This window comes from Rufibacter immobilis (assembly GCF_003721565.1).
Taxonomy (GTDB): domain Bacteria; phylum Bacteroidota; class Bacteroidia; order Cytophagales; family Hymenobacteraceae; genus Nibribacter; species Nibribacter immobilis.
On the sequence record NZ_RJJE01000017.1, the window covers coordinates 723093 to 953778 of the forward strand.

221 protein-coding genes and 4 tRNA genes (2 of these 225 only partly in view) are annotated in these 230686 nt (G+C 50.5%); 138 read left to right on the top strand and 87 right to left on the bottom strand.

The features are described 5' to 3' along the window. From EFA69_RS15800 to EFA69_RS15835, 8 genes are all read right to left on the bottom strand, one after another. Window positions 1-27: the 5' end (the start) of a thioredoxin family protein gene (locus tag EFA69_RS15800; protein WP_123134054.1), read on the bottom strand. The gene continues 456 nt to the left of window position 1, outside the view; the window shows 27 of its 483 coding nt (coding positions 1-27); its start codon is at window positions 25-27; the stop codon falls past the left edge of the window. 118 nt (window positions 28-145) lie between these two features. Beyond that, complete coding sequence (locus tag EFA69_RS15805; RefSeq protein ID WP_123134874.1) at window positions 146-1066, bottom strand: metal ABC transporter permease; 921 nt, start codon at window positions 1064-1066, stop codon at window positions 146-148. 2 nt (window positions 1067-1068) lie between these two features. Next, window positions 1069-2361 carry a metal ABC transporter permease gene (locus tag EFA69_RS15810; RefSeq protein ID WP_123134055.1) on the bottom strand — a complete coding sequence of 431 codons (1293 nt, stop codon included), beginning with the start codon at window positions 2359-2361 and terminating at the stop codon, window positions 1069-1071. Next, window positions 2358-3164 (bottom strand): metal ABC transporter ATP-binding protein, encoded by an 807-nt coding sequence (locus tag EFA69_RS15815; protein ID WP_123134056.1) that lies wholly within the window; start codon window positions 3162-3164, stop codon window positions 2358-2360. Before EFA69_RS15815 ends, EFA69_RS15810 begins: the two co-directional genes overlap by 4 nt. A gap of 175 nt (window positions 3165-3339) precedes the next feature. Beyond that, window positions 3340-4284, bottom strand: coding sequence for a metal ABC transporter solute-binding protein, Zn/Mn family (locus tag EFA69_RS15820; RefSeq protein ID WP_123134875.1), 945 nt, complete (start codon window positions 4282-4284; stop codon window positions 3340-3342). A gap of 22 nt (window positions 4285-4306) precedes the next feature. Further along, window positions 4307-4966 (bottom strand): metal-dependent transcriptional regulator, encoded by a 660-nt coding sequence (locus tag EFA69_RS15825; RefSeq protein ID WP_123134057.1) that lies wholly within the window; start codon window positions 4964-4966, stop codon window positions 4307-4309. 5 nt (window positions 4967-4971) lie between these two features. Further along, window positions 4972-5982 carry a 3-oxoacyl-ACP synthase III family protein gene (locus tag EFA69_RS15830; RefSeq protein WP_123134058.1) on the bottom strand — a complete coding sequence of 337 codons (1011 nt, stop codon included), beginning with the start codon at window positions 5980-5982 and terminating at the stop codon, window positions 4972-4974. A gap of 54 nt (window positions 5983-6036) precedes the next feature. Next, window positions 6037-7191, bottom strand: a complete 1155-nt coding sequence (locus EFA69_RS15835; RefSeq protein WP_123134059.1) for a glycosyltransferase — start codon at window positions 7189-7191, stop codon at window positions 6037-6039. Between the two features lie 47 nt (window positions 7192-7238). On the opposite strand from EFA69_RS15835, the gene EFA69_RS15840 reads away from it, so the two are divergent. Further along, window positions 7239-8057 (top strand): 2,3,4,5-tetrahydropyridine-2,6-dicarboxylate N-succinyltransferase, encoded by an 819-nt coding sequence (locus EFA69_RS15840; RefSeq protein ID WP_123134060.1) that lies wholly within the window; start codon window positions 7239-7241, stop codon window positions 8055-8057. A 199-nt stretch (window positions 8058-8256) separates the two neighbouring features. Here EFA69_RS15840 and EFA69_RS15845 read toward each other — a convergent pair whose 3' ends face one another. Next, window positions 8257-9147, bottom strand: coding sequence for a 3-hydroxyacyl-CoA dehydrogenase family protein (locus tag EFA69_RS15845; RefSeq protein WP_123134061.1), 891 nt, complete (start codon window positions 9145-9147; stop codon window positions 8257-8259). 227 nt (window positions 9148-9374) lie between these two features. Here EFA69_RS15845 and EFA69_RS15850 point away from each other — a divergent pair, with 227 nt between their 5' ends. After that, window positions 9375-9527 carry a lmo0937 family membrane protein gene (locus tag EFA69_RS15850; protein WP_123134062.1) on the top strand — a complete coding sequence of 51 codons (153 nt, stop codon included), beginning with the start codon at window positions 9375-9377 and terminating at the stop codon, window positions 9525-9527. A 43-nt stretch (window positions 9528-9570) separates the two neighbouring features. Then, on the top strand, window positions 9571-9720 hold the full coding sequence (locus EFA69_RS15855; protein WP_123134063.1) for a lmo0937 family membrane protein: 150 nt from the start codon (window positions 9571-9573) through the stop codon (window positions 9718-9720). A 104-nt stretch (window positions 9721-9824) separates the two neighbouring features. Here EFA69_RS15855 and EFA69_RS15860 read toward each other — a convergent pair whose 3' ends face one another. After that, on the bottom strand, window positions 9825-11453 hold the full coding sequence (locus tag EFA69_RS15860; protein ID WP_123134064.1) for an ABC-F family ATP-binding cassette domain-containing protein: 1629 nt from the start codon (window positions 11451-11453) through the stop codon (window positions 9825-9827). 298 nt (window positions 11454-11751) lie between these two features. Between EFA69_RS15860 and EFA69_RS15865 the strand changes: the two genes are divergently transcribed. After that, a complete protein-coding gene (locus EFA69_RS15865) occupies window positions 11752-12216 on the top strand; it encodes a DUF4199 domain-containing protein (RefSeq protein WP_123134065.1) in 465 nt (154 codons plus the stop codon). Window positions 12217-12629: 413 nt separating this feature from the next. Next, window positions 12630-13349: a hypothetical protein gene (locus EFA69_RS15870; RefSeq protein WP_148041386.1), complete on the top strand. Its 720-nt coding sequence runs from the start codon at window positions 12630-12632 to the stop codon at window positions 13347-13349. A 73-nt stretch (window positions 13350-13422) separates the two neighbouring features. On the opposite strand, the gene EFA69_RS15875 is transcribed toward EFA69_RS15870, so the two are convergent. Next, window positions 13423-13773 carry a hypothetical protein gene (locus tag EFA69_RS15875; RefSeq protein ID WP_123134067.1) on the bottom strand — a complete coding sequence of 117 codons (351 nt, stop codon included), beginning with the start codon at window positions 13771-13773 and terminating at the stop codon, window positions 13423-13425. Window positions 13774-13971: 198 nt separating this feature from the next. Here EFA69_RS15875 and EFA69_RS15880 point away from each other — a divergent pair, with 198 nt between their 5' ends. The 3 genes from EFA69_RS15880 to EFA69_RS15895 all read left to right on the top strand — a co-directional run bounded on the left by EFA69_RS15880 (window position 13972) and on the right by EFA69_RS15895 (window position 17070). Then, the gene (locus tag EFA69_RS15880) at window positions 13972-14778 is read left to right on the top strand and encodes a murein L,D-transpeptidase catalytic domain family protein (protein ID WP_123134068.1); all 807 of its coding nucleotides are present in this window, start codon (window positions 13972-13974) and stop codon (window positions 14776-14778) included. A gap of 541 nt (window positions 14779-15319) precedes the next feature. Then, window positions 15320-16093, top strand: coding sequence for a M48 family metalloprotease (locus EFA69_RS15890; protein WP_245964604.1), 774 nt, complete (start codon window positions 15320-15322; stop codon window positions 16091-16093). A gap of 83 nt (window positions 16094-16176) precedes the next feature. Then, the gene (locus tag EFA69_RS15895; RefSeq protein WP_123134071.1) at window positions 16177-17070 is read left to right on the top strand and encodes a diacylglycerol/lipid kinase family protein; all 894 of its coding nucleotides are present in this window, start codon (window positions 16177-16179) and stop codon (window positions 17068-17070) included. Here EFA69_RS15895 and EFA69_RS15900 read toward each other — a convergent pair. Further along, on the bottom strand, window positions 17048-18250 hold the full coding sequence (locus EFA69_RS15900; protein WP_123134072.1) for a metallophosphoesterase: 1203 nt from the start codon (window positions 18248-18250) through the stop codon (window positions 17048-17050). The genes EFA69_RS15895 and EFA69_RS15900 overlap by 23 nt on opposite strands. A gap of 51 nt (window positions 18251-18301) precedes the next feature. Beyond that, window positions 18302-18937: an LON peptidase substrate-binding domain-containing protein gene (locus EFA69_RS15905; RefSeq protein WP_123134073.1), complete on the bottom strand. Its 636-nt coding sequence runs from the start codon at window positions 18935-18937 to the stop codon at window positions 18302-18304. A 111-nt stretch (window positions 18938-19048) separates the two neighbouring features. On the opposite strand from EFA69_RS15905, the gene mtgA reads away from it, so the two are divergent. Together mtgA and EFA69_RS15915 are read left to right on the top strand one after the other, a co-directional pair. Further along, a complete protein-coding gene (mtgA, locus tag EFA69_RS15910; protein WP_123134074.1) occupies window positions 19049-19780 on the top strand; it encodes a monofunctional biosynthetic peptidoglycan transglycosylase in 732 nt (243 codons plus the stop codon). A 38-nt stretch (window positions 19781-19818) separates the two neighbouring features. Next, window positions 19819-20265, top strand: a complete 447-nt coding sequence (locus EFA69_RS15915) for a YybH family protein (protein ID WP_221175758.1) — start codon at window positions 19819-19821, stop codon at window positions 20263-20265. Window positions 20266-20362: 97 nt separating this feature from the next. Here EFA69_RS15915 and EFA69_RS15920 read toward each other — a convergent pair whose 3' ends face one another. Together EFA69_RS15920 and EFA69_RS15925 are read right to left on the bottom strand one after the other, a co-directional pair. Next, a complete protein-coding gene (locus tag EFA69_RS15920) occupies window positions 20363-21559 on the bottom strand; it encodes an App1 family protein (RefSeq protein WP_123134075.1) in 1197 nt (398 codons plus the stop codon). A gap of 64 nt (window positions 21560-21623) precedes the next feature. Then, complete coding sequence (locus EFA69_RS15925; protein WP_123134076.1) at window positions 21624-22481, bottom strand: M48 family metallopeptidase; 858 nt, start codon at window positions 22479-22481, stop codon at window positions 21624-21626. Between the two features lie 203 nt (window positions 22482-22684). Between EFA69_RS15925 and EFA69_RS15930 the strand changes: the two genes are divergently transcribed. Together EFA69_RS15930 and EFA69_RS15935 are read left to right on the top strand one after the other, a co-directional pair. Continuing rightward, complete coding sequence (locus EFA69_RS15930) at window positions 22685-23752, top strand: DNA topoisomerase IB (protein WP_123134077.1); 1068 nt, start codon at window positions 22685-22687, stop codon at window positions 23750-23752. Between the two features lie 47 nt (window positions 23753-23799). Continuing rightward, window positions 23800-24363 (top strand): GNAT family N-acetyltransferase, encoded by a 564-nt coding sequence (locus EFA69_RS15935; protein WP_123134078.1) that lies wholly within the window; start codon window positions 23800-23802, stop codon window positions 24361-24363. Window positions 24364-24463: 100 nt separating this feature from the next. On the opposite strand, the gene EFA69_RS15940 is transcribed toward EFA69_RS15935, so the two are convergent. Then, entirely contained in the window at window positions 24464-26056 is a 1593-nt protein-coding gene (locus EFA69_RS15940; protein WP_123134079.1) for a hypothetical protein, read from the bottom strand. 135 nt (window positions 26057-26191) lie between these two features. Between EFA69_RS15940 and EFA69_RS15945 the strand changes: the two genes are divergently transcribed. Then, window positions 26192-27781, top strand: coding sequence for a hypothetical protein (locus tag EFA69_RS15945; RefSeq protein WP_123134080.1), 1590 nt, complete (start codon window positions 26192-26194; stop codon window positions 27779-27781). 45 nt (window positions 27782-27826) lie between these two features. Here the strand turns inward: EFA69_RS15945 and EFA69_RS15950 are convergent, their stop codons facing one another. After that, window positions 27827-29236, bottom strand: coding sequence for an exonuclease domain-containing protein (locus EFA69_RS15950; RefSeq protein ID WP_123134081.1), 1410 nt, complete (start codon window positions 29234-29236; stop codon window positions 27827-27829). A 190-nt stretch (window positions 29237-29426) separates the two neighbouring features. Next, a complete protein-coding gene (locus EFA69_RS15955) occupies window positions 29427-30524 on the bottom strand; it encodes an AI-2E family transporter (protein ID WP_123134082.1) in 1098 nt (365 codons plus the stop codon). 309 nt (window positions 30525-30833) lie between these two features. Here EFA69_RS15955 and EFA69_RS15960 point away from each other — a divergent pair, with 309 nt between their 5' ends. From EFA69_RS15960 to EFA69_RS16010, 10 genes are all read left to right on the top strand, one after another. Further along, on the top strand, window positions 30834-32705 hold the full coding sequence (locus tag EFA69_RS15960) for a DNA topoisomerase IV subunit B (RefSeq protein ID WP_123134083.1): 1872 nt from the start codon (window positions 30834-30836) through the stop codon (window positions 32703-32705). Next, a complete protein-coding gene (locus EFA69_RS15965) occupies window positions 32698-35445 on the top strand; it encodes a DNA gyrase/topoisomerase IV subunit A (protein WP_123134084.1) in 2748 nt (915 codons plus the stop codon). Before EFA69_RS15960 ends, EFA69_RS15965 begins: the two co-directional genes overlap by 8 nt. A 61-nt stretch (window positions 35446-35506) precedes the next feature. Next, the gene (locus EFA69_RS15970; RefSeq protein ID WP_148041387.1) at window positions 35507-36295 is read left to right on the top strand and encodes a tetratricopeptide repeat protein; all 789 of its coding nucleotides are present in this window, start codon (window positions 35507-35509) and stop codon (window positions 36293-36295) included. A gap of 289 nt (window positions 36296-36584) precedes the next feature. Then, the gene (locus EFA69_RS15980) at window positions 36585-39062 is read left to right on the top strand and encodes a DUF5686 family protein (RefSeq protein ID WP_183906818.1); all 2478 of its coding nucleotides are present in this window, start codon (window positions 36585-36587) and stop codon (window positions 39060-39062) included. 176 nt (window positions 39063-39238) lie between these two features. Further along, window positions 39239-40228, top strand: coding sequence for a tetratricopeptide repeat protein (locus EFA69_RS15985; RefSeq protein ID WP_183906820.1), 990 nt, complete (start codon window positions 39239-39241; stop codon window positions 40226-40228). 48 nt (window positions 40229-40276) lie between these two features. Further along, on the top strand, window positions 40277-42214 hold the full coding sequence (gene thrS, locus EFA69_RS15990) for a threonine--tRNA ligase (protein WP_123134089.1): 1938 nt from the start codon (window positions 40277-40279) through the stop codon (window positions 42212-42214). A gap of 110 nt (window positions 42215-42324) precedes the next feature. Then, the gene (gene infC, locus EFA69_RS15995; protein WP_245964605.1) at window positions 42325-42855 is read left to right on the top strand and encodes a translation initiation factor IF-3; all 531 of its coding nucleotides are present in this window, start codon (window positions 42325-42327) and stop codon (window positions 42853-42855) included. A gap of 22 nt (window positions 42856-42877) precedes the next feature. Beyond that, window positions 42878-43072, top strand: coding sequence for a 50S ribosomal protein L35 (gene rpmI, locus EFA69_RS16000; protein WP_123134090.1), 195 nt, complete (start codon window positions 42878-42880; stop codon window positions 43070-43072). 84 nt (window positions 43073-43156) lie between these two features. Next, complete coding sequence (gene rplT, locus EFA69_RS16005; protein WP_123134091.1) at window positions 43157-43501, top strand: 50S ribosomal protein L20; 345 nt, start codon at window positions 43157-43159, stop codon at window positions 43499-43501. A gap of 302 nt (window positions 43502-43803) precedes the next feature. Further along, window positions 43804-44319, top strand: a complete 516-nt coding sequence (locus EFA69_RS16010) for a GreA/GreB family elongation factor (protein WP_123134092.1) — start codon at window positions 43804-43806, stop codon at window positions 44317-44319. A gap of 511 nt (window positions 44320-44830) precedes the next feature. Here the strand turns inward: EFA69_RS16010 and EFA69_RS16015 are convergent. Further along, window positions 44831-44904 (bottom strand) — tRNA-Met (locus EFA69_RS16015). Between the two features lie 244 nt (window positions 44905-45148). After that, the gene (locus EFA69_RS16020; RefSeq protein WP_183906822.1) at window positions 45149-45493 is read right to left on the bottom strand and encodes a helix-turn-helix domain-containing protein; all 345 of its coding nucleotides are present in this window, start codon (window positions 45491-45493) and stop codon (window positions 45149-45151) included. A gap of 177 nt (window positions 45494-45670) precedes the next feature. Between EFA69_RS16020 and EFA69_RS16025 the strand changes: the two genes are divergently transcribed. The 36 genes from EFA69_RS16025 (at window position 45671) to EFA69_RS16185 (ending at window position 67154) form a co-directional block, all read left to right on the top strand. Beyond that, complete coding sequence (locus EFA69_RS16025) at window positions 45671-46003, top strand: hypothetical protein (RefSeq protein WP_123134094.1); 333 nt, start codon at window positions 45671-45673, stop codon at window positions 46001-46003. 6 nt (window positions 46004-46009) lie between these two features. Beyond that, window positions 46010-46249, top strand: a complete 240-nt coding sequence (locus tag EFA69_RS16030) for a hypothetical protein (protein ID WP_123134095.1) — start codon at window positions 46010-46012, stop codon at window positions 46247-46249. Between the two features lie 230 nt (window positions 46250-46479). Next, window positions 46480-48564 (top strand): DUF5906 domain-containing protein, encoded by a 2085-nt coding sequence (locus EFA69_RS16035; RefSeq protein ID WP_183906824.1) that lies wholly within the window; start codon window positions 46480-46482, stop codon window positions 48562-48564. 371 nt (window positions 48565-48935) lie between these two features. Next, complete coding sequence (locus EFA69_RS16040) at window positions 48936-49241, top strand: hypothetical protein (RefSeq protein ID WP_123134097.1); 306 nt, start codon at window positions 48936-48938, stop codon at window positions 49239-49241. Then, window positions 49238-49399 carry a hypothetical protein gene (locus tag EFA69_RS20355; RefSeq protein ID WP_183906825.1) on the top strand — a complete coding sequence of 54 codons (162 nt, stop codon included), beginning with the start codon at window positions 49238-49240 and terminating at the stop codon, window positions 49397-49399. Before EFA69_RS16040 ends, EFA69_RS20355 begins: the two co-directional genes overlap by 4 nt. Before the next feature lie 9 nt (window positions 49400-49408). Beyond that, window positions 49409-49570: a hypothetical protein gene (locus EFA69_RS20360; protein ID WP_183906827.1), complete on the top strand. Its 162-nt coding sequence runs from the start codon at window positions 49409-49411 to the stop codon at window positions 49568-49570. Further along, on the top strand, window positions 49567-49818 hold the full coding sequence (locus tag EFA69_RS16045) for a hypothetical protein (protein ID WP_123134098.1): 252 nt from the start codon (window positions 49567-49569) through the stop codon (window positions 49816-49818). Before EFA69_RS20360 ends, EFA69_RS16045 begins: the two co-directional genes overlap by 4 nt. A 96-nt stretch (window positions 49819-49914) precedes the next feature. Beyond that, a complete protein-coding gene (locus tag EFA69_RS16050; protein WP_123134099.1) occupies window positions 49915-50097 on the top strand; it encodes a hypothetical protein in 183 nt (60 codons plus the stop codon). An 11-nt stretch (window positions 50098-50108) separates the two neighbouring features. Further along, window positions 50109-50327, top strand: coding sequence for a hypothetical protein (locus EFA69_RS16055; RefSeq protein ID WP_123134100.1), 219 nt, complete (start codon window positions 50109-50111; stop codon window positions 50325-50327). A gap of 29 nt (window positions 50328-50356) precedes the next feature. Beyond that, window positions 50357-50596, top strand: coding sequence for a hypothetical protein (locus EFA69_RS16060; protein WP_123134101.1), 240 nt, complete (start codon window positions 50357-50359; stop codon window positions 50594-50596). A 22-nt stretch (window positions 50597-50618) separates the two neighbouring features. After that, complete coding sequence (locus EFA69_RS16065) at window positions 50619-51020, top strand: hypothetical protein (protein WP_123134102.1); 402 nt, start codon at window positions 50619-50621, stop codon at window positions 51018-51020. Between the two features lie 22 nt (window positions 51021-51042). Then, complete coding sequence (locus tag EFA69_RS16070; protein WP_123134103.1) at window positions 51043-51234, top strand: hypothetical protein; 192 nt, start codon at window positions 51043-51045, stop codon at window positions 51232-51234. Further along, window positions 51221-51403, top strand: a complete 183-nt coding sequence (locus EFA69_RS16075; protein ID WP_123134104.1) for a hypothetical protein — start codon at window positions 51221-51223, stop codon at window positions 51401-51403. The genes EFA69_RS16070 and EFA69_RS16075 overlap by 14 nt, the downstream gene beginning before the upstream one ends. After that, the gene (locus EFA69_RS16080) at window positions 51403-51834 is read left to right on the top strand and encodes a hypothetical protein (RefSeq protein ID WP_123134105.1); all 432 of its coding nucleotides are present in this window, start codon (window positions 51403-51405) and stop codon (window positions 51832-51834) included. Before EFA69_RS16075 ends, EFA69_RS16080 begins: the two co-directional genes overlap by 1 nt. 103 nt (window positions 51835-51937) lie before the next feature. Further along, window positions 51938-52072 carry a hypothetical protein gene (locus tag EFA69_RS20625; protein ID WP_262696993.1) on the top strand — a complete coding sequence of 45 codons (135 nt, stop codon included), beginning with the start codon at window positions 51938-51940 and terminating at the stop codon, window positions 52070-52072. Window positions 52073-52082: 10 nt separating this feature from the next. Further along, complete coding sequence (locus EFA69_RS16085; RefSeq protein ID WP_245964606.1) at window positions 52083-52688, top strand: recombinase family protein; 606 nt, start codon at window positions 52083-52085, stop codon at window positions 52686-52688. A 310-nt stretch (window positions 52689-52998) separates the two neighbouring features. Continuing rightward, window positions 52999-53505: a hypothetical protein gene (locus tag EFA69_RS16090; RefSeq protein ID WP_123134107.1), complete on the top strand. Its 507-nt coding sequence runs from the start codon at window positions 52999-53001 to the stop codon at window positions 53503-53505. Between the two features lie 54 nt (window positions 53506-53559). After that, window positions 53560-54207, top strand: coding sequence for a hypothetical protein (locus EFA69_RS16095; protein ID WP_123134108.1), 648 nt, complete (start codon window positions 53560-53562; stop codon window positions 54205-54207). 2 nt (window positions 54208-54209) lie between these two features. Further along, window positions 54210-54935, top strand: a complete 726-nt coding sequence (locus tag EFA69_RS16100; protein ID WP_123134109.1) for a hypothetical protein — start codon at window positions 54210-54212, stop codon at window positions 54933-54935. Window position 54936: 1 nt separating this feature from the next. Continuing rightward, window positions 54937-55167: a hypothetical protein gene (locus EFA69_RS16105; protein ID WP_123134110.1), complete on the top strand. Its 231-nt coding sequence runs from the start codon at window positions 54937-54939 to the stop codon at window positions 55165-55167. Between the two features lie 3 nt (window positions 55168-55170). Continuing rightward, on the top strand, window positions 55171-56676 hold the full coding sequence (locus tag EFA69_RS16110) for a hypothetical protein (RefSeq protein ID WP_123134111.1): 1506 nt from the start codon (window positions 55171-55173) through the stop codon (window positions 56674-56676). Next, on the top strand, window positions 56676-56867 hold the full coding sequence (locus EFA69_RS16115; RefSeq protein ID WP_123134112.1) for a hypothetical protein: 192 nt from the start codon (window positions 56676-56678) through the stop codon (window positions 56865-56867). Before EFA69_RS16110 ends, EFA69_RS16115 begins: the two co-directional genes overlap by 1 nt. Before the next feature lie 325 nt (window positions 56868-57192). Continuing rightward, complete coding sequence (locus tag EFA69_RS16120; protein WP_183906829.1) at window positions 57193-58362, top strand: S49 family peptidase; 1170 nt, start codon at window positions 57193-57195, stop codon at window positions 58360-58362. 16 nt (window positions 58363-58378) lie between these two features. Then, the gene (locus tag EFA69_RS16125; RefSeq protein WP_123134114.1) at window positions 58379-59320 is read left to right on the top strand and encodes a hypothetical protein; all 942 of its coding nucleotides are present in this window, start codon (window positions 58379-58381) and stop codon (window positions 59318-59320) included. A 62-nt stretch (window positions 59321-59382) separates the two neighbouring features. After that, window positions 59383-59787: a hypothetical protein gene (locus EFA69_RS16130; RefSeq protein WP_123134115.1), complete on the top strand. Its 405-nt coding sequence runs from the start codon at window positions 59383-59385 to the stop codon at window positions 59785-59787. A gap of 23 nt (window positions 59788-59810) precedes the next feature. Further along, entirely contained in the window at window positions 59811-60338 is a 528-nt protein-coding gene (locus EFA69_RS16135) for a hypothetical protein (protein ID WP_123134116.1), read from the top strand. 2 nt (window positions 60339-60340) lie between these two features. Beyond that, the gene (locus EFA69_RS16140) at window positions 60341-60523 is read left to right on the top strand and encodes a hypothetical protein (protein WP_123134117.1); all 183 of its coding nucleotides are present in this window, start codon (window positions 60341-60343) and stop codon (window positions 60521-60523) included. Window positions 60524-60662: 139 nt separating this feature from the next. Further along, window positions 60663-61286: a hypothetical protein gene (locus EFA69_RS16145; RefSeq protein ID WP_148041389.1), complete on the top strand. Its 624-nt coding sequence runs from the start codon at window positions 60663-60665 to the stop codon at window positions 61284-61286. After that, a complete protein-coding gene (locus EFA69_RS16150; protein WP_123134119.1) occupies window positions 61276-61947 on the top strand; it encodes a phospholipase D-like domain-containing protein in 672 nt (223 codons plus the stop codon). Before EFA69_RS16145 ends, EFA69_RS16150 begins: the two co-directional genes overlap by 11 nt. After that, complete coding sequence (locus EFA69_RS16155; RefSeq protein WP_123134120.1) at window positions 61913-62203, top strand: hypothetical protein; 291 nt, start codon at window positions 61913-61915, stop codon at window positions 62201-62203. The genes EFA69_RS16150 and EFA69_RS16155 overlap by 35 nt, the downstream gene beginning before the upstream one ends. Next, window positions 62200-62793, top strand: a complete 594-nt coding sequence (locus EFA69_RS16160; protein WP_123134121.1) for a hypothetical protein — start codon at window positions 62200-62202, stop codon at window positions 62791-62793. The genes EFA69_RS16155 and EFA69_RS16160 overlap by 4 nt, the downstream gene beginning before the upstream one ends. Then, the gene (locus EFA69_RS16165; RefSeq protein WP_148041390.1) at window positions 62786-64423 is read left to right on the top strand and encodes a hypothetical protein; all 1638 of its coding nucleotides are present in this window, start codon (window positions 62786-62788) and stop codon (window positions 64421-64423) included. The genes EFA69_RS16160 and EFA69_RS16165 overlap by 8 nt, the downstream gene beginning before the upstream one ends. 78 nt (window positions 64424-64501) lie before the next feature. Further along, entirely contained in the window at window positions 64502-64657 is a 156-nt protein-coding gene (locus EFA69_RS20455; RefSeq protein WP_221175759.1) for a hypothetical protein, read from the top strand. Between the two features lie 1076 nt (window positions 64658-65733). Then, on the top strand, window positions 65734-66075 hold the full coding sequence (locus EFA69_RS16175; RefSeq protein ID WP_123134124.1) for a type II toxin-antitoxin system RelE/ParE family toxin: 342 nt from the start codon (window positions 65734-65736) through the stop codon (window positions 66073-66075). 68 nt (window positions 66076-66143) lie between these two features. Further along, window positions 66144-66521 carry a helix-turn-helix transcriptional regulator gene (locus tag EFA69_RS16180; protein WP_123134125.1) on the top strand — a complete coding sequence of 126 codons (378 nt, stop codon included), beginning with the start codon at window positions 66144-66146 and terminating at the stop codon, window positions 66519-66521. Window positions 66522-66812: 291 nt separating this feature from the next. Continuing rightward, on the top strand, window positions 66813-67154 hold the full coding sequence (locus tag EFA69_RS16185) for an SHOCT domain-containing protein (protein WP_123134126.1): 342 nt from the start codon (window positions 66813-66815) through the stop codon (window positions 67152-67154). Between the two features lie 57 nt (window positions 67155-67211). Here EFA69_RS16185 and EFA69_RS20365 read toward each other — a convergent pair whose 3' ends face one another. Beyond that, window positions 67212-67388, bottom strand: coding sequence for a hypothetical protein (locus tag EFA69_RS20365; protein ID WP_183906830.1), 177 nt, complete (start codon window positions 67386-67388; stop codon window positions 67212-67214). A gap of 96 nt (window positions 67389-67484) precedes the next feature. Between EFA69_RS20365 and EFA69_RS16190 the strand changes: the two genes are divergently transcribed. From EFA69_RS16190 to EFA69_RS16215, 4 genes are all read left to right on the top strand, one after another. Beyond that, window positions 67485-68039 (top strand): phage antirepressor N-terminal domain-containing protein, encoded by a 555-nt coding sequence (locus tag EFA69_RS16190; protein WP_123134127.1) that lies wholly within the window; start codon window positions 67485-67487, stop codon window positions 68037-68039. A 182-nt stretch (window positions 68040-68221) separates the two neighbouring features. Further along, on the top strand, window positions 68222-68488 hold the full coding sequence (locus EFA69_RS16195; protein WP_123134128.1) for a hypothetical protein: 267 nt from the start codon (window positions 68222-68224) through the stop codon (window positions 68486-68488). Between the two features lie 445 nt (window positions 68489-68933). Then, entirely contained in the window at window positions 68934-69371 is a 438-nt protein-coding gene (locus tag EFA69_RS16210) for a hypothetical protein (RefSeq protein ID WP_123134131.1), read from the top strand. Window positions 69372-69569: 198 nt separating this feature from the next. Beyond that, window positions 69570-69803, top strand: a complete 234-nt coding sequence (locus EFA69_RS16215) for a hypothetical protein (protein ID WP_123134132.1) — start codon at window positions 69570-69572, stop codon at window positions 69801-69803. 74 nt (window positions 69804-69877) lie between these two features. Here EFA69_RS16215 and EFA69_RS16220 read toward each other — a convergent pair whose 3' ends face one another. Then, entirely contained in the window at window positions 69878-70075 is a 198-nt protein-coding gene (locus EFA69_RS16220) for a hypothetical protein (protein ID WP_123134133.1), read from the bottom strand. A 105-nt stretch (window positions 70076-70180) separates the two neighbouring features. Between EFA69_RS16220 and EFA69_RS16225 the strand changes: the two genes are divergently transcribed. The 14 genes from EFA69_RS16225 (at window position 70181) to EFA69_RS16290 (ending at window position 84168) form a co-directional block, all read left to right on the top strand. After that, window positions 70181-70498 carry a hypothetical protein gene (locus tag EFA69_RS16225; protein ID WP_123134134.1) on the top strand — a complete coding sequence of 106 codons (318 nt, stop codon included), beginning with the start codon at window positions 70181-70183 and terminating at the stop codon, window positions 70496-70498. Further along, window positions 70498-71847 carry a phage portal family protein gene (locus EFA69_RS16230; protein WP_123134135.1) on the top strand — a complete coding sequence of 450 codons (1350 nt, stop codon included), beginning with the start codon at window positions 70498-70500 and terminating at the stop codon, window positions 71845-71847. The genes EFA69_RS16225 and EFA69_RS16230 overlap by 1 nt, the downstream gene beginning before the upstream one ends. Continuing rightward, complete coding sequence (locus tag EFA69_RS16235) at window positions 71847-72833, top strand: DUF6712 family protein (protein WP_123134136.1); 987 nt, start codon at window positions 71847-71849, stop codon at window positions 72831-72833. The genes EFA69_RS16230 and EFA69_RS16235 overlap by 1 nt, the downstream gene beginning before the upstream one ends. Before the next feature lie 4 nt (window positions 72834-72837). Next, entirely contained in the window at window positions 72838-73059 is a 222-nt protein-coding gene (locus EFA69_RS16240; protein ID WP_148041391.1) for a hypothetical protein, read from the top strand. After that, window positions 73013-73465: a DUF5675 family protein gene (locus tag EFA69_RS16245; RefSeq protein WP_123134138.1), complete on the top strand. Its 453-nt coding sequence runs from the start codon at window positions 73013-73015 to the stop codon at window positions 73463-73465. The genes EFA69_RS16240 and EFA69_RS16245 overlap by 47 nt, the downstream gene beginning before the upstream one ends. Then, complete coding sequence (locus tag EFA69_RS16250) at window positions 73462-73686, top strand: hypothetical protein (protein WP_123134139.1); 225 nt, start codon at window positions 73462-73464, stop codon at window positions 73684-73686. Before EFA69_RS16245 ends, EFA69_RS16250 begins: the two co-directional genes overlap by 4 nt. Next, window positions 73679-74515 carry a hypothetical protein gene (locus tag EFA69_RS16255; RefSeq protein WP_123134140.1) on the top strand — a complete coding sequence of 279 codons (837 nt, stop codon included), beginning with the start codon at window positions 73679-73681 and terminating at the stop codon, window positions 74513-74515. The genes EFA69_RS16250 and EFA69_RS16255 overlap by 8 nt, the downstream gene beginning before the upstream one ends. Then, window positions 74512-75012, top strand: coding sequence for a hypothetical protein (locus EFA69_RS16260; RefSeq protein ID WP_123134141.1), 501 nt, complete (start codon window positions 74512-74514; stop codon window positions 75010-75012). The genes EFA69_RS16255 and EFA69_RS16260 overlap by 4 nt, the downstream gene beginning before the upstream one ends. Then, on the top strand, window positions 75009-75464 hold the full coding sequence (locus EFA69_RS16265; RefSeq protein ID WP_123134142.1) for a hypothetical protein: 456 nt from the start codon (window positions 75009-75011) through the stop codon (window positions 75462-75464). Before EFA69_RS16260 ends, EFA69_RS16265 begins: the two co-directional genes overlap by 4 nt. 2 nt (window positions 75465-75466) lie before the next feature. Beyond that, window positions 75467-79354 (top strand): hypothetical protein, encoded by a 3888-nt coding sequence (locus EFA69_RS16270; RefSeq protein WP_123134143.1) that lies wholly within the window; start codon window positions 75467-75469, stop codon window positions 79352-79354. Further along, window positions 79355-81055 carry a hypothetical protein gene (locus EFA69_RS16275; RefSeq protein ID WP_123134144.1) on the top strand — a complete coding sequence of 567 codons (1701 nt, stop codon included), beginning with the start codon at window positions 79355-79357 and terminating at the stop codon, window positions 81053-81055. Continuing rightward, the gene (locus tag EFA69_RS16280; RefSeq protein ID WP_123134145.1) at window positions 81052-83139 is read left to right on the top strand and encodes a hypothetical protein; all 2088 of its coding nucleotides are present in this window, start codon (window positions 81052-81054) and stop codon (window positions 83137-83139) included. Before EFA69_RS16275 ends, EFA69_RS16280 begins: the two co-directional genes overlap by 4 nt. Window positions 83140-83525: 386 nt before the next feature. Next, window positions 83526-83810, top strand: a complete 285-nt coding sequence (locus EFA69_RS16285; RefSeq protein ID WP_148041392.1) for an HNH endonuclease family protein — start codon at window positions 83526-83528, stop codon at window positions 83808-83810. Beyond that, entirely contained in the window at window positions 83779-84168 is a 390-nt protein-coding gene (locus EFA69_RS16290) for a hypothetical protein (RefSeq protein ID WP_123134147.1), read from the top strand. The genes EFA69_RS16285 and EFA69_RS16290 overlap by 32 nt, the downstream gene beginning before the upstream one ends. A 60-nt stretch (window positions 84169-84228) precedes the next feature. On the opposite strand, the gene EFA69_RS16295 is transcribed toward EFA69_RS16290, so the two are convergent. Both EFA69_RS16295 and EFA69_RS16300 read right to left on the bottom strand, forming a co-directional pair. After that, window positions 84229-85449: a tyrosine-type recombinase/integrase gene (locus tag EFA69_RS16295; RefSeq protein WP_123134148.1), complete on the bottom strand. Its 1221-nt coding sequence runs from the start codon at window positions 85447-85449 to the stop codon at window positions 84229-84231. Window positions 85450-85533: 84 nt separating this feature from the next. Beyond that, window positions 85534-85607 (bottom strand) — tRNA-Met (locus tag EFA69_RS16300). A gap of 138 nt (window positions 85608-85745) precedes the next feature. On the opposite strand from EFA69_RS16300, the gene EFA69_RS16305 reads away from it, so the two are divergent. The 8 genes from EFA69_RS16305 to bshB1 all read left to right on the top strand — a co-directional run bounded on the left by EFA69_RS16305 (window position 85746) and on the right by bshB1 (window position 94575). Next, complete coding sequence (locus tag EFA69_RS16305) at window positions 85746-86141, top strand: START-like domain-containing protein (RefSeq protein ID WP_123134149.1); 396 nt, start codon at window positions 85746-85748, stop codon at window positions 86139-86141. A gap of 92 nt (window positions 86142-86233) precedes the next feature. Next, window positions 86234-87646 carry an LptF/LptG family permease gene (locus tag EFA69_RS16310; RefSeq protein ID WP_123134150.1) on the top strand — a complete coding sequence of 471 codons (1413 nt, stop codon included), beginning with the start codon at window positions 86234-86236 and terminating at the stop codon, window positions 87644-87646. Between the two features lie 109 nt (window positions 87647-87755). Then, on the top strand, window positions 87756-88031 hold the full coding sequence (rpsO, locus tag EFA69_RS16315) for a 30S ribosomal protein S15 (RefSeq protein WP_062545232.1): 276 nt from the start codon (window positions 87756-87758) through the stop codon (window positions 88029-88031). Between the two features lie 140 nt (window positions 88032-88171). After that, entirely contained in the window at window positions 88172-90322 is a 2151-nt protein-coding gene (gene pnp / locus EFA69_RS16320) for a polyribonucleotide nucleotidyltransferase (protein ID WP_123134151.1), read from the top strand. Window positions 90323-90520: 198 nt separating this feature from the next. Then, window positions 90521-91384, top strand: a complete 864-nt coding sequence (locus tag EFA69_RS16325; protein WP_048920485.1) for a sigma-70 family RNA polymerase sigma factor — start codon at window positions 90521-90523, stop codon at window positions 91382-91384. A 353-nt stretch (window positions 91385-91737) separates the two neighbouring features. Further along, the gene (gene trxB, locus EFA69_RS16330) at window positions 91738-92682 is read left to right on the top strand and encodes a thioredoxin-disulfide reductase (RefSeq protein WP_123134152.1); all 945 of its coding nucleotides are present in this window, start codon (window positions 91738-91740) and stop codon (window positions 92680-92682) included. A gap of 110 nt (window positions 92683-92792) precedes the next feature. Then, entirely contained in the window at window positions 92793-93839 is a 1047-nt protein-coding gene (locus tag EFA69_RS16335) for a M23 family metallopeptidase (protein WP_183906831.1), read from the top strand. Between the two features lie 7 nt (window positions 93840-93846). Next, window positions 93847-94575 (top strand): bacillithiol biosynthesis deacetylase BshB1, encoded by a 729-nt coding sequence (bshB1, locus tag EFA69_RS16340; RefSeq protein ID WP_123134153.1) that lies wholly within the window; start codon window positions 93847-93849, stop codon window positions 94573-94575. A 196-nt stretch (window positions 94576-94771) separates the two neighbouring features. Here bshB1 and accC read toward each other — a convergent pair whose 3' ends face one another. Then, window positions 94772-96280 (bottom strand): acetyl-CoA carboxylase biotin carboxylase subunit, encoded by a 1509-nt coding sequence (gene accC / locus EFA69_RS16345; protein ID WP_123134154.1) that lies wholly within the window; start codon window positions 96278-96280, stop codon window positions 94772-94774. A gap of 202 nt (window positions 96281-96482) precedes the next feature. Here accC and EFA69_RS16350 point away from each other — a divergent pair, with 202 nt between their 5' ends. Continuing rightward, a complete protein-coding gene (locus tag EFA69_RS16350) occupies window positions 96483-97721 on the top strand; it encodes an aminotransferase class I/II-fold pyridoxal phosphate-dependent enzyme (RefSeq protein WP_123134155.1) in 1239 nt (412 codons plus the stop codon). Between the two features lie 111 nt (window positions 97722-97832). Next, the gene (locus EFA69_RS16355; protein ID WP_123134156.1) at window positions 97833-98021 is read left to right on the top strand and encodes a histone H1; all 189 of its coding nucleotides are present in this window, start codon (window positions 97833-97835) and stop codon (window positions 98019-98021) included. 163 nt (window positions 98022-98184) lie between these two features. On the opposite strand, the gene tyrS is transcribed toward EFA69_RS16355, so the two are convergent. Together tyrS and EFA69_RS16365 are read right to left on the bottom strand one after the other, a co-directional pair. Beyond that, complete coding sequence (gene tyrS / locus EFA69_RS16360) at window positions 98185-99489, bottom strand: tyrosine--tRNA ligase (RefSeq protein WP_123134157.1); 1305 nt, start codon at window positions 99487-99489, stop codon at window positions 98185-98187. Between the two features lie 97 nt (window positions 99490-99586). Continuing rightward, on the bottom strand, window positions 99587-100792 hold the full coding sequence (locus EFA69_RS16365) for a MutS-related protein (protein ID WP_221175760.1): 1206 nt from the start codon (window positions 100790-100792) through the stop codon (window positions 99587-99589). Window positions 100793-101098: 306 nt separating this feature from the next. Between EFA69_RS16365 and holA the strand changes: the two genes are divergently transcribed. The 9 genes from holA (at window position 101099) to trmB (ending at window position 112207) form a co-directional block, all read left to right on the top strand. Beyond that, window positions 101099-102151 (top strand): DNA polymerase III subunit delta, encoded by a 1053-nt coding sequence (holA, locus tag EFA69_RS16370; RefSeq protein WP_123134159.1) that lies wholly within the window; start codon window positions 101099-101101, stop codon window positions 102149-102151. A 217-nt stretch (window positions 102152-102368) separates the two neighbouring features. Continuing rightward, window positions 102369-105395, top strand: a complete 3027-nt coding sequence (locus EFA69_RS16375) for a tetratricopeptide repeat protein (RefSeq protein ID WP_123134160.1) — start codon at window positions 102369-102371, stop codon at window positions 105393-105395. A gap of 4 nt (window positions 105396-105399) precedes the next feature. After that, entirely contained in the window at window positions 105400-107070 is a 1671-nt protein-coding gene (locus tag EFA69_RS16380; RefSeq protein WP_123134161.1) for a TonB-dependent receptor, read from the top strand. Between the two features lie 4 nt (window positions 107071-107074). Beyond that, on the top strand, window positions 107075-108292 hold the full coding sequence (locus EFA69_RS16385) for an HU domain-containing protein (protein WP_123134162.1): 1218 nt from the start codon (window positions 107075-107077) through the stop codon (window positions 108290-108292). Between the two features lies 1 nt (window position 108293). Further along, window positions 108294-108998: a MotA/TolQ/ExbB proton channel family protein gene (locus EFA69_RS16390; protein ID WP_183906832.1), complete on the top strand. Its 705-nt coding sequence runs from the start codon at window positions 108294-108296 to the stop codon at window positions 108996-108998. Further along, window positions 108998-109399: an ExbD/TolR family protein gene (locus EFA69_RS16395; protein ID WP_123134163.1), complete on the top strand. Its 402-nt coding sequence runs from the start codon at window positions 108998-109000 to the stop codon at window positions 109397-109399. The genes EFA69_RS16390 and EFA69_RS16395 overlap by 1 nt, the downstream gene beginning before the upstream one ends. Before the next feature lies 1 nt (window position 109400). Beyond that, window positions 109401-110246, top strand: a complete 846-nt coding sequence (locus EFA69_RS16400; RefSeq protein WP_123134164.1) for a hypothetical protein — start codon at window positions 109401-109403, stop codon at window positions 110244-110246. Between the two features lie 11 nt (window positions 110247-110257). Then, on the top strand, window positions 110258-111550 hold the full coding sequence (locus EFA69_RS16405; protein ID WP_245964607.1) for a bifunctional folylpolyglutamate synthase/dihydrofolate synthase: 1293 nt from the start codon (window positions 110258-110260) through the stop codon (window positions 111548-111550). A 3-nt stretch (window positions 111551-111553) separates the two neighbouring features. Further along, window positions 111554-112207 carry a tRNA (guanosine(46)-N7)-methyltransferase TrmB gene (trmB, locus tag EFA69_RS16410; RefSeq protein ID WP_123134165.1) on the top strand — a complete coding sequence of 218 codons (654 nt, stop codon included), beginning with the start codon at window positions 111554-111556 and terminating at the stop codon, window positions 112205-112207. 222 nt (window positions 112208-112429) lie between these two features. On the opposite strand, the gene trpF is transcribed toward trmB, so the two are convergent. Continuing rightward, window positions 112430-113050, bottom strand: coding sequence for a phosphoribosylanthranilate isomerase (trpF, locus tag EFA69_RS16415; protein ID WP_123134166.1), 621 nt, complete (start codon window positions 113048-113050; stop codon window positions 112430-112432). 284 nt (window positions 113051-113334) lie between these two features. On the opposite strand from trpF, the gene mnmA reads away from it, so the two are divergent. From mnmA to EFA69_RS16435, 4 genes are all read left to right on the top strand, one after another. Then, complete coding sequence (gene mnmA / locus EFA69_RS16420; RefSeq protein ID WP_123134167.1) at window positions 113335-114441, top strand: tRNA 2-thiouridine(34) synthase MnmA; 1107 nt, start codon at window positions 113335-113337, stop codon at window positions 114439-114441. A gap of 19 nt (window positions 114442-114460) precedes the next feature. After that, window positions 114461-115183, top strand: coding sequence for a hypothetical protein (locus EFA69_RS16425; RefSeq protein WP_123134168.1), 723 nt, complete (start codon window positions 114461-114463; stop codon window positions 115181-115183). Window positions 115184-115386: 203 nt separating this feature from the next. After that, window positions 115387-116043, top strand: coding sequence for a ribulose-phosphate 3-epimerase (gene rpe, locus EFA69_RS16430; RefSeq protein ID WP_123134169.1), 657 nt, complete (start codon window positions 115387-115389; stop codon window positions 116041-116043). 6 nt (window positions 116044-116049) lie between these two features. Next, window positions 116050-118509 (top strand): TonB-dependent receptor, encoded by a 2460-nt coding sequence (locus EFA69_RS16435; protein WP_123134170.1) that lies wholly within the window; start codon window positions 116050-116052, stop codon window positions 118507-118509. Window positions 118510-118697: 188 nt separating this feature from the next. Here EFA69_RS16435 and EFA69_RS16440 read toward each other — a convergent pair whose 3' ends face one another. Next, window positions 118698-119573: a DUF2911 domain-containing protein gene (locus EFA69_RS16440; protein WP_123134171.1), complete on the bottom strand. Its 876-nt coding sequence runs from the start codon at window positions 119571-119573 to the stop codon at window positions 118698-118700. 434 nt (window positions 119574-120007) lie between these two features. On the opposite strand from EFA69_RS16440, the gene hisG reads away from it, so the two are divergent. The 8 genes from hisG (at window position 120008) to hisIE (ending at window position 128000) form a co-directional block, all read left to right on the top strand. Then, window positions 120008-120859, top strand: a complete 852-nt coding sequence (gene hisG, locus EFA69_RS16445) for an ATP phosphoribosyltransferase (protein ID WP_123134172.1) — start codon at window positions 120008-120010, stop codon at window positions 120857-120859. Window position 120860: 1 nt separating this feature from the next. Continuing rightward, window positions 120861-122141 carry a histidinol dehydrogenase gene (gene hisD / locus EFA69_RS16450; protein WP_123134173.1) on the top strand — a complete coding sequence of 427 codons (1281 nt, stop codon included), beginning with the start codon at window positions 120861-120863 and terminating at the stop codon, window positions 122139-122141. A 280-nt stretch (window positions 122142-122421) separates the two neighbouring features. Continuing rightward, complete coding sequence (gene hisC, locus EFA69_RS16455; protein ID WP_123134174.1) at window positions 122422-123489, top strand: histidinol-phosphate transaminase; 1068 nt, start codon at window positions 122422-122424, stop codon at window positions 123487-123489. 349 nt (window positions 123490-123838) lie between these two features. Continuing rightward, window positions 123839-124933, top strand: a complete 1095-nt coding sequence (hisB, locus tag EFA69_RS16460; RefSeq protein ID WP_123134175.1) for a bifunctional histidinol-phosphatase/imidazoleglycerol-phosphate dehydratase HisB — start codon at window positions 123839-123841, stop codon at window positions 124931-124933. Then, complete coding sequence (hisH, locus tag EFA69_RS16465; protein WP_066835438.1) at window positions 124933-125514, top strand: imidazole glycerol phosphate synthase subunit HisH; 582 nt, start codon at window positions 124933-124935, stop codon at window positions 125512-125514. The genes hisB and hisH overlap by 1 nt, the downstream gene beginning before the upstream one ends. Before the next feature lie 3 nt (window positions 125515-125517). Continuing rightward, complete coding sequence (gene hisA / locus EFA69_RS16470; RefSeq protein WP_123134176.1) at window positions 125518-126237, top strand: 1-(5-phosphoribosyl)-5-[(5-phosphoribosylamino)methylideneamino]imidazole-4-carboxamide isomerase; 720 nt, start codon at window positions 125518-125520, stop codon at window positions 126235-126237. A gap of 280 nt (window positions 126238-126517) precedes the next feature. Next, complete coding sequence (gene hisF / locus EFA69_RS16475) at window positions 126518-127270, top strand: imidazole glycerol phosphate synthase subunit HisF (protein ID WP_123134177.1); 753 nt, start codon at window positions 126518-126520, stop codon at window positions 127268-127270. 79 nt (window positions 127271-127349) lie between these two features. Beyond that, window positions 127350-128000, top strand: coding sequence for a bifunctional phosphoribosyl-AMP cyclohydrolase/phosphoribosyl-ATP diphosphatase HisIE (gene hisIE, locus EFA69_RS16480; RefSeq protein WP_123134178.1), 651 nt, complete (start codon window positions 127350-127352; stop codon window positions 127998-128000). 46 nt (window positions 128001-128046) lie between these two features. Here hisIE and EFA69_RS16485 read toward each other — a convergent pair whose 3' ends face one another. Then, the gene (locus EFA69_RS16485; RefSeq protein ID WP_123134179.1) at window positions 128047-128619 is read right to left on the bottom strand and encodes a TetR/AcrR family transcriptional regulator; all 573 of its coding nucleotides are present in this window, start codon (window positions 128617-128619) and stop codon (window positions 128047-128049) included. A 121-nt stretch (window positions 128620-128740) separates the two neighbouring features. Continuing rightward, complete coding sequence (locus EFA69_RS16490; protein ID WP_123134180.1) at window positions 128741-129463, bottom strand: LytR/AlgR family response regulator transcription factor; 723 nt, start codon at window positions 129461-129463, stop codon at window positions 128741-128743. A 247-nt stretch (window positions 129464-129710) separates the two neighbouring features. On the opposite strand from EFA69_RS16490, the gene EFA69_RS16495 reads away from it, so the two are divergent. The 5 genes from EFA69_RS16495 to EFA69_RS16515 all read left to right on the top strand — a co-directional run bounded on the left by EFA69_RS16495 (window position 129711) and on the right by EFA69_RS16515 (window position 134353). After that, window positions 129711-130442, top strand: a complete 732-nt coding sequence (locus EFA69_RS16495; protein WP_123134181.1) for a peptidase-C39 like family protein — start codon at window positions 129711-129713, stop codon at window positions 130440-130442. Between the two features lie 29 nt (window positions 130443-130471). Further along, a complete protein-coding gene (locus tag EFA69_RS16500) occupies window positions 130472-131938 on the top strand; it encodes a RimK family protein (protein ID WP_123134182.1) in 1467 nt (488 codons plus the stop codon). Next, window positions 131935-133176, top strand: a complete 1242-nt coding sequence (locus EFA69_RS16505; RefSeq protein ID WP_123134183.1) for a carboxylate-amine ligase — start codon at window positions 131935-131937, stop codon at window positions 133174-133176. Before EFA69_RS16500 ends, EFA69_RS16505 begins: the two co-directional genes overlap by 4 nt. Further along, on the top strand, window positions 133173-133874 hold the full coding sequence (locus tag EFA69_RS16510; protein ID WP_123134184.1) for an N-formylglutamate amidohydrolase: 702 nt from the start codon (window positions 133173-133175) through the stop codon (window positions 133872-133874). Before EFA69_RS16505 ends, EFA69_RS16510 begins: the two co-directional genes overlap by 4 nt. Before the next feature lie 86 nt (window positions 133875-133960). After that, on the top strand, window positions 133961-134353 hold the full coding sequence (locus EFA69_RS16515) for a phage holin family protein (protein WP_123134185.1): 393 nt from the start codon (window positions 133961-133963) through the stop codon (window positions 134351-134353). Window positions 134354-134484: 131 nt separating this feature from the next. On the opposite strand, the gene EFA69_RS16520 is transcribed toward EFA69_RS16515, so the two are convergent. The 3 genes from EFA69_RS16520 to EFA69_RS16530 form a co-directional block, all read right to left on the bottom strand. After that, window positions 134485-135420: a D-2-hydroxyacid dehydrogenase gene (locus tag EFA69_RS16520; protein WP_245964608.1), complete on the bottom strand. Its 936-nt coding sequence runs from the start codon at window positions 135418-135420 to the stop codon at window positions 134485-134487. 163 nt (window positions 135421-135583) lie between these two features. Beyond that, entirely contained in the window at window positions 135584-136624 is a 1041-nt protein-coding gene (locus EFA69_RS16525; protein ID WP_123134186.1) for a nucleoid-associated protein, read from the bottom strand. A gap of 758 nt (window positions 136625-137382) precedes the next feature. After that, complete coding sequence (locus tag EFA69_RS16530; protein ID WP_245964609.1) at window positions 137383-138090, bottom strand: cupin domain-containing protein; 708 nt, start codon at window positions 138088-138090, stop codon at window positions 137383-137385. Window positions 138091-138276: 186 nt separating this feature from the next. On the opposite strand from EFA69_RS16530, the gene EFA69_RS16535 reads away from it, so the two are divergent. Beyond that, window positions 138277-138657, top strand: coding sequence for a hypothetical protein (locus EFA69_RS16535; RefSeq protein ID WP_123134187.1), 381 nt, complete (start codon window positions 138277-138279; stop codon window positions 138655-138657). 135 nt (window positions 138658-138792) lie between these two features. On the opposite strand, the gene EFA69_RS16540 is transcribed toward EFA69_RS16535, so the two are convergent. The 4 genes from EFA69_RS16540 to gyrA all read right to left on the bottom strand — a co-directional run bounded on the left by EFA69_RS16540 (window position 138793) and on the right by gyrA (window position 143721). Then, the gene (locus EFA69_RS16540; RefSeq protein WP_123134188.1) at window positions 138793-139344 is read right to left on the bottom strand and encodes a DUF4136 domain-containing protein; all 552 of its coding nucleotides are present in this window, start codon (window positions 139342-139344) and stop codon (window positions 138793-138795) included. 62 nt (window positions 139345-139406) lie between these two features. Next, on the bottom strand, window positions 139407-139799 hold the full coding sequence (locus EFA69_RS16545) for a methylglyoxal synthase (protein WP_123134189.1): 393 nt from the start codon (window positions 139797-139799) through the stop codon (window positions 139407-139409). A 140-nt stretch (window positions 139800-139939) separates the two neighbouring features. After that, entirely contained in the window at window positions 139940-141091 is a 1152-nt protein-coding gene (locus tag EFA69_RS16550; protein WP_148041393.1) for a tetratricopeptide repeat protein, read from the bottom strand. A gap of 62 nt (window positions 141092-141153) precedes the next feature. Next, on the bottom strand, window positions 141154-143721 hold the full coding sequence (gene gyrA / locus EFA69_RS16555) for a DNA gyrase subunit A (protein WP_123134191.1): 2568 nt from the start codon (window positions 143719-143721) through the stop codon (window positions 141154-141156). Window positions 143722-144172: 451 nt separating this feature from the next. Here gyrA and EFA69_RS16560 point away from each other — a divergent pair, with 451 nt between their 5' ends. Beyond that, a complete protein-coding gene (locus EFA69_RS16560; protein ID WP_148041394.1) occupies window positions 144173-144940 on the top strand; it encodes a hypothetical protein in 768 nt (255 codons plus the stop codon). A 75-nt stretch (window positions 144941-145015) separates the two neighbouring features. Here EFA69_RS16560 and EFA69_RS16565 read toward each other — a convergent pair whose 3' ends face one another. Genes EFA69_RS16565 through EFA69_RS16575 form a run of 3 tightly spaced genes read right to left on the bottom strand, consistent with a single transcriptional unit; the run spans window position 145016 to window position 149159 of the window. Beyond that, complete coding sequence (locus EFA69_RS16565) at window positions 145016-146767, bottom strand: M14 family metallopeptidase (RefSeq protein ID WP_123134882.1); 1752 nt, start codon at window positions 146765-146767, stop codon at window positions 145016-145018. An 11-nt stretch (window positions 146768-146778) separates the two neighbouring features. Next, on the bottom strand, window positions 146779-148440 hold the full coding sequence (locus tag EFA69_RS16570) for a M14 family metallopeptidase (RefSeq protein ID WP_123134193.1): 1662 nt from the start codon (window positions 148438-148440) through the stop codon (window positions 146779-146781). Beyond that, complete coding sequence (locus EFA69_RS16575; RefSeq protein ID WP_123134194.1) at window positions 148437-149159, bottom strand: HD domain-containing protein; 723 nt, start codon at window positions 149157-149159, stop codon at window positions 148437-148439. Before EFA69_RS16575 ends, EFA69_RS16570 begins: the two co-directional genes overlap by 4 nt. A gap of 238 nt (window positions 149160-149397) precedes the next feature. Here EFA69_RS16575 and EFA69_RS16580 point away from each other — a divergent pair, with 238 nt between their 5' ends. Beyond that, a complete protein-coding gene (locus EFA69_RS16580) occupies window positions 149398-150483 on the top strand; it encodes a BamA/TamA family outer membrane protein (RefSeq protein WP_183906833.1) in 1086 nt (361 codons plus the stop codon). 86 nt (window positions 150484-150569) lie between these two features. Here the strand turns inward: EFA69_RS16580 and EFA69_RS16585 are convergent, their stop codons facing one another. The 7 genes from EFA69_RS16585 to EFA69_RS16615 all read right to left on the bottom strand — a co-directional run bounded on the left by EFA69_RS16585 (window position 150570) and on the right by EFA69_RS16615 (window position 161123). Next, entirely contained in the window at window positions 150570-151229 is a 660-nt protein-coding gene (locus EFA69_RS16585; protein WP_123134196.1) for an OmpA family protein, read from the bottom strand. A 5-nt stretch (window positions 151230-151234) separates the two neighbouring features. Then, window positions 151235-152986 carry a BAR domain-containing protein gene (locus tag EFA69_RS16590; RefSeq protein WP_123134197.1) on the bottom strand — a complete coding sequence of 584 codons (1752 nt, stop codon included), beginning with the start codon at window positions 152984-152986 and terminating at the stop codon, window positions 151235-151237. Window positions 152987-153241: 255 nt separating this feature from the next. After that, window positions 153242-154234, bottom strand: a complete 993-nt coding sequence (locus tag EFA69_RS16595) for a hypothetical protein (protein ID WP_148041395.1) — start codon at window positions 154232-154234, stop codon at window positions 153242-153244. Between the two features lie 85 nt (window positions 154235-154319). Continuing rightward, the gene (locus tag EFA69_RS16600; protein ID WP_123134199.1) at window positions 154320-157775 is read right to left on the bottom strand and encodes a cell division protein FtsA; all 3456 of its coding nucleotides are present in this window, start codon (window positions 157773-157775) and stop codon (window positions 154320-154322) included. 112 nt (window positions 157776-157887) lie between these two features. After that, entirely contained in the window at window positions 157888-159339 is a 1452-nt protein-coding gene (locus tag EFA69_RS16605) for a hypothetical protein (protein ID WP_123134200.1), read from the bottom strand. 3 nt (window positions 159340-159342) lie between these two features. Continuing rightward, window positions 159343-159756: a hypothetical protein gene (locus EFA69_RS16610; RefSeq protein ID WP_245964610.1), complete on the bottom strand. Its 414-nt coding sequence runs from the start codon at window positions 159754-159756 to the stop codon at window positions 159343-159345. A 2-nt stretch (window positions 159757-159758) separates the two neighbouring features. Next, window positions 159759-161123 (bottom strand): hypothetical protein, encoded by a 1365-nt coding sequence (locus tag EFA69_RS16615; protein WP_148041396.1) that lies wholly within the window; start codon window positions 161121-161123, stop codon window positions 159759-159761. 304 nt (window positions 161124-161427) lie between these two features. Here EFA69_RS16615 and EFA69_RS16620 point away from each other — a divergent pair, with 304 nt between their 5' ends. Then, window positions 161428-161784 (top strand): cupin domain-containing protein, encoded by a 357-nt coding sequence (locus EFA69_RS16620; protein ID WP_123134202.1) that lies wholly within the window; start codon window positions 161428-161430, stop codon window positions 161782-161784. A 243-nt stretch (window positions 161785-162027) separates the two neighbouring features. Here the strand turns inward: EFA69_RS16620 and EFA69_RS16625 are convergent. The 4 genes from EFA69_RS16625 to EFA69_RS16640 form a co-directional block, all read right to left on the bottom strand. Next, a tRNA-Thr gene (locus EFA69_RS16625) sits at window positions 162028-162100 on the bottom strand. A gap of 90 nt (window positions 162101-162190) precedes the next feature. After that, window positions 162191-162263 (bottom strand) — tRNA-Thr (locus EFA69_RS16630). Window positions 162264-162392: 129 nt separating this feature from the next. Continuing rightward, window positions 162393-164537: a DUF349 domain-containing protein gene (locus EFA69_RS16635; protein WP_123134203.1), complete on the bottom strand. Its 2145-nt coding sequence runs from the start codon at window positions 164535-164537 to the stop codon at window positions 162393-162395. A 25-nt stretch (window positions 164538-164562) separates the two neighbouring features. Next, window positions 164563-165132: a YqgE/AlgH family protein gene (locus EFA69_RS16640; protein ID WP_245964611.1), complete on the bottom strand. Its 570-nt coding sequence runs from the start codon at window positions 165130-165132 to the stop codon at window positions 164563-164565. Between the two features lie 200 nt (window positions 165133-165332). Here EFA69_RS16640 and pdxH point away from each other — a divergent pair, with 200 nt between their 5' ends. The 3 genes from pdxH to EFA69_RS16655 are packed head-to-tail and all read left to right on the top strand — an operon-like array spanning window position 165333 to window position 167863. Beyond that, complete coding sequence (pdxH, locus tag EFA69_RS16645; protein WP_123134204.1) at window positions 165333-165986, top strand: pyridoxamine 5'-phosphate oxidase; 654 nt, start codon at window positions 165333-165335, stop codon at window positions 165984-165986. 43 nt (window positions 165987-166029) lie between these two features. Then, a complete protein-coding gene (locus tag EFA69_RS16650; protein ID WP_123134205.1) occupies window positions 166030-167307 on the top strand; it encodes a DUF1015 domain-containing protein in 1278 nt (425 codons plus the stop codon). Beyond that, entirely contained in the window at window positions 167294-167863 is a 570-nt protein-coding gene (locus EFA69_RS16655) for a Maf family nucleotide pyrophosphatase (RefSeq protein WP_123134206.1), read from the top strand. Before EFA69_RS16650 ends, EFA69_RS16655 begins: the two co-directional genes overlap by 14 nt. 178 nt (window positions 167864-168041) lie before the next feature. Here the strand turns inward: EFA69_RS16655 and EFA69_RS16660 are convergent, their stop codons facing one another. From EFA69_RS16660 to sdaAB, 4 genes are read right to left on the bottom strand one after another with little or no spacing between them, the layout of a single operon-like run. Further along, a complete protein-coding gene (locus tag EFA69_RS16660) occupies window positions 168042-169040 on the bottom strand; it encodes an NAD(P)H-dependent glycerol-3-phosphate dehydrogenase (protein WP_123134207.1) in 999 nt (332 codons plus the stop codon). Between the two features lie 3 nt (window positions 169041-169043). After that, complete coding sequence (locus EFA69_RS16665; protein WP_123134208.1) at window positions 169044-170426, bottom strand: efflux RND transporter periplasmic adaptor subunit; 1383 nt, start codon at window positions 170424-170426, stop codon at window positions 169044-169046. 7 nt (window positions 170427-170433) lie between these two features. Next, on the bottom strand, window positions 170434-171891 hold the full coding sequence (locus EFA69_RS16670; RefSeq protein WP_123134209.1) for a TolC family protein: 1458 nt from the start codon (window positions 171889-171891) through the stop codon (window positions 170434-170436). Further along, entirely contained in the window at window positions 171892-172572 is a 681-nt protein-coding gene (sdaAB, locus tag EFA69_RS16675) for an L-serine ammonia-lyase, iron-sulfur-dependent subunit beta (protein WP_123134210.1), read from the bottom strand. Window positions 172573-172798: 226 nt separating this feature from the next. Between sdaAB and EFA69_RS16680 the strand changes: the two genes are divergently transcribed. Continuing rightward, complete coding sequence (locus EFA69_RS16680; protein WP_123134211.1) at window positions 172799-173767, top strand: tryptophan 2,3-dioxygenase family protein; 969 nt, start codon at window positions 172799-172801, stop codon at window positions 173765-173767. 272 nt (window positions 173768-174039) lie between these two features. Here EFA69_RS16680 and EFA69_RS16685 read toward each other — a convergent pair whose 3' ends face one another. Further along, the gene (locus EFA69_RS16685) at window positions 174040-175515 is read right to left on the bottom strand and encodes a RagB/SusD family nutrient uptake outer membrane protein (RefSeq protein ID WP_123134212.1); all 1476 of its coding nucleotides are present in this window, start codon (window positions 175513-175515) and stop codon (window positions 174040-174042) included. A gap of 20 nt (window positions 175516-175535) precedes the next feature. Further along, window positions 175536-178679 carry a SusC/RagA family TonB-linked outer membrane protein gene (locus EFA69_RS16690; protein WP_123134213.1) on the bottom strand — a complete coding sequence of 1048 codons (3144 nt, stop codon included), beginning with the start codon at window positions 178677-178679 and terminating at the stop codon, window positions 175536-175538. A 641-nt stretch (window positions 178680-179320) separates the two neighbouring features. Here EFA69_RS16690 and EFA69_RS16695 point away from each other — a divergent pair. Continuing rightward, complete coding sequence (locus EFA69_RS16695; protein ID WP_123134214.1) at window positions 179321-180898, top strand: NAD(P)/FAD-dependent oxidoreductase; 1578 nt, start codon at window positions 179321-179323, stop codon at window positions 180896-180898. A gap of 75 nt (window positions 180899-180973) precedes the next feature. Then, a complete protein-coding gene (locus EFA69_RS16700) occupies window positions 180974-181333 on the top strand; it encodes a CoA-binding protein (protein ID WP_123134215.1) in 360 nt (119 codons plus the stop codon). Window positions 181334-181445: 112 nt separating this feature from the next. Here the strand turns inward: EFA69_RS16700 and EFA69_RS16705 are convergent, their stop codons facing one another. Next, a complete protein-coding gene (locus EFA69_RS16705) occupies window positions 181446-181838 on the bottom strand; it encodes a rhodanese-like domain-containing protein (protein ID WP_123134216.1) in 393 nt (130 codons plus the stop codon). A gap of 228 nt (window positions 181839-182066) precedes the next feature. On the opposite strand from EFA69_RS16705, the gene EFA69_RS16710 reads away from it, so the two are divergent. The 3 genes from EFA69_RS16710 to EFA69_RS16720 are packed head-to-tail and all read left to right on the top strand — an operon-like array spanning window position 182067 to window position 184660. Further along, complete coding sequence (locus tag EFA69_RS16710) at window positions 182067-182606, top strand: RNA polymerase sigma factor (protein WP_123134217.1); 540 nt, start codon at window positions 182067-182069, stop codon at window positions 182604-182606. A gap of 12 nt (window positions 182607-182618) precedes the next feature. After that, window positions 182619-183509: a hypothetical protein gene (locus tag EFA69_RS16715; protein ID WP_123134218.1), complete on the top strand. Its 891-nt coding sequence runs from the start codon at window positions 182619-182621 to the stop codon at window positions 183507-183509. Window positions 183510-183520: 11 nt separating this feature from the next. Beyond that, entirely contained in the window at window positions 183521-184660 is a 1140-nt protein-coding gene (locus EFA69_RS16720; protein WP_123134219.1) for an outer membrane beta-barrel protein, read from the top strand. Between the two features lie 116 nt (window positions 184661-184776). On the opposite strand, the gene EFA69_RS16725 is transcribed toward EFA69_RS16720, so the two are convergent. Beyond that, entirely contained in the window at window positions 184777-185523 is a 747-nt protein-coding gene (locus tag EFA69_RS16725; RefSeq protein ID WP_123134220.1) for an RNA methyltransferase, read from the bottom strand. 52 nt (window positions 185524-185575) lie between these two features. Between EFA69_RS16725 and tamL the strand changes: the two genes are divergently transcribed. After that, the gene (tamL, locus tag EFA69_RS16730; protein ID WP_221175761.1) at window positions 185576-187987 is read left to right on the top strand and encodes a translocation and assembly module lipoprotein TamL; all 2412 of its coding nucleotides are present in this window, start codon (window positions 185576-185578) and stop codon (window positions 187985-187987) included. Between the two features lie 96 nt (window positions 187988-188083). On the opposite strand, the gene EFA69_RS16735 is transcribed toward tamL, so the two are convergent. Continuing rightward, complete coding sequence (locus tag EFA69_RS16735; protein WP_123134222.1) at window positions 188084-190165, bottom strand: alpha-ketoacid dehydrogenase subunit alpha/beta; 2082 nt, start codon at window positions 190163-190165, stop codon at window positions 188084-188086. Window positions 190166-190293: 128 nt separating this feature from the next. On the opposite strand from EFA69_RS16735, the gene hemF reads away from it, so the two are divergent. Next, window positions 190294-191190 carry an oxygen-dependent coproporphyrinogen oxidase gene (hemF, locus tag EFA69_RS16740; RefSeq protein WP_123134223.1) on the top strand — a complete coding sequence of 299 codons (897 nt, stop codon included), beginning with the start codon at window positions 190294-190296 and terminating at the stop codon, window positions 191188-191190. Window positions 191191-191192: 2 nt separating this feature from the next. Next, window positions 191193-191765 carry a phosphatase PAP2 family protein gene (locus tag EFA69_RS16745; protein ID WP_123134224.1) on the top strand — a complete coding sequence of 191 codons (573 nt, stop codon included), beginning with the start codon at window positions 191193-191195 and terminating at the stop codon, window positions 191763-191765. Window positions 191766-191829: 64 nt separating this feature from the next. On the opposite strand, the gene EFA69_RS16750 is transcribed toward EFA69_RS16745, so the two are convergent. Together EFA69_RS16750 and EFA69_RS16755 are read right to left on the bottom strand one after the other, a co-directional pair. Further along, window positions 191830-192417 (bottom strand): riboflavin synthase, encoded by a 588-nt coding sequence (locus tag EFA69_RS16750; protein ID WP_123134225.1) that lies wholly within the window; start codon window positions 192415-192417, stop codon window positions 191830-191832. 105 nt (window positions 192418-192522) lie between these two features. Next, a complete protein-coding gene (locus tag EFA69_RS16755) occupies window positions 192523-193929 on the bottom strand; it encodes a sugar transferase (RefSeq protein ID WP_123134885.1) in 1407 nt (468 codons plus the stop codon). 183 nt (window positions 193930-194112) lie between these two features. On the opposite strand from EFA69_RS16755, the gene EFA69_RS16760 reads away from it, so the two are divergent. From EFA69_RS16760 to EFA69_RS16770, 3 genes are all read left to right on the top strand, one after another. Then, entirely contained in the window at window positions 194113-194763 is a 651-nt protein-coding gene (locus EFA69_RS16760; RefSeq protein WP_123134226.1) for a protein-L-isoaspartate(D-aspartate) O-methyltransferase, read from the top strand. 197 nt (window positions 194764-194960) lie between these two features. Further along, complete coding sequence (locus EFA69_RS16765; protein WP_123134227.1) at window positions 194961-195476, top strand: acyl-CoA thioesterase; 516 nt, start codon at window positions 194961-194963, stop codon at window positions 195474-195476. Window positions 195477-195518: 42 nt separating this feature from the next. Then, a complete protein-coding gene (locus EFA69_RS16770) occupies window positions 195519-196139 on the top strand; it encodes a hypothetical protein (RefSeq protein WP_123134228.1) in 621 nt (206 codons plus the stop codon). Window positions 196140-196194: 55 nt separating this feature from the next. Here EFA69_RS16770 and EFA69_RS16775 read toward each other — a convergent pair whose 3' ends face one another. The 3 genes from EFA69_RS16775 to alaS form a co-directional block, all read right to left on the bottom strand. Continuing rightward, window positions 196195-197319: a TlpA disulfide reductase family protein gene (locus EFA69_RS16775; RefSeq protein ID WP_123134229.1), complete on the bottom strand. Its 1125-nt coding sequence runs from the start codon at window positions 197317-197319 to the stop codon at window positions 196195-196197. 18 nt (window positions 197320-197337) lie between these two features. After that, entirely contained in the window at window positions 197338-198795 is a 1458-nt protein-coding gene (gatB, locus tag EFA69_RS16780; protein WP_123134230.1) for an Asp-tRNA(Asn)/Glu-tRNA(Gln) amidotransferase subunit GatB, read from the bottom strand. 310 nt (window positions 198796-199105) lie between these two features. Beyond that, a complete protein-coding gene (alaS, locus tag EFA69_RS16785; protein WP_123134231.1) occupies window positions 199106-201727 on the bottom strand; it encodes an alanine--tRNA ligase in 2622 nt (873 codons plus the stop codon). A gap of 269 nt (window positions 201728-201996) precedes the next feature. Between alaS and EFA69_RS16790 the strand changes: the two genes are divergently transcribed. The 4 genes from EFA69_RS16790 to EFA69_RS16805 all read left to right on the top strand — a co-directional run bounded on the left by EFA69_RS16790 (window position 201997) and on the right by EFA69_RS16805 (window position 205247). Next, complete coding sequence (locus EFA69_RS16790; RefSeq protein WP_123134232.1) at window positions 201997-202335, top strand: MerR family transcriptional regulator; 339 nt, start codon at window positions 201997-201999, stop codon at window positions 202333-202335. A 90-nt stretch (window positions 202336-202425) separates the two neighbouring features. Continuing rightward, window positions 202426-203544 carry a DNA-processing protein DprA gene (dprA, locus tag EFA69_RS16795; RefSeq protein ID WP_245964612.1) on the top strand — a complete coding sequence of 373 codons (1119 nt, stop codon included), beginning with the start codon at window positions 202426-202428 and terminating at the stop codon, window positions 203542-203544. A gap of 9 nt (window positions 203545-203553) precedes the next feature. Beyond that, a complete protein-coding gene (locus EFA69_RS16800) occupies window positions 203554-204414 on the top strand; it encodes a hypothetical protein (RefSeq protein WP_123134233.1) in 861 nt (286 codons plus the stop codon). Window positions 204415-204419: 5 nt separating this feature from the next. Further along, the gene (locus EFA69_RS16805) at window positions 204420-205247 is read left to right on the top strand and encodes an aminotransferase class IV (RefSeq protein WP_123134234.1); all 828 of its coding nucleotides are present in this window, start codon (window positions 204420-204422) and stop codon (window positions 205245-205247) included. Window positions 205248-205300: 53 nt separating this feature from the next. On the opposite strand, the gene EFA69_RS16810 is transcribed toward EFA69_RS16805, so the two are convergent. The 5 genes from EFA69_RS16810 to EFA69_RS16830 all read right to left on the bottom strand — a co-directional run bounded on the left by EFA69_RS16810 (window position 205301) and on the right by EFA69_RS16830 (window position 209797). Then, the gene (locus tag EFA69_RS16810; RefSeq protein WP_123134235.1) at window positions 205301-206500 is read right to left on the bottom strand and encodes a dipeptidase; all 1200 of its coding nucleotides are present in this window, start codon (window positions 206498-206500) and stop codon (window positions 205301-205303) included. Between the two features lie 108 nt (window positions 206501-206608). Next, on the bottom strand, window positions 206609-207811 hold the full coding sequence (locus EFA69_RS16815) for a threonine synthase (RefSeq protein ID WP_123134236.1): 1203 nt from the start codon (window positions 207809-207811) through the stop codon (window positions 206609-206611). 68 nt (window positions 207812-207879) lie between these two features. Then, window positions 207880-208785 (bottom strand): LysR family transcriptional regulator, encoded by a 906-nt coding sequence (locus EFA69_RS16820; protein ID WP_123134237.1) that lies wholly within the window; start codon window positions 208783-208785, stop codon window positions 207880-207882. A gap of 35 nt (window positions 208786-208820) precedes the next feature. Then, complete coding sequence (locus EFA69_RS16825; protein ID WP_123134238.1) at window positions 208821-209180, bottom strand: cupin domain-containing protein; 360 nt, start codon at window positions 209178-209180, stop codon at window positions 208821-208823. Window positions 209181-209455: 275 nt separating this feature from the next. Next, window positions 209456-209797, bottom strand: a complete 342-nt coding sequence (locus tag EFA69_RS16830) for a hypothetical protein (RefSeq protein WP_123134239.1) — start codon at window positions 209795-209797, stop codon at window positions 209456-209458. A gap of 346 nt (window positions 209798-210143) precedes the next feature. Between EFA69_RS16830 and EFA69_RS16835 the strand changes: the two genes are divergently transcribed. Then, complete coding sequence (locus EFA69_RS16835; RefSeq protein WP_123134240.1) at window positions 210144-211625, top strand: nicotinate phosphoribosyltransferase; 1482 nt, start codon at window positions 210144-210146, stop codon at window positions 211623-211625. A gap of 57 nt (window positions 211626-211682) precedes the next feature. Here the strand turns inward: EFA69_RS16835 and pncA are convergent, their stop codons facing one another. The 4 genes from pncA to proB all read right to left on the bottom strand — a co-directional run bounded on the left by pncA (window position 211683) and on the right by proB (window position 215468). After that, window positions 211683-212294, bottom strand: a complete 612-nt coding sequence (pncA, locus tag EFA69_RS16840; protein WP_123134241.1) for a bifunctional nicotinamidase/pyrazinamidase — start codon at window positions 212292-212294, stop codon at window positions 211683-211685. A gap of 102 nt (window positions 212295-212396) precedes the next feature. Beyond that, a complete protein-coding gene (locus EFA69_RS16845; RefSeq protein ID WP_245964613.1) occupies window positions 212397-213017 on the bottom strand; it encodes a peptidoglycan recognition protein family protein in 621 nt (206 codons plus the stop codon). A gap of 60 nt (window positions 213018-213077) precedes the next feature. After that, on the bottom strand, window positions 213078-214343 hold the full coding sequence (locus EFA69_RS16850) for a glutamate-5-semialdehyde dehydrogenase (protein ID WP_123134242.1): 1266 nt from the start codon (window positions 214341-214343) through the stop codon (window positions 213078-213080). Between the two features lie 33 nt (window positions 214344-214376). Further along, window positions 214377-215468, bottom strand: coding sequence for a glutamate 5-kinase (proB, locus tag EFA69_RS16855; protein WP_123134243.1), 1092 nt, complete (start codon window positions 215466-215468; stop codon window positions 214377-214379). A 598-nt stretch (window positions 215469-216066) separates the two neighbouring features. On the opposite strand from proB, the gene EFA69_RS16860 reads away from it, so the two are divergent. After that, window positions 216067-218919, top strand: a complete 2853-nt coding sequence (locus EFA69_RS16860; protein WP_183906836.1) for a heparinase II/III domain-containing protein — start codon at window positions 216067-216069, stop codon at window positions 218917-218919. 125 nt (window positions 218920-219044) lie between these two features. Here the strand turns inward: EFA69_RS16860 and EFA69_RS16865 are convergent, their stop codons facing one another. From EFA69_RS16865 to EFA69_RS16920, 12 genes are all read right to left on the bottom strand, one after another. Continuing rightward, window positions 219045-219809, bottom strand: coding sequence for an enoyl-CoA hydratase/isomerase family protein (locus tag EFA69_RS16865; RefSeq protein WP_123134245.1), 765 nt, complete (start codon window positions 219807-219809; stop codon window positions 219045-219047). 291 nt (window positions 219810-220100) lie between these two features. Then, complete coding sequence (gene paaZ, locus EFA69_RS16870) at window positions 220101-222152, bottom strand: phenylacetic acid degradation bifunctional protein PaaZ (RefSeq protein WP_123134246.1); 2052 nt, start codon at window positions 222150-222152, stop codon at window positions 220101-220103. A 307-nt stretch (window positions 222153-222459) separates the two neighbouring features. Next, window positions 222460-223056 (bottom strand): acyltransferase, encoded by a 597-nt coding sequence (locus EFA69_RS16875; protein WP_123134247.1) that lies wholly within the window; start codon window positions 223054-223056, stop codon window positions 222460-222462. Next, entirely contained in the window at window positions 223053-224258 is a 1206-nt protein-coding gene (gene pcaF, locus EFA69_RS16880) for a 3-oxoadipyl-CoA thiolase (protein ID WP_123134248.1), read from the bottom strand. Before pcaF ends, EFA69_RS16875 begins: the two co-directional genes overlap by 4 nt. A gap of 398 nt (window positions 224259-224656) precedes the next feature. Next, the gene (locus EFA69_RS16885) at window positions 224657-225814 is read right to left on the bottom strand and encodes a 3-hydroxyacyl-CoA dehydrogenase NAD-binding domain-containing protein (protein ID WP_123134249.1); all 1158 of its coding nucleotides are present in this window, start codon (window positions 225812-225814) and stop codon (window positions 224657-224659) included. After that, the gene (locus EFA69_RS16890; protein ID WP_123134250.1) at window positions 225811-226596 is read right to left on the bottom strand and encodes an enoyl-CoA hydratase-related protein; all 786 of its coding nucleotides are present in this window, start codon (window positions 226594-226596) and stop codon (window positions 225811-225813) included. Before EFA69_RS16890 ends, EFA69_RS16885 begins: the two co-directional genes overlap by 4 nt. A 4-nt stretch (window positions 226597-226600) precedes the next feature. Further along, window positions 226601-227113, bottom strand: coding sequence for a 1,2-phenylacetyl-CoA epoxidase subunit PaaD (gene paaD / locus EFA69_RS16895; RefSeq protein WP_221175763.1), 513 nt, complete (start codon window positions 227111-227113; stop codon window positions 226601-226603). A gap of 170 nt (window positions 227114-227283) precedes the next feature. Further along, window positions 227284-228087 (bottom strand): 1,2-phenylacetyl-CoA epoxidase subunit PaaC, encoded by an 804-nt coding sequence (paaC, locus tag EFA69_RS16900; RefSeq protein ID WP_123134252.1) that lies wholly within the window; start codon window positions 228085-228087, stop codon window positions 227284-227286. Window positions 228088-228092: 5 nt separating this feature from the next. Next, on the bottom strand, window positions 228093-228383 hold the full coding sequence (gene paaB, locus EFA69_RS16905) for a 1,2-phenylacetyl-CoA epoxidase subunit PaaB (RefSeq protein WP_123134253.1): 291 nt from the start codon (window positions 228381-228383) through the stop codon (window positions 228093-228095). Window positions 228384-228427: 44 nt separating this feature from the next. Beyond that, window positions 228428-229387, bottom strand: coding sequence for a 1,2-phenylacetyl-CoA epoxidase subunit PaaA (paaA, locus tag EFA69_RS16910; RefSeq protein ID WP_123134254.1), 960 nt, complete (start codon window positions 229385-229387; stop codon window positions 228428-228430). 102 nt (window positions 229388-229489) lie between these two features. Then, a complete protein-coding gene (gene paaE, locus EFA69_RS16915) occupies window positions 229490-230566 on the bottom strand; it encodes a 1,2-phenylacetyl-CoA epoxidase subunit PaaE (RefSeq protein ID WP_123134255.1) in 1077 nt (358 codons plus the stop codon). Next, window positions 230563-230686, bottom strand: the 3' portion of a protein-coding gene (locus EFA69_RS16920) for a TetR/AcrR family transcriptional regulator (protein ID WP_123134256.1). It continues 467 nt past the right edge of the window; the window shows 124 of its 591 coding nt (coding positions 468-591); the start codon falls outside the window, past its right edge; it ends in the stop codon at window positions 230563-230565. The genes paaE and EFA69_RS16920 overlap by 4 nt, the downstream gene beginning before the upstream one ends.

Consider the following 230686-nt stretch of genomic DNA (forward strand, 5'->3'; position numbering starts at 1 on the left):
CTGCAGAAAGAAAACAGAAAAAGTCATACTTGAATTGCTTTGCGTTTAGCGGCCGTTTTTCAAAAATCGGGCCTAAAACAGAATCATCTCTCCATACGAAGAACGGGTGCTTCTATTGCCTTGCAAAGGAGAAAAAGAACACAATTTACAGGGCTGGTTCAATGGTGGTGGTGTCTTCTTTAGGCAAATTGGTCCTACCCGGGCTAGAGGTACGGCGGCGGGAGATAAGGCCATGGGTAGGCGAGAAAACAAAAGCCAGCGTGAACTGCACTCCAATGACCACAGAGATTGCCCCGGCTACGGAGCCGTTCAACCATAGAGCCAGGTAAAAACCCGCCGCGGAGGAAACAATGCCCAAGACCGCCGAAATCACCAGCATTTTCTTGAGGTTATCGGTGAGCAGATAGGCCGTGGCCGGAGGGCCCACCATGAGCGCCACCACCAGAATAGCCCCCACAGATTCAAAGGCCGCCACGGTGGTCAAAGACACCGCCCCCATGAGCAGATAGTACCAAAGCGTGGTGGAAATGCCAATGGCCGCGGCAAAAGCGGGATCAAAAGAGGTGAGGTATAACTCTTTATAAAATAGCGAGATAAACAGCAGGATCACCAGCATGACGCCGCCCATGATCCAGACGGTGCGGGGGCCTAGGTTCATTCCGCTTTCGGTGAGCCAGATGTCCAGGGGCACGTAGGCAATCTCGCCGTACAGCACGCAGTCCTGGTCCAGGTCAACCTGACCCGCGTACACCGAGATGAGAATGATGCCCAGCGCGAACAGCCAGGTGAAGGTCACGCCAATGGAGGCATCGGCCTGCACGTTCACTTTCTTGTGGAGGAACTCAATGAGGAAGGTGCATACCACGCCCAGTGCGGCGGCTCCTATGAGCATGGTCCAGATCTCGCGGGAACCGCTGAACAGGAAGGCCAGCACAATGCCCGGCAGCACCGCGTGCGAAATAGCGTCGCCCACCATGGCCATGCGGCGCAGAATGAGGAAGCAGCCCAGCAAACTGCAGCAGATGGCCACCAGCGCTCCCGTAAAAATAATCCAAAAGGCGTCTATGTTCATGGCTGTTGCGGAATGGAGGTTTGGTGCGGATCGGCGGTGGGGTAGTCCAACAGCTCTTCCAGGCGTTTTTCCAGCTCAGGGGTAAGCACGTGCTCAATAGATTCAGCGTCTTCGTGTACGTGGTCTGAGGCCACCTGCAAATACTGGGTGAGGTACAGTTCCCAGAGCCGGTGCAGCCGCACCACGCGCTGGGCTTCCTTTTTCCCGGACTCCGTGAGGGCCCAGCCCGAAGCGTTTTTCTGGATCAGGCCCTGCCGGCAAAGAGTTTGCAGTCCGTCTTTCATCCGGAGCAGCGGCTGTTGGCGGCGCTCCAGAATCTGTTCTTTGGAGTAACTGTGCTGGTATTCGCCTTTGCCTTCGCCCAACTGGAAGAGTGTTTTGAGAATGTTCTCCCTCGTCATCTGGCGGCGTACGCGGCGCTGGAGCAGGTAACGGGCCAGCAACCCTTTCCTGGGCGCCAGCGTGAACGACAGGATGGCCAGGAGCGAAAGCAGCATTACAATCCAGGGACCGGTGGGCATGGCCGGGGCGGTGAATGACACAAACGCACCCGCGGCACCGCAGAAGGCGCTCATAGTAGCGGCAATCAAGACCATGGCTCCCAGACGGTCGGTCCAGAAACGGGCGGCGGCGGCCGGGGTAATGAGCATCGCCGACATCAGCACCACGCCTACCGATTGGATGCCTACCACCACGGCGAGCACCGTGAGCGTGGTCAGGAGCAGTTCTAGGCCTCGCACGGGCATACCCAGCGTTCGGGCGTAGGCCGTATCAAAACTGAGGAGTTTGAATTCTTTGTACAAAAGCAGCACGCTCAGGAGCAACAATACCGCCACCGCTCCAAAGGTGATCAAATCCTGCCCCACCAGTGCTGCCGCGCTCCCGAAGAGGAATTTATCCAAACCGCTTTGGTTTTCGTTGCCCGAGTGCTGGATAGACGTGAGAAAAAGGATGCCTACGCCAAAGAACACCGAGAGCACCAACCCTATGGCGGTGTCTTCCTTGATGCGGCTGTGGGCCGTAATGGCGTCAATGACAATGAGCGAAAGCCAGCCCGTAATAAATGAGCCCAGCAGCAGAATGAGCGGGTTTTTCTCGCCGGTTAGAATGAAAGCCAGACAAACGCCCGGTAATACGGCATGTGCCACGGCATCGCCTACCAGGGCCCGCTTGCGGAGCACGGTAAAGCAGCCCACCACGGCAGAACTGGCCGCCAGCAAGACGGAGCCAATGGTCACAAAGCGCACATTGGCATCTGACATGCTCAGGAATTCCCAGAGTGCGTTCATTTCTTGCGGGTGGGTTTGGTTTCTCTGATGGGGAAGTTCTGTTTGTGCAGCAGCTCGCTCACGCGGCTCAGTTCCGTTAAGCGGCCGCCGTAGGTTTTCTCCAGCAGGGCAGGCGTGAGGGTCTGGGCGGTTGGGCCTGAGGCCACCAGCCGCATGTTCAACAGAATAATCCAGTCAAAATAATCCTGCGCCGATTGCAGGTCATGGTGCACCACCACCACCGTCTTGCCGGCGTCGCGCATCTGGCGCAGCAATTCAATGATAGCGGTTTCGGTGGCAATGTCCACGCCCGCGAAGGGCTCATCCATGAGGTACAGGTCGGCGTCCTGCGCCAGGGCCCGGGAGAGAAACACGCGCTGCTGCTGCCCCCCCGAAAGTTGGGAGATCTGCCGGTTGGCGAAATCCTGCATGCCTACTTTCTCCAGCGCCTCCATAGCCAGTTTTTTCTCACGGCTGCCCGGCCGCTTGAACAGCCCCAGTTGCCCGTAAGTACCCATCATGGCCACGTCCAGGGCCGAAGCCGGAAAGTCCCAGTCCACTGACTCGCGCTGCGGCACATAGCTCACCTTCCGGCGGACTTCGTTCAACGGTTTCCCGAACAACTCCACGTACCCGCTGTTGAGCGGAAGCAGCCCCATCACGGCTTTGATCAGGGTTGATTTACCGGCCCCGTTGGGACCTATCACACCTACTAAGGCTTGCTTGGGCAAGGTGAGGTCCACGTCCCACAGCACGGGTTTCCGCTGATAACTCACCGTAAGATCATGCACTTCCAATACCGGGTCCGTTACGTGTTGTATCATGGGGTATTTTTCCGTTTAACTCTTATTCAATTCTTGTATAAATGCGTTTAGCGGCTCTTTTTCTGAAAACATGGCTAAAACAGATTAGAGTTCTAGTTCGCTTACCTTTTCAGTTTAGCTCCTTTTTTGGAAAAAGAGCCGCTAAACGCACTTAAAGTAATCTGTTATTCAATGCTCATCTAAGCGCTGTCACTATTTTAGTTACGTTGGCTTTTACCATTCCCGCATAGGTGTCGGCACCGCTTTGGGCATCGCCTAAGGCGTCTGAGTAAAGCGTGCCGCCCAACTTGATGTCATGCCCTTTCTGCCGACAGCCTTCCAGCACGGCTTCAATGGCTTTCTGGGAAACAGAGCTCTCCACAAACACTGCTTTCACCCGGCGCGAAACAATGAAATTCACCAGCGAAGACACGTCTTGCAAGCCAAACTCAGATACCGTGGAAATTCCCTGCAGGCCCTGCACCTCTATCTGGTAGGCATCTCCAAAATACCCAAATGCATCATGGGCCGTGATGAGGATGCGTTGCTGGGCCGGTATGGAAGCAATTTCGCTCTGCGTCCAGCGGTGAAGGCTGTCTAGCTGGGCGGTGTAGCGGGCGGTGTTCTGTTGGTATTGCGCCGCGTGGGCGGTGTCTCTGGCCTGTAGGCGGTTAGATAGGTGCGTTACCACCTGGCTCCAGAGTTGCACATTGAACCAAATGTGCGGGTCGTGGCTGTCCTGGAATTCGGGCAGACGGCGGAGGTTGGCTTCGGGTAAGCTTTCGGCGGCGGCCCAGACTTCTTTCTGGCGGGCCAGTTTCTCCAGCACTTCGCCCATTTTCCCTTCCAGGTGCAGGCCGTTGTAAATGATGATATCCGCTTCGCGCAGCGTTTGCAGATCGCCCAGGGCGGCTTTGTACAGGTGCGGGTCTACGCCCGGGCCCATCAGGGCCTGTACCACCGCACGGTCACCCACCACATTGGCCACCGCATCGCGCAGAATCCCGGTGGTGGTGACAATGTACAGTTTGCCCTGCCGGTGGGCCTGCGCGCCCGGAGTATCCTGGGGAGCGCAGGCCGCACACAGTAGGAGTAAGATCAGGTGAGCTAAAAGTAAACCGCGTTTTAGAGCTATTTTCATAAAAGCAGCGCAGAAACGCACCTCATGGGTTTATGACGAAAATCTTCTCCAGCACGTCTGAAGAAAGTATCACTGATTTGTTTTTATCTATATTGATCTCCAATGAATTATCATAGGCTATTTTGTCTACCACTTGCAGTTGCGAGCCAATCTGGATACCCATGCGGTTCAGGTATTGCAGGAAAGCGGGCTGCGTGTCTTTCACCCGGCAGACCACGCCTTTCTGGTCAATAGCCAGGGTTGCCAGCGCCCGCTGTTCCACTTCCGGCAGTTCGCCTGCCTCAGTGGGGATAGGGTCACCGTGCGGGTCTACGCGGGGGTGGCCCAGAAACTCGTCCAGCCGTTGGGTGAGCAGTTCAGACTTTACGTGTTCCATCTGCTCGGCCACGTCATGGACTTCGTCCCAGGTGAAGTGGAGCTTCTGCACCAGGAAAACTTCCCAGAGCCGGTGCTTCCGGATGATCTTGAGCGCCACCCGCTGGCCTTCCTGCGTGAGCTGCACCCCGTGGTACTTCACATAGTGCACCAGGTCTTTCGCGCTCAGCTTGCGCAGCATGTCGCTCACGGAGGCTGGTTTGGTTTCCAGCATCTCAGAGAGCGCGGTAGTGCTCACGGCACTAACCCCGGCCCCCGAGAGCTTGTAAATAGCTTTGATGTAATTTTCTTCTGCGGTACTGTGCATGGTTTTTACCAGCGTATCAAGGCGGAAGCCCAGGTAAACCCACTCCCGAAGGCGGCCAGGCAGATCAGGTCTCCCTCTTTCACGCGGCCTTCCTCAAACGCCTCAGAGAAAGCGATGGGCACCGAGGCTGCCGTGGTGTTGCCGTACTTCTGGATGTTGCTGAAGATTTTGCTATCGGGTAACTTCATTTTCTGCTGGATGAACTGTGTGATGCGCAGGTTAGCCTGGTGCGGTACCACTAAATCCAGATCCTCAGCGGTTACGTTGTTTTGTTCCAGGGCCTCATTGATCACCTCCGGAAAACGGGTTACGGCGTGCTTGAACACAGTGCTTCCATTCATGATGGGGAAGATGTCACCGCTGTCAATGGTTTGGTAGGTGAGGCGCTCGGCGTCATTACTGGACGGCCCTTTGGTCATCAGTTCCTCGGCAAATTCGCCTTGGGCGTGTAAATGGGTGGACAGAATGCCTCGTTCCAAGCTGTCAGACGGCGTCAATACGGCGGCACCGGCACCATCCCCGAAAATTACGGAAACGGACCGTCCTTTGTCTGAGAAGTCCAATCCGGAGGAGTGGATCTCTGAACCTACCACCAGCACATTGTTGTACATGCCGGTTTTAATGAACTGGTCGGCCAGGGAGAGGGCGTAGATAAAGCCGGAGCATTGGTTACGCACGTCGTAGCAAGGAATGTCTGAGATGCCCAGTTCGCGCTGCAACAACACCCCGGAACCCGGGAAGAAATAGTCAGGGCTGAGGGTCGCGAACACGATCATGTCCAGGTCCTTCGGCTCCAGGCCGGCTTTCTCCAGGGCCTTGCGGGCTGCTTTAGCGGCCATGTTGGCCGTAGTGTCTTTTCCGGGTTCAAAATAACGGCGCTCATGAATACCTGTCCGTTCTACAATCCAGGCATCTGAGGTATCCATCAGCTTTTCCAGGTCTGCGTTCTTTACCACCTTTTCAGGTACATAGTGGCCTAAGCCAGCAATGCGTGAGTTTCTTAATTCTTTTGCCATAGTTCGTCAAATATACGTGTATTGAAATAAAAGTTTAGGGAAGTCTAAATGTTTTTAACAGGTGAATGATTGATGGAGCAGCTGGCGAACCACTTGCTGTGCGTGTTGCGCTTCTTCCTTCCAGAAAACATCGGCCGGAATGCCCTTCTGGTAGTACGTACGCTGGAGGAGTTGCTCTACTTTTTCTGCCGTTAATTCCTGAGCGAAGGCGTGGGTGAGGCCCCCATTCGTTTGCCGCAGAATTTCCTCCCACAGTGGGTTCTCCTCGGTTACTACCACCAAGCCATTAGCCATGTACTCAAATAACTTGGTAGGTAAACAGGTAAATGTGCTGGGGTGCGGGCGGTACGGCAGCAGCCCTAAGTGATGACGTTGCTCCTGCGCCAGAATTTCGTGGTGCGGGACCAGGGCATCGCCGCCCAGCAACGTCACGAAAGATAGATCTTTAATCTGGGCCCTCAATTCCGTCAGATAAGCGGCTTCGGCGCAATACCCTATAATGGTAAGCTGGGCATCCGGCACCCAGTTCCTTAAGCGGGAAGTAAACTCTATGGCCTCCTGTACGCCGTACAAGCGGGAAATGGTGCCGGAGTACAGGAGCCTAAGCGGCCTATGTTGGGACAAAGCCACTGGTACACTTCTTTTAGCAGCCGGATTGGTAACCGCCGGGAGGTATTTGTTCTGCAACACCGTGTAGCGCTGCCCCAGAAACGGAAGTTCCCGGGCGTACGCCTGCTCCGCCAGAAAGAAATGTGCTACGGCCGGGGCCAGCATTTTCTCCATGAACCGCACCAGATTTCCTGCTATCTTCGCAATAAGGCCGGGGTACACCTGTTGGGTGGTGAGGTTGAGGTAATAATTCTCCTGTACATCATACACCAGTTTACAAGCGTGCAGCCGGCAATACAGGGCACTTAGCGGCAGCAGTTCATGCGTGCCAATGATCAGCAGGTGGGGGCGGACCTGGTTCAGGAGTTTCCAGAAGCGCCCCTGCGCCGAAATACGACCCAGCGAAAGCCGTTTGAAATGAAAGACGGGGTGGAAGGTGATTCCTGTATTTTCTGCCGCCGGGGGGATGGGTGCGGTGAATCCTGCCACATGAACTTCGGTTTCAGGTAGTTTGGCAAGGCTTTGGCCAATTTTTTCGTACAAACGGGTGTCAGAAACCGGCTTCAGCAACGATACCAGCAGAATTCGTTTTCGAATCATCGGCACAATTTAATAAATTTGGTTTCTTATTCTTTCACAAAGACAAAATGAACGACTTACGAGAAGCGATAGAGGCCGCCTGGGAAGACCGGACAATGCTGGCCCATAAAACCACGCAGGAAGCCATCAGATGCGTGATCCATCACTTGGACTGCGGTGAATTGCGCGTGGCTGAACCAACCGGCACCGAGAAATGGCAGGTAAACGAGTGGGTGAAGAAAGCCGTGCTCATGTACTTCCCTATACAGAAAATGGAAACCATTGAGGCTGGTCCTTTTGAGTTCCATGACAAGATTCCGTTGAAGAGCGGCTTCGCCGATCTGGGGGTAAGGGTGGTGCCGCATGCGTTGGCGCGTTATGGTTCGTTTGTCGCCAAAGGGGTGATCCTGATGCCTTCCTATACCAACATTGGCGCTTACGTTGACGAGGGAACCATGGTAGATACCTGGGCCACCGTGGGCTCCTGCGCCCAAGTAGGCAAGCACGTGCACCTGAGCGGTGGCGTGGGTCTGGGCGGTGTGCTGGAGCCGGTGCAGGCCTCTCCGGTTATCATTGAAGACGGAGCTTTTATAGGGTCACGCAGTATTTTGGTGGAAGGCTGCCACATTGGGAAAGAAGCCGTGATTGGCGCGAATGTCTGCATCACAGGTTCTTCCAAAATCATTGACGTAACCGGTTCTGAGCCCAAGGAATACAAAGGCTACGTGCCGCCGCGCTCCGTGGTGATTCCTGGTTCCTACACCAAGGAGTTCCCGGCCGGTGCTTTCCAGGTTCCCTGCGCCCTGATCATTGGCCAACGGAAAGAAAGTACTGATTTGAAGACTTCATTGAACGATGCCCTCCGTGAAAACGGGGTAGCTGTTTAGCGGCTCTTTTTCCTAAAAGAAGCTTAAACCAGAAAAGGCCAGCATTTCGCTGGCCTTTTCTGGTTTAAAGAGAATACGTTTCTCCATCACCTAAAGGGTAAGAACGGAGAAACTCAAAACACCGCATGCGTTTAGGGGCTCTTTTTCAGAAATGAGCCCCTAAACGCATGCGGTGTTTTATGTCTTTATAAACAACAGATTACCGTTTCTTGAAGGTGTCTGCCACCACTAAATCTTTGGTGCCGTGGGTGTAGATGTAGAAGCCCTGGCCGCTCTTCACACCTTTATGACCTGCCTGCACCATGTTCACCAGCAACGGACACGGGGCGTATTTCGGGTTCCCGAAACCATCATGCAACACCCGCAGGATAGACAGGCACACGTCCAGACCAATGAAATCAGCTAACTGCAACGGACCCATAGGGTGGGCCATGCCCAGTTTCATGATGGTGTCAATTTCCTCCACGCCGGCCACTCCCTCAAAAAGAGAATAGATGGCCTCATTGATCATAGGCATGAGAATTCGGTTGGCCACGAAACCCGGATAATCGTTGGCCTCGGCGGGAATTTTGCCCAACTGCTTTGAAAGGTCCAGAATCTGGGTTGTCACCTCATCGCTGGTGGAATACCCTCTGATCACTTCCACCAGTTTCATCACCGGCACCGGGTTCATGAAGTGCATGCCAATCACCTTGTCTGGGCGCTGGGTCACGGAACCTATTCTGGTGATGGAGATGGAAGACGTGTTGCTGGCCAAGATGCAGGAAGGCTTGGTGAAGGAATCCAGCTGGCGGAAAAGGTCCAGTTTGATGTCTACGTTCTCGGTGGCGGCTTCTACCACCAAATCAGCGTTTTGTACGCCCTGCTGTAAATCTGTGTACGTGGTGATGCGCCCCAGCGTCTGGGTTTTCTGCTCCTCCGTGAGCGTGCCTTTGGTCACCATGCGGTCCAGGTTTTTGGAGATGGTGGCTAGGGCCTTGGTGAGTGAATCTTGCGAAATATCAATCAGAGAAACAGGGAAGGAATGCTGCGCGAACACGTGGGCGATGCCGTTGCCCATGGTGCCAGATCCTATAACGGCTATGTTCATATAATGAGCGTTAGTTAGTTCAGTTTACAAAGCTATGATTATTCTACTGCGCTACAAGAAGTAACGGGTAGCTGGGTGCCTCTTGTTGCAGCGCCTGCATAGTTATTTTCTGTATTTTGAAATCCTATATAAATCTTTTAAAATATTCTTGCGTACAAGCAGAAAAATTAATAAAGCACTCGCTAAACAGGTGCTAAACTTTAACCAAACCAAACACAACTAAAACTATGGGAAATTTATTGTATATCATCGCGGTGGTGCTAGTGATTATCTGGCTGATCGGTTTCTTAGGATTCGGTGATCAAGTAGGGGGCATCATCCACGTGTTGTTGGTCATTGCCATCATCGCTGTCTTGCTCCGCGTCATACGCAGGGCCTAACTAAAGTTGAACTTCTCTCCTTAGAGAGATAACCTATATTATTATGGGAAATATACTGTATATCATTGCGGTGGTTCTCGTGATCCTTTGGTTAATCGGGTTCTTAGGGTTCGGAGATGCCGTGGGCGGAATCATTCACGTCTTGCTGGTCATCGCGATCATTGCCGTACTCTTACGACTGATTAGAGGATAACGCCAGGAACCAACTGAAAACAGCAAGGGCGCCTTTATAAAGGCGCCCTTGCTGTTTTAGACCTGTTTTAGGAAAAACGGCCGCTAAACGTAAAACCAGGTAAATTATACCAAGGAAGTGACACCGTACATTTGGGCTCTTAAAGCCTTGATGTCTTCATTGGTGAGGTACTCGTCATAGCTCATCCGTTTGTCAATGATGCCTTTTGGCGTCAGTTCAATGATGCGGTTGGCAATGGTGTCTACGAACTGTAAGTCATGGGAGCTGAACAGGAGGGAGCCTTGGAAGTCTTTGAGGCCGTTGTTCAAGGCCGTGATGGATTCCAGGTCCAAGTGGTTGGTGGGTTCATCCAATACCAGCATGTTGCCGCTCTGCAACATCATGCGAGACAGCATACAGCGCACTTTCTCTCCTCCAGACAAGACACTCGCTTTCTTCAATGATTCCTCACCGGAGAACAGCATGCGGCCCAGGAAGCCCCGGATAAAGCTCTCGTCTTTCTCCACCGAGAACTGACGCAGCCAGTCTACCAGGTTTAGGTCGGTCTGGAAGAATTCATTGTTGTCTTTCGGGAAGAAGGCAGTACTGATGGTGGTTCCCCATTTGTACTCTCCCTGGTCAGGTGCTACCTCGCCCATAATGATCCGGAAGAAAGTTGTAGCCGCTAAGTCATTCCGGCTGATCACGGCAATCTTGTCTTTCTTATCTACCGTGAAGGTGACGTTTTTAAAGAGAACGCCCTCTTCGGTGCTTTTGCCTAAGTTATCTACCTGCAGCAACTGGTTGCCGGCCTCACGCTCCTGCTTGAACTGGATGTAAGGGTAGCGGCGGCTGGAAGGTTTGATGTCTTCCAACGTAAGTTTCTCCAATAATTTGGCACGGGAAGTAGCCTGTTTAGACTTAGAGGCGTTCGCGCTGAAGCGGGCAATAAAAGCCTGTAATTCTTTACGCTTGTCTTCGGTCTTCTTATTGGCGTCGGTGCGCTGCTTGGTGGCCAATTGGCTGGACTCATACCAGAAGGAGTAGTTACCGGCAAACAGCTGGATCTTGCCGTAGTCAATGTCGGCCACGTGGGTACACACGGCATCCAGGAAGTGGCGGTCGTGGGAAACCACGATTACCGTATTTTGGAAATTGTCCAGGAAGTTCTCCAGCCACATGATAGATTCAGCGTCCAGGTGGTTGGTAGGCTCATCCAGCAGCAGAATGTCTGGGTTCCCGAACAAAGCCTGGGCTAACAGAACGCGGATTTTCTCATTACCCCCCAGGTCTTTCATAAGGGTATAGTGCAGGTCTGGCTGAATGCCCAGACCGCTAAGTAATTCACCGGCTTCGTACTCAGCGTTCCAGCCTTCCATGTCGGCAAACTCAGCTTCCAGTTCAGAGGCACGCATGCCGTCTTCCTCCGTGAAATCTTCTTTGGCGTAGATGGCGTCTTTCTCGTTCATGATGTCCCACAGACGCTTATGGCCCATGATCACGGTCTGAAGGACCGGGAACTCATCATACTCATAATGGTTCTGTTTCAGGACCGCCAGACGCATTTTTGACGGAATCTCTACCGTACCGGTGTTGGGGTCAATCTCCCCAGATAATATTTTAAGGAAAGTTGACTTACCCGCTCCGTTGGCGCCAATGAGGCCGTAACAGTTACCGGGGGAAAACTTAATGGTGACATCTTCAAAAAGGGTGCGTTTGCCGTAGCCTAGACTAACGTTACTGGTGCTGATCATGCTGCGCTTATATATAATAGTGTTTCTGGACGCGAAGTTACCAAAAGAACTGGAAAGGCCCACGCTGGGTTTCTATTTCAGCTGTTTTGGCTCTTGGGTCTTATATACAGACAATCAAATAATTAAATCAGTTCAGGAAAACAGGGGAAGCAGGCAACGAGTGAGCGTCAAGTAAAAAAATGCGAATTTCACAACACCTGTCCCTACAATCAAGTATATAATAATCTATATAAACTATGCGAAACAGAGTATAGGATGCCTCATCCTGCTAACAAGATCTAACACAAATAAAACTATTATGGAACAGCGTCGGACAACGGTACAGAAAACGGGTACTTATATTGGCTTGATGACCGGTATTGCAGCAATAGTCTATCACTTGTTGCTGGTGGTCACCGGTTTATCAGATATGGTTTCCTTGCACTTTTTGACAGGAATCATTTTAGTGATAGGAGTCTGCTGGGGTATAAAACGCCACAAGACCCACCAGAACGGCAGAATTAATTATTTAGAAGGAGTAGGGGTGGGGTTTATAGTAGGGATAGTATCCTCTATTATCTATACCATTGCTCAGGTAATTGGCGATTATGTTTTCAATATGGCCTATTCTTACCCATACATGGCAGATGATACCTACGGTAGCGAACCCGCCATTTGGCTGATGGCCGTTACTTGGATTTTGTTCGGTGCTGTCTTAGGGCCCTTTATTGCTTATCTAGCCATGCAATATTTCAAAAACCCAGACCATAAACTTACTTCCTGAAATAACCTTGCTTAATATTTAAAGGCCTGACATGCAAAGTCAGGCCTTTTTTATTTTATGTAGCTCCTAGAAATTGAGTATATAATTTATTCTATATTATAATAAGGAGAGTTGAAGAGCTATGAATAGTTGGTGAATTGATTTGTCAATATTTGACAATGGAGCAATATGCAGCTAAACCTTCTTTCAAGCTGCTTTTTGCTGTGTATTGAAAGTCAATCTTATACTTTTTGTAATATATAGTATTTTTTAATATTAGTTAATTATAATATTTGAAAATTATTTTTAGAAATAAATACAACAAACAAATGTTAATATTCCTATAACCTTGCTTTGTGTCGTGCGTTAAAGGACATATAAATCAAGAACGAATTGATTTTAACAATCTACCTAAAGCGTCAAAAAACAATATCATGAAAAAGTTACTACTATCCGCCTTATTTATTGGAGCTTTTTACACTGCTCAAGCTCAAACTGCTTTAACCGGGGCCGCTGCCAGCACCCGTGCGGTACTCTCTATGAGCGCTCAGGAAATGAGCCGTCAGATGTACAATGAACTGGAGTTGAATGAAGGTCAGTATATCAAGATTAAAGCCCTGAATCAGGCTAGATTTGACAAGTTCAGTGAAATTGAAAAAATGTACTCTAATGACCCGCAGATGCGCGCCTCAAAAATTAGTGAGGTGAATGAGCAACTGGATCAGGAGTTCGCCCAAGTACTAACCCCCAAACAGTTTACTTCCTATTTAGAGTTTGATGGAAGAGCTACCGCTCAGCCTGCGCCAGCTATGAATGCCACTGGCGGTGCTAGCTCAGCTACAACCACTGAAGCTTCCAGCACTAATACTTCTGCCGGTACCGCCACAGAGGCGGAACTGAAAGTAAAAGATGATAAAGTGAAGATGGAGAGCAAAGACGGCAAGGTAAAGCTGGAAGATGATAAACTGAAAGCAGAATCTGCCAACGGCGAAATGAAAATAAAAGGTGATTCAGAGAAACTTAAAACTGAATCTGTGAAATACAAGTCTTCTCCCTCAGGAACAAAGATTATCACGCCTCAAGGCAAATCCAAAGTAGAGGATGACAAAGTGAAAATCAAGACTGAGACAACTAAAAAGAAAGTTAAAAACTAAAGTTTGACGCTTGCCTAGAAAGCCGTTCTCCCTTTGAGGAGAATGGCTTTCTTCTTTTATAGGGTTTCTGTTCTTATTCCTCAAATATGTTTGCCTCCCGCACCACGCCCAAAGCATCCATCCGCACAGTTAGCGCTGTCTTGGTGGTGGCTTGAGTGGCTTGCTCGCATTTTGGGCCTGGCGTAATAAAGTAGATGTACACTTTGTTGCTTCTCTCCATCAACTCCTCAGAGTCAGGTTTGCCAAACAACTTTCTGATTTCCCGCTCATTGAGACCCAGTAGTTGAAGTCTTATTTCCTCCACTTTTGCTTTCTGCTGTACCCGTGTCCCTTTGCAGCCATTTAAGTCGTTTTTCCAGGAGACCGCATCAAAACCGAATTTGTTTTCACCGGAGGAACAAGAGAAAGATTGCAGCAGCACCATGAAACATAGCGCGCTTGTTATCGTTTTTCTTACGGATGCCAATAATCCTTTTGTCATAGAGGTTTCTTAAATAAGAGCAATGCATTCTGTTTTGCTTCTACCCTAAAAAGTCTTTATTTTAGGTATCTGTTTTGTGCAGATGGAACAAAAGTAGGAAGTATTGGGGTTAATAAACTGACACTGGTAAAGAAATAAGACATGAATAGAATAATTTCGGCTTTCTCCTTCGTAGCGATATTGTCTTTTGTTTTTCCTGCTAGCAGCGCAACTACCACTCCTTCATCTAAGAACCTGGAATCGGTGGCCGTTTCTGCCCCCGTGGCAGTTTCCTCTAAAGAACCTTTTGAAGATTATTTAGAGGAGCTATATGATGAGGCGGACCTAAAGAAATCTGGCTTAAACTATGAGGTTTTTAGAAGAGCCGCCACTGGTTTCTTTAACCTGAAAGAGCAGAAAAAATTAAACCAATCTAAAGACATCCTTTCTATTGTTGATTTTGGTAAGTCAAGCCGCGAGAAACGGCTTTGGATTGTTGATCTGAATAAAAAGAAACTGCTATATAATTCCTTGGTCGCCCATGGCATGGGGTCTGGCAATGACAAAGCGCTCAAGTTCTCAAACGTGGAGAATTCACACATGAGCAGCCTGGGTTTCTATGTAACGGAGAATACTTATTTCGGCAAACATGGCCTTTCCCTTAAGTTAAACGGACTTGACAAAGGTTTCAACTCTAATGCGAAGCAAAGAGCCATTGTGGTGCACGGAGCTGATTATGTTAGCGAGGCTTTTGTGAAGAAACAGGGAAGATTAGGCCGTAGCCACGGTTGCCCGGCTCTTCCAAAAGAGATCACACCTGAAGTGATTCAGTTGATCAAAGGCGGCACCTGCCTATACATTGATGCGCCCTCTGCCAACTACGCATCTGCTTATTTAGATGCAGATACTGCCATCAAACGTTTTGAGAATGAGATTTTGGCTAAGCAGTCTAAGTTGTTGAGCAGATAATCTCTGAGATACCACCAATAAAAAAGAGCCGGTTTAGACAAACCGGCTCTTTTTTATTGGTGGAAGTGAATTAATTCAGGCAGTGTCTTTGGTCCCTTTGATAAGACTGATACCGGTAAAGAAAAAGATTAAGCCCACTATGAAGGGGACCAATGAAGAAAATTGATTCATAGAGACACCTCCCACTGAATCGCCACCGGATAGAAAGGCATATGCGCCCCAAATGATGCCCACAATCCCTAGGATCGTAAGAATGGCCCCGAAAGTTCTTTTTAGGTTCATTTTAGTTTTTCCTTTGTTTTAGTACGCTTGCTGCGTTCAAAGCTTCTTACGTATGTACAAACAAAAATGATATAGCAGCCCAACTATATCTGGAGGAGACTGCTTGCTACGTGGTAGTGAAATGCGTAACCAAGTTATCTCTGCGCCGTTCTTTTAGGCAAACAATCTGAGTCCTCAAGGTTATTCACTTTTAGGGGATGGGCAGAAAAGCTTAGAAAACTGCAATATGAGAAACTCCTTGAGGTTTTTAGTTGGGCTTATGATAGCGGCGTTCTCTTTGATTACCTATTGGTGTAACCAGGAATATAATCCCGTGACCGGTGAAACCCAGCACATCAACATGAGCGCCGACCAGGAGATAGCCTTGGGCCTTCAGGCAGCACCCGAGATGGCCCAACAATATGGCGGCCTACATCCTGACCAACAGGCAGCAGCCAAGGTGAAGGAGATAGGGCAGCGGATTGTGCAGAATACTAGTGCTGGGGAAACTCCTTACCAGTTCAACTTTCATCTATTGGCAGACGAAAGTACCATCAATGCGTTTGCGTTACCAGGTGGGCAGGTATTTATCACCGCAGGATTATTGAGTAAGCTGCAAACCGAAGGCCAGGTGGCCGGTGTGTTAGGTCACAAAATAGGACACGTTGTAGCCCGGCATTCAGCTGAACAGATTGCCAAAAGCCGTCTTACCCAGGGGTTAACCGGGGCGGCAGCCGTGGCTACATATGATCCCCAGAACCCTAGCAGTGCCAGTACAGCCGCTGCCGCTGCAATGATTGGTAAACTCCTGAACCTGAAGTATGGCCGTGATGATGAATTGGAGTCTGACCAATTATCGGTTATGTTTACGGCGCAGGCCGGGTATGACCCAAAAGCTATGTTAGCCGTCATGCAGATCCTGTCAGAAAGTGGCGGAGGTGGCGGGCCGGAGTTTTTCCAGACCCATCCTAATCCTGCCAACCGCAGGAATAGAATTGAAGCCGCTATTGCCGAAGCCTTTCCTAATGGTGTACCGCAAGGGCTTATTCCATAAAGATGTGTCCTGTTTAGGGGCTCTTTTGGGAAAAAGAGCCCCTAAACAGGACCAGACATTTTACTAGTTCAGCTTGTGTTGCTATGTCAAAAGTGCTTTTCGTCATAAACCCTATTTCTGGAGACATTCCAAAAGAGGAGTTAGAAGAAGACATCCGGTTATTCTGCGAGCGGAATAACATAGAGGGTGAAACGTTCAAAACTACTGGTGAGCAGGATGAGTTTAAACTGAAGGAAGCCATCCAGATATTCACACCGGAGATTGTCTGCGCCGTTGGTGGAGACGGAACAGTGAGTCTGGTGGCGAAAGCCGTTGTGAAAACCGAACAGGCCTTAGCTATTCTCCCGCTTGGTTCTGGTAATGGCTTGTCTAAAGACATAGGTATTCCTCAGAATTTTGAGGAAGCCTTACAAGTGCTGGTCCATCATAGAATTATGCCTATTGATACGCTAGACGTAAATGGGCTGCTCTCAATCCACCTCTGTGACATGGGATTCAATGCCTTGGTGGTAAAACGCTTCTGTGACGGCGACACACGGGGGCCTAGTGCCTATGCCTGGATTGCCATGCAGGAGTTTGTGGGGTATGAGCCCAAGAAATACACGATTATCGCAAATGGCAATACCATCTTTGAGGGAGATGCTTTTATGATTACCGTCACAAATGCCAGGGCTTTTGGAAGCAATGCCGCCATCAATCCCACTGGTGTCATCAATGACGGACATTTTGAGATCTGCGTTCTGGAGCCGTTCCCAAAATCCTCCAGCTTAGGAATTCTGTACCGCCTGTACACCGATAGCATTGACGATTCGGTCTACACCCACCGTTTTAGTTGCAGTTCGGCTACTATCATCAACCATGCTGAGGAAGTAACCCAAATTGATGGGGAACCAGAAGAATTAGGTCGTGACATTAACTTCACTGTTCAGCCCCGTTCTCTTCGAGTGGTGTTGCCTAAGGCAAAGGAGCAGGGGTAAGGCACTTCAGAAAAGCCAGAGTAGGAGGTTCGCCAACTGCTACGGGAGGCTCTAGTACCCGTAGCCAAATGCTTCCGTCTTTATATTGGTCCAGCACCATAAAACCTTTATTTTCATGAGAGAAAGAAGCCCGGCCACCTTTGGCTACAAAATTGGTTTTGCTGGCAGATCCGCTTACGGCATAGTGGTTACCCTTTACCTTGAAGTACTGTAAATTATGGTCATGCCCGGCTACGTAGAAAACAGAGTTGTATTGGTGCAGAATCTTTAACAGCCTTTTCCTGAATTTCCTGAACGGCGGATATGACATGTCTTCATGCGCTCCCACGTATTTGCGGTAAATCCTGAACATGGAACCGGCCAATGGGAGGGGTACTAAAGCTCTTTTATTGATGAAGGTTAACGGAAAAAGGTGCTGCTTCACCGTAAAGTTACCCCCATGCAGGGCATTACTGTACATGGGATGGTGTGCCGCCAACACAATGAAGCGGTGCTGGTTGGCTTTTAGTAACTCATCTAAAGCGGGAAAGAATTCCTTGGAGGTGGCATAGGGTTGGCCGGGTGTACGTTCCAGGGGCTTGTATCCTGCCTGCACCCACCATTGCGTGTTTATGACAATCAGCAACAGTTGATCATTCACTTCCCACGTGACCGGGCCCATGCAGCCGCCGTTGGGCAGATATGCCGTTGGGTCTTGCAGTGTTTCCACCACATGCCTCTCTTGCCGCAGCACATACTCATAGCCATCTTTGCGACCTTTGTTCCAGTCATGGTTCCCACTTAAGTAAATTACTTTCCCTTGATATTCATTAAAAAGCGCAAGTTGATGCTGCAGCTTTTGCAGAGCATTTGCATACTTAAAGTTGCTCTCTTCTGGTAAGCCGATGGGATAGATGTTGTCGCCCAGAAATATGATGGAGCTGTTGGGGCCTACTTCGGCCATCCAATGCTGTATAGACTGTAAAATGGTATCGTCTTGCAAGGAGCCGTTATTGCCCAGGTCGCCTACCAGCGCCATGGAATGGCTCAACTCTGAAACGGGCGGGGGAGTGAGCGTACGCCATCCAATCTCAGCCAGGTTATAGAATGGTTTCTTCCTGTATTTACGTTCTCGCAGGTAGGCCCAAAGCAGCCAGACAGCGGAAGCCAGAAAAGCAATGAGTACTATTTTGTAGAACATTGGTCATGGCGGGTATTTTAAGGCGCCTACTTCTTGTACTCTTACCGGTGCTTAAAAGTTAGGTGGCGAAAGGTGTTTGAAATGTCCGTTCAGTTTCACGCGCTCCTTTAGCCGCTCGGTTTCCTGCACCACCGGGAGAATAGCCCTGAGGTGCTCCAGTATATACTCCATCCGGTCACTTTCCTTCAGGCACTGCAATAACTGGTACTCTTGCTCTATGGAAAAGCCTAAGTGATGGGCAATGTCATAGGAAAGGAAGTTCTTGGGGAGTTTGAGCATCAAAGACTGAATGCCCAAGGCACCGTAGAGTTTGCGCAGCAACTCCAGAATGTTCTCCCTCTGGCCAGTTTCCTCGTCCTGTACGGTTTCCAGATATTCCACCTCGCCCCCAGGATATAATCTTCCCGGCGCCTGCCGCTGAAACTCCAGTAGTTTAAAAACCCTGAGCCCCTGCGTTTTTATGTCCATTTCACCGTTAGGGTACTTTTTCTCCAGGCTCAGAATCTTGATTTCAGTCCCATACTTGCCCAAACCCTTCTCCAGGTACACCGGTATCCCAAAGGTGCTTTGCTGCTCCAGACATTCCAACACCAGTTGCTTGTACCTGGGCTCAAATATGTGCAGGTTCAGTTTCTCTCCAGGAAAAGCCACAATGTTCAATGGGAAGAGCGGGATAAATCTGGTCATTTAAGTTTAGTGAAGTAAAGCGATACTAATTTACGCAGCCTTTCTGCTTGCTCCCACTATTTGCTTAATTTTGTCTGTGCCGCCGGGTAGAGGCGCACAGCCTTTTTGTTTATGGCCAACAAGCAGACTTCGGTATCTTTTACGTGGGCAGACGCCCGGTGGCTTTTCTTAAAGCTCTGCATCACCCTTTTTCTGGTGACGGTGGTATGGGTGATTACCTATCGCTGGATTGACCCGCCCGTGACGCTGCACATGCTGTCTAAGCGCTCTGAGCCTTCGCCCAAAAACCAGAAAATAGAGGAGATCCAGTACAAGTTTGTGGAGCTGGAAGACATGTCGGTGCAGTTACCCTTGGCAGTGATTGCCGCCGAAGACCAACTTTTTCTCACCCATAATGGGTTTGATTTCAACGCGATCAAGCAGGCTTTCCAGCGCAATATGTCCAGCAAGAAGACGGTGGGCGGCAGCACCATAAGTCAGCAAGTGGCCAAAAACGTGTTTCTGTGGCACGGGCGCAGCTACATCAGGAAAGCGGTGGAAATGTACTTCACTTTCTTGATAGAAGTCCTTTGGGGCAAAGAAAGGATCATGGAGGTATACCTCAACATTGCCGAAATGGGCGATCATGTATTTGGGGTGCACGCGGCCAGCCGGAAGTATTTCAAGTGTGAGCCGCAGCAAGTAGGCAGACAGCAGGCCGCTTTGCTGGCCGCGGTATTGCCCAATCCCATTCGGTACTCTGTGGCTAAACCCTCTGGTTACACGCTGCGGCGCAGAAGAAACATAGCCCGTAACATGAGCCGTTTGGGCGGTAGTGAATATGTGCAGAAATGGTTAAACTAACAAAGATGAACTGGAGCAGTAAAGCATTAAAGGCTATTATGTTATGTGTAGCGCTGTGCATTTGTGGCTGCGCCTCCACTAAATCTTCCAGCACCGCTCCCCAAGAGATTGAACAGGTCATGCGGCAGCAAAGCCAGGCCTGGAACGAGGGGGATCTGGAGAAGTACATGGAACCCTACTGGCGCTCAGACTCTCTGCTGTTCATTGGCAAAAGCGGGCTTACCTATGGCTGGGAGAAGACCTTGCAGAATTACCGCAGAGGCTACCCCAACCCCGAGGCCATGGGCAAACTGACTTTTACCTTTCTGCATACCCAAAAGCTCAGCAAAGACTCTTACTTTGTAGTAGGCAAATGGCACCTGCTCCGGACCATTGGTGACCTGCAAGGGCATTTCTCTTTGGTCTTCAGGAAGATTAACGGTGACTGGAAAAATTGTAGCAGACCATTCCAGTTAAGGAGCAACACTGTTTCACAACCTAATTGAAGAATAAAGATGCGGGGTGCGTTTAGGGGCTCTTTTTGGAAAAAGAGCCCCTAAACGCACCCCGCTTTGTAAATAATATTTCAGTTAGACCAAGAGCCTAAGCTCGCTTTTTGGTGTCTTTGCTGAGGGGCGCCGGCGCTTGCTGGGTGGCGGTACCAGGTGCGTCGCTCTTGTCAATTTCTTTCTGTTCTTCCACTTTCTGCACCTCTTCATGGAAGATGAGGCCAGAGTCAGCGGCGTGTTTGGCAGCGGTGGCGGTGTCTTTCACCAGAAGCATCTCCACCGTTCCCTTCAGTTCCTCAGAAATAGTGGTCACCATCTGCGCGCGCTCCTCGATGTTCACGTCCCTGATGTACACGCAGATGATTCGGCCCGGAAATTTCTTGATCACTTCCTGGTAAATGGGCGCATCCTGCTGTCCGCTGTCGCCAATGAGCACGAAGTTGAGGTGCGGGTAGGTGAGCAAAATGTTCTGGATTTCCTTGAACTTGTGGCTCATGTGGTCGGCCCCGAAGAACTTGTTCTGCATGAGCCCGAAGTCGCGCAGGAGAAGCGGGCCGGCCGGAATGTCGTTCACGTCCAGGAAATCGTGCAACAGGTCATACATGTTCCAGGGGCTGCTGCTCACGTAGAAAAACGGGTTGTTGCGCTTGCCGTTACGGCCCAGTTGCAGAGACCGGTAGAAAGCAGAAACCCCGGCAAAGGGCAAACGGGTGCGGGCATTGTTCAGGAACGTGTGCTGTGACATTTTTAGCAGATCGGTGGCCGAGGTGAGCACAATGGTGTCATCGATATCGGAGATGATGCCGTATTCGGCGTCGGGCGGAGGAACCAGCACGTGTGCTTCAGTCTTAATGCCGGGCTCAAAAGAAGAGATATCGGCGTGTACTAACTCCACTTCCATCTCGTGCCAGATATCTTCCAACTGCAGAGGAGTTTTAGGTTCTAAGTTAATCACGAAATACCCTTCCCGGTCTGTGATTACGGCATGCTCCTGCCCCTGGAAATTAATGCGTACCTGCGCGTCCCGTACCTCATCGCTCTCAAAACGGCGGTACATGTTCACCAGGTTTTTGAGCAGGGTGTCATTGTCGGCCGCGGAGGTGATGCCTTTGTTGGCCAGTACGCGCCCTTTGAGGTAAAGCCGGTTTACGGTGCCGTAGCTCCGGAAGGGAACAATCTGTAAGGGTTTATACAAGCCAAACCTATTCCGGAACCGTTGCATGAACAGGTCAAAAGAATCGTCTACTTTCTCAATGATCTGGCTGGCTTTATTTTTCCAATCGTTTGCCATAGTTTATCTGCTTGGAGGCAAGGCATCTGCAACTGCTTTGCCCTGATGATCATTACTAAAATTGCTATAACCCTAAGTTGCGCTTGAATTCCTGATACTCAGAATTGTCTGCGCCGACGGTTTTACAACCCCGCTGCCGCGCATGCGCCTGAATGTCCTGGATACGGTTGCCGGGAGCGGGGTGCGTACTGATGAACTCCGGCGGGTTCCCGTTTTTCTCCAGGGTCTGCATTTTCTGAAAGAACCCAGCGGCGCCGTCGCAGGCATAGTAATTGGTGGCTCCCAGGTATAGGACAGAGTATTCATCGGCCTCACGCTCATAGTCTCGGCTGAATTTAAGTCCCGCCAACTGGCCCCCAATCTGGCTGGCTACCCGTTCCAGTTCACCGGCATTTTCTCCCAGCACCAGTCTGGTCACAAAGGAGATGCCGTACTGTTTCTGCATTTGTTTGATGGAGTGCCGTTGGTCTGCGTGGGCAATCTCATGCCCTAAGACCCCGGCCAGCTGGTCTTCAGAGTCCAGGTACTGGATGAGGCCCGTAAACACGTAGATATGACCACCCGGAGTGGCAAACGCGTTAAGGTTGCCGGGGTCATTAATAATCTTCACATCCCAGGGAAATTCATCGCGGTAGCTCACCTCCCCAGATTCCAGAATTCTGGCTACAATTTTGTCTAAATGGGCGTAGGCGGCTCTTATTTTGGGGTTGGAGGAATTGCGGTCAAGCAGTTGCCCTTTGGCCCGGTAAGACGAATCTACCTGTTGCGCTACCTGTTGGCCCAGCTGCAAATCATCCTGTATGGAAAACAGCACGCGGTCGCCGTTCTTGTCTGTGCCGCAGCCGCCCAGCCAGAGCCCAGCCGCCAGCAGCAGGGAGGTACAGACGCGGGGGCCAAGGAGAGAGGAGAAGGTGTTATTCATGGGTTAGTTGTTTATCAGATTTCCACTTCTACGGCATTTGCCCAAAAAGAACAATGGCAGAAGAAGGGCAAAGTTTACCAATACTACCGGAAAATAAGTTAAGCTTCCCGTTTAGCGGCCGTTTTTCCTAAAACAGCCCCAAACCAGCCGCACAACTTTTATGTGCGGGAAAAGGTAAAGGAGTAAAGATTTTGACGCCATCCATGGACAACCAGTTAACTCCTCAGGCTTTATACGCAGACGCCGCCGCCTCTGCCCAACAGGCAGGCTTACGCTATTTCCCAGACACCAAACCCGGCATCTCCCGCCAGCAAAAGGGGAAAGAATTTATTTACCTCAGCGCCAAGGGAGAACCCGTCACCGATGAAAAAGTGCTGGACCGGATAAACCAGTTGGTGATTCCGCCCGCCTGGACCAACGTTTGGATCTGTCCTTCGGCCAACGGCCATATTCAGGCCACTGGCCGAGACGACAAAGGCCGCAAACAGTACGTGTATCACCCGCAGTGGCAGCAGGCGCGCAGCCTGAACAAGTTTGGCCGTATGCTGGCCTTTGGGAAGGCGTTGCCGGGCATTAGGAAGCAGGTGGAGAAAGACCTGCGCCTCAAGAAGCTGGAGAAACGCAAGATCCTGGCCATTGTGGTGGAGCTGCTGGATAATTCCTTCATCCGGATAGGGAACCGGGCCTACGCCAAATCTAACAAGTCTTACGGGCTCACCACCCTGCGCGACCGGCACGTGAAAGTGGAGGGCGACCACCTACGGCTAGAGTTTGTGGGCAAGAAAGGCGTGAAGCACGAAATCAGCATCAAAGACCGCCGTCTGGCTCGCCTGGTGAAGCAGTGCCAGGACATTCCGGGGTATGACCTGTTCCAGTACTATGACGAAGACGGCAACCGCCAACCCATAGAGTCCGGCGACGTGAATGAGTACCTTCGCAGCCTGAGCGCCGAGGAGTTCACTGCCAAAGATTTCAGGACCTGGGGCGGCACGGTGCTCATGGTACAATGCCTGGAACAGCTGCTGGATGAAAACCCTGCCATTGAGAAAGAGAAATCGGTGAAAGAGGCCGCCAAAATGGTGGCGCAGGAACTGGGGAACACGCCCAGCGTTTGCAGCAAATATTACATCCATCCAGAGGTGGTGAACCTGTTCAAGCAGGACAAACTCATTGATTACCTCCGGAAGCACGATGCCAAACCCCGCAAAGAGAATCCTTTTCTCTCTAAGACAGAAGAGTTTGTGATTAAGATGCTGAAGGCGGTAAAGTAGGATTAGGTTAAACTTTTCTTTATTTTAAGTGCTTAATCCCCCTGCACATGATCCAGATTGAGACCAACCGGCTCTTGATAAGGCCTCTCACCGAAACACAGCTCCACCTGTACGTGGCCAACAACGGCAGCCTGGAGAAGCAATTGGGAGTTGGGTATTCGCCCAAGGAAATAGCCGAGGATTTAGCCGATGCCCTGGAAAACTATTTTCTGCGGCTGGTGCCCCAGCACCGGGAGCAGTACTATTTCTACACGCTCTGGTCTATCATCCTGAAACAGGGCCAGGTGCTGGTGGGCGATCTCTGCTTCAAAGGCGAACCCGACGAGGAGGGAGAGGTAGAGATTGGCTATGGTACTTACCCGGAATTTCAGCAGCAAGGCATCATGACCGAGGCGGTGGCCGGGCTCCTCCGGTGGTGTTCCACCCGCCCAGACATCCAGACCTTGATAGCGGAAACCGAGGCGGGGAACGAGGCCTCAGAGAAAGTGCTGGAGCGCAACCACTTCCACCGTGATGCCCAAACCCGCGACAATACCTGGTGGAAGTGTTATATAAAAGATTTCAAAGCAGCTGACCAAGCCAAAACGGAGCAGCCTCTACGGGTAGGGTAGACCTATAGGGGCTACATAAATCGGGCTTGCGTTTAGGGGCTGTTTTTGGAAAAACAGCCCCTAAACGCAAGCCCAATGGCTTTGTCTTCTCCGGCGCCTCTTATAATCCTTCGCGGTCAAAGGCGTGCACTTTCACATCTCGTGATTTCTTTACCTTGGTTTCTTTCCCTTTCTCCACCTCAATGCCTTGGCGGGTGTCATACACGCGCGTTTTCTTGGCCCAGCCACTCACAAGGGAATTGTCTTTCACTTCGTCTTCGCCCATGCCGCCGTAGATGTTGACCCTTATCCCTTTCTTGCCTTCGCCCAGCAGAATGAAATTGTCTTCCTCGGCCAAACCGTAGAGTGAAATGCTTTTGGTGTCTTTCTTTCTGAACACCCGGTCATACACCAATAGGTTGCTTTCCTTGTCTTTGCCGGCCATTTGGGAGACGAGCACGCGGGTGTCGCCGTTGGGCAGGCGCTGCACAATAAATTTCTCTTTCTGGTCTGTACCCGCTACCAGTTCATGTTTGGCCAAATGGCGGTACAGCTGCGTGGCTACCTGGGGCAGCTGCGCGCGCCTGCTTTTCAGTTTCTCCAGAATCTCCTGGCCCGTTAAATCATAGACCGCCGTGGGGAGCGTGGCTACCGCCGAGTTTAGGACGCTGTCGGTGAGTTGGTTCTGGAGTTGTACCGCCAATTGCTGCCATTGCTCCAGGGTTACTTCGTTCAGGCAACGTTCATCTATGAACTGTGCATTCTGTAGGTACCCTTCGGGCGAGGTGATCTTGTGTTTAAATGTCTTCATTTTCTTGAGCGGAGCCCAGCTTCGGCTGAAAAGCCAGGGAATAGCCCCGTCATCAAACTTAAAGAAGGCTTGGTCACGGTCTTTGGGGACGGGAGTATAGGTGGTCACCTGGCTGGTGTCATAGACGGCCCACTGCCATTGCCCTTCGTGACGGTCCCAGTCGCCAATGAGCACGTCAAACAACCGGGCTTTGGCAAAAGAGAGCTGGTCTGGTAAGTGAGAATGTTCTGAGAACCGTTTCTCCAGGAAATCTTCGGTGTCCACCAGATTTTTAGCTTTGCCCAGATAGCTTGTAATGGCTTCTTTGCCTTCATATTTCTCTTCCAGCATGAAGACTTTATCCCGGAACTCCACCGAGTTTTTTCCCAGGCCTGTCTCGTTTTTAGGGACGTAGACGTAGCGCGGGTGGCTATGCGGAATTCTGGCCCCGCCTGCCAAATGGGAAACCACCGTGGCCCCGTACGGGTGCGCCGCTGAGGTCTGGTCCCTGAGCAAGTTGGAAAGAAACGTTTTGCGGAGGCCTTTGGGCAGTATTTCCTGCGGATCTTTGTCTACGGAGCGGAGCGAGTATTGCCTTCCGTCCTCGTTCTGGAGAGTAAGGCTAGTGGTCTGGAAACCGCCGCCCATTTTCTCCGGTGTTAACCCTCCGTGCATCTTACTTACATCCAGCACAGGCAGCTTCACGGGCTGGGCCCAAACCTGCCGGTAATGTTTCCCCCAGAAAACCGTGTGCAAAAAGTTTTTGCGGTAATGGGTGCCTGCTACCACGGTGGCAGAATCCCATTTGGCATTAGGTTTTTGGGCCTCGGGGCGCACCAGCGCCGATGTTTGGAAATAATCTTTCTTGGCGCAGCCGAAGTGGAGTAGAACCACGCCTCCCATATAGATCAGTAGTTTACGCATGTGTCTCATTAGATCATCTGCCATACCGCAACTAAGGCAGAAAGGTTATAGCGGCAACTTATTGTTGGTTGCTGGGGAAGCAATCTTCCTGCCAACAGAACTTAGCGGTGGGTATATAAGTATAAATACGCGCTTATGTTATTTGCCAAATCATCTTCCAAGAGGTCATGCCAAGCCAGAGTCCTCCTTCTGTTTATCCTGCATCTGCCGTTCTTTTACCCAGAGACTGTCTTTGCTCAGGCAAAAGAAGCTTCTACTAAGGTGGCGGCTGGTTCGCATTACCAGAAAAGCGCCTTTCACCGGTTCTGGTGGGGAAAGCATTACCGCAGAATTTGGGCTGAACCCGTGGAGGTGCCGTATTTCAGGCTACAGGACTTCAAGGGTGGAGCAAAGCCTTTGGTGCAGGGCGGTAGTTTTCAGACCAAGAACCTCCGCATCATGACCCCAGACAGCCAGGAGTATGTGTTAAGATCCATTGACAAAGACCCGTCCAAAGCTTTGCCACCGTTTTTGCAGCGCACCTTTGTTGCCAACCTCATGCGGGACCAGACCAGCGTCATCCATCCTTACGGCGCTTTTATTGTAGCCGCGCTGGCCAAGGCCGCCGATGTGTACCATACCAATCCCATGCTGGTCTATATTGCCGATGACCCGGCGCTGGGGGAGTTCCGGCACGAATTTGCCCACATGCTGGCGCTGCTGGAAGAAAGGCCCGATGGCAACTGGAAGAATCTGGAGAGTTTCGGGAACCCAGAGGAAGTGATCAGCTCCAAAAAAGCCTTTGAGCGCATGGTCAGTAACCCGCTGCATCAGGGAGAGGCCCGCCGGTATCTGCGCTCCCGCCTCTTTGACATGTGGCTGGGCGACTGGAGCCGCAGGGAAGATCAATGGCGCTGGGCGGTGCATTGGCAGGAGGGCATCACCCACTATTCTCCCATTCCGCGCGACCGCGACCACGCCTTCTTTAAGTTCAATGATGGCGTGCTCACTAAAATGGTAAGTATGTTCAAGCCCAACTACCAGAGCTTTGACAAAACCATAGAAAGCACAAATGTGAAAGGCCTCATGAAGAGCTCCAGAGAGATGGACGCTTATCTGCTGACCTATGTCACGAAGGAAGAGTTTGAGCAGGAGGCCCTGGCACTGCAGCAAAAACTGACCGATGCCGTCATTGACCAAGCCCTGCAACAGTGGCCTCCCCAGATACAGGAACTGTCTTTGAAGAAATTTTCCACTTCGCTCAAAAGCCGCCGCAAAGACCTGTTGAGGGCTGCCCGCGTGTTTTACAAAGAGATTAACCGAGAAGTGCACTTACCCGGCACCGATGGTGAAGACCTGTTTGAGTTGAGCTTTGAGAAAGATGGAACCCTGCTGGTGCAGCATTGGGATAAAACGCCCGGCAAAGACAAAAGACTGCTCCACCATAGAACCTTCCGCCCGTCTGAGACGAAAAAGCTGTCTATTTACGGTTTGGGAGAAGAAGATACGTTTCTTCTGAAAGGCGAGGGGACCAACAAAATGCAGATCAAACTTTACGGCGGGGAAGAGACCGATGAACTCCAGCTTGCTCCTGGACTGCGCCTGAAAGGGAAAAAGATACAGGTGCTGGATGAGGAAGATGGAAATGAGTACCCCCGCCACCGCAGGCTTAAAAAGAAAACATATACCCCGGCGGCCAATGAATTTGATGGCAAGGGCTGGCTCCTGCGCTACCGCCTGCACTAGTGCGTTTAGGGGCTCTTTTTCTAAAAACAGCCCCTAAACGGAAAATCATGCCGCCTCTGAAAACACCAATACCTTGTCCTGGTGCTTGGTGCGCATGTAGCCCCTTATGATCTGCTGCGTGTCTTTGTTGTCATTGTAATACTTGATCACGCCCTTGAAATCTTCAAGGGAGCTGGCGCTGAACGTCTCGTCAAAATACCCGAAGCCTAGGTAACGGCCGTTGTCTACCACCACCGCAGATTTCTCCTCGGCATGCCGGCCTTTGCCAATGATCACGAACGAGTCATGGTCATACCGGAACGCGTCCAGAGCTTCCACCACGCGCTGGTTGTATTCCTCCGGCGATTCCTTTCCCACGCAGGCGCCTTTGCACTGGTGCACCTGGTAATCAAAGCAGGGGCCGTTGGTTTTGTACAGGTCGCAGAGCTTCTGGCACAGGTTGTACTTGGCCACCCGGCTGTACAGGAAGTTCTTGGCCTGGAACTGGTTGGACATGGTCAACAGCGGCGGTACTTCAGTTTTGGCTTTCTGGAACGTGAGGCGCAGGTACCCATCCTGGTCATAATAAGAATAGATGCCTGAATGGTACACGCTCCGGCGCTGGGCCCGGTTGTAGAAGGGTTTGCGCTTCTTGATCTCGTCAGATTCAAACAGCAGGGCCACCAGTTCACTTCCCGTCCGCTCATAGGTAATGCTGGCAATGCGGTTCTTGAACTCAATGGACTTCTTGCTCTTAAAGTCAATGTTGAAGTGCTGGATGATCCGCTTCCGGATGCTCTTGCTCTTGCCCACGTAGATGATCTCGCCGTGCTCGTCATGGAAATAGTACACACCGGCTTCCAGCGGAAGGGCATCTACCATGTCTTTGGAAATGGCAGGAGGCAGCAGCGATGTCTTTATTTCCTTGGAGATGGAAGATGCCTCCAGCAGTTTGTCGTCCTGGGAGTCATCCACTTTCTTCTTGTCTATCTTGAGCAGGCGGTCAAAAAGTACGGCGGTGGCCTCGGCGTCGCCAATGGCGCGGTGCCGCATCTGCAGCGGGATGTTGATGCTCTGGCAGAGTTTGCCCAGACTGTAAGAGGGGAGTCCCGGCATCAGTTTGCGGCTGAGGCGCACGGTGCACAAGGTCTTCCGCTGGAAGGTGAAGCCAAGGTCGGCAAACTCCTTCTTCACGAAAGAGTAATCAAAACGCACGTTGTGGGCCACAAACACATTGCCCTCCGTGATCTGCACAATCTGCTTGGCCACCTCATGGAACTTGGGCGCGTCTTTCACCATCTCGTCGGTGATGCCGGTAAGCTGCGAGATGAAGAACGGAATGGGCCGCCCCGGATTGATGAGGCTGTGGAACTGGTCTACCACCTGATTTCCGTCATGGATGAAGATCGCGATCTCCGTGATGCGGTCATCGGCGGGTTGGCCTCCGGTGGTTTCTATATCTATGATGGCGTACACGCGCAGCGGTTAAGGTGGAAGATGATACTAGTGGGTTTAGTAAAAGAACCAAAAAATTAGCAAGATCGTTTCATGCCTTCGGTTTAGGTTGTATCTGTAAACCAAAAAAGCAGCCTTGTCAGCTGCTCTTCAGTGGTGATGGTTTTGCGTTTAGGGGCTGTTTTTGGAAAAAGAGCCCCTAAACGCAAATTCAACCGTCCTTCCGTTGTTTCAGTTTAGTTAAGAGCCGGTTCTTTTTGCTCTCCTGCTGCACGTCATTCAGCAGAAACCCGAACGGCTGCAAAGGGCCGTACGCATCAAAAATCACTTTGAGAATGGCGATGATAGGGATGGACAGGATCATGCCTGGCGCGCCCCAGATCTCGCCGCCCAGGATCAGGGCCACAATGGCGGCAAACGGATTGATGCTCACTTTGGAACCTACCACGTACGGCGTGATGAAATTCCCCTCCAGGAACTGCACAAACCCAAAAATCCCAATCACAATGAGCATCTGTGCCGCCGATCCTGTATTCACCAACACGAACATAGCGGGCAGCATGGCGCCAATCAAAATACCTATGTAGGGAATCACCGTCAGGATTGAGGCCAGCACCCCAAAGAAAATAGCGTATTCCACCCCCATGATCAGGAGACCCACCGAGTTCAGGATAGAAACCACCACAATCACAATCAACAGACCAGATAGGTACCCCTGCACAACGCGCTGAATATTGTCTACGGTTTCCATGAGCGGTTCCCGGCGGTCTCTGGTAATGAACTGAAACATGAACTGGCGCAAGTGGTCGCGGTAGTACAGCATGCAGAACACGTAAATAGGAATGAGGGAAAGCACCGTGAGCGCCCCGGTAGTAAGGGAGATAGTGCTGCCCAGAAAAGCGGTACCGGTTTGGGTCACGTTCCCTAAGGCCTTTTGCAGGAACTCACTTTTATTCGTAGGCTTTATCCCGAAACGCTCAAACAAAAAGGTTTGGAACTTGGCCAGCAGCAAAGACAATTTGCTGTTGATCTCAGACAACTCACTGGAAAAATTACTGATCTGCGCCGACAGAAACCAGATCAGCAGCCCTAGGATCAGAATCACAATGACCAGGGAAATTACAATGGCTAAAGCCCGGGGCAGCCGTTTTTCCATCCCTCTGGTCATGGGCAGTAGCAGCAACGCGAACAAACCGGCAAAGCAGATAGGAATGAGCACCGGACTGAAAGTCTGCAAAAAGTGGAGCAGCAGGAAAAGGCCCAGCAGGATCACTGTGTATTTAAAGTAAGAAGGTAGTTTTATTTCCATTTGGATTTAGGTTCAGGCTTAGATGAAGTATTGCTAATAATTTTAGTTTTTAAGTTGTTGTTATTCACTTTTTTGCTAACTTTAGCTAATTAAATAAGCAAAAGTAGAGGCTTTAAATGAACCGCGAAGCCCCCTATTTGGTTATCTACACGGGATGAATAATCTCTTTCTGCATAGCCTCTCCAGAAGAAAAGGTTGCCCTGAGAGCACAAGATTTGGGATTATTGTTGTTCATTCGCGGTTCTGATGGCAAAGTACACGCAAAAATTCTTTTATTTTACCTAATTCTACTAAACCCTAAAGTTCCCTATGGCAGAACTGACTGATGTTTCCTACAACGAGGATAGTATACGTTCCCTTGACTGGCGTGAACACATCCGGCTGCGCCCGGGTATGTACATTGGTAAGTTGGGCGACGGCTCCTCTCCCGATGATGGGATTTACATTCTTGTAAAAGAGGTGATTGACAACTCCATTGATGAGCACATGATGGGGCATGGTCGCACTATTGAAGTAAAAATTTCTGACCACAAAGTAGTAGTGCGTGACTACGGCCGTGGTATACCGCTGGGCAAGGTAATTGATTGTGTGAGCAAGATCAATACCGGTGGTAAGTATGACAGCCGGGCCTTCCAGAAATCTGTGGGCTTAAACGGGGTGGGTACCAAGGCGGTGAACGCACTGTCTACGCACTTCAGAATCCAGTCTGTGCGTGAAGGACAAACAAAGGTAGCTGAGTTTGTGCGCGGTGAACTGGTGAATGATGAGCCGCTGCAGGAGACCAACCAGCGCAACGGTACCACCACCACCTTTGTGCCAGATGACACCATCTTCAAGAACTACCACTTCATCCCTGAGTTTCTGGAGAACCAGATCTGGAACTACGTGTACCTGAATGCAGGTCTCACCATCCACTTTAACGGACAGAAGTACTACTCAGAGAACGGTCTGAAAGATCTTTTGTCCCGCAAGATTGATGAGGAGAGCATGCGTTACCCTATCATCCACCTGAAGGGGGAGGATATTGAGTTCGCACTCACCCACGGCAACGACTATGGCGAGGAATATTATTCCTTTGTGAACGGCCAGTACACCACCCAAGGCGGTACCCACTTAGCGGCTTTCCGCGAGGCGGTGGTGAAGACAGTGCGTGAGTTCTACAAAAAAGACTATGATGCCACAGACATTAGAGGTTCTATTGTAGGCGCTATTGCCATCCGGGTGCAGGAGCCGGTGTTTGAAAGCCAGACCAAAACCAAACTAGGCTCCATCAACGTGGCCCACGACGGGCCAACGGTGCGTAACTTCGTGAATGATTTCGTGAAGGAGCACCTGGACAACTACCTGCACAAAAATCCAACGGTAGCCGAGGCGCTGAAGAAAAGGATAGAGCAGAGTGAGCGCGAGCGCAAGGACATGGCTGGGATTAAGAAACTGGCTAACCAGCGCGCCAAGAAAGCGAACCTTCACAACAAAAAACTGCGCGACTGCCGCTTCCACTTAGGTGAAGGCAAGGAGCAGGAAAAAGAAGCGTTGACCACTCTGTTCATCACGGAGGGGGATTCGGCTTCCGGTTCTATCACTAAGTCCCGAAACGTGGAGTTAGAGGCGGTGTTCAGTTTGCGCGGAAAGCCTTTGAATTGCTTTGGGTTGAAGAAGAAAATCGTTTACGAGAACGAAGAATTTAACCTGCTGCAACACGCCCTCAATATTGAAGAAGGGCTGGAGGGGCTTCGCTATAACCGCGTAGTAATCGCCACAGACGCTGACGTGGACGGCATGCACATTAGGCTGCTCATGATGACGTTCTTCTTGCAGTTTTTCCCAGATCTGGTAAAGAACGGCCACTTGTATATCTTGGAGACTCCTTTGTTCCGCGTGCGGAATAAGAAGGAAACCATTTACTGCTATGATGAGCAGGAAAAGCAAAACGCCATGCGCAAATTGGGCAAGAACCCGGAGATCACCCGCTTTAAAGGTTTGGGAGAGATCTCACCGGAGGAGTTCGGTAAATTCATTGGCGAGAATATTCGCTTAGAACCGGTGATCCTGGGTAAGACGGAGCAGAACCTACAGAAGATTCTGTCTTACTACATGGGCAAGAACACGCCGGAGCGTCAGCAGTTTATTATTGAGAATTTGAAGATTGAAAAAGATATAGTAGAGGAGGTATATGCTTAACGAAGAATTGGAAAACGAGAACAACCTGGAACTGGAGGGGCAACTGGAAGGTGAAGAGACCATCCATGATATTGTCTCGGTTTCAGGTCTCTACGAGAACTGGTTTCTGGACTATGCCTCTTATGTAATTCTAGAGCGGGCCGTGCCTGCCCTGGAAGATGGTTTCAAGCCGGTTCAGCGCCGCATCATGCACGCCATGAAGGAAATGGACGATGGCCGTTTCAACAAAGTGGCGAACATCATTGGCCAAACCATGCAGTACCACCCACACGGCGATGCTTCCATTGGAGACGCCATCGTGAACCTAGGGCAAAAAGACCTGCTCATTGACACCCAAGGGAACTGGGGCGATGTGCGCACCGGTGATAGCGCCGCGGCGGCCCGTTATATTGAGGCTCGTCTTACTAAATTCGCGCTGGATGTGGTGTTCAATCCGCAGACCACGGAGTGGCAGTTGAGCTATGACGGCCGCAAAAACGAGCCGGTGACCTTACCGGTAAAATTCCCGTTGCTGCTGGCGCAGGGGGTGGAAGGGATCGCCGTAGGCTTGTCTACCAAGATCATGCCCCACAACTTCCGAGAGCTGATCAAAGGCTCCATTGACGTCCTTAAAGGCCGTAGAACACAGCTGTTGCCAGACTTCCCTACGGGTGGCTTAGCCGATTTTACCAACTACAACGGTGGCTCCAAAGGGAGCAAGATCCGTTTGCGTGCCACCATTGAGAAAGTAGACAAATCACTTCTGATCATCCGTGACGTACCGTATGGCACCACCACCACGGCGTTGATGGAGTCCATTGTCAAAGCCAGTGAGAACAACAAGATCAAAATCAAGAAGGTAATTGACAACACGGCCAAAGACGTGGAGATTCAGGTGCATATTCCGCCAGGGATTTCTCCTGACCTAACCATTGACGCCTTGTATGCCTTCACAGATTGTGAGATTTCTATTTCGCCCAACACTTGCGTCATTATTGAGGACAAACCTCGGTTCATGACCGTTGATGATTTGCTGCAAATGTCTACGGTGAAAACTGTGCGCTTGCTGGAGCGCGAGTTGGAGATTAAGCTGGGAGAACTGGAAGACAAATGGCACCAATCTTCCCTAGAGAAAATCTTCATTGAGAACCGGATCTACCGTGACATTGAAGAGTGTGAAACTTGGGAAGCCGTTCTGGAAGCCATTGACAAAGGCCTTGATCCATATAAGCCACTGCTGCGCCGCGAGGTGACGCAAGACGATATCATCCGCCTCACGGAGATTAAAATTAAGCGTATCTCCAAATTTGATGCTTTCAAGGCAGATGAGTATATCAAGAAACTGGAGGCGGAAATGGCGGAGGTGTTGGATAACTTAGCTAACCTTACCCGTTACGCCATCAGCTATTTTGAAGGCTTACTGGCCAAGTATGGCAAAGGGAAAGAGCGTAAAACCCAGATCAGAACTTTTGATGTGGTGTCTGCCCAAAAGGTAGCGGTAGCCAACCAGAAGCTGTACGTGAACCGCAAAGACGGCTTTGTGGGCTATGGCCTCAAAAAAGACGAGCTTGTATGTGATTGCTCTGACATGGATGACATCATTGCCATTAGAAAAGACGGTAAGTTCATGGTATCCCGCATCAGTGACAAGATTTTCATGGGTAAAGACATCATTCATGTAGGCGTTTACAACAAGAATGATGAGCACATGGTCTACAACATGATCTATGTTGATGGTAAGACAGGTATTTCGTATGCCAAACGATTTGCAGTTACCTCCATTACCCGTGATAAGGAGTATGATCTTACTAAAGGCGAGAAAAACTCCAAAGTGGTTTACTTAACGGCAAACCCAAACTCAGAGTCTGAGGTAGTAAGTATTCAGTTACAGCCAGCCAGTGCCGCCCGCGTGAAACAGTTTGACTTTGATTTTGCGGAACTGCTCATTAAAGGCAAAGGCTCACAAGGAAACATCGTGACTAAGCACCCCATCAAGAAGGTGACGCAGAAAGCCTTGGGTGAATCTACCCGTGGCGGACGTGAGATTTATTACGATGAAGTGATTGGGCGTTTGAATACCGAGAACCGTGGTCGATATCTGGGATCTTTCAATACAGATGACACTATTTTGGTGATCTACAAAGATGGTTCCTATGAATTGACTTCGTTTGAGCTATCCAACCACTATGATGTCCCTAACATTGAGGTGGTTCATAAATTCTCCCCTGAATTGGTAGTATCTGCCATTTATACCGAAGGAGAAACGAAAGTTTCTTATGTAAAGCGGTTTACGGTAGAGACCAGCACGGTAGGCAAACGGTTTACCTTTATTAGCGAAACCAAAGGCTCTAAGCTGCTGGCAGCCTCTGTGCATCCAGAACCTAAAGCAGAGATAAAATTGCAGCGCGATAAGAAATCTGAAAAGGAAACAGATGTTCTGTTGCTGAGCGAGTTTATAGATGTGAAAGGCTGGCGTGCCATGGGCAATAAGCTCAGCTACTTTAAGATCTTTGGAGTAACTATCCAAAAGGAGGAAGAAGTTGAGCCAACAAAGTTAAAAAATGGTACTAAACCAGTAAAATCTTTAAAAGTTGAGCCTCAAATAATGCAAGAGGCAACTGCTTCATTTTCAGTAGGAGAGGAAGTTTCCCTTGGTATAAATACATTACAACCTGTATTGGATTTACCCGTAGAAACAGAACCAATCGAGGATCTACAAAAACCAGCCAAAACCCCTAAGAAGCAGCTTAACCTTTTTTAGGAGTTTAGAGAAAGATTTTGTAGATTCCGCTGGCAATAGACAGGTAGTTTTAACGGGGAATATGCAGAAGACTTTTAAACTCTTATTTTTAATGATCCTGCTAATAAGTTCTCCGAACTTGGTGGCCATTTCTGGCGGCCTAGGTTCGGAGAACTTGCTTTGGGAGGCAAATCAGCTTTATAAAGATTATAAAGATGCTGAAGCGCTGGCTAAATATGAGCAACTTCTTGCATCTGAGCCTGAGCAGCAGGAAGCTTTGATCAAAGCCAGTATTGTCTGTGGCCGTATTGGCAGTAGATTCCCAGATGATACTCAAAAAAGCCAATATTATCAAAAAGCCTTCACCTTTGCCCAAAGAGCTCTACTGGTAGATAGCTCAGTGGCGGAATCTAATTATATCATGGCGCTCTCCCTGAGCAATCTGTGCCAAACCGTTACTTTAAAAGAGCGGATGGTGCAGTTAAACCAGATCAAGACCTTCTTGGATAGAGCTCTGGCAAAAAATCCCAGACATGCCGACTCATGGCACCTAATGGGCAGATGGTCTTTCAAAGTAGCCAATCTTTCTTTTACAGAACGCTCTGCCAACCGCCTGCTTACGCATCTTCCGCTTCCTATATCTTCTAATCAGGCAGCCATTGAAGCAATCTCCAAAGCCATAGAGCTTGACCCCTCAAATTTGCTTTATTACTATGATCTGGCACGCGTACAGCGGGAAGCGAATTTATCCAATGACTGTGTCCAAACCCTTCAGCGGGCGCTAGACCAGAAGTTAACCACTACAGAAGACCTTGAAGTAAGCAGAAGATGCAGAATACTCTTACAGGAAGTGCTTAAAGTAAGAGCTTAGCCAATCATAAACAGGAATGCCCGCCTTGCCAACGGTACCTTTAGAGAGGTGCCGTTGGCAAGGCGGGCATTCCTGTTTAGAGCCTCTTTTTCTAAAAATAAGGGAAAAACAAAGATGCCATAGGGGTTTATTGGAATAGGCTGTCTAGTAAAAGGAACTATTCGAACGGTGGCAGTAGCTAACCTCTGCATATTTCATTTTTTTGTGCCACAATTTTCTAAACAAATAGCAGAAACAATATATAAAGCTTTATACCATTCTTTATATTAGTAAATCCAATACCCATCTGGTGAGAAAGTTATTCCTTTATATTCTTCTACTTCTTTGCACCAGGTTAGGGTACGCCCAAACTTCACCACTGAGTGGTAAAGTGATTGATGCAGACACTAGAAAAGAGCTGGAGTATGTAACCGTTCATCTGCATTCTCAGAAAGTGCCTGTTTTCACAGATGAGGCAGGAAGGTATAAACTCGTTAAATTCAATTCCAAAGATACCGTCACCTTTACCCTTATGGGCTATGTGGCGCAATTCAAGCCGGTGCAAGAGTTACGGCAGAATGCAACGGTGGAATTGAAACGGCAGAGTTACGCCATTCAGGAGATAGTGGTGCGGCCAAAAGAGAATCCTGCCTTTAGAATTGTGCGGTCGGCGGCCAGAAATAAGCATCTGTACCTGCCGGAGAACCAGACCTACCTTCAGTTCAGGACCTATACTCTTATGAAAGGCAGCATTTTGGAAAAAGATGCCGTTGATCAAAAGAAAAAGTTCTCCAAGCGCTACGCCCCGTATCTGGACAGCCTTAGCATTTATGCAGAAGCTGGTTCCCGTACGGCCTCTTTACCCATCTTCCAGTCTGAGACGGTAAAAGAGAGTTATTTTTCCCAAAGCCCGCGCAAGTCCAAGGAGATTCTGAAAGCCAGTAAAATAATTGGTGTGGGCATTGAGCGGGAGAGTCAGATGGCGCAGCTGTTGAACGCCCAGTCTGAGCATTTCTCTCTGAACCAGAACTGGCTGCGCATGTTTGACAAAGACTTCGTGAGCCCGATCGCTAATCAGTGGGCTAGTTACTATGACTATGACCTGGAAGATAGTATGGAAACGGCTGCGGGTAAACTCTACCGACTCAAAGTCATACCCAAACGTACCCAAGATCTTGCTTTCCAAGGAACCATCTGGATTGCGGAGGGTACCTATGCTTTACGCAGGGTGGAGTTGAAACTAAACAAAGACGCGGCCCTCAATTTTGTGAGCGATTTGCAAATTGTACAAACCTGGGATGAGCAACAACCGGCTCTTTTGCCTGTTTCCAGCAAGCGCAGATTCCAAATCACGGGTTTGCCGGGTACAGACGTGCGATTATTTGTGGAGACAACAACTACATATGCCGATGTTGTGTTGGGGCAGCCTAAACCGGAAAGCTTCTTTGACATGACGCACCAGATCAGTGATTCTGCTTTGAAACATCAGGAAAGCTTTTGGCAGGCGGTTCGGCCGATGGCCTTCACTCCGCAGGAACAGAAACGGGTAGAATCCATTGCGCAGATCAACCAGTTGCCTGAGATAAAGAGCGCGGTTAAATTGGTGAGAGTGGTGGTTGAAGGACATCTGCCGGTGAATGAGAAACTGGAATTCGGCCCGGTATTCGGTACGTACGTGTACAACAATGTGGAAGGGCACCGCTTTCAGGTGGGAGGGCGCACTACCCAGGCTTTTCACCCCAATTGGATCCTGAATGGCTATCTGGCGTATGGCACCAAAGATCAATCCATCAAAAGTTTATTGAATCTGCGGTATATAGCCAACCGGGAGCTGTGGACAGAATGGGGAGCGAGTTACATGAATGATGTAGGCCCGGCAGCCATGAACTTAGACAATGCCCAAATCAATAGTCTTTTTTTCTCTTCCTTCCGGTGGGGGACTATGAACTTCCCTTACCAGCAGGAACGCATTCAGTTGTGGGCGGAGCGTGAATGGTTCCCAAGTTTCAGGCAACGGCTTACATTTAGGCACGCCAATTACAAGCCTGTCTTTGAGGTTAAACCAATAACCGCAGACAGGGAAGAGACTAAGTTTTCAGGATTTACAAGTACAGATGTGGTGCTAAGTTTACGCTTCTCCCCAGATAGGAAAATGCTGATTAGGCACTATGAGAAAATACCCATCTCCAATTCAAATGCCCCCATCATCGGTTTGGATATCTCAGCGGGGCTAAGCGGCTTAATGAATTCAGATTTGTCATATCAGGATATAGCTCTTTCCCTGGAGCAGCGGGTGCGGGCGGGCATTTTTGGGTACGGGCGTTACTATTTGAAAGCCGGGAAAACCTTCACTAAAGTTCCGCTGCCTCTATTGCAGATTCCTATTGGCAATGAAACGCCCTTCTTCATTTTGCAGGGATATAACTTGATGCCTTTCTTCGCCTTCGCCACCGATGAATACGTTTCCCTGCGGTATGACCATCATTTTGAAGGTGCCTTCTCTTTAACCAACCGCTTGCCTCTGTTGAAGAAGACCAAGCTGCAACTGGTGGCGGGCGGGGCAGTATTGTACGGGCGTCTGTCTGACAGAAACAAACCAACAGAAGCTGTGGCGGTCACGGGTAACGGCAACTTCAGAGGCTTAGGCAAAGACCCATACGCCGAGGTGAACATCGGGTTCAAAAACATATTCCAGTTGTTCAGGGCAGACCTGGTGCACCGGCTAACGTACCGGAACCTGGATGCGCCGCTTTGGGGAGTGCGGCTCTCTGTTTCAGTGAACCCATAGCGTTTAGGGGCTGTTTTTTTAGAAAACGGCCCCTAAACGCATTAGAAACTTCACCGGAAATAGTACCTTTGCTCATCAAATCGTTTTTTCCCTCTGCTGGTATGCGTCTTCTTTGTTTTCTTATAGGTTTGCTGGGCTTGCTTTCCGCATGCTCCCAAAAGGCTTCAGAAGAAAGAATGTTCCATCCGGGACGGGTAGACAGCAGCATACCCTCCCAGATCAATGAACTCACCAGAGCATTGGAGCAACGCAATCCGCAGCCGGAGTGGTTTGTGAAAAGGGCCAAACTGTATCTGGCGCTGGAGAAAACCCAGCCTGCCTTCAAAGACCTTTCCACGGCTACGGCCCTGGATCCTTCTTTGGGCGAGGCGTATTTCTGGAAGGCCAAGATTCTAACCGGCGGGCAGCAGTACCAGGAGGCCATGAAGATGATGATGCAGGCCAAAGCCTTCAATTTCTACTCCCCAGAATCTGAGGCCATTTTAGCTGAAACCTACGTAGGACTGAACCTGTATGACCGGGCGCTTAGCCACGGCAGTAAAGCCATCAAGCTAAGACCCGGCGAAGCCAAATTTTACGTGCTGCTGGCCAAAGCCCAGGCGGGAACCGGAGACACTACCCGGGCGTTGTTTAATTTGAACCGAGCACTGCTCAGAGATTCGGCTTCATTGCCAGCGTTCCGGGAACTGAGCGCCATCTACACCGCCCGTAAGCAGTTTGACCAGGCTCTGCCTTTCGTGCAGGCGGGGGTAGGAAAGCAGCCGGAGGAGGGATTCTGGTGGCAGCAGTTGGGACGCAACTTCCTGAGCCGCAGCCTCACCGATACGGCGGCTGCCTGTTTTGCCAAAGCCATCCAGCTGAAGCCCGATGACGCCGCCGCATATGCCGGTCTGGGAGAGACGTGGTACAAGAAACGTCAGTACAGCACAGCTCTCCCCAGCCTCCTGAAAGCGAACGAGCTTGGCTTGCCCCTCACGGAGCATAACCGCTGGATTCTGGCTTCCTGTCTGGAATGGACCGGTCAAAAAGAGGCCGCCCGCCCGCATTACGTTTTTTTAACCAGAAAATATCCGCAGAACCCACGCTATAGTGTAGCTTTGCAACGCATAAGTAGGCCAGTGGAGAAACCAAAGATGGATACATTGAGCGCCATAACGGTTTTTTAGCTATTTTGCCGAAAACATGCCCAACCTGAAGAAGTTTATTCTGTCTATATGATCCATATTACCTTACCAGACGGTTCGGTCCGTGAGTACCAGGAGGGAGTGACCGGCATAGAGATTGCCGCCTCCATCAGTGAAGGTTTAGCCCGCAACGTTTTGGCCGTGAAAGTAAACGGCCAGGTATGGGACCTGACGCGCCCCATCACCCAGGACGCCTCCATCCAACTCCTGACCTGGAACGACGACGAAGGGAAAGCTACCTACTGGCATTCTTCCGCCCACTTAATGGCAGAGGCGCTGGAGGCCTTGTACCCAGGCGTGAAGCTGGGCATTGGTCCGTCCATTGAGAACGGCTTCTACTATGACATTGACCTAGGCGATGACCGAATTCTTTCTCAAGAGGATTTCCCGGCCATTGAGCAGAAAATGCTGGAACTTGCCCGCCAGAAAAGTGAGTACATCCGTCAGCCCATCAGCAAGGCGGAAGCCATCGCTTACTTCACGGAGAAAAACGACCCTTACAAGCTGGATTTGCTGCAGGGACTGGAAGACGGTTCCATCACCTTCTATACCCAGGGCAATTTCACTGACCTTTGCCGGGGGCCGCACATTCCAAACACTGGTTTTATCAAGGCGGCCAAACTGATGAACGTAGCCGGTGCCTATTGGCGCGGTGACGAGAAGAGCAAGCAGCTTACCCGCGTATACGCCATCACGTTCCCTAAGCAGAAAGAACTGACTGAGTACCTGGAGCGCCTGGAGGAGGCCAAACGCCGCGACCACCGCAAACTGGGGAAAGAGATGGAATTGTTCGCCTTCTCAGAGAAAGTAGGCATGGGCTTGCCGCTGTGGTTGCCTAAGGGCACCATGCTGCGTGAGCGCCTGGAGCAATTTATGCGCAAGGCTCAGCAGAGAGCAGGGTACCAGCCGGTAGTTACCCCGCACATCGGTTCTAAGGAACTGTATGTGACCTCAGGTCACTATGAGAAGTATGGCGCAGATTCTTTCCAGCCCATCCGGACTCCCAATGAAGGAGAAGAGTTCTTCCTGAAACCCATGAACTGCCCGCACCACTGCGAGATCTATAAAACCCGTCCTAGGTCCTATAAAGAGTTACCGGTGCGGCTGGCTGAGTTCGGGACCGTGTACCGGTATGAGCAGAGCGGGGAATTACACGGGTTAACCCGCGTTAGGGGCTTTACCCAAGATGATGCCCACATTTTCTGCCGCCCAGATCAGGTAAAAGAGGAGTTCACGAAGGTGATTGACCTGGTGTTGTACGTGTTCAAGGCGTTGGGCTTTGAGAATTACACGGCCCAAATCTCATTGCGCGACCCAGAGAACAAAGCCAAATACATTGGTTCTGATGATCTGTGGGAGAAAGCCGAAAATGCCATTATTGAAGCGGCTACGGAGAAAGGACTACCTACTGTAACTGAATTGGGCGAGGCTGCGTTCTATGGACCTAAGCTAGACTTCATGGTGAAAGATGCCCTTGGCCGCAAGTGGCAGTTGGGAACCATTCAAGTAGATTACAACCTGCCAGAGCGGTTTGACCTGGAGTATATTGGCTCAGATAATGAGAAACACCGTCCGGTAATGATTCACCGGGCACCTTTTGGTTCTTTGGAGCGTTTTGTAGCCGTATTGATTGAACACTGCGGTGGTAATTTCCCGCTGTGGCTCAGTCCAGATCAGGTAGCCATTCTGCCTATTTCTGAAAAATACCACGACTACGCACACCAGGTGAACGCCCTGCTGGCCGACCAAGACATTAGAGGGTACATTGATACCCGTGATGAGAAGATTGGCCGTAAGATCAGAGATGCCGAGGTGAGCAAGGTGCCGTACATGATCATTGTGGGCGAGAAAGAGCAGGAGAATGAGATTGTCTCTGTCCGTAAACATGGCTTAGGCGACATGGGTACCATGCCGGTAAATGCCTTCGTGCAGAACTTCAGAGAAGTGCTGGCAGAGTTGCTTGGATAAAAAATATAGAAGATTACTTTTATTATAAAAGGGAAAACGCGATATTCGCACCCTGAATGTGAAACCTTAATTAAGGAGGTACAACTATTTCTACGAATAACAAACGCTACGTGCCACGTGGCAAGGTTGAAGAAGCGCATCGCATCAATCAGCGTATTACCGGTTTACGTGAGGTAAGGGTGGTAGGCGAGAACGTGGAGCCAGGCATTTACACCATTGAGCAAGCACGCCGGATGGCGCAGGAGCAGAATCTTGACCTGGTGGAGATCTCGCCAAAAGCAGATCCGCCGGTTTGCCGCATCATTGACTATTCTAAGTTCAAGTACGAACAGAAGAAGAAGCAACGCGAGATGAAGGCCAAAACCACGAAGGTGGTGATGAAGGAAATCCGCTTTGGGCCTAACACAGATGAGCATGACTTTGAGTTTAAACTGAAGCACGCCCGCCAGTTTTTAGCGGAAGGTGCAAAAGTGAAGGCTTATGTGCACTTTGTGGGTAGAACCATCGTCTTCAAAGAGCGCGGCGAGTTGCTGTTGCTGAAGTTTGCCCAGGCGCTTGAAGAGGTAGCCAAGGTAGAACAGCTCCCTAAATTGGAAGGAAAACGGATGTTCCTGTTTTTGGGGCCGAAAGCGAAGAAATAAAACTTCACTATTTATATAAACCATGCCTAAAGTTAAAAGCAAATCAGGGGCTAAGAAGAGATTCACCCTGACAGGTACTGGCAAAATCAAGCGTAAACACGCTTATAAAAGCCACATCCTGACCAAGAAGACCACCAAGCAGAAGAGAAATCTGACTCACACTGGTTTAGTTAGCGCCGCTGACCACGCCAACGTGATGAACATGCTTGCGTCTTAACCCAATCAATTTATCACAATTGTTTCATCGGGAACTGGTAACTAAGAATTAAACCGAGATCACCAGCCCCAAAAAAAAGTAGAAATGCCTAGATCGGTCAATGTAGTGGCTGCCCGCCACAAGAGAAAAAGAATCATGAAAATGGCCAAAGGTTACTTTGGCCGTAGAAAGAACGTTTGGACAGTAGCCAAAAACGCAGTAGAGAAAGGTTTACTTTACGCCTACCGCGATAGAAAAGCGAAAAAGAGAGACTTCCGTGCTCTTTGGATTCAGCGTATCAACGCTGCCGCCCGCTTAAACGGTCTGTCTTACTCACAACTGATGGGCGGTTTGAAAAAAGCCAACATCAACCTGAACCGCAAAGTTTTGGCTGATTTAGCTTTGAACCATCCAGAAGCGTTCACTGGAATTGTTGCAAAGGTGAAATAACCTTTTCCATACATACCTCAGAAAAAGCCCAGCACACGCTGGGCTTTTTTTATGCTAAGCACTTAGGTTCATAAAGACATTCTCTGGTTTAGCTCTTTTTTCAGAAAAAGAGCCGCTAAACTTGGTTACAGTAATAAAGTAAACCGTACTGCTTTCTCCTTTCGGTTTAGCGCCTCTTTTTTGAAAAATAGCTTAAAACCAGAACTGCATCAGGGTGGTTGACTTTCCTGCGTGATAATGCTTTATAACTGATTGCTGTGACTCCCGCCAAACCTGGGCACAGGCCTCTTCGTTAGGAAAGCATGAGCAGAGCTTTTGTAAAAGAAGATGACGCCGGTGAGGCACCTATCATTCCACCTAGGGCGGCCCTTCCGCCCGGAACCCTCAATTATGTAACTCCCTCTGGGTTGGAGCAGTTGCACCATGAGCTGATGGAGCTGGAGGAGGAGCGGAGCCGCGCCGAAATGAACCGAGAGGATGAGGCAAACCGTACCCGACAACTGACTATCCTGAAAGGGCAGATCTCAGCTCTACAGGCACGTATTGCTACCGCCAAAGTAATTGAACCGCAGAGTCAGAGCCCCAATGAAATAAAGTTTGGTGCAACGGTTACCCTTAAAACTCTGAAAGGGAAGAATGCCGGGCAGGAACGTACCTTCACCATTGTGGGAGTTGACGAGGCTTCTGTAGCCCAAGGTAAAATCGCTTTTGTGGCACCTATTGCGAAAGCCGTTATCGGGGCAAAATTAGGGCAAGTTTTGCTGCTTCGGTTTGGCAGCAATGAAGAGGAGGTACAGGTTGCCAAGATAAGTTACTAACTTGGTGCAATGGCTTTTACAACCATTTACAATTTTGTTATACAGGTTATTATGAGTATTCATCTACTCTAACCATTGAAGTAGAAGTTCTAAAGTACAACTACCTTTCCTTAGTTGAAGCCTTAAAAAAATTCTCATTTCTAGGGCATACCTTGATCCTGTGACACAATTTGGCTTTTTCTATCTAGTTGGAATTACTTATGTTTAGCGGCTCTTTTTCCGAAAAATAGCCTAAACCAACGTAACGCTCATACTCAATGGATGAAGAAGCCATTAAACTTAGATGGCAAGTAGCGTCCCTCAACCACCTTTAAAAGAAGTAATTGGTATACTTAAAGAGCCCTACAGTGTGAGAACACTTGGAGAAGAACAGTTCAGTTGATTCATCACAGAAGCAGAAAGAAAACCTTTGAACAAAATGTATTCTCTAGGGAAGCAGTGAGGGAGAAGCAGGGCTGGGGCAGGTGCAAAAAGAAAGGGCGAACCTGTTTTTCACAGATACGCCCTGGAGTAGCGAAGAGCAGAATCGAACTGCCGACCTTCGGGTTATGAATCCGACGCTCTAACCATCTGAGCTACCTCGCCTTGTGTACTTTACAAATAAAAAGCCCCTTGTGGGGCCTTTGTAGTAGCGGGGAGCAGAATTGACCGGCAAAAGTCACAAATACGCTTTCCAGGCTACCAGGCCACAATTTTAATAGGGTTGTTGCAGTAAACATGAGTTGTTGCGCGCCCATTTAGGCGCTTTTTTAAGGTGGGTTTGTTGCAGATTCGTTGCAGATCAGGCGGGAGAGATACCTTCAAAACCAACTTAAAAGGGAAGAGGAAACTATCTGGACTCCAGCAATTGGTTATGCCGTTCCAGTAAAGCAATGTACTTACGCTGAGTAGCAAGCAACTCTTTAGTACAATCACTCAATGTTTTAAACTCCTGTGCATTATCTTGAACATCATTGTTCAGATTACTAACTGACTTAGGAATATCTGTAAAAAGATAGCTAAAGTCTTTATTAATTATTTTACCAACTTCAGACATAAAGCTCCAATCCAGATTGTATTCTTCAAATCTGTTGTAGAGTGTACCCCTGCTAATTCTCAATTTCTTAGCTAGGTCCGCGATCCTAATGCCGCTTTCACGCACGGCTTTCTCCAGTATTTCTCCTTTGTGATCCATAGCCCAAAATTCCTCTGCTATGTGTTTACACATTTGCCTTTTTTTGAACACAGGCGTTGATTATAAAATATATTTGAACATATTTGTTCAACGGAATAGCTTATACGTATAAAGGTATAGCAATTTCATGAACACAAAAAGACAGTTCTAAAAAAATTAGGCAAAACGCTAAAAAAAATGGTAGCTGAAAAAAAACCTAAAGGAGAAGCACCGAAGCAGAGAAATCGGAAGGTGTATTTCATGGAGCGCAGGAACAGACTGAAGATAATACTGACAGATCTAGGCCTGGAAACCATGAAGCCAAGCGAAGTACTTCTGGAAAAACTAGGGGTGGCCAGGAAGAGATTTTACCAGATAATGGAAAATAAAGGCAAAAACGAGCTGACAGTACTGGAGAAGGAGAATCTGGAAAAATGGCTGGCTGAGCTAATGAACAAAAGTGTCAGTGAAATCTCGCTGATGGAGGATAATGAAAGCAGAATGATTATCACAAAACACAAATTAAGCTAGCCCATCATGAAAGACGCACAATACTACCACGCAAAGTTTCTAGTAGATGTCCGGAAACTACTGATTGGCACCAGGGAGGAGCTAAAGAAAGACAGGGAGCTGCAGCTGATCAGCCAGGAAACATTCGACGCATGCGACAGGCAGGCTGAGGATTCAATAAAACTGGTAGAAATGGACCTGGAGGACTTAAAAAACAACCTAGATCCAGAAGCATTTAAGGCAATTGCCTACCTAAAAAATCAATAGCAGAGTACCCCCTAATGGAAGGAAAAATGACAAACACGGAAGAAAAAACATTGCCATACTGGAAAACCAGGCTGCAGGAGTTAGGGCTCACTAAAGAACAAAATGAAATAATGGTTGTCTTCCCCGGATCGGAAGAACCACAGAAGAAAAGACTACTCACAGCTGCAGGTAAAAATGACCTTGGAATACTATACCTGGACCTGAAAAAAGAAGGTGATGCTTATGTGGCCATGACCACGAAAGAAAAGCAGGTCCACGAGAAAACAGGAGTAGAAACCATTGAAACGGTAGCCTATTATAATATAAGGCTCCAGAAACCCTTCGGGGATAACAAATATAAACTGCCGGCCGATGCGCCGGCGTTGCCATATCTCACAACCCCCGTAATTGAGGCAGCTTGCAGCAAAAGTAAATTTATCATCCCGGTATTGGTCCTAGTGGAGGGAAGCCTAAAAGCCCTCAAAGGAGCAATGCACGGGATTTTTGCCATAGGGATAAACGGAATATACGGGACCAGGGCAAGGGGGAAAAAAGACCTACACCCAATCGTAAAAAAAGTACTTGAGAATTGCCAGGTGCAGAATCTTGTTTACCTGCAGGATGCTGACGCCAGGGACGCAAATATGAAATACCTGGCTGATGCTGGCCAGCGGCCGATGAACTTCGCCAACGCGGTGTGGGCCTTCAAGAAAGCAACCAAGGAACTGAAAAACAGGCCAAACTGCTTCTACGCTCATGTGAAGGAGGATATTGGCCAGAAAGGGCTGGATGATGTGCTAATTGCCCAAAAAGGCAATGAAATGGAAGTTGTTGAGGATCTGTTCAAACTCAGGGAAGCCTCAAAATATTTTCAGATCCAGGACCTTGAAAAAGACCTCAAAAACATTGAGGACATACACGATTACTTCAAGGTATCAAACGCAAAACAATTCTACAACGCTCATTCCGATGCCCTGGGGAATGAGCCATTTTACTTTTTAGGTGACCAATACAAATACAATGACGAAGAAGACGAACTGAAAATGGTTCTTCCTGGCATTGTGAAAGATTACGTGCTGGTAGGGAACAGATACGCTAAACTTTACTTTGAGCTAAACAGCAAGGGGCTGCCTGAGCCGGTGAGGGATGTGCGCACAGAATCCAGGATAATCAGCGATTTCATGCGTCAGGGGAAAACGGAGAAACAGGCCAAAGAGCTGATGCTTCAAATACCGGACTACGAAGCATTCTGCAACGAGCCCGATTTCCTGAATTTCAAACAGGAGCACGTGATCCAGGGCCGCTTTAAGTTAATGAACCTCGCCTACCCATTGGAGCATGAGCCGCAAGACGGAGACTGGAGCACCATACGGGGATTCCTGGAGCACATTTTCTACAACGGGGGAAATTCAAAATTGAGCGTTGGCTTGGACATGATCCAGATGTATTACACCAAGCCAAAACAGAAACAGAGAATCCTGGCATTGGTGAGCAGGGAAAACGAAACCGGTAAATCAACTTTTCTATCCTTCATGCGCGCCGTCTTCGGGCAGAACATGTCCATCATCGGGGCAACAGATTTCCGGTCACAGTTTAACCCCTACATTGTCAAATCTTTAGTAGGCGTTGATGAAGGTAAAATTGAAGACCCAACCATCATTGAGGCGATCAAAAGCATGGTGACCACCGACTATGCGAATTTCAATGACAAAATGGTGAGCGCCCGGCCAGTGATCAACCGGGTAAAGCTGATCATGACTACCAACCACATCTTTGATTTCGCCAATATCAATGAAGACGAGAACAAATGGTTCGTGCTGGAGGTGGGCAAGATCAAGAATAAAAACAATGACCTGATGAGTGAAATGGTGCGGGAAATTCCCGCATTTCTGCATTTCCTCAGAAACAGGAAGCTGGAGCACTTCACCACCACCAGCAGATTTGCCATTCCGGATGAAGCAGTCGAAACCGAGGCGCTGGCCAGAGTGAAGGAAAACAGCACCCCGCCGTTAGTGGCCATGATCAAGGATTACATCATTGACCGCTTCCAGGAACACAACGAGACTGAAATACTGATTGACAGGCTCAGACTATGCGAGGCGCTCCGGTATAGGGAGAAAACAGATAAAATCTCCGCTTACGAAGTGATGGTGAGCCTCAAGAGGGACCTTAACCTGAAACCAAGCAAAACGAGCGAACACTTCCGTTACCCACTGCCCATGGTAGATGTGGTGGAGAATGAGGGAGAGGAAGGACTTCTGCCTTCTTTCAACGTCGAATGGAAATACGCAAGTGGCAAGGTCTACACTTTCAAACGGGAGGATTTCATCAAGTAGCAAAGCATCTTACCAAAAGGAAAAGTGCAATCCAACTGCACTTTTTTTTGGGGCCTTTGCTACAGGATGGAGAAAATGTCTGAAAAACGGTAAGACAGTAAGAAAACGAGTTTAAAAAGTTGGGGCTGAAAAGGTTAGCTTCTTACTATTTATACTTTTTTAGTAAGAAATAGTAAGAAACAGTAAGAAGAAAAACCCACCAAAAAACGCCTCAGAATAAAACTGCCGCTAATTTTCTTACTCTTCTTTCTGATCTAACTAAACAGTAAGACAATAAACAGCTGTAAAACAGCCACTTCAATGGTTTCTTACTGTCTTACTGTTTTTTCACGGTATCCGGGTAAAATAAGAAACAGCTATAAACACCGAAAATGGGCGAATCATCAAAACTTCCAAAAAAGGAACTGTACCCTAAGTTCCTGCAGAGCACAGACGGCACGGAACAGATAAAGATCATCAGCCGGCGCTCCTACATCTACACCTGCTTTTACAGGGATGGGGACCTGTACACCGCCAGGGTGGAGCACAAAGCAAACAGTGAATACACAGAAACCAGCATGCTCAACTGCTACAAACTCTCAGAGGAGGAATACTTTCTGGAAAAGTTGGGGGAGCTGGCCAGATACTTTGCCAACATCAAAATGAAAATAGACCACTTAACAAACACACCCGCATGAACATTTTAAAAGATCTAGAATGTGACTTCTGCAGAATTATCATGGTGGAGCAACACCAGGTACTGCTATTCAGGAAAAAAAACACCATTGTGGCCATGAGCAGGATGCACATCAAAGGGAAACACTATGCCACCTACACGGTGGAACGGGAATATTAGGACAGCGATATGGTGAGGCTAATCTTCATGAAGTACCAGGGCATTTTCAGAATTACCATCCCAGGAATAGATGAAGCGCTGCAGATTCCTGATCTGGAGAAAGTGGCCAGCCAAATGTTCTTCACAATGAAAGGCAAAGCAATCATGGCCAGAATGGAAATAACCAAATGACACATAAAATAGGAATGCACTACACTTTCAAGGAAGGGGTACTGCACTGCAGGGTAGAACTGGACAATGGTGCCTATAAGATCTTGGGCCCCCAGCTCAAGGCAGAACTGGAGCTCGGTCTTCTGGAAGGGGAGCGAATGGAGAACACCAGCGAGGGAGGAGCGGTCTATGAGTTAACGTTCAGTGATCTGGACGAGCACGAGCATTTCACCAGGACATTTTTCACAATGGTAAAAAAAAACTACTGATACCTGTCAAAAAGGGTGTCTACGCCACACCCCGCCCAAAGGCCGCAAAGCCACTTTTTAAACCTTGATTTTAACCTATCAAAAAGGAGATCCTAAATGACACCAGAAATAAAGAAAATGATCGCGGCTAAAGCGGCCGAGGTCCAGCAAATAAAAAGCGACCTAGAAAACGTCACTTATCTTGATGATTTTAATAATGAAGCAGCCTCAAATTCTCTTACTGAAATTGACAATCTGCTAGATGATGTGATTGTGATACTTGAGCAGTTTGAAGATTAACATAATGATTTATGATAACAACCAGAGAAGGGGACCCAAAACAAAGAGGAGAATCTGTTTGGGCTATTGGAATTACAGGCAGTAATGGCAAGCCTCAGTACATGCCTTTCAGAGCCAAGGTGAGCAACCCAAATGACTGCTTTGCAAAAGAGTGTTTTACTCTTTATGCAAATGCAAAAAAAACGGCAAACAAAATGAATACTGAAAAGGGCTATGCTCAATTAACCTAAAGTTATTACCACCACTAAAGACCATAATCATGAACCACAAAATTGTAAAAACAGCAGAAACAGAAGTTCTAATTTATAGAGACCGCACTGAGGAGAATGAAGAGATAGTTGTTGTCCAGGCATGGAAACACTATGAGGGTGATCCAGACGAAGATGAAGGAATAGTTTATGAGTCGCATGACTTTGCCAATGCCGATGCGGCCAAGGCTTATGTGCGGGATTTCTCCGAAGCTTCAGCAGAAGAGTTTCTTATAAGAAGTGTTTTATAGAATCTAATAATTAAACATTAACATGAGAATACAACCGAATGCAGATTTCGCAGAGGCAATAGCTGTAATGAGTAGCGGAAATCCTGGGGCTTTAATGGCCTTGATAGAAATGGCAAAGCATGGCCATTTAGTAGACCCAAACCAAATAGCTGGTGGATTCTACTACATAATGAAACTGGACCAGTTTGAAATTTATGGTAGTGATATATATGTGCTTTTCTCAGATATCTGTGAGAGAAAGCTGCATTGGTTACTGGCAACGATCAAGGCACCTGAGCTGGGGCTAATTAATGAGGAAATTCTAAAAGAAGCGGCCAGTAAACAGGACTACAGCGGAAGGAAACTGATAAATGCTGAACACATTTATAATGAGGTAAAATTAAAGGTCCAAAATTTCAATGAATACAATGAGGGTAGATCCTAATTCACAAACGCACAGGTGCATCATGATGGGCTACATAATAGGGAAAATGGAAACAACAAGTTGCAATGCCTGGGATGCAATCAAATACTTCTTCCTGGAGAAAAATCTTTCGGCTCCATCTGAAAAGGTAGTCCAAGAGTTTTACCGGCATTGGCTAGAATTTAAAGAAACAGATTTTGCAAAGGCATTAATAGGAGAACATGAAGAAATTTGAAACTGGGCATGCAGAAAACTGCATCTGTGAAGTCTGCAGAAAAACAATTTTAGAGCAGAGCACAGAAATAAGCAGGGAAATTAAAAGGTCCTATAGATTCCTAGTCTGGACCTCAATCATTTTAGCAACAATCAATATAGTAGCAGCAATTTTTAAGATTATTGAATAATGGAAACAGCAAGAATAGAATTCACTGATCAGACAAACCAGAAGATATTTATCAATGCAGAGCGCGAAACTGAAAATAATAGCACAACAATTACCCTAAACGTTGAATTTCAACCAGCTGTAGCGCAAAATAGAAAAGTAGGCTTCGGCGAATGGTTAGCTGCTCAGTTAATAAAGAAAGTAGGGGAAATTGGAAAGGAGGTAACAGAAGAGGTTAGACCGGAAGATCCTGAAACTTATTTGATGTATGGGTATGTAGCGGCAAAAACAAATTTTATGGGATTGTCACCACGACAGGCGATTCAGGAATTCATAGAATTAAGGGGCCTTGATAATTCAATACAGAATATGGCTAGTTTTCTAGGGGCGTGGGCCTTGTTTGAAGCTAGCCAAAAAGGGAAGAAACTATTGCTGCAAGATATATTCAAATAAGATTTTGGGGCTGTTTTTCAGAAAACAGCCCCAAAACTTTAACAGACAATGGAAAACAAATCTTTCACCTGCCCTGACTGCGGCCGCACCAGCTACAACTCCAATGACATTACACACCAGTATTGTGGCCATTGCCATACTTTTCCGGAGGATAGAGAACGTAAGCGAGAAAGGGAACATCTACTGGCCAGAGCCAACAATAAAATCACTTATCTGCCGCAATGGCTACAAAATTTAATATTCGGCAAATGAAAAGAGTAGCTATATACGCCAGAGTGAGCACCATTGACAAAGACCAGAATCCGGAAACCCAGCTGGTCCCGCTCAGGGAGTACTGCACCAGGAGAAACTACCAGGTAGTCGCAGAGCTGGTAGACCAGGCCAGCGGAAAACGGACCGAGAAAAGACCGGCTTATAAGCAGCTGCAGGAAATAACCATGCAGCGGAAAGTGGATGTGGTACTGGTTTTCAGATATGACCGCTTCGCCCGGTCTATGCAGGAGCTGGTAACCAGCCTGGCCAACTTCAACGCCCTGGGTGTAGACTTCATTTCCTACATGGAACAGGTAGACACGACAACCGCCCACGGTAAACTCTTCTTCCACATGATCGCGGGCATGGCTGAGTTCGGGAGCCAGCTGATCAGCGAGAACGTGAAAGCCGGCATGGCCAGAGCCAAAGGGGAAGGGAAAAGGATCAGCAGACCAAGACTGGATGATAGCACCAGGCTGAAAATACTGGAGCTGCACAAGAAAAAGAAAAGCCCCAACCAGATCGCAAAAGCCCTGAAAATCGGCTACGGAACAGTATACAATTACCTGAAAGAGAAACGCCAAGCGGAAGAAAATAAATAAAAAAAATCGCAGTCAGGTTTGTCCCTGCCGAAATTGAAGTTTTTAGAAAAAATCGCAGTCAGGTTTGTCCCTAAAAATATAGAGTTTTTGCGCTTTTTGATTTAAGCTATCTTGTAAAAACAGCCCTAATTGCTTAATTTAGTACAAACAGACAAGGAATTAGAATAAGACCGACCGCTATCTGACTAATAGCCCGGTCTTTTTTCATTTAGCATTATGCGCACATTTTTGTAATGAACTTTTAGCGCGATGTTTTCCTTTTTCTGTGAGCACGGCGGACAAACACAGGAAGGGGAACTCTACCCCCTTTATGACAACAACCACTCTATCTATTGCAGTAAAGCCTTACACACTTAAATACCTGGAAGCCTCTCTGTTTTTGCAGGAGAATGAAATCTACAAATTAAGCAAGCTGGACGCTTTCGGCCTGTTTCTGAATACGCTCATGCGCCGGCCGCTGGATGATATTCAGTACCACAACTACCTGAAACGCTATACGGCAATATTCCAGGTGTCTGTGAAGGTGGACGAAATCGTGATCATGGGCTTTAAGCTAACGCCCCAGGGGATGGTAGACTTCAACAATTTCGTGGAGGGAATCATCCGCTCAGAATTTCACGCCTATGTGGACTATGCCTTAGAGTACGGAAGCAGCAGCCGAGCCAAGGCATTCCTGAAGTTTCGGGAGAAATACAACATGAGCGAAGAGGACTATCCCTTCGAAACCATGAAGAAAAGCTACGACCGTTACCGGGAAAGAAAACTCAACAAAATCACTGAGGTACAGGAAGCAAGGCCTTTGAAGCTGGTTGCCTAAGCCTGTCCTTTTTAAGCCCTCCCAACAGCGCTAGCTTTGTTTAATTACAGAGCAATGCAGAATATCGTTGGTTTAGAGGGGGAGAACCTGGGAGGAATTACCAGGCTTTTTTTCATTGAGCAGAAGAATCTACTAGAGCAGCAGCCCACAGATGGGCTGCTGCTAGAGGGAACCATTACCTTGTCACCAGGAACTGAGTGGCATTTTTTTATTCCCACCCCATACACCACCAGTTTCACGGAAGAGGAGGAACGGACCCCCCACGGCTACCTGTACACGCAGGAAGTGAAGGGATTCAGGGCAAAAGACAACCTCCAGCTGGCAAAAGCCTGGCTAAAACTGCGCGGTAAAAAAATGGTGCTGTTGGCCATTGACGCGAACAACCAATGCCGCCTGATCGGGAATACAGAGGATTTCCTGATGATCACGCGGAAACTGGACACCGGCAGCGCGCCCAGCATCCGGAACGGATATAATTTCTCCTTTAAAGGCACATCCACCGAACCCGCGAAATTCTTCGTGGGCACATTCACTGTTTCCGAAGAGGGACCAACCCCCACACCAGGCAATACAGGATCTGGAGGCGGACCGGTCACAATAAAGGACGTGAACGGGAACACCCTGGGAATCGTGCCTGCAGGCAGCACTTTCACTTTACCGGATATATGGCTCACGATTGATGATAAATACCTGGAGATATAGCCATGAAAATTAAAGACATAAAAAACGAAGCCGGTGCACCGATACCCGAGGCCTGGCTGCTGATGGAGGGACCTAGCGGCACTACCTATAAAATCAAAGTGTCAAACTTCGCCCTGGAGGGAAAATTCCGGGGGATTTGGGCACCTGGAGCATTGACGGCGGATTGCTACTACATCTTCGTCGGCAAACTCTGGAGAACGAAATCGGCCTTCAACAGCTCCAGCGGCCCAACGGTGGCCAACGCCTATTGGGAGCTGGTGAAGCTGGACGGCCAGGAAATTTCCTTTTCGCAAATCATCGGCACCTGGGACCAGAACGCTTCCATTGCCGGCAAATTCCAGTCTGTCAATGAATTCATTGGCACCGAGATAAAGAAGGTAGATGATAAAGTAAACAATAAAGTTGACCAGGTACAAGGGAGCCGGTTGATCACAGCCGCAGAAGTCGCGGCCCTGAACACCTACCGCTACAGTATCACTTTCCCCCTTATCTCAGAAGTAACGGGCCTTAATTACTTACACCGGGCCGGCACGCTTAAACGCGTTTATTGGCCACAGATAGCCATAAATGCAGTCAGCTACAGGAAAAATGGCGGTGGATGGGTGAACGTGCCTAACGGTACGGATATAAATATTGGCCACGCCGCGGGTGATCTGTTTGATTGGAAAATCACCTACAAGGCAGGCTATAATTCGGGGAGCATCACAGTAACAGGTCAATACAGCTAATATGAGAGTACTAAATATTGAGGAGAACATCGGCCTGATGTTCCAGGTGCAGGACAACGGGGAGCCCACGCAGCTCACGGAGCCGGTGGACGAGAACAACAACCGGGTTCTGGTCCAGCGCTGGGAGACCGAGACGCACGTCTACACTATGGAATACACCTACATCAACCCCATCACGCACCCCGCCTGGGGCGCTGTCTCCTCTGTGGAGGAAACCCTAATTGAGAAATAAGAGATGCACAACTTCAGGAAACATCTGACGCTCGTGAACTACACGGCCGTCTATTTTTGCAGCAAGGCGGGCAGCGACAGCAACCCCGGCACCAGCCCCGACGCGCCCAAGGCAAGCGTCAGCCAGGTGATTTTCACCGCGACCAACGCAGGGCACACTGGGTTGGTGGCCATTATCATCGGTGAGGGCGTGTATGAGGAAAGTATCAATGTTTCGCAGCCCTCATTGTCCGTGACCTACAATATTATTGCCGAAGGCAAAGTGGTGTTCAAAGCATCCGGATCTAACCAGTTCATCATGACCAGGAGGCCGTTTAACTTTTTGGGGAATTTTGAATTCAGGAACTACCAGATCATGCGAGTGACCGACAACTCATCTGGCTCCAGCTTCAACTGCAACGGCGCGAAGCTCAGGAACTGCACCCTCGGCGCGGGAAACTACGCTTACACCTTCACCAACTGCGTACTGGAGGGGGTGGTGTCAAGTGTGGTGGCCCCGAAAATGTTCGGGTGCAAGGTCTTCAATTCCCAGATCACCGGCATCAGCCCCAGCGCGGCACAGCTAGACCACACCTACAACAATGACTTTGACGAGGAATCTGTTTTCACGATTCGCAGCACCGACAACACCACCAACCACAACTTCAACAATTTAAGGGGCAAAATACGGGTACAGGTCTATAATACCGCGGGCTATGAGGGCAACCCGTATATTACCTACAATTCGCTGCAGGAACTTTGGGCGGGAAATCCAACATCTAACCCACCGAAACCGGCATACCCTGGCCACTTCCCAAACTCATTTTCCGCAAACCCCGAGTACAATTCAAAGGAATTGGGCGACTACACCGTTAAGGCGAGCAGCCCCAACCTGCGCACAGGAGCTACCACGTACAGCAACGGCAACATAGGCAACGTGGAATTAGGGATCGGCACCTACATTGACTCCAGCATCAACGGCCGGGCCAACATTGACCCGGACAACCCGAACGCCTTCTTCAGCCCGGAGCTGCAGATCATAGGCGATGCCGTTTCCGTGCCCCTGAACCAAACGCTGGGCTATATTGAGGAGGACTGGCTGCAGGTAAACGGAGGGGCACTCGGTGAGATTGAGGGCGTGGACCTTTTCCATAACCTGGAGTTCAACACCAGCTACGTGGGGCCGAACATCGCCAACATGAACGTGCCGGACTATTACAATGGCCAGCCCCATGACGGAGCCAACCTATCGGTCACCAGAAACCCGAACCGGCTCTCTTTCCAGATGATGTGGAGCTCCCAGGTGAACAAGCCGGGCAACGGGGCCGAAGCGTATGCCGGCGCAGATAATGGCGGCCTGCTGGCCCCGGCCACGTGGGGCGTGTTCTACTACTTTGATAAGCCTTTGGTTGATTTGGCCGGGGTCTGCTCAGGCATGCCAGGTTTTGACGCGGCCGCCAACAATGCCAGGGCGGTGACCGCCCGCTGGATCAAGCGCCGGTACTGGCTCAGAAACGACTACACGAGCTGATGGCCGGGGAACTGAAAGGTGCGGCCGTCCGGATCAGGAAAGATCTTGGTAGCCAGATCAGGGGGATTGCCACCAGGGTGAAACCGGTGGAGCGTTCCGCTTTCGAGGGCGCGGTGCTGCGCGTGAAGCTGGTGCCTCCAGCGCCGCAGATCATCATGCACAGTCTGGATTTTTTAGAAAAAACCATTTGAAAAAAGGATACCGAAAAAGGCGAGCAGATCTGCTCGCCTTTTTTTTTACCCTCTTTTTCTGAAAAAAGGCCCAAAACAGCCTAAAAAGCGATGTCCTTTTTCTAGGAAAGGCGGCGCTTGAGCTTTGTAACCGCAAAGTTCAAGTACCAGGCTTTTTATGAAAAACAATTTCCATCTCGCCAGTGCCCTACTCCGATCAGTTTGGATGATAGAGCCCAGCTATGCAGAGGCTAACCTGCATGTGGCTGAGAGATTTTTGAGGGGGGAGGCAGTCGGCACTCGCGCAGATGGAAATTTTGAAAAGCCGGACGCGTTCCTGGCCGCCATGGCCGGGACCGTCCAGGTAACCAATTACACAAGATTAGAGGACGTGCCCCAAGGTTCAGTAGGGGTGGTAGATTTTGAGGGGCCCGTTCTCAAATATGACACATGCGGAAGCATGGGCACCATGAGCTTCGCGGAGCATCTGACCCGTGTAGGCAATCACCCGAACATCAAAGCCATTGTGGTCCGCGCTGATACCCCAGGGGGCCAGGTCTACGGAACAGACACACTTTCCGATGCCGTGGCCGCCTGCCCGGTACCGGTTCTGCTTTTTGTCAATGACGGCATGCTGGCCAGCGCCGGCGTTTGGGCTTTCGTCCCAGCCGATGAAATCTACTGCAGCCGAGCCACCGACCAGGTGGGGTCCATCGGTGTCTACCAGGGACTGGTGGATGATACCGAGGAACAGGCCAAAACCGGCCGCAAGCGCATCCAGGTCTACGCGACCAAATCAACCGAGAAGAACGGGCCCTACCGCGAATTCGCCCAGGGCAATGAAGGTCCCCTGAAAGCCGAACTGGATTTTATCCGGGACCGCTTTGAGGCGACCGTTCGCCATTACCGCCCACAGGTCAAGGACGAGGCTTTCTACGGGGCCATGTACTTCGCCGAGGAAGCCCAGGAAATGGGCCTCATTGACGGCATCAAATCCTTTGAGGAGGTCATCAAACGCGCCCAGGAACTAGGGGGCGAAACCACATCCAGCACACAATCAAGCACCAATAAAAGACAGATGTTTTCACCATTCAAAAAAGTAGCCGCACTGGCTGGCATCGCCGCCGGTGAGGTGACAGAAGCGCAATTAGCCGCCGCCAACGCGGAGCTGAGCGCCAAAGGCATTGTAGGGGCCAGCCTTGTAGAGGCCGGTTTAATTGAATCCATGGAATCTGAGCTCACGCACTCTGAGGCAGAGCTGGAGAAAGCCCAGGAGAAAGCGGCCGAATCGGCCGAGGAAATCCGCACCCTGAAAGCGGACCTGGCTACCGCCAACACCAAAATCGCCGAGCTGCAGAAAGGACCTGCCGGCAAAACAAAAGGCAGCCTGATCCAGGAAGACGCTGACAAAATCCAAGGCAAGCAGCAAGAGCGCCCGCTCTCCAGCTGGGCCAGAAAAGCCCAGGAAAGAGCTGCCCTAACCTCCAGAAGAGAGGCCAAAACAGACAACCAATAATTTCACATAACGCAGAATGAGCGCAATTAAAATTGATGAGCTTAACGAGGAGTTGGGCGCTTATCTGAGAGAAGACAAAGATGTTCTAATCGCAGAAACCCTACAGAGCAAAAGCCTGGAGGGGAAATTTGAGTTTTGGGATGATGTGAAGGACGAAGTGCCTTTGCCTAGCCTGAGCATCGGCAACATCGTGAAGCCGGCCAACGCCGAGAAGTTTGAGCCAACCCCCGATGCCCTGCAATTCAAGGCCCGCATGCTGAAAGTGCGCGGAATGAAGGTGGACCTCGTGCTTGTTCCCTCCAACCTGGAAAAGACCTGGCTGGGCAAGGTGAACAAAAAAGGATCTGACGCATACCAGATGCCTTTCGAGGAGTACATCATGAAATACATTGTAGAAAAGGCCCAGGAGGAAGTCTACCTGATGTCTGTCTACAAAGGGATTTACAACCCTGCCGGTAAAACCGCCGCCGACACCATAGACGGCGTGCTGACATTGGTAGAGAATGAGATTCTGGCAGACAACATCGTTCCGGTGATCACCGGCGCCGTCACGCCAACCAACATCATTGAATCCTGCGAAATGGTGTACGACAACCTGGGGGAGGCCTATAAAGCCAAGCCTACGCAGATGCCGCTTGCCCCAACTTTATACGACTGGTACCAGCGCCGGTACCGCGGCCAGTATGGGGCGAACAACAACTACAGCGGCATGGAGAACAAACTCTTCCTGGACGGCACAAACTGTGAGCTGATCAGAGAGCCCGCCCTGGCTGGCTCCCAGCGCCTAATCGTGACACCGATGGAAAACAAGGTGTACGGTTTCGACAGCGCCGCTGACGAGAACAACATCACCACCCAGGTGTTTGAGCGGACCATCAAAGTAATGATGGACTTCAAGGCAGGAACCCAATTGAAAGAAATCCATTCCCGCGCCCTGGCGGTGAACGACCAAAAATAACGGAACTGGAGCCGTAAGCCCCGTAAGGCTGAGGCTCCTTTTCCTGTTTGCCTTAAATCAAAATGACAGCAGCAGAAAAGAAAGAATTGCAGGAGGCACTTGATAAAGTCAAGATCCTGGAGAACAGCGAGGCAGAGCTCAAGCAGGCATTGGCCAAATCACAGGACCGGGTTTTCGCGGCCGAGGAGCAGGTGGCCAGAATCCAGCTGGAGAAAGAGAAAGTAGAGCAGGAGGCGGTGCAGGTCATTACTGAGCTGCAGCAGCAGCTTGGGAAATCAGAGGCGAAAGCCTCTAAGGGCCATACCGCCAAAATCACCATCGTCGATCAGGAACCGCGCACCTTCCGCTTCAAAGTTGGGAAGTTCAACCTGGATGGGGTGATCTACAAAGCGACAGACGTGGAAGATAACTCTGAAATCCTGCATAAGCTCGTGGAAATGGGCGCAGGGGTACTGGAGGAAGTGTAGTTGGTATCTTAAGAGTTAAATAAATGACATTAGTAGTTTTAGAGGATCTGCTTTTCGAAGAGGGGACAGAGAACATGGGCGGGCTGGTAGGGGAGATCTACGCAGCCCCAGCCTCAGAGGTGGAGAGCATCACCGTCGCGGAAGACGGCGTGACGGCCACCGCCATCAAAATGAAAGCCGGCAAGAAAATGAGCCGAATCTACTTCACCAAAGACACCGGTAAGGTGGAAGATAACGAGGTAGGGGAGCGTGACGGCGGTTCGTTTGAAACCACCCTTGGTTTCTTCCACCCAGGCAACAGCGCCGCGGTGCTCAAGGCAAAGAAGAAATTCAACAACGGCGGTTTCATCTTCTTGGCCATGGACGCACAGGGCCAGATGCGGGTAGTGGGCTCAAAACTGTACCCGGCTTACCGCGAAGCTGGAAGCATCACCACCGGTGGTACTCCTACGGAGCGCCGGGGCGCAACCTTTAATTTCAAAGCCGCCAGCAACGGACCGGCTCTGATCTTCACGGGAACCGTACCGCTGGAAGTAGCACCGGCAGCCTAACCATGCCGGAACTGAGTAAGGAAGCCGCCAGGCACTACTACCTGAAGCCGGGCACCCCAACTATTTTGGGAGTGCCCGGCTTCGGTACCGTCAGTTACCAGGGAATGAGCCTGGAGCTGGCAAACGCCATTTACTCTTCCGGGAAACATGGGCTGGTGAAAAGGAGAAAGCCACTGCAGAAATAAACAAAAGGGCCAGGTACAAGCTACCTGGCCCTTTTGTTTTGGGCCTGTTTTTGGAAAAACAGGCCCAAAACCGCTAAAAAACGGTGTCCTTTTTCCGCCCAGGGCAACACCTCAATTTTGTGTCACTGGAGGAACCGTGATGCGAGAAATACTAATGGCCTGGATTGAAAGCAACCAGGTGTATGAAAAGGGACTGGAGCTGTACCAAAAGTACGGCTCCAGCAGCCTGCTTAAAAAGGTCCTGGCTACCGGGCCCAGCGAATACAACAGGGGCCGCTTGCTGGCAGAGCTGCAGCAGCTCTATGCGAGTGTGGCCGATCAGGAAGAACAGAAACCCGCCCTGCTGCAGCTGGCCAGCGCAGCAGATCCGGACGGGGTGGAAGAACAGCTGGTAAAAGAGCGCTCTGAGGCCAACAAGGTAGCCGCAGCCCTCAAATCACAGCTTCCTTTCCTTACCGACCCGCAGAAAAGAAAAGCGGTCTGCTTCAAGATCCTGGACCTGTACGACCGCAACAGCGAGATATGGGCCATGCTGGAGTACAAGGCCAAACACGGCTATTTTCCGCACCAGGCAATGCCGGCAGAAGAACAGGAGGAGGAGGCCCAGGCGCTGGACCGCTACATGCTGGAGAAAATGCTCCAGAACATCCGCCCGAAAATATCCCGCATCAAGAACGACCCCACCAAGAAAGAACAATTGAAGGAGCTGCAGCAGGAGAAATTCCGACTGGAGCAATTACTGGAGAAAGCCAATGCTGTTTAGGAAAAGCGAACTGAGGGCGGGCATGAGCATCCCCGGGAAAGAGCCAGGCCAGGAAGAGGAAACAGACCAGGCGGTGAAAGGGCGGGCCACCCGCAGCAGGGGCCGGAAGAAAGATTCCATCCGCGGGGTAGGCCTCAAGCAGCTGCGCCAGGTGATCGGTGAGCTGCAGCAGGGGGAGATCATCCCATTCGCCACCGGTGGCCAATGGAGCAACCACGACCTGCTGGAGTTTATCCTCGAAAGGACCGGGCCGGCCGATGTCTACATCACCACCTGGAGCCTCACCGAAGAACCGGTGCGGGCCATTCTGGATTTCACGGAGAAAGGACTGATCCGCAGCCTCACGTGCCTCTTCGACTACCGCATCCAGGCCAGGAACCCCAAGGTATTCCAGCTCATAGACAGCGTGATTGAGCGCAAGAAACTCACCAAAATACACGCAAAGGTAACCGTGATCTGCAATGAGGAATGGGCGGTGAGCATCATCTCCAGCGCCAATTTCACCAAAAACCCCAGGATTGAGGCCGGGGTGATCCTGACCGACACGGAAACCGCCGCTTTCAATATTGACTGGATCGAAGAGGAGATCCTGAATGAGCAACCACTAAAATTTAAAAGGACAGAAAATGTACGCAGAGATCCTGGACGAAGAGGTGATTAACGAGATAGAGAATAATGCCAGGCTCGCTTTCACCGACCGACAAATTGCCCTAATCGTGGGCATCCCATACCCGCACTTTGAGTACCACGCCGCCATTCCGGAAAGCCCGGTGAGCACTGCGCTCACCAAGGGCAGGCTCATGGCCGAGGCTGAAGTGAGGGAATCAATTTTCAAACTGGCCAGATCGGGCTCCAAAGATGCCCAGATCATGGCCATTGAGTATTTCCAACACCTGCAGATAGATAACGAACAATGAGCCGGCGCCTAACCACACAGACAGATGCGGACGTGCTCATTGAGCACCTCTACAAGGGGAAAGGAACCCTCACGCCGGCGCTGGAGGAAAAGCTGGACCGTCTGCAGTCCTGCCTGGAGCTGACCAGGAAGTACGGCTCCAGGCTGAAAGTCATTCCCATGCTGGTCAAGAAATACAACCGCGACGGCAAGAAATATTCCGCGCACACCGCCCAGGAAGACTTCGATGATTGCCAGGAAGTCTTCGGGGCAGGGACCCAAACCAACCGCATGTTCTGGTTTGACATTGTGCTGGGCATGATGATGGATACCCGCAATGCCATTCTGGCCACGCGCAATTACAAGGCCGCCAGTCTGGTGGAAGTCCGGATGCTCAACGCCATCAAAGACTTCATTGGGGACAATGAGGCCTACCCGGTTGACAAACTGCAGCCGCAGAATGTGGAGGTAGGATTCTTCCCTGAGCTGCTGAATGTGAAACTTCCGGACAACCTGGAGGAACAGCTGAAGAAATTGAAAGAGGCGAAAAAACGCAAAGACCTCATGATTGAAGGAGAGGCGCAGGATGCGGAGGTAATCCCAAATGAATAAGCCGAAAGCACCGGCGAAAAAGATGCACATGAACGTGCCTCAGCTCATGTTTGAGCTGATTTTCGCGCAGATCAACATCATCCTGTGGGGAAGGGCAACCGGTAAGACCGAGGGACCAATGGCCCGCTTCACGCTCCGGAACATCTTCACGATGCCCCGGAGCAATGGCTTTCTGATCGGGACCACATACGAGCAGCTGCTGACACGCACGCTGCCTCCGCTGTTTGCGGCCTGGGAGAAATTCGGTTACCGGGAGAACGAGCATTTTTGGGTAGGCAAAGCGCCCCCGGCGAAACTGAAGATACAGAAAGCCTACCGGAGCCCGCTCAAGAATGACACCTATATCCAGTGGTTCAACGGCTCAGGCGTTTATCTGGTGAGCCAGGACAGGCCCGGCAGCATCAACGGTGTCCGGACGCAATGGGGGGCCGGAGATGAGGCCAAGCTCCTGAACCATGAGAAACTGAAGGACGAGGCTTTGCTTACCATGGCCGGCTACGCTGACGTGTTCGGCCACCTGAGCAATTACCTGAGCCTGCTGTTCTGCTCTGACATGCCCAACACGTCTAAGGGTAACTGGCTCTTTGATTACAAAGAGCTCATGGACCCGGAGATCATTGAGGGAATCCTGCAATGCCAGGTAAAGATGATGGAGCTGCGCGACCTTATGGCCAAAACCAGCCCATCCAACCACTTCAAACTGCAGAAAGAGTACAACAAGTTTGACGGTTACTGCAATGAGCTCCGGAAAAACACGGTCTACTGCAGCTATGCCTCGACGCTGGATAACATCCATGCCCTGGGCATAGAGCCGATCAAGAACTTCAAGCGCTCCCTCACTGATCTGGTGTTCCAGCTGTCCGTTCTCAACAACCGAATCCTGGCCGTGGAGAACGGATTCTACGGTTTGCTAAATGAGGACGAGCACGGCTATGATGCCGTAAACTATGACTATGTGGACCTGCTGGAGCGACAGCCGGGCCAAACGCTGGTGAAGGACTGCCGTTGGGATGCCGATCTGGACAGAAACCAGCCGCTGGACATTGCCTGTGACTACAACAACGCGATCAACTCCGTGGTGGTGGGGCAGCGCAGGGGGCGGCAATACCGCTTCCTTAATTCGCTTTACGTGGAAAGGCCATTGGTTCTGAAGGACTGCGTGAAACGGTTCTGTGAGTATTATAAGCACATGCACACCCGCCACGTGAACTACTACTTTGACCATACGGCCGTGGCCAGAACGGCCAGCACCAACCTGAGTTTCGCGGATGAATGGAAACTGGAGCTGGAGCGCAACGGCTGGACCGTCACCATGCACTACCTGGGCCAGGCCTCCAGCCACATGAGCCGGTACCGCCTTTGGGAGCTGGCTTTCTCAGGTGACAACCGGGTGAGTAAATTCATCTACAACAAGACGAACTGCAAAGCCTGGCAGATCTCCTGCCAACAGGCAGGAATCGTGCGCTCAGGGGACAAGTTCAGCAAGGACAAATCGTCAGAAAAGAAAAGCTCAGGCGTACCACCCGCCGAGGCCACCCACATAAGCGAGGCCGGCGACTGCCTCTGGTGGGGTACGCAGCGCCGGAAAGTGCAGAATAATTATGGTTTCGTTGATACACAAGTGATGTAAGCGATGGATGCTATTGACAGATTGAAAGCGTTTTTAGACAAAACAGCTGCAATCAAAAGGAAAAGTATAAGCAGGCAAGTGATTGAGGTACACGGACCTATGGTGCCTCTTAAATCTGTACTTGAATTGCTGGACTGCTACCAGGAAGGTACACTGGAGGCCTTCCTGGACCAAAGGGACCTGTGGGCTCCCAAGGAAAACAGGACCACCTACCAGGAAGCGGGCGGCTGCTAAAGCACCGGGCTATCCACTTCAATGCCCTGGCACCTAAAGGAGCCAGGGCATTTCCCGTTTCTATCCCTGCCGCGTTCCAAATCGGCGCGTAATTTGCTATCTTTGAGTTCCTTCCATGAGTGCCGCCAGTACTCGTAACGCCCGGTAACTTCAGCCTACCATAGCTGGCCGGGCGTTTGGCGTTTAGGGCCACGTCCACAAGCCCAGGCCAATGCTCCGTTCCTCCGCACCCGCCTGGCCATAGGGGGCCGCCCCGTGCCTCCTGTGCCCGGCCATTCCGCTGCGCTCCATTTACCCGTTCACCTCCGGCACCAGGCAGAAACTTAGATGGTGCCTGCGGCGGGCTCTATGTGCTCGTGCCTCGCTGCGGCCTTCAGCCTCCACCGTACCCTGCCACTCCGCTGCGCTCCATGGCAGTGCCCGGTGCCCATGAAGCACCAGCCCAGCAACTCCGCTTCGCTCCATTCCTGGTCCGTTGCAACATGGGGGGCCGCTTTGCACGGTCATATATCCCTCTTTCCGCCCCCGCAATTGCAAACGACCCCCAGCGCGGGACGTGGTTTGCTCTCCGAGGTTTTTCTTCTCTCTTAATATCAATACAATGTAAATGCTTGATAATCTGCAATAAGTGGCTAAAAAGTTGTCGGGATTATGCTGCAATGAGGGGCGTTTGTGCACCTTCTATGGTGCAATTGCTCTTTTTGCAGGACGCAATTCGCGAATTGCAGTTCGTCAAAGCATTCAAAGGGGTGCAAATTCAGAACTTCTATTAAAAGAAGAAGGCCCTCTGCAAGGGCCTTCTTCTTTTAAGCTACTTCTTTTTGCCGCCGGACGGCTTGTTAGGTGATTGACTTAGAACTGAACCTGCTAGGCTCTTTGCTGCAGCCGAGTAGCGGTTGTCTTGTAACACTTTACTGGCTAACGTTGCCAGTGGCTTGGATGATTGGCCTGATTTTGGCATAAAATTGATTTTTAAGTTTATGATATTGCAAATATAAAAGATTTCTTGAGCAAAGTAGAGGTATAAGGAAACTTTTTAGTATATTTGCGTAAGATCTAACAAAAACAAAATTTCTATGAAGGAACTCCTACGAATTGAATTCGAGGAAGACGCAGAGGAATTTTTGGATGCATTACCTGAGAAAACTAGATTGAAGTTCATTTTATGCTTCAGAAGGGTTTCGGCTGGGGAAAAGGGGAGGTTCTTTACAAAGCTCTCTGGCTACAAAAATCTTTGGGAATTCCGAGTCGAAGCAGACAAGACCTGGTATAGGCTGTTTGCTTTTTACAGTGAAACAGAGAAGTCACTTATCATCTGTACTAATGGTTTCACGAAACAGAAAAATAAGACACCTAAGAGTCAAATCAACAAAGCAATAGCTTTGAAAGACTCTTATCACAATAAGGATGACTCTTAACAGAGTCATCCTTTAATATACTTTGATGCCCTTTATAAGGATCAACTAACCACTAAGAGCAAACTATCATGGCAGCACTAACTAAAGAATTTCTCGATCAAGATAGAAGGAGGAGAGACGAACCAAGAAAGCCAAGAAAATCATTAGAAGAACTCACCGCTAAGTATTACGGAGAAAAGGGCACTCCAGAAAGACAACAGTTCGAGTTCGATTTATCACTAGAAATGTTGAGTGAGAAAATCAAAGAAATGAGAAAGGCGAAACACTTGACCCAAGAACAATTAGGAGATATTATTGGAGTACAAAAAGCTCAAATCTCTAAATTAGAAAAAGGATCAAGAAATGTAACTATTGAAACTATAACTAAGGTTTTCAAGGCTTTACAAGCAAATGTAAAACTGAAGGTTGAAATTGCCCCAGTTGAAGAACTGGCTATTCACATCTAAAAAGCTTTTGGCTTTAATTTTCATGATCTAAATCTATTATTAGTCAATTTATAATAATAGGCTTCATTACAACTTCACCACGTAGCATCACATTAATGTAAAACATTAAAAAGAAATCATTAATTAGCTTGTCACTAATTAATGGAAATTTATTCTCTAGAATTCCTTTATAGAAATTTAAGGCTCCTAATAGTTAGGAGCCTTTTTTTTTATTTTATATAAATAGCATTTCAAAGGATTAATCGAATGTTGTAGCTTTAAGGCCTCAAATTAATTTATAAACAAAATAGTATGGTGTATTTTATACTTTGGATTATGCTGAGTGCCCTAGTTGGCGCTATTGGAAGCTCTCGTAAGATTGGGTTTGGAGGAGCTTTCTTATGGTCACTATTGCTAAGCCCTCTTTTGGGTTTTGTGATTGCCATTGTCTCACCTAACAAGGAGGAAGAGGAAAGAAAGCAAGCTGCCTACGATCTACAAAAAGAACAGTATTTAGCTGTAAAGAAACTTAATGAGGACAAGCCCCAAACCTCAATTGTTGATGATTTAACAAAGCTTGCTGAACTGAAAGAGAAGGGGCTAATTACTGATGAGGAGATGCAGAAGGCAAAAGATAAATTGCTTGGAAATTAACTTGTTAAGAATTTTGAGCCTGTTTTCTGGAAAACCCCCAAAAACAGAAAGCCCCGGCTATTTGCCGGGGCTTTCTGTTTTTGGGGGTTTGGTGATTCCTAGACCTTTATCTAAAAATTCACTTGCTAGGGTAGAAATAGTTACACCTTTCTTTCCTTCTAGTTTTCGCTCAAGTTGAATTTTTAACAATTCTCTATGAGCCTCCTCTGAAATATCTACAGTTGTTTTAGCCATACACAAACATAGATTAAATTAATCTTTTTACAAAAGTTGCATATTTACTTTTCTTTGCTGTAATTTACAGTAGAAAAAGCAAATAACTGTAATATAATGAAAGCACTTACCAGGACAGTGGCCACAGTCAACAATGTGTCAATTCTTATAGTGGAGAATGGGGAGAAAATTGTGCCTATCAGACCTATATGCAAAGCAATGGGAATTGATGAAGACTCTCAAAAAAGGAAGATTGAAGGAGACGAAATTCTTAGTTCAGTTGCCACCCTCAGCATGGCAACTGGAGCAGACGGGAAGAACTACGAAATGTTCTGTATTCCTTATGAATTCATCTTTGGATGGCTCTTTACAATCAATCCGAAGAATGTCAAACCGGAAGCTCAAGCAGCGGTAACAGAATATAAACTGGCATGCTATAAAGCCCTTTTTAGAAGCTTCACCGCGAAAGCTCTATTTCTGGAGCACAAGGAAGCAGCAATGAAAGCACAAATTGAAGTGGTGAACAAAGTAAGCAGAGATTTCAGGGAAGCCCAAAGTACCCTAAAATTGGCAAAGGCACGGCTGAATACCCTAAAAGATACAACCCTAGAGGAGTGGGAGGCTAACAACAGACAGCTATCCTTTGAATTTCCAGAAGAAACCGAAGAATAAAAAAAAGCCCGGATGTTGGAGCATCCGGGCATGCTTAACAGATAAATCCGTCAAACATTTTAATCAGAACCCAAAGGTATGAAAAAGACCTTAAACAAGGAACTGGCACCCATCGGGCGCTGGCTTCTACGCGGAAACGCAAAGGCAAAAACAGTGATCACCCCTAAACCGCAGCCAAGAGCATGACAGATATCAGAGATGTAAAAGAGCCGCTGCTGGTGAAAAACCCACTCAACACCAAACATTTCAACCTCATGCCGCTCTTCTGGCTCACAGACAAGGAAAACGCCAAATCCCCGCATGAACTGAGTGAGAACATTGAGGAAATCATCCGTTTCGTCACGCTCTACCACCACCCCCAGGAGGCAGACCCCATGCAGCTTAAAACAACCCTGGGATTCCTTTTTGACCTAAAAGATATGTTCCACCACATGACGGAATTGAAGTAATGGCCTGTAACTGTGCCTCAGAAATAGCCATGCAGGCCGTGGAGCAGCAGCCACTGCCAGGCAAAAGAATCGTAGCCGCACAAATACAAAGGTCATTGAGAATTATTCAAAAAGATGGTAAAAGCACTCTAAGCGCCTTCACGTATTCCAACATGGAATTAACTGTAGAAGGAGAGGAAGAAGAGACAACCATGCCCGTGATTCATAAATTCTGTCCCTGGTGCGGTCAGGAAAAATGACAGATGCCAATGCGTACGCCCAAAGGATATATGTTGCTCGTCTGCCAGGACCTTTTTAATCCTGAGTTGACCCATATTATGCTAAAAGGTGTGCCTATTGGCTTTATAGAACGCAGGAAAACCACTTATCGGGCCATTGCCACAAACGGCCGAAGAAAATCGTTTAGAGGCGCTAAAAAAGCCCTCCTATACCTTGTCAAGCAGAAATGACCAAATCAGAACTTTATTTCAAAAACAAGGCAGAATTGCCGGAATTAAAAGAGAAAACCATGAAAAAGAAAGCGATAATCCTGTCAGGTGGCGGGGCCAGCGGTAAAAGCACCCAGCTCTGGAAGCTCCATGCAAATGGAAAAATGCAGATTTTAATGCCGGAGGTACCGCGCCAGCCTATAGTATTCGTGAATCCCGACACCGATATTATTGGAATAGATGAAATTGGCGATATGCATACCCTTAGGTTTTGGGTTAATCGTGCCCGATTCTTTGTGCAGGGAGAAGGCCGTGAGCTGTTCCCCCAGCTGGTGCTAGCCACGCAGCTGAGGATAAACGAGGACACCCACCAGTACACTGCCCACCAGATGGTGAAGTACAAGCCTGTGCCAGAATTTATACTTAACATTCAAGGAAAATGTGCCCGTGCATGATAGAACAGAATAAGGCCATAGTTGAAAAGCAGCCGCTGGAGGACCAATACTGCCCATGGCGCTGACAAAGAAAAGTAGCAAAGAAAACAGGCGCTAAAGTCAAAAAGCCTGTTTCGACGCTGTTTGGCAGTGTCCTTTTTCACCGAAGCCTGGCTGAGGAACTTTGAGCTTTCAAAGTAATTCAGACCAGGCTTTTTTATGATCGCGTTTATCCTATTGCTACTCTTTCTTCTGGACCTGATCAAGTTCCGGACGGCAGTAATCATCTACCTGCTAATGATCGTGCTGAGCTCATGCACCCCAGCCTACTACCGGGACATTGAACAGCGGCAGTTCCTGTTCAATACCGGTCGCACCAGGTGGCATGTGGAGCCGGCAACATCCAACCAGGCTAAATTCAGGAGGGATAAGTTCCCGCTGCTCAGGAAATGAGAAAGAAGAAGAAGAAAAAAAGGCTCCTAAATGGAGCCTTTTTTTTCGCTGTTTTTCAGAAAACAAGCCTAAAACTAGGATTTAAGCGCCCACTGTTTCTCCTGGACCACCTCAAAACCGGCCAGTTTCAGAGCCTCCTCAATCTTCTCAGTGGATAGTTCGCCCGATTTAAAGCGCTTTTTCATGGATTTCCAGTTTTCGGCGGTATAACCAAGCTCTTTGTGCACGTTCCGCTGACCCGCTAGCCATACAAATGCCTCTTTTGTTGTCATAGGCCAAAGATAGAGATAGAGTTCAAATCTGCACCCACAAACCGCCTCAAAAGGCTAAAATCCGATGTCCTTTTTTTGGGTTGGCCACGCCGACACCTTTGCACCATGATTTCGATAGCGCAAGGGCTCAGACTGATGGAGCTGAAGGATAGGAGGGGGTGGCCGCAGCCGTTTTCAATAGAATTTTTCACTGCCGACCGCAAACGCGACAAGGGAGGAGAGCTGATCAGCTTGAAAAGTGCGGTACTGAGCAAAAACAGCAGGGAGAAAAACAAGCCGTCACAAAGCACAGGGATACCCAAGATGGATACCGGGCAATACATTTCAGGCACTAGGAACCTGCTCATTCCGGAAACAAAGGAGGTGATCACCTGCCACATCTGGCTCATTCATAAAATCAACGGACAACAGGTAGCAATCTAATGGAGATCATAGCACACGCCGGTTCAGGCACGGCTTTTATCTCCAGCCTGAACGCCATCGTGACCACGCACAGCACGATAGCCCACAATCCCTACACGCCCCAGGACGAAAACGCCAAGAAAAACGCCATTGATAAGAAAATAGCGAAATGGGGCAAGAACAACCTCTTCCCGCAGGAGGTCATGCGCGACATAGACAAAAACCCGGAGCTGAGTGCCACCATCTACTGGAAATCAAACGCGATCATTTCAGGCGGGCTGGTGTATGGCCACGTCGATATTGATGCGAACGGAAACGAGCGGCTGGTGCGCGAGATTGACCCAGCGGTGGAGGAATGGAACCAGAGCACCAACATTGACCGGTATCTGCGCGAGAGCTCCCTGGAGTTTTACAAGTTCTGGAATGTGTGGCCCACCATCATGATGAACAAGGGCTACGACTACATTTCCAGCCTGTACTGCCAGGAAAGCGCTTTCTCACGTTGGGGCGTGCAGAATGAGGATGGTGTGATTGAAGAGGCCTATTTCAACGCGCAATGGGAAAAAAACCCGCGCATAAGCGCCAAAACCACCAAACAGATCCCGGTCATTGACCCATATTTCCAGGCGGTGGAGCAGCTCAAGGAAGAAGCCAAGAAGAGGCAGGTGGCAGAGTGGATCTACCCTATTGCCGGCACCAGCTCAGGATATACCTATTATCAGGTAGCGCCCTGGAATTCCATCCGCAACAGCGCCTGGCTGGAAGTGGCCAACGCCATACCGGTATTCAAGGCGGCGCTCATGAAGAACGCCATTACCGTCAAATACCACATCAAGGTTCCGGACTACTTCTGGAGCTGGAAATATCCAGAATGGGAGACTAAACCTGAAGAGGAGAAAACCAAACTCCAGAAGAAAGAATACCAGCGATTCACCGAGTTTCTGACTTCAGCCGAAAATGCCGGAAAAACGATTTTCACGGTCTTCAAGACCACGGCAGAAGGCACCGAATGGGCCGGCTGGAAAATTGAGGAAATAAGCGACAAGACGAAAGACGGCGCTTACCTGGAGGATTCCCAGGAAGCCAGCTCACATATTTTCTTCTCCCAGGGGGTAGACCCCACCCTGATCGGCCGCACACCGGGGAAAGGCCTGGGAGCAGGCTCAGGATCGGATAAACGGGTTGCCTACAATATCTGGATCGCAAACAGCAAACCCGAAATGGACCTGCTCCTGGAGCCGGTTGATTTCTGCTACCGGTTCAACGGCTTCAAAAGCAAAGTCACCGGCAGGCCCTATAAACTTTGGTTTAAAAATTATTGGATCACCAGCCTCGACCAGGGCAAGGAAACCCAGCAGCAAGCGAAATAATGCCACTTTTCAAAAAATTAGAGGAAGTAAAAAAGTACGTGGCCGTCAACGCCAGTATCTATTTAGAGGATATCATGCCCTTTATCAGGAGGGCGGAAAACCTGCAGATACGCCCCGCCCTGGGCCGAGAGCTCTACAACGAACTGCACACAGCCTATGAGGCTGACGCAGACCTGAGCGAGCCCATGAAAGCACTGCTGGAGGTATGCCAGGACTGCCTGGCAAACTTCGCCTATCTGCTTTATATCCCCCATGGAGCCACGCAGATCAGCGCCTCGGGAATCCAACAGGTACAGAACGCAACCAACAAACCGGCGACCCCTGAGCAGATCCAGAGACTGGAGAGCTCATATGCCACAACGGCCTACCGTGCCCTGGATGATTTGCTGGAGTACCTGGAGGAAAATGCAAAGGACTACCCGCAGTACGACCAGCTGGAGAGCAGACGCTATTTTCTGCACAGTACCCGCCAATTCGCGCAGTACGTGAACATCGGCGGGAGCCGGCGCACCTACATCGCGCTGCAGCCGGTCATGGCGAGGATAGAGCAAGGCCTGCTCTTAGAGCACCTGGGACCTAAACTGTTCCAGGAACTCAAAAACTGGCACCAGGCGACAACACAGGAAACTACCACAGAGGCCCCGGATCTGGCGCTTCTGCTGGAGAAGGTGAAACCGGTGGTGGCTTTCCATACCATAGCCAAAGGCATTGTGGAGCTTTCGCTGGCCATCACGGAAACCGGGCTACACATTTATTCCTCCAGCTCCACATTCGCGCTCACGCTCACGTTGCCGGCCGACGAAAAAAGGATCAACCGCCTGCTGCTGCAGTACCAGGGCGAAGCGGAGAAAGCGGAGAAGGAACTCACGAACTTTTTATATGCAAGAATTGACAAATACCCGCTATTCAAAGAAAGTGGAGCATTTGTGGAGCCACAGGCTCAGCAAGACCCCAACGCGGCAGGTGAGAAATTCTTTATGGCCTAAACTGATGCAATCACATGAAAATATGGGGATTGTGAAGGTCTGGGGCCTTCTCTTCCTGAACGTGCTGACGGAGAACATTCTCCAGGCAAATCTGCTGCAGAACATCCTGTTCATGCTCTCCATCACCTACACCGCCATTAGAATTTACAAAGAACTAAAACCAGTCAAAAACAAGAGTAATGCAAAAACCGCTGATCACAGTAAGCCGGATTCTTTACAACAATGACGCAAGCGTCTCCACCTTCACCGTCAACGGCAAAGGTGTCTCCGGATTCGGCGTTGAGGACGAGCGCCGCAACACCAAGAAAAAAGGGGAAACCTGTATTCCGGAGGGCACCTATGAGCTGGGCTTCCACAAAAGCCCGAAATTCTCCGGGAAGTACGGCCACGACATGATCCACATCAAAAACGTGCCAGGCTTCGAGTACATCCTGATTCACCCGGGAAACACCGACGACGACACAGAGGGCTGCTACATCCCCGGCACCAGCATCGGGATGCTGAACAACCAGGTAGCCGTGCTCACATCCACCGCACTTTACAAAAAGCTGTATGCCGCCGCAGCTCCAGAGATCAAAAAAGGCGGTGCCAAAATCCAATTCATCAATCTTTTCCCATTAGCAGCATTATGAGCGCAGAGGTAGAAAATTTGGCCACAGAGCCAAGCAAAGGAAAAAAGGTACTCAACACCGTCACAAAGGTGCTGAAGTTCATTGCCAAGCTAGGAGGCGCTGTATTCCTGCTGAAGGCCACCGGGAAGGTGAAGATTTCCCCAGGCCTGGAGAAAGCCGCCGAAATAGCCGGCGTTGCCGCAGATGTGGCAGAAGCTGTAAAAGATGTGGCCAATGAATAAAGTCACCCTTAACGGCAGGGAATTTAACGTTGCAGGCGCACTCAATGAGTTGAGTGCGCCTCAACTGCTTAAACTGACCAAGCTAATCCATTCAGGGAAACCGGTGGAACACGTGCTCAAAAGCAGTATTCTGATCCTGCTGCAGGTACGCCGCAACCTGTACCTGCAGTGGCTGTTCTTCTGGCATCTGAAACTGGAGGAACTTGAATATCTCCTGCTGGAGCTGGAACCTATTTGTGGCTTCCTTTTCAGAAAAAGCACCCTGACAAAGCAGCTACTGCCTAAAATACGCATCCCTGGAACCCTAAAATGGCTGTATGGTCCTGCCGACCTCCTGGGTAACTGCAGTTTCCTGGAGTACATAAAGGCTGAGGCAGCCTACCTGGGTTACCACCGCACGAGAGATCAAAGATACCTGAACCGTCTGGTGGCCATCCTTTACAGACCGAGGAACAGGGCAAAGGAAACCGCCGACACGGCAACCGGAGACACCAGGGAGAAATTCAACGAGGCATTACTGGAGAGAAGGACCAAACAGGTAGCCCGGCTGCCGTTGGCCACACGGCAGGCAATCATGCTGTTTTTCGTCGGCTGCAGGCAGCAGATCGTGGAAAGGCACCGGGAGGTGTTCCCGGAACCGGAGCAAGGCGTTACGGAGCAGCGCAGAGCCGCCAACCTCGGTTGGGCGGGCATACTCAAGCAGCTGGCCGGCAGCATAAAGGACTATGAGCCCACAGGGGCCCAGAACATCCACACAGTATTATTTCACATGAAAGCATCCATCCTAGAGGAAAGGGAGAGAGAGGCGAAAGCAAAATCCAGTAAATGACACTAACCGCATACACCAACTATTTTGAGTTCCTGGCCACGTACTTCCGCCCCATCGGGCACAGCGGCAACCGCCAGCGCTTCGCCAGGGTGGATATTGAAGAAGTAATTACCCAGCTCAGAAGCAGGCTGGACCTGCAGGAGCCTTGCATGCTCCTGGAGTATTTCGAGGGTGAGCTCGGCGGAAACGGCGGTGACAACCACCTGAACCAGATGACCGGCGCTTTCTACATCGTGCAGCAGGTAAGGGCGAATGATCTCAAAGACGAGAATCTGGTATTGAACCGCTGCCTGGAGTACGGGAAGGAAATAGTGGCCAGGATCTACAAAGATTCAGAGAAACGGACCATATACGGTTTCCTGAAGAATTTCAGACTGGAGAAGGTGAGCTACAACAAAGTTGGGCCTCTATGGGGCAACGTCTACGGCTACCGGTTTGAATTCCCTTGGTATGACAGTTTCGCACCGGTGACCTTCCCCAACAACTGGAGCGCATGAGCCAGCTGATTGATGTATTTGAGCTGGTGGAGGAATGGGCGGACCGCACCGACAGAATCCTGAAAGAGCAAATGAAACGCCTAAAAGTAGGTGAAAAAGGAGGAGGAGACAAAGAGCTGTTTTTCTCCCTCCGCTCAAACGTCTACGCCAAATACGGTGACAAAGTGCAGATGGATCTTTCATTCATTGAGCATGGCCGGTTCAGGGATATGGGTGCGGGATCTGGGAAAAAAGCCAAAATAGAAACCATGGCCGGAAACCTGGCATTGGCCACGGCCAGCGCCAGGAAGAGGAAAGGCAGAAAACCCGCCAAATGGTACTCAAAACCATTTTACGGCAGATTGAACGCGCTGCTAGGGGTAGTGAGCGGAGAAGTGCAGGAAGTAATCATTGAAACATTGAAAGAGGTGGCCACAGGGCCACAGCAAGCCCCCAAGACTAGGAGGAAGTAGGAATGAGTGTTAGGCAGGACAAAGTACAGGTAGCCGTAGAGGTTGACGGCAGCCAGGGGATTAATGAGCTCGGTAAGCTCGAAATGAAGCAGAAGGACCTGCTCAAAACGCTGGGTGGCCTGAAAAACGGCACTAAGGCATACATTGAATCATTCAAGCAGCTGGAGGAAGTCAATGATCTGGTAGACAAACAGCGCGAAAAACTCGGGCTTACCGGCATGACGATGAAGCAGCTCCGGAAATACCTGGGAGAGCTGAATCGTGAGCAGGCCACCGGCGCAACGTTCGGGACCGAGCGCTGGGACGAACTGCAGCAGAAAATTGATGCCGTCACCAATGAGATCCAGCGACAGGACCAGGTGAAAAAAGGCATTGCACCCTTCGTGAGCACCAAAGACCTGGCAGACCTGGATAAACTGGAGAAAGCGCAGACCAGGCTAACCCAGCAAATGCGCGGGCTCCAGGAAAACAGCAGAAAATACCAGGAAGCCTACAAAGACCTGGAAGAGGTAAACGCCACCATTGCGGCACACCGGGAAGAACTCGGGATCACCGGCATGACCCTGGGCCAGCTGAAAAGCTGGTACAAAGACCTGGAAACTCAGATTGAGGGGATGGATTACGGTTCTGAGGCCTGGGTACAGGCCAAAGACAAAATGCAGGCTGTGGACGGCGCTATTCAGAACCAAACCAAGAAAATAAAGGGATTGGGGGGTATGTGGCAGTGGCTGAAAAGCGAAGTCGCGCAGATGGGGATGCTTGCCGCCGTTTTCATGGGCCTCCAGCTGGCGGCGGAAAAAGTAAGCCAGGTGATCAGCTCTAACGCTGAGCTCTCAGACAGCTATGCCGACATAGAGAAATCAACCAACATGGCCACCGACGAGGTGGAGAGGTTTGACAAAGCCCTGAAGAAAATTGACACCAGGACCAAAGCCAAAGACCTCCGGGATATTACCGTGATCGGCGGCCAGCTCGGCGTGGCCAATGATGAGCTGCTGAGCTTCGTGGAGAACGTTGACAAAGCCGTGGTGGCCCTGGGGGATGAATTCACGGGTGGGGCAGAGGAAGTGGCCAGAGAGTTGGGTGCACTGCAGAAACTCTTCAAGGAAACGGCGAAACTGGACGCAGGGGAAGCAATCAATAACATTGGTTCTGCCATTAACGCCCTGGGTGCAGATGGAGCCGCAACCGGTCCCGTAATCGCAGATTTCACAAAAAGATTGGGTGCCCTTGGAAACTTAGGGCCAAATATTTCGCAAACGCTCGGGCTAGGAGCCGCACTACAGGAGCTGGGCCTAACCGCTGAAGTATCATCCGGAGGCGTGACCAATGTGATTCTAACCATGAACAAGCAGGCAGACAGCTTCGCCAAGTTCATGAAAATGGGCATTGCCGAGTACAAAGAAATGATGCAGAACAACCCTAACGAAATGCTCCTGACTATGGCAGAGCGCTTCAAAGGGGCCAGTTCAACGTCTATTGTACAGACGCTGGAGAAACTGAACATCAACAGCCAGGAAGCGGTGAAAGTGGTGGCCCTGCTCTCCAACCAGACCCAAATAGTCCGGGAGAAACAGGAACTGGCCAACCAGGCCATGAAGGAAGGGACCAGCTTAACGGACGAATTCAACAAGAAGAACAACAATTTCGCCGGGAAACTGGAGAAACTAGGCAAACTGCTGCATACCTCTTTCGTGAACAGCCCCATCAAAAGGGGCATGGAAAGTGTCGTTGACACCTTGCTGGGGATCGCCAAAGGGGCGGAAAACGCCACTGAGGCTTTCGGAAAATGGGAAAAGCAGTCTGAATTCGTGGAGAAACTGCAGGGAGGTTTCAGCGACCTGCTGAAGGAGTACGAAAGCCTCCAGGGAAAAACCACACGCACAGCTGAGGAAAACGAGCGCCTGGAAACGGTGATCTCAAAAATAGCGGAAGTGGTGCCGCAGGCCGTGACGGCCTGGGACAAATATGGCAACGCCATGACCATCAACACGCAAAAGGCGCGTGATTTCATCAAGGAGCAGCAGGATGCCCTCAAATACATCAACAAAGAGAAAATTGAGGTCATTGAGAAGGAAAGGGCGCAGAAAAGCCTGGATCTAACCATTGCGAGGGCACAGCTTGATTCCGGGAAGAAAAGCAAAATGATCTCACAAAACACATCATGGGGCACCACTTCCATCCAGGAGGTCAAAATACCCATGACCGCGGCTGAATTCAACCAAGTAAGGGCCGATATAAACGCACTCCAGTCTGAACTCAACGGCATGGATGCGAACCTGGCACTACTAAGGGGCGAGAAAACAAAGGCGCAGATTGCCCTGGAAAAAGAGAACGCGAAAAAAGACAATGACCCGGTAACAAAGGTAACGGAACTGGATTTTGAAGACGCGGAGGCCAAAGCCAAGGAAGAGGAAAAGGCCCGCCACAAACAGGAAGCCGCACAGAAGAAAGCAGCTGACGCAAAACGCCGGGCCGCAGAGAAACTGGCCGAGGAACGCCAGCGCCAATTAAAGGAAATGCAGGAGATAGAGCGCCAGTACATGGATGCCTATATCGCCAATATTGCCGATGAATATGAGCGTGAGCGTGAAATGAGCCGGCAGAACTTCATCCGCCAGATGGATGAGAGCAAGGCCCAGGGGACCGCGAGAATTGAGCTGGAGAAACTGCTTCGCCAGAAAATGAACGCTGAGATAGCGGCCGTGGACGCTAAGGAGGCGCTCAAAAAGAAAGAAACCGAGAAAGAGCTCTTTGACAAAAGGGCGCGGGATGCCATGGCCGGTGCCAACCTCAACGTGATTGAGAAAGGCATGGAGCTGGATTTCGGGCCACAGGACGAAAAAAGCCAGAAGGAAGCAAGGGAAGCCTATAATAAGGCCAGGATTGAATCCATTGAGCTGGAGCGTGACCTGAAACTGGAGGAGCTGGAGATCACCAAAGGCACAGAGGCGGAAAAGAACCTCGTGATCGCGGAGAGCGAAGATGCGGTGGCGAAAATCCGGGCTGAGTACCGGGAAGACGAGAAACAGGCCATGGTGGACGCGGCAAACAACTTTGCCGACATCATGACCAATATGATCAACGCGCTGAGTTCCTTCGCCCAGGCAGCCACGGAAGCGGATTTGCGCCGGGTGCAGAAACAAAAGGAATCTGCCCTGCAATCACTGGATGATCAGTATGGAAAGGGAACGCTCCGGAAAGCCAAGTACGAGAAGGAAAAGGAGAAAATTGAAAAACAGGCGGAGGAACGCCTCCGGAAAATCAAGAACGAGCAGGCGAAAAAAGACCGGGAGGCACAAATCGCCAATACCATCATCGCCGGATCAGTGGCCGTGTTGAGCGCCAGCGCCAACCCGCTCGGAATCCTTTCACCCCAGGCAGTGTCTACCGCCATTGCCGCAGGCCTGCAGCTGGCCACCGTGATCGCCCAGCCGATTCAGGAATACGCCGAGGGTGGATTGGTGCAGTTTTCCCCAAAACAGGCCAAATCCATCGCTGCCGGGGGAATGCAGACAGGCGGCGCTTTCCTTGCTTCCATGAACGAGGAAGGGCAGGAATACGTGGTCCCTAATTATTTGCTGCAAAATCCCGAGGTTGCGGACTATGTGAGCATCATAGAGGCCATGCGAACCGGCAACCACTACGGCCGGGGCTACGCAGAAGGCGGGCCAGGACCGGGGAACGGAAGCGATACCCAACTGCAGCGGCCGCAGACCGTGACGGAAAATCCGGAGAGCCGGCAATTAATGGAACAGACCCTGCAACAGATCCTGTACCGCCTGGAGAATCCTTTGCCGGTGGAAGGTGTTTGGGATTGGGATTATTACCAGCGAAGCAAGGCAGAGATTGAGCAGATTAAATCAGAATCAATAGTAACAGCCGCATAAATGGCACTCAGACTACTAAAAAGAGAAGTAACGCAAGGCGCAGACCTCAAATACTCAGGAAGGGAATATTATTTCAACGATGCCACCAAAGCCGTAGAAACGGTGCCGGTGGCATCGTTGCCGTTCAACAGCTCATTCTCCAGATCCACTGAAGAAAATGTTTTTACCGAGGATGCAATCCTGAAGGATGGAATCTTCGTGACCATCTACCGACACGATGGTACCGGGGGAATTGTGAAGCTGGAGAAACAGGATTGGTATTATTTCACCATCACCAATGATAAACTTGCGCTAACGGTAAACCATGCCGGCATAGGTGAAAAAGGCTCCATTACAGCCTGGAAAAGCTACTCTGGTGAGCCGGGGGGAAGATTCGTGCTCTATAAAATGCCGGAAAACGTCCAGGTGGACTACTCAGGGGATTTTGGGGTGGAGGAGTTTACCTTCCTGCAGGTTGCACCCGGGAAGTACCGCATAGATGTGGCCAGCGGTCCTTCCGGATCAATCAAGGCGGAAAAATTCGCCACCTTAGAAGAAAAAAGCCCAGAGCAGGGGGAGCCAATGCCGGAGCCGGAACCTACACCGGAGGAAAAAGTACTGCCGGCGCTGATCTTCACTAAATGTGCGTTAGAGATTTCGCACCAGGCACCGGGGCCAGCTGAAACCGTCACGCTTGAGATTTACATGGAAAGCGAATATATGACCGGGGATTACAGCAAAGTGGCAACCAGCTACAGGGACGCTGAAAACGATGGGGTAGCTACATTCAATATAGCAGACGCAATTAACACCAGACTGGAGGCAAGGCAGTTCCCCGGATATCCGGACCTTGAGCGAACAGCCACGCTGCAGATCAGGAACATGGCCAGGTTTTTCCTTCGCATTGGCCATAAGGACCCCGAAACAAAACTGATGCGCTGGTACGTCAGCAACATTTGCACCGCGCTGGTGGGCGGGCTTCCGGAGGAAATAAACCAGCAGGAGTACTTCGCATGGATGCAACAGGAAAAGAAATTCATGACCTGGCAACCGGTGAAAAAGAAGGTGTACCCCAACCAACCCGAACTCTATTATTTCTTACTGGCCAAAGAGGAGCTGGAGAGCGTCAATCTTCGGGTGGAATTTATGAAAGGGGCAAACCCACAGCCGGTTGCCGTCAGAAAATACCCACTGGACCTTACAGGAAAGCCCTGGGCCTACAGGCTGCTGCAGTTCTCCCTACCCAACAGCGATTGGCCCAATGAAGCCGATAAAATAAGGCTGAACGTCTGCGATACCGCAGACCAGGCTATAAGCGAGACAAGGATTCTGGAAATACAGTGGCAAACAGATCCGGTAAGGAGCTTTCTTTTCAGGAACAGCCTTTGCGTCTATGATGTACTGCAGGCGACAGGAGAAAAAACCGACAGCCTGGAAGTAGAGCAGCAAACCGCGGAGCGCTTCGGAGGCAAACAGTTCGTGTACCATCTGGAGGGCAGGAGAAGCCACAAAATCTCCACAGGCTACAAGACAAGGGAGTACCTGGAGTACCTGCAGGAATTTCTCCTATCCAGAAAAAAGGCCGAAATGGTGGACGGCAAACCAATGGAGATCATCCTGAGAACGAAAAAAATTGACTACCGCCAAGATTACCAAGGCCCCACAGGCTGGCAATTTGAATATGACCGGGCGCAAGCCACGAATTTCCACGGAGCAAAATGAGAAAACTCACAATAGAAGGCCAGGTGGTGGAGCTCAGGGCCGATATGCCGATCACATTTGAGAAAAACAGCACAATCCCTGATTTACTCCTGGAGCAAAACACGGCAGGGACCCATACCATGCCGTTCACCATTCCAGACACACCGCAGGCACGGCTGGCCATGGGCGACATCCAGCGCCTGGATAGCAGAGCTCAGGCACCAAAGAGCTTCCAGGCTACCTACGAGGAAGCAGGTTTTTACCTTAAAGGCTCATTTGAGCTGAGAAACTACGAACCGGGCGTTGGGTTCCGGGGAAACATGACTACTTCGGAAAAAGCGCTGGTAAAACATCTGAAAGAAGCCAGGCTAAGGAAAATGGAATTGGGAGGCAGTAAGATCTTAGGCGAAACCGAGCAGGAAGTAATCACGCACATGCTGGAGAAAACGGACCTGCAGCAGGTCCAGGAATATGTGTTCGGCCCGGTACACAACAGCGGGCTATATGCAGAGAACCAGGATTACAGCCTGTTCTACGGTCAATATCTGAACAGATATTTCCCAAATGCCAACGCCAAAACCGGAGGGAACGGCGAAATGGGCTTTTTCCCGCTCAACCAGGCAGAAGGAAACAACACCCTGGAATCAATCGGCTACACCTGGAATGTTAACGGGCCAAAGGTGTGCACGTCGTTCCCCATCTGCCCGTTCCCAAGCCTGAAATATCTGCTGCAGACAGGATTCGAGGAACTAGGCATTGAGGTGGAGGATCAATTCTTTGACCAGGAACTGAGCAATCTGGTCGTGATCAGCAACAGCGCACTGGATAACATTGAGCTGCACCTTTGGATCGAAGGGGTTACAAACTATGATTGGCTGGGCTACAACGGCGGTACCACCTATGAGCCGGGCATCTACCACTTCAAAAACAGCTTCAGGCGCTCTTTCAGGCTAAGGGAAATATTACCGGATATCTCCTTTTATGATCTTCTGAGAAAACTGCAGAACACATTCGGAATGTGCCTCACCGTCAACCTGGATGGAAGAATCAAACTTTCAAGGGTGGAAGCCAGGCTGAGCGAAAAAATAAGGAAGCCTCTGACCGGTAAATTCCTTAAAAACTACGAAGAGGAATTTGCCGGCAAAAGTGGGCTGAAACTTGCCTACAGGACTGAGGGAGGTGACCAGGCGGCAGAAAACGAAATCAAAGATTTCTCAGATGTGAACTACAAAGGGGAAGTGCCCACCATAAGCGGGTTGCCCGACTGGAGAACCGCAGAACTTAAAGACTGCTATTATGTGAAAGAGCATAAATGCTATTATGTGTGGCAGTTAATGGAAGGAAAAATGATATGGGGCGGAATAGGTGAGTTCACCAGGTACGCAGGAGACTACAGGGGGCTGGAAATAGGCGAAGGAGTTACACCCTACACCATGGGTATCGCCACCACCATTGACCGGGAGCAGCCATTCCTGAATTTCAACTTCAAAGGCAGCATCTACGGGTGGAATGATCTGGAGGCCATAGAAAACCCGGAGCTGGGCGACCTTTACCTGCTGGAGGTAGAAAACAAGTACTACATATGGGATTTGGTTTGGCCAGAGCAGCCGAACCAACATGATTACAAGCGCGTGGAGGACTGGACTTTCTTCTGTGACAACCATGCAGCCGCAAAACGTGACTGGTTCGCCAAATGGAAAATACCGGTGCTGGAAAAAGAGGGGTACAACCCCATGATCCCAACTACCGAGGAAAACCAAGAATTGCGCCTGGCTTTTTACCGGGGCATGCAACCGTTCAGCGAAGGGCCCATGGTTTACCCAATGCTCTCCGGAGACAATAGGAACGCCAAAGGGGAAATTGTTGGCGAGTACACCCTGAAATGGGAGGGCGAAGGCGGGATAGGAAAAAAATTCCTTGAATCCTGGATCACCCTAATGCAGGGAAGGCTGTTGAGGGGGAGCCTGGACTGGACGGCCGAACAGCTGGCTGATCTGAACGAGGATGAGCTCTATAGTTTTGAAGGGCAGAGAGCGATCATCAAGAAAATAAAATTCAGCCTTCCGCTCACGAAACCACCCCAGGTGGACCTCATTCTGTTTTAAAAGAGGGTGCATAATTGTACCTTTATGAGTACGTTATAACTCCTTAGCTAAAACTATGATTACAATAGCCTCAATAATTCTAACAGCGATTTGGCTGCTAGGCGTAGAGTTCGTCCTGGCCAATGCAGAATCAGTCGTTCCAGATGCCACAAAACGCGAAACCAGGCTAGCAGCTTGGTTTTGGCCATTCTGGTTGATTTGGATGCTGATAGAGAACCGGAATAAATAGAAGAGGTTATTCCTGTTAAATGCCTATACTTAAGGAAAATAAGCATCTTTACCCAAAGGATTGGAACGAGATAGCAAAACGCAAAAAAGAAAACGTCAACTGGAGATGCGAGAATTGCCAAATCAAACATGGAATCGTTGGTACCAGGGACGAAAAGATGAACTTCCGGGAAGAGCCGGAAATGGAGCACCTGAGCATTGAGAACCTTAAAACGATTAACGCCTGGCTAAACACCAGGTACATGAAAGTGATCCTGACAGTGGCCCATCTGGACCACGACCCAACCAATAATGAGGATTGGAACTTAAAGGCACTTTGTCAACTTTGCCATAACAGGCATGACAGGAAACACCGGAACCTGACCATGCACCTTAATAAGTACCGGCAGCAGCACAAACTCTTCCCCCAATATGAGCAGCAGATTTTTTCCAAACTCCAATAAGCGGCAGGACAAAGCCAAAATAAAAGCAGCCATTAAGGTTAACAGAATCAGAATGGATAGGGCAGTGAATACCATAAACGGCATCAATACTGAGCTGGAGAGGAAAAAAGTGGACCGTCTGGTGGAAATGTTCAAGCCGATTTCCCAAGAGACAGCCGAGGCAATCAAAGAGAAAGGAGCACCCAAAAGAATATATGCTGGCTCCGAGATTTACCCCCACCTGGCAAAATTAGAGCCCTACGGAATCAGGATAATCCTGATGGACACCGGGAACATCAAACCAAGGCAATGGGTGTGCTCCTGGAAAGAAAATATAGAAGAGGATTGGGGCGATGAACCAAGCTCCATCCAGAGTTGATTTCTTACGGTCTTACTGTCTTACCAAAGAAAATGCCGGCAACTTTGCCGGCATTTTTTGCTAAAAAGCAGGGAAAAGTGCCTGGACCTCTTCATTGTCAAACAAGCCCAGGCCACGCAGATACTTCTCTGTCATGGCGATAGAAGAGTGCCGGCACTGCTGCTGGATCTTCCTAATGTCTTTTATGGCCATATACAATTTAACCACACCGGTATGTTTCCAGGAATAAAGTGTCTGGCCATCATTAAGCCCCAGCTCACGGAGGCACAGAATGTGTTTATTGGAAAAATAGCTCAAACCTAAGTGCTTTGGTCCGGGCTGGCCCTTCTGGCCAAAAATGAAATAGTCAGCCGGGTAATTGCGGAGATTCAATTCATTGATCACATTCTCCAGGCCGTCCGGGATCACAACCGTTTCCGCCTTACCATTTTTACTTACCCGCGTTTTCTTGCCGTTCACATAGATGTAACCAGGTATGTGGATCTTCTTTTTCTGAATGTTTTTCACCTGCAGGAAGCGCAGCTCTGAGCGCCTAACGAAAGTGTAATACATGAACGTGCAGAATAACAGCAGTTGCGGATCGTGCAGCTCAAGGTATTCCTTAACCTGCAGCCGCTGTTCATCCAGGAAAGGTACGTGGGATTTCTCCTGCTCCGGAAGATTCTTAATAGAGCTGCAGGGGCTTTTCTCAATTATCTCACGGCGTACCAACAGATTGAAAATTGCCCTGGAGTAAAGCAAATAATTGTTGTGCGTGATGTTGTCAACCTTGCGTTCCAGTTTCAGATAGTCAAAAAACCGGCTCATAATACCAGGTGTCACGTCACCCAGGCGCAGATCCTCCAGAGCCGCCTCTTCAATCCAGGAAAACAAAATATTCTTGATGCTCCGATAGGTGGACCCGGAACGGTCCGAAAGAGAGCCGGTCTTAATCTTGACGGCAAAAGAAATAGCTTCCTTCAGGGTAGAATCTACAGTTATTTCAGGCGCACCCGGTGCAGGCGACACAGCTACTGGTGCAGGAGCAGGGGCCGCATCAACTTTCTTAATGATCTTTCCTGCCTTTAGCGCAGCATCAATTTCGCGCTTTATTTCCTGGCCACGGCGCAACCGGTCCGCAACGGTCTTGTAGCTGTTGAGCGAAAAATCCTGCTTGCGGACCAGCTTGCCTTTATTTTCATCCCAGACATAAAATTCCACATACCAGCGCTTAGAAAGGTCATTATTGCTGGTTTTGACAACGCAGAGGCGGTAAGGAAACTTGCGATCCTGTTGCTCCATTCCGTCTAAAGATTTGAGAAAAAGTGTTGCAAATGTTGTTGCAGTAAAGAAAAAGGCCCAATACAATGCGTATTGGGCCTCTAGTAGCGGGGAGCAGAATCGAACTGCCGACCTCAGGGTTATGAATCCTGCGCTCTAACCATCTGAGCTACCCCGCCGTTTTGATGCTGCAAAAGTAGGGATAAGATTTATAACCACACAAGTTTTTTTGTATAAAATATTTTCCTTTACTTGAGAAGGACAACCGCCCCCAATCTTTACCCCATACCCTTTACCACACTTAAGCTTTATTGTCTATGAGTAAAATAAAGTTTGTCAGAGAGTATCCTCTTAATGCGTCGCCGAAGATGCTGTACCCTTACCTGAGTACTGCCTCAGGGTTGGCGCAATGGCTTTGTGATGCTGCCCACCAGATTGGCGACCGCAAATACAACCTTGTCTGGGATAATCAGGAACACATCGCTGAAATGACCAGCCACCGCACCAATAAGTCGGTGCGGTTTACTTTTCCGGGTACCGGTAAAAACGGCTCGCACGATTACAGCTACATTGATTTCTCCATTGAAACCGGGGAGCTCACCCAAGAGCAATTTCTGCGCATTGTAGACTATACAGACGTAGGAGACGTTGAACAGCTAACGGAACTTTGGGACAACCAAGTGCTCACCTTGCGCGAGTTGATCGGCGGATAGCCATCCTTTCGGGCTATTTTCGTAAATTTGAGCTGCTTTTCCCAAAGAGGACAGCCTGAAACGGCTGGTGCTGCGGAAAGCGGCTTCAACGCATGAAAAAATTAGATAAACTTATCCTTAAGTCCTTCATAGGGCCTTTTGTTCTCACGTTTGCGGTAGTAGAATTCATTCTGCTGCTTCAGGTTATCCTGAAGTACCTGGATGATTTAGTGGGGAAGGGGCTGGGTGCCGCCGTTATCTCTGAGCTGCTGTTCTATTTCAGCCTCAACCTGGCGCCCATGGCGTTTCCGCTGGCAATTCTGCTCTCTTCTCTCATGACCTTCGGGAACCTGGGTGAACACCATGAGCTTACGGCCATCAAGACCTCTGGTATCTCCTTGGTACGTGCCCTGCGCCCGGTGTTCTTGTTTGCGGTAATTCTTACGGTGGCGGCATTCTTCTTCCATAACACCATTGTGCCTAAAGCCAACCTCAAGGCCTATAGTCTTATGTGGGACATCAGGCAGAAGAAACCTTCCCTTGATTTGAAGGAAGGCTCCTTCTACAACGGCCTGCCTAACCGCAGCATTCGGGTGGGTAAGAAGTTTGAAGACGGTCAGACGCTCAAAGACATCATGATCTATGACCATTCCAACGGCCAGGGAAACACTGTGGTCATGCTCGCCGATTCTGGGAAGATGTACACTCAGTACAATGACCAGTACCTGGTGCTGGAGATGTTCAATGGGAAGACATTTGCCGAGGAGCGTCCCAGTGGCGCCAATGGGTATGCCCAAAACACAGGGTACCTGCGGCAGGGCTTCACTAAGAATAAACTGGTGGTGAACCTGTCTTCCTTTCAGATGACCCGCTCCAATGCCCAGGCGTTCGCTGACAATAAAATGATGAAGAACATCAATCAGCTCTCGCAGGTGACAGACTCGTTACAGAAGCAAATCACTAAGGAGACCACGCTGCTGGAGCCAAATGTGCGGCCATTCTATTCCCATTTCTCTACCCTTAAAGCGAGTGACACCCTTAAAATACAGGTTCCTGCTGCTAAAATCAGCAAGGAAATAACCCTACAGGATGTGCAGATGGCGGCTAATGCTGCCCGTAATGTGAAAAGTTTCACCAGTTCCTACGCCTCCAGGCTCACCAGTATCCAGCGGGAGCGGAACAACTATGAAATAGAGATTTACCGGAAGTTCACCCAAGCCTTCGCCTGTTTCATCATGTTCCTGATTGGCGCACCGCTGGGAGCCATTATCCGTAAGGGCGGCTTGGGAATGCCCGTGATCATCTCCATTGCCTTCTTTATTGTGTACTATGTCCTGAGCATACTTGGGGAGAAATGGGGCCGGGAAGGGGTTGCCCCGGTGGCCCTGGGCATGTGGGCGGCCAATATGATTCTGCTACCGGCCGGTTTGTTTTTCCTCTACCAGGCCCGTAACGATTCTAACCTGCTCGAATTTGATTTCTGGCGAAAAATTACGGCCCGGTTACAGCGAACAAAGGCGCAGTAGCAGAAATAAACACTTTCCCAGATGAAATATTTGAATGTTTGGGTTTGTTTGCTAACTTTGCGCCTTATAATCTGAACTGCGATAAATAAGACAAGTACAGTTACACGCAATGAAATTAACTACCGAAGCGAAAAAAGAAATCTTCCAAACCAGCGGTTTTTCTAAGTCAGCCACCGATACCGGATCTGCTGAATCACAAATCGCCCTGTTCACTGCCCGGATTAACCACCTGACAGAGCACCTTAAATCCAACAAAAAAGACTTTTCTACCCGTTTAGGTCTTTTGAAATTGGTAGGTAAAAGAAGAAGATTGCTGAATTACCTGACTAAAACAGACATTACGCGCTACCGTGCTATTATCGCTGAATTAGGCATCCGTAAATAACATCCATAGAAAGATTAGGGAATTCATAAACGGGATTCCCTAATCTTTTTTATTGCCTCTGCTTTCCCACTTCTTTTAAGCGCCCTGGGCTCTTTGCCTGTGGGTGCCTTTTACATTGATTGCCTCTTATACAAAGAAAGATGTCATATAACGCTATAAATAAAACCATCCGCATGGCCAATGGCCGGGATATCACGATTGAAACCGGGAAACTTGCAAAACAAGCTGACGGATCAGTGGTGGTGAAATGCGGAAACGCGATGCTATTGGCAACAGTAGTGTCAAACAAAGAAGCTCGTGAGGGAGTGGATTTTCTTCCGTTATCAGTTGATTACCAAGAAAAATTCGCCTCTTCCGGTAAAATTCCCGGTGGTTTCCTCAAAAGAGAAGCCCGCCTTTCTGACTATGAGATCCTGATCAGCCGTTTAGTGGACCGCATTCTGCGTCCTATGTTCCCTGAGGACTACCACGCAGAAACACAAGTGATCATCAACCTGATCTCCGCTGACGCTGAGATATTGCCTGATGCTTTGGCAGCCCTGGCTGCTTCTGCGGCTATCTCCGTTTCTGATATTCCGTTCAACGGCCCTATCTCTGAGGTACGCGTGGCCCGCATTGATGGTGAGTATCAGATCAACCCATTGCTTTCTGACCTGAAACGTGCTGACATCGACCTGATCGTAGGTGGTTCCGCTGACAGTGTAGCCATGGTGGAAGGGGAAATGAACGAAGTGTCTGAGGCAGAAATGCTGGAGGCGATCCGGGTGGCACACGAGGCAATCAAAGGCCAGGTACAGGCTCAGATAGAATTGGCGCAGGAGGTAGGCAATACCACCAAGCGTGAATACAGCCATGAAACCAATGATCTTGAGCTAAAGGAGTTAATCTTCAAGGCAGTCTATGACAAAGCCTACCAGGTAGCAGCCTCTGGTAACAATGTGAAAGCTGAGCGCAAAGCCGCTTTCAAAGCCATCAAAGAAGAGTTTGTAGCCTCCTTACCTGAGGATCATACGTATGACGCCACGTTAATTGGCAAGTATTTCCATGATGCGGAGAAAGAGGCCGTACGTGACGTGGTTCTGAAAGAGCGCCGCCGTTTAGATGGCCGTCAACTGGAGGAAATCCGTCCCATCTGGTCAGAGGTAAACTATTTGCCTTCGGCCCACGGTTCAGCTATCTTCACCCGCGGTGAAACCCAGTCGTTGACTACCGTTACCTTAGGTACCAAGCTGGATGAGCAGATGATTGACGGAGCCATGTTCTCCGGTTACAACAAGTTCATGCTGCACTATAACTTCCCTCCATTCTCTACCGGTGAAGCCAAGCCAATGCGTGGTACAGGTCGTAGAGAAGTTGGGCACGGGAACCTAGCCATGCGTTCGTTGAAGAAAGTATTGCCACCGGAAGACGAAAACCCATACACCATCCGCATTGTGTCAGATATTTTGGAGTCTAACGGATCTTCATCTATGGCTACCGTGTGTGCTGGTACTTTGGCTCTCATGGACGCTGGTATCCAGATCTCTGCACCGGTATCTGGTATTGCCATGGGCTTAATCATGGACGAAGAAACCGGCAACTTTGCCGTACTTTCTGACATTCTGGGCGATGAAGACCACTTAGGTGATATGGACTTCAAAGTGACTGGTACCGCTAAAGGGATCACTGCTTGCCAGATGGACATAAAAGTGAAAGGTCTTTCCTTTGAAATCTTAGGCCAAGCATTAAATCAAGCTAAAAACGGTCGTCTGCACATCTTAGGCGAGATGACTAAAACCATCGCGCAGCCAAACGCTGACTTCAAGCCGCATACTCCTCGTTCACAGAACATCATCATTGACAAAGAATTCATTGGTGCCGTGATTGGACCAGGTGGTAAAGTGATTCAGCAGATCCAGCGTGACTCTGGTGCGGTGATCCAGATTGAGGAGAAAAACGACAAAGGGTACGTGAACGTATTTGCCACGAACCAAGACGCTATGCAAATGGCGGTTTCCAAAATCAAAGCCATTGTTGCCGTTCCTGAAGTAGGGGAAGTATACACCGGTAAGGTGAAATCTATCCAGCCATACGGTGCCTTTGTAGAGTTCATGGCCGGCAAAGACGGTCTGTTGCACATCTCTGAGGTAAAATGGGAACGTTTGGAAAGTATGGAAGGTGTGCTGGAATTAGGCGAGGAAATCAAAGTGAAATTGGTGGACATTGACCCTAAGACTGGCAAATTCAAACTTTCACGCAAGGCGTTGCTGCCAAAGCCAGAGCGTAAAGACGCTGCCCCTAAAAACGACTAACTTTTTTTCAGCCGGAACCCAGCTAAAGCTGCTCCAAACGGTGCGGCTTTGGCTGGGTTTTCGTGCTAATTCTTAAAAATAAGCTTACTAATTAAGTAGTTATGCTTGTTTTTTTAGAAATAGAACTTTTGGAGCTGGGCTGGGTGTTAATTCACTAGTCCTACTTACACAGATACACACAGATAGAAATACACTCCAATGAGACAGCTGAAAATAAGCAAGCAGATTACCAACCGGGAAAGCCAGTCCTTAGATAAATATCTTCAGGAGATTGGAAAGGTGGACTTGCTCACCCCAGATGAGGAGGTAACGCTTGCCCAGCGCATCAGAGAAGGCGATCAGTTCGCCCTCGAGAAATTAACCAAAGCCAACTTACGCTTCGTGGTGTCAGTGGCGAAGCAATACCAAAACCAAGGACTTTCCCTGGGCGACTTGATCAACGAAGGTAACTTAGGTCTGATCAAAGCGGCCAAGCGTTTTGATGAAACCCGTGGTTTTAAATTTATCTCCTACGCCGTATGGTGGATCCGTCAGTCTATCCTGCAGGCGTTGGCAGAACAGTCAAGAATTGTACGCTTGCCCTTAAACCGGGTAGGTTCTTTGAATAAAATCTCCAAGTCATTCTCAGAGTTGGAGCAGAAGTTTGAGCGGGAGCCTTCTCCGGAAGAAATTGCCGAAGTACTGGAACTGACCACTGCCGAGGTAGTAGACACCCTGAAGATCTCCGGCCGTCACGTGTCAGTAGACGCCCCTTTTGTGCAGGGCGAGGAAAACCGTCTGTTAGACGTGCTGGAAAACGAAGATGAAGAATCACCGGATACCGGCCTGATGAACGATTCACTCCGTAAAGAAGTACAGCGTGCTCTTTCTACGCTGACCAAACGGGAAGCCGATGTAATCACCCTTTACTTTGGACTGAACGGAGAGCATTCATTGACTTTGGAGGAAATTGGTGAGAAGTTTAACCTTACCCGTGAGCGCGTGCGCCAAATCAAAGAGAAAGCGATTCGTCGTTTACGCCATACCTCACGGAGCAAAGCCTTAAAGCCTTATTTGGGATAAGTTACGTTTACATTTTTGAAAGCCTTGGCTTCTGTGGGAGCCAAGGCTTTTGTTTTGTTATATTCTAATGATAAGTGCGTATAGGGGCTCTTTTTCTTAAAACTGCCCCTAAACGCACTTTCACAATACCAAAAGGAACTCTCACCCACCACAAGTGAGTTAATCTAAAACGGAATAATTCAATTGCCAGGCCAATAAAATTCCATAAATAGGAACTTTATAAATTACCAGGGCCGAGCAGAAACTTAGAGAGTTTGCAGGGGTGAAGCTGGCCTGACAGGGATAGACGCTGTTACTACTGACGTGTCTCTAAAATTATTTGTAATATTGCACTCCGAAAATCTTTACCTGATATGGAAAACCAAAAGGAGCGCGTAAAGTGTTTGATCATAGGTTCCGGCCCTGCCGGATACACTGCCGCTATTTACGCCTCGCGTGCCGGTTTAAAGCCGGTGATGTACCAAGGCTTGCAGCCAGGTGGTCAGTTGACCATTACCAACGACGTTGAAAATTACCCAGGATACCCTACCGGCGTGAATGGCCCTCAGATGATGGAAGATTTCCGTCAGCAGGCGGAGCGTTTCGGAACGGATATTAGATATGGCATTGCCACATCCGTTGATTTCTCCGGTAAACCCCATAAAGTTACCATAGACGAGCAGAAAGAAATAGAGGCAGACACCGTGATCATTGCCACCGGGGCTTCGGCCAAATGGCTGGGGCTGGAGTCTGAGGCCCGCCTAAACGGGAGCGGTGTTTCTGCCTGCGCCGTGTGCGACGGGTTCTTCTACCGGGGCCAGGAGGTGGCCATTGTAGGAGCTGGTGACACGGCCTGCGAAGAAGCCCATTACCTGTCTAACCTCTGCTCCAAAGTCTACATGATCGTTCGTCGGGATGAGATGAAAGCTTCCCTGATCATGCAGCAGCGCGTGCAGAACACGCCTAACATTGAAATCCTTTGGAACAGCGTAACAGAGGAAATTTTAGGTGAGTTTGGGGTGGAAGGAGCCCGTATCAAGGATACCCGCTCCGGAGAGACCAGAGACATTGCCGTGAAAGGATTCTTTGTGGCCATTGGGCATGAGCCTAATTCTAAAATCTTCCAGCCGTACCTGGAGCATGACGCCAACGGATATCTGAAGACCATTCCGGGAACGTCCAAAACCAATGTAGACGGCGTGTTCGCCTGCGGCGATGTGCAGGACAATGTGTACCGCCAGGCTATTACGGCCGCCGGAACAGGTTGTATGGCTGCCCTGGATGCCGAAAGGTATCTCGCTTCGCTGGAATATCATTAAGAGATAATAGTAAAAGCCGCCGTGGCCTTTGTGCAAGCAATAAAACGGCGGCTTTTACAGTTTTAAAGCCGAACCCAAGCTATGTTGGCTCCGGTGAATAATTGGATTAAATGCTTTTAAGAAAAATACTCTTCTTTCTCGTGCTGGCCTGCTTCGCCTTTACTGGGCATTTGGCGCAGGCCCAGAAAAAGAGAACTAATCGAGACCTCTTCAAAAGGAAAACGCCCAAGATCAACTATGTGAAGCCAGACACTTCTGTGGTGATCAAGCAGGAAACGCTGCAGGAAGGCGATCAACCCAAGCGCGGGGAGTTCAGCCCGGTGCGCAAGCTGTCTATCGTGAGCGAAGATACCAGTACCCTTGATCTGGGGGAACAGAGCATTGTGGAGATGTCTGAGGAGATTCAGGTAGACGACAGCGTCTGGATCAAGATCGCTGCCTATTATGCCATCTGGGATACCCGCAACATCAATCCTTACCGTAAAGATGGCCGCCAGATCAAAGACACCATTGCCCTTAAGTTATATGACGAACGGCATGCCTATAAAATGCCGCTGGTGAAAACCCCCATCACTTCTGACTTCGGCTTCCGGGGCTACCGGTGGCACTATGGCACTGACCTTGACCTAGATACCGGCGACTCCGTGAAAGCGGCGTTTGACGGAGTTATCCGGATTTCTAAATGGGACGGCGGCGGCTACGGCAACTACCTGGTAGTGCGGCACGTGAACGGTTTGGAGACCCTCTATGGTCACTTAAGCCGACCGGTGGCCAAAGTGGGGCAATATGTGAAAGCAGGTGAGTTGATTGGCTGGGGCGGGAGCACCGGCCGTAGTTCAGGGCCGCACCTTCACTATGAGGTACGCTACGAGGGCAATCCCATTGACCCTGAGGAGTTGTACAATTTCCCCGGCTACTTGCTCAAAGATGAAAACTTCACTATCACCTCGGCTTTATTCAGTTATTACAACCGTACCGGTAAAAAGTCTTCCTCGGCCAGTAGAGCCCGCAGGACGGTATACCACAAGGTGAGAAGCGGGGAGGTATTGGGTTCTATAGCCCGTAAATACGGAGTATCGGTAAGTCAGATCACGCGTCTTAACCGCATTACCACCAGAACCACGTTGCGCGTAGGCCGCAGCTTGCGTATCAAATAAGCGAAACATGAAATTAGATATACTAGCCTTCGCCTCCCATCCAGATGATGCCGAGTTGGGATGCGTGGGTACACTTTTGGCCCATAAAGCCCAGGGAAAGAAAATCGGGATAATAGATCTTACCAGGGGAGAACTAGGCACCCGGGGTACCCCTGAAACCAGAGCGCAGGAAGCCGCCGCCGCCGCCGCGGTTTTGCAACTGGATGCGCGCGAGAATTTAGGGATGGCTGATGGATTCTTTAGGAACGACGAAGAACACCAACGGAAAGTGATTCAGGCCATAAGAAAGTACCAACCCGAGATTGTCTTGATGAACGCCGTGCAGGACCGTCACCCAGACCATGGGCGGGGAAGCCAGTTGGTTTCAGAATCTTGCTTCTTCTCGGGGCTTCGGCAGATCAAGACCCTTGCCGCCGATGGTGAGGAACAACAGCCCTGGCGACCAAAGGCCGTCTATCATTACATCCAGGATCGGTTCATTACCCCAGATCTTATCGTAGACATCACGCCGTACTGGGAGCAAAAGGTGGAGGCCATCAGAGCTTTCAAAAGCCAGTTTTTCACGCCAGCCAGTGAGAACACTTCAGAACCGGCCACCTACATCTCCTCGCCGGAGTTTATGCGGTTCATAGAGGCCCGAGCCCTGGAATTTGGGCATGCCATTGGGGCCGTTTACGGCGAAGGCTTCACCAAAGAGAGATACATAGGAGTAAAGAACCTGTTTGATCTGATGTAATAAGGCTAGAGGTTCTTTCCTTTCACATTCCTGTTTAGGGCCTGTTTTCAGAAAAACGGCCCCTAAACAGGAATTCTTTTTTACGCTCATTGAGACCTAAAGTAAAAAAGGCCCGGCGTATTTGCCGGGCCTTTTTGCTGTAAAGCTATGATGGGTTTAGGGGCCGTTTTTCCAAAAATCGGCCTAAACTGGGAAACTATTTCATTCTGTTCTTCCGCCAGTCAGACATACCGCCCGTAGGCGTAACAGCAGCAGATGGGGTAGAGGTGGTTTTCTTGGCTTTACCGGCAAAAAGAGCAGCCAACACGGCCGCGATTTCCTCTTCCTCTGGAGCGGGCGAAGGCTTGAGAACCGAAGGGTCCTGGAAATAGCGGTTGATGAATTTGGTGTCAAAGTTGCCGGAACGGAACGCCTCGTGCTCCATCACAAACCGCCCGAAAGGCAGCGTGGTCTCAATGCCGGTGATCTGGTACTCATCAATGGCCCTGATCATTTTATCTATAGCCTCTTGCCGGTCTTTCCCAAAGGTCACCAGCTTCGCGATCATGGGGTCATAGTAGATCGGGATTTCCATGCCTTCCTCAAATCCGTCGTCCACGCGTACCCCCAATCCTTGAGGGCGCTTGTAGGTGGTGAGGGTTCCAATGTCTGGGAGGAAGTTATTGGTAGGATCTTCAGCGTACACGCGCAGTTCCAAGGCGTGGCCGTTAATGGTGAGGTCTTCCTGAGCGAAGGAGAGCGGGGCGCCCTGAGCCACCAAAATCTGCTCTTTCACAAGATCCAAACCGGTGATCTGCTCCGTTACGGGGTGTTCTACCTGTAGGCGGGTGTTCATCTCCAGGAAGTAGAAATTCAGGTTCCCGTCCAGGAGGAACTCCACGGTACCGGCGCCCACGTAGTTGCAGGCTTTGGCCACGTCTACCGCGCAGCGGCCCATCTGGTCGCGCAATTCAGGGGTGAGCACCGCAGAAGGAGCCTCTTCAATCACTTTCTGGTGACGGCGCTGGATGGAGCACTCGCGCTCAAACAGGTGCACAATATTGCCGTGGGTGTCTCCCAAAACCTGTATCTCAATGTGGCGCGGCGAGCCGATGTATTTCTCTATAAACACCGAACCATCGCCGAAGGCGGAGGTAGCCTCGCTCACGGCCAGCTGCATCTGCTCCTCAAACTCAGAGACCCGTTCCACCACGCGCATTCCTTTTCCGCCGCCGCCGGCGCTGGCTTTGATCAGGATAGGGAACCCAATGTTAGTGGCTATGACTTTAGCTTCTTCAATGTCTGTGATGGCATATTCCGTGCCCGGTACCATGGGAATGTTGTACTGCGCCACGGCCGCTTTGGCCGCCAGTTTAGAGCCCATAAGTTCAATGGCTTCCGGGGACGGACCAATAAACGTGATGCCGGCCTCCTGCACCTGTTGCGCGAAACCAGCGTTCTCAGAAAGAAATCCGTAACCGGGGTGGATGGCGTCAACGCCCAGGCGCTTGCACACGTCCAGAATCACATCGGCACGCAGGTAAGAAGCACTGGACGCAGGAGGGCCCACACAGACCGCCTCGTCGGCGTAGCGGACGTGCAGCGCCTGGCGGTCGGCCTCAGAGTAAATGGCCACGGTTTTAATGCCCATTTCGCGGGCAGAACGCATCACGCGCAAGGCTATCTCGCCGCGGTTAGCCACCAGTAGCTTTTCGATTTTCTTCATTTTGGTGAGTACGGTTCGGTTAGTTTTCCAAAGAACGGGCATTCTGGGCAAAGTTAAAAGATGAATTTGTGTATCTGGCTGGCGCTTACTTTGTATTTGAAGACAATCAATGTAAATTTGCCAACCTTTTAGGTACTTCAATTTGATTTAAGAAGGCTATAATTCACCCTTCGCATCATTAACCGCCTTAACCTTATCTAAAGTGGATTTATTTGAAAAGTTATTGGCCAACCGCGGACCGCTTGGCAGCCATTCTCACTACGCACACGGTTACTTCACGTTTCCTAAACTGGAGGGCGAAATCGCTCCCCGTATGACGTTCAGGGGCAAGCAGGTATTGACCTGGAGCTTGAACAATTACTTGGGCCTGGCCAACCACCCCGAAGTAAGGAAAGCTGACGCCGATGCCGCTGCTGAGTTTGGGATGGCGTTGCCCATGGGTGCCCGCATCATGTCTGGTAATTCCAATAACCATGAGCGCTTAGAAAATGAGTTAGCAGAGTTTGTGCAGAAAGAAGATGCATTCCTGCTTAACTTCGGTTACCAAGGGGTTGTTTCCATTATTGATGCGATGGTAGACCGCCATGACGTTATTGTGTACGATGCCGAGTCACACGCCTGCATCATTGACGGCGTGCGTCTGCACCAAGGCAAGCGTTTTGTGTACCAGCACAACAACATTGAGAGCCTGGAGAAGCAGCTGCAGCGGGCCACCCGCTTAACCAACGAAACCGGCGGCGGTATTTTGGTGATCACCGAAGGAGTGTTTGGCATGAGCGGTAACTTGGGTAAACTGAAGGAGATTGTTGCCCTGAAGGAGAAATTCAGCTTCCGCCTGTTCATTGACGATGCACACGGGTTTGGTACCATGGGGGCCACGGGTGCCGGTACCGGCGAGCACCTGGGCGTGCAGGATGGCATTGACATCTACTTCTCTACCTTTGCCAAGTCTATGGCTAGCATTGGTGCGTTTGTGGCAAGCAATGAGCAGGTGATTGAATACCTGCGCTACAACATGCGCTCACAGACCTACGCCAAATCATTACCCATGACTCTGGTGGTAGGAGCCCTGAAGCGTCTGGAACTGCTCCGCAACAAGCCTGAGCTGAAAGATAACCTTTGGAAAGTGGTGAACGCCCTGCAAAGCGGCCTGCGCGAGAAAGGCTTCAACATTGGGACTACAGAATCTCCCGTGACACCGGTGTTGCTGAACGGCCAGATTCCGGATGCAACCGCCCTTACGCTTGATCTGCGCGAGAATTATAACATTTTCTGCTCTATTGTGGTGTACCCGGTGGTGCCTAAGGATGTGATCATGCTCCGCCTGATCCCAACGGCCGCCCACACCCTGGAAGACGTGGCCGAGACCATCGCTGCTTTTGAGGCAATTTCCGCCAAGCTAGATAAAGGACTTTATACTAAATCTTCGGCGACGGTCTAAAAACAGGCATTGTTAATAAAATAATACAAACGCTTATTTTTTTGCACCTTATTTTATAATTCCTATATTAGAGCCATTAAACGTAATGTTAAACCTTTAAAACAAGCTCTAATGAACAATTTTTCCAAACTTAAGGATCTGGTTCTATCTCTGGAGAGTGACTTCGAGAAATTCTATGACAAGAAGAATTCAGCTGCCGGTACTCGCGTAAGAAAAGGCATGCAGGATCTGAAAAACATGGCCCAGGATATCCGTAAGGAAGTTCAGGATATGAAAAACAGCGAAGGTGCTGCTAAATAAGTTGCTCTTTAATAAGATATTATAAAAAAAGGTGGGTCTAACAACCCGCCTTTTTTTATGCCCGCCAGTCGGGCGTATGTTCATAAAAAAAATCCCGTTTAGGGGTCGTTTTTCCGGAAACGGCCCCTAAACGGGAGAGATGAAAAGCTGTCTTTCTGTTGTTTTAGACGGCTTTTACCAGATAGTAGTTCTTCTTTCCTTTCTGTACCACCAGATAGCTGCCGCGCAGGAAATCCTGGGTAAGGAACTCATCGGGCTTGCCTACTTTCTGGCGGTTAATGCTTACGCCGCCGTTCTGGATCATTTTTTTTGCCTCACCCTTTGAGTCAAAAATATGGCTTTGGGTAAGCTCAGACAGGAAGTCCACCACGGGTGTCTCCGCCGATAGGCTTTCTTTGGGAACCTCAATCTGCGGCACGCCCTCAAACACGGCCAGCAGCGTAGCCTCCGGCAAGTTGCGCAGTGTCTCCAGGTCACCTTTCCCAAACAGAATCTGGGAGGCTTCCACCGCGCTTTCGTACTCCTCTTTGGAATGGACGGTAGTGGTTACTTCCTTGGCCAGGGCTTTCTGCAAGACGCGCAGGTGCGGGGCCTGCTGGTGCTCGGCTACCAGAGCGGCAATTTCCTGCTGGTTGAGCAGGGTGAAACGCTTGATCAGGTTCTCGGCCTCTTCATCGGCTACGTTGAGCCAGAACTGGTAGAACTTGTAAGGGCTGGTCATGTTGGGGTCCAGCCATACGTTGCCGCTCTCAGACTTACCGAATTTGCTGCCATCAGCCTTGGTCACTAGTGGCGTGGTGAGCGCGTACGCCTTACCGCCTTCTATGCGCCGGATGAGCTCGGTGCCGGAGGTGATGTTGCCCCACTGGTCAGAGCCGCCCATTTGCAGGCGCACGTTCTTATGCTTGTAGAGGTGATAGTAGTCGTAGCCCTGTAGCAGCTGGTAGGAGAACTCGGTGAAGGAGAGGCCTTCGGCGCCGTTCTCGCCTTCCTGGGCCGTGATCCGCTTCTGCACCGACTCTTTCTTCATCATGTAGTTTACCGTGAGGTGCTTGCCCACGTTGCGCAGGAAATCCAGGAACGAGAACTCCTTGAACCAGTCATAGTTGTTCACGATCTCGGCGGCGTTCTCCACGCCGTCAAACTTCAGGAATTTCTCCAGTTGCTTTCTTATGCCTTCCTGGTTGGCGCGCAGCACTTCCTCAGAAAGCAGGTTGCGTTCCGCCGATTTCCCGGAGGGGTCCCCGATCATCCCGGTGGCCCCGCCTACCAGCGCGATAGGCTTGTGGCCCGCCCGCTGCAGCTGCACCAGCAGCATAATGGTAGCCAGGTTACCTATGTGTAACGACGAGGCGGTGGGGTCAAACCCAATGTAAGCGGTAGTCATGCCTGCGTTCAGTTGTTCTTCAGTGCCGGGCATGGTATCCTGCAACATGCCGCGCCAACGCAGTTCTTCAATTAAATTCATGTGGCTTCAATTTTACAAGGGCCAAAGATACACATCTTTTAAAAGGATGGAAGGAGAGAGTTATGCCAGTTCATTTCCATTTTGGAACTCAATCACACTACTTCCTCAGCAACTCTCGTAACCCGGTTTGAGCGAATAACAATTTCCCAATCTTAACTTCTGACCAACCTTCTGCCAAGCGGTAGTTAAAAGTTGCTTTATTGTCTTGCAGGGTGCAGGAGATGTGGCATTTTTTAATTTCAGGAGCCTGCACCTCCAGGTGGTTCTTTAAATTCTGAAGGTGGGTGGAAAAGAAAAACAGGCTGTTCTGGTGAGGCTTTAAGCCGTCAATGGTTTCTTGGAGAATCTCTTGGGCATCATCAGCGTCGGTGCCTTTGAAGATTTCATCAAATACCACAAAGCAGGAACTTCCATGGGCGGCGTGCTGCACTGCCGCCTTTAAAGCCATGAGCTCGTGCATGAAGTGGCTGTAACCGCTCATTAAGTCATCTTTGCTATTGATGTTGATAGATAATAGGGAGTAGAAAGGAAGGGTAAAAGCCGCCGCCGGGACTGCCAACCCCAAATGGGCTAAGTAAACGCAGAGGCCAATGGCTTTAAGTAAGGTAGATTTGCCGCTCATGTTGGGGCCTGTAAGCAATACCATGTTTTCTACTTCTGTAAGCGAAAGAGAATTTTTCACGGGGTGTTTCAGGAGGGGATGATAGAATTCAGTGATGGTAAAAACTCCTTCCTGAAAGTGCGGAAAGGCAAAACCGTATTTCAGCACACCTTTGGCAATAGAGAAATGAGCCTCAAAGGTGAAGAGGGCTTCCCATGCTTTATGGAGTAAACGGGGTTCCAGCCGAAGTAAAGTCTCCTCAAAGCGAAGGGCTTGGCGGTTCGTGAATCTGTTCTGTTTCACTATCGCACTTACCCCTTGGATATCAGCTTGTTCTACAAAAAGGTAGAAGGCCTTTAGTTCCTCCTGAAAGGAGGGAGGAAAAAGGCTGCTGTTTATGCTGTTGAAAAACCTGGAGGAGAGATGGTCAAACAGAAGCACCAGCTGAATAAGCTTAGATTTCTTCTGCTTTATTGTTTTGTTCTGGAGAAGTAAAAAGAGCCGTTTTGAGAAGCTATTGGACGATTTAGTTATCTTTTTATTAGATAAATAGGTGCAATACTCAAAGGCTTCCCTGAAGTCAATGTTTTGGTAATTGAATCGCTCTAAGACAGACCAATTTCTAATAAAACTCTTGATGATGGCTTGCCGCTCCAACACTTCCTCCAAACTAGAAGGTGCTTCAGAAAAAAATTGAAGCAATCGTTTCCTGCTTAATTCGGTGTTGGTGAAATCAAAGAAGGGAAGGATGCTGCGGCTAATTTCTAGATCTTGGATTAAATGCATGGTGGCGAAGGCGGTTATATGATATTGGATAAAGTAATAGGTATAACTGAAGTCTAGGAAATATAGTATTTTATATATTAAAACTGTTTAGCGCCTGTTTTTGGAAAAAGAGCCCCTAAACGGCTTTTTCGCATTTTGTGCCTCCTCATAGTGGAATCCGAGGGCGGGAGTGGTAAATTGCGTTCCTAAAGTCAAACCTCCCAATCCAGAACTGTTCTGTCTATGGCGCTTACCGCAGAAGACATCCTCAAGCAACTCAAGAACCGCGAATTTGCCCCTGTGTATTTTCTGCAGGGCGATGAACCGTATTATATTGACCTCATCTCTGACTACATAGAAGCCCATGCCCTCAATGACATGGAGAAAGGCTTCAACCAGGTGGTGATGTACGGCAAAGACACAGATGTGCCCACGGTGCTGCTGCAGGCCAAACGGTTCCCCATGATGTCTGACAAGCAGGTGGTGATTGTGAAGGAGGCCCAGAACCTACCCAACCTGGAGGCCGACCCTGAGAAAGACCCGGCGGCCAAACAGCTGGAGGCCTACCTCAACAACCCGCTGCCGTCTACCATTCTGGTGTTCTGCCACAAGCATAAAACCGTGGACGGGCGCAAACGGCTGGGCAAGCTGCTCAGTAAACAGGCGGTGTTCCTTACCACCAAGAAACTCTATGAGAACCAGGTGCCCGCCTGGATCAACCAGTTCATCAAGACCAAGAACCTGATGGCCACCCCGCAGGCCGTCATGATGCTGGGCGAGTACATCGGGTCTGACCTTTCGCGGCTGGCCAATGAGATTGAGAAACTGTCCATTAACCTCAAACCGGGCCAGACCATAGATGAGCGCCTGGTGCAGGAGAACATCGGGATCAGTAAGGAATATAACATTTTTGAACTGCAGAATGCCCTCACCCGACAAGATGTGCTCAAGGCGAACCGCATTCTCAACTATTTTGAGTCTAATCCCAAAGACAATCCGCTCATCCCTAACCTGGTGCTGCTGTTCTCGTTTTTCTCTAAGCTCATGACCTTGCACCTGCTGCCCCAGATTACGGAACAGACGGTAGCCAAGGAGCTGGGGAACCGCGGTTTTCTGGCCAAGGAGTACTTGCAGGCCCTCAGGGCATACCCGTACCAGCGGGTGCTGCAGATCATCACCTTCATCCACCTGGCAGATCTGCAGAGCAAAGGCATTGAGGGCGGTTCACTTTCAGACGCGGCCATTCTGCGGGAACTCGTCTTCAAGATTCTGCACCCCGTGCCGGTGCTCCGCTGATTTCCGTTTAGCGGCCATTTTTCCCAAATTAGCCCCAAAACAGGAATTTTTAGCGAAGGGTTAAATGCTAAAATCACTATATTATCGTTTGCACCAAAAGGCTAACCTGTCATTTAAGCTGCCGGTTACCCGCATTTTTTTCTAATTTTGAAGGACGGGCCAGTCGTGGTGACGCAGAAATGTTTTCCGCTGGCGGCTGCCTTAAGCCTATTTGCATATGAAACTACCTCACAAGTTTGCTTTGGCAACGGTTTTGCTGGGAGGGGCTCAGGTTGCGCACGCGCAGCATCCGCTCACCTTCCGCTCTGAAGAGCGCTTCTTCCACGAAGGACTGGAACTCTTTGACCGCGAAAAGTTTGGGGCAGCCCAACAAGCCTTCGGCGAGTACATCCGGCTCATCAATGATCCGCAGAAAACCGCCGACGCGCAGTATTACTACGCCATCAGTGGCCTGCATCTCTTTCACCCAGACGCTGAGCAGTTGGTCTTGCAGTTTGCCGCGCGCTACCCGTCGCACCCCAAGGCGGCCACGGCTTTCTTTGAGCTGGGGACCTCCCTGTTTGACAGTAAGAACTATGACAAGGCCATCGAGTATCTGGAGAAAGCCCCAGCTGACCGCTTGGACGAAGAGCAGCTGAAAGAATCAGACTTCAAACTGGGCTATTCCTACTTCATCAAGAAGAACTACACCAAAGCCAAGCAGCTGTTTGACCGCAACAAGAAAGGCAACCACAAGTATGCCTATGCCTCCAGCTATTACGCCGGTTACCTCGCGTACCGCGAAGGCGACTACATCGGGGCTAAATTAGACTTGAAAGTGGCCGAGCAGGACGAGAATTACCGCACGGCGGTGCCGTACATGCTCACCGAGGTGCTGTACAAGGAGAAGAACTTTGCGGAGGTGATCAGCTACGGCGAGAAGTCTCTGTCCATGAGCCCGCGCGTGCAGAACCCCGAAGAGATTGAACTGCTGGTAGGCGATGCCTATTTCCAGCGCAATGATTTTAAGTCGGCGTCTAAGTACTTCAAAGGCTACGCTCAGGGGAAAAGAACTCTGGATAAAACCGTGCAGTACAAAATGGGGATCGCGGATTACAAGAACAACGATTTCAAGAGCTCTATCCAGAACCTGAAGGCGGTGGCGTTTCACTCAGACTCACTGGGCCAGAACGCTTCTTACCACCTGGGGTTGAGCTACCTCAAAGACAATAACAAGCAATTCGCCTTGGGTGCATTTGACCAGGCCCGGAAGCTTAACATTGACCGTAACGTAAAAGAGGGAGCCACCGTGAAATATGCGCAGCTGAACTATGAGCTGGGTAATTTCTCTGAGGTCATCAACTCGCTGGCTTCCTTCTCCAAAGACTTCCCGGAATCAAGGTTCAGTGACGAAGTGGATGACATCCTGAGCGAGGCGTACCTGAACTCCAGCAATTACCTGGAGGCCATCCAGCACATTGAGAAACTGCCAAGACGCAGCCACCGCATCAATGAAACCTACCAGCGGGTAACGTATTACCAGGCCGTGAAGCTGTACAACGACCAACTGTTTCAGCAAGCCGTGGCCATGTTGGATAAGTCTCTGGGCTTCCCGTATGACAAAGAAATCCAAGCGGGCAGCAACTTCCTCAAAGGCGAAGCCTATTCCATTGGGCAGCGCTGGCCGCAAGCCATCAATAGCTACGGAGCGGTGTTCCAGACACCCAACTCGGGCCGCACGGAATTCTATGTGAAGTCTCGCTACGGCATTGGGTACGCGTACTACAATGACAAGCAGTATGACAAAGCCCTCACACACTTCAAGGCTTACCTCAACGACAATAGTGTAAGAGCCGGCAACCCGAACTACACAGATGCCATGATCCGTCTGGCCGATTGCTACTATGTGACGAAAGACTACAGCCAGGCGCTCACGTATTATGATCAGGCCTTGGCCTCCAAAACCCCGGATGCCGACTACGTACATTTCCAGAAAGGCGTGGTCTACAACCTCACCAACCGTAGAGACCAGGCTATTCAGAGTTTGCAGACCTTGCTGCGCTCGTACCCCAAATCGCGCTACGCTGATGATGCGGTGTACCAGAAAGGGGTGATTGACTTTGAGAATGCGAACTACGCCCCGGCCATTGCCTCTTTCAGCGACCTGATTGATAACCACTCCGGCAGCACCTTAGTCCCTAATGCGTTGCAGAAACGGGGGGTAGCCAACATGAACCTGCGCCGCCAAAACGAGGCAATTGCAGATTTTAAGCGGGTGATTGATCAGTACCCCACCAGCCCGGTGGCCAATAGTGCACTTTACTCGTTGCAGGAGGCCTTAGGAGCCGCCAACCAGACCGAGCAATTAGATACCTACCTAGCAAAATTCAAGGCTGCCAACCCAGAAAGTGATGCTTTGGAAAGTGTTGAATTTGAAGCTGCTAAATCACTTTACTTTAATGAAAAGTACAAACAGGCCATTCCTAAGTTTGAGGCTTTCCTGAAGAATTATCCGGCCAGTTCCTCGGTGCCTAATGCCCGCTACTTTCTGGGTGATTCCTACTACCGCAGCAATGACAAAGAGAACGCCTTGCGCAGCCTCAAAGAGGTTGCCATACAGGGCAAGTCTGAGTACCTAAGCAAAGCCGTTCAGCGCGTGGCTGATATGGAGTTTGAGAATGGCAATTATACCGAGGCCGCTAATTTTTACTCCCGTTTGCGCGATCTGGCAGTGAATAAGAAGGAGCAGGCAAATGCTTTGATGGGTCTTATGAAGAGTTTCTACTTCACCAATGACTTCAACAATACCATCCTGATTGCCGATGAATTGATTGCCCGTGGCAATGCTACGTTGAACGCTTATAACTCTGCGCTGCTGTACAGAGGGAAAGCCAGCTATGCCTTGGGACGTTTAGATCAGGCGGAGAAAGAATTCCGCACGGCGGCCACCTCGGCCACCGACGAGAACGGAGCCGAGGCCCATTATCTGCTCGCGGAGATCTTCTACAAGCAGAAGAAGTACAAAGAAGCCCTGGACCAGGGATTTGCCTTCAGCCAGACCTTTGGCGACTATGACCTGTGGTTGGGCAAGACTTTCTTATTGATTGCCGATGTGTACGTTGCCCAGAATGAGGCCTTCCAGGCGAAAGCCACGTTGAACTCCATTATTGAGAATTCGCCGCTGGAGGAAATCAAGTCAGAGGCCAGAGCCAAACTGGCGGAGTTGGAAAATACTGTTTCACCGGCAAATGCCCCTAAGAACTAATAAAATGAGATATACAACAAAATGGGCAGGCGTGTCTGCTCTCTTTTTGCTGGGCTTATTACCGGCCGCTCATGCTCAGACGGGTTGGGGCGAAGGCAACAAGTTGGAGAGCACCGAAATTGTGGTGGAGAAGAACCGCGTGCTGGAATTGCCGGAGGCGAACCGCAACTTTGAAAAATTCCTGATTCAGCCTCCCAAGTTGGGCGACAGAAAGGTGACCTACCGTTTCAATGAATACCGGTTGCCGGAGCATTACATCAACCTGCCCATGAAAGTATTAACCATACAGCAGGAGCAACTGCCCACCCTGTATGGTAACTACGTGAAAGGTGCGGTTGGAAATTACGGTACAATCTATGCCAAAGGCTATTTCCATAACAACCGCAGCGACAAGTCTTCCTTTGGCGCACAAGTAGGGCATCTGTCGTCAGCGCACGGTCCTATCGAGAATTCGGGCTCTTCCACCAGTTACATCAAAGGGAACGGAGATCTCTATCTGGGGCCAATCACGGTGGGCGGAAGCTTAGGTTATGAGCGGGATCAGGCGTATTTCTACGGAAGAAAAGATGTAGCTGAAGTAGATAAAAATACTATTAAACAGGTATATAACCGTTTTGCCGTGGAGGGCCACTTAAACAACCTGGCCGACGAGAAGAACATCTTCCACTACAATGGCAAACTTGGCCTGAACTATACCGGCGATGACTTTAATGCCAAAGAAACCCATCTGTTCGGGAACGTGAAGTTTGGGTATGACCTGAGCCAGGAGTCACAGGTAGTGGTAGACGCGGAACTGGCGTACACCAACCTCAAAGGGGAAGATTCTTACGGCAGAGGTTTGTTCAAAATCAGGCCTACCTATCAGCTGCAAAAGGATAAAGTAGCCCTTACATTGGGAGCCACCATTGCCTATACCGGAGACACCATCAATGATGCCCGCAAATTCAACATTTACCCGGCCCTGGAGGCAAAGTACCAGGTGATCCAGAACAAGCTGGTGATTTTTGCCGGAGCCGGCGGAGATCTCCAGCGAACCACGCTGTACACGCTAAGCAAAGAGAATCCGTTCCTGAACCAGAACCTGCAAATTGCCGATGTAAATAAAGGACTTGAGTTTTACGGTGGGATGAACGGCAGCATCAGCAAATACGTGCAGTTTACGGGCCGTATTGCGTACCAGAACTTCCGGAACTTGTATTTCTACAACAACGCCGTTTCAGATTCGTCCAAGTTTGACCTTGTCTATGACGACGGCGTCACCAAGGTATTCCAGTTCTTCGGGCAGCTGACCTTTAACCAATCAGAGAGATTACGACTGGGGGCTAAGGTAGAAAGCAACAACTACTCAACCGCCTCATTACGAGAAGCATTCCACAGACCAGACATGGTAGTGACCGCCTTCGGGACGTATAATCTTTCAGACAAGATTCTCTTGAACAGCGAACTTTACTATATTAGCAGTTCGTTTGGGGAAATAACCCGGGCAGACGGAACGAAAGTACTGCAGGAGACAGACACCGTAGTAGACCTCAACCTGAAGGGAGATTACCGCATTACGCCGCGTTTTTCCGTGTTCCTGATGGGGAATAACCTTTTGGGCAGCAAGTACCAACGTTTCGTGAATTATCCAACCCAGGGCATCTCGTTCCTGGGCGGGGCTACTTATTCATTCTAAACCTATGGTCCAGAGCCACATTAAATCGCTGCTGTACGCTTATGACTGCGTGATCATCCCAGATTTTGGGGGGCTGATCACGCATTATGCGCCGGCCAAGATCCATCCGGTAAAGCATACGTTTACACCGCCCTCTAAACGCATTGCGTTCAATGAGCAGCTCAAAGTAAACGATGGCCTCCTGATCTCAACCCTTGCCCAGCAGCAGCGGTGGCCCATGTCCCAGGCGCAGCAGGCCGTGGCAGAATTTGTACAGGAGCTGAAAGAGCAATTGCTTTCCCAGCATAGATTTGAGCTGAAAGACGTGGGCGTTTTCCGTTACAACGCGGAGCGGAAGGTGGTATTTGAAAACCTGGACAGCGATAATTTCTTGGAGCACGCTTTCGGGTTACCGGAGCTGGTGGCTAAGCCAATTGCTGGCAAAGACACACTGGTGCTGAGAGGCAAATACCAGGACCAGCCAGCGCACCAGCACCTAGAAAGCAAAAAAGCACCTAGCCGTTTCCGGAAACTCTACCGCGTTGGCGCCAGCCTTATCATTGGTGGTATTTCGGTGGCGGGCATTTACCTGCTGTCTTTGCAGCAGGAGGTGGCTTTGGGTTCTCTTAACCCGCTTGCGTTGTTTTCTACCTCAGAGAATGCCGCCCCTGTAGCTTCGCCTTCTGAACAAGTAGTTGAAACAGATGCTTTTGAGCAAGCTCAGTTAACAGAACAATACAAGTCGGCGTTGCCTATTGAACCTTCCATTGAGGCGGAACTGGCCATGGAAGACTCAGTTTTGGCTAAATTCCCAAAAAACAGCCCCGAAACGCAAATGGCCTCGGTAGCTTCGGCAGAAGTAGTTGTGCTAGAGAAGGAAAACCTTGCCACTGCTCCTAAATCGGTAGAAGTTGCTGCCCCAGCAACTCCGGTAAAAGCTGAGGAAAAGGCAGTGCGCCCTGCCGCTAAAAAAGAGGAGGCCGTAGCCAACGCTACTACAATTAAAAGAAAGACAGGCCGTTTCTACGTCATTATGGGTGTGTTCTCATTAGATGGCTATGCCGCCACTAACCAAAAGCGGCTGATGAAGAAGGGCTACGATGCCAAAATTGTCACTCCCGCCCATGACACCAAGCGGCAACGCGTTTCCGTAGCAGATTACGCTACCGAGGCCGAAGCCCTCGCAGCTCTACCGGCGTTGCGCGATAAAATCAGCAATGAACTTTGGGTATTTAACTATTAACATGAACGCTTTCCTTCTCCAGATCACCACATCTGCCGCCGTTGACACTACTGCCGCCGCCACTACCGCTGAGGCCACGCAAGAATCAGTATCGTTGTTAGACTTAACCATGGCCGGCGGATGGGCAATGTTTCCTTTAGCTGCTCTGTCTATTGCTGCCATTTACATCTTTGTGGAACGTTATCTTACCATCAAGAAGGCGTCCAGGAACCCCTCAGATTTTCTGGGCAGGTTGAAGAGCCTGGTCATTGCCGGCGATGTTCAGGGAGCCAGAATGCTGTGTGCCCAAACTAATTCACCTATCTCGCGCATGCTAGAGAAAGGGATTTCCCGCATTGGCCAGCCGCTGAAAAGCATAGAGGCCTCTATTGAGAACGTAGGAAAAATTGAGATTGCCAAGCTGGAGAAAAATCTTTCCGGATTGGCGACCGTGGCCGGTGCTGCTCCCATGCTGGGCTTCTTGGGTACGGTAACGGGGATGATTGGCGCTTTTATCGCTATTGCCCAAGCAGAGGGTTCTATCAGCCCCAAACTGCTCTCCGGTGGTATCTATGAAGCCATGGTAACTACCGCAGCCGGTCTTATCATTGGTTTGCCTGCTTACGTGGGCTACAACTTCCTGGTATCAAAGATTGACAGCATTGTGCATGACATGGAGTACAGCTCCATTGAGTTCATTGACTTATTACAGGAGCCGCAAGCCTAATGAATTTACGTTCTAAAAACAGAATCAGCGCAGAGTTCAGCATGTCGTCTATGACAGACATCATCTTCCTGTTGCTGATCTTCTTCATGCTTACCTCCAACTTCGTGACCCCTACGGCACTGCCCGTGAACTTGCCCTCTAGTTCAAAAGGCAGTATTGTGATGCAGAAGGTGAGCGTGACCATTACCTCAGACCTCAGATATTTCGTAAACGAACAACCCTCCAGCCTGGAAAACCTTAGAACCGATCTTGGGAATGCCCTGGGAGGAACCGAAGAAGGCATGGGGGTTGTTGTGTTGAATGTAGACAAAAGCGTACCAGTGGAGTACCTGGTGAAGGTGGGCAGCGTTGCCAATGACCTGAAGGCCAAAATCTCCATTGCTACCCAGACCGAAGAGTAATATGATTGCCACTACACAGGAAGAAGAAAAAAACAAACGCATAGCCATGGGGGTAAGCCTAGCGGTGCATGCGCTGTTATTGCTTTTTCTCTTTTTCTTCTTGGTTGGGCAGCGCCCAGATCCTGAGTTAGATCAATTGGGCGGGATAGAGATGTCCTTCGGAACTACGGAAACCGGGGGCGGCGATGTGCACAGCAAAGCGCAGCCCAATGATTCGCCTAACGAGGAAGACAGCCAGCCGGCTGCCGAATCTCCCAAAGCCACCCCAACTCCCCAGCCCCAACCACAACCCGAAGTAACCGCCCAACCCGAGAAAGTGGTGACCACCACCATGGAAGCTCCGGTGAGCGTGAAGGAGGAGCCCAAACCCAAAGTGGTGGAGCAGCCCAAGGTAGAAGAAAAGAAAGTTGACACCCGCGCCCTCATGGGCAAAGCTAAAACGGGTGCCGGTAACGGTGTAGCCGGTTCCAGCAATCAGCCTACCGGCAACAACAACGGCGACGAAGGAACCGTAGGCGATAAAGGAAATCCAGCCGGAATGTACCCCGGCAAGAAGACCGGGAAAGGCGGCAGTGGCGGCGGATCTCTTGATATGCCCGGTTGGCGCTATGATATTGAGCCACGGCCAGACCCGTATGAGAACGAAAGCGGGATCATCAAATTCAGAATTAAAATAGACGGCGACGGAGAATTAGTGAGTTTGCAGGTGGTAGAGTACAGCGTAAGCCCGCAAGTGGTGGAGTGGTACAAGAAACAGGTGCAGAGAACTTCCTTCAGCCGCATCAACAATTCGTCCTCCAGTGCCGGGGCGACCGGAACCATCACCTTCATCATTAAATCAAACTAAAGACGACCTTCGTGACCTACGAACAAGCCTTAGACTATCTCTACCAGCAGTTGCCGATGTTTCACCGCATCGGCAACGCTGCTTTTAAGAAGAGCCTGGACAATATCATTGCGCTCACCCAAGCCTTAGATAACCCGCAGCAGCACTTCAAGACGGTGCATGTGGCGGGCACCAATGGCAAGGGGAGCTCTTCTTCTATGCTGTCGGCCGTTTTGCAGGCGGCTGGCTATAAAACTGGTCTCTATACCTCACCGCATCTGAAAGACTTCACAGAGCGCATCAGGGTGAACGGGGAGATGATCTCCAAAGAGAAAGTAGCGCAGTTTACAGAGCGGCACCAAGCGCTTTTTGAGCAGGTAAAGCCTTCGTTCTTTGAGATGACGGTTGCCTTGGCCTTTGAGCATTTCGCCCAGGAGCAGGTAGATATTGCCGTGATTGAAGTAGGGCTAGGCGGAAGGCTAGATTCCACCAACATCATCACCCCGCTGGTATCGCTCATCACCAACATTGGGTTAGACCACCAGAGCCTCTTGGGGAACACCCTGCCGGAGATCGCCCAGGAGAAAGCCGGTATCATCAAGCCTGGCGTTCCTGCCGTGGTTAGTTTAACGCAGCCCGCAGTTTCGGCCGTTTTTGAGAAAAAGGCCGCTGAAACGCAATCTACGCTGGTCTTCGCAGATCAGGTATACCAGGTGGAGGCCAAAGGCATTTCCGGTTTACACTCTTCCTTTGAGGTCTATTTCAACCAGGAACTTCTACTGGGAGACTTAAAGCTTTCTCTTTTAGGAAACTATCAGAAATTCAACCTGCCGGGAGTGCTGGCTACGGTTGAAGAATTGAGACGGCAAGGCTTTGTTATCTCAGCCGACCATGTGCGTGAAGGGCTGGAAAAGGTGCAGGAATTTACCGGTTTACAGGGCCGCTGGCAAGTACTGGCCCAGGAGCCCCTCACCATCTGTGACACGGGCCACAACATAGATGGAATCACCCACGTGGTGAAGCAGTTGCTGGCGCTCAGGCCCAAGCAGGTGCACTTTGTATTTGGGGCCGTGAACGACAAAGACATCCAGAGCGTGCTGCGTTTGCTTCCGGTTTCTTACCGCTACTACTTCTGCGAAGCCCAAATCCCGAGGGCGCTGCCCGTGCAGCAGCTCTGGGAAGAGGCCCAATTCGCTGGGTTGAAGGGAGCCGCCTATCCTACGGTACAGGACGCTATTTTGTCGGCGAAAGCGCATGCGCAGCCAGATGAGGTAATATTCATTGGAGGCAGTACCTTTGTGGTGGCAGAAATACCCGAACTATAATTCATGGGCAGAGGAAAATTAGAGAAATTTGCAGTAAATGCCACCCGGGCTAACGTGGTGGAACCTGGTAAAGAGAATTTTGAGAAACTGAAAGGGCGCTGGAACCAGGATTTCTTCCTGAAGGAGCAGCCCCTGGTGTTGGAAGTAGGGTGCGGGAAAGGTGAGTACACCTTGGGCATGGCCGAACGCTTCCCGAACAAGAACTTCATCGGGATTGATATCAAAGGCAACCGCATCTGGAAGGGAAGTACCCTGGCCGAAGAAGCCGGCCTGTATAACGTAGGGTTCCTCCGGATCTTTCTGGAGAACATTGACCAGCACTTCGGGGAGCAGGAGGTAGACGAGATCTGGATTACCTTCCCAGACCCGCAGCCCCGCAAGCGCGACATCAAGCGCCGCCTTACTTCGCCGCGCTTCCTGGACATGTACGCGCGTATCCTTAAGCCCGGCGGTAAACTCCACCTGAAAACCGACAGCGAGCTTCTGTTTGACTATTCGTTGGAAGTGTTGGAAGAAAGAAAAGCCAAAAATCTGCTCTATACCAAAGATTTGTACCAGTCAGATTTGCAGGAGCATACCATGGGCATCTATACCACCTTTGAGAAGAAGTACCTGGAGTTAGAGGTGCCCATCAAATACCTACAGATAACGGTTTAACAGATCTAAGACTGCGTTTAGCGGCTCTTTTTCTGAAATAAGCCCCAAAACGCACGTGTGCTGCTTGGCGGCTAAATCAGCTGCTTTTACAGTTAATATAAAGGTCTTCCGTTTAGGGGCTGTTTTTCCAAAAACAGCCCCTAAACGGAAGACCTTTCTAATTTTCTCCGGAAGTAGATGTAGCTACTTAGCTTGCGCTATATAGCCCATCCCATTTAGGCCTTAGTCTTCCAACTGCTCAAAAATCTCTTCCAGTTCATCAAAGTTCTTGTAGCCTGGTCTGATCTCTTCGCCGCCTTTAAGGGCGATTCCCGCCGGCTGAATTTTGTCCAGGGCCTCCCGGGTGTTCTCTTTCGTGAGCCCGAAGCCCAGCAGAATAGGGAACCGCTTAGAGATATCGCGCAGAAAGCGGCGGTTGGTCTCGTCTATGGAAGTGAAATCCTCAGAATCTATCAAAAAATACTCCACGTGCTGTTGGTAGAGTTCCAGGGTATTGATGATGTTTTCCTCTACGGTGTCTTTGTCAATGAGAATCCGCAGAATGATGGGCAGGGGGAGGTCGTCCAGCTCTTCAATGAAGTAAAGGCTGTTGAGCTGGAGCATGTCTACTTTGTATTCCAGCAGAAGCTCTTCCAATTCCGCCACGGGCAGGTTGTCAACCTCGCCCACCAGTTTCACGCCAGACACCCATCCGGAAATTTCCTTGAAGGCGGCGGCATCTATGTGCTGTGGCTGGCCCGGCTGCAGGGAGAAGCCCAGCATTTCCACGCCCATGCCGGCGCAGTAGCGGGCATCGCTCAGGTTGGTAATCTGGTTCACCAGGACAATTGTATTCAGTGCCATTTCTTTTCTTGGTTGTTTGTAAAAAACAGGCTTAGGTAGACCTGTTCTGTAGCCAAAAGTAATGCCTTTCCCTTTTTAAGCCTACAGTATTTCGTTAAAAGTGCCTGTTCTTGCGGTGAACAATTCACTGGCTTCCATTAAACTAATTTAAGGGGGGCAGGGTTAGGGAAAGTACAAGCGCCTAAGTGCCTGATCTACAGAAGAAGGCAGATCGCTTTAAAATCACTATATTTGCAGCATTGTTTTTCGGCGGGACTGTGAATCCCGTTTCAGCTTAGAAAAAAATGAGTTCAAAAGGAAGAGTATTAGTCGCCATGAGTGGCGGAATTGATTCCTCTGTGGCAGCGGTGCTGTTGCACGAGCAGGGGTACGAAGTAGTGGGCATGACCATGAAAACCTGGGACTACTCCAGTTCCGGGGGAAGTAAAAAGGAAACCGGCTGCTGCAGCCTTGACTCCATCAATGATGCCCGTGACATTGCCGTTCAGCTGGGTTTCCCGCATTACATCATTGACATTAGGGAGGAATTCGGGGATTACGTCATCAACCATTTCACAGACGAATACATTGCCGGCCGCACGCCCAATCCTTGTGTGCTGTGCAATACGCACATCAAATGGGATGCCTTGCTTCGCCGCGCCGATAAGTTAGGCTGTGATTTCATTGCCACCGGTCATTACGCCAACATCAGGCAAGAGAACGGCCGGTACGTCATCTCCAAGGGGAAAGACCATAACAAAGACCAGTCGTATGCGTTGTGGGGTATCTCGCAGGAAAGCCTGAGCCGCACTATTTTCCCGCTGGGTCAGCTGCATAAAACCGTGATCCGGCAGATGGCCATGGATCGCGGGTTTGATGCGCTGGTGAAGAAAGCCGAATCCTATGAGATCTGTTTTATCCCGGACAACGATTACCGCAGTTTCCTGAAGCGGCGCGTGCCCACTTTGCAGGCCGAAGTGGCGGGCGGTGAATTTGTTCTGGAAGACGGCACCGTGATAGGCAAACACGATGGTTACCCGTTCTACACCATTGGCCAGCGCAAAGGCTTGGGTGTAGCCCTGGGCTATCCGGCGTTTGTAACCCGCATAGAGAAAGAAACGAATAGGGTAGTACTGGGGAATTACGAGCAACTGGCCAAGAACGGCATGAACGTGGGCAAACTGAGCATGTTAAAATACGAGAACCTGCACGGCCTGCCCACTGAGACTGTGACCAAAGTGCGCTACAATGACCCAGGCACCGCCGCTACCATTGAACAGGTGGGCGATAAGATGCTAGTGAAATTCCACGCCGGCGTGAATGCCATCGCACCGGGCCAGGCCGCCGTTTTCTATGAGGGCGACGATGTGATTGGCGGCGGATGGATTGAGACCAGCTTCATGCTTGACTAAAAGACTTTACTTGCTGTCTATGAGAAAAATCTTGCTCTTTGCATTCCTGCTGACCAGCCTGTTTGCCACTTCCTGCGGAGACGAGGAAATCACCAGAGATCCTGACGCCATCGGGTACCAGTATTATCCTTTGGAGGTGGGCAACTACTGGATTTTCAACGTAACGGAGAACACCTACCGGCGCAACGAGGTGGAGAACACCACCACTTACCAAACCCGCGAACGGATAGATGCCATCACCAAAGACCAGGAAGGCCGCGAGTGGTACCGGGTGGAACTGAGCCGCAGAAGCACCGAAGGCAGTAATTGGGTCATCAATGGCGTGAGATTAATTTCAAGGTCAGCTACAGATTTGCGGGTGCAGGAGAACAACAGCACGTACGTACGCATGGTATATCCGGTAGAGGAAGGCCGTTCCTTCATCACCAACGCCTTCCTGGGCGGAGGCAGTGAAACCAAGGTTTACCTCACTTACCAGGATCTAGGCAAACCCTATGCAGAAGACGGCCTTGATTATGCCACCACGTTAACGGTAAAACAGGCAGATTTTGAGGAATTTTTAGATAAGAAAGAAGCCACTGAGGTACTGGCCTGGGGCGTGGGTCCAATCAAACGCAGCACCATCAACTATGATTACTGTAACCCTGCCTCCGGCGAAAGCGACTGCGCAGTGGGCACTAACTTTATTGTCTCTGGTACAGACAAGACGGAACTTCTGGTGAGTTCAGGTAAAGCCGAGTAAGTGGGCAGAGATAAAAGCTTGAATAAAACCTCGTTATGGCATCATAGCGAGGTTTTATTTTATAGGTGGCATCAGGGCGTTTAGGGGCTCTTTTTCCGAAATTAAGCCTAAAACAGTCTAGAACTGCCTCTGCATCAGTTTTCGGTCAGAATTGTTTTTTGCCCTCAGAAATTGTTGCTTTGCAGAAGATTAAACCCATTAGAATGCCTCATTTAATTGCTCCCTCCGTTCTGGCCGCAAACTTTGGCCAATTAGACAAAGATGTAGAAATGCTGAACCACAGCACCGCTGACTGGATTCACGTAGATGTGATGGATGGCCGCTTTGTGCCCAACATCTCCTTCGGTTTCCCGGTGCTGCACGCCATCAATAAAGTTGCCCAGAAACCTCTGGATGTACACTTAATGATAGAGCACCCTGAGTTGTACATTGAACAGTTCAGAGCCGGCGGAGCCAGCGTGATTACCGTGCATTATGAAGCTTGCCCGCATTTACACCGCACGGTGGAGCAAATTAAAGCCACCGGTGCCCAAGCCGGCGTTGCTTTGAACCCACATACTCCGGTTGCCTTCCTTTCCGAGATTATCCAGGATCTGGATGTGGTTTGCCTTATGTCTGTGAACCCGGGGTTTGGCGGTCAGAAATTCATTGCCCATACCTACCACAAAATAAAAGAACTGAAGGCGCTTATTGAGTCAAAAGAATCTGGTTGCCTGATAGAGATTGACGGTGGCGTAAACCAAGATAACGCACCTTTACTGTTAGCAGCCGGAGCAGATGTGTTGGTGGCCGGTTCCTATGTCTTCAACTCCCAAAATCCAGCCCAGACGATTCTGGATCTTAAACAAATCAAAAAATAGGGATAGATGAAGAGCTGCAGGGGGTGGGGGTTAGGGTTTGTTCTGATGCTGGTCAGTTTCACTTTGCAGGCGCAACAAGCGTATTTGCAGGGAGTGGTGCAGGATGCACGACAGAATCCATTGGTGGGCGCTACCATTTCGGTACAGAACAAGTCACTTACCACCTCCTCAGACACTCAGGGAAGATTTACACTAGCGCTTGAAGCCAATCGGATTTACATAGTATCCGTCAGTTATATAGGCTATAAAACCATAAGCCAGGAAGTGCAGCTGCTGCCCCAGGAAAAAAGGTTTGTGACGCTTGAGTTGCAGGAAGTGAACAGCCAACTGCAGGAAGTGCGGGTCTTGGGCAGAAGCGCTACTGATACCAGAGACCAAGTCAGCATAACACGGCTGGACCCGCGCCTGACCCAAACGCTGCCCGCCCCATTTCAGGAATTCAATAAAATCCTGCTCACGCTGCCAGGGGTTACCAGTAACAATGAGCTTTCCTCCAGTTATTCGGTGCGCGGCGGAAATTTTGACGAGAACCTGGTCTATGTAAACGGGATGGAGGTGTACCGTCCGTTCCTGAACGTGAGCGGGCAACAGGAGGGGTTAAGCTTCGTGAACCCAGACTTGGTGCAGGATGTGGTGTTCTCATCGGGCGGCTGGCAACCTAAGTATGGTGATAAGCTTTCCTCCGTGCTGGACATCCAGTATCGTACCCCCACCAAAGCGGCTGCCTCCGTTTCCGGAAGTTTGACCGGAGGCTCTGTCCACGCGGAGGGAACAGCCGCCAAGGGCAGATTCGGATTTTTGGTAGGAGCCCGGCACAAAAACGCAACTTACCTGCTGAACAGCCTGGAGGTGGAAGGGGATTATCGGCCTAAATTCTCTGATGTGCAGACGTACCTTACCTATGATTTATCATCTGAGGAACATAGAACGGCTTATTCAGAACCCAAGACTCAGCTCAGCTTTTTAGGGAGTGTCGCCCAAAATAATTATCAGGTTAGGCCGGAGACGCGGGAAACTACGTTTGGTAACCAGTTCCAGACCTTACGCCTGTTGGTGGGGTATGACGGGCAAGAGCAGATGAAGTACACCACTTATCAGGGGAGCCTGCGCCTACAGCACGATTTCACCTCAACCTTCCGGGCCGAAGCAATTTTGTCAGGTTTGTACAGCCAGGAACGGGAGGTACGGGATCTGGAAGCCGGGTATCGGTTTTGTGATGTGATGCCCACGCCTGGTGTTTCATCTTTTAACAAATGCGCTGGCGAACGCGGCGTAGGCACCCGCTATGAATTTGCCAGGAACCGTCTGCGGGCTTCTCTACAGACATTTGAGATTAGGGCTACGTGGGCGGCCTCTGCCAAAAGCCAGTTCAGCGGAGGCATTAAGGGGGGAAATGAATCTATTAGAGATGCGTTGCAGGAATATTCCTTTCAAGACTCGTCAGATTATGTTTTTGACCTGAGAAGCCTGAACAGCCAACAATCGCTTTCTTCCTCCCGCTACCAAGGCTTTGCCCAACACCAACTGACGCTGGACAGTCTCAAGACCTTGACCTATGGAGTTCGGTTCCATTACTGGTCCGTGAACCGGCAACTTTCCATCAGCCCAAGAGTACAGTTGGCTTTGCAGTACCCAACACTTCCCAGTTGGTCTTTCAAAATGGCTGCGGGTATGTACGTGCAGTCACCGCTCTACCGGGAACTGCGCGATGTACAGGGCCAACTGAATAAAGACCTGGAGAACCAGCAATCTTGGCACTTTATCACTGGTTCTGAATACCGCTTTCAGAAATGGGGGCGTCCTTTCAAATTAACCGCGGAGGCTTTTTATAAATATCTACCTACTGTTATCCCGTATGAGCAAGACAACATGCGCATTAGGTACTTGCCAAACGTAAATGCCACAGCCTACGCCATGGGGGTAGATGTGCGGTTTAACGGGGAGTTTATCAAAGGAGAAGAATCCTGGTTTAGCGTGGGCTTCCTGAGAACGAGGGAGAATCTGATGGGAGACTCCACTGTTGTCAGAGATCCCCAGAGTGGAGAAGTGGTGAAAAAAGAGCCGAAGGGATATATCCGGAGGCCAACGGATCAATTGCTGAACTTTGGAGTATTTTTCCAGGATCACCTGCCCAACAATCCTACGCTGCGGATGTACCTGAACATAGTGTTCAGCACCGGCTTACCGTTTGGCCCATCGGGAGACATCAACCAGCGCAGTTCCTTTCCGGGGCCAGCCTATAAGCGAGTGGACATTGGGTTTTCCAAACTGATTACTTTACGCGGAACGGAGTCGGCCGGATTCGGTTTCAAAAGCCTTTGGCTGAGCCTGGAGGTCCTGAACCTGATTGCAGCCAATAACGTGATTTCCTACAACTACGTGCGGGACTACAATGGCTATACCTACGCAGTGCCAAATTACCTGACGGGGCGGCTGGTGAATGTGCGGTTCATCGCAAAATTCTGATTCTCTCAAGCAGGGCACTTTGACCTTTCTGCATCTATTCTTTAAGAAAAGCTTTTCCAGTTTGGCTCTTTTTTCAGAAAAAGAGCCCCTAAACGTAAATTAGAAAGGATAGAACATGCATTTACACCTCCTAAACAAGCAAGCCTGACTTACTAAAGTCAGGCTTGCTTGTTTAGGAGGCTGGGAGATTAATTAACAGCAAACCGCTTTTCTCTCCAGAGAATGGCCGCATCTTCAATCTCATCGGCGTAAGCGTGGTAAGTGTCTTTTGATTTTTTCCCGAGCTTTTGGGCCTTTTTGTTCAGCTCCAGCGCCTCCATGTATTCATTCTTTTGGGCCAGAAGTTTTGCCTTGAGCCAGACATTGTAGAAGTTTTCCTCCATTTCAATGGATTTGTTCACCCACTGGAGCGCCTGTTCATGGTCTGTGTTTTGCAGGATGAGGTAATTCACGGCCAAAGCATACACTGTCCAGTCAGTAGAGCTGGCGATGCTCAATGAGTCTTTAATCTGGTTCATGGTCTGCTTGTGCGTTTCCACCAGAATTGGCACCACCAGCTTTTTGTTTGCCCAGTGCAGGTGCAGCCTTCCGCTGTTGGTGGTAATGTCCTTGATGGAGTACTCCAGGGTTTCCTGGAAAGGAGCAGTCTGCGGACTGAAGGGCAACCGGATGAAATCCTCTTTAGGATCATAGCCATCGGTTCCCCAAAGGCCTTTCTGCTTGCTCAGGATCAAGGTCCAATTAGCGGAATCAACGGGCAAAACATAGAGGGTATAGGTGCCGGCCGGAATTGTCTCTTGGGAAATGCGTACCTCGGTGCTGAATTTAATAGAGGTACCCTCATTGGCGCCAGCCCGCCACACCTGTCCGTAGGGCACCAGCTTGCCCCATACTTCGCGGTTTTTAACCCCAGGGGCTCCGTAATTAATGGTGACATCGGTTACGCCAATAGTATAAGTAAGGTGGGCTCTTGGGCTAGCTTGCGGTAATTTAAGTAAAGTTTGTGCTTGTGCTGAGCAACACAGAAGAAGTAAAGAAATCAGTGGGGCAAAAAATACTCTCATAATGAAACGCTTTATATCGTTTGCGTATGCTAGGAACAACGTTTCTTCCTCAGAAGATCAATTATTTACTTAAATCATTAATCTTTTAGTATAATAATTTCAATAATCAATGTATTTAAACAAAGATAGCTGATAATCTTCTACATAAGCAAACAAATACGGAACGAATAATTGACTTGTTTATTGAAAATACTTGGTTACCTTTGGCCCATCTTATGAGCAGCACCTATCAAAATATTTCCCTTTCTTCTGCCGCAACCGCGGTACACGGGGTGCATTGCCATCATTTCCATCATTCCTCTTAGGAGGAATCATATCATCATATCGCCCGTACTGGGGCTAGGCCCCATTAAACCGCCGCATTTCCGAGAGAAACGCGAATCTGGTTCTATCTTTGTTTTTCATACATCACGCTCTAGAGCAACCATACTTTTATGATCCGGTTAGCCATCCAAAAATCCGGGCGCTTGTCAGATGACTCCCTGAAGCTCATCCGTGAGTGCGGTATTTCTTTCCTCAGTGCTTCTTCCAAACTGAAAACAGAGGCCACCAATTTCCCCCTTGAGATTCTTTTCCTGCGCGACGACGATATTCCCGGTTACGTGGCCGACGGCGTGGCCGACATTGGCATTGTGGGCCAGAACGTGCTGGTGGAGGAAGGTTTGCAGCAATTGACGGTGAAAAACCTGGGCTTCAGCAAATGCCGCCTGTCATTGGCCGTATCTAAAGGCGATGCCTACGCCGATGTTACGTCGCTACAGGGCAAAAGCATTGCCACTTCGTATCCCAACCTGCTGCAGGAGTTCCTGACTTCTAAAGGTGTGCAAGCTGACATCCATACCATAAGCGGCTCAGTGGAGATTGCGCCTAGCATTGGCCTAGCCGATGCGGTGTGTGACATTGTCTCTTCGGGTTCTACCTTAATCAGCAACGGCCTGCGTGAAGTGGAAACGGTTTTTAAATCTGAGGCGGTCTTGGTTGCGAACCAGAATCTGGATGCTGAAAAGAACCGTCTGTTACAGCAACTGCTGTTCAGAATGGAGGCGGTGCAGAAAGCGCAGAAATCCAAATATGTGGTCTTAAATGCACCAAACTCCGCTATTCCGCAGATCAAGCCGCTGTTGCCCGGCATTAAATCGCCTACCATTATTCCGCTGGCCGAGGAAGGCTGGAGTTCCCTGCACTCGGTGGTGAATGAAGACGATTTCTGGGACATTATCCAGAAGCTGAAAGAGGCAGGGGCCGAGGGTATTCTGGTGGTTCCCATTGAAAAGATGATTGGCTAAGATGAAAACCTATCTTTATCCTGAACGCGAGGAATGGGCTGCCCTTACCCAACGTCCGGTCCAGAAACTGGACCAACTGCGGGCGGGCGTTCAGCAGACCTTCGACCTGGTACAACAGCGCGGCGATGCAGCTTTGATTGAACTGGCGGCCAAATTTGACAAAGCCACCTTGCAAAACGTTTGGGTTACTGACAAAGAAGTTGCCGCTGCCGTTCCGCAAGTAGCCCAAGAGTTAAAAGACGCCATTGAGCTAGCGTACAACAACATAAACCGTTTCCATGAAGCGCAGCGGGAGGCGGTGCAACAGCTTGAAACCATGCCAGGAGTGACCTGCTGGCGTAAATCGGTGGCTATCCAGAAAGTGGGTTTGTACATCCCGGGGGGCTCGGCGCCGTTGTTCTCTACGTTACTCATGTTGGGCATTCCGGCCCAGATTGCGGGTTGCCGCGAGATTATTCTGACCACGCCTCCTAGTGCAGACGGCTCCATCAACGCCACCATTCTCTACACCGCTCACCGGCTTGGCATCAAACGCATTCTCAAAGCGGGCGGGGCGCAAGCCATCGCGGCCCTGGCTTTCGGCACCGAGACGGTTCCGGCGGTAGATAAAATCTTTGGACCCGGAAACCAATACGTGACGGCCGCCAAGCAGATGGTCACCCAACTGGGCGTAGCCATTGACATGCCGGCGGGTCCGTCAGAAGTTTTGGTCATCGCCGATGATTCAGCGGATGCCGACTTCGTGGCCGCCGATTTGCTTTCCCAGGCCGAACACGGTCCGGATTCCCAAGTTGTTTTCGTCACGAATTCAGAAAAACAGCTCCTAAACGTACAAGCCGCCGTGGCGGAACAAGTGGCGAAACTGCCTCGGCAGACGGTGGCCCAGCAAGCCTTGGATAATAGCGTGGGCGTGGTGGTAGGTTCTTTAGACGAAGCGTTAGCCTTCTCTAATCTGTACGCCCCAGAGCACTTAATTCTGTCGGTGGCAGAGCCGGAGGTTTTGGCGGAAGGCGTTACCCAAGCCGGTTCGGTCTTCATGGGACACTTCAGCCCGGAGAGTGTAGGAGATTATGCCTCTGGTACTAACCACACCTTGCCAACCAACGGCTACGCCCGCAACTACAGCGGCGTGTCCTTAGACAGTTTCGTGAAGAAAATCACCTTCCAGCAACTCACCCGCGAGGGACTGGAGCGCATCGGCCCCGCCGTAGAAACCATGGCTGAGGCCGAAGGTCTGCACGCCCATAAAAACGCGGTGACGATTCGCCTTGCGAAGATTTGAAAATAAGAAGATGTGAAGATTTGGAAATAAGAAAATTATTTTTGCCAACACATCTAATCAACATAACTGACCTCCTTTGTCATCCTGAAAGAATCTTGGTGGCAAACGGTAGAAGCGGTTGAGCTTCTGCTTTTCTAGTTTGCCCACAAGGTCCTTTCAGGATGACTAAAGGGAAAAGAAGGCTTAGCTTGTATAAATAGAAAAGTAAAACAATGAAATAAGATTTGGTGCAGGAAGCCATTTTTAAATTTCCTCATCTCCAAATCTCCAAATTTGAAACATGTTCACCATAGAGAATTTCATCCGTCCGCACCTCAAGTCACTGAAGCCCTATTCCTCTGCGCGTGATGAGTTTGAGGGGGAGGCCAGCGTCTATCTGGACGCGAACGAAAACAACTTGGGCAGCCTGGCCGGGGGCGTGGATTACAACCGCTACCCAGACCCGTACCAGAAAACTATCAAAGAGAAGCTGAGCAAGCTGAAAGGCGTACGGCCGGAGCAAATCTTCATCGGGAACGGGTCAGACGAGGCCATTGATTTGCTGGTGCGGCTGGTGTGTGAACCGGGCCGCGATGAGGTGCTGTTGCTGCCGCCCACGTACGGCATGTATGAGGTGAGCGCGAACATCCATAACGTGGGCATTCAGCGGGTGCCGCTGGATGAGCGTTTTCAGCCTGTTTTTGAAAAAATAGCCGCTAAACAGACGGAGCGTACTAAGATTTTGTTCCTGTGCTCGCCCAACAACCCCACCGGAAATATTCTGGACTCTGCCACGGTTGAGCAGCTCATCCGGTCTTTCAACGGCTTGGTGGTGGTAGATGAGGCCTACATTGACTTCACCGACGAGCCCAGCTGGAGCACGCGTTTAGATGAGTTTCCGAACCTGATGGTGTTGCAGACCCTTTCCAAAGCCTGGGGCATGGCCGGTCTGCGACTGGGTATGGCCTTCGCCTCGCCGGAAATTATAGGTTACCTGAACAAGATTAAGCCGCCGTACAACATTAATGTGGTGACGCAGGAGTTGGTAAGTGCCGCTTTAGATAAAACCGCCCAACTAGACGATATGCTGCAAGTTATCATCCAGGAACGGACCCGTTTGGTGGATGCATTTGCGGCGCTTCCGCTCGTTGAAAAGGTGTATCAGTCAGATGCGAACTTTGTGCTGGTGCAGGTGCCCAACGCCAATGAACTGTATGGCTATCTGCTGGAGCGGGGCGTGGTGGTGCGAAACCGTTCTACCCAACCCGGTTGCGCCAACTGCCTGCGCATCACGGTGGGAACGCCCGCAGAAAACGACAATCTGCTGGAGGCACTGCAAAACCTCACCCCCCAACCCCCTCTCCAATAGAGAGGGGGAATCCCGCTTTTCCGTTTTTAGCCTGTTTTCCAGAAAATAGGCCAAAAACGGAAATCAAGAACTACTGGCGCGAGTCTCTGGACTCGTGCCGATGGATGAACGGAGTCTCCAGACTCCACAATTTGGCCTGTGGTTACTAGCGAGTCTGGAGACTCGCTTCATCCCAAGTCACGAGTCTGAAGACTCGCGCCAGAGAAAAATAATGTACGTTTAGCGGCTCTTTTTCTGAAAACAGCCCAAAAACAGAAATAACTTCGGCACAAGCAGATGCTTGGCTTGCGCCTCACATACTTAACCTTGTCGTGCTACTTGCTACGCGATACGTGCTACTACTAAACGAATGAAAAAAGTCTTATTCATTGACCGCGACGGGACCATTCTGCTGGAACCGCCCACCGATTACCAGGTAGATTCTTTCGAGAAGTTCTCATTTTACCCGAAGGTCATCCGGAACCTCTACAAAATCTTTACCGAGCTGGATTACGAGTTTGTGATGGTGACCAACCAAGACGGACTGGGCACTGATTCATACCCGGAAGACACCTTCTGGCCGTACCAGAACAAGATGCTGGAGATTCTGGAAGGCGAGGGCATTACATTCGCGCACATCCACATTGACCGCAGCTTTGAGCACGAGAACAGCCCTAACCGCAAGCCGCGTCTGGGCATGCTGGGCCAGTACCTGTCCGGCGAATATGACCTGGCGAACTCCTACGTGATTGGTGACCGCCTGACGGATGTGCAGATGGCCAAAAACCTCGGCTCTAAAAGCATCTTGCTGCAGGAAGGCACCAATGAAGACGCCACTTTCGTGAGCACCGATTGGGACGAAATCTACAACTTCCTGCGTTTGCCCGCCCGCAAAGCCACCATTCAGCGCAACACCAACGAGACGCAGATCAGCGTGGAGATAAACCTGGACGGCGAAGGAAAATCAGACATGCAGACCGGCCTCGGGTTCTTTGACCACATGCTGGACCAACTGGCGCGCCATTCCGGCGTTGACATGCGCATCCACGTGAAAGGCGACCTGCACATTGACGAGCACCACACCATTGAAGACACCGCTCTGGCCTTGGGCGAAGCTTTCGCGCAAGCCATTGGCGACAAACGCGGGATCAGCCGTTACGGCTTTTTGCTGCCCATGGATGATGCCCTGGTGCACGCCGCCATTGACTTCTCGGGACGTCCGTGGTTGGTGTGGGACGCAAAGTTTACCCGCGAGAAAGTAGGAGACATGCCCACCGAGATGTTTCTGCACTTCTTTAAATCGTTCTCAGATACCTCTAAGGCCAACCTCAATATCAAGGCTGAAGGCGAAAACGAGCACCACAAAATAGAAGCGATCTTCAAAGCCGTGGCCAAAGCTATTAAAATGGCCTTGGTCCGCGACGTGAATAAGATGGAAATCCCCAGCACCAAAGGCGTCCTGTAATGAAAATCGTCATCGTAGATTATAAAGCCGGAAACGTGCAGAGCGTACTCTTCGCGCTGGAACGACTTGGTGCCCAGGCTACCGTTTCTTCCAACGCCGAGGAAATTAAGAGCGCAGACAAGGTGATTTTCCCGGGCGTGGGCGAGGCTTCCTCGGCCATGCGCGCCCTCAAAGCGAATAACCTGGACACGCTGTTGCCTACCTTAACGCAGCCTTTTCTGGGCGTTTGTCTGGGCATGCAATTGCTCTGCCAACACTCAGAGGAAGGCGATACCGAGATGCTGAACATCATTCCGGTGCCCGTACGCAAGTTTGATGCGGCTATCAAAGTACCGCACATGGGCTGGAACAATCTGCACCACCTCAAGAGCGGTTTATTCGCTGGTATCAAGGAAGATGAATATGCCTACTTCGTGCACAGCTTCTATGCGCCGGTCACGGAGCATACCATTGCGCAGAGTTCGTATCCAGAGCCGTTCAGTGCCGCCTTGCAGTACAAAAACTTCTACGCCGTTCAGTTTCATACCGAGAAAAGCGGTCCCGCGGGGGCGCACATTCTCCAGAACTTCTTAAATCTCTAAGCCATGGAAATTATTCCAGCAATAGATCTGATTGAGGGCAAATGCGTCCGGTTGACCGAGGGTGACTTCGCGCAGCAGACCACTTACCACTCAGACCCCGTGGAGGTAGCCAAACAGTTTGAAGGCCTCGGGCTGCGCCGCCTGCACCTGGTGGACCTGGACGGTGCCCGCGCCAAACAGCCGGTGAACCTGCCGGTGCTGGCCCGCATTGCCCGCGAGACCAGCCTGCACATTGACTACGGCGGAGGCCTGCAAAGCAGCGAAGCCATTCAACAAGCTTTTGATGCAGGTGCCCAGCAGGTCACCGCCGGCAGCATTGCCGTGCGCGAACCCAAGACCGTGCAGAAATGGTTGAAGGAATATGGTGCCGATAAAATTATTGTGGGCGCCGATTTCAAAGACAACCGCATCGCCATCAATGCCTGGGCCGAGCAGAGCGACCTCACCTTGGAGGCGTTTTTGACCTCTTTTTCTGAAAAAGGCGCTAAAACGTTCATCTGCACTGATGTGAGCAAAGACGGAAAACTGCAGGGATCCTCGCTGGAGATTTACCAGCAGTTGATTACAAAGTTCCCCACCTTGCAGTTCATCGCCAGCGGCGGCGTGACTACCATTGAAGAAGTCCGTCAGCTCCGCGATGCCGGTTTGCATGGCGCCATCATCGGCAAAGCCATCTATGAGGGTACCATTAAGTTGGAAGACCTGGCTAAGGAAGTTCGGTAGCGTTCTACTGGCTATTAACTGGCGCGAGTCTCCATACTCGTGACAAAGGATGATGCGAGTCTCCAGACTCGCCGGGAACCACCAGCCGGAATACGGGAGTCTGGAGACTCCACGCATCCGTGGGCACGAGTCCAGAGACTCGCGCCAATTGAATTCATAAATTGTAAAGTTGTTTTAGAGCTGTTTTCAGAAAAAGAGCCCCGAAACGCAATTAAGAACAAATCAGAAAAGCCTGAAAGTCCCTCTCCGTGGGAGAGGGATTTAGGGTGAGGTCAACCAAATGCTCACAAAACGAATTATCCCTTGCCTAGACATTAAGAACGGACGTACTGTGAAGGGCGTGCGGTTTGAAGACATCCGGGATGCCGGCGACCCGGTGGAACTGGCGGCGCTGTACGCCAAACAAGGCGCCGACGAACTGGTGTTTCTGGACATCACCGCCACTAATGAAAAGCGGAAGACCCTGGTGGAACTGGTGCGCGAAGTGGCCCGCTACATTGACATTCCGTTTACCGTGGGCGGCGGCATTAGTGCCGTGGAAGACGTGGAAGTGCTGTTACAGAACGGTGCCGATAAAGTATCGGTGAACTCCTCGGCCATTCACCGTCCGGAGCTGATCACGGAGCTGGCCAGCCGGTTCGGAAGCCAGTGCGTGACCGTGGCCATTGACACCAAAAGCACCCCGGAAGGATGGAAAGTTTTCAGCAAAGCGGGCACCATGGATACAGGCCTGTGGGCCATGGACTGGGCCAAAGAAGTAGTGGAACGCGGCGCCGGAGAGATTCTGCTTACGTCCATGAGCAACGATGGTACAAAGAACGGCTTCGCGCTAGACATTACGGGGGAGATTTCCCGTAACGTGATTGTGCCGGTCATCGCCTCCGGCGGAGCCGGGAATGCCCAACACTTCTTAGATGTTTTTGAAGCTGGGGCCGATGCCGCGCTGGCTGCCAGTATCTTTCACTTCCAGGAAGTACCGCTGCCCGGACTGAAGCAGTTTTTAGCAGAGAATAAGATTGATATTCGTATTTGAGATATAAGACACAAGACATATAAGAAGAGAAAAAATCTTATGTTTTGAGTCTTATATCTTGTGTCTCAACCACAAACAAATGACCATAGATTTCAAAAAAGGAGAGGGGCTGGTGCCCGCCATCATACAGAATGCCGCCACCGGAAAAGTACTGATGCTGGGCTACATGAACGAAGAAGCCTTTCAGCAGACACAAACAACCGGCTTGGTCACCTTTTTCTCCCGTTCCAAGAACCGCCTCTGGACCAAAGGCGAAAGCTCCGGCAATACGCTCCAAGTGGTGAAGATAGAACTGGACTGCGATCAGGACACGCTCCTGATTCTGGTAAATCCCACCGGGCCCGCCTGTCACCGCAACACCGAAACCTGCTTTGATGTGGAGGGAGATGCAGATTCTTACCACCAAAGAAGTTTCCAGAACTTTTCACCTACTGAGAAAGCCTTGCAGTTCATCTCCAAGCTGGAACAAACCATCAAAGAGCGGCGCAGAAATCCAATAGAAGGTTCTTACACCAACTTCCTGTTTGACAAAGGTCTGAACAAAATGGCCCAGAAAGTAGGCGAAGAGGCCGTGGAGGTAGTCATTGACGCGGTAGCCGGTAAAACCGATACCATGAAAGGCGAAGCGGCTGATTTGATTTTCCACCTGCTGGTGCTGCTGGAAGCTTCTGGTCTTTCATTAGCGGAGGTAGTGCAAGTGTTGGAGAGCCGGCACAAACCCAGAGAGTAGTACTAAAAAAGCCACGCCCAAAAGGTGTGGCTTTTTTAGTACGGCTTTAGCCATTCAAGTAATTTTTAAGTTGGAGCAAATACCTGATCACTACATCCTGCAATGGAAAAGTAGGCAGGGTAAGGTAATGCTGAGCAATACCGTCTAAAGTGGCCAGCATCAGGGCAGCCTCCGCCGAGGGGGAGTGGGAGCCCGCCGCAGCAAGTTTGCTAGTTAACATAGTACTCTGCATCCATGACTCATTCTCCTCCTCTGTCCCCATGGCTTTCAATACTGCTGGTTGCATACGCAGGCTGTGGTGCAGCCGCCAAAAGGTAGGATTTTGCTGCAAGGCCTCAAAGGTGCTGCGTACATGATGCTCTATGTACTGAAAAGGGGGGACTCCCTCAGCGGGTTGTTTCAGAAAAGCCTTGTTCGCTTGCCTCGCTTTTAACATGATCCCCTTCAGCAGTTCTTCCTTACTGCTGTAGTAGTTGTACAACAAGCCTAAAGATACACCCGCCTTTTCTGCGATCTTCCTGATGGAGGTACGGTCATACCCTTCCTCAGCGAACAATACCATAGCCACGTCCTGAATTTTCTGAACCGTTTCCTCACGCTGAATTTCTCGTTTATTCATAAATGATTGAACGTTTGTTCATTTTTTTATTATTTTAAAGTAATTGCTAAAAAAAGGCGTTTAGGGGCTGTTATTCCAAAAACAGCCCCTAAACGCCAGGAATAAAAATGAATCTAAATTGTTAAAGCTTGTTGATGCGGCTGTAGAATTTGCTCTGGTAAGAGCCGCCAATAGGGATGTACTTGTCCTGCATAAGCACTGAATCATCCTCAATCAGTTCAATCTTCTTGAGGTTGATAATGAAGGACCGGTGAATGCGCAGAAACATCTCAGGGGGTAGTTTCTGGTCAATCGCGCTCATAGTAGTATAGACAATGTGTTTCTTGTTGTCCGTGTTAATCACCACATAGTCACCGCGGGCCTCTATGTAAGAGATATTGTTCAGGTTCAGCTTAATGATCTTGTTGTCTACCTTTACAAATAGCTCATCGGGTGCAGCGGCAGCCGGGGCAGGAGCCGCCGCTGCTGTATTTTCCAATTTCTTCACCACGTTCAGCACGGCTTGGGTGAAACGGGTGAACTCCACCGGTTTCATCAGGTAATCGGCTACCTGTAGCTCAAAGGCCTGTAGCGCGAAATCTTTGTGGGAAGTGATCAGGATGGTTTGCGGCTTAGAAGGCAGCGTACGCAGCAATTCCAGCCCGGTCATTTCTGGCATTTCCACGTCCAGGAACAGCAGGTCTACACCGTCATTTTGCAAAAGCCAAGCCAGGCCCTCTACACTGGAGCCAAAAACTTGTACCAGTTCAAGGGAGGGAGTGGCCTTAATGTGGCGCTCCAGAATCAAGCGACTCAGTTCATCGTCGTCTATGACAATTGTTCGGATCGGGGTCTCCTTTTTCAATAGCCTGTAGTTAAAATGAAGAATGGATTACGGTAAACTCCAAATATATCACTCTTAACCGTTCCCACGGCATTTTATACACTGAAAGCATGAAAAACAAATGGTTAGGCAACTTTAAATAGTGCCGAAAACAAGTGTCCATTAGTGCTTCGTGATTACGATGCAGAATGTTACGTTCTATCCGGTTTTATTTCTAGTAACCTGTAAGTAGAAACACGTATAAGTGAGTCAAAAAGATTAAGAAGACGTGCTTCCAGTAAAACTACTCAATTCGCTCCGGATTCTCACCCAACCAGATGATTCCACCTGCGGTCCTACCAGTTTACATGCCGTTTACCAATATTACCAGGACATACTCCCCCTGGAGCAGGTAATTTCTGAAGTATCATTCCTGGAGGAAGGTGGCACGCTGGGCGTCATGTTAGGATGCCATGCTCTGCGCAGAGGCTACAGGGCCAGAATCTATACCTATAACCTGCACGTGTTTGACCCCACCTGGTTCAAGCTGAAGAACGATGATTTGGTTAAAAACCTGCGGGAGCAGATGCTTTATAAAGGTGACCCCAAACTGCACATAGCCAGCAAGGCCTACATTGAATTTTTGGAGCTGGGGGGCGAAATCTGTCACAAAGACTTAACCGTTGACCTACTGGACAATTACTTCTCCAAGGGAATTCCGCTGCTCACCGGGCTCAGCGCCACCTACCTGTACAACTGCGCCCGGGAGCGCACCAATGACCGTGGTGAGGCAATCTATGACGATGTACGGGGGGAGCCGCTTGGGCATTTTGTGGTCCTGGCCGGTTTTGACAATGAACAGGAAAAAGAGCACGTGATTGTGGCTGATCCTTATCAGGAAAACCCGCTTTTCAGAAACAACTATTATAATGTGACTATCTCCCGCCTGATCAATGCCATCATGCTGGGCATCGTTACCTATGATGCCAATCTGTTGGCCATAGAACCTAAAGCATCCTAAACCAATACCCATAGAACACTCCAACCTTCATGCGCAAACTAGTAGTGGTCAATAATACCAAAGACTGGGATCTTGACGTAGAAGATGTAGAAGTGGTTGACGCGCAACGTTACCTCACAGACCCTACTTATACAGAGCTTAAAAGCGCCCGCATCTTTAACCTGTGCCGGTCCTATAAATACCAAAGCAGCGGCTATTATGTCTCACTTCTGGCAGAAGCCCGGGGCCACAGGCCCATTCCCAACGTGACCACTATCCAGGATTTAAAGTCGCAGACCATTGTGCGGGCTATCACGGATGAAATCAATGAGACCATCCAGAAGAGTCTGTCAAAGCTAAAGTCCAAAAACTTCACCTTGAGCATTTATTTTGGGCAGAACGTGGCCAAGCAGTACGAGAAGCTGAGCAAGCAGCTGCATGACCTGTTTCAGGCCCCTCTGCTTCGGGCACAGTTTGTCTATAATAAAGAGTGGACGCTGGAAAGCATCAGTCCCATCCCGGTGAACGAGGTGCCGGAACATCACCTACGGGATCTGTATAGATTTTCTAAGGCCTACTTTGCCCGCAACCGCTTTGCCGGAAGCCGCATCAACAAGAAGATCTATGACCTGGCCATTCTGGTGAACCACGCCGATGCTGATCCGCCGTCTAACGACAAAGCCATTCAGAACTTTATGGAGGCTGCCGAAGGGCTAGGATTCTATACTGAACTTATCACCAAGGAAGACTACCGACGGCTTTCTGAGTTTGATGCGCTGTTCATCAGGGAAACTACCTCTGTGAACCACCATACCTACCGTTTCGCGCGCAGAGCCCATGCCGAGGGGTTGGTGGTCATTGATGATCCTGTATCTATTTTGCGCTGCACGAACAAAGTATATCTGGCCGAGCTGCTCACCAAAGCCAAAGTTTCCATTCCCAAGAGCATGATCATCCACAGGGAGAACTGTTGTAAAGTGGTGGAGGAACTAGGTCTGCCGTGCGTGCTCAAGAAACCCGATTCTTCTTTCTCCCAGGGCGTGGTGAAAGTAAAAACCGAGGAGGAACTCGCTGAGCAATTGCAGGAGATGCTGTCAGAGTCAGATTTGATTATTGGCCAGGAATTCACCCCCACTGATTTTGACTGGCGCATTGGTGTACTGGACAAGCAGCCGCTGTATGCCTGTAAATACTTTATGGCCAAAGACCATTGGCAGATCTACAACTGGGAAGGCAAAAAGAAAGACATCACCGGCGATTTTGAAACCGTTCCTTTTGAGCAGGTGCCTTTTTTTGTACTGCACACCGCCTTGAAAGCCGCCAATCTTATTGGCGACGGGTTATATGGCGTAGACTTAAAGGAAATAGATGGCAAGGCCTACGTGATTGAGGTGAACGATAATCCTAACATTGACCACGGGGTAGAGGATAAAATCCTGAAGAAAGATCTGTACCAGACCATTCTGAAATCCATCAAGCGCCGCATTGACAACCAAAAGAAATTTGAACAGGCATGAGCTCCGTAAAGAAATTAGGTTTGTTTGAGGGCTACGGAGTAGAGATAGAATACATGATTGTAGACCAGGACACGCTGGAGGTTAAGCCCATCTCTGATGAAGTTCTTAAAGCCGAGGCCGGAATGTTGACCTCAGATGTGGAGCGGGACACCATGGCCTGGTCAAACGAACTGGTGCTTCATGTGCTGGAACTTAAAACCAACGGACCGGCGGATTCACTCACAGACTTGGCCCATCAATTCCATACCGAAGTGCAACGGGTAAATACTTTGCTGTTGCCATTCAAGGCGATGTTGTTGCCTAGCGGTGCCCATCCGTTCATGGACCCGCATACCCAGACCGTGCTTTGGCCCCACGACGCCAGCGAGATCTACGAAGCCTACAACCGCATTTTCAACTGCCAGGGCCACGGCTGGTCTAACCTGCAAAGTACGCACGTGAACCTTCCGTTTGGGACGGATGAGGAATTTGGAAGACTTCATGCCGCCATAAGGTTGGTGCTGCCGCTCATCCCGGCGTTGAGTGCCGCTTCGCCTTTACTGGATGGGAAATTCACAGGTTATTTAGATGCCCGCCTGGAGGTGTACCGTACCAACCAACAGAAGATTCCGCTTATTGCCGGTGAAGTAGTTCCAGAGGCGGTGTTCAGCCAAAAGGACTATGAGGCGGAGATTTTTGAGCCCATGTACCAGGCCATTGCGCCCTTTGATCCGGAGGGGGAACTACAGGACGAATTTCTCAATTCCCGAGGCGCCATTGCTAGGTTCAGTAGGGGGGCTATTGAAATCAGGATCATTGACAACCAGGAGTGCCCGCTCGCCGACATCGCCATTGTGGCCTTCGTTTCCGAAGTTTTGAAAAAACTGGTGGCTGAGCAGTGGAGCACCTATGCAGACCAACAGCAGGCAGACACTTCCAGGTTGGCAACCGTGTTCAGGGCCTCACTGAAAAACGGGTTTGAGACGATTATTGAGGATGCGGATTATCTGCGGCTTTTGGGCATGGCTGTTGAGAGAGCTTCCTTGCAGCAGGTGTGGCAACACCTGTGGCAGGAAATACGGGAAGAGAATACTTTGACAGCTGAAATACGCCACGCAATTGAGACTATTTTGGAACAGGGGAACCTGTCCCAGAGAATTTTACAGGTTTTAGGGGAAAATCCTTCCTTAGAACAAATAAAAGGCGTATACAGACAGTTAGCTAAGTGTCTGGCTTATAATAAATTATTCACACCTTGAAAGACGAGCGTTTAAAAGTTCTGGTCACCTGTGAGCACGGCGGAAACGAAATTCCGCCGGAGTATGCTTCTGCCTTTGAAACGGCGGAAGAGGTGTTGGCTACGCACAGGGGGTACGACATTGGCGCGCTGGAACTGTTCAAGAAACTGCGGAAAATCTCAGACTTCTCCCTCTACAGCACCACCAGCCGGTTGGTGGTGGAACTGAACCGCTCGTTGCACCATCCGCATTTGTTCTCTGAATTCATGCTCCCGCTCTCTACCACCCAGGCCGAAGGGGTTTTGCGCCAGCATTACTATCCGTACCGCAAGCGCGTGGAAGACCAGATAAAGGAGTGGGTGGAGCAAGGGCACCACGTAACGCACGTTTCGGTGCACAGTTTCACTCCGGTCATCAGTGGCAAACAGCGAAAAGCCGACATTGGATTGCTGTATGACCCCAAACGGGAGCGGGAACAACTTTTTGCGGCCCGGTGGCGCCAGAAGATACAGCTGCTCAACCCAGACTATAAAATTAGATACAACTACCCCTATAAAGGTACTGCCGATGGATTGACCACGCACCTGCGCAAACTTTTCTCTGATGAAAAATATGCGGGGCTGGAACTAGAGGTGAACCAGCGCTACCCTGCCACCAACCCAGAGCTTTGGCAAGAACTTCAGGCGGTATTGCAGCAATCTTTAGCGGGTGCGCTTTAACCAAATCCTGAAAAGAAGAGTATATGTTTCCAGGGAGGGCAAAGGCCATTCCTACTACTCAAGTTCTAACTAAACTATGAAAAAAAATGAATCTGATTCTTGACCTCCTCCTCAGTGCCGGTGTGCTACTGTTGCTCGCGTACATTATGCCGCAGGTTACCGTTAAAAGTTTCTGGACTGCCCTTTGGGTAGCCATTCTAGTAGGAATCCTTAATGTACTCATCGGGTATATCTTAACCTTTATCCTGAACCTGGTGACGTTCTTCCTGCTGGAGTTCCTGGTGAAGCTGATCGTTTCGGCAATCGTGATCAAAATAGCGGATAAGTTGGTGCGCAATTTCGAAATCAAAGGTTTCTGGCCCGCTTTGGTCATTGCTCTGGCCTTGTCTTTGGTAAGCACATTCGTGAACCGTTCAGATGAGGAAGACCGTGCCGAGTACAGCGCTCTGCCTATAACTACCCCAACTCAGGTTAGCTGACACGTTCCCTGAATTAATATTTATTGAAAACGCCCGCTCCCTTCCTAGAGAGCGGGCGTTTTGTCTTTGTTTTAGGAAAAACAGCCGCTAAACGCAACCTCAGTCTCTGGTAATGTTTTTAAGTTAAAGCGCTAATATCCCTGTGACAGATCAATTTTATCAGCCACGGCTTGGCCTGCCAAAAAGGTGTTGAGGTTCATCAGGAAACGTTCAATTTTGCCTTCCAACTCCTGATCCTGGCCTCCGCCGGTGTGCTGGGTAAGCAACACATTCTGCATCTTCCACAGGGGACTGTTTGCGGGTAAAGGTTCTGTTTCTGTGACATCCAGGACGGCGCCGGCTAAATGATTTTGCTGCAAAGCGCAGATCAAAGCGCTTTCATCTGTGGTATTGCCGCGGCCCACGTTGGCGTACACACTGCCTTTCTTCATTTGCCAGATGAACTCCTTAGATACATAGTTGGTCAAATTACCGGGTAAAGTATTCACCACAACATCAGTGTGGGGGAGATGGCTCAACAGGGCTTCCTTGGAATGGATGTCTGCGTCGGGATTGGTGCGGGCCGTGAGTTTCACCTGCGTCCCGAAACCCTCCAAAATCTTCTTCACGGCTTTACCAATGGTACCGGCCCCTAACACAATAGCTTTTTTATTACCCAGCAGCCTAAGCTCTGAGCGCACTATTTTGCCCTGCCAGTTCTGTTGCTCCTGTAACCGAACCAACGTATTGATGCCACGGTATAGGGCCAAAAGACCGGCCACCATGGTTTCGGCGCAGGCTTGCGCAAAAAAATTGCCCATATTAGCCACCGTAGCCTTTAGGGAGAGGCCCTGGTACTGGTCAAATCCCGCTGATTCAAGCTGCCAATACTGTAAATTGGAAGGGGAGGTACTCAACCACTCCACCGGCGGATTCCCGAAAAGAAGTTGCGCTTTGGCGAGGAAGTCTCTGCTCTGGGCGTCTGTGCCAAGGGCGTGAAAGCAGGTAGTATATGTGGGCGGAAGCTGTTGGGTCAGGTAAAGTTGTTGGGCAGGGGAGAGATCAGCGTAAACGAGCAGGTTCATCATGGACGGCATTTAGAAAAGAAAGCAGGGGAGGCCGTAGTGGTTGGCTTCCCCTGCTTTCTATATAGACGTAACTCAGCCCGCAGGTGTTTTCAGAGAATGACAAAGGCTAAAGATTCTCTTGGCGTTTAGCGGCTGTTTTTCCCAAATCTGCCTTAAACTGAGCTTAATCCTCGTCTTCGTAGTAGAGCTTGTAGTACTTGCGGCCATCTTCGTCAACGCCTTTCTCAATCATGTCATTATTGCCGTGGATGTAGACGTGGAAGTTCTTATCCAGCTTCAGCACGCTTTTGAATACGCGCGCCTGTTTTTTCACGGCCTGCGGCGAGATATGGAAACTGTCTTCCAGCTCAATGTCATAGTTCTGGCGGTACTCGGTGTCATAGTTGTTGAAGGACTCAATGAGCTCCGGCTGCCCGAAGATCTCTGCCACGAATTCTTCTTTGTCAAAAGTTTCATGCTTGTTGAAGTACTCCACAGAGCGGTTCAGGAGCGCGATCTGCTCTGTTTTCTCCACTTCAAACTCTTCTGTGAGGCGCTCAGAGATAAACTCTTTGGTGAGGTTGAGGAGGTGATTGGTCTGGTGGAACTCATTGTTCACCTGGGTGAGCCCCAGAAAATTCTCGCGCCAGTACTGGGCCTCCTCGCCGCGGTTCTGGTTGTCCATGATGGCGACAATGAAGCCTTCCTCTGGTTGGGTGTTGAAGATGATGCAGCCCTTGTCAAACTTGTTGCTGTCAATGCCTTCCAGATAGGAAATGGTGAAGTCTCGGTTCTTGCGGCTCACGTCAAAATAGCCGCTCTTTACCTCGGTCTTGAAAATCCCCACGGCTTCCACCACGCGTTCCTCCACTTCGCAGTTGATAAAATGACAGACGTACAATTCCCCGGGTTTTATTTTGGGGTGGCTGGAGCTTTCAAACAGGTGGCGGGCAATGTTACGGGCATTTTCATGGAAAGCCTCTTTATCTGCGAAAATATTCTCGGCGTAGCTGTAGACCTCGTTGAACTGCAGGGAGGAAGGATGGCTGAACCGAAAACGCTCGTGCGCCTGCGCAAACTTGGCGAGGAAGAACTTCTCCAGTTTTTCCGCCAGTCCATCGCCAAAATCAGCTTCGTTCTCAGACAGCGTCAGTTTCTGCTCCAGGCCTTTGTTGCCCACGTGGTGGATAGAAAGCCGGGTAAGGGAAGCGGTATCAAATTTCATCTATGGAGAGGAGTAGCTTAGAGAGTACGTTTCAAGGTTAAGGCACAAAAGTACTCAAATCTTGTGCAAACCAATCGGAACGGGTTCTTCATGTTCCCACTGAGCTGCCTGTTTTAAGCTTAATTTCGGAAATAGGGCCGCTAAACGCCGGAAGAGCAATAGAAGCAGAGTAAAGAGGTATCTACACAATTATGTTAAATAGGTAGCTTCGAAATATAGATCTATTTTATTGATCTTAAGTGACAGAGGATCAAAGCTTGATTAACTCAAGTTTCATAGTCTTGAATAGTAACGGGAAGAGAAGCATCTGATATTTTGCGTTTAGCGGCTCTTTTTGAAAAATCAGCCGCTAAACGCAATTGCTTTAATTAATTTAGATATCATTCTTTATGTAACCGTACCATTAACAAGTAGAAGCTGTAGCATCTTTAATCTTGACGAAGAAGGTTTAGGGCATACAAAAGGATCAGATTACATGGAGACTATCACAGTAGAGAGAGTAGTGAAAGTGTACGAATTTATAAGAGTATAGAGTTCATGTAAAGTCATCTGATCGCCGTCCAACCTGAAAGAATCTTCTACAAGGAAATATAACAAGGCTATACAGTAAATTAGCAGGAAAACTGCGTCTAGTAGCGATACTTACTCCTACTTAACATAAAGTAAGCTATAAGGCTTAGTTCGTAAGCCTTATAGCAATATGTCTTATAATTTATATTATGTTAAGTAATGGTTAGATTACGCCTGTTCAACTTTATTTAAGACTTCCCTGCCGTAGTTAGTGCCATCGTCAGCAGGAAAAAAGATTCTTCCAGGGCAACCACTCGATGCGGAAGTCCGGCGTGCAGTGTAAGAAGCTGATCTTTTGATAAATGCACAGTTTCATTTTCAGTACTGAATTCAATATTTCCTTCCAGAACCTGAACGCTAATGATGCTTGGAGTCGTGTGCTTCTTCAGTTCAGCGCCCGTGTGCAGCCCCATGAGCATCATGCGCATGCCATCAGTCTTGTAAATGGTATGACTGGTTCGGTCGGTGCTGGCCCAGGCTTGCTCCTGCTTTATCTGGTTTATCAGTGCTGCCAGATCCATGGTGAGCATTGGTGCGTCCAACACTCGCTCATTAGCGGTATGCGGCGCTGACGCGGGCTCTTTAGCCTCAGAACCCGCCGGTTCTTTCAGTGCCTTCACCAGATCTGCGATGAGGTTGTCACTGTATATGCCGTAGGCGTTCACCAAAGTGCCTTTCACTTGGTGTTTACTGGAGGAAATAGCATAGACTACGGCTTCGTCATCAGGATCTGAGGCACCCTCAAAACGGTACACCGCATCTACGGCAAATTCATCTGGGTGCAGCTCTAAGGAGTTCCCATGGCAGACCAGGCAATTGTCTTGTAGATTAAAGTCAACGGTGTAGCCCTCGGTTTTAAGTTTGTGCAGGATTTCTGAAACAGTAAGCATTTCCATACGGCTGAATTTTGTGATGAATGGTTACAGGCTGTGCGTGTAAAGTCCGAAGGTGAGGCATTTTTTCCGAAGGGAAAATGACATCTGTCATCCTTCAGAATACTTTGATTCAATTGGGCTTTGGGAAAAACTTTAAGAGGCATTTCTCGGTAACTGTACAGAGAAACCACATAATAAACCAAGACTATGGCGACACAGACATCCTTAGATGCGATATTTAATACCAAACAGAAAAAGCTTTCTTTCTTCCAGAACCTGGTGTTGGTGGCCGTGGCCGACAAACACGTGGATGAATCTGAAAGCGATTTTCTGGTGAACATAGGCCAGCGGTTGAATCTGACGGAGGAAGACACCTCCCCCATTGCCGATAACCTAAGCGTGCTTTCCTTCATCATACCGGAAGATGGCCTGCAGAAAACCATGGAATTGCAAACGCTGGTAATGATGGTGCTGCAGGATGGCCGTATAGAAAACCGCGAGTATAACCTCTGCCTGGAATATGCCCGCAGAATTGGCTACAGCAAAGACACAGTAGATGAGTTTATTGAGGAATTGAGAAAATCATAATTTCCGTTTAGGGGCTCTTTTCTGAAAAAGAGCCCCTAAACGGAAATGGCAAATCCGTATTGTGACACTAGTAAATAAAGAAGGCTCTTCCTTTACGGAGAGCCTTCTTTATTTACTTAACATAATTGTTGTACCTTAAGGCAAAGAACTGAAAAGCTGCGCCACCCCTTCTGCAATTCTTTCCTGCAACTTTTCCTGTTTCTCCGGCACCACCGACTCTGCCTCGGCGCTCCAGACCAAGGTGTTTTGGGCGTTGTCTACCAAATGCACAGAAATGGTGCCTTCTTTGTATTGCCCCACTACCACTTCTTGGCTTCTCCAGGAATACCTTCTCTGGCCGGTATAGTACGGGGCATCGGTCCTGAAATTAGTTTGCCGCGTCTGGTTCTTCTCCAGCACCACCACTCCCACATTGACCAGTAAGTCTGGATTAGACGTGCTCTGGGTGAGTCCCCTCCTCTCCAGCTGATTTGCGATTTCGCGCTGGATAACCGCGATCTGTTCAGCCGGCACCCTCACATTGGCCGAATCTGAATTACCAGCAGTAACGTCCATGAACCCAAAAGTGCGGTATCTGCTCAAATTAAAGTCTGGGGCAGCCTGGTGATTCATCACTTTCACCGGACTACAGCTAATTACCAGCAGGCAAACCAATGCCCACAAAGCAGAAAAAAAATATTTACTCATCGTTCAGAATCTAGTTGAATGTACAGACTATGTACTGGATTCTGAACGATAGGTTTATAAGTTTAAGCCTCAGGTAAGGTTTCCGCTTCCAAGCCTTTCACCATGAGCCGGGCCGTGGAGGGATTAGTGGCCAGTGCCACGTTGTGCAGGTCACAAAGGCGCATGAGCATCTGTACATCTGGCTCGTGAGGGTGCTTCCCCAGCGGATCTCTGAAGAAAATAACAGCCTGTAGTTTGCCTTCGGCTACCATGGAGGCAATTTGGGCATCACCGCCTTTAGGGCCAGACAGCAGTTTCTTTACTTTGAGGCCGGTCTGTTCAACATATTGTCCGGTGGTTCCGGTAGCTACTAATTTCGTGTTTTGGAAGAGCGCTGCATGGTCTTTCATAAAAGCGATCATTTCTGCTTTCTTCCCATCATGCGCAATAATGGCAATCCCTTTTGCTTTAGGCATAGTTGTGTCAGTTGTACGGGGCTAAATCTACTATATTTTCTTTAAGCAGAACATTAACCTACTTTTTCTTCTGTTGGCGTTGGAAGTTGGCCATAAAAAAAGGGGCTCGTGAAAGCCCCTTTTTTTATGGTTTTAGCTAATTAAAGCTGTTGCAGCACAGCGTCCATGCGCTTAGCATCGGCAGGACGGTCCAGTGCGGTGTAAACTTTCAATAAAGACTGGACAGTAGTACGGTCTTTAGGCTGCACTTTATAGGCAGACTCAAAGTGAGGCAAGGCTTGGGTGAAGAATTTCTTCGCTTCGGTCTGCATTGCTTTGCCGTTTTTCTGGTACTCCGCAAGGCTCATTTTATTGGCCTTGTTGTTCAGGTTAGCCCCTTTGTTGAAGTAGTACACGCCCAGGTTGTACTGTGCGTCAAAGTTAGTTGGATCAAGTTCAGCGGCTTTCTTGTAAGAGGCAAGAGCATCATCTGGCTTCTTCATGCGCTCCAGCATGTTCCCGCGCACGGTGTACAGGTTAGCATTGTTAGGATCTGCCTTGATGGCAGCATCCAACTTAGCCATGCTTTCTTGCTCTCTGCCAGACTTCAGGTACAGATCCAATTCCTGCAACATGAAATTGCGGTTATCTGGGTACTTGGCACGGGCTTTCTCCAGCACAGCCAATGTCTCTTGGTCATTCTTTTCTACATTGCTGGAAATGTACAGTAACTGGTTGTACACGTTGGCTGAGGCCAGATTCTTATCTACCAGTTGGTTGTATAGTTTCTTGGCGCCGGCGTAGTCTTCATTTCCAGCGGCGGCGTAGGCAGCATAGATATAAGCAGTGGTATCTTCCGGCTTATAGCTAATGGCGTTTAAGTACGCTTTCTGAGCTTCAGCAAAGTTTTTGTTATTGTAGTGCTCCACCCCAGCATTAAGGGCGAAGGCGTACATGTTGCTCATTAACGCTTCTTTGCGCTTATTGGCCTCATCTGTGAATTCCTTCTTCTTAGTTTCCAATTCTGGAACTTTAGAGAAGGCCTCATAGGCTTGTTTAGAAGCCTCAGCCGGGTCCATCAATTTGCCATATATCGGGTGGTTTGCCATGTCTTGATAAATCACACCTTTGTAGTACCAGGCTTTTGCGTTGTTCATTGTTTTTTCATGCACAACAGCTTTATCGATTTCAGCTTTCGCTTTATCCAGTGTTCCTTTCTGCTGGTGCATGATCGCGTTGGTGATGGCAGAAGTCTGGGCAAACGCCACTTGCATGGAGACTACCGCTGCTGCTGTTAAAAGAAACTTTTTCATTGCTTTCTTTAGGTTAGAATTAGGTTGTTCTGTATTAATAAAAATCAGGATCAAAAGATTCCTTAGTTTTCACTGATGGTCTCAGGATCAGTCAGATCTGAAGCAGTTTCCGGATCTATCATATCCTCAGGATTCAAGGCTTCCTCAATGGGCAGCTCTGATTCATTTAAGATAACTTCCGTCTTGTCTTCCACTTCAATCTTAGCCACAGAAGAGATTTCGTCCCCCTCATTTAGTCTAATCAGGCGTACACCCTGGGAAACCCGTCCTATCACACGCAGATCGGCGACTCTTAAACGGATGGTGATACCAGATCTGTTGATGATCATGAGATCATCTGTGTCCAGTACGCCCATGATGGCTACCAAGTGTCCGGTCTTCTCGGTTACATTAAGGGTTTTCACTCCTTTTCCGCCCCGGTTGGTGATACGGTATTCTTCTAAAGCAGATCGTTTCCCGAAACCTTTTTCTGAAACTACCAGCAGGTTTGTATCTGGGTTGTGTACACAAACCATACCAACTACTTTATCATCTTCTCCGGCCAAGGTAACTCCGCGCACACCGGCGGCAGTACGCCCCATGGTTCTGACTTTCTCCTCATGGAACCTCACGGCTCTGCCGGAACGAAGCGCAATGATCACGTCATTAGCCCCATTGGTCATTTGAACATCCAGCAAACGGTCACCCTCATTGATGGTGATGGCCTGGATACCGGCAGCTCTTGGCCTAGAATAAGCCTCCAAAGGAGTTTTCTTGATGGTTCCCTGCTCCGTACAGAACACCAGGTAATTGTTGATCACGTAGTCTGGGTTCTTAAGCCCATGCACGTTGATGACCGCCCTCACCTTATCATCTTTTTCAATGTTGATCAGGTTTTGGATCGCTCGGCCTTTAGTGGTTTTGCCTCCTTCCGGTACTTCATATACTTTGAGCCAGAAGACCTTGCCAGATTCAGTGAAAATGAGCAGGTAATTATGGGTGCTGGCAATAAATAAGTGTTCAGTAAAATCGTCCTGCTTAGAAGTGGCGGCACCTCTAGAACCCACGCCTCCACGGCTTTGGCTGCGGTATTCTGTGAGCGGCGTTCGTTTCACATATCCTTCGTGGGAAATGGTGATCACCATGTTCTCATCTGGGATCATGTCTTCCAGGGAGATATCACTGGAAACCATTTCAATCTGAGTTCTGCGCTCGTCGCCGTAGCGGTCCCTGATGTCGGTAAGTTCCTGTTTAATGATCTCCATTCTCAGGCCTTCATCGGCAAGCACTTTGGTGAGGTAATCAATTAAGTCCTTGATCTCCTGGTACTCCTTCATGATCTTGTCGCGCTCCAGACCGGTTAAACGCTGCAGACGCATCTCCAGAATAGCCCGGGCCTGGATATCTGACAACTGGAACCGGTCAATCAAGCCCATACGTGCCACCTCTGGGTCACGGGAAGAGCGAATAAGGTTGATGACTTCGTCCAGGTTATCCAGCGCAATCAGTAAGCCTTCCAAGATATGGGCACGCTTACGGGCCTCGTCTAACTCATACTGCGTTCTGCGGATTACCACCTCATGGCGGTGCTCCACAAAATGCTTGATTAGGTCTTTCAGGTTAAGCGTCATTGGTCTGCCGCCTACCAACGCCACATTGTTTACACCAAAGGATGACTGTAATTGCGTGTACTTGAACAGGTTGTTCAATACCACATTTGGTACAGCGTCACGTTTAAGGTCATACACAATGCGTAACCCTTCACGGTCAGATTCATCGCGCAGATCAGAAATGCCTTCAATCTTCTTTTCATTCACCAATGCCGCCGTTTTCTCAATCATGGCGGCTTTGTTCACCATGTAAGGAATCTCTGTGACAATGATCTGGTCTTTCCCGGTTTTGGAAGTCTCAATTACTGCCTTAGCCCGCACAATTACTCGGCCACGGCCAGTCTCAAAGGCAGATTTAACACCATCATAGCCATAGATAATCCCGCCGGTTGGGAAATCAGGGGCCGTGATGTGTTTCATCAGATCCGCTATGGTTATTTCTGGGTCATCTATGTAAGCAATAATACCATTCACCACTTCTGTAAGGTTATGCGGAGCCATGTTAGTGGCCATACCTACCGCAATACCGGAAGTACCGTTTACCAGCAGGTTCGGTAATTTAGCAGGGAATACACTGGGTTCCTTGAGGGAGTCGTCAAAGTTGGGAACAAAGTCAACGGTATTTTTCTCAAGGTCGGCCAAAAGCTCGTCTGCAATTCTTTTCAGGCGGGCTTCAGTATAACGCATGGCCGCGGCAGAGTCTCCGTCAATAGATCCGAAGTTACCTTGCCCGTCTACCAACGGATAGCGCAGGGACCAGGGCTGAGCCATCCTAACCATGGTATCATACACTGAGGAGTCGCCGTGAGGGTGGTATTTACCTAACACCTCTCCTACTATCCTGGCTGACTTCTTGTACGCTTTGTTGTAGGATACTCCTAATTCAGACATCCCATACAACACGCGGCGGTGTACTGGCTTTAAACCATCGCGTACATCTGGAAGTGCGCGGGAGATAATCACTGACATTGAATAGTCAATGTATGCGCCACGCATTTCGTCCTCGATGTTTATGGGAATAATCCGCTCGTTTTCTGCCATTTTACTTCAATTGAGCTTAAAAATTTGTGTTTTGTATAAGCCTGCAATTTACGCAGAAAGATAGTGAAAAGCTAATTTTAGTCCTTTTTACGCCCTCGCTTCCCATTCATTTCCTGCTGCATCTCCTTTGAGGGTTTTGGTAGTTTCTCCCCTATTCTGGGGTTCTGTTTTTTGTACCATGGCATGCCTCTGTACTCGCCTTCCCCATGGCGATGCACCATGCGCGTTTGGCAGGAGTTGATTGGACAACTAGGGCGGCAGGAACTGATCAAACCACAGCTAATGGAGACGAAGAGGAGTAAAAATGTTTTAAGCGAAGCGTTCATCTAGTACATTACAGCTTTGAGATTGTTTGCAAAATAAAAGTTTTTAAATCTATGTAACATATGTTTTTGAAAAACTATAGAATAATCATAAATTGTTTCAAACTTTATAGTAAATCATAACTAAAATGAAATTAAATTATCATAAAGCATTATTAGTAGTGGGGTTATGTTGCTCATGGACAACTTTTTCCTATGGCCAAGGCAATACTCCTATGGGCCTTGCAGGTCAAACAAATGTGCAGTCATTAGGCAGACTAGGTGGCGCTGGGAGTACAGTCGTTTTCGAAAATAGATACCAAGGTGTCAAAGGTAGCCCATATTTTTGGGATGTGTGGGCTCCTGGAAAAGTTATAGTAAAATCAGGTAATTCAGACAAGAACGAAGTTTTTGCTAATATAAAATTAAAATTTGATGCTTACTCAAATCTATTAGTAGCAGTGATTCCTCAAACCAAGGACACATTACAATTTGGTACTGCCCCAATTATTTCGTTTACTCTTCAGCATCCGATAGTTGGAAATTCTATTGACTTCAGACGTATTAAAGAAGCGCAGGCCATTGATCCAGCTCTTAGTGACGCTTTTTTTGCAGTATTAACTGAAAGTACTGATATTAAGACTTCATTGGTTAAACGAGTACTCAAGAAAAAAATCGATGCTAATTTCAAAGGTGGGTACAGCGCCGGGCAAACCTATGATGAAATTGTTGATGAGTCACAGTATTATATAGTTCATAATGGAAAGATGCAGAGGGTAAAAATCAACAGAAAGTCACTGCTGGACGTGTTCCCTTCTCAGGCTGATAAACTTAAAGCTTATATCGTTTCCAATAAATTAGCAATGTCTTCTGAGGCGGACTTGATTCAAGTACTGCAATATTTTTATACTCTCTAATTTGCCACCTTCTTCAACCAGCAGAGGCGGCCCATTAGCCGCCTCTGCTGGTTGAAACTCTTCTTGGAGGAATAACTAAAACTTCTGAGTCACTACTCCTCCTTTTCTACTGTCTACTTCTATGGTGAGGTCTGGCTTATTGGCCAATACAATCCACCTGACTTTGACGTAGCCCATGCCGGGAATGTTAGGTATTTCCAAACGCGAAGGATTTTGCTTTTGCTCCTTCCCCAGGTTCAGGTCAGCGTTTTCCATGACCAATCCGGCTACTATACTTTGATCCTTTAAGGAAACATAGTCTGGCCTTTCAATCTTATATTTTAGATCTTGGCTGGAATGGGTGGGAATGATCCGGTTATTGGCAATGGTTGCGGTAACTTCGGTTAATCCATTGGAGAGCTTTCTGGTCTGCACCTCTCTTATCTCTAATTGCGGTAATTGATACGTTTGGTACACAGTGAAAGCCATGTTGCGGTGCGCGTCTTCCTCCAACAGAAAACCTGGGTGGGCTCTGGGGTAATTTTTCTTGAATCCCCCAATCTCCACCATTCCATAGGTTGGATGATCAAACGGTTCCCACTCCACAAAGGCATCATTGAAGAGCAACATCTTGTTGAAATCATACTGCTCTGCCTCCCGCTCTTGCCCCGATGCTGTTTTGCGGTCGAACTGGAGATAAGGCGACATAAGTTCATTGGTGAACGTGAAGATGCCTCGGGCACCATGGAACCAGTCTAGTTCGCCCCCAAATGCCGAGTAAAGGTCTCTGTACACCACCATATAGGTATAGCCCGGAATCACCTGCTCCGCATATTTCCCAAGCAAATCGTAGACTTGGTTGTCATCTCTATTGTAGGTGTTTTGGTCTTCCTCTGCCCCAGGTCCACGTAAAATCATGCCGCCGTTGTTGTGGTAACTTTGGGCACCCGCAATGTTGGGATGGCGCAGCACAAAGTCTTTCACCGCTCGGTTTTCGGGCAGGGAGAAAGGATACTTAAAGGCTCCCCGCTGAATGTAATCAGGTTGCCAGTTCCATCCCCAGTCACGGTTAGGGTCATAGTAACCAATGGGATCTTCGTTCACCTTACCATCGCCGTCATTGTCCAAGCCCTCGTACCCCAGTAATTCATAGGTACCCGGTTGATCAGGCTTGGCAGGGATGAGACGTAATGGGTTCTGCGGATCCAAAATATACCTGCCGTTGGGCGACTTGCGGCGCATGAACGTGATGTGGCCGTCTTTGTTCAGGTCATCGGGTTGATCTTCATCAACCAACCCATCACCGTCATCGTCCAGTGGCATCATGCCAGACCGGGGCGAGTGGGCGTTGTTGGGTTTGTGCATGAAGTTGTCACGCGCATCTGGGTTGATGGTGGGTATGATGTAGAAGGTTTTCTGCTGTAACAGCTCCTTGATAAAACGGTTATCCTGGAAGTTTTCGGCTAAGTACCAGACGGTGTACAAGGCAAACTCTGCTCCCTGAATCTCATTGGAGTGGATGTTCCCGTCTATGTACATGGCCGGCTTCCGGAGAGGATCACCCGTCTTGAAATCAGAGACGGTTAAGACCCAGAGCCGACGTCCCTCATAGGAGTCACCAATGGTTTCCAGCTTTACCAGGTCTGGATGGGCTTTGGCTAATTGCTGACAGATCTGGGTAATGCCTGCATAGTCATAATAGCGGTTCCATGAAACGCTCACTTTGGGGTTGTGTGGGGTGCCCGCCGCTCTAAACACTTGTTCTGGTGTTTGTGCCCTAGAGGTCTGTACGCCGCAAAATGCCAGAAGAGAAGCAACTAGGGCAACAGGGAAAAATCGTTTCTTCATGTAAGGGTTCACTAGCGTAAATTAACTCCTTTGGATTGGCTTCCGGCGGTAGGGCTGCTGGCCTCCACTGTCACATAGCCTTTGCCGTTCACCAGCCACGTAACCTGGAACTTCTCCCCGGCGCCCAAAGCATTGCTCAACTGAATCTTGTTCCCTGACACCAGCTTCTGGTCATTTTCCAGCTTAAGCGTCACCTTTACTTTCTGCACCCATCTGGATTTATCACCTATCTCTGAATGGGTGGGCAAGGAGCCCTGGTTCAGGACATCGGCGGTAATGCGGGTGAGGCCACCGGCTACTTTCTCTGACGTAATGTTCACGATCTGCAAAGAAGGCATCCATTTGGCATAGGCCGAGAAGAATTCAAAATGTTTTTGGGCAACGGGAGCCAGTAAACGTACCGGAGGCGTCTGTCTCACATAAGGCGCAAAACCACCGATCTCCACCTCCTGGTCCGGGAAATCTGGATGTTTGAACCGTTTCCAGTCCACAAAAGCGCCTACCACCTCATTGGCTTCGGCCCACCGGATGAAGTTCACGTCTTCATGTTCTGAGGGAGCAACTGCTGCTTTACCATTCACCGTGTCTTTAGGGGCAGATACTTTCGGCGTCCACCAGCCGGGAGTACTGTAACTGAACCTGCCGTAATGAAAGTAAGCCCACTGCAATACGTCTCCACTGCTTGGAGCCGCTTTGGGAGCGTTCTTCAGTTGGGTTGTATTGTTGTAGAGTTTGGAGATCTGGTCATTGACGGCGGCATCTTTTTCCAGCAGGCCGTTGATGATGCGTTTAGAAGCCTTGCCTTTGTCATAGGCCAGCGGCTGGGAAAGCGTATTGGCCGGACCCAAGACAAAAACGGCGTACACATTGCGGGCATCATACATAAAATCGGCGAAGGCTTTGGTTTCCCGCTCAGAAATGGGATGTTCTCCGGCCCCTTCCTGGAAATAAGGATAATCAAAGGTGAAGTTGCGGTTGAAGACCACACCACCCTCCGGGTCTTCGTTCCATTTGCCGTCGCGGTCGTTGTCAATGCCTTCGGTGTAGAGCAGGTATTCGCCTTTCTCGCCTTTGGAAACATCGGCCTTGACCATAATGCGCGGGTCTTCCTTGGCCGGACGGTAAAGGCCCGTAGGGTTTTTCACGCGCATCATGGTAATGAGACCGTCTTTGTTTAAATCCTCAAACGGGTCCTCAAACATGCGGCCGTCCCGGTCATCATCTATGGGTTGGGCGTTGGCAGACCGTTCCCAACGCAGTTTCTCATGGTACTGTTCTGAAGCATCGGGCATGAGGTTGGGGAAAATGTAGAAGGTCTTGCTCTGTAACAGCTCCCGCACCGAGTCTTGCAACACCGCCGCCTGCAACATTTGTTCGGCCATTTGCACCGCCAGTTCAGTGGTGGCCAGTTGCGTGCCTTCTACCCCGGCGGCAATCACAATGGCCGGTTTGTTCACGGCATTATCTCGGCCCAAAGTCAGGAGCCAGATTTCTTTACCGGTGGCCGTTTTGCCTACGGTGGTAAGGGTGCTCAGTTTGCTGTATTTGCTGCTTAGTTTCTGGAGCCGTGCGGTTAGCTGATCGTAGCTTTGGTAATCGCGCTGGGCCGTGGCCAGGCTGGTAGCCCCACAGAAAGCAAAACCCACCAAAGCCGCTTTTATCTTTTGGTTCATGAAGGTAACGGTGAAGCTGCCGGGGCGGCAGTTGAGGGAGAGGAAAGCTGAAAGTACTCCGGCGCTGGTTCTTCACCATGCCACTCACGAAGGAAACGCTCCACAAACTGTTCCATGTACGCGTGCCGCTCCTGTGCCATGGCTTTGCCGGTGGCGGTATTGATTCTGTCTTTTAAAAGGAAAAGCTTTTCATAGAAGTGGTTGAGCGTGGCGCCTTTGTTCTTCTTGTATTCCTCAAAAGATGCGTGCAGCTGCGGAGGTTGATGGGGACTGTACATTTCACGGTCTTTGTGCCCGCCGTAGGCAAATGCCCGCCCAATTCCAATGGCGCCAATGGCATCCAGACGATCTGCGTCCTGTACCACCTGCGCCTCAAGGGTGGAGGGTGTGGTGTCTACCCCGGCTCCTTTGAAAGTTACCTCCCTGATGATCTGGCAAACTTTTTCAATCAATTCTGCTGGGGCGTGATGGGATTCTAGCCACGCTTTGGCTGCCCGCGGACCCGCTTCCTCATCCCCGGCGTTGAATTTCCAATCAGCAATGTCATGGAGCAATGCGCCTAACTGCACCACCGTGAGGTTGGCATTTTCCTGCTTCGCGATTTGAGTGGCGTTCTGCCAGACCCGTTTGATATGCCACCAGTCATGGCCAGAGCCTTCGCCGGTAAAAAGTTTTTCTACGTGTTGGGCGGTAGCCGCCACTAATTCTTCCGGATTCATTCCCGAAAACTACTCAAAAAAAAGCAAAGCCCCACGTGGTTACTCCTTTAGCAGCCATAGGTTTGCGTTTAGCGGCCGTTTTTCCAAAAAGAGCCGCTAAACGCAAACCTATTCCCAGATCATCGTACGCTTAATCAAATCAATTGAAAAAATTGCAGCTTCAGCAATGAATTGATGTATTGCGATATTTTAATTATTATTTAAGCGTATACCTCCTTGACCCATCATAGAACTGCCTGTGAAAAAGACCTTACTTGCCCTTGCTCTCACGGCCTCCGCCTTTGCCGCAAAAGCACAAAGTGCTCCGGCAGATTCTGTTTCGGCGGCTAGCCGTAAATGGAATATTTACCCTGTCTTATTTTACACCCCGGAAACCCAGGTGGGGCTGGGCGTGAAGCTCATCCATGTGCGGAAAGAGGAAGGTCACGCGCCCACAGACCGGCCCACGTTTTTCTCCCCTACCCTCATCTATACCTCCAAAAAGCAGATTCTCACCTCCTTTGCGGTAGATGTGTGGCGCGACAAGAACAAAAAACACTTAAGCGCGCAGGTAGAATACAATGATTACCCCTACTTTTTCTTCGGGATTGGGAATGATGCCCCAGATGAGGCCGAAGAGCCTTTCACCAGCCGTACCGTCAATTTCTACGCCCAGTTTGAGCGCCGCATTTTTGATAAAGTGTATTTAGGCGCTCGGTATGAGTTCAAGCACGAAACCATTCCCAAGGTTGATCCCCAGGGGCAACTGGCCCAGAGAACCATCATTGGGAGTGAAGGCACCACCGCCTCTGGTTTTGGCTTGGTAGCCTTGGTAGACAGCCGCGACAACATCTATACCCCCACCCGAGGCAACTTTCATCAGTTTTCTACCATGGTCTTCGGGAAGTATCTGGGCGGCGAAGACAATTTTGCGCGCTATAAGGTGGACCTCCGCAAGTACCAGTCGGGCATTGGGCCGGGGGTGCTGGCCATGCAGGGGCTTTTCACCTTTGTGACCGGCGACGCCCCGTTTCAGTTTCTGTCGCCCATTGGCGGAGTTTACGTGATGCGGGGATTGCTGGAAGGGCGTTTCCGGGACGAGGACGCGGCCGTGGTGCAAGCCGATTACCGGTTCCCGATAGCGGGCCGGGTAGGCGGTGCGGCGTTTGGCGGAGCCGGGCAGGTGTTCAAACGGATTCCTGACTTCGCCTTTAACCGCTTCCATTTGACCGGCGGCGGCGGATTGCGCTACAAACTGAACAAAGAAGGAATGGTGGTACGCGGAGACGTGGCCTTCTCTGAGCAAGGCATGTACCTGTACTTCGCTTTCGCGGAAGCGTTTTAGCCCTGATTCTGAAAAAAGAGCCGCTAAACGGAAAGTCCTTTTACACTTAAGTACTTTCCTTTTGGCGGCTCTTTTATTTGGCTTAACTACTTGATCTGCTGTTTTTCCAGCGTTCCCACTTTAGGCAGTACCTGAATCACAAAGCGGCGGTCCCGCACATCGCCGGTACGGCCGGCCCCTTCAAACCCGCTGCCCGAGGCAATGAGCTCAATCCGGTCTTTGGGGAACTTGATGCCGGCGTTTTGCCAGAACTGCAACAGGGAAAGCGCCCGTTTGTAGCTCAGCTCCAGCGCATACTCCCGCTGCGTGATGTTGCGCGAATCCCCTTTGGGGAAACTGGCCGCCCTGCCGTCAATCACAATCAAATACTTCACGTCTTCTCCCTTGATGGAGTTGATGACGCGGCTGAGTTCCTCGCCCGCCCGGCGCAACGGCACCAATGACCGTTGGGGCAACTGCGCGCTGCTTTGCGGAAACAGCACATCTACCAGCAGTTCATGGCGTTTGTAGCGCTCGTTGTACTGGAAATAGCGTCCGTCCAGGCGGGCAAGGGCGGCTTTGATCTCATCAAGCTTGCGTTTCTCCTGCACTTCTACCTGTAGCCGGGCAATGTTGCGGCGGTTCTCCGCGTCTTTGTCGGTGAACATCTTGTAGCTGAGCACAAACAACACCAGCATGATCAGGAACAGTGCCGTCATGAGGTCTACGTAGCTGGGCCAGAAGAAATCTCTATTGTCTTTGTTCATGCTGACTAGAGTTTCCGTCTGTTGTTGGGTTGCCCCGTCCCGAAGATTCGGCCCATGGCCGCTTTAATGGGCCCCGGCTCCATGCTTTTCTCCACGTTCGCGTTCAGGACTGCTAATTGCTGCAAGAGTTTCTGTTGGATCTCGGCGTCTGCCTCTATTTTGCGCAGCAGGCGCTCATTGGTTTGCCGTATCTCCTGGGCCAGATCCTGTTGCTGCCGGTTAAGCGTGTCTTGCTGGCTATTGAGGTTCTGGAAAGGCTGCATGTAGTCCAGAATGCGCTGGTACAGGTTGTCTTCATTCAGCCGCCTGAAATGCTCCTGCCATTTCTCATAGGCGTTTTGGGCGTCGCGCTCCTGGTGCTGGAGACGGGCCTGCATGAGATCAGTAAGCTTGAGGGCCGCTTTGTCAAAGTATTGCTCGGTGCGGTTGGCAATGGTGTCCAGTTCCTCCTCATGGCGCGAGAAGAAATTAATCTGCCGCTGAATGGCCTCGTCATGCTGTTGCAAGTACCCTGGCACCTGATCAAAGCCTTCCTGCAGTTTGGTGAGGCGGTTGAGTACCTGCGTGATGTTATGGGTCATTTCGCCGCCCCGCTTTACAGATTCATTCAGGGCTTCCTGGTAGTGCAGGAAGTTCTGGAACAGGCGCTCGCTCTCCTTGATCTTGTCAAACACCTGCAGGTTGGCGTTGGCCATCTGGGTGAAGCCAATCTCATCCAGCTTCTGGATAAATTCTTTCTGCGTGCTGATGTTGTTGGTGAGGGTTTCCACTATCGGGCGGAAGCCCAAGATCTTGTCCAGAAAGTCGCGGTTAAAGGAATCCAGCACCGATTTCAGGTTCCCCAGACTGGCCGCCATGTCTGAGTTGAGCTTGGGCAGCAGATGGGTTTGCAGGAAAGTATAGTAATCGTTCTTGTGGCGGTCGCGGGTGCTGCGGGCATTTTTAAGGGCGTTGTTGCCCAGCATGGTGAACAGCAGACCACAGAAACTTCCGGCCATGGCAATGAGTACCCCAAACAGGAAAGACGGAATACTCTGATCTGTGATGAACGCAGAGGCCTCTTCTGAGGAGCCGCTCAGGCCATTCCAGACCAGCGTGGAAAGCCCCAGAATTACGCCGGAGAAGGTACCCAATAATCCCACGTAAAGCGGTGTGGCAATGGTGGACTGCACCTCGTTGTCCAAGGCCTCGGCATGGCGTTCGGCCACATCCTTGAGAATTTCAAAATCGGCGGCGGCGCCTTTGTTCAACCGCAGGTACTCATTGGTGCTGGTAATGATCTTCTCAAAAGTGGGCGAAGCAGCCTGCGCCTGGATCAGGTCAATAGTCTCGGGCTCCTGTTCCGGTGGCGCGGCAGCGGTTGGCGTATGCTTCACCAGAAAGATATTGCCAGCCCGAACCTGCTGCTTTAGTTGCTCAATGGGAATGGTGAAATAAGGCACCTCCTGGCCATGGGCCTCCACGTGCAATTCCTGGGCGTCAACGGCAATGATTCTCTTTATTACCGGATGAGAAGGTGAATTTTCCCGGAAATCTTCCCCCTGTAACAATAGCTCCCACTGCTGGTCAAAAGACAAGGCGTTGGGGGTAACAAGAGGAGTACCGCTAAGCGTGCGGCGGGTAATGGAGAGACTCGCCTGCGGCGGAAACAGGTGCTCTATGCTGTCTATCTTTTGGCGGTTGGCTTTGTACACGCGCCACTGGTAGCCCAGAATAATAAGGACCAGAAGCGCTTCAAAAATGAATATTCCTTCCATGGATGTAGGTTGGTGCAGGGCGTGGAAAGCAGATGAAGTCAGTCTATACCGCCCTTTAACTATGTGGTATGAAATTACTGCTTTTAGGGGCCGTTTTTCCTAAAACAGCGCAAAAACAGAAATATTTTGTTTGGCTGTGCAGCGGTATAAACTTTACTACTTGACGGCCGAAGCGTAAACAGAGGAACCGTTTAGGGGCTGTTTTTGAAAAAACGGCCCCTAAACGGTTCCTGAAGGAAAGTGGCAAGTGGAGGATTACCGGAAGTCAATGCGTGCTTTGTCCTGGATTTTCCAGCCGCTGCTGGTTCTCACCAGAAGACCATCGCCCTGCTGCACAATGCGGTTCACCATGCGGTTAGAAGGTTTCTCAAAAGAGAAAGCGTTCTCCAGACGGTCCATGCCCTGTGAGATCACAAACGCCTGGTTTCCGCTTAAGTTGAACCTATAGCTGGTGCTGGCACTGCCATCGGCGGGGGTGTCAATCTCCAGGTAGCTGTCTGAGTCTGGTTTGTGCTGCAGTTGGTGCGTTTTAATGATGCCGTCCTCCGGAATGATGGAGTAACGAGTGCGGCTCACCGGCGTTTCGGGCTGCTGCGTGAGTTCGCTCAGGAGGTTATCTCCCACCAGTTCCTTGCCCAGCGTGGGAACTGGGGCGGGTTGGGCTGCGGAATTTTGCTCAGTTTCAGCCGCATTGGCAGCGGGCTCGCGTCTCCGGTTCTCGTTCCGTCTCTGCTGCTGTGGCTGGCGTGGGTTCTGGTTTGCCGCTCCTCCCCCTTGCCCTTGCGGTTGAGGCTGCTGGGCGGTCTGAGGCTGCTGCCCCTGTTTCTGACGGGGCTCCTGCGGCTGACGGGGCTCCCTAGGCTGGCGTTGCGGCTGGTTCTGGCCCTCTGGGCGTTGCTTGGGTTCCTGCGGCGGGCGCTGTTGGTTCTGGTTGTTTCTTGGCTCCTGTTGCTGACCTTTGGCGGGCTGCTGTTGTTTCTGACGTGCTTCCTGTGGCTGGTTTGAGCGGGTGGGCTGGGCTGGCGCCGATAACTGCGGCTGATTGCCTCTGGCGTTTCTGTTGTTTTCCTGCGGCTGGCTTTTCTGGCTTCTCCTGATGTGGTTTTCCATGGCCTTGAGGCCCGCCTCTAACTCACGGTTTTTCTTTTCCAGGTTCTTGAGACGGTACACCAGCCCGCTTACTTTGTAAAACACAAAGCCGGCTACCAAAAGCGCCAGCACAGCTATTATAGTTGGTACATATTCCATACCGATGTCTGTTATAGGATAATGAGATATAATAAATGCCTCTGGTACAAGATTCTATAGAACCGCACCAGAGGCATTAGATGAATTAAACGAAAGCACCCACCTGTTGCTGATACAGCTCTTTAGACAGGAGGTACAATGACTGCTTCAGGGGCATGAAGAACATGGTCTCCGGGATCAGCTCTCGGTCTGAGAGTCCTCTGAGGGTTTCTTCCAGTACCATGGTGTAACTGTCCTGCAGGTTGTTGCGCATGAAATTCAGGACCCAGTGCGGGTCTACTTCCACGCCCATGGTGCGCATGAGTGGCGCTATATCTTCGTCGTCCAGCAGCATTTCCAGGCATGCCATCACATTGTCCAGCACCTCCTGCCGGATGGCGGAGGAGATCTGGCTTTTGTTCACCGGCTTCAGGGCTTCTTCGGCGCTAGCCGCCCCGGTTGGGCGCATGATCGGGATATCAGTGAGGTCAGAGAGGTTGGTTCCGTCCAAAGCCATGGCTCCTCCGTTGGCAGTCACCTGTTTAGGGTTGTCTACCAGCACCAGTTTGAAGTTAGACGGCGGCTCCTGCCCTGTCACTTTTCTGAATACCGTTTTCGCATAGCGCTCCACGTTAGACAGATTATTCCCCGCACTCAGCAGCTTGATGTACAAACTTCCCTGCCCGCTGAAACAGATGTACCGCGGCACCTGCGCCCCAATTTGCTGTGTAAGCTGCGCCAAATGGTACATCAGCGCCCCGAAGTGCAGGTAAAACATAAGCCGCAATTGCCGGGCCTGCAGTAACTGTGAGCTGTAGTGCAACTCCTTGTCATAGCTGAAGAGCAAGCTGGTGATGTCTGCGGAGCTGAAATCCGGATTATCCAGGGCTGTCTCCAGGAACTTCTTGTACTCCTTGCCCTCCTCCGTGAGCGGAATCTGCAGCACATGGGCCACGCCATATTGCAGCAAGCCATTGTCTTTGCTCGTCTTCACGGTGGCAAAACCATCGCCCCACAGATCATTGCCTGCAAAACGGAAAGAGGAACTGTGCGAAGGCTTGCGGTTAGTGAACAGCAGCACATCCGTTGTACCACCACCTATGTCTACGTTGATTAGGTTTTCATCCTGGCTAGGCACCACAGCTCCGGTTCTGGACAGGAAATAAAACGGTGCGACAGACTCAGTTATACAAGCGGTATTACGGCCATTCTTGAAGACACTGTGGTACACACCGTCCCACACGTTCTGGAACATATTGCGGGAATAGTCATCAAAGCTGAGCGGGGCAAACCAGACTACTTTGGTGTTAGCCACGTTGCCATGGTTCAGGACTACCTTGTTTTTGATCAGTAACATGATCTCCAGGAAAAAGGCCTCAATGCGCCGCTTTCCGGTGTTAGACAGGGTCTCGCTCCATTTCAGATCAGTATGGTACATCTGTTTGTACTGGTCCTGATGCGTACCTTCGGTATTGATGGAGAAACCAATGTTGATGTTCCCGAACAAGCTGGGAATTTGGTTCTCAAAGTCAATGGACTCACAGGTGGCGGTTCTGGTAGGGAAAGAGTACAAAGAGCCTCCTGAGCCGATGATCAAAGGCAGGAACTCCCGCTTTAGCAAGGTCTCCACGGCAAAAAGTCGGCCGAAGCCCCGTTTATGGAACCGCTGGTAATCGGTGAGGGAGCTATCGTCTGAGGGCTTGTTGAGCATGACCAGCTGCTGGTCATTAGCCGTGATGGCAAATTCCTTGGGAGCCTGGTTCGCCCCGGCAGTATAGGCAATATGCGTATTGGAGGTCCCGAAGTCTATGGCGAACGTGAAGTTCTGAATTCCCTGCTGCACTTCCTGGAAGCGCGGCACAATCAAAGCTTTTCCCGAGAAATCAACGCCCATGTGCGTCAGCTCCATGAGGTCGAAGTGGGTGCCTCTCACCTCATAGTAGGTACTGCCCGCGCTGCTGTTGCTTTTTTTGGTCCGGCGTTGGGACGTAGCGGAAACAAGGCCTCCGCCCGCTTCCAGTTGTCTTCCATTCGCGAAAAAGGCCAGTGAATGGTGGCGGCTCACCATGAGCGGGTCAATGTCCTCGTCTACCAGCATGACTTTGTAGAAGTCATTGTAGGTAGGCGCATCGGTGAACTTGTAGAAAGGGAATACCCCTACGCCCACTCGGGATTTAAGGATATGGCCCTTCTCCGGGATGACCTGCCCGTGGGCGTCTTTGGAGTTCAAAGGGTTGTCATAGTAGCTGCGCTCGTACACTATATTACCCTGTTCGGTGGGCACTTGCAGCGTCACCCGCACATGGTTTACATCCACGTAAAACGTGAGGTGATTGGCTAAATCTTCCGGCGTAAAATACTGGAAATAAAGACTGGTAACCGGCAGCAGGTAATTGAAAACTTTCTCTGAAACGCCCGGCTGATAAACCACCGTACCGCTGAAGAACCGGTCAGTATTCACCTCATAAGGCACCTGCACAATGGTTTCCTGCAAGAGGTCATTCACGGTGAGGTATGGATAATTGAATCCTACCCCTGGTAGTGATCTAGCCGGAATTTCTTTGGAGTCTGCATAGCCTACTTGGGTGTTAGCGGGCCAAGCCAGATTGTTCACGTACTTCACATGCGGCGCAACCCGCAGATCGGGCTTAAGCACAATAGGACGGTCGCCGGAGAAAAACGGATTGGTGGGCAGCAGGAAAAGATCGCTGCTGGTCACGGCAGTCTGGTCTTTCTTCACCAGGAAAGTGAGGTGCCCCACGTGAACCGGGTTCTGCTGCAAATCTACCAATGCCATGTACTCACTGGCAATGGCATTCTGCCCCACTACGCCAGACATGCTGATGCTCTTGAGCAACTGCTCATCTAAGGCATTGTAAACCGCAGGAAACGCCTGGATGAACGCCGGGTTGGAAACGAACAGTTTGTGCACGTATTCCTTAAAGTCACGCTCGCGGTCATTCAGGGAGATGTAATGGTGGTCAAAGTAGACCCCTACGTTCTGCGCCCGGTTAATGGGCAGCGGCTGCACGTTGGGAGAAACGAACAGGAACGTAAGCGGAGAAGTACCGCCCAACAGTTGCATGTGGCGGTCGCCGTGGGGCCCGGTGGATTCCAGGTAAAAGAGGAACAGGTCATCAATCCCCCTGAAGCGGTTGTCGGCCATGAACAGCTCCAGCGTTTTACCTAAGAGGTTGGTGTTTGGGTTGGCTTGCATGGCCCCCAACTGTTGCTGCTTGTTCCAGCGCCTGATCACGATTTTGTTACCGCCCTGCGCGTAGCTCTGGTGGTTGTAGAGCAGTTCCCACATATCCCAGAAATGGGTGACCATTTTATGGTAAATGCTGTTTTGGCTGCTCGTTACCCCCCGTTTCACAAAGTCAAACGCTGTCTCAAAGAGGTGCATGCGGGCAAAGGGCGTGGGAATAGAGGCATTGATCTTCTGGGCTCGGCCACCGGCCCCATCCACCATGTCTTTGATCTCGGTGCTGGTGATCTGGCTGGTTTTAGCCCAACCTTCTACGTTAGAGCCGGTTTTATGAAGACGAAGTACTTTCGGCATAAATCATACTGTTTTTAAGGTGTTTTCAGAAAAAGAGCCGCTAAACGCAAATCATACAAAGCAGTCCTTCTTCTCCTTTCTGTAACCTCTTCTAGAGGCTTCTGCTTGCTGGTTAAGAGTATTTCAGTTTCTCTTCCACCAGATTATTCGTGGCCATCTCAAACGCCTTGATGGTGGCTTTAAAGGCTTCGCGGTCCGATATAGACTCAGATGCCCGGTTGAGTTCTTTCACAAAGGAGCCTGGATGGATGCCCTTGTTCAGGAAGCCGGTTTCCACTTGCTTGTCAGATACCATGCGGTTGAAATCTGGCTCGTTCAGGTGAAAAGCAGAAAAAGTGCGCTCCATACGGCTCAACTCCTTCAGCCAAGATTCATACCCGAAGTCCTGGCTGGTGAGGAATTTATTCAGCTCCCGGAACACCGGCTCATTACGCATGGCTCCGTTCAGGTCTACTCCTTTGGCATAGGCCGCCTGGGCGTCTTGCGGAACGTAGTTCTGATAGTAGCGGGCAAAATAGTGGAACTGGATGAGTTGCTTGGCAATGCGGTCACGGGTCTCAGCGTCTAAGTGCGAGAACTGGACGTTGTCTACGTCTTCGCGTAAGCCGAACTCATGATAAAGTGCTGATCCTGTGAGTTCATTGTCTGAATAATCCATGAAATCAATGATGGACATGGCGCTCAGGAGCTCAATGAGGTGGGCATCGTTTTTCTGGCTGGCCCGGCCCGGGTTGTTCTCCAGGGGTTTGTCTGGCGTGTCTCCTATGTAATAGGTGGCATTGACGCCGTTAAGGTGGTGCTGGTAATACGAAAGCGCGTCTTTGGCTTTGGTGGTGAAGGTGTTGGAGTCTATGAAATCTGCCTCCACTCCGGCCGCCGGCTGCTCCAGGGAGAAGTACGGCAATACCACCATGGCCCCGGTCAAGGCCGCATTCAGGCTGGAAGCGTTAGGCAGCGTGGAATGAATGTCTTTGAAATTCTTGAGCAACAAGGGGAAGCCTGCCGCACCGGTACCCCCGAAGATGGAACTCACGAAGAAAATACGGTCTCCTGCCTGGAAGTTGGAGGCGAAAAAGCGCATCTCCGGTGAGTCTATGATTTCATTGAGAACCACGCTGCCCACGTTAGGGCTGCCCCTGAACCCCACGTCCAGGCTGTTGTGCAGGTTCTCTGGGGTAAACAGCAAGTCTACCAGCGCCTGGCTGTCAATGTCCAGTTGGTTGTAGCCCACATGGTCTTTGAACGGTTTGTTGATTCCCCCAAAGTCATACACAAAGGAGTCTCTGATTTTAGCGGAACCGTCGCCGGCAATGCTGGAAAGTGTGCTGATGTTGGTATGGAAGAACCCCTCATCCCGCTTGCCCAACTGGTCGTGCAGGTGCTTGTAAGTTTTCAGGAGCTCCACCGTCCGATTCATGTCCCCGTTCTGGGTGTCGGGGTCAATGATGATGGGCACAATTTTGTCACAGTTCTGAATCTTGACACCAGCAGCCATGAGCATGACCAGGGAACGAATCACCCTGGAGCCCGTGCCGCCAATCCCGAATACAAAAAGTTTTGCCATAGTTTATCTAGAGTGAGGCCATTTTACAGGAGTTGTCCAGGCTTGGACAGATCCCTTTTTAAGCAGTAATGAGAAAATGAAAAACAGAAGGAGGCTGAGCACCGCGTTTACTAACGCGAAGGTGTACGTGTAAGAATGGGTTTCCACGCCGTTGCTGTTCACCTGAATGAGGGGCACAGCAAAAGCAATGGCCGCATTGATGATAAGCATGATGACCCAGTGCATGGGTTTGTAGAACCCGGTGCTTAGAGCCCGGTTCAGTACATAATAATAGACAATGACCAGCGCCAGCGTGATGAGGATCAGCTGCAATCCTGTGTTGGGAAAGATCACCTCGCGGTAGTCATTGGTATAGTTGGCTGGCATGGGCCGCCCCAGGAAAAGCTCATAAAGTCCGGAGAAGAAATTTTGGATCATCCTTAGTTGTTTTCTTTGTTAAACTTCATTGTGGCACTAAAAACGGTGGCGCTTTGGTCGCGGTACAGGGCTTGCACCCCTTCAATTATCTTGTTGAACTGGTACGTTTTCTTAGGACTGGCAGCTGGGTTATTGTCGTTCGCGGTAGACCACTGCCCAATCCAGGAAGGAACCACCTGCGGCAGTTGCACCGTGATGGTACCACTGTTAGCCGTCAGTTGCGGAACCTTCACCCGTACAAAATGGGAGTACTGGGCCAGAGCCGGAGTAGCCTTCACTTCATCAGAGGCTGCAATTACTGTACCAATAGAAGCCTTGCCACCGGACACGGCCAGTTTCAGATGCTGCTTCAGATACGCAACCTCCTGCATAGAGGCTGGTAAATCTTTCAGGTTCAGACCAATGGTAAATTCTACCGGCTCTTCTTTTTCAGGGCTTAAATTTACGCTGGTGCAGACCTCGGCGGTTCGGCTGGTGCAATACACAACGCCAGCCGGCCGGAATGTGTTAGATTTAAGGATTGCCGAGAAAGGAACGCTAGGATAAGAGAACCCGAAGTAGGCCTGTTGCGCCGGTAAATTGCGGAGTACTTTATTGGTCACTGTCTGCACCGCCTGCTGCTGGCCAATCACCCAGATATAAAAGGGGATCTCCTCCCCGTTCAGGGTTTGCTTCACCGCTGGCCTTTTCACTGCCGGATAGTAATTGCCGTAGAAAGAAGACCCTTCGGCCAGTACCGCTACCACTAAGTTCTCGTGCTCCGCCAGTTTCAGGCTGCTTCTGATGTCGGCGTCCAGGGAGAGGAACTGACCTGGATTATTGGGGTCTGGCCCATGGATGAAATCAGAAACAATCACGCTCACCGCCCCGGTTTTTACCGAATTCTCCAGCGCAGCCTGCAACATCTGCGGAAGCGGCGTGCCCCGCACATCGGCTTTGATGCCGCTCACCACCGTATTCTTAAGCGTGTTGTAAGACACACTGTCTAAAATAGGATTTCCCTGTCCGTTTTCGCGGGCCAGATAAAAGCGCTTGGCATCCACGTAAATGCCGTCCTGCACCTCAGAAACGAGCCGGGTTAAGCGGGTCTGGAAAACGGTGGGTTCTTTGTCTGCGGCGGCCGGGGGCATAAAGCCTTTCATGCCGTTGGAAATCTCCAGGTACAGATCTACGTTTACTTTGGCATTGACAACGGCGGCACCAGGTTTGGGCGTTTCTGCTTTTGGAGAAGGTTTCTCAACTGAGGTGGTGGGAGCTGCGGGGGCAGTCTCAGCGTTCTGCGTTTCTTTTTTATAGCAACCAGAAAATAGCAAAGTAGCACATAGCAAGACTAAGGTGCTTTTATGATTCCGGTGAGGTTTATACATGCTTTATAGTTTGTATTAAGGGCATTACTTGAAATATAGAAATAAGGTTATTTTAGCCAAAGATGCAAGCCTAATCCAGTTACATTATTCATTGAGCCTCACTAACCTATCTAAATATCCTTAAATGTATATATTTCTGCTCAATTACTTGCTTGTCCATGCGGCACCTACAGTTTAATGCTCTTGTTTACGTTGCTTCTTCTTTTTAACGGTATACCTTTTGCCTTGAAATGTAGCTCCTCTAACCCAATTAGGGCAACAGAACAGAATGGTAAGGGTATAATCAACTGTAAAACGATGTACTATGATCAAAGCGTATCAATTATATGCAGACCCTGAGGGCAATTCCAGGGTACAGGAAGGAATTATTGCCGAAAAGGTGTTCACTAAAGTAGTTTCACTGCATTTCAAGGAAACTCCTCCGGGGGGAATCTATGACTGGCACCCCGCCCCCGACACACAATATGTGCTCTCGCTCACTGGCACTCTGGAGTTCACCACCAGTACTGGTGAGATTTTCGTGCTAGAACCCGGAGAAGTACTGATTGCTACTGACACAACAGGCCAGGGTCACAAATGGAGGATGCTAGGAGACGCACCCTGGAAAAGAGCCTATGTGGTTTTTGAGAGAGGCACGGAGATCAACTTTCAACCTGTCTGAGCGAGACTGCTTTTTTGATCTAGCGGTAGAATGTTTCCCGTTTTGGCTCTATTCTCAAAAAAAGAGCCGCTAAACGGAAACTTCACAAGCCAATTCTACACCCATGAACGCTAAGAAACACCTATTGCGTTTAGAGCCTCTTTTTCTTAAATAAAGCCTAAACTGGAGTGGAGATATGCGGCGCAGCTGGAAGGAGTAAATAAAAAAAAGGCTCACCTTTTTACAAGATGAGCCTTTTAAAGGAGCCCCCAGCCGGGATCGAACCAGCGACCTACTGATTACAAGTCAGTTGCTCTACCAGCTGAGCTATGGAGGCTTTTGCTTCTGAATCTGGTAGAATCTGAAGCGGTAAAAAGATTTTCAATTTCAGCGCCTGAACGGGTAAAAGAATCAAGTGCTACTTAGGAGCCCCCAGCCGGGATCGAACCAGCGACCTACTGATTACAAGTCAGTTGCTCTACCAGCTGAGCTATGGAGGCTTTTGCTTTAAAAACCCTGGTGGTTTCTGAAAGCGATACAAAAGTAGAGGTCTTTTTGATATTTGCAAAAAGACCTCTCAACTTATTTATGACCTTTTTTTAAAGGTACTGAATGTCAGTTAGAAAAATTTAGGAACGCAGCGCTTTCAGTTGTCTTTTCAGGTGCTGGATACGGTTTTGCGCCTCATCAATCTTGGACTGATACTCTTCGCGCAGCTTTTCAGCGTTCTTGGAACGGGCAAAAAACTCAATGTTCGTGCGCAAGGTAGAGATGTCGTTTTCCAGTGAGGTGATGTCACGGCGCAGGTGCTGCTCTTTCTGGTACAGCTTCTGGTCACCGTCTGGGCTGGCCTTGAGGTGCTGCAACTGCAACTGGAACAAGGTCTGCTCCTTCTGGTCTGGGCTCAGCTCCGGCACTTTGTCCAGATACTTGGCCAGCAGCTGCTGGAATCTGTCCTCCAGTTTGCCATTGCGTTTGCCTTCAGTGGCCAGATTCTGCCATTCCTGATGGATCTGGTTGAATTCATCCAGCGTACCCACTAAGGTTGGGTCTGCCACTTTAGTAGCCAATTGCTCACAATAAGCCTGCTTCTGCGCCGAAAGCTGGTTCAACTGCGTTTCTTTGCTTTGGGCTTCCTGGTGCAGACGGTCAAAGAAAGCGTTGCAGGCACTCCGGAACCGGTTCCAGATTTTATCAGAGTATTTGTCCGGTACCCGGCCAATGGTTTTCCATTTCTTCTGCATCTGGATCAGCTTTTCTTTAGTGCTGTCCCACTCCTCGCTGTTCTGGAGGCTCTCAGCTTCTTCGCAAAGGGCTACCTTCTGGCGGTAGTTCTGCATCTTCTCCTCGTCTAAGGCTTTGAAGAAGGTGTTTTTGTGGTGGAAGAAAGCTTTGTAGCTGCTCCAGAAGGCTTTATTGACCTCTTCTGCGTTTTCTTTGGGTACCAGCCCGGCCGCATCCCATTGCTCCTTCAACTGCTGAATCTGGTCAGTTTTGTCGCGCCAGTCATTAATGCGGTCTGAGGTGAAGTGCTGGAACTGTTCAATTTGCGCCAGCAACGCTCTCTTCTTCTCCAGGTTGGCCAGTTCCTCGGCTTTGCGTGATTCAAAGAATGATTTCTTGCGCTCGTGCACCTGCTCAGAAGCCTGAATGAAGCGGTTCCAGATCTGGTCACGCACCTCATTGGGCACCGGACCAATGTGTTTCCACTCGTCATGCAGATGGCGTAGTTCCTGCAGGGCTTTATTGATGTTTTCCTCCTGCGCCAGAGCCTCGGCCCGCTCGCATAGAACAGTTTTGGCGTCCAGGTTGCGTTTGCGGTCCAGCTCCTTCAGCTCAAAGAAAATGCTGCGGTTGTTGTAGTACATGTCCAGCAGCGCGTGGTAAGAGTTCCAGAGCTGTTGGGCTTCGGCGGTAGGCACCGGCCCAATGGACTTCCACTCATTCTGCAGATCCTTGATGGCGTTGCCGCTGGTTTGGGTTTCTGAGGACTCAATGAATACCCGCAGGCGCTCCAGCAAATCGCGTTTTTTCTGGAGGTTCTGCTGTTTCTGCTCTTCCTCCTGGCGCTGCTCCCTAAAACGGGCTTCCTTTACGCGTTGCATGGCCTGCTCCACCTCTTTGTGGGCGCGGGGCGCGTTGTACTCAAAACCATCGGCCTCGCCGCCATCGGCAATGAAACGGTTGAGGGCTTCCTGGCGCTCTTCCTGGAAGTGCTGGTCATAGAGCCGGTAAAGCTGGTGCAGGGTTCTGCCGGCTTTACGGGCATTCCCTTCCTGCGCTACTGAAAGTATTTTGGCTCTTAACTCATCTATGGATAAATGAGAGTAATCTTCTTCAGGGTGCAGGTCTTCTTCGTGGTGCAGATCTTCCTCAGGCAGTAAGGCCGCTTCTTTTGCGGGAGCTGATGACTCTTCTGAAGGGGCGGTAGACGGCGCAACGGCAGGGGCCTGCGTTTCTTCAGAAACGGTGTCTGAAGCGGAGGTACCCTCTCCTTCTGCTGGCTCTACGGATGTGATCGTCTCCTCAGAGGCCAACACCGATGACTGCGTAAGTTCCGGTTCTACCTGTGGAGCGGCCACTTCTGTGGCGTCTGCAGGGGCGGCGGCTTCTGGTTCCTCCACGGCAGGGACATCTGCCGCAGCAGACTCATTGCGGGAATTGATTTCGGCTAAACGTTCCTCCAAGACACTACGCGGGTCCTGCGCCGGGTTTTGGTTAGGGGTTTCCTCAGTTTTACCGTTTTGCTGATTTTCCTGATCTTGGTTCATCATACACGTGGGGCTCTGCGCCGTTGGGTTAGTTTAAACTTGGGTCTGCGGGATAGTTAGCGTACATTTTGTACTTACCGCCCATCTCTTTCAATATATCGCGCCACAAGGTATCTGTATTCAAAGTAAGCAATTTATTTGCAGCATTGTTGTTAACGAACCAAACATTTTTCTCTATTTCCTCTTCCAACTGCCCAGGACTCCACCCGGAATAACCCACAAAAAACCTTATTTCATCCTGTTTCACCAAGCCTTGGTTCAGCCAACTGGTTAGTTCCTCAAAATCGCCACCCCAGAATAGACCCTCAGAGATAGGTTGGGCATCGGTGAGGTGAGAGAGGCGGTGAATATAATGCAGGGTATTGGGCTGCATGGGGCCTCCCACGGCCAGGGCCATATCAAACACCTCATCGTTCACCTCTACCACGTCAGATAAATGCAGATTGGAAATCCGGTTCAGAACCAGGCCCACAGTGCCGTCTTTGTCATGCTGGCAGATCACCAGCACGCTTCGCTCAAAGTTTGGGTCGCCCAGGAAAGGTTCTGATATGAGTATGCTGCCGTTATGAATCACTTTCGCCATCTCTTCTTTTCTCATTAGGTGGAATGCGCTCTGTAGGTATACGTACTGTTTCCGCCATGAATTGGTTTGCAGAGCGCCTGTTTGCTTTCTTTAACGAGTAAAGCAGAGCTGTCGTATCTGTTTAAACGCAAAAGGAAAGGCTTTTTGGGCTTCTTTTGCGCGATTTAAGTATAAACCCCTACTTTTGGAAACTTATAACCGCCCTTAGAACTGCCATGGAAAAGCCACTTTCCCTCCACGATATCCGGATCAATTACTCCCTGAAGGAGTTGACGGTAGAAGCCGTTTCGCAAGACCCGTTCCAACAGTTTGAAACCTGGATGCAGGAAGCCCTCACCGCCAAAGTGGAGGAACCCACCGCCATGACCCTGAGCACCGCCAGCGCCCAGGGAAAACCCTCTGCCCGGGTGGTGCTCCTGAAAGCGCTGGAGAAAGACGGCTTTGTCTTCTACACCAACTATGAAAGCCGCAAAGGACACCAATTGCTGGAGAATCCTTACGCCGCCCTTACGTTCTTCTGGCCGGCGCTGGAAAGACAGGTTCGGGTGGAAGGGCAGATTGAGCGCGTGACCGCTGCCGTTTCTGACGCTTACTTCCACAGCCGTCCACGCGGAAGCCAGATTGGGGCCTGGTCCTCGCCGCAGAGCCAACCCATCTCCGACCGTACCGTGCTGGAAACCCTTGAGAAGGAATATACCGCCAAGTTCAACGAGCTGGATATGGTGCCGCGCCCAGAACATTGGGGAGGCTATCTTCTAAGGCCCGAGCGTGTTGAATTCTGGCAGGGCCGCCAGAACCGCCTGCACGACCGGCTGCTCTATGAACTGGATGGTAACGGCAACTGGCACATCCAACGGCTGGCCCCCTGAGCGTTTAGCGGCTCTTTTTCCTAAAACTGCTCAAAAGTAACCTATGGCTGAAATTTTACCTATCAAAGGTTTCCGGTACAATCCTAAGCTGCCTTTCTCCATTGACGCCCTCACCTCCCCCCTGTTTGACGTAGTGTCTCCCAAGCAGCGGCAGGCCTTGTACCGCAACCCCTATAACAGCATCCATGTGTCTGTGCCGCCGGGGCCAGACCCCGCCGATAGCGCCCGCCGCACTGTGGAGCACTGGAAACGATCCGGTATTCTACAGCAGGACCCGTTGCCCGGCATTTACGTCTACTATCAGTACTTCAGGTTGCCAGGTTCCTCCAAGGAATATTGCCGCAAAGGCTTCATGTGCCACATCAAAGCCTATGACTGGGCTGAGAAGGTGATCCTACGGCACGAGAACACCATTCCCGCCGCCGTCAACGACCGGGTGGAATTACTTGAGCAAACCAAACTGCATACCAGCGCCACCCACGGCCTCTACTCAGATCCTCATTTCACACTGGAGCACTATATGGACGAAAGCATCACGTCTCCTCTCTATGAGTCTGAGGACTACCAGGGGGTGCGGGACGTGCTTTCTGTCATCCATGATGCCGTGGTGATCCAGAAGTTTGTGGACCAACTGCGCGACCAGCAGGTGATTCTAGCCGATGGACACCACCGTTACGAAGGTTCGCTACTGTACCGGCAAAAAATGCAGCGGGAGCACCCTACTGCCACAGGCCTGGAACCGTTTCATTACCACCTCATGTATTTGACCAATGCCGCGTCAGATGATCTTCGGATTCTTCCAACGCACCGGCTATTAGAGACTTTGCCCATTTCACCGGAAGTCTTTCTGGAAAGATTACAGCAGTACTTTTCCGTTACGCCCATTGAAGAAGCTTATGACCTAAATGAGGTGATTCTGGGCAAGCCGTGGGCGTTTGGGGTGTATTTACAGGGGGAGGCGTATAAGGCAAGACTTAAGCCCGAGGTCCATTCCCAACTGGCTTGGGAGCTTCCTAAGGAAGTGAAAGACCTGGACCTGACGGTGATGCATTATTTCATTCTGGAACGGGTGTTGGGCATCTCCCAGGAGCAGCAGCGCCAGTACCAGGGCCTCTCCTACGTGCGCTCCTTCCCCGAGTGCCTCACCAAAGTAGATACCGGACAGGCCCAACTGGCTTTGATCACGAATGAAGTGAAAATGGAAGAAGTGCAGCGCGTCTGCCACTCCGGAGCGGTGATGCCCCAAAAATCGACGTTCTTCTATCCCAAAGTAATCTGTGGATTTTTATTTAGCTCAATAGACGAAAATGAATTTAACTAAAACCTACATATTGGCGTCTAACTCGCCGCGCCGTAAAGAACTGCTCACCAATCTGGGACTGCCGTTCCAGGTGCGGGTGAAAGAGGTGGACGAGAACTATCCGCCGGAACTGGCCCGGGCCGAAGTAGCCGAATACCTGGCCGCCCACAAAGCCAGCGCCTACCAGCAGGACCTCCAGGAAAACGAGGTCATCATCACCGCCGATACCATTGTCTGCCTGGAGGAGAAAGTCCTGAACAAGCCCATAGACCACGCCCAGGCCACCCGCATGCTTACCTTGCTCTCCGGCCGCAGCCATGAGGTGTACACGGGCGTGTGCCTGCTGAGCAAAGAGAAAAGTGTGGTATTCCATGATGTGACCACCGTTTACTTCAGAGACTTAACCCGCGTTGAGATAGACTTTTACATAAACCAATATAAACCTTTTGATAAAGCCGGAAGCTACGGTGCCCAGGATTGGCTAGGCTTAGTAGGTATAGAGCGCATAGAAGGTTCTTACTTCAACGTGATGGGGTTACCGGTACACCGCGTGTACGAGGAACTGCTGAAGTTCTAAGATTTGCTCCTTAACCTTTTGTGCGTTTAGGGCCTGTTTTTGGAAAAAGAGCCCCTAAACGCAAGAGTAGTTTTCGACGCATCATATCCAATGTAGAACGGAAGTGCGTTGGGCTTTAAAACAGAAATCCCGCCCTAGAAAGAGCGGGATTTCTGTTTTAAAGGCTTTGGGAAAAAGCTTATTTGAACTTGGTCTTCAGGATCTGGATTTCCACTCCTGGTGAGATACGTTCATACAGGATGCGGTACACGGCTGATACAATAGGCATATCCACCTGGAGGCGCTTATTCAGTTCATTGATGCTCTGTACGGCGTAATACCCTTCGGCCACCATGTTCATCTCAAACTGCGCGGATTTCACGGTATAGCCCCGGCCAATCATGTTCCCAAAGGTGCGGTTACGGCTGAACTGGGAATAGGCAGTCACCAATAAGTCGCCCAGATAGGCACTGCCGGTAAGGTTGCGCGGTCGGGGCATAATGGCGTGCAGGAAGCGCTCAATTTCTTCCATGGCATTAGACACCATCACCGCCTGAAAATTGTCTCCATAGTTCAGACCGTGGGCAATTCCGCAGGCAAGGGCAATGATATTCTTCAGTACGGCGCAGTACTCCACCCCATCAATGTCCTGCAACGGATTGGCACTAACGTACCGGTTCCGCAGCAACCCACAGAACTCCTCGGCCCGGGTAAGATCATGCGAGCCGATGGTTAAATACGACTGCTTCTCCAGGGCCACCTCCTCGGCGTGGCAGGGACCCGCGATCACACACTGGTGTTCTGCCGGCACCCGGTAATGCTCCTCCAGAAAATCGGTAATGAGAATGTTCTCTCCCGGAATCATGCCTTTAATGGCAGACACCAGCGTCTTGCCTTCAAATGCATTCTGGTCCAGGGCAGACAGTGCCTGCTGCACAAAAGCCGCCGGTACGGCTAAAATGACCCAGTTTGCGCTGGCAACGGTTTCTTTGATGTCATTGGAAGGAAGTACCTGCTCCAGGTGGAAGCTAACTCCGCTCAGGTAACGGGGGTTGTGGCCGTACTGCCGCAGGTGCTGTACGTCCTCCTCGTTCCGGAGCCACCAGTGGACTTCTGCTCCGTTCTCAGATAAAATTTTAACTAAAGCGGTGGCCCAACTGCCACCACCCAGTACTGCAATTCTTTCTCTTTCCTGCAAAACCTATTCTTCTTCCGTAGTAGTTTCCTTCATGTTCTGGCTCAGAGACTTTTCGTCTTTGACGGTGATGAGGTCTCCGTCTTTCAACTGTTTAGACACGGCTCTGAATGGTCCTGATACCACTTCCTGTCCCGGTTTTATGCCTGAAAGGATCTCAATGTTGTCAAAGTCACTGATACCAGTAGTTACTTTCACCATTTTCACTCTTCCGCCTTCGTGCACAAACACTACTTCGTCTGGCTTGTCTTCGGCCCTCACCGGTTTCTCTCCCTGGTTTTGATTCTGCTCCTTTTCAGCGGCGGCTTTGGCACCGGCTTTCTCTTTGGCACGGGTGGTCACGGAGGCCAACGGAACGGAAAGTACATTGGTTTTCTGCTCGGTGATGATATCTACCGATGCCGTCATACCTGGTCTGAAGGGAGTGCGGCCGTTTTTCTGGATCAGATCATTATAGGAATCATTCAACAGACGGATGCGTACCTCAAATTCAGTTACGGCTTCCAGTGTGGTGGCATCTTTGGCGGTATTGGCAATGGAAGTCACCACGCCTTTGAACTTCCGGTTGGTGTTGGTGTAAGAATCTACCTCCACAATGGCTGAGTCGCCCAGCTTTACCCGCACAATATCGTTCTCATTTACATCTACTCTGATCTCCATATTATTGAGATTGGCGATGCGCATGATTTCGGTACCCGCCATTTGTGAGGTACCCACCACACGTTCACCTTTCTCCACATTCAATTTGGAAACAGTACCACTCACCGGGGCATAGATAGTGGTTTTGTCAAGGTTCCTTCTGGATTCTTCCAAAGAGGCGCTGGCGCTACGCACCGTAGATTCAGCGGCACGCACACTTTGACGGGCGGCATCTACCTCAGCTTTGTTGGCCTCAAATTGAGAACGGGCGGCGTCCCATTCAGACTGAGAAATTACTTTCTGCTCAAACAACTTCCGGTTCCTTTCATAAGACTGGCGGATGTTCTTGCTGTTGGCCTCGGCTTGGTCTAGCCTGGCTCTGGCCTGGGCTAAATTAGCCCGCTGGGTGCTCACAGACGCAGATTGCATCTCCACCATGGCCTGGTAATTGTCAGGCCGAATGCGGAGCAGCAACTGTCCGGCCACCACAGAATCACCCTCCTTCACGTAAAGCTCTGTGATCTCACCAGACACGTCTGGGCTTATTTTAACTTCTATCTCTGGCTGTACTTTGCCCGAGGCACTTACTTTCTCTACTATATTGGTGGGTTTCGCTTTGGCCACCGCTACTTCTATCCCTTCCTCTTTCCCAATCAAGCCACTCTTTTTGGCTACCAGAAGTCCTACTATTAGCAGCACCAGCAGGCCACCCAGAATGTACAACAGTTTGTTTGATTTGCGCTTTGCCATGTGTTCGTTAGAGAGTGATGGTTTTACCTTGGTAGAATTCCAGGAACTTGAGCCTGAAAACGTAATCGTATTTTGCTTGAATGATGTCTGACTGGGCTTTCACCAGATTGTTTCTGGCCACGTTGAAGTCCACGTTGTTGATGAGGCCGTTGTTGAGCCGGATCTCGGCATTTCTGTAGGCTTGCTCAAAGGCTTCCAGTTGTTTCTTAGCCGCCACAAACCTTTTTTGGGCACCTATAGCGTCGGTGTACGCTTGGGCAATGGTCTGTTTTAGCTCATTTTTGGCTATATCTGAATTGATTTCAGCGTTTCTGAGACCAATTTTGGAAAGCTGAACATTGTTTCTTACCCTAAATCCATTTAAAATAGGAATGCTCAGGTTTATTCCTATGAATTGGCCAATGTTATCTTGCAATTGATCAAAGTATGGGTACTTTACTTCACTTTGCTCTAAGCTATAGATAACAAAAGGCTGACTTAACGAGGGGTCAAGGAAACCCACTCTTTGAGGCACTCCTGTCTGTCCAAAAGAGATCAGGGAACTACCGCTGGAATAACGGGTACTAACACTTCCTACTAAACTCAAGCTAGGATGATATGCCCCTCTGGCAATAGCAATGGATTTATCTGCACTCTGAATTCGCAATCTTGCCCGTAATATCTCGGGCATTCTGTCTGAAGCAGTAGCATATACATCTTCAGCATTAAACCCAATCACTGTCTGGTCTGGGTCAGGAATATTTGGGACTACAACAGAGAAACTAGCAGGGTTCGCTTCGGTTAAGTTCAAGAGTTGAATCAATTGCAGTTCAGCCAGCTCAATATTGTTCTGGGCAGTGATGATATTAAGTTCATCACTAGCTATTTGGGCGTTAAGATCTAAAACGTTGCTTTCAGGAACGCTCCCGGCCTGGAACAATCTTTGGGTGCGTTCTAGCTGGCTCTGCGTTAGGTTTAGGCGCTCCTGGTTGGTTTTTAGGATTTCCTGGTTTAGCAGGATGTTCATGTAGGCGGTCACAACATTGAGGGTGATATCATTCTGCACTTTCTGCTGATCAAGTTTGCTGGCTTGTAATTCAAGTCTATTCCGCTGAATGGTGTTACGGGTCTGCAGACCACTGTACAGATTGACAGAACCATTTACGCCCACGTTACCAGACCATATCTGAGTATTCTGAATCTGATTTCGTACAGGGTCTAGAAAGAAACCATTGTTGAAGCCATGGGTACCGCTTCCATTGATGGTAGGCAGTTGGTCTGCTCTCGCCTGTTTGACATCAACAGCCGCCTGTTCAATGGTTAGCCCAGATTGTCTGATCTGCAGGTTGTTCTTAACCGCATGGTCAATGCACTGTTCCAAGCTCCAGACGGTTTCTGTAGAGGTATTCGTTTGGGCCAACGCGAGCGTATGGGAGCCAATGGCTAACCCAAGCGTGGCAAGAAAAGCGGAGGGAAAACGTCGCATCTATAAGTCAATATTAGGGATGTAGATCACATTCTTAACCCAGTTCAGTTGCCGGAGGTACTCCAGCGAAATGGGTCGTAGGCCAGAGTCCATTTCTATGAACTGCCGGGCAAGGTCATTGCGGCCTTTCCTGGACACGTTCATGGTGGCAATGTTGCAGTCATCGTGGGCAATGATGTCACTGATGAAGGCAATGCTTCCTTTTACGTCAAGGGCATCAATGATGAGTGTGTGCAGGTTAGCCGAGAAATTGGAGGGGAAGCCGTCTACTTCCACAATGCTGATGACCCCGCCGCCTCGGCTTTGCCCGATCACCTCCGCCTGCTTCCCGTCGGCCGACGTGAGGTTCAGCTTTATGGTGTTGGGGTGCATGGTAGAAGCGTTACCCACCGATTTGAAGGTGTACTTGAGCCCATTTTCCTTGGCGTGCTCAAAGGCTTCTTTGATGCGGGTATCATCGGTTCTAAAATCTAACAACCCCGCTACAATGGCACGGTCACTCCCGTGGCCCTCATAGGTGCGGGCAAAGGAATTATAGAAAGTAATGACGGCTTCGGTTGGTTTGGCCCCCAAGATCCGGATGGCGGCCCGCGCAATACGGACCACACCCGCTGTATGTGAGCTGGAAGGGCCAATCATCACCGGGCCAATCATATCAAAAATGCTGCTTTTCTCTGCCATAGTTTTGATGCGTTCTTCTAGCATCAAAGGTAAAAATATTGCGCTGGGTAATGTAGTGCTCTCCCAAAAACTGCCGGAACAGTTTTTAGCCTCCAAAGAAGCTGCTGTCTGCCCCTGGCTGCCTATGTGGCGGTTATTATTGCCAAAGAGGCGAGCGCAATCCAAATACTTTTACTTTCTTTGTCGCAAGTAAAGAAAGATAATTACAACATTCAGAAAATAATATATGGCAGAACCAACCTTTTCGCCGCAAGTGCTGGAACTGCTGGAAAAACTCCAACAGAAGTATTACCCGCTGGGCCAGGATCTGGCTTCTTACCTGGAAGGCCTGCTGTACTCAGATTTCCTCAACTACTGGGACTACATCCACCTGGACACGCTCTTGAGTTTGCAGACCCCGCGCACTAAAATACCGGATGAGGAGATTTTCATCATGTACCACCAGGTGACCGAGCTTTACTTCAAGCTCTGCCTCCACGAGTACAGACAGATTGGTGAAGCCCCTACCCCTACCGCCCAGTTGCTCATTACCCGCGTGGGCCGCATTAACCGCTATTTTGAGAATTTAATCGCTTCTTTTGACGTGATGGTAGATGGCATGGACCCGAAGGAGTTCCTTAAATTTAGGATGGCCCTCATGCCCGCCAGTGGTTTCCAAAGCGTGCAGTACCGCAAGATAGAGCTCTGCTCCACTGACCTTCGCAACCTCACCGACAAAGCCAAGCGCGAAGCCCTGGGTTTGCAGAGCACCCACGAGGACATGTTTGGCTGCATCTATTGGAAAGAGGGAGCTACGGAGGCTGCTTCCGGCGCCAAGACCCTGACTCTGCTGCAGTTCGAGGAAAAATATTCCGCAGAACTCATGCAACACGCCCGGGAGTACCAGCACAAAAACCTGTGGTATGTATATCATCAGCTTTCTGAGGAAGAGCGCCAGAACCCGAAACTGATCAGTCACCTGAAGGAGTTGGATAGCAACGTGAATGTAAACTGGCCACTCATGCACTACAAATCGGCGGTGCGGTACCTGCAGCGGGACCCAGACGTGATTGCCGCCACCGGGGGAACCAACTGGCAGAAATACCTACCCCCCCGCTTCCAGAAACGGATTTTCTTCCCTGAGATTTGGACGCAGGAAGAACAGGACAACTGGGGCAAAGGCTGGGTGAACAGCATTGTGGGGGAAGTAAATTAAACCCATTCCTTTTCCAGAAGGATAGATACAGGTGAAGGTGCGTTTAGGGGCTCTTTTTAGAAATAGAGCCCCTAAACGCACCTTCTAATTTTAGAGAGAATTCTCCAGCTTTAGCCTCAGAAAATGACGAGTTATAGTTTTGGCCTTTTTCTGAAAAAAGCCACTCTAAACGCAATTCCATTTCCAAGTGCCTATCCTATAGCTCTGGCTATAAAGCAAAAAAGGCTGCTCTAAAGAAGAGCAGCCTTTTCTATTTAAACCCTTAACTATTCTTAAGGATTTTGAGGTCCAAAGTCAGGGTTATTGTTAAGCTCCACTTGTGGGAATTGGTAGATGAACAGGTTGCTGTTGGCTGGAGTGGTACCCAATTTGGCGGTATGGTTCCCTTCCCGTACCAAAGGCTTCTGCAGACGTTTGATGTCCAGCAGACTGAAACCTTCTCCGTACAGTTCTTTCCTTCTCTCTACCCAGATCTCCTCCACCAAATCCGCATCAGTAGTGGTGGGTTTTACGGCTTCGGTGATAGGAAAGAAACGCTGACGACGTAAGTCTAGTACCAGCAGCTGGGCAGCATCATTTTGTCCCAAACGGGCTTTCGCCTCGGCCTCAATCAGGTACATCTCTGCGGCACGCATCAGCACAAAGTCCCCGCTCAGGTCTGGCAGGTCCTTGAACTTGGTGATGGTGTAGCGGTCAGAGTTAGTCACCCCCTCTGCTTCCTGAAACTCTCTGCGGGCATCATTCCAACTGAAAAGCTCCACAAATTTGTCATTCGCCCGAATGTTGTTATACCCTCTGCGCGCGTAGGTTCTGTTTCCTTTTGTGTCAAGCGTATAGCGTCCGTCTATAAATGAGAAGAACGAGGCGAAACCAACTTGCTGATCAGCGGCCTGTGGTAAACCCCAGATCCATTCTTTATTAGCAAAATCATTGAACCCAGCTCTATAGTCACTCGTCGACATCAGAGGATACCCTTCGCGGGCTTTAGCGGCAAACTCAGCGGCTTTCTCCCATTGTCCCATCTCCAGGTACACACGCGCCAAAAGGCCTTGGGCCACATTTTTGTTGATGCGGCTTTTGGCAGGTCTTGCGGCAGTAAGGTCTCGCTCCGCAATGGTCAGGTCTTCCACCATCTGGGCGTACACTTTCTCAAGCGACACTCTTGGCTGACCTTTGGATTGTTCAGTGGTAGGCTCCAGTACCAAAGGCACCGCCAATGCCTGAGGATCTTTTAAATAAGTATGCTGATACGTTCGGGCCAGGTTAAAGTACCCAAATGCTCTTAACGCTCTTGCCTCTGCCACGAAGGCTGTGCTTTGGCTTTCAGTAATACCAGGCACAGTTGCAGATTTAGCAATAATGTAATTAGCATTGGTAATGGGACCATAATTGGTAGCCCATAAAGTGTGTGTTCCTCTGTAAGTTGTTAACTTATTGTCCAATTCATATTGGTACACAAACCAGTTCGTGTTAGCCATAATGTCTTGGCCCATCACATCCCAGGTGAGATTGAATTGGGGAACACCATACGTATCGGTAGACGTTCCAGACCCAGAATTGATAACTGCGGTACGCATTAAACGGTATGTACCGGTTAATGCTGCCTCCACTGCGGCTGGTGAACTGAATGCCTGTTCAAAGGACACCGCATTGGATGGAAGGGTTTCCAAGAAATCATCCTTGCACGCCCCCAAACTCAGGGAAGCGCCAAGCAGGACAGAATATATTTTAACTTTTGTGATTTTCATCTATTGAGTCTATTTCAAAATTAGAAAGAAGCGCGAACACCTACAGAGTAAGTCTTCATAACCGGGAAGCTGTTGTTGGTTAAACCATCAATAGATTGCTCTGGGTCCATGCCATGTAGGCCTTTAGACCAGGTCACCAGGTTATCGCCTTGCACAAAAACTCTCAATCCTTTCATTCTTAAGCGGTCTTGTACAGAAGCTGGCAGGGTGTACCCTAGCGTGATGTTACGAAGGCGAACATAGGAGGCATCGGTCAGGAAACGGGAAGAACGGTTATTGACGTTCAGAGATTGTCCAGTTCCCAGACGAGGGATATCCGTGACATCACCTGGGTTCTGCCATCTGTCCAGAATGTCAACATTCCAGTTGGTACCGGCAGAAGCGCCACCACTCATCAGTCCGCTGTAGTCCGTGTTCAGGATTTTACCGCCGAAGCTGTAGTTGAACAACACCGCCAGATCAAAGCCTTTGTAGCGCAGATTGTTGGAGAAACCACCTGTCACTTTTGGGAGGGCATTCCCTACATAGTAACGGGTCGCTTTAGAGTAATCAGTAGTAGTTTTTCTTTCTACCACGCCTTCTGCATTTTTGGCATCATAGTACCACATGCTTAGACCAGTAGCCGGATCAACTCCCGCAAAGTCTTCTAGGTAGAAATCATAGATAGACTGCCCCACTTTGAACTGCTTGGTACCCGAAAGGATAGTTTCTTGCGGCAGGCTGGTAAACTCATTGGTGTTGTGGGCCGCATTCAAGTTTGCAGACCAACCAAAGTTGTCATTGTCTACAATATGGCCCGTGATGTTGGCCTCAAAACCTCTGTTGCGCATAGAGCCCAGGTTGTCTGCAATTCTAACAAAGCCTAAAGAAGGTGGCATTGGTCTGTCTAGCAGCAGGTCTTTAGACTCTCTGTTATAGTAATCCAAAGACACGTCAATTTTCTTGAACAGAGTTGCATCTAAACCAACGTTGAAGATGGCCTGTTTCTCCCATGTCAATAGTTTGTTCTCCAGAGTAGACACAACCATACCTGGAGAAGATAGGTCTGGGTAGCCCGTGTCATAAAGACCTCTATAGGCATAGTAAGAAGACAGATTCTCGTTACCAGATGTACCGTAGCTGGCACGCAGCTTGGCATTGTTCACCCACATGAGGTCTTTCATAAAGTTTTCCTCAGAAAGTCTCCAGGAGGCACCCACTGAATAGAAATTACCCCATTGCTGCTCATCATAGAAACGGGTTGATCCATCACGGCGGAACGAGGCAGACAGGTAATATTTATCTGCTAAACCATAATTCACCTGACCCAGGAAGCTTTGCAGTGCACGTCTGTCTTTTTGGGAGTTAGAGCTCACAATAGTAGCCGCGTTGTCTAACTGAGTCATTCCCTCTACCGGAATGAAACCGGTTTTCTGGGTAGACACGGAGTTGGAGGAAAGATTGAACACCTCAAAACCGCCCAACGCATCTAGAGTATGTACCCCAAAAGTTTTATTCCAGCTTAAGATGTGGTTGAAGGTGTACTCAGTGTAAGAAGACCTTGATTGGGTACCCCGTCCGCGGATTGTACCGGAGGCATCACCATAAGTAGGGTTGTAAAAAGTCTCTCCACGGTAATTATCCCCGTTAAGGGCAAGGGTAGTTCTGTATTTGAAATCTTTCAGGAAAGAGATCTCAGCAAAACCATTCCAACCCCAGGTTAGGTTGCTGCCCTGGATGATATCCAGCACTGTAGTACCCACCGGGTTGCTGTTACTGCCATACGGCCGCTGGGTATTGAAATCAAATTCCTGCGGTCCTGTAAACGGAGAACCGTCAGCGTTCTTTCTTCTGTAAATGGGGTATATACTGGAGATGTTACGTCCCCAAGAAACCACGTTACGGAAAGAAGTACCGCTGGAGGTTGGCGCATTCTGGTCTGTATAAGAAATGTTAGCACTCAAGCCAACTTTAATGTTGTCTCTGATCTGAGAGTTCAGGCGCAGACGGCTAGAGTAACGTTTGAAACCGGAAGTGATAAATGCCCCCTGCTGGTCTAAATAGTTACCGGAGAAGTAGTAATTACCTTTCTCAGTACCGCCCTGTACACTTAAGTCATATTCCTGACGTACGGATTTTCTGTAAAGGGCATCTCTCCAGTCTTCGTCCCAAGCTGGCGTAAGGCCTGGCTTGATTTTACCGTCTAATCCTACTGGCTCTGGGTCAGTTGCCCCATTCTCATTGTTGAACGGGTTGTACTGCTGGCCATTACCGGCACCGGCTAATCTAGTTACCACTGTTTTAGAAGCATACTCCTCAGGGGAAGCAAATTTGCCTTTCCACAATGTCGCATCTGAACGAGCATCATTGCGCAGAGCTTCCCAGGTAAGCTCGTACATCTGACTGGCATTTACGGTCTTATAATCGTCCACGGCAAAGTCAGAAACCCCTACCGTAGCGCCAAACGTGATGGTAGGCTCTTTAGGTGCAGATCCTCCTTTGGTTGTGATCACAATTACGCCGTTAGCTGCTCGAGATCCGTACAATGAAGCCGCCGTAGCGTCTTTCAATACAGTCATGGATTCAATGTCATGCGGGTTAATGGCGTTGATGTCTCCAGAATATGGAGCGCCATCTACTACATATAAAGGTGCACTGCCCGCGTTTACGGAACCTACCCCCCGTATGCGCACGGTACTGGTAGCACCAGGCTGTCCGCTTGGGGAAGTCACCTGAATACCAGGTGCCAGACCAGCCAACGCTTTGGTTACGTCATTGGCCTGCATTTTCTCAATGGCTTCTGATTTTACCGCGGTCACAGAACCTGTGTAAGATTTCTCCTCAGCGGTACCATATGCCACTACCAACACTTCGTCAAGTTGTGTTTGGTCAGGAACCAGCGCCACGTTGATGGTGGTCTGGGAACCAAGGGCAACTTCTTTGTTAGTGTAGCCAATGAAAGTAAAAACTAAGGTGCCCTCTGCGGCTGGCACAGAGATTTCATAATCTCCGGTCACTCCGGTTGGGGCGGCAGTGGTGCTTCCTTTTAATTGAACCGTTACCCCGGGCATCCCTTCACCGGTCTGCGCATCGGTCACAGTTCCTTTGATCGTCCTGCTTTGGGCCCACGCATGCGAAACCAGAGACAGCAACAGGACGAAGCTGAATAATATTGCTTTCTTCATTAAAGTTGTTTGTAGTAAACAGATGGCAGAAACACCTAGTCGAGGTGTGAGATTTGTACCTTTCGTTACAGAAAGTACAAGTTTATCTTCCGCCGCTCTTAAAAAAGTACGTTCCTATTTTTCAACGCTATGGTAGGAACAGGCATGGGTAATAGCCACTACATGCCCAGATGCAGGGCGCTAGCGATTTTGCTGCGGGTGTTTACAATACAATAGTTATGTCCTCCTCTTCTATCCATCCTCCTCTCTATCTATGTATTCTTATACTCCAGATTTTTCTGGTTCAGTTAGCAAACGCAACCAGTGATGGGCTATTATGTGATTAATGGCTCAAACCGCGTTTTTTCTGAAAGTTCTTTATAAAATGAAAAGCTTCTTTGATAATTAATATCAACAACCAGCTATACCTGAAATATATGGCAATCATATATAGAATTATGCTAGGTTAGAAAGCCTTAAGACTAAAGGTGCCCTACCCTTTGCTCTTCATTCCGTTTAGGGGCTCTTTTTCCAAAAACAACCCCTAAACGAATTTTCCCGGACAGACTTTGGTTTAGGAAGAGTGGTTATCTTTGCTGCGGGAAACTGCCCAACAGACCTCACCAGAACATTTTTTAAGGCTAACTACCTTACTACACTTCATGAAAAAAGAACTTGACTTGGTCTTAGCGCCCGAGGTGGCCTTTGACCCTGCCCTTCTGGAGCGCGAGCTCCTGCAACAGGCTGGCCTTCTTGCGCCGTCTGAGGCGGCCTTCATCCATAAAATTAAACGCTCCATTGATGCCCGGGGCCGGAAGGTTCAGGTAAAGGTGCGCGCCGATGTTTATACCCAAACCCCTGACCTTTCCAGTCTGCTCCCTTCGTACGTTTACCCACAGGTGAAGCCTGAGGCCAGGCGCGTGATCATTGTGGGCGCGGGCCCGGCGGGATTGTTCGCGGCGTTGCGCTGCCTGGAACTGGGCATGAAACCGGTGGTGGTAGAGCGCGGGAAAGATGTGCGGAGCCGCCGCCGAGATCTGGCTGCCATCAACAAAGAACACGTGGTAAACCCAGACTCCAACTATTGTTTCGGGGAAGGCGGGGCCGGCACGTATTCTGATGGAAAACTCTATACCCGCTCCAAAAAACGGGGCGATGTGCAGCGGATTCTTCAGATCATGGTGCAGCACGGGGCCACTCCGGACATCCTCTTTGACGCCCACCCGCACATTGGCACCAACAAATTGCCGGTTCTCATAGCCAAGCTCAGGGAAGCCATTTTAGAAGCCGGTGGCGAAATTCACTTCGATACTCGGGTCACCGACTTCATCCGGGAGAAAAATCAACTGAAAGGTGTGGTAACGGCTAATGGTACCACTATGGAAGGCGAAGCGGTGATTCTGGCCACCGGCCACTCGGCCCGCGACATCTACGAGTTGCTCCACGCCAAAAACATATTGATAGAAGCCAAGCCCTTTGCCATGGGCGTACGGGTGGAGCACCAGCAGAGCCTCATAGACGGCATCCAGTACCATTGCAACGGCGACCGCGGGGCCTACCTACCCGCTGCTTCCTATTCATTGGTGCAGCAGGTGGCCTACAAGGGGCAGGAGCGCGGCGTGTTTTCTTTCTGCATGTGCCCCGGCGGGTTTATAGTGCCGGCGGCCACCGCTCCTGGCGAAGTGGTGGTAAACGGAATGTCGCCCAGCCGGCGTGATTCAAAATATGCCAACTCCGGCATTGTGGTGGCCATTAATTTGGAAGACATGGACCTGAAACAGCACGGCGCGTTGGCGGGTCTGCGCTTGCAGCAGGCCCTGGAGCAGAAAGCGTGTGCCGTAGCGGGCGGAACTCAGGTGGCCCCGGCGCAACGTCTCCAGGATTTCGTGAAGGGGAAAGTTTCTGCCTCGCTGCTGGAGACTTCTTACCAACCGGGTCTGGCCAGTGTAGACATGCGCGAAGTGCTTCCTCCCATGATTGGCGAACGACTGCGCGGCGGCTTTCAGGAGTTCGGCTACAAGATGCGTGGTTACCTTTCCAACGATGCCCAGATTGTGGGCGTTGAAAGCCGCACTTCCTCGCCGGTTCGTATTCCAAGGGATAAGGAAACGCTGCAACACCCGCAAATCACCAACCTCTTCCCCTGCGCCGAAGGGGCCGGTTATGCCGGAGGAATTGTCTCTGCGGCCATGGACGGTGAACGTTGCGCTGAACAGGTAGCCCTTTTGATTAACCGCTAACCCACGGCAACTTAAATCAGTATAAACAATAAATTGGCGATTAGCGCCTGTTTTTCCAGAATTAAGCCTAAACCAATGAAAAAGACGGTGGTCATAGGAGCCTCAGACAATCCGGGGCGCTATAGTTATAAAGCAGTGCATCAACTGAAACGGTCAGGTCATGAGGTGGTGCCGGTTGGCATTAAGCGGGGCGAAGTGGCCGGGCTCCCTATAGAGACGGAAAAACCGGAGATTGATGCCGTAGACACGGTTACGTTGTACGTGGGGCCGCAGAACCAGCCCAGCTGGTATGACTACATCCTCTCGCTCAAGCCCAAGCGCATCATCTTCAATCCGGGGACCGAAAATTACGAACTGGAGAAGAAGGCGCAGGCGCAGAACATCCAAACCCTGCACGCCTGCACACTGGTGATGCTCTCGGTGGGGAATTACTAGATCCACACTTACTCTTACAGAAAAAGCGTTTAGGGGCTGTTTTTCCAAAAACAGCCCCTAAACGCTTTTTTTATGCCAAACTAAACATCCTATGAATAGCTAAAAAAAAGACTTACTTCTTCGTCTTCGCTTCTTTGGTTTTAAGTCCGGCGGCTTTTAGGTCTTTGTAGCCACCCAGGTTATAGACTTTAGTGAAGCCTGCTTCCTGCATCAGCTTAAGGGCTTGGCCGCTCCGGTTTCCGGTGGCGCAGTACAGGTAATAGATCTTGTCCTTGTCCAGATTGCCTAGGTTCTGCGCGAAAGCACCGCCCCTGAAATCTGAGTTCACCGCTTTCTTCAGATGACCCTGGGCGAACTCTTCCGGAGTCCGGACGTCAATCACGGTTCCTTTCTCCTCCTTCACCATGGTTTTAAACTGGTCTGGGCTCAGCTTTTGGGCGGGAACATCCTGCGCGGCCAGCGTCTGGCTTATGCATAAGGCGAAAACGGCGATCAACAATCTCATAGTCGTCAAAAAATAAACAGGTGCAAGAAAAATTACAGGGCAAAGGTACTGGATTAAGTACTTGAAGTCTAACCTATTGAAAAGGAAGTTTCACCTGACTACCGGTACTTCGGGCTAAAACCTTATTTTTACTTGAATTTTTTCTGAACCCCAGGCAACCGATTTTCCGGGTGGTGCATCTATTCAATCAAACAGGCAAATACTTTATCGCTTAAACTTCTACAACCCGTGAACGAGACAGATCTGGTAATAGCACTGCAGCAAGGCGATGCCAAAGCCCAGCGACTCTTGTACGAGCGCTTCGCCGGCCCCATGATGGGGGTCTGCCTGCGCTACCTCAAGAATGAGATGGATGCCGAGGAGGTCTTGATCAACGGGTTCATGAAAGTGTACCAGCATGTGACCCGCTTTGAGCAGAAAGGCAGTTTTGAAGGCTGGGTGCGCCGCATCATGGTGAACGAGGCGCTGCAGCACCTGCGCAAGCAGGAGCCCATGCACCTCACCATTGAGAAAGAGCACATCCACCTGGCCTCTGAAGACGCCTCCGCCGACAGCGACATGAGCGCCGAGGAGATGATGGCCCTGCTGCTGGAGCTACCGGCCGGGTACCGGGCCGTATTTAACCTTTATGCCATAGAAGGTTACTCGCACAAAGAAATAGCGGAGATGCTCCATATTACCGAGGGCACTTCCAAATCACAGTTAAGTAAAGCCAGAGCCATGCTGCAACGCATGCTGGCCCAACAAGGTGTTACCATCGCCATTTAACCAGACATTGAAATGAGCGCAGAAGAATTAGATAAACTATTCAGAGACAAACTCAAGGACAGACCGGTGGCGCCCAGCAATGAGGCTTGGGAACGTCTGCAGGCCCGTCTGCAACAAGCGGCCCCGCAACAGGAAACGCCTAATCCATTCATGGTGCCGGTGGCTTCCCAGGAGCAGAAAGAGGAACGCGGTGCGGTTAGAATGTGGTACTACTCGGCGGCTGCCGCCGTGACCATGCTACTGGGCGTGGGTCTTTGGGTAAACCGGGCAGATATTGATCCCTTGCAGCCGTCTGCCACGGTAGCCACGGTGCAGGAAACCAAACCTGCCGCAATACAGAACAGTGCCCCAGCCACTACTGTTGAGCCTTACCAAACGGCTCCGTCTGCTACTGCGCAGGAAGAAACATTTGCCCAGCAGGAAATGAAGCAAGCCCAACCGGCACAGGCCATGGCTGCGGTAAGCGGGAAGGCAGCCGGGCAGCAACAGACTTCCAAAAGAAATGCAGTGACCGCGCCTGTCAAGGTGCAGGAGGAAAAAATGACTCCTCTGAAAGAGCAGGCGGTGCAGGAACAAAGTTTACTGGCCGCAACCACCCCGGCAAACGTGCAGGAATCTGCCAAAACTGCCTCAGAACCAAGCGATCTGAAAATAGTTGTAAAACTTGACAATACCCAGGCAACCGCTTCCCTCGCGCAGGCATCTACTACAGTAGATCACTCACCTAACCAAGAGGAACACACTTCAGGTTCTGGACGCGTCCTGAAAGGAATCCTGAAACAGGTGAAAAACCTGAAGGAAGGGGAGAAAGTGAATCTGGAAGAATTAGGAATCACCAAACACACCTTTGCCCTGGAGACCCGCATAGGGAACAAGAAGATTACCAAGACAATAGAACTTTAAAATCCAATACTATGAAACGTTTATATGCCCTGCTTTCGGCCATCATGATGGCTGCCGCAATCGCCTTGCCTTCTCACGCCAGTACTTTAAGCCCTAAACAGCCCGTAGTGCAAGATACGCTCATCTTGAAGCTCCGCAACGAGGCCCGGCTGCTGGTGGTAGTGAAAGACGTGAAGGATTTGAAAAATCTAAAAAACCAGAGCGTAGACTCTCTCCTGCTGCTGCTGGACAAATACGCCGACCAGATAGAAGCCGCCGGTAAGAACGGCGAGGAAGTAACCGTGACCATTGACAAGTCTTCGGCCAAAACCTCTGAGGACGTGAACATCACCATCACCCAGAACGGCCCCAACGGCACAGAGGTAGTAATCAAAGAGAAAAACAGAATCCGGATCACCGACAAAGTGGGCATAGACATTGACCATGACGAGGAAAACAACAAGACCAAGGTAAGCGTGAACATGGGCGGTAATGACACTACCACCACCGTAGTGAACAAGAAGCGCGAGAAGCCCCGCAACCCTAAGCGCGAGTTTGATTTCCAGATTGACCTGGGCGTGTCCCAGTGGCTGAACACCGAGGAGATGGCCGGCAGCGCGGTACAGGATATCAACTTCAGAACCATGGCTTCGCGGTACATCAGCCTCAACAGCAAATGGCACCGCCGCCTGGGAGGTGAAAACAGCCCGCTGCGCGTGATCTCCGGCTTCAACTTTGACTTCCACAACTACATGTTTGATGACAACATCAGAATTGTGAACACCGGTGAGAGAGCAGATTTTATGTACGCCGAACCCCTGAACCTGGAGAAAAGCAAACTGGCCACTACCTCCATCAACGTGCCGCTGGAACTGGGCCTTGACTTCAGAAACCAGAAAGGCAAATCAGTGTTCAGAATTGGCGGCGGCGGATTTGTGGGCTACATGCTCAGCAGCCACTCCAAGGTGAAATACTCCCAGAACGGAGACAACGTGAAAAACAAGTTCAAAGACGATTTCTACCTGAACGATTTCCAATACGGTGTGTCTGGTTTCGTGGGCGTGGGAAGCCTGGAGCTCTTCGCCAAATACAACCTGAACGAAATGTTTGAAGACGACAAAGGACCCCAGGCCAACGCCATCGCCTTAGGCCTCAGAATCATGAAGTTCTAAATCGCAGATCAGACAAATACCACAAAAAAGAGGAACGGTTTCGCTCCTCTTTTTTTTATTTTAAGTAAAGGCTGTTTTTGCCTTGATTCTGGAAAAAGAGCCGCTAAACAGAAATCTTAGACGTTCCGGAAGAAATTGTCCAGCAAGATGGCGGTGGCGGTTCCCACGTTCAGCGACTCAGCGCCGCCTCTGCCAGGAATATGCAGCGGCTGGGTGACCTTTTGCATGATCTCTGGCCTAATGCCATGTGATTCATTGCCCATTACCAGCACGCCCTGCGGTTGCAGCGTGAGTTTGTGCACGTTCTCCCCTTCCAGCGCTGCGCCGTACACCGGTACGTTTAGCGGCCGTTTTTCCAGAAACTCGCCTAAACTGACGTAGTGCGGCGTAATACGGGTAAAGGAACCCATAGTGGCGGCAATGACTTTCTGGTTGTAGAAATCGGCGCTGGTTTCTGAGAGCACAACGGAGGTGAGCCCGTACCAGTCGGCGATTCTGATGATGGTGCCCAGGTTGCCGGGGTCGCGCACTTCGTCCAGGGCCAGCACAAAGGGCGCCTGCGTCCAGGAAAATTGAGGGGCCGGTTTCATCTTGGCAATGGCCAGCGCGGCGTTATTGCTTTCCATGGAGCCGGCTTTGCCCAGTTCGTCCTCAGATACCTGGATCACCTCAAAACCTTTCTGCACCAGATGGGTATGCTTCTGTAAAAATTTTTGAGTGGCCAGGAGCGTTTCCAGTTCGAAATCTGATTGCAGCAGTTCTGCCACACTCTTTTCACCTTCCACCGTGAAAGCTTGGTGAAGCCCTCTATATTTCTTTATTTGCAGTGACCTAATGTACTTCAAAAGCCCTTTTGAGATCATAACCTTTCTACGTTTGAAGCTACGATGTTACGTATTCGGCGCGGCATTCACAATGCTGGGCCTTGTCATGGGCTGTTCCCCCACCCGTCATCTGGCTGAAAACGAACGCCTGCTCTGGCGCATTAAACTGGAGGGCGTGGAGCAAAACAATAAATCTGCCATTACGCCCCTCTACCAGCAGAAACCCAACCGCCGGGTGCTGGGCGCGCCCATTTACCTGAATCTCTATTATTTAGGGAAAAGCTTTTACAGCCCCGAACGCATCCAGACCGATATTGAGCAGGAAACCCAGCAATACAACCGGCGCATTCAGCGGGCGGGCAGTGATTCGCTCAAGGTAGACAAACTCATAGAGAAAAAAGAAAACAAGCTGGCCCGCCTCCAGAACAAAAAGGAGAACGGAAACTGGCTCATGCGCACCGTGGGGGAACCGCCCGCCATCTTTGATTCGCTTAAACTGGAGCAGACCGAAGAACAGGTGCGCATTTACCTGGAGTCTAAGGGCTTCTTCAAGAACCAGGTTTCTTCTGCAACGGAGACCAGGCGCAAGAAAGTGTATGTGACCCTGAACGTACAGGAAGACAAACCTTTTGTGCTTTCGCAGCATACCTATGAGGTGGCAGATACCACCATTCTTCGTCTTCTGCGGGAAAATGAACCGGCCAGCTTCATCAAGGTGAAACAAAACTATGATCTGGCCTTGCTCACGCAGGAACGGTCCCGCATTGAAGGGCTTCTGAAGAACAACGGGTTTTATGACTTCCGGCAGCAGTTTGTCACCTTTGAGGCAGATACCAGCTATGAAGCCTACACCGTCCGGCTCAAGACCCAGGTAGAGAACCCCAATGACTCCACCCTGCACAAAATGTACACGATCAATGAGGTGTACTTCACCTCAGACGCCGGAACCAACCGCTTTGGAAGAACCAGAGACACCGTGGAACTGAACAATGTGCACTTCCTGGCCTATGAGCAGCGGGTGAAACCCAAGATCCTGGCCCGTAAAGTGATCATCAGGCCCGGGCAAAATTATTCGGCCACCCGAACGCTCAATAACCAGCGCATCATCAGCAACCTGGATGTCTTCAAGTACACCACCATCAGTTACACCAAGGTAGATTCACTGGCCACGGAGCCCAACAAAGGCTTATTGAACGCGCAGATCAATACGGCGCTGCTGCCCCGCTTCCAGGAAACCTCTGAGGTGGGCGGTACCTTCACGGAGCAGGTGCCGGGGCCATATACGAGTATCCGTTTCCGGATCAGGAACATCTTCGGCGGTGCCGAGATTTTTGACGTGGGGGTGCGGGCCGGTGTGGAAGGACAGCTGCAACGCAACACCACCACCGTGGGCAGACGTACCGAGGTTGGAGCCGATATGGGCGTCACCTTCCCGCAGATTCTGGTGCCCTTCCGGACCAATGACCTCTTGGTGCGTTTTAACCCCCGCACCCGGCTCAGTACTGGTTATACCTACGTTGACCGCAACGAGTACACCCGTACCAACTTAGACTTTTCGTTTGACTACATCTGGCAGCGGCTGAACATCCACCAGTTCAGTTTCTCGCCGCTGGACATCAACGTGATCAGCACCACGCGCATTGACCCTACCTTTCAGCAGTATCTGGATACTTTGGCCCGCTCCGGGAACCCCCTCAATGAGAGCTTCCGGAATGCATTCGTATCTTCAATCAACTTCACCAGCCTTTACAACACAGCCAACTACAACCAGTCTAACGACGCGAAACTGGTACGCATCTTTGTGGAGACCGGCGGCTTGCTATGGAACTACGTAGCCGAGCAGTTCAAAGACTTGAACACCTATCGTTTTGCCAAGCTGAACGTAGACTACCGCCGGTATCACGCCCTGGGCAACAACATGACCTTTGTGTACCGCGCTAACGGTGGGGTGGCCAAACCATTGGGTGATTCCAGAGCGTTGCCCTATGACAAATATTTCTTTGCGGGCGGATCTTCCAGCGTTCGCGCCTGGTTGCCGCGCCGCTTGGGTCCGGGCTCCAGCGCGCTCATCAACAGAACCACCGGCGAGGCAGATTACCTATTTGAGCAGACCGGAGAGATTCTACTGGAATTAAACAGCGAATTCCGGTTCAGGATGTTCCGGTTTGGCAGCACCAACGTAAACGGAGCCTTGTTTGTGGATGCGGGCAATATCTGGTTGTTCAACGAACGTAACACCAACCCCAACCCAGAACTGTACATTGCGCAGCCCGGGGCAAAATTTGACTTCAACCGTTTCTACAAAGAACTGGCGGTAGGGACTGGGTTTGGGGTAAGGCTTGATTTTACCTTTGCCATCCTGCGTTTCGATATTGCCACCAAAGCCTATGACCCGTCTTTGCCGCAGGGCAACCGGTTTATCCTGAACAAGTTCAGATCAGACAAGATCTTCGGGGCAAAAACGCAGACCACCTTCAACCTGGGTATTGGCTACCCTTTCTAATCCTGGTTTTGGCCTGATTTCAGAAAAAGAGCCTCTAAACGCCGCTGCCCGTTCATCATGAACGGGCAGCGGCGTTTAGGTAAGCATTCATAAAGATTAATATTCCAGAAGCTCGGTCATAGCGGCCAGTACTTTATCGGCGTTGGGCAGCATCATCTTCTCTAGTTCCACATTAAGGGGAACAGCGGGCAGGTTTTCGGCTCCCAGGGTGAACACCGGGGCGTCTAAGCTGGTGAAACAGGTTCTGCTGATTCGTCCGGCCAGTGACTCGGCAAAGGAATTCATCAGCGGCTCTTCCGTGAGAACTAAAACTTTTCCGTGCCGTTTCACAGAAGCTTCCACAGCTTCATAGTCCAGCGGATTGAGCGTGCGCAGGTCTACAATTTCTACTGAGCCAGCTAATTGTTTGCTGGCTGATTTTGCCCAGTAAACGCCCATGCCGTAGGTGATCACAGTAAGGCTATTACCCTGCCGCATCTGTTCCTCAGAGGCTTGTTGCACCACATGGGCTTTGCCCAGGGGCAGCACGTAATCTGCGTCTGGTTCCAGGGTCTTCGCGTCTTCGGTGCCGGGTACTTTAGACCAGTAAAGACCTTTGTGCTCCAGCATCACCACGGGGTTGGGGTCCAGGAAAGCGGCTTTCATGAGGCCTTTCATGTCGGCAGCGTTGCTGGGGTACACCACCTTGATGCCCCGGATGTTCAGCAGCGTAGACTCCACACTACCGGAGTGGTAAGGCCCGCCCCCGCCGTAAGCCCCAATGGGCACTCTAATGAGCGACTGCACCGGAAATTTGCCCATGCTCAGATAACAGCTCTTGGACAGTTCCTCTACCAGTTGGTTAATGCCGGGCCAGATATAATCGGCGAACTGAATCTCCACAATCGGTTTTGCCCCCACCGCCGACATTCCCGCCGTGGACCCAATGATGTAGGCTTCCTGGATGGGCGTATTGAACACGCGATCATCGCCGTATTTTTTGGCCAGTAAAGCGGCTTCCCTGAAAACTCCTCCCAGTTCCCCGCCCACGTCTTGTCCGTAGAAGAGCGCCTCTGGGTACTGTCTCAGAATCTCGTCAACGGCATGCAGGGCGGCGTCTACCATGGTACTCTTCTCGGCATTGGCTGGGGTGCGGGTGCCTTTCTCTTCCGTGACCGGCGTGGGCACGAACTCATGCAGATGGAAGGTTGCCGGGTCTGGGTTCTCCGCGGCCAAGGCTTGTTCATACTGGATCTGCACGTCCCGTTTTACCTCCTGGGCAATGTCAATGAGTTCATCGGCAGACATGCCTAGCTCCAGCAGGTACGTACCCAGTTTGGGCAGCGGGTCCAGCAAGCTGTGTTCCTGCAGGTTGTCGCCGCGGTACCATTCTCTTCTCACGCCTGAGGTATGGTGCCCCAGCAGCGGGCATTTGGCGTGCACCAAAACCGGTCTCCGCTCCTGCCGGGCAATCCTGAAAGCTTCGGCCATACCTTGGTAAGATTCCACAAAATCGGCGCCGTCTACCCTAATACGTTCCATGCCTTTGAAACCCGCGGCGTACTCATAGGCATCCATCGCCCGCATTTCGGTTCCTTTGGCAGAAATACCCCAATCGTTGTCTTGCACCAGATAAATGATGGGTAGTTTCTTGAGCACGGCCATCTGGAAAGCCTCGGCCACTTCCCCCTCGGTGACTGAACCGTCGCCTAAGGAACAAACCACCACGCGCCCTTCCTGGAGGTTGAGCAACTGCTGTGACTCCAGGTAAGCCAGCGCGTGCGCCATGCCGGTTGCCGGAATAGCCTGCATACCCGTGGCCGAGCTTTGGTGCGGGATGACGGGCATTCCTTCGCGGCGGAGCGAGGGATGGCCGTAATAGGTTCTGCCGCCGCTGAACGGATCGTCCCGCTTGGCCATGAGCTGTAGCATGAGCTCATATGGTTTCATCCCGATGCCCAGCAGAATAGATTCATCGCGATAGTAAACCGACAGGAAATCTTTATGCGTGATATGGAAAGCGGTGGCTAATTGAATGGCTTCATGGCCCCGCGAGGTGCTGTGCACGTATTTACTGCAGATGGCTTTGTTTTCCTCATAAGTGTCGGCCATGGCTTTGGCCGTGAGCATCAGGCGGTACGCCTTCAACAAAAGCTCCAGTTCCACTTTGGGGAGGTCTTCTACAGAGGTCTGGTTCATAAGCTAACAATTGTTTGTTGTCTAAAGTACGGCATATCTGCCATAAAGCAAAACGGAGAAATGATGGGCCTCTCCTATTTTAAGCCTATTTTTGCCAAAAAAGCTCTAAAACAGCAAATACTTCATTCATGAGAGATACGATTCAAACTTGGTTTAAGTCATTTCAGGAGCGCCTTTGCCAGCAGCTGGAAGCCTGCGACGGGGTAGCCACCTTTCAGGAAGACCTTTGGGAACGTCCCGGCGGCGGCGGCGGGGCGGCCCGCGTGATTCAGAATGGGGCGGTTTTTGAGAAAGGCGGCGTGAACTTCTCGGCGGTGGAGGGGGAATTACCCGAGAAAGCGGCCCGAGGACTTCAGCTACCAGATCCCCACTTCTTCGCCACCGGCGTTTCGGTGGTGATTCATCCGCGCAACCCGCACGTGCCCATTACGCACATGAACGTCCGCTATTTTGAGGCGGGTAACGGCGAGGCCTGGTTTGGCGGGGGCATTGACTTGACGCCTATCTATGTGAACAAAGCCCAAGTACAGTTCTTCCATACCCAATTGAAAAAGACGTGTGATCTGTTCCAGCCCAATTATTACCCGGATTTCAAACGCTGGGCCGACGATTATTTCTACATCCCGCACCGCGAAGAAACCCGTGGCGTGGGCGGCATCTTCTTTGACCGTCTCACGCCAACGCCTGACATTAGCCTAGCCCAGCGCTTCGCCTTTGTACAGGCCGTGGCCGATACTTTCGCGCCTACCTATACTGCCATTGTGAATCAGAACAAAGATTTGCCTTTTACCCCTGAGGAAAAAGAATGGCAACTGATCCGGCGCGGGCGCTACGTGGAGTTCAACTTGGTGAATGACCGGGGCACCAAATTCGGATTGGAAACTAACGGCCGTACAGAGTCCATTCTCATGAGCCTGCCACCGCTGGCCAGCTGGCACTACAGCCACCAGCCTGCCGCCGGCACCCCGGAGGCGGAAGCCTTGGCCTGTTTCCGGAAAGGGATTGATTGGGTTAACGCCGAGTAACCATGGATGAACTCATTTCCTTTGACCAGTCCCTCTTTCTGGAATTGAACAGCCACCACTCTCCTTTCTGGGACACAGTCATGACGCTGATCTCCAACAAGTATGTCTGGTTTCCGTTTTACGCGTTGCTGATTGGCCTGTTTATTTATTTCTATAAGCGGAAGGGTTACCTCATGGTGTTGTCTCTGGCCGCCAGTGTGGGCTTGGCTGACTTTGTTTCCTCTGGAATCTTGAAACCGTTCTTCGGCCGGCTCCGGCCTTGCCATGACCAGCTCATCAATGCCAGCGTAAATGCCGTGGACGGCTGCGGCGGGCTTTACGGGTTTGTTTCTTCGCACGCGGCCAATGCGTTTGCCGTTGCGGTTTTTGTACTGCTGTTGCTCCCCAAAAACCAGTGGATCTTTAAGGTGCTGCTCCTGATCTGGGCCATGGCCATCTCTTACAGCCGCATCTACCTGGGCGTGCATTATCCCGGTGACATTACGTTTGGGGCAGCTATTGGCGTGGGCGCCGCCTACTTAGGGATGTACTTCTACCAAAAAATCTCGCAGAAGTACACCTTCTGGCAAAGGTAAAGCCCCTGCTGTCTCCACTTGCGTTTAGGGGCTGTTTTTTGAAAAACAGCCCCTAAACGCATTTTTATTTTTGTAGCAGCCGGGCTACGTACTTGCCAATAATGTCAAACTCCAGATTTACCTGATCGCCGGGCTTAACCGTGTGAAGATTGGTGAACTCATAGGTATACGGTATAATGGCCACCGAAAAGAAGTCAGCGCCCGACTCCACTACCGTTAAGCTGATGCCGTTCACGCAGATAGAACCTTTCTCTACGGTGACATTTCCCGCCGCCTGCGGCTGATAAGAGAACCGGAACAGCCAACTGCCTTGCTGGTCTGTCACCTCCTCACAGATGCCTACCTGGTCTACGTGCCCCTGCACAATGTGTCCGTCATACCGGCTATTGGCGAGAAGACACCGTTCCAGATTCACCTTGTCCCCCGGTTTTAACTGACCCAGGTTAGTTCTGGAGAGAGTTTCCGCAATGGCGGTAACGGTATAGGTAGAATCTTCTATGGCTACCACCGTAAGGCAAACCCCGTTGTGGGCCACACTTTGGTCTATTTTCAGTTCCTGGGTAAAGGGGCAGCGTAAGGTGAAGTGCCGGTTGGCTTGTTCATCTCTTATGGCTACTACCTCTGCCTGCGCTTCTATGATACCTGTGAACATGTTTTCTGATATAAAATTCCAAAAATTGAAAATGAGTAAATTTGAAGATTAATAAACGAAGAAGGTGACGTGATTTTCAAAAAATCCCATCTACAAATCTTCAAATTACTTTCCTCTTCCCTGAATGATGATTTTAATGGTGTAGAGCATCACCCTGAAGTCCATGGCCAGGGACATGTTCTCAATGTAGAGGATGTCATACTTAAGGCGTCTCACCATTTCCTGCACGTTCTGGGCGTACCCAAATTTAACCTGCCCTAATGAAGTGATACCGGGTCTTACCCGTTGCAGGTGCTTGTAATGCGGGGCTTGCTCAGTAATTAGATCAATAAAATACTGCCGCTCGGGCCTTGGCCCCACTAAGCTCATATCCCCTTTTAAGACGTTATAGAACTGCGGAAGTTCATCTAACCGCACTTTGCGCATGAACCGGCCAAATTTGGTCACTCTTGGATCATCATCTGACGAAAGCGCCGGCCCCGTTTTCTCCGCGTCTGTGTACATACTCCTGAACTTGTAGATATAGAAAGGCTTGCCTTGCCAACCCACCCGTTCCTGCTTGAAGAACACTGGCCCTGGAGAAGAAATCTTGACCATTATTGCCAGAAACGCGTAAAGCGGCGATAAGAAAACTAAAATGAGCACGGAGGCAGCAAGATCAATGAACCGCTTGAGCAGCTCCTGCCAAAACGGCATCAGATCGCGCTTCATCTCAATCAAAGGAGTTCCAAACAAGTGCGCCACTTTCACTGAACCTAACAGGATCTGGTACACATCCGGAAGAATACTAATCCTCACATTCTCACCTTCCAGTGAACTCAGAATTTGCTCAATCAACTTGTGCTCAGAGGGTTCAATGGCAATAATAACCTCCTGTATCTCATATTCTGTAATGACAGAGGGTAAGGTATGGAATGACCCTAAAGAAGGTATCTGTTCCTGGAAGGAATGGGGCTGTGACAGCTCACTCTGCACAAAACCCACAATGCGCATGCCTAAGTGTCGGTTGTTACTTTCGAGTTCATCGTACACTTCCCGGGCGTTTGCGCTACTGCCTACCACTACCGTATTGAAATAAATCTTTCCGTTGAACACCAGTTTCTTCAGATGACTCAGCACGGCGGTCTTAATCACAAAAGAGAAAAGGAAGTGCAGCAGGAAGTAGGTTCCAATGGGTTTGGTATAGATATGAAACCGGTTTACGTCTGGGTCCTCAAAGAGAAAAGCCAGGTAGATAACCATTGCCCCGCCCAAAGAAATACCGGCCAATAGCACCACTTCCTTAAACCTGGACAGGCGATAAATATTACGGTAGCGGCCTAAGAGCGCATACAGAATTACCCAGGAAGAGGCAATCATGAATGAACGTACTACAAACTCCTGCGTGAAGGACGTGGCAAGGTCAACGAATAGATACGTATTGGAAAAATAAAAGACTGTCCAGGCGAGGAAGGCTGCTATAAAATCACCTAGTACAACTTTATAGATATGTAGGTTACGGGGTAACGGCATGGAATCAATTAAAACAGGGCTCCTGATATATAGCTCCATTTGCTCGCAAAGCTACAATCATTTTCTAAAATGATGCTGCCAAAATGAAATATATGCTGTTTTAAGAGCCTATTCGCTATTTTCGCCCTGCACTTGGTGCAAACTCGTCTTTACAACGTATAACATGTATTATCTGGTCTACTTATGCTCATAGACAGTTACCGCCATAAAGGAATGCGCAAAAGCTTGGTGCGCGTTGTCCAGGAAAAGGGAATCAGAGACAGAAAAGTGTTGCAGGCGCTGGAGGAGGTTCCCCGGCATTTCTTCTTTGAGAAGGCTTTTCTGGAGCAGGCCTATCAGGATAAAGCTTTTCCCATTGGCGAAGGCCAGACCATCTCACAGCCCTATACCGTAGCCTACCAGACGGAGCTGCTGGAAGTGCAGCCCACCGACCGAGTACTGGAAATTGGAACCGGCTCAGGCTACCAATGCAGTATTCTGCTGCAGCTTACCCCGCACGTGTACACCATTGAATACAATGAAGTACTGTACCACAAAGCCAATAAACAGTTCCAACTCATGGGCCTGTCGCCGTTCACGTTCCTGGGCGATGGCTCTGAAGGATTGCCTCAGCATGCCCCCTACCATAAAATAATTGTGACGGCAGGCGCTCCCATCATCCCCAAAACGCTGCTGCGCCAACTCACGGTGGGCGGCAAACTGGTTATTCCCGTAGGTGACACCGCCCAGCAGAAAATGCTAAGGATAACCCGCGTGGCCGAGGACGAATTCACCAAAGAGGAGTTTGACACTTTCAAGTTTGTGCCGCTCCTGGGCAAGCAAGGCTGGAAGTAATCTACCATAACAGGAGATGGCGTTTAGGGGCTCTTTTTCCAAAAACAGCCCCTAAACAGGAATACCCATACTCAAATCTCCGCCAAGGGAGCCGTTAAAGATTTCTATAATTTCCTGCGGAAGAGTGCGCCCAAAGATTTCATGGGCATAAGCGTATTCTGCCGTATCTTTACCGTCAATTCATCACACTCTCTAGTATGCGTAAGCAAAAATTCGTAAAGGACTCCTATGTAAGGATGACCGAATTGGTCCTGCCCAATGACACCAATACCCTCAATAATCTGATGGGGGGGAAAATGATGCACTGGATGGACATTGTATCGGCGATTGCCGCCCAGAAACATTCTAACCGCATTGTGGTAACGGCCTCCGTTGACAATGTCTCGTTCAAAGAGAGTATCAAATTAGGAAACGTAGTGACGCTGGAAGCCCAAGTGACCCGCGCCTTCAGCACCTCCATGGAGGTTCACATAACGGTATGGGCCGAGGATATCCCTTCCGGTACCAAAGTGAAATCAAACGAGGCCTACTTCACGTTTGTGGCCCTTGATGAGAACGGCAACGCCGTGCCAGTGCCGGAAGCCACCCCAGAAACTGATGAGGAAAAGGAAAAATACGCCGGAGCGCTGCGCAGACGTCAGTTGCGCCTGATCCTGGCAGGCCGCATGAAACCCAATGACGCCAACGAGCTGAAATCTATCTTTAATCTGTAGGTTCAGTTTTGGGCTATTTTTGAAAAAACACCCTCTAAACGCATGTCTACGTCTCTTCCTGAACTTACTTTTCTGCAGCAGCTCTTTGAGCAGGACACGCTTTACGTCATTCCTGAAGAATTCAAGGCGGCGGCACCGGCTGCTCAGGACTTTTCTAGTGCTCAGGAGGCTCAGCCTGCCCAAGTTGCGGCAGCCGCTACCGCGGTGGCTCCTAAACTAACCGAACAGGCACCCGCACCATTGGCTGCTCCCGCTCCGGCAGAAAGAGCCCCTATAGAATGGTTCGGCGAAGCCGTGAAAGGGACGTACTTGTTGTTTGGGGTTTCTGAACAGGAGTTTAAGCAGGCAGCGCAACATGTTTTCCTGCAGAAAGTATTAGCAGCGGTAGGCCTCACCACCCAGCAGGTGAAGTTTGGGAATCTGTCGCCGACGATGGTGCATGATGTGAAGGAAATTGCGCAGCAGCAACAGGCCCAACACATCCTGTTATTCGGGCAGGGCTTGCCGGTGGCTAACCTGTCACGGCTGGAGTTCTACCGCATGTACAGGTTTGAGAACACCCGTTTTGTACTGGTAGACGCGCTGGAAGACATTGAGAAAAGCGTAGAGCTTAAAAAGAAGCTCTGGGACGTGTTGCAGAAGATTTTCCTTCAGCAGAACTGAAAAAAGAAAGGCTGCCGTTCTACAACGGCAGCCTTTTTTATAAGCTTGAGCTAAACTATTGCAGCAAAGAAGCCAGTTTCTCTTCCAGGGCAGTTCCCCGCAAGTTTTTAGCGATGATCTTGCCTTCCTTGTCCAGCAGCACGGTTTGCGGGATGGCGGTTACGCCGTAAAGGGTGGCGGCGCTGCTTTCCCAACCTTTCAGGTCAGAAACGTGCGGCCAGGTGAGTTTATCGTTCTCAATGGCTTTCAACCATTTGGCGCGGTCCTGGTCCAGACTCACCCCGAAAATTTCGAAACCTTTGTCTTTGTACTTGTTGTACATGCGCACCACGTTGGGGTTCTCCTGGCGGCACGGTCCGCACCAGCTGGCCCAGAAATCAATGAGCACGTATTTGCCGCGCAACGATGCCAGGGAAATCTCCGGCCCCTGAGGCGAAGGCAGTTTGATATCTGGGGCAGCGCTGCCCAGGGCGGTACTGCGCAACTGACCTAAACGCGCGTCTAAGGCTTTGGTGTATTTAGAATTAGGCAGCGCCTGCTTGAAAGCGACAGACATGCTGTCTACGAACGGGAAATGCTCCTCCAGGTTAAGGATGTTGCCCGCCGTGTACACAGACACCACTGACCCAGGATTGGCCTTTACTAAATCTTTCAGCTTGTTCTGGTTCGTGCGCTGGATGTCCATGAACTGGTCCTGCAGCTTGCGCATTTCCTCCTGGTTACCCGCCGAAGATGCCTGCTGAAACTGCTGGTTCAGGGCGGAAACGCCTTGCTGCATTTCCTGCATGATGCCGTTCAACTGCTGAATCAGCTCAGAATCTTTGGAGCCTTTCACGGTATAGGTTTGGGCTACTTTACCGGAGTCGGCGGTGATCTCAATGGACTGATTGTCTACCACCAGCATAATGCCTTCTTTGTTCTCAAAGCCCAGTTTATAAATAGCTGGCTCGGCTACTGTACCTTCCATTACAAACGTGCCGTCTTTCTTGATTTCGGCGGTGTCTTTGGGTACGAAGGCTTGCTCTCCCAGCTCATCTAAGTAGACTTTGCCGGTGGTCATGTTGTTGATTTTACCCGAGATGCGGTAGGTTTTATCCGTGTCTCCGGTAGCTACTCCTTTTTTTTGGCAGGCTCCCAACACCGTTAAGGCGGTGGCTGCCAATAGAATCTGTTTCTTCATATTCTTCTGTAGATAAGCCTATCTATCTAAGCTCTCTTTCAATAACTTATTTGCCAGTTTGGGGTCAGCTTTCCCTTTGGTCTGTTTCATGAGATCGCCCATGAACATGCCCAGCAGCGAAGCTTTGCCCGCCTTATACTCCGCTACCTTGGCAGGATTAGCCGCCAGCACGCTGTCAATGATGGACTGCAACGCGCCCTCGTCTGACTCCTGCACCAGGTTCTGCTCGGTAGCAACCTGCTGAGCGTCTTTCTGGGGGTGCTCCAATAGATACGGGAAGATCTGCTTGGCGGCTACGGTATGGCTCACTTTGTTGCTGTCTACCAAGGCAATGATTCCGGCAATTTGCTCCGGCTTCAGCGGGAAAGCCGACATGGACAAGGTCAACTCGTTCAGGTATGACTTTACCGGACCGGTGATCCAGTTGGCAGCTGCTTTGTAGTTCTGGGTGTGCTGGCACAGTGCATCAAAATAGAGCGCTATTTCCTTGCTGTCTATGAGCACGTTGGCATCATAATCTGAAAGGCCGTACTCCTGGGTGAAGCGGTGGTACAGTTCCTGCGGCAGCGCGGGCATGCTTTCTTTCACGGAATTCAGCCACTCCTCAGAGATAATGACCGGCGGAAGGTCCGGCTCCGGGAAGTAGCGGTAGTCGTTCATGGTTTCTTTGGAGCGCATGCCGGTGGTGGTGCCGGTATTGGCATCAAAGTTACGCGTCTCAGAGTCAACCGTTCCGCCATTCTCCAGAAGCTCAATCTGCCTGTCAATCTCGTGCTCAATGGCGCGTTGAACGTTCCGGAAGGAGTTCATGTTCTTCACCTCCACCTTGGTGCCCCACTTGCTGGCGCCTTTCTTCATCACCGAGATGTTGGCGTCGCAGCGCAAGGAACCTTCCTCCATGTTGCCATCGCAGATCTCCAGGTACTGCACCAGTTTCTTGATCTGAGTCAGGTAGGCATACGCTTCCTCTGAGTCTCTGATATCGGGCTCCGACACAATCTCAATCAGCGGCGTTCCGGCGCGGTTCAAATCCACCAAGGTCTCGGTTTCCCCGGCCAAGTGCATGGATTTTCCGGCATCCTCTTCCATGTGGATGCGGGTGATGCCAATGCGCTTCTCACCGCCGTCCTTGGTTTTGATGTCCATGTAGCCCTTGGTGCAGATAGGCGTTTTGTCCTGCGTGATTTGATACCCTTTGGGAAGGTCTGGGTAGAAGTAGTTCTTGCGCGCGTAGAGGTTGTGGCGTCTGATCTCAGAATTGGTGGCCACTCCCATTTTCATGGCCATTTCCACCACTTTCTTGTTCACGCGGGGCAACGTACCCGGATGGCCCAGGGTAATCACGCTCAGGTTGGTGTTCGGCATCATGCCGTATTCGGTAGAGTCTGACGAATAGGCCTTGCTCTCGGTGAGCAACTGCGCGTGCACCTCCAAACCGATGATGGCTTGGTATTGGGAACGGATGTCTTCGTTCATGTTTTGTTTCGTATCAAGTATCGCGTAGCAAGTAGCAGGACTTTTCTGCGCGATTTCTGTTTTGGGTCTATTTTCTGAAAAACAGCCGCTAAACGGCTATTGTTTCTATTTTTTATTTTCTGGCTTTTCCTGGCGCGAGTCTCTGACTCGTGCCGATGATGAATGGAGTCTCCAGACTCCCTTTGTTCTCTTTGTGGTTCCCGGCGAGTCTGGAGACTCGCTTCACCTTTAGTCACGAGTCAGAGACTCGCGCCAGATGTTTTCTGTTTTCCGGCTGTTTTCTGAAAAACAGCCCCTAAACGCAGAATGGTTATGACAACAAACCTTCCGCTTTGGCGAGGGCGGCATCTAAACCAGCCACTTCCTTGCCGCCGGCCGTAGCGTAGAACGGTTGTCCGCCACCACCGCCTTTGATTTCCTTGGCCAGCTCTTTCACCATCTGCACGGCGTTAAGTCCTTTGCCTGAAACCACTTCGTCAGACAGCATAACGGCCAGCTGGGGTTTTCCGTCTACATCGGCAGCTAGAACCAGTACCAAGTTGTCAACCACCGAGCGTAAATCAAACGCCAGTTTCTTGAGGTAATCTGCGTTGCTCACTTCTACTTTGGCCGACAAGAAGTTTACCCCGTTCACCACGCGTACTTGTGAAGCCAGCTTTTCTTTCTGGGCAGTCACCTGCTTCAGTTCAAAAGCTTCCAGTTGCTTGCGGAGGGCGGAGTTTTCGTCCTGCAGTTTCTCAATGGCTTTGCCGAAATCCTTCTGCACGCCCAACAGCTGCTTCACCTCCTCGAATTGTGAAATCTGCTCGTCCACATATTCCTCGGCAACATCGGCGGTGATGGCTTCAATTCTTCTCACGCCCGCGGCTACCGAGCTTTCGTTCACAATCTTAAAGAAGCCGATGTTACCGGTGTTCTGCACGTGAATACCGCCGCAAAGTTCAATGGAGTAGTCTTTGTTAAAGGTAATAACCCGCACAAAATCGCCGTATTTCTCCCCGAACAGTGCGGTAGCACCCAATTGCTTCGCTTCTTCAATAGGCACATTACGGCGCTCGTCTTTCTCAATGGATTCCCGGATGCGCTCGTTCACAATATGCTCCACCTCGCGCAGCTGCTCTTCGGTTACCTTAGTGAAGTGCGAAAAGTCAAAACGCAAGAGTTTATCACTCACCAAGGAGCCTTTCTGGTTCACGTGGTCGCCTAGAACTTGCTTCAACGCCGCATGTAATAAGTGCGTAGCCGAGTGGTTCTTCTTGATGAGGGCGCGGCGCTTGCTGTCCACTTTGGCTTTCAGCGGAGCCTCTAAATCTTTGGGCAATTCTGCGGTGATGTGCAGAATGAGGTCGTTCTCTTTTTTGGTGTCCAGCACCTTCACGTTGCCCGCCGCAGATTCCAACACACCAGTATCACCTACCTGTCCGCCGCTTTCAGCGTAGAACGGCGTGCGGTCCAGCACTACGTGGAATTCCTTTTTGTTTTTAGCGGTCACCTGACGGTAACGTACCACACGGGCTTCTACTTCTTCGGCGTCATAGGCCACCCACTCGGTCTCCACATCTGGTTGCAGCACCACCCAGTCGCCTTGCTCGGTGGCGGCGGCGTTGCGGGAGCGGTTTTTCTGCTGCTCCATCTCAGTGGTGAAACCAGCTTCGTCAATGGTAAAGCCATTTTCTTTGGCAATGAGCGCCGTTAAATCCAGCGGGAACCCGAAGGTGTCATACAATTCAAAAGCAGTTTTGCCGTCAATGGTGTTGCCGTTCGCTTTGAAGGTTTCATTTAGTGACTCCAGACGTTTCAGGCCGTTTTCCAGCGTGCGTAGGAAAGCATTCTCCTCTTCCTCAATCACGCGCTGCACAAAGGCCTGCTGAGCTTTGAGTTCAGGGAACGCAATCGCCAGTTGGTCGGCCAGAACGGGAACGATGGTGTTCAGGAACGGCTTCTTGAAGTTCAGGTAGGTGAAAGAATACCGCACCGCGCGGCGCAGAATTCTTCTAATCACATAACCCGCCTTGTTGTTGCTTGGCAATTGTCCGTCCGCAATAGTGAAGGAAATGGCTCTGATGTGGTCGGCGATAACGCGAATGGCAATGTCTGTCTTCTCGTTTTGGCCGTACACCACGCCTGCCTCCTGGGCAATAAATTGAATGAGCGGCTGGAAAACGTCGGTGTCATAGTTAGACTGTTTGCCCTGGATGGCCATGCACAAACGCTCGAAGCCCATGCCCGTATCTACGTGCTGCGCAGGGAGTTTCACCAAAGAACTATCGGCTAAGCGGTTGAACTCCATGAACACGTTGTTCCAGATTTCCACCACCTGCGGGTGGTCATTGTTCACCAGAGATTTTCCATCCACTTGGGCGCGTTCTTCGTCAGAGCGTAGGTCCACGTGGATCTCTGAACAAGGTCCGCACGGGCCGGTATCGCCCATTTCCCAGAAGTTGTCCTTCTTGTTGCCCATCAAGATGCGGTCTTCGGCAATCATGGTCTTCCAGATATCATACGCTTCCTGGTCCATGGGCAGGTTCTCAGAAGCATCGCCCTGGAAAACGGAAACGTAGAGCCGGTCTTTGGGCAGCTTGTACACCTCGGTCAATAACTCCCACGACCATCTCAGCGCATCCTGCTTAAAGTAGTCCCCGAAAGACCAGTTGCCCAGCATCTCAAACATGGTGTGGTGGTAGGTGTCATAGCCTACTTCTTCCAGGTCGTTGTGCTTGCCAGACACGCGCAGACATTTCTGCGTATCGGCCACGCGGGCGTATGGTGCGGGTTTGTTGCCCAGAAAATAGTCTTTGAACGGCGCCATGCCCGAGTTGATGAACATGAGCGTAGGATCGTCTTTCACCACAATGGGCGCCGATGGCACAATCTGGTGGCCTTTGGAGGCGAAGAAATCGAGGAACTGCTGGCGTATCTCGGCGGAGGTCATGTATTTAAATAATAGCTTCTAAATAGGAGGCGCAAGGTATTGTAAATGCGAAAGAAAAAGCGAATTTTTGCCTTTTCAGCGCGCATTGCCTCCATTGCAAAAGTAATCTTTTTTGCCAAATTGCGGCGGTTGTGCCTGCGTTTTAAGCCTGTTTTTCAGAAAACAAGGCAAAAACAGATGAGTTCTGAGTTCTGAGTCTTGAGTCCTGAGTCAGTCCAAGAAATTCCCAGTCTCAGAACTCAGAACTCAAGACTCAGAACTTTACAGCAGTGCCTTACAAAGAACGCGATATAGAAAAACAGTACTATAGCATTGGCGAAGTGGCCGCCATGTTTGACGTTGCCCCCTCCCTCATTCGGTTCTGGGAGACTGAATTTGACATTCTCAAGCCCAAGAAAAACAAGAAGGGCAACCGCCTCTTCTCCCCTAAAGACATTGATAACCTGCGCTTTGTGTACCACCTAGTAAAGGAACGTGGCTACACCATCCAAGGAGCCCGTGAAATGCTCAAAACCCGCGGGGTGCAGGCCCGCGAGAAGTTTGAGATGATCCAGAGCCTGGAGAAGGTAAAGGAATTCTTGATTAGCATTAAGTCACAACTGCCCTAAAAAGCCCTGAGTTCTGAGTGTTAACTAGAATCTTATTTCCCGTATACTCCAACTCAGGACTTAGAACTCAAGACTCAGAACTTACTTATTGTGTCGCAGGATCTTCTCTACCAGGTAGCTTTACCCATGATTCCCCAGGTGGGAGGCGGTACGGCGCGTATGTTGGTGAAGTACTTCGGCTCTGCCGAGAAAGTGTTCACGGCCCCCAAAGACGTGCTGGAGAAGGTGCCGCGCGTGGGTGATGCGCTGCTCAAGAAGATACTGGATCACCGGGCGGAAGCCTTGCGGCAGGCCGAGGAAGTAATCAGGCGGGCGGAGAAAGAGGAGGTACAGCTGCTGTATTACACCAACCCACTCTACCCAGACCGCCTGCGCGATTTACCAGATGCCCCGCTCCTGCTCTATTATAAAGGAAACGCAGACCTTAATGCCTCTAAAGCCATTAGTGTGGTGGGCACGCGCAAAAGCACCGACTATGGCCGGGTGGTGACGGAGCAACTGATTGAGGGATTGGTGCAGCATGAAGCTTTGATCATCAGTGGTCTGGCCTTCGGGATTGACATTATGGCCCATAAAGCAGCCATGAAATTCGGATTGCCTACTGTAGGCGTCATGGCCAACAGCGTGGAGACGGTTTATCCCGCGGCCCACCAGCGCGACGCGGAGAAAATGCTACAGAACGGCGGTTTGCTTTCTGAGTTTCCATTTGGCACCAAGCCTGATGCCCCACGGTTTCCGGCCCGCAACCGCATCATTGCCGGCATGTCTGACTGCACCATTGTGGTGGAATCTACCAGCAAGGGCGGTTCCCTCATCTCCGCCGACATTGCCCATAGCTATGACCGGGAAGTAATGGCGGTCCCCGGCCCCATCACCGCCGAAACATCCCAAGGGTGCAACCAACTCATCAGGAGCCTGAAGGCAGTGCCTTACACCAAACCCAAAGATTTAGAGGAACTTCTCAACTGGGATAAAGCGCTAACGCCAAACTCGGTACCCAAAGCCAGGGTGCCCGCTCTGGATTTAAGTGGATTTCCGGAGGAAGAACAGCGGGTACTGAGGGTTCTACACCAGGCCGGACCCACCCATATAGATGTGTTAAGTCGCCATACCCAGTTCTCCATGGGGCAGCTTTCCTCGGTACTGTTTACGCTGGAGATGAGCGGGGTGGTGAAAGCAATGCCGGGGAAACTGTTTATGTTATTATAATCCTCTTTAATGAAAAATGTGATTTTACTATTTCTGATTTTGGGGTTGCCTTACTTTGGTAAGGCTGAATCTTGTGATTTACCCCCGGTGGCCATAGAGTTTCTTCAGGCAAAGTATGTATTTTATGGAACCACAGGGAATAAGACATTTAATAAGGATTCAACCCAATATCTTTTAGATGTTACTGTCAAGCACCATTTAAAAAAAACTGCGCTAAGTCCTTCCCGTTTAACATTTGTATTTTCTACAGAAGTTTCTCCTGAATTTGCCCATCTTCCCTTCTTCAAAAGAGGCTATACATCAGGTGTCTCTTTTGTGATTTTTGCCCACCAATCCACTTCAGGCCTTATATTCTTTGAAAATTGTTCTAATACAGAGTCAGCTTCCTCGTTCTACAATATCAGGAAAGAACTTTTATACGAACTGGAAAGAGGAAATGAGGTAGAATTGGATAGTATTGTGTTCTCCGGTTTAACAGTAGGTAACCTTACGTCAAGCATGACTTATCCTGTTCCAATTGGAAGTCTGGATTCTGTACTGGCACCAATGAAAAATTTTATATTCAAAGATTATCAAAAAGATCATTATGAACCATTCGTGCTTTATATAAATGAATTAGGTGAACTTGAAAAAATCATTGCAATAAGAAATTCTAAGTACATGTCTTTCTTATACCATGATATTATTATATCAACATATGCTCCATTACCTAATATACCTACATTGTTACAAGAGGAAGTTATCAAAGCGCTGGCAAGGTATAGACACTGGAAGCCGGCTACCTTCTTAGGAAAACCGGTGAAATACCAAGCTTACTTTCAAGTTTTTCTAGAGAAAGATTACAAAGTTAAACCCTCTATAGTCCATTAATTTAAATGTTGTTATTAATCAACGGCCAACTTCTTCAGGAAAAAAAAGTTTTTCTGCACCTGAATAACCGGGCATTCCAATATGGCGATGGGTTCTTTGAAACAATTCTTCTGGAAAAAGGCCAGGTAAGGTTGTGGGCCGAGCATTGGGCTAGAATAGAGGAAGCCGCCGCAGCCTTATACTTATCCCTGCCAGCGGGACTTTCTGAGCGGGAATTACCACAACAAATCCTGGCCCTGGCGCAGCAGAACCAATGTACAGATTTAGCGAGGGTGAAACTTAAAATATGGCGGGCTGGAGAAGGCCTTTACACCCCGCAGACAGACACCGCCGAATGGTTGCTGACGGCCCAACCAACGTCCCCCCTTACGCAAACGCCCCTGCGGGTAGGCATCTGCCGAACGGTTCACACCATTCCCTCCCGTTTTTCATTCTTCAAAGGCATTAATTCTCCGGTGTATGTTTTGGCCAGTAGGGAGAAAACGAAACGCGGATTGGATGATCTCATCCTGCTGGACCCCAAAGATAATCTGGCCGAACTGACCTCGTCCAACCTGTTCTGGATGAAGGGGAATGTCCTGTTTACCCCTTCCCTGGAAACAGGCTGCGTTCATGGGGTCATGAGAAGATACCTCTTTGAGTGGGCCGCAGAAAATAATTGGGAAGTGCGGGAAGGATTATTCAGGCTGGAGGAACTGCAAAAGGCCGAGGCGCTCATGGCCGGCAACGTGACCGGTCTGCGAATCATTGAATATGTAGAGGATCAAATCCTTCCTTCGGCTACAGCAGCAGCTCGGCAACTAGTAGAGCAAATCAACCTTACCTTGGTCTGATTTCCGTTTAGGGGCTCTTTTTCCAAAAGCGGCCCCTAAACGGAAATTACTGCTTAATTTCTGGCCACTGTGGCGGGAGTGTTGGCCTCCCATACCCTGATGAAGTTTCCACCCAGAATCTTCTCCACATCTTTCTTCTTGTAGCCACGCTCTAGGAGCGCTTTGGTAATCAACGGATAGGTACTTACATCTTCCAAACCAATGGGGGTTGAACCGATGCCGTCATAATCAGAGCCAAGGCCAACATGGTCAATCCCCGCAATTTTCACGATGTGGTCTAAATGGTCTATCAGCAGCGAAAGCGGCGGATTGATAGAGGCCGCCTCTTCCGGATATTTTTTGTATAAAGTATTCTGCAAGGCAGATCCATTTATTCCTTTCTGCCTTAACGCTTTAATCTCAGCATCATGTTTCTGGATGAAGTCGTTCACGCGCTTGGGATATGCTCCATCCAGGAACTCTGAGAAGAAATTGAGGTGAATCACGCCCCCGTTTTTCCCTACGGCGGCAATCTGGGCATCAGAGAGGTTTCTGGAATGCGGGCTGAATTTAGCGGCGCAGCTATGGGAAACTAAGACTGGTTTGGTGGAGGTCTGAATGGCATCCCAGAACGTCTGTTCACCTACGTGCGACAAATCTACCAGCATCCCCAGCTCATTCATACGCCGTACCACCTGCTTCCCGAAGTCATTTAACCCTTTCTTGCCGTTGAAGCCAGTGCCTTTGGTTTCATCGGCGGCCGAGGATGCCCAGGAGGTGCTGTTGTTCCAGGTAAGGGTGAGGTAGCGTACCCCGCGGTTGTACAGGTGGTTGAGGTTGTCCAGGTTGTCTTCCATCATGTGCCCCCCTTCCACACCGGTGAGGGCGGCAATTTTCCGTGCTTTGATGGCATCCCGCATCTGCGCAGGCGTGTATACCATCTGGAGTTGATCAGGATTGCGGCGCACAATGGCTTCCAGCGTGTCAATCTGCTGGTTCGCGAAGGCAAAGGCACGGCCGGGGCCATAAGTCTCATCACAGAAAACCGCGAATACCTGCACGTCTACCCCTCCCTTTTTCATCCGGGCCAAATCGGTATGGGCTTTCCCGGTTAGATCCCGCTCCACTGAGTGCCCCTCCATGATAACCTGTGAGATAACATCATTGTGGGTGTCTACCAGAATAGCCTTTTGGTGCAGGCTTTGGTAAGATGTAGAACAGGAAGCAAGGAGACTGCCCGCAACAACTGCGAACAACGGTGAAGATACTTTCATGGGTGCAATAATAGGTTTAGTTGGGTAGCGCACCTAAGTATAGGAAAAACCACCCACTCCACCAATAATGTCTGGACATACCTTCTTCCGGCTGAACGTTAACGGGTGCTAAGCCTTGTATCTGCCCGCAATGTTTTCAAGGTATTTCTGACCAGAGCCGGTATTGAGCAGCAAAATCTTTTCTTCAGGCTTCAGCCAGCATTGGCGGAGTAATTTTCGGGCGCCCATCCAGACTGCGGCTCCTTCGGGGGCCACAAACAGGCCTTCCTTCTGCCCTAGTTCCCGCACGCCTTCCACCATCTCTTCCTCTGTGATGGCAATGGCAGTCCCTTCAGACTCCTGCAACACCTGTAACATAAGCGGTTCGCCTAGCGGACGAGGCACCGCCAGACCATTCGCCAGGGTGGGTAAGCCATTGTATTGCTGCGCATTTTCCTGGAGGCCCAGAAAGGTGTCTACCAGCGGTCTACAATTCTGGGCTTGTACAGCTACCATACGCGGCAGACGCACCTCCTGCGTTAGCCAGCCCAGCGCCCGCATTTCCTGAAACGCCTTCCAGATACCAATGAGACCGGTACCGCCCCCCGCCGGATACAAAATCACGTCCGGAAGCTCCCATTGCAACTGTTCGGCAATTTCATAGCCCATGGTTTTCTTTCCTTCCAACCGATAAGGTTCCTTGAGCGTGGAGACATCCAGCAACTGTCCGTCTTGGTTCATACTCCTGACCTTGGCGGCGCAGTCATGGATGAGCCCGTCCAGCAAGTGTACTTCGGCGCCGTACCAATAACATTCTTCCTTAAAGGCTTCAGGCGTGTGCCGGGGCATCACTACTACTGCCGGTAAATTGGCTTTTGCGCAATATGCCGCCATGGCTACGCCGGCGTTTCCTGCTGTGGGAATTATGCAGCCTTCGGCCCCAAGTTCCAGTGCTTTAGAGATAGCCATACTCAGCCCGCGGGCTTTAAAGGAGCCGGTGGGGTTCTGGCCTTCATCTTTCAGGAGCACATGCTCAAAGCCGTAAGCATTAGCCAGATTCTTCACTTCTATGATTGGGGTGAATCCTTCGCCCAGAGAAACCTTGAACTTGCCTTCCAGTACAGGTAATACTTCTGCGTAGCGCCACATGGTGCCTTCACGCCCCGTCAGTACAGATTTAGGCATCGCTTTTGGCAAGTCATACTGTGCCAGAAGAGGCATCTGGCAGCAGACAGACACACGCTGCATTACCTCATGTGAGGCTTGGCTCCCGCACCTGGAGCAGGTTAAACCGGCAATTCTACTGGTACTGGTAAGATCAGTTGTTGTCATAGCCTTATGGTGTTGCCCTGCAAGTAGGACATTGGTTATGACCTGATCAAATAGCGATTCGGGATAGCCTATTCCGTTTTGGAATATTGGCGCTTCATGAATTGAATGAAGTTTTTATAAGGCAGGTTATTTTCGGTACCTTTCCGTTGGATGAAGTTAAAGGTTCTGAATACTTCAAAGTCCTTGATCTTCACTTCCATCAACTCTCCGGAAGCCAGCTCATTTACCACTGCCTGTCTGGGCAAAAAGGCCATGCAGGTGTCTACCCGTACAAAGTTTTTGAGCGCCTCGGTACCGCCCAAACGTACCCGTACATTCAGGTGCGATAGCTTTACCCCGTGTTGCGCCAGCGCCTCCTCCAGTACTGCCAAGGTCCCGGAACCGGTTTCCCTGAGCGCGAGCGGAACCTGAAATAAGTCCTTCACTTCCAGTTCATGGCTGGTAAGCGGATTTCTGCGGGAGCAGACGGCAATCACTTCATCGGTGAGAAAAGGCGTATAGGTTACCTGACTTATTTTATTGATGCCTTCAATAATGCCCAAGTCAATGTCGTGGTCCAGCAAAGCTTTGAGAATGTTCTCGCTGTTCCGGTTTTTGAGGCTCAGGACCACCTGCGGGTTTTGCTGAAGGTATGCCGACAGCACCGGCGGTAGTACATACAGGGAGATGGTAGTGCTGGCTCCCAAGACCAGCGAAAACTGTGGCTGGTATCCATGGTTCATCAGGCGCAGTTCCTCATGCAGGTCGTTCTGGATGTGCTGAACCGCCTCCAGTTTCTGGAAAAGCAGTTTACCAGCCGGCGTGAGGCTCACGCTGTTACCATGTCTTTCAAACAGTCCGGTTTTATAATGATCTTCCAGCGCCTTGATCTGTTTACTGATAGCTGACTGGCTGATGTAGAGTAATTGGCTGGCTTTGGTGAAGCTCAACTGCCTTGCCACCTCATAGAAGAGAATATGTCTGTGTGAGATCATATAGGGGTATCAACGGGGAAGGGCATTCCAAGGCCTCAGATTTTGTGCAGAGTAGAACGGGTCAATTGACTTGTAACATTTCCGGTATTCACGGTGGAGGCGGGCTCAAACAGGAGAACACTCACCTCCTCATCGGCCACAGGCCGATGCTCCACTCCTCTGGGTACGATCAGAAATTCGCCGGCCTGCAGATCTACGGTTTTATCCCTGAACTCCATCTTGAATTTTCCTTCCACCACCAGAAACAGTTCATCTTCCTGTTCATGCTGATGCCACACAAATTGGCCTTTGAATTTTGCCAGCTTCACGTGCTGCCCATTGAGTTCGCCTACAATTCTGGGGTTCCAGTGGTCTGAGAAGAGGGCTAGCTTCTCCTGCAAGGTTACTTTCTCCATGGTGTGGGTTTTAATTTTGTCCTCAAGTGAAGGTACAGGATAGTCCCCATTTTTCAGCCATCAGCGGTCAAGAACTTCTTTCAAGAGCTGCCTATCCCGTTGGGGAGTTAGCCAAGCTTTCCGCAACTGCCGCAGCTGAACATGCCGTTTAGCGCCTCTTTTTCCGAAATAAGCCCTAAAACAGCTGCCTGCCCTAGCTCCCCTGAAAGCAAAAAGCCTCTCTGTACCAGAGAGGCTTTGCCTAATCTTTATACTTATTACTACTGGAGCTCTACCTATAGAGAAGCAGGTTTGCCGGTAACAGCGCTGCCTTCTTTCAGTTTCCGTTTCTTTTTCATCTGGTCGGCCAGCACGTATACATCACCGTATTCCTGGGAGAATTTCTCGGCGTCATATAAGATGGTGTCAATCTTGGAAACACTCTGCTGGTTCTCCTCTTTCTGAGTACCCATGATCTTATCCCAGAAAATGGTAATCATAGAAAGGAAGCAACCCACTGCCAAGTAGGCCAATACCCGCATAGCGGCTATGTCACTGTCATTGGAGGTAAACGCTATCACAAAGGTGCCAGCGAAGAAGGCAATGGCAATTACGGATGATAACTGTTCTCTTTTCATGGTTCCTAATGTTTATTGTTCCTGATTCTTTAAGACTTCGGATAACGCTTACTGTTATAAATACGCTTATCTGTCAGGAAAGTTACTAAAAATTCTTATACTATTACTAAAACTGATAATAATTTTGAATAAAAATCGTTTTAAATAGCCTTATTATAATATAGCAGGTTTTTAATAAATTCGATTCCAAGCCGCTGAGGCGGTTTCTATATACGCACTTGGGCTTGAGGTTCCTTGTATTGTTGTGCTCAAGTGAGAAAAAGACGTGAATATTTCTGGTTCGTTAGAAGATAGTTGCGTAGATAGCGGTAAAAATTACCCAATAACCTAGCAATAGACCACTCTCATGAATCTTACGCAGCGTTACCAGCTCTCTCTGGCCTTGCTCACCGACATGTACCAACTCACCATGGCCCAGGGCTACTGGAAAAAAGGAATGGCGGAGCAGGAAGCGGTGTTTCACCTGTACTTCCGGAAAAACCCTTTCAAAGGCGGCTATACTGTTAGTGCCGGACTGGCCGATGCCATTGATCTGCTCCGGCACTTCCAGTTTACTGCAACAGATCTGGACTACCTCCGCAGCCTCACCGGCAGCCAGGGACAGCCACTATTTGAGGAAGAATTTCTGGAGCACCTGCGCAAGCTCACGTTCAGTTGTGACGTAGATGCCATTCCCGAGGGAACGGTAGTTTTCCCAGACGAGCCGCTGTTGCGCATCAAAGGCCCCATGTTACAGTGTCAGCTTCTGGAAACACCTTTACTTACCATTCTCAATTTCCAGACATTAATTGCCACCAAAGCCGCCCGCGTGGTAGATGCCGCCCAGGGCGATAACGTGCTGGAGTTTGGCATGCGCCGCGCCCAGGGACCGGACGGAGCTTTGTCGGCGGCCAGGGCGGCGTTTATAGGAGGGGTGGGCGCTACGTCTAACCTGCTGGCCGGCCAGTTGTTCAACATCCCGGTGAAGGGAACCCACGCGCACAGCTGGGTGATGTCGTTTGACGAAGAACAGGAAGCGTTCAGGGCGTACGCCGATGTGTTTCCCCATGACTCCGTGTTCCTGGTAGACACTTACAACACGCTGGAGGGAATTAGAAAGGCCATTGACGTAGCTCAGAAAATGCGGGAGAACGGGCAGGAACTGAAAGGCATCCGGCTAGATTCCGGCGATTTAGCCTACCTCAGCATTGAAGGCCGGAAAATGCTGGATGAAGCGGGCTTCCCCGAAGTTTCTATTTTAGCCAGCAACGACCTGGACGAGCACCTCATCCAAAGCCTGAAACTGCAGGGCGCGAAGATTGACACCTGGGGCATCGGGACCAAAATGGTCACTGCCTATGACCAACCGGCGCTGGGCGGTGTTTACAAACTGGCCGCTTTCCGGCAATCTGGCGGCGAGTGGGAATACAAGCTGAAGCTTTCTGAGCAATTGATCAAGGTGTCTACGCCCGGCATCCTGCAGGTGCGCCGCTTTTACAAAGGCAACACCATTGTAGGTGACATGATTTACTCTGAGCCTTTGCAGATCAACGCCAGCGCCACCATGGTGCACCCCAATGACCCTACCCAACGCAAAAGCTTCTCTCAGGACTGCACCCACGAAGATCTGTTGGTGCCCATCTTCCGGACCGGAGAAGCCGTGTACTCCTCCCCTGACTTACCCGAGATCCAGAAGCGCACCAAGCAACAGCTCAGCCTACTGCACGAAACCTACCGCCGCTTCCTGAACCCCCACATCTACAAAGTAGGCCTGGAGGAACAATTGCACGAACTGAAAATGAACCTGGTGATTGAGCTGAGGAAAGGCGCGCAGAACGCGAAGGAATAAAGTAGTGGGCGTTTAGGGGCTGTTTTTGGAAAAAGAGCCCCTAAACGCAACAGGTAATTATTTCAGGAGATCCTGGCTTTGGACAAAGTGCCCGCCTTTGGCTAAGAGATCAGCTTTGGCTTTGGCGAAACCTTCCTGGTCTATGGCACGGGTGGCATCTTCTATGTAGTAAACCGCAAAACCTTCCTGCAAGGCATCTAAGGCCGTAAAATACACGCAGAAATCGGCGGCCAGGCCTAACAGGTATACTTCTGTGATGCCTCTGCCCCGCAGGTATTCGGCCAGGGCCGTAGACTTGAGGTGCCCGTTGTCATAGAATCCGCTGTAGGAATCTATCTTAGGGTTGGTGCCTTTCCGGAAGATGGCTTCTACCTGGTGCATCGCTAGAGCGGCGGAAAACTCGGCCCCAGCCGTCCCCTGCACGCAATGGTCTGGCCAGAGGACCTGATCCAGGCCGTGCAGCTGCGTCACCTCAAAAACCTTCTTGCCGGCATGCTGAGAGGCAAAGCTTTTATGGTTAGCCGGGTGCCAGTCCTGGGTTGCCACCACCAGATCAAACTGCGGTTGCAGCGCATTGGCCAGTGGGATAACCGCATCGCCCTGCGGCACCGCCAAAGCACCGCCCGGAAGAAAATCGTTCTGTAGGTCTATCAGAAGAAGAGCTTTCATAGCTGTAGTGGGTAAATCTGCTAGGTTCTGAATGCGTTAACGGGAAAAGGAATAGCTGGAGTTACCCTTCATGGTTTTCCTGACGGAAAAAAGGAGTGTATTCTACAATTTGCCGCTGTTCACCATGGCCCTGAGCTCCGGCAGCAGTTGGTACAGGTCTTCGCCGGGACAAGCGGTGGTGGCATTGTCTTTGTGCCCCGAAATATTGTCGCCGGAGATCTTCCAGCGTTTGGCAACCGCCAGCATGAGAGTTTTCAGGCTTTTGAGCTGCGCCTCGGTCACTTTCTCATTGTTGAAATTGCCCTCCAACACAATCAAAACGTGGCCCGAAGGATCATAAGGGGTGTTAGAGTCGCCCACATACTGCAACTGCCGACCTTCGCCAATGATACCGTCCACTGAAATGTAGAAATGGTAGGGCACATCGGCCCAGGGTTCTTTGATCCGACCATCGGAAAGAGGGCTGCGCTCCACTGAAAACTTCTGCAGGGCCTTGAGCTTCTGTTCCAGGGTGCGGCTGGCGTTTTGTTTGGTAGCAGTGTGGTGGATGGTGATTTTCTGCGGCACGTGCGTCTTCATGGGCAGTACAGGTTCCAAAGCTTCCCACTGGGCACGGGTTACCACAGGAACACCTTTGGGAATGGTAACAGTTTTGGCAGAACGGCAGGCGCCCAGGAGCAGCAACAGCGACAGGAAGCAGAGCGATTTTGTAGGTTTAAACATGGTTGGTGAAATGGTCAAGGTCTGTAAAAGTAGGCGAAAAAGCCGAAAGCAGTTGAAACGTTACCTCCTTACTTGCCCGTCTCCGCGCACAATCCATTTATAGCTGGTGAGTTCCTCTAGTCCCATCGGCCCCCGGGCGTGCAGCTTCTGGGTACTGATGCCTATCTCCGCACCCAGGCCAAACTGGGCTCCGTCTGTAAAAGCGGTGGAGGCATTGGCATAAACGGCGGCGGCATCTACCCTATTCAGGAAGGTTTCCAGAGCAACCGGGTCTTCAGACAGAATGGCTTCGCTGTGCTTGGAGCTATACCTGGCAATGTGGTCCAGGGCGGCAGATACATCCGGCACCGTTTTCACGGCCATTCTCAGGGCCAGAAATTCAGTGCCGAAATGTTCTTCCTGCGCGGCAAAAAGCAAGCGAGCCGGATAAGAGTCCTGCAAGCTTTGGTAAGCCAACGCATCTGCGAATAACTCAACCTGGGCCTGGGCCAAAGGTGCAACTAGGGCGGGAAGATCTGCCAGACGGCTTTGGTGTATCAACAGGCAATCCAGGGCATTGCAGACGCTCACCCGGCGGGTCTTGGCGTTGAAAATGATCTTTTTCCCTTTCTCCAGATCTGCCGCCGCATCAAAGTAGGTGTGCACAATTCCCGCTCCGGTTTCAATGACCGGTACTTTGGCGTTCTGCCGCACATAATCTATGAGAGCCTGGCTTCCTCTGGGAATCAGTACGTCAACATAATCAGTGGCCTGCAGTAATGCCTCGGTAGCCAACCGATCAGCGGGCAGCAGAGTGGCCACTTGGGGTTCAATGCCGTGCCTTTCCAGCACCCTATGAATCACGGAGGCAATGGCCTGGTTAGAAACGTCTGCGTCACTGCCGCCTTTTAAAATACAGGCGTTTCCGGTTTTAAAGCAGAGCGAAAAGACATCATAGGTCACATTAGGGCGGGCCTCATAGATTACTCCTACCACTCCCAGAGGCACCCTTACTTTGCTGATGGCAAGTCCATTGGACAGGGTTTTCTGCAGCAGAACTTCGCCTAAGGGAGAGCGCAGTTGGGCTACATTCTCCAGATCTTGGGCAATGTCCTGCAGCCGGGCTTCGGTCAGTTTCAGGCGGTCATATTTGGGGTCTTCCGGAGCCATGCGGTCCAGATCTTTGGCGTTTTCCGCCAGCAGAAACTCAGCCTGCTCGCGGGTAGCCGCCGCCACGTCTCTGAGCACGGCGTTAACCAGATCAGGTGACAGTGAACTGAGGGATCGGCTTGCGGCTTGGGCTTGCTGGAGATAACCGGTATAACTTGAATTGTCTTCTTGTGACATGTGGGTGACGAAAGCGGAACAATGGAGAATGGTTTAACTAATTTCAGGGTTCAGGAAGAGGTAATCATAGTGGACCAAGGGCTTCTGCTTTTGCTGGCCCACCCGTTCGAGTGCTTTTTCTGAACCATATTCGGCAATCCCGAAGCCCAGTTCCCGTTGCTGCTCGTCTATCAGTTTCACGATGTCGCCTTTCTGGAAGTCTCCTTCAATATGGAGTACCCCCACCGGCAACAGGCTGATGGCCTTCCGGGAGGTACAGAGCGCCGCTCTGGCGCCTTCATTAATCTTGATCACTCCCTTCGCGAACGTACCGGAGTGCGCAATCCATTTCTTTTTGCCGGAGGCCGATTTATCAGGCACAAAGCGGGTATGCTCCACCTCTCCTTTCAGCAGCTCCAGCAGCACATTTTGTTTTTTCCCATTCGCGATATGCACCGGAATGCCCAGCTGCGCCACCTTGCGGGCCATGTGGCATTTGGTGATCATGCCGCCCCGGCCAAACTGTGACCGCTGCGTAGACACAAAAGACGAAAAGCCGATGGTGGAGGCATCAATTTCCTGAATTACCTGGCTGGCGGGGTCTTTGGGATCACCGTTATAAATGCCGTTGACGTTGCTCAGGATCAGCAGCGCATCGGCATTCAGCATGGAAGCGATAAGGCCGGCCAGCTCGTCATTGTCGGTGAACATGAGCTCGGTGACAGAGATAACGTCGTTCTCGTTCACGATGGGCACCACATTGTTCTGGAGCAGCACCTGAAAACAGTTCTTCATGTTGAGGTAATGGCCCCGGTCCCGGAAGTCCTCTTTGGTCACCAATACCTGAGCGCTCACCAAGCCGTGGGCACTGAAAAATTGGGAGTAGGTATTGATAAGCTTTACCTGCCCCACAGCGGCCAGCAACTGACGCGCGCTTACGGCATCGGTTCGGTTCGCAAGTTGGATCAGGCTTCGGCCCGAGGCCACCGCCCCGGAGGAAACTACAATGACTTCTTTGCCCTGCTGCTTTAACGCCGCCACCTGTTCCACCAGGTGCTGCATACGAGCCTCATCTGGCATTCCGTCTTGCTGCGTGAGCACATTGGAGCCAATCTTGACAATGATACGCTTGTAATGAAATGACATGCTACTCTTTCCTTCTACTGAAAAAGTAATTTTAAAGCTTTTACTTCATTTGGCCTACACTTTTGCAATAAAGTTGGTTATCCCGTATTAAAATATACACCATATACCCATGTATAGCAGCATCTTCATAACTGAGTTCCTTGGCGAACGCCTATGCTCTAATATGTTTTAAATACAAACTTCCTTTGCGTTTAGGGGCTCTTTTTGGAAAAACAGGCTCTAAACGCAAAGGCCTTAAAATCAGCCGTTTTCATTAGAGCAACCACGTTCTAGTGCTTTAAAAATCAACTTCTTATATACTTTTATTAGTGCGTCTGTATGCTTTATAGCTAGGCAAAACTCTATTCCTGAACAATCTCCCGAAAAACTTTTTGTCTACTATTAATACAATTAGGTTTATCATCAACAGGAACTCTTTTCAGAATTATTTCATTGCACATTCAACTTATACAAGCTTTTAGGCCTTATATAGTTGAATTAGATGAAGATAAAGCTTTACCATCCTCTTGTTAAATTCATAATTTTTCTTTTAATTTGCACTTGCTATTCGTCTTCGATTAGTGCCCAAACCGGCAGCTGGGTTCCCGCTCAGGCAGATTTGAGCTATCCGCGTACGCTATTAAAAGCCGCGCAAGTACCTAATGTGCAGCAGGCAATCACCTCCGGAATTCGGTACACACTTTATTCGGGGGTGTACAGCAATGTGACAGGTTCGGCAACGGCCAATAACACTTCTTCCAATGACCGGCGGGCGAGGGCCACTTTTGCCAAAAACGCCGCCTTTGTAGCGCTCCTGAACCGGAAACCCAGCGGGGGCACCGTCATCCAGCTTTCAGAGGCTGAACGCGCCGCCTTCGTTTCCAAATCGAAAAAGCTGCTGGAGGGCATCAACACCGCTGTGGAGGTGTACGCCTCTTTCTCCGGGGCCACGTACACCGAGTGGCAATGGCGATCAAAGGAATTGATTGATTACATGGTGGCCTATGACTTGCTGAGGGGCTCGGGTGAACCTATAGATTCTCTGGTTACCGCCCGGGCTAAGCTACAGGAATTTGCGGGGAACCTGTACAAACAGTCCATCACCCCCTTCTTCGGCACTACATTTTATGGGTCCATCAAGAACAACCACACCTTAATGACTGCCTCGGCCTTAGGCTTGGCAGCGGTGGTACTGAACGATGTGGGCGGCACAGATGCCTGGATGCAGCCCACCAACTGGATCAACACCGGCCTCTACCACATGGACAACGTTCTCTGGCGCGATGCCAACCGCCAGTCTGACCCCAATGTGCTGACCGGCTACGCCGAAGGACCCTACTACTTCAAGTACGCTTTCCTCAACTGTCTGCCCTTCATCCGGTCCATGGGGAATTTCCTGCCCGATGTGGCCATGAATTACACCTACGGCACCACCACCCGCAGCATCCGGAACCCATACTTTGACCCCAGCTATGACCTGCTGTACGACTGGATTTCCGCCATTCAGATGCCAGACGGGCGTTTTCCGGCGCTGGAAGATTCCTATATTGACATGGGCATGCCCGAACTGGCCCTCACCGGCAAAAGCAAGTACGTGAACCCCATGGCCTTTTCCAATCTTTCTACCAAACAGCTGAACACTCTGGCAAAGCAGCTGAAAGATGCCACTGTAGACATGCGGGCGGCTTTTCTCGCCTCCAATGTGCCTTTCTCCACCCCTGCCCACCAACCGCTCACGGCGCTGCCGCAAAGCGGGAATCTGGTCTTCAGATCGGGCAATGACACGCTGGCCAGCTACCTGCACGTGTACGGTAAAAACGGTTTGTCGCAGAAAGTCTCCGGCGGCCACAACCACGGCGATGCCAGTTCTTTTATTCTGCACGCCAAAGGGCAATTGCTAGCCCTGGACCCCGGTTATTTGAGCAGCACCAACCGAGGCGCGGTGGGCGAAGGAGTGCACCACAACCTGATATTAGTAGACGGGGCCGGTCCGGCCATGGGCACGGCGGGAGCCACCAATGACGCCGAAGGCTTTATCCAGAATACTTTCAGCAACGGCCGCCTCAGCTACGGCGAAGTGAAAACCACCTACCGCGGCGCGGAGATCACCCGTAAAACCCTTCACGTCCGGAACAACTACTTCCTGATCGCCGATGCCGTGACCTCTACCAGTGCCCACACCTACACCTGGCAATTGCACGGCTATGGCTTAGAGGGAGGCACCGCCGTCACCGGCACGTTCACCGACAGCCTGGCGGCCCACGAAGGCATCTGGCAGAAAAACGGTGTAAACCTGAAAGCCCACGTCACGGCCACCGATGGCGCCTCTGGCTACGTAAAGGCAACCAACAGTCACGAGCTTACCTACAACACCACCGAAAACCACACCACTCTGCAAGTGCAGAAAACGGGGGTAGCGCAAACGCAGTTCTTGTCCCTCTTGCAGCCCTACACCACCACCTCGGCTGATGTGAAGACGGAAAGCACGCTTCAGGTGGCGGCCCTGTCCTCAGCGGAAACCGAGTATCAGGATCTGGCCTTCGCCCAAGGCGATACCAGCACCGTGACCCTGAACAAATTGGCCGAGCCCCTCACCTCAGATGCGCGCTTCACCTTCTTTTCGCTGAACAAGGCTGGCCATTTCTCCCAGGCGTTTCTGGAAAACGGACGGCAGCTGCAATACGGTTCTAAGGTGGTGCTGCAATCCAGCCAACGGGTGAACAGCCACTGGGAACGCCAGAGCGATCTCGCCTACGCAGGTTACGTCAGCGATGCCACCGTGCTCACCTTAGCCATGGAGGCGGCTCCATCGTCGGTGACCGGAGACCAGGTGGCTTTTTCCCGCTATGATCCCATCAAAAAGAACCTGATCGTCTCTTTCACCGGTTCCTCAGCCTTTAGGGTGACGCTTGCAATGACCACCTTACCCGTAGAATTGACTCACTTCAGCGCGAAAAGGGTGCGGCAGCAGGTACAACTGAACTGGAGCACCGCTTCCGAAAAGCAGAACGCAGGGTTTGAGGTGTACCGGAAATCTGCCTCGGCCCCGGAATTCATGAGAATCGGGTTTGTGCCCGGCAGGGGGAACAGCACCACAGCCTCACAATATGTTTTCCTTGATGAAACGGCCCCCTCTGAGACTGTCTATTACCAGCTCAAGCAGTTAGATGAAGACGGATCGTTTGAAATGTCTTCAATGGTGGCGGTAAAAGGCTCTGAGGAACAAAAGGTTGAGATAACCGTGTTTCCGGTGCCCAGTAATGAAATGGTGCAGGTGCAGTGTGCTGGTGTGGCGGGTCAGGTAGAGGCTCGGTTGCTCAACAGCAAGGGACAGCTTCTGCTCCGTCAAAAGTTTACCGGCCAAACCCAACTCTCTACCCTGCCCTTAGCTCCGGGTATGTATTATTTGCAGGTACTGGACCTGAACGGAAAACCCGTTGCGGCCACTAAGAAAGTGCTGGTGCAACACTAAGCAAAGCCGTATGGCGTTTAGCGGCTCTTTTTCCAAAAAGAGCCGCTAAACGCCATACGGCTTAATATCCCAAACGAAAGCCCCGCTGGTGCAAGACAAGCGGGGCTTTCGTTTGGGCACAAGCACTACTTTTTCTTGAAGCCCTGAATGAAATTTCTGGTAAAATCTGACAGCACCAGCGTTCCGCTGATGCCGGCACGTTCCACCAGCAATTGGTCCCAGTGCTCCGTTCCCTGCCAGAACACCTGTTTCAGGGCGGTGAGGGCCTCCGGATTGTACGCGGCCAACTTAGCGGCGAAGGCCTGCACCGCGGCGTCCATTTCCTCTACGCTATCAAACACCTCGGCGTACAGGCCTTTCTCCTGAGCCCACTCGGCGCTTCTGAACTCAGTGGCATCTAAGGATAACTGTGAGAAAGCCGCCAACCCAATCTTCCGCTCCACGGCCGGCCCCACCACAAACGGCCCGATGCCCACAGCTATTTCGCTCAATTTTACCGCCGCGTGCTGCGTGGCGAAGCAATAGTCTGTGGCGGCGGCCACGCCAACTCCTCCGCCAATGGCTTTGCCCTGCACCCGTCCAATCACAATCTTGGTGCAGGTGCGGCAAGCGTTGATCACCTTCGCGAAGCCGGAGAAAAACGCCAGCCCCTGCTCTTTGTCTTCAATGGAGATGAGTTCATCAAAAGAAGCGCCGGCGCAGAAGGTTCTCTCCCCCTCGCTTTTGAGCACAATGACCTTCACCCGCTCGTCTTGCCCTGCTTGTGTAATGGTATGGGCCAACTCATTTAAAATTGCGCCTGGCAATGAGTTATGCGAGGGATGGAAAAAGGAAATGATGCCAATTCCGGCTTCGTCTAGGGCAAGGGTTACGTGACCTGTGTCTGTCATTTTTGCTTTATATTTCTAATCATTACTTAAAACTGGCGCGAGTCTCCAGACTCGTGCAAATGGGTAAAGGATAGTCTCTGTCTATCCTTGCTGCCCCAGCAGCAATCTCACGCATGGCGAAATGCACCTCCTTCCTTTCCGGCGAGTCTGGAGACTCGCAACATCCCATGTCACGAGACTGGAGTCTCGCGACAGAATCATTATTTCCCGATTAGCGGCTCTTTTTCTAAAAACAGCCGCTAATCAGGAAATCTAATCCATCCAGAATTTTCAAATTCCCAAATCTCCAAATCACCCCTGGTCCAGTTTCTTCACCATGGTCATGATGGTGGCAATGGCTACCGTTTCGCCGGTTTCGTCGGTTACGTCTACGAGCCATTTCACAATGCCTTTGGCTACGTCTTCCTCGCTGCGTTTCTCCTGGGCGATTTTCTCTTTCACCGTGAGCTTCACCCCGATGGTCATGCCGGGGTAAACTGGTTTGGTGAAACGGCAGTTTTCCAGTCCGTAGTTCAGGAGCACCGGGCCTTTCTTGGGGTCCACGAACATGCCGGCCGCCTTGGAGAGAATGTAATAGCCGTGGGCCACTCGGCCGGTGAACAAAGTCCCTTCAAGCGAGGTAGCATCTACGTGCGCGTAGAAATGGTCTCCGGAGACGTTGGCGAAGTTGGTGATATCGGCTTCGGTGACGGTGTGCCGGTGGGTGACCCAGGTTTCGGAGATTTCCAGCTCCTCAAAGTGTTTCCGGAACGGGTGTACGTCATTTTCTATCTGTTTGGCCCCCTGTTGGTACACGCCCGTAATGGCGGTGACCATGGTGGGCGAACCCTGTATGGCCACGCGCTGCATGAAATGCTTCACGCCGCGCTTGCCGCCCATCTCCTCGCCGCCGCCCGCCCGGCCCGGACCGCCGTGGATGAGCATGGGCATGGGCGAACCGTGGCCGGTGCTTTCCTTGGCGCAGTCGTTGTTCAGGATTAAGATCCGTCCGTGGTGCGTGGCCGCGCCTAAGGCAAATTCCTGCGCAATGGCCGGGTCTGCCGTGGCGATGGAGGAGACCAACGAGCCTTTGCCCATCTTGGTGAGTTCAATGGCCTCGTCCAGGTTTTTATACGGCAGAAGGGTGGCCACCGGCCCGAAGGCCTCCACCTCATGCGTGTCTGTGAAACGGAACGGCTCCGGGTTGAGCATGACAATGGGCGAAATGAACGCGCCTTTCTGGGCATCGGCGCCAATGACGTCCACCTTCTCCAGATCGCCGTAAATAATGGGCGTCTGGCGGGCCAATTCGGTCACCTGCTCCTTCAATTTCGCCAGCTGCTCCCGGCCCACCAAAGCGCCCATACGCACGCCTTCAGCCAGCGGGTTCCCGATGGCCGTTTTGGAAAGTTCGCGCCCCAGCGCAATTTGCACGTCCTCCACCAGTTTCTCCGGCACCAGCGCCCTCCTGATGGCGGTACATTTCTGCCCGGCTTTAGACGTGATTTCCTTCCGGATCTCCTTGATAAACAAATCAAACTCTGGGGTACCCGGTACAGCGTCTTCGCCTAACACCGCGCTGTTAAGCGAATCGGCTTCCATGGTGAACGGCACCGCTTCCTGAATGAGCCGGGGGTGCGCCTTGAGTAATCGCCCCGTATGCGCCGAGCCGGTGAACGTGACCACATCCTGAAACGTCACGTGGTCCAGAATCCCTTCGCCGGTACCGGTTACTAATTGCAGTGCGCCTTCGGGCAGGAGCTTGGAGGCAATGATCTCGCGCACCACGGCCTCGGTCAGGAAAGCGGTGATGGGGGCCGGTTTCACAATGGCAGGCATTCCGGCCAGCAGGTTCACGGCGATTTTCTCTAACATGCCCCACACCGGGAAGTTGTACGCATTGATGTGTACCGCCACGCCTTCCTTGGGTACCAGAATGTGATGCCCCATGAACGTGCCGCCCTTGGACAACCCGATGGGATCATCTTCCACGTAGTACGGTTTGTCTGGAAACTGCCGCCGCAACGAAGCATACGCAAACAGATTCCCAATGCCGCCTTCAATGTCTACCCAGCTGTCGGCACGGGTGGCACCGGTGCGGTAGCTGAGTTGGTAGAAGGCCTCTTTTTTTGACGTGAGGTGCAGCGCCAGGGCTTTGAGCATGCGGCCCCGCTCCTGGAACGTCATTTTCCGGAGGGCTCTGTTGCCTTTGGCGCGGGCGAACTCCATCATGGCGTTGAAGTCCAGTCCACCGCTATAACTGGTGTACAGGTGCTCCCCGGTTACGGCATCCAAAATCTCGCTTTCTTTTCCAGAACCCGGCGTCCATTCGCCCAAGGCGTAATTCTGCACTACTGCGTTCATATCTGTAGTTGTTAGTTGCTGGTGGTTAGTCTTTAGTTTCAGTTGTCCGGTTGGGCTCTTTCATCCGTCTTTGTCATCCTTTCTAATTAGCGAACCCTACCTCCTCTTTGTCATCCTGAAAGGACCTTGTGGGCGAACGGTAATTGTGTTTATTCAAAGCTTTTCTAGTTCGCCCACAAGGTCCTTTCAGGATGACATTACCCTTAATTCTATCACTATGCTTTGTTTGCAATATTTGCGTGCACCTGCCATTTCAGTTTCTGCGTTATGAAGCTGATTTCTGAAAAACAGGCTCTAAACGTAATCCCTACTCGCCTTTCCTTTCGTTCCAGGTTTGGTAGTGGGCCTGCTGTTTCTGCCGGTTGGCGGGCACTTCACGCAGCGGTTCACAAGGCTTCAAAGTCGCGTAGCAATCAGCCGGAAGCTGCATGTAAATCTGGGTGCCTTCGGTTTTCCATTGCAGCATCTCATCGGTTACCTGCTTCACAATCTTGTGCGGGTTGCCTACCACCACGCTGCGCGGTGGAATCTGCTCATCGGCGCGTACAAAGCAGAGGGCTCCTACCACACTTTCATCACCGATTTCCACCCGGTCCATGATCACTGCGTTCATGCCCACCAGCACGTTCCGGCCAACGGTGGCCCCGTGGATGATGGCGCCGTGCCCAATGTGGGCCATTTCCTTCAGGTGTACGGTGGTGCCGGGGAACATATGGATGGTGCAGTTTTCCTGCACGTTGCAGTTGTCTTCAATGATGATCTCGCCCCAATCACCCCTGATGGCCGCGCCCGGACCCACGTACACGTTCTTCCCGATGATCACATTGCCCGTGACCGTGGCCTGCGGATGCACAAACGCGCTCTCATGCACCACCGGAACATAGCCGTTGAACTCGTAGATCATACCCGTTCAATAATGGCGGCGTAGCCCTGCCCCACCCCCACGCACATGGTCACCAAGGCATAGCGCTTGTTCTGTTTGTGCAATTCAATGGCCGCCGACTGTAGGATTCTGGCCCCGCTCATGCCCAGCGGATGTCCCAAAGCAATAGCGCCGCCGTTGGGGTTGATGCGCGGGTCCTGGTCCTCAATGCCCAACCCACGCACGCACGCCAGCACCTGCGAGGCAAAGGCTTCGTTGATTTCAATCAGGTCGATGTCATTCAGGGTGAGTCCGGCTTTTTTCAGGGCTATCTGCGTGGCGGGCACCGGCCCGAACCCCATGTATTTAGGCTCTACACCGGCGGCCCCCATGGACACAAAGCGGGCTTTGGGAGTGAGGTTGTGCTGTTTAAGACCTTCTTCTGAGGCGAACAGCAAAGCCGCTGCGCCGTCGTTCAGGCCGGAGGCGTTGCCCGCCGTCACGGTGCCTTCTTTGTGGAAGGCCGGGCGAAGTTTGGCCAGCACTTCCAGGGTGGTGGTTGGCTTGATAAACTCATCCTGCGCGAACACTTTGGGTTCGCCTTTCTTCTGCGGAATGTTCACGGGCACAATTTCCTCTGCGAATCTGCCGGCTTCCTGGGCCTTTGCCGCTTTCTGCTGCGACCATAGCGCAAAGGCATCCTGGTCTTCACGGGTGATGCCCTCGCGGCGGGCCAGGTTCTCGGCGGTTTCGCCCATGCCATCGGTCCCGAATACTTCATGTATCTTTGGGTTCACGAAACGCCACCCGAAGCTGGAGTCAAACATCTGGGCATCGCGGCCGAAGGGGGTGCTGGTTTTGGAGATCACCCAGGGACCGCGGGTCATGTTCTCCAGGCCGCCCGCGATGAGTAAGTCGCCGTCGCCGCACTGGATGGCCCGCGCCGCCGCTACCGCCGCCGACAAGCCCGAGGCGCAGAGCCGGTTCACGGTTTCGCCGGGCACCGAGAACGGCAGCCCCGCCAGCAGCAAGGACATACGAGCCACGTTGCGGTTGTCTTCGCCGGCCTGGTTCGCGCAGCCCATGATCACCTCGGCAATGGCCGCCGGATCCGCCGAAGGGTTCCGTTTCATCAGTTCCTGCATCACCAAGGCCCCCAGGTCATCGGGCCGGACGGTGGCTAAGCTCCCGCCAAAATTCCCGATAGGAGTTCTAATGCCGTCTACTATATATGCTTGCTTCATTCTCTGTTATGTGGTTCAACCTAAAATATTTTAGGTATGATATTTTCATTGTTCAGTATCTGTCCCCCTTTGAAGGGGGTAGGGGGATTATTTCTCGTGCTGATTTTAACTACAGCCCATTCAATTTTTATGGCCATTTGCTTCGTGGCATCTGTTTTTCAGGCATTCCACTTACTTGTCATCCCCCTACCCCCTTCAAAGGGGGACGGAATGCGTAGGCTCTGTACTTAACTTACTATTTTGCGTTTAGCGGCTCTTTTTCCAAAAACAGCCCTTAAACACCATTTGAAAAGAATATCATCAGTTATAGAAGTAAATCAGCTACTGAGTGGCTTATCTCACTCCTTTGCGTTTAGCGGCTCTTTTTCTGAAAACAGCCGCTAAACGCAAGGCTAGTGCTACGGGAAAAAGGTTCGGTTCTCTCGCACCATTCTGCGGAGCAAAGGGCTGGCGCGGTAGCGGTCCTCGTGGTACTCGTGGTAGAGACTGTCCAGGGTTTCCAGCAAGGTGGACAGCCCCAGTTCATCGGCCCAGGCTAGGAGGCCTTTGGGGTAATTGACGCCTTTGGTCATGGCCAGCTCCAGGTCTTCTTTGGAAGCTACGTTCAGCGCCAGAGCGTCTACGGCTTCATTGATGAGCATGGCCAGCACGCGATGCAGAATGGTTTGTCCCAATGCTTCGTCTTTGGTAGGTTGCGGTTGCGAGGCTCCTTCGCGGTAATCATAGAACCCACGTTCAGACTTCCGGCCGTAATAGCCGGCTTCAAACAGACGCTTCTGGGTGAAGGAAGGCTTGTAGCGCGGGTCATAGAAGAAGGACGTGAACACCGACTCGGTGACGCGGTAGTTGACGTCGTGTCCAATGAAATCCATGAGCGTGAACGGCCCCATTTTGAAGCCGCCCAGTTCGGTCATAGCCCAGTCAATGGTGGCGATGTCTGCTATGCCTTCTTCCAGAATGCGCAAGGCTTCGCCGTAAAATGGCCGGGCCACCCGGTTCACGATAAAGCCGGGGGTATCTTTGGCCATCACCGGCACTTTGCCCCATTGCAGCACCAGTTGCTTGATCTCCTCGGCGAGCCCCGCATCAGTTTGCACCGCGGGTATGACTTCTACCAACGGCATGAGCGGAGCCGGATTGAAAAAATGGATACCAATGCAGCGCTCCGGTTTCTGGCAGGCGGCCGCAATGGAGGCAATGGACAAAGAGGAAGTGTTGCTGGCCAGGATACAGTCCTGCGGCACAATCATTTCCACCTCTCTGAACAGATTCTGCTTTACCTGCAAGTCTTCCACCACCGCCTCAATGACCAGGTCACAATCCCCGAAATCCTGATAAGACTCCGTGAAATGGAGGCGGTCCGTGATGTCCATGACGGCTATTTCAGAGATCTTGCCTTTGGACGACAGTTTGCCCAGCGCTTTTTTGATCTGCTGCGCGGCCCGTTCCAGCGCCTGCGAGTTCTTGTCCAGAAGATGCACCTTATGCCCCGCCGTCGCGATGACCTGGGCGATGCCCGCTCCCATGGCCCCGCTGCCAATAATGCCTACTATCATTGCCCCGTGAAGTTTGGTTTACGTTTCTGAATGAAGGCCTCTACTCCTTCTTTGAAATCAGCGGTTTGTCCGGCATGTTGCTGGTAGACCGCCTCCTGCTGCAACTGTTCCTCCAGCGTGTGCTGAAAAGTCTTGTTGAGGAGTTGTTTGGTGAAGGCCAGCCCTTTGGTGGGCATTTGCGCCAAGCGCTCCGCCAGCGTTTTTACCTCGTTTTCGAAAATATCGTCTGGAAACGTCTTGTAGATCATGCCCATCTGCACGGCTTCCGGCGCGCTTACTTTATCGCCGGTCATCATGAGGGCCGAGGCGCGTTGCATGCCAATCAGGCGCGGCAGGAAGAACGTACCGGCGCTGTCTGGAATCAAGCCGATTTTGCTGAACGCCTGAATAAACGAAGCCGATTCTTTGGCAACTACAATATCACACGCCAACGCTAAATTGGCTCCCGCCCCGGCGGCCACTCCGTTCACGGCGGCTATCACAGGCTTGTTCAACTGGCGCAGCAACAGGATGATGGGGTTGTAATGCTGCACCACAATCTCAGAGATTTCCATGCTGCCGGGGCCGGTGGCTTCGGCTAAATCCTGTCCGGCGCAGAAAGCTTTCCCCTCGCCGGTGAGCAACACGGCCCGCACGGAATCATCAGAAGCGATGGCTCTGAGGTGGTCCTGCAAGGCCAGCGCCATCTCGCGGTTGAAGCTGTTGAAAACGTTGGGCCGGTTAAGCGTGAGCGTGGCCACGCCGTTTTCCAGAGAATATTTGATGAAATCAGTTTGGTTCATAGGTTTATTTGAGGCACTTGAAGTAGTCAAAGGGCTCCAGGCAGGCCTCGCATTGGTAATGCGCCTTGCAGGAGGTGGAGCCGAACTGGCTGATCAATTTGGTATTTTCTGAGTGGCACCGGGGGCAGCGCACCACTGGGTCGCGCCCGAAGAGCGCGTGGATGTCGCCGTTGGGTTCTACGGGCGGCGCAATGCCGTATTCCTCCAGCTTCCGTTTACCTTCGGGCGTGAGCCAGTCGGTGGTCCAGGCGGGACTGAGTTGGAGATCCACGGCTACATTATTAAACCCTTTGGAGAGCAGCTTCAACTTCACATCGGCGGCGATGGTGTTCATGGCCGGGCAACCGGAATAGGTTGGCGTAATGGTCACCTGCACCCGGCCGTCTTCCTGCACCTGCACCTGGCGCAGCACGCCCAGGTCCAGAATGCTCAGGACCGGAATCTCGGGGTCAGAGACCTCTTCCAGCAGTTTCCATATTTTCTCTTCGGTGGTCAATTTTGGGGTAGTAAGTTGCAAGTAAATGGGGTGCTTTATAGGGCATTGTTTTTCTTCACGGTGTCCTGCTAGTGGTTCCCGGCGAGTCTGGAGACTCGCTTCATCCCAAATCCCGAGACTTCAGTCTCGCGCCAGCAGGTCTCTTCTACTATTATTAGACTCAGGACTCAAGACTCAGGACTCAGGATTCTTTACCACTCCAGCCCCGGGTAGGCCCGTTGCAGGTATTGCAGTTCTGTTAAGATGTAGCCCAGGTGCTCTGAGTGCCGACCGGTCTTGCCGCCTTTCTGCATGAATACGTTCTGCGGAACCTCCAGCGTGGCTTCCGCGAAAACTTTGGCAACGTGCGCTTCCCATTGCGGAAGGAGTGTGGCGTAGTCTGGGATGATTCCGGCTTGTGCCAGTTGCTGCTCCGTATCGGTCATCATAAAGAGCTCACCGGAGAACATCCACAGATTGGCAATGGCTTTCTGGAGGCGGCGCTTGCTTTCCTCAGTTCCGTCGCCCAAGCGGATTACCCATTCTGAGCTCCATTTGAGGTGATAGCTGGCTTCTTTGAAAGCCTTGGCCGCAATGGCCGCCAGTCGCTGGTCAGGGCTGTTTTGGAGGTCTTTCAGCAAAAAGAAGTGAAAACCGTCAAAGAGAAACTGCCGCAGAATGGTGTGGGCGAAATCGCCGTTGGGTTGTTCCACCAGCAGCGGGTTCTTGTACTCCACGGCCTCGCGCAGGTAGGCTAGATCATCCTCAGAACGGCCTTTGCCCTCCAGTTCGGCGGCGTATTGGTACAAGCTGCGGGTTTCGCCAATCAAATCCAAGGCGATGTTGGCCATGGCCAGGTCCTGCTCCAGAATGGGCCCGTGGCCGCACCACTCAGACAGGCGGTGCCCCAGAATAAGACTGGTATCTGCCAGTTGCAGGGTGTAGTCCAGAAGCAGCGCCCGGAGCTCCGGGGTATAGTCCTGCACCGCAGGGCTTTGGGTATGTTGAAGGTCCATGGCGCTTACATGTTTTTGATTTCGGCGGGCACCTCGTAGAACGTGGGGTGGCGGTACACTTTGTCGTTGGCCGGGTCAAAGAACGCCGCCGACTCGTCTGGGTTAGACGCGTGGATGTTCCTGGACTCCACCACCCAGATGCTCACCCCTTCCATGCGGCGGGTATAGACATCGCGGGCGTTCTGGATCGCCATCTCGGCATCGGCGGCGTGCAGGCTGCCTACGTGTTTATGGTCAAGGCCTTGTTTGCTCCGGATGAAGACTTCCCAGAGCGGCCATTCTTTCTGATGACTCATAGTGCGTGAATGTGTGATTGAGTGGATGTACTCCTCTTATAAACTTACTTCGCTTGATCTGCGGCTTCGCGCTGGGCGCGTTTCTGGGCATGGGCAAGGGCGGCTTCGCGCACCCAGGCTCCTTCCTCGTGCGCTTTCACGCGGGCGTTGATGCGGTCTTTGTTGCAGGGACCGTTGCCTTTCACCACATTCCAGAATTCCTCCCAGTCCACGTCGCCGAAGTCGTAACCGTTTTTGGCTTCGTTCCACTTCAGGTCTTTATCCGGCACGGTGAGGCCCAGGAACTCGGCCTGCGGCACCATCATGTCCACGAAGCGCTGGCGCAGCTCATCGTTGGTGAACCGCTTGATCTTCCAGCGCATGGACTGCTCGGTGTTCGGCGATTCCTCGTCCTTGGGCCCGAACATCATGAGCGTAGGCCACCACCAGCGGTTGAAGGCTTCCTGCGCCATCTGCTTCTGCGCCGGGGCACCGTTGCACAAGCTCATCATGATCTCAAAGCCCTGCCGCTGGTGGAAGCTTTCCTCCTTGCACACCCGCACCATGGCCCGGGCGTAGGGCCCGTACGAGGTGCGGCACAGCGGTACCTGGTTCATGATGGCGGCCCCGTCCACGAGCCAGCCAATGGCCCCAATGTCGGCCCAGGAAAGGGTTGGATAGTTGAAGATGCTGGAATATTTGGCTTTGCCCGAATGCAGGTCATTAATCATCTGGTCGCGGGAAGTGCCCAGGGTTTCGGCGGCGCTGTAGAGGTAGAGTCCGTGGCCCGCCTCGTCCTGCACTTTGGAGAGCAGAATGGCTTTGCGCTTGAGCGAAGGGGCGCGGGTAATCCAGTTGCCCTCGGGCAACATGCCTACAATCTCTGAGTGGGCGTGCTGCGAAATCTGGCGCACCAGCGTTTTGCGGTACTGCTCGGGCATCCAGTCTTTGGGTTCAATGCGGATCTCGTTCGCGATTTTCTCCTCAAACTGCTCTTCCAATGATTTTTCAACGATGGTTTCCATACGCGTTCTTTTCTTTCTTTGCCTGTTCTTCTGCTTTAGGTTTAGGGCCTGTTTTTGGAAAAAGAGCCGCTAAACGTCCGTCAATCGTTCTCCCGTAGGCTACTATTGGTCAAAATCTACCACTACCCGCTCGGTCAATGGCCGGGCCTGGCAGGTGAGTACGTAGCCGGCGGCAATCTCATCGGGTTCCAAGGAGTAGTTTACGTCCATCTCCACCTGGCCTTCCAGCACTTTGGCGCGGCAGGTGCTGCACACGCCGCCCTTGCAGGAGTACGGCACATCGGCCCCGGTTTCGGCGGCGGCATCCAGAATGGTATTGCCGTAGTACGACATCTCCAGGTTGAGGTAGTGGCCGTCCAGTTTGATCTGCACCTTGCTCAGTTTGTCTTCCTCCCCGGCGGGACGCTCTTTGCGCTGCGCGGCGGCTTTCTCGCTTTCGCCGGTGGTGAACAGCTCAAAATGGATGTTCTCCCTGGGCACCCCGGCCTCTTCCAACGCCTCCTTCGCCCCGAAGATCATTTCCTCCGGTCCGCAGATAAAGCACTCGTCCACCTCCTCGGCCTTGATGATTTTCTCCAGGAACAGCTGCGTCTTCTGCTTGTCAATACGGCCGAAGAGCAGATCGGTGTCGCCGTGCTCGCGGCTCAGGATGTGGTAGAGGCTAAAACGCTCCAGAAACTTGTTCTTCAGGCCTTCAATCTCTTCTTTGAACATGATGGAGTTGCGCCCGCGGTTGCCATACAGCAGCAGCACCTGGCTCTTGGGCTCGGTGAGCAGAATGGTTTTGATGATGGACAGGATGGGCGTGATGCCGCTGCCCGCCGCCACCATGAGGTAACTTTTCTGCTGTTCTGGGTGCAACTCTGTATAGAACCGGCCCATGGGCGGCATTACCTCCAGCTCCTCACCGGGCCGCAGGGCCTCATTGGCGAAGGAGGAGAAACGCCCCTGCGGAACTTTCTTGATGGCGACCTTCCACTCGTTCTCCAGCGGACTGGAGCAGATGGAATAGGAACGCCGCAGCTCCTCCCCTTCGTGCAGCCGCCGGAACGTGAGGTACTGCCCCTGGGTGTACCGGAAGGTATCCTGCAGGTCCTGGGGCACGTCTAAGGTCACGGTCACGCAGTCGTGGGTCTCGCGATGAACGCTTTTTATTCTGACTTTATGAAATCTGCTCATGGTTTCTCTTTCTCCAGACCATTGAATAAGATGGTGAGGATGGTGTTTTCTAATTCTTCCGGCGAAACACCCCGGTTGGGTTTCCACCACAGCTCTACCCACCGCACCGCCGACAGCAGC

Coding starts and splice junctions, on each gene's coding strand:
- EFA69_RS15900 (WP_123134072.1), bottom strand. CDS start 18,250: ATGTTCTACAAAATAGTACTCATTGCTTTTCTGGCTTCCGCTGTCTGG.
- EFA69_RS16685 (WP_123134212.1), bottom strand. CDS start 175,515: ATGAAAATCACAAAAGTTAAAATATATTCTGTCCTGCTTGGCGCTTCC.
- EFA69_RS16085 (WP_245964606.1), top strand. CDS start 52,083: ATGAAAAGAGTAGCTATATACGCCAGAGTGAGCACCATTGACAAAGAC.
- EFA69_RS16140 (WP_123134117.1), top strand. CDS start 60,341: ATGCCGGAACTGAGTAAGGAAGCCGCCAGGCACTACTACCTGAAGCCG.
- EFA69_RS16260 (WP_123134141.1), top strand. CDS start 74,512: ATGACACTAACCGCATACACCAACTATTTTGAGTTCCTGGCCACGTAC.
- EFA69_RS16030 (WP_123134095.1), top strand. CDS start 46,010: ATGAAAGACGCACAATACTACCACGCAAAGTTTCTAGTAGATGTCCGG.
- tyrS (WP_123134157.1), bottom strand. CDS start 99,489: ATGAATTTAATTGAAGAACTGCGTTGGCGCGGCATGTTGCAGGATACC.
- rpsO (WP_062545232.1), top strand. CDS start 87,756: ATGAAATTAACTACCGAAGCGAAAAAAGAAATCTTCCAAACCAGCGGT.
- EFA69_RS16255 (WP_123134140.1), top strand. CDS start 73,679: ATGAATAAAGTCACCCTTAACGGCAGGGAATTTAACGTTGCAGGCGCA.
- mnmA (WP_123134167.1), top strand. CDS start 113,335: ATGAGTTCAAAAGGAAGAGTATTAGTCGCCATGAGTGGCGGAATTGAT.
- EFA69_RS16225 (WP_123134134.1), top strand. CDS start 70,181: ATGATTTCGATAGCGCAAGGGCTCAGACTGATGGAGCTGAAGGATAGG.
- EFA69_RS16105 (WP_123134110.1), top strand. CDS start 54,937: ATGAGAGTACTAAATATTGAGGAGAACATCGGCCTGATGTTCCAGGTG.
- EFA69_RS20355 (WP_183906825.1), top strand. CDS start 49,238: ATGAACATTTTAAAAGATCTAGAATGTGACTTCTGCAGAATTATCATG.
- EFA69_RS16335 (WP_183906831.1), top strand. CDS start 92,793: ATGCTTTTAAGAAAAATACTCTTCTTTCTCGTGCTGGCCTGCTTCGCC.
- EFA69_RS16385 (WP_123134162.1), top strand. CDS start 107,075: ATGGTCCAGAGCCACATTAAATCGCTGCTGTACGCTTATGACTGCGTG.
- EFA69_RS15830 (WP_123134058.1), bottom strand. CDS start 5,982: ATGGCAAAAGAATTAAGAAACTCACGCATTGCTGGCTTAGGCCACTAT.
- EFA69_RS16745 (WP_123134224.1), top strand. CDS start 191,193: ATGGATGAACTCATTTCCTTTGACCAGTCCCTCTTTCTGGAATTGAAC.
- EFA69_RS15945 (WP_123134080.1), top strand. CDS start 26,192: ATGTTATTTGCCAAATCATCTTCCAAGAGGTCATGCCAAGCCAGAGTC.
- EFA69_RS16610 (WP_245964610.1), bottom strand. CDS start 159,756: ATGATCCAAAATTTCTTCTCCGGACTTTATGAGCTTTTCCTGGGGCGG.
- EFA69_RS16155 (WP_123134120.1), top strand. CDS start 61,913: ATGTACGCAGAGATCCTGGACGAAGAGGTGATTAACGAGATAGAGAAT.
- EFA69_RS16635 (WP_123134203.1), bottom strand. CDS start 164,537: ATGATGAACCAAGATCAGGAAAATCAGCAAAACGGTAAAACTGAGGAA.
- EFA69_RS16095 (WP_123134108.1), top strand. CDS start 53,560: ATGCAGAATATCGTTGGTTTAGAGGGGGAGAACCTGGGAGGAATTACC.
- EFA69_RS16290 (WP_123134147.1), top strand. CDS start 83,779: ATGAGCAGCAGATTTTTTCCAAACTCCAATAAGCGGCAGGACAAAGCC.
- EFA69_RS16100 (WP_123134109.1), top strand. CDS start 54,210: ATGAAAATTAAAGACATAAAAAACGAAGCCGGTGCACCGATACCCGAG.
- EFA69_RS16540 (WP_123134188.1), bottom strand. CDS start 139,344: ATGAGTAAATATTTTTTTTCTGCTTTGTGGGCATTGGTTTGCCTGCTG.
- EFA69_RS16565 (WP_123134882.1), bottom strand. CDS start 146,767: ATGAAGAAACGATTTTTCCCTGTTGCCCTAGTTGCTTCTCTTCTGGCA.
- paaB (WP_123134253.1), bottom strand. CDS start 228,383: ATGAGTCATCAGAAAGAATGGCCGCTCTGGGAAGTCTTCATCCGGAGC.
- EFA69_RS16395 (WP_123134163.1), top strand. CDS start 108,998: ATGAATTTACGTTCTAAAAACAGAATCAGCGCAGAGTTCAGCATGTCG.
- EFA69_RS16040 (WP_123134097.1), top strand. CDS start 48,936: ATGGGCGAATCATCAAAACTTCCAAAAAAGGAACTGTACCCTAAGTTC.
- EFA69_RS15850 (WP_123134062.1), top strand. CDS start 9,375: ATGGGAAATTTATTGTATATCATCGCGGTGGTGCTAGTGATTATCTGG.
- hisG (WP_123134172.1), top strand. CDS start 120,008: ATGATCCGGTTAGCCATCCAAAAATCCGGGCGCTTGTCAGATGACTCC.
- gyrA (WP_123134191.1), bottom strand. CDS start 143,721: ATGGCAGAAAACGAGCGGATTATTCCCATAAACATCGAGGACGAAATG.
- EFA69_RS16130 (WP_123134115.1), top strand. CDS start 59,383: ATGACAGCAGCAGAAAAGAAAGAATTGCAGGAGGCACTTGATAAAGTC.
- EFA69_RS16535 (WP_123134187.1), top strand. CDS start 138,277: ATGGCGACACAGACATCCTTAGATGCGATATTTAATACCAAACAGAAA.
- EFA69_RS16375 (WP_123134160.1), top strand. CDS start 102,369: ATGAAACTACCTCACAAGTTTGCTTTGGCAACGGTTTTGCTGGGAGGG.
- alaS (WP_123134231.1), bottom strand. CDS start 201,727: ATGACCTCCGCCGAGATACGCCAGCAGTTCCTCGATTTCTTCGCCTCC.
- EFA69_RS16230 (WP_123134135.1), top strand. CDS start 70,498: ATGGAGATCATAGCACACGCCGGTTCAGGCACGGCTTTTATCTCCAGC.
- EFA69_RS16175 (WP_123134124.1), top strand. CDS start 65,734: ATGAAGGAACTCCTACGAATTGAATTCGAGGAAGACGCAGAGGAATTT.
- EFA69_RS16035 (WP_183906824.1), top strand. CDS start 46,480: ATGACCACGAAAGAAAAGCAGGTCCACGAGAAAACAGGAGTAGAAACC.
- EFA69_RS16890 (WP_123134250.1), bottom strand. CDS start 226,596: ATGAACCAAACTGATTTCATCAAATATTCTCTGGAAAACGGCGTGGCC.
- EFA69_RS16570 (WP_123134193.1), bottom strand. CDS start 148,440: ATGAACCAAAAGATAAAAGCGGCTTTGGTGGGTTTTGCTTTCTGTGGG.
- EFA69_RS16750 (WP_123134225.1), bottom strand. CDS start 192,417: ATGTTCACAGGTATCATAGAAGCGCAGGCAGAGGTAGTAGCCATAAGA.
- EFA69_RS15890 (WP_245964604.1), top strand. CDS start 15,320: ATGATAGCGGCGTTCTCTTTGATTACCTATTGGTGTAACCAGGAATAT.
- accC (WP_123134154.1), bottom strand. CDS start 96,280: ATGAAGAAAATCGAAAAGCTACTGGTGGCTAACCGCGGCGAGATAGCC.
- EFA69_RS15965 (WP_123134084.1), top strand. CDS start 32,698: ATGCTTAACGAAGAATTGGAAAACGAGAACAACCTGGAACTGGAGGGG.
- sdaAB (WP_123134210.1), bottom strand. CDS start 172,572: ATGGCAGAGAAAAGCAGCATTTTTGATATGATTGGCCCGGTGATGATT.
- EFA69_RS16400 (WP_123134164.1), top strand. CDS start 109,401: ATGATTGCCACTACACAGGAAGAAGAAAAAAACAAACGCATAGCCATG.
- EFA69_RS16295 (WP_123134148.1), bottom strand. CDS start 85,449: ATGGAGCAACAGGATCGCAAGTTTCCTTACCGCCTCTGCGTTGTCAAA.
- EFA69_RS16665 (WP_123134208.1), bottom strand. CDS start 170,426: ATGGCAAAGCGCAAATCAAACAAACTGTTGTACATTCTGGGTGGCCTG.
- EFA69_RS16045 (WP_123134098.1), top strand. CDS start 49,567: ATGACACATAAAATAGGAATGCACTACACTTTCAAGGAAGGGGTACTG.
- EFA69_RS16280 (WP_123134145.1), top strand. CDS start 81,052: ATGAGAAAACTCACAATAGAAGGCCAGGTGGTGGAGCTCAGGGCCGAT.
- EFA69_RS15810 (WP_123134055.1), bottom strand. CDS start 2,361: ATGAACGCACTCTGGGAATTCCTGAGCATGTCAGATGCCAATGTGCGC.
- EFA69_RS15915 (WP_221175758.1), top strand. CDS start 19,819: ATGTTATGTGTAGCGCTGTGCATTTGTGGCTGCGCCTCCACTAAATCT.
- EFA69_RS16055 (WP_123134100.1), top strand. CDS start 50,109: ATGATAACAACCAGAGAAGGGGACCCAAAACAAAGAGGAGAATCTGTT.
- EFA69_RS15930 (WP_123134077.1), top strand. CDS start 22,685: ATGGACAACCAGTTAACTCCTCAGGCTTTATACGCAGACGCCGCCGCC.
- EFA69_RS16210 (WP_123134131.1), top strand. CDS start 68,934: ATGACCAAATCAGAACTTTATTTCAAAAACAAGGCAGAATTGCCGGAA.
- EFA69_RS16805 (WP_123134234.1), top strand. CDS start 204,420: ATGTTGTTATTAATCAACGGCCAACTTCTTCAGGAAAAAAAAGTTTTT.
- EFA69_RS16090 (WP_123134107.1), top strand. CDS start 52,999: ATGACAACAACCACTCTATCTATTGCAGTAAAGCCTTACACACTTAAA.
- EFA69_RS16440 (WP_123134171.1), bottom strand. CDS start 119,573: ATGAGAGTATTTTTTGCCCCACTGATTTCTTTACTTCTTCTGTGTTGC.
- EFA69_RS16695 (WP_123134214.1), top strand. CDS start 179,321: ATGAAAAAAGAACTTGACTTGGTCTTAGCGCCCGAGGTGGCCTTTGAC.
- EFA69_RS16010 (WP_123134092.1), top strand. CDS start 43,804: ATGAGCAGAGCTTTTGTAAAAGAAGATGACGCCGGTGAGGCACCTATC.
- EFA69_RS16060 (WP_123134101.1), top strand. CDS start 50,357: ATGAACCACAAAATTGTAAAAACAGCAGAAACAGAAGTTCTAATTTAT.
- EFA69_RS16825 (WP_123134238.1), bottom strand. CDS start 209,180: ATGGAGAAAGTAACCTTGCAGGAGAAGCTAGCCCTCTTCTCAGACCAC.
- EFA69_RS16135 (WP_123134116.1), top strand. CDS start 59,811: ATGACATTAGTAGTTTTAGAGGATCTGCTTTTCGAAGAGGGGACAGAG.
- EFA69_RS16145 (WP_148041389.1), top strand. CDS start 60,663: ATGCGAGAAATACTAATGGCCTGGATTGAAAGCAACCAGGTGTATGAA.
- hisA (WP_123134176.1), top strand. CDS start 125,518: ATGGAAATTATTCCAGCAATAGATCTGATTGAGGGCAAATGCGTCCGG.
- EFA69_RS16700 (WP_123134215.1), top strand. CDS start 180,974: ATGAAAAAGACGGTGGTCATAGGAGCCTCAGACAATCCGGGGCGCTAT.
- trmB (WP_123134165.1), top strand. CDS start 111,554: ATGGGCAGAGGAAAATTAGAGAAATTTGCAGTAAATGCCACCCGGGCT.
- EFA69_RS15895 (WP_123134071.1), top strand. CDS start 16,177: ATGTCAAAAGTGCTTTTCGTCATAAACCCTATTTCTGGAGACATTCCA.
- EFA69_RS15835 (WP_123134059.1), bottom strand. CDS start 7,191: ATGATTCGAAAACGAATTCTGCTGGTATCGTTGCTGAAGCCGGTTTCT.
- EFA69_RS16250 (WP_123134139.1), top strand. CDS start 73,462: ATGAGCGCAGAGGTAGAAAATTTGGCCACAGAGCCAAGCAAAGGAAAA.
- EFA69_RS16125 (WP_123134114.1), top strand. CDS start 58,379: ATGAGCGCAATTAAAATTGATGAGCTTAACGAGGAGTTGGGCGCTTAT.
- mtgA (WP_123134074.1), top strand. CDS start 19,049: ATGGCCAACAAGCAGACTTCGGTATCTTTTACGTGGGCAGACGCCCGG.
- EFA69_RS16285 (WP_148041392.1), top strand. CDS start 83,526: ATGAACTTCCGGGAAGAGCCGGAAATGGAGCACCTGAGCATTGAGAAC.
- EFA69_RS15865 (WP_123134065.1), top strand. CDS start 11,752: ATGGAACAGCGTCGGACAACGGTACAGAAAACGGGTACTTATATTGGC.
- EFA69_RS16190 (WP_123134127.1), top strand. CDS start 67,485: ATGAAAGCACTTACCAGGACAGTGGCCACAGTCAACAATGTGTCAATT.
- EFA69_RS16065 (WP_123134102.1), top strand. CDS start 50,619: ATGAGAATACAACCGAATGCAGATTTCGCAGAGGCAATAGCTGTAATG.
- EFA69_RS16220 (WP_123134133.1), bottom strand. CDS start 70,075: ATGACAACAAAAGAGGCATTTGTATGGCTAGCGGGTCAGCGGAACGTG.
- EFA69_RS16545 (WP_123134189.1), bottom strand. CDS start 139,799: ATGCCTAAAGCAAAAGGGATTGCCATTATTGCGCATGATGGGAAGAAA.
- EFA69_RS16875 (WP_123134247.1), bottom strand. CDS start 223,056: ATGATCTACGAGTTCAACGGCTATGTTCCGGTGGTGCATGAGAGCGCG.
- EFA69_RS16865 (WP_123134245.1), bottom strand. CDS start 219,809: ATGACAGACACAGGTCACGTAACCCTTGCCCTAGACGAAGCCGGAATT.
- pncA (WP_123134241.1), bottom strand. CDS start 212,294: ATGAAAGCTCTTCTTCTGATAGACCTACAGAACGATTTTCTTCCGGGC.
- tamL (WP_221175761.1), top strand. CDS start 185,576: ATGCTGGGCCTTGTCATGGGCTGTTCCCCCACCCGTCATCTGGCTGAA.
- EFA69_RS16560 (WP_148041394.1), top strand. CDS start 144,173: ATGAAATTAAATTATCATAAAGCATTATTAGTAGTGGGGTTATGTTGC.
- EFA69_RS16505 (WP_123134183.1), top strand. CDS start 131,935: ATGAGCTCCGTAAAGAAATTAGGTTTGTTTGAGGGCTACGGAGTAGAG.
- pnp (WP_123134151.1), top strand. CDS start 88,172: ATGTCATATAACGCTATAAATAAAACCATCCGCATGGCCAATGGCCGG.
- EFA69_RS15970 (WP_148041387.1), top strand. CDS start 35,507: ATGCAGAAGACTTTTAAACTCTTATTTTTAATGATCCTGCTAATAAGT.
- hisH (WP_066835438.1), top strand. CDS start 124,933: ATGAAAATCGTCATCGTAGATTATAAAGCCGGAAACGTGCAGAGCGTA.
- hemF (WP_123134223.1), top strand. CDS start 190,294: ATGAGAGATACGATTCAAACTTGGTTTAAGTCATTTCAGGAGCGCCTT.
- EFA69_RS16270 (WP_123134143.1), top strand. CDS start 75,467: ATGAGTGTTAGGCAGGACAAAGTACAGGTAGCCGTAGAGGTTGACGGC.
- EFA69_RS16215 (WP_123134132.1), top strand. CDS start 69,570: ATGATCGCGTTTATCCTATTGCTACTCTTTCTTCTGGACCTGATCAAG.
- EFA69_RS16160 (WP_123134121.1), top strand. CDS start 62,200: ATGAGCCGGCGCCTAACCACACAGACAGATGCGGACGTGCTCATTGAG.
- EFA69_RS16600 (WP_123134199.1), bottom strand. CDS start 157,775: ATGCCGAAAGTACTTCGTCTTCATAAAACCGGCTCTAACGTAGAAGGT.
- EFA69_RS16765 (WP_123134227.1), top strand. CDS start 194,961: ATGCGTAAGCAAAAATTCGTAAAGGACTCCTATGTAAGGATGACCGAA.
- EFA69_RS16760 (WP_123134226.1), top strand. CDS start 194,113: ATGCTCATAGACAGTTACCGCCATAAAGGAATGCGCAAAAGCTTGGTG.
- EFA69_RS15955 (WP_123134082.1), bottom strand. CDS start 30,524: ATGGAAATAAAACTACCTTCTTACTTTAAATACACAGTGATCCTGCTG.
- EFA69_RS16115 (WP_123134112.1), top strand. CDS start 56,676: ATGGCCGGGGAACTGAAAGGTGCGGCCGTCCGGATCAGGAAAGATCTT.
- EFA69_RS16800 (WP_123134233.1), top strand. CDS start 203,554: ATGAAAAATGTGATTTTACTATTTCTGATTTTGGGGTTGCCTTACTTT.
- EFA69_RS16620 (WP_123134202.1), top strand. CDS start 161,428: ATGATCAAAGCGTATCAATTATATGCAGACCCTGAGGGCAATTCCAGG.
- EFA69_RS16735 (WP_123134222.1), bottom strand. CDS start 190,165: ATGAACCAGACCTCTGTAGAAGACCTCCCCAAAGTGGAACTGGAGCTT.
- EFA69_RS16275 (WP_123134144.1), top strand. CDS start 79,355: ATGGCACTCAGACTACTAAAAAGAGAAGTAACGCAAGGCGCAGACCTC.
- proB (WP_123134243.1), bottom strand. CDS start 215,468: ATGTCATTTCATTACAAGCGTATCATTGTCAAGATTGGCTCCAATGTG.
- hisIE (WP_123134178.1), top strand. CDS start 127,350: ATGACCATAGATTTCAAAAAAGGAGAGGGGCTGGTGCCCGCCATCATA.
- EFA69_RS16235 (WP_123134136.1), top strand. CDS start 71,847: ATGCCACTTTTCAAAAAATTAGAGGAAGTAAAAAAGTACGTGGCCGTC.
- EFA69_RS16380 (WP_123134161.1), top strand. CDS start 105,400: ATGAGATATACAACAAAATGGGCAGGCGTGTCTGCTCTCTTTTTGCTG.
- EFA69_RS16595 (WP_148041395.1), bottom strand. CDS start 154,234: ATGGAATATGTACCAACTATAATAGCTGTGCTGGCGCTTTTGGTAGCC.
- paaE (WP_123134255.1), bottom strand. CDS start 230,566: ATGAGCAGATTTCATAAAGTCAGAATAAAAAGCGTTCATCGCGAGACC.
- EFA69_RS16020 (WP_183906822.1), bottom strand. CDS start 45,493: ATGGATCACAAAGGAGAAATACTGGAGAAAGCCGTGCGTGAAAGCGGC.
- gatB (WP_123134230.1), bottom strand. CDS start 198,795: ATGAACGAAGACATCCGTTCCCAATACCAAGCCATCATCGGTTTGGAG.
- EFA69_RS16390 (WP_183906832.1), top strand. CDS start 108,294: ATGAACGCTTTCCTTCTCCAGATCACCACATCTGCCGCCGTTGACACT.
- EFA69_RS16770 (WP_123134228.1), top strand. CDS start 195,519: ATGTCTACGTCTCTTCCTGAACTTACTTTTCTGCAGCAGCTCTTTGAG.
- thrS (WP_123134089.1), top strand. CDS start 40,277: ATGATCCATATTACCTTACCAGACGGTTCGGTCCGTGAGTACCAGGAG.
- EFA69_RS16425 (WP_123134168.1), top strand. CDS start 114,461: ATGAGAAAAATCTTGCTCTTTGCATTCCTGCTGACCAGCCTGTTTGCC.
- EFA69_RS16515 (WP_123134185.1), top strand. CDS start 133,961: ATGAATCTGATTCTTGACCTCCTCCTCAGTGCCGGTGTGCTACTGTTG.
- EFA69_RS15855 (WP_123134063.1), top strand. CDS start 9,571: ATGGGAAATATACTGTATATCATTGCGGTGGTTCTCGTGATCCTTTGG.
- EFA69_RS16500 (WP_123134182.1), top strand. CDS start 130,472: ATGCGCAAACTAGTAGTGGTCAATAATACCAAAGACTGGGATCTTGAC.
- EFA69_RS16305 (WP_123134149.1), top strand. CDS start 85,746: ATGAGTAAAATAAAGTTTGTCAGAGAGTATCCTCTTAATGCGTCGCCG.
- hisB (WP_123134175.1), top strand. CDS start 123,839: ATGAAAAAAGTCTTATTCATTGACCGCGACGGGACCATTCTGCTGGAA.
- EFA69_RS16120 (WP_183906829.1), top strand. CDS start 57,193: ATGGCCGGGACCGTCCAGGTAACCAATTACACAAGATTAGAGGACGTG.
- EFA69_RS16110 (WP_123134111.1), top strand. CDS start 55,171: ATGCACAACTTCAGGAAACATCTGACGCTCGTGAACTACACGGCCGTC.
- EFA69_RS16050 (WP_123134099.1), top strand. CDS start 49,915: ATGACACCAGAAATAAAGAAAATGATCGCGGCTAAAGCGGCCGAGGTC.
- trpF (WP_123134166.1), bottom strand. CDS start 113,050: ATGGCACTGAATACAATTGTCCTGGTGAACCAGATTACCAACCTGAGC.
- paaC (WP_123134252.1), bottom strand. CDS start 228,087: ATGGACCTTCAACATACCCAAAGCCCTGCGGTGCAGGACTATACCCCG.
- EFA69_RS16835 (WP_123134240.1), top strand. CDS start 210,144: ATGAATCTTACGCAGCGTTACCAGCTCTCTCTGGCCTTGCTCACCGAC.
- EFA69_RS16720 (WP_123134219.1), top strand. CDS start 183,521: ATGAAACGTTTATATGCCCTGCTTTCGGCCATCATGATGGCTGCCGCA.
- EFA69_RS16485 (WP_123134179.1), bottom strand. CDS start 128,619: ATGAATAAACGAGAAATTCAGCGTGAGGAAACGGTTCAGAAAATTCAG.
- EFA69_RS16830 (WP_123134239.1), bottom strand. CDS start 209,797: ATGAAAAGAGAACAGTTATCATCCGTAATTGCCATTGCCTTCTTCGCT.
- paaZ (WP_123134246.1), bottom strand. CDS start 222,152: ATGAACGCAGTAGTGCAGAATTACGCCTTGGGCGAATGGACGCCGGGT.
- EFA69_RS16180 (WP_123134125.1), top strand. CDS start 66,144: ATGGCAGCACTAACTAAAGAATTTCTCGATCAAGATAGAAGGAGGAGA.
- EFA69_RS16265 (WP_123134142.1), top strand. CDS start 75,009: ATGAGCCAGCTGATTGATGTATTTGAGCTGGTGGAGGAATGGGCGGAC.
- EFA69_RS16245 (WP_123134138.1), top strand. CDS start 73,013: ATGCAAAAACCGCTGATCACAGTAAGCCGGATTCTTTACAACAATGAC.
- pcaF (WP_123134248.1), bottom strand. CDS start 224,258: ATGAAGCAAGCATATATAGTAGACGGCATTAGAACTCCTATCGGGAAT.
- EFA69_RS16525 (WP_123134186.1), bottom strand. CDS start 136,624: ATGAAATTTGATACCGCTTCCCTTACCCGGCTTTCTATCCACCACGTG.
- EFA69_RS16435 (WP_123134170.1), top strand. CDS start 116,050: ATGAAGAGCTGCAGGGGGTGGGGGTTAGGGTTTGTTCTGATGCTGGTC.
- EFA69_RS16575 (WP_123134194.1), bottom strand. CDS start 149,159: ATGAATCCGGAAGAATTAGTGGCGGCTACCGCCCAACACGTAGAAAAA.
- EFA69_RS15845 (WP_123134061.1), bottom strand. CDS start 9,147: ATGAACATAGCCGTTATAGGATCTGGCACCATGGGCAACGGCATCGCC.
- EFA69_RS15920 (WP_123134075.1), bottom strand. CDS start 21,559: ATGGCAAACGATTGGAAAAATAAAGCCAGCCAGATCATTGAGAAAGTA.
- EFA69_RS16310 (WP_123134150.1), top strand. CDS start 86,234: ATGAAAAAATTAGATAAACTTATCCTTAAGTCCTTCATAGGGCCTTTT.
- EFA69_RS16075 (WP_123134104.1), top strand. CDS start 51,221: ATGAAGAAATTTGAAACTGGGCATGCAGAAAACTGCATCTGTGAAGTC.
- EFA69_RS16520 (WP_245964608.1), bottom strand. CDS start 135,420: ATGATGAACCTGCTCGTTTACGCTGATCTCTCCCCTGCCCAACAACTT.
- EFA69_RS16640 (WP_245964611.1), bottom strand. CDS start 165,132: ATGAGAAAAGAAGAGATGGCGAAAGTGATTCATAACGGCAGCATACTC.
- EFA69_RS16195 (WP_123134128.1), top strand. CDS start 68,222: ATGACAGATATCAGAGATGTAAAAGAGCCGCTGCTGGTGAAAAACCCA.
- EFA69_RS16650 (WP_123134205.1), top strand. CDS start 166,030: ATGGCTGAAATTTTACCTATCAAAGGTTTCCGGTACAATCCTAAGCTG.
- EFA69_RS16845 (WP_245964613.1), bottom strand. CDS start 213,017: ATGTTTAAACCTACAAAATCGCTCTGCTTCCTGTCGCTGTTGCTGCTC.
- EFA69_RS15840 (WP_123134060.1), top strand. CDS start 7,239: ATGAACGACTTACGAGAAGCGATAGAGGCCGCCTGGGAAGACCGGACA.
- EFA69_RS20365 (WP_183906830.1), bottom strand. CDS start 67,388: ATGGCTAAAACAACTGTAGATATTTCAGAGGAGGCTCATAGAGAATTG.
- EFA69_RS15820 (WP_123134875.1), bottom strand. CDS start 4,284: ATGAAAATAGCTCTAAAACGCGGTTTACTTTTAGCTCACCTGATCTTA.
- EFA69_RS20360 (WP_183906827.1), top strand. CDS start 49,409: ATGGTGAGGCTAATCTTCATGAAGTACCAGGGCATTTTCAGAATTACC.
- EFA69_RS16185 (WP_123134126.1), top strand. CDS start 66,813: ATGGTGTATTTTATACTTTGGATTATGCTGAGTGCCCTAGTTGGCGCT.
- EFA69_RS16820 (WP_123134237.1), bottom strand. CDS start 208,785: ATGATCTCACACAGACATATTCTCTTCTATGAGGTGGCAAGGCAGTTG.
- EFA69_RS15880 (WP_123134068.1), top strand. CDS start 13,972: ATGAATAGAATAATTTCGGCTTTCTCCTTCGTAGCGATATTGTCTTTT.
- EFA69_RS16715 (WP_123134218.1), top strand. CDS start 182,619: ATGAGCGCAGAAGAATTAGATAAACTATTCAGAGACAAACTCAAGGAC.
- EFA69_RS16240 (WP_148041391.1), top strand. CDS start 72,838: ATGCAATCACATGAAAATATGGGGATTGTGAAGGTCTGGGGCCTTCTC.
- EFA69_RS16690 (WP_123134213.1), bottom strand. CDS start 178,679: ATGAAGAAAGCAATATTATTCAGCTTCGTCCTGTTGCTGTCTCTGGTT.
- EFA69_RS15935 (WP_123134078.1), top strand. CDS start 23,800: ATGATCCAGATTGAGACCAACCGGCTCTTGATAAGGCCTCTCACCGAA.
- rpe (WP_123134169.1), top strand. CDS start 115,387: ATGCCTCATTTAATTGCTCCCTCCGTTCTGGCCGCAAACTTTGGCCAA.
- EFA69_RS16705 (WP_123134216.1), bottom strand. CDS start 181,838: ATGAGATTGTTGATCGCCGTTTTCGCCTTATGCATAAGCCAGACGCTG.
- trxB (WP_123134152.1), top strand. CDS start 91,738: ATGGAAAACCAAAAGGAGCGCGTAAAGTGTTTGATCATAGGTTCCGGC.
- EFA69_RS16850 (WP_123134242.1), bottom strand. CDS start 214,343: ATGTCACAAGAAGACAATTCAAGTTATACCGGTTATCTCCAGCAAGCC.
- EFA69_RS15940 (WP_123134079.1), bottom strand. CDS start 26,056: ATGCGTAAACTACTGATCTATATGGGAGGCGTGGTTCTACTCCACTTC.
- hisC (WP_123134174.1), top strand. CDS start 122,422: ATGTTCACCATAGAGAATTTCATCCGTCCGCACCTCAAGTCACTGAAG.
- EFA69_RS15825 (WP_123134057.1), bottom strand. CDS start 4,966: ATGCACAGTACCGCAGAAGAAAATTACATCAAAGCTATTTACAAGCTC.
- EFA69_RS16885 (WP_123134249.1), bottom strand. CDS start 225,814: ATGATAGTAGGCATTATTGGCAGCGGGGCCATGGGAGCGGGCATCGCC.
- pdxH (WP_123134204.1), top strand. CDS start 165,333: ATGGAAAAGCCACTTTCCCTCCACGATATCCGGATCAATTACTCCCTG.
- EFA69_RS16815 (WP_123134236.1), bottom strand. CDS start 207,811: ATGACAACAACTGATCTTACCAGTACCAGTAGAATTGCCGGTTTAACC.
- EFA69_RS15870 (WP_148041386.1), top strand. CDS start 12,630: ATGAAAAAGTTACTACTATCCGCCTTATTTATTGGAGCTTTTTACACT.
- EFA69_RS16325 (WP_048920485.1), top strand. CDS start 90,521: ATGAGACAGCTGAAAATAAGCAAGCAGATTACCAACCGGGAAAGCCAG.
- EFA69_RS16725 (WP_123134220.1), bottom strand. CDS start 185,523: ATGATCTCAAAAGGGCTTTTGAAGTACATTAGGTCACTGCAAATAAAG.
- hisF (WP_123134177.1), top strand. CDS start 126,518: ATGCTCACAAAACGAATTATCCCTTGCCTAGACATTAAGAACGGACGT.
- EFA69_RS16655 (WP_123134206.1), top strand. CDS start 167,294: ATGAATTTAACTAAAACCTACATATTGGCGTCTAACTCGCCGCGCCGT.
- bshB1 (WP_123134153.1), top strand. CDS start 93,847: ATGAAATTAGATATACTAGCCTTCGCCTCCCATCCAGATGATGCCGAG.
- EFA69_RS16550 (WP_148041393.1), bottom strand. CDS start 141,091: ATGAAAAAGTTTCTTTTAACAGCAGCAGCGGTAGTCTCCATGCAAGTG.
- EFA69_RS16025 (WP_123134094.1), top strand. CDS start 45,671: ATGGTAGCTGAAAAAAAACCTAAAGGAGAAGCACCGAAGCAGAGAAAT.
- EFA69_RS16755 (WP_123134885.1), bottom strand. CDS start 193,929: ATGCCGTTACCCCGTAACCTACATATCTATAAAGTTGTACTAGGTGAT.
- hisD (WP_123134173.1), top strand. CDS start 120,861: ATGAAAACCTATCTTTATCCTGAACGCGAGGAATGGGCTGCCCTTACC.
- holA (WP_123134159.1), top strand. CDS start 101,099: ATGGCGCTTACCGCAGAAGACATCCTCAAGCAACTCAAGAACCGCGAA.
- EFA69_RS16605 (WP_123134200.1), bottom strand. CDS start 159,339: ATGGCAAAACTTTTTGTATTCGGGATTGGCGGCACGGGCTCCAGGGTG.
- EFA69_RS15815 (WP_123134056.1), bottom strand. CDS start 3,164: ATGATACAACACGTAACGGACCCGGTATTGGAAGTGCATGATCTTACG.
- EFA69_RS15960 (WP_123134083.1), top strand. CDS start 30,834: ATGGCAGAACTGACTGATGTTTCCTACAACGAGGATAGTATACGTTCC.
- EFA69_RS16680 (WP_123134211.1), top strand. CDS start 172,799: ATGGCAGAACCAACCTTTTCGCCGCAAGTGCTGGAACTGCTGGAAAAA.
- EFA69_RS15925 (WP_123134076.1), bottom strand. CDS start 22,481: ATGAATAACACCTTCTCCTCTCTCCTTGGCCCCCGCGTCTGTACCTCC.
- EFA69_RS15860 (WP_123134064.1), bottom strand. CDS start 11,453: ATGATCAGCACCAGTAACGTTAGTCTAGGCTACGGCAAACGCACCCTT.
- EFA69_RS16355 (WP_123134156.1), top strand. CDS start 97,833: ATGAACAATTTTTCCAAACTTAAGGATCTGGTTCTATCTCTGGAGAGT.
- EFA69_RS16070 (WP_123134103.1), top strand. CDS start 51,043: ATGATGGGCTACATAATAGGGAAAATGGAAACAACAAGTTGCAATGCC.
- EFA69_RS16810 (WP_123134235.1), bottom strand. CDS start 206,500: ATGAAAGTATCTTCACCGTTGTTCGCAGTTGTTGCGGGCAGTCTCCTT.
- EFA69_RS16590 (WP_123134197.1), bottom strand. CDS start 152,986: ATGGAAGGAATATTCATTTTTGAAGCGCTTCTGGTCCTTATTATTCTG.
- rplT (WP_123134091.1), top strand. CDS start 43,157: ATGCCTAGATCGGTCAATGTAGTGGCTGCCCGCCACAAGAGAAAAAGA.
- EFA69_RS16530 (WP_245964609.1), bottom strand. CDS start 138,090: ATGGAAATGCTTACTGTTTCAGAAATCCTGCACAAACTTAAAACCGAG.
- EFA69_RS15905 (WP_123134073.1), bottom strand. CDS start 18,937: ATGACCAGATTTATCCCGCTCTTCCCATTGAACATTGTGGCTTTTCCT.
- EFA69_RS20625 (WP_262696993.1), top strand. CDS start 51,938: ATGACATTACACACCAGTATTGTGGCCATTGCCATACTTTTCCGGAGG.
- rpmI (WP_123134090.1), top strand. CDS start 42,878: ATGCCTAAAGTTAAAAGCAAATCAGGGGCTAAGAAGAGATTCACCCTG.
- EFA69_RS16585 (WP_123134196.1), bottom strand. CDS start 151,229: ATGAACAAAGACAATAGAGATTTCTTCTGGCCCAGCTACGTAGACCTC.
- EFA69_RS15875 (WP_123134067.1), bottom strand. CDS start 13,773: ATGGTGCTGCTGCAATCTTTCTCTTGTTCCTCCGGTGAAAACAAATTC.
- paaA (WP_123134254.1), bottom strand. CDS start 229,387: ATGGAAACCATCGTTGAAAAATCATTGGAAGAGCAGTTTGAGGAGAAA.
- EFA69_RS16670 (WP_123134209.1), bottom strand. CDS start 171,891: ATGCGACGTTTTCCCTCCGCTTTTCTTGCCACGCTTGGGTTAGCCATT.
- EFA69_RS16165 (WP_148041390.1), top strand. CDS start 62,786: ATGAATAAGCCGAAAGCACCGGCGAAAAAGATGCACATGAACGTGCCT.
- EFA69_RS15985 (WP_183906820.1), top strand. CDS start 39,239: ATGTTCCATCCGGGACGGGTAGACAGCAGCATACCCTCCCAGATCAAT.
- EFA69_RS16615 (WP_148041396.1), bottom strand. CDS start 161,123: ATGTATAAACCTCACCGGAATCATAAAAGCACCTTAGTCTTGCTATGT.
- EFA69_RS16080 (WP_123134105.1), top strand. CDS start 51,403: ATGGAAACAGCAAGAATAGAATTCACTGATCAGACAAACCAGAAGATA.
- EFA69_RS16150 (WP_123134119.1), top strand. CDS start 61,276: ATGCTGTTTAGGAAAAGCGAACTGAGGGCGGGCATGAGCATCCCCGGG.
- EFA69_RS16775 (WP_123134229.1), bottom strand. CDS start 197,319: ATGAAGAAACAGATTCTATTGGCAGCCACCGCCTTAACGGTGTTGGGA.